The sequence below is a fragment of the Dactylosporangium sp. NPDC051541 genome (assembly GCF_044454505.1).
In the GTDB taxonomy this organism is placed as follows: Bacteria; Actinomycetota; Actinomycetes; order Mycobacteriales; family Micromonosporaceae; genus Dactylosporangium.
The window spans coordinates 13,665-241,300 of record NZ_JBITDU010000003.1; the positions used below are offsets into that span (position 1 = coordinate 13,665).

The following is a 227,636-nucleotide window of genomic DNA, read 5'->3' on the forward strand; positions in this document are numbered from 1 at the left end:
TGGCCATGGAGCGAAGCGGAGTGGTCGCTCATGCCTTGTCTCGTCCGGCTCTTCGCGCCGAAGGCTGCGGGAAATATGGCGTGAGTGGCCATGGAGCGAAGCGGAGTGGTCGCTCATGCCTTGTCTCGTCCGGCTCTTCGCGCCGAAGGCTGCGGGAAATATGGCGTGAGTGGCCATGGAACGAAGCGGAGTGGTCGCTCATGCCTTGTCTCGTCCGGCTCTTCGCGCCGAAGGCTGCGGGAACATGGCGTAGGCGCCCGGCGCGTTGCCCCGCCCGGCGCGTTCGTAAACGTGGCGCCGGTAACTTTCAGCCTACTTAGGGCCCTCACTCGCGTGGGTAACGTTCGGTAACCGTGGATCAAGGCGCCCACCTGCGCAAATCGGGCGAAAAGCGGGCGCAGAAATCTGGCGGTAACGAAATGGGAACGCTCCCATTGCCCCATTGACACGTCGGCGTTCGCAGTCCAATCTCATGGGAGCGCTCCCGCGGCTGTGGCCGGTGCCACACCCCGCGGCCGTGGGAGACATCAAATCGCATGTCCGCCATACCGCCGGCGGGGCTTTCTCATGCCCGCCGCCGTGAGCATCACACCCCCACACACCACACCCATCACGACCTGAGAGAGGGGTCAGGATGAGCTTCACCTCGCGCCGCATGCGATCCGTCGCCGCGGCTGCGCTGACCGTCGGGCTCGCCCTCGGCGTAGGCGCCTGCAGTGCCAAGAAGGACGACGCCAACACCGGCAGCAACGACAACGGCCCGGTGACGATCTCGCTGTCCTACTTCGGCACGCCCGGGTTCACCCAGGCGGTCAAGGACTTCGAGGCCGCGAACCCGAACATCAAGGTCGACGTCAAGAACGAAGGCCAGACCAAGGACTTCGTGCCGAAGCTGGCCCAGCAGCTGTCCGCGGGCAGCGGCGCGAGCGACGTGGTCATGCTCGAAGAGGGCATGCTGCTGCAGTACCTGAAGGACAACAAGCCCTTCGTGAACCTGCTCGACCTCGGCGCCAAGTCGCTGGAGAGCGAGTACCTGCCGTTCAAGTGGAAGAACGCGTTCACCGCGGACGGCAACAAGCTCGTCGGCCTCGGCACCGACGTCGGCCCGCTGGCCATGTGCTACCGCACCGACCTGTTCCAGCAGGCCGGCCTGCCGACCGAGCGCGACAAGGTCAGCGCCCTGTGGAAGACGTGGGACGACTACGTCAAGACCGGTGAGACGTTCAAGTCCAAGAACCTCAAGGCGACCTGGATCGACTCGGCGACGTCGATCATGCAGCCCTACATCATGCAGAACAGCGACACCTGGTTCTACGACAAGAGCGACAAGTACATCGGCGACACCAACCCGACCGTGAAGAAGGCCTACGACCTGGGCATCGACATGGCGAACAAGGGCCTGACCGCGAAGCTGGCCCGCTGGCAGACGGACTGGGACGCCGCGTTCAAGAACGCCGCGTTCGCGACCGTGCCGTGCCCGCCGTGGTACACGGGTGTCATCAAGGAGCGCGCCGGCGACGCCGGCAAGAACAAGTGGGACATCGCCGCGATCCCCGGTGGCGGTGGCAACTGGGGCGGCTCGTACCTGGGCATCCCGACCCAGAGCAAGCACCAGAAGCAGGCGTTCGAGCTCATCAAGTTCCTGACCGGCAAGCAGGGCGGCATCGACGCCTTCAAGGAGGCCGGCCCGCTGCCGTCGTCGCAGTCGGCCCTGGCCGACCCGCAGATCGCCGGTGCGACGAACGACTACTTCAACAACGCGCCCGTCGGCAAGATCTACGTCGAGGCCGCGAAGACCCTCAAGCCGATCTACCTGGGCCCGAAGCACCAGGCCCTCTGGGAGAACGCGTTCGAGCCGGCCATGCAGGCCGCTGAGCAGGGCAAGCTGAGCCCGCAGGCGGGCTGGGACAAGGCCATCAAGGACAGCAAGGCGCTGGCCGAGGGCTGATCGGAACCCCGATCGACACCGGGCGGAGGTGGCGGCAACTCGCCACCTCCGCTCGCCAGCGACCGGCTACGGAAGAAGGACCTCCACACCATGACCTCCAACGTCGGGGTCGCCGGGCCCCGCCACGGGCGAAGGGATCCGGTGGGCCCGCCGCCGCGGCGCACCTCGCGCTTCGGCCGGCTGGACATCAAGTTTTCGCCGTACCTCTTCGTTGCGCCGTTCTTCCTGCTCTTCGCGATCTTCGGCGCCTACCCCCTCGTCTACACCGCGGTCCTGTCGCTGCGCAAGAACACGCTCACCGGCGGTGACCAGGGCTTCGTCGGTTTCGAGAACTACACGAAGGTGCTCACCGACGAGCACTTCTGGACCGTCATCGGCAACACGTTCGGCCTGTTCATCATCGCCACGGTGCCGCAGCTGATCCTGGCCCTGATGATCGCGAGCTGGCTGAACAAGAAGATGCGGGCCCGGACCGCGATCCGGATGGGCATCCTCATCCCCAACATCACCTCGGTCGCCGCCGTCGGCATCGTCTTCGGCCTGATCTTCGCCGACCGCTACGGCCTGGCGAACTGGCTGCTGCAGACCGTCGGCTTCGACCCGGTCGAGTGGCGCAACCACCGCTGGTCCTCCTGGACCGCGATCGCGTTCATGGTCGACTGGCGCTGGACGGGCTACAACGCGCTGATCTACCTGGCCGCGATGCAGGCCGTGCCGAAGGAGCTCTACGAGTCGGCCTCCCTCGACGGGGCCTCGGCGATGCGCCGCTTCTGGCGGATCACGGTGCCGCTCATCCAGCCGACGATCCTCTTCACGGTGATCATCTCGACCATCGGCGGCATGCAGCTGTTCACCGAGCCGCTGCTGTTCAACTACGGCCGCATCCAGGGTGGCTCGCTCAACGAGTTCCAGACGGTCGCGATGTACATCTACGAGACCACGTTCACCAACAACTTCAACGTGGGCCGGGGCTCCGCGATCTCGTGGCTGCTGTTCCTGATCATCCTGATATTCGCTCTGATCAACTTCGCGCTGGTGCGCCGATCGGTGAAGGGGCAGACGCGATGAGCACCATGACGCCGGCCCGGCCCCACCGGACCACGCAGGCCCCGCCGCCGAAGAAGCGCTCCGGCCGCGTCCGCAGTGCCTCCGCGGCGCTGTGGGACGCCAGCCCGCTGACCTACCTGGCGCTGATCATCACGATCGTGCTGTCGATCTTCCCGATCGTGTGGTCGTTCATCGTGGCCTCCCGGGACAACAGCGCGGTGACGGACATCCCGCCGCCGCTCCTGCCGGGCGGCAACTTCCTCGACAACGCCCAGCGGGTGCTCGAGAACACCGACGCCAACTTCGTCTACGGCCTGATCAACTCGGCCGTCGTCTCCGGCTGCGTCACGCTGTCGGTGGTGTTCTTCTCCACCCTGGCCGGCTTCGCGTTCGCCAAGCTCAAGTTCCGCGGCAAGAACGCGCTGCTGCTGGTCATCATCATGACGATGATGATCCCGACGCAGGTCAACATCATCCCGCTGTACCTGCTGATGGTGAAGCTCGACTGGACCAACACCCTGCCCGCCGTGATCGTGCCGTTCCTGGTCAAGGGCTTCGGGGTGTTCATGATCCGGCAGTACGCGGAGTCGGCGATCAGCGACGAGCTGATCGAGGCGGCGCGGATGGACGGTGCCTCGACCTGGCGCACCTACTGGAGCGTCGTGCTCCCGGCGCTGCGCCCGGCCGCGGCCGTCCTCGGCCTGCTCACGTTCATGGAGACGTGGAACGACTTCCTGTGGCCGTACGTGGTGCTCAACGGGGACACGCCGACCGTCCAGGTCTCGCTGAACATTCTGGCGACCGGTTACTACAAGACGGACTACGTGCAAGTCTTTACCGGGACAGCTCTGGCGATCATCCCGCTGCTCCTCGTGTTCGTGGCATTTGGTCGCCAGATCATCGGCGGCATCATGGAAGGTTCGGTCAAGGCGTAATGAGCGACATCGACCCGCTGACATTCCCACCCGGGTTCCTCTGGGGGGCGGCGACCGCGTCGTACCAGATCGAAGGGGCGGCCGCCGTTGACGGCCGCACCCCGTCGATCTGGGACACGTTCAGCCATACCCCCGGCCGGACGAAGGGCGGGGACACCGGCGACGTGGCATGCGACCACTACAACCGCTACCGCGAGGACGTCAAGCTGATGGCCGATCTGGGGCTGAGCTCCTATCGGTTCTCCATCGCCTGGCCCCGCGTGCAGCCGGGCGGCCGCGGGTCGATCAACAGCAAGGGCCTCGACTTCTACCAGCGGCTCGTGGACGAGCTGCTGGGGCACGGGATCACCCCGTGGGTCACGCTGTACCACTGGGACCTCCCGCAGGAGCTCGAGGACGCCGGCGGCTGGCCCGCCCGCGACACCGCCTACCGGTTCGCCGAGTACGCCGCGCTCGTGCACGGCGCGCTCGGCGACCGGATCCGCGACTGGACGACGCTCAACGAGCCCTGGTGCTCGGCGTTCCTGGGCTACGCGTCCGGAGTGCACGCCCCCGGCCGCAAGCACGCCCCGGACGCGCTCGCCGCGACGCACCACCTGCTGCTCGGCCACGGGCTGGCGGTGCAGGCGATCAAGGCCCAGGACCCGCAGGCCCGGGCCGGCATCACGCTGAACCTCTACGCGATCTCACCGGCCGACCCGGCCCGGGAGGACGACCTCGACGCGGTGCGCCGCATCGACGGCCTGGCCAACCGCATTTTCCTGGATCCGGTACTGCGTGGTGCCTACCCGGAGGACGTCAAGCAGGACGTGGCCGGGGTCAGCGACTTCGGCTTCGTGCAGGACGGCGACCTGGAGATCATCTCCACGCCGCTGGACCTGCTGGGCATCAACTACTACAGCCGGCACGTCGTCGGCGCACCCGACCCGGACGTCCCCGCCGAGCCCTACTGGCGGGCATCCACGTCCTGGCCGGGCAGCGAGCACGTGCGGTTCCACAAGCGGCCCGGCCACCCGGTCACGGACATGGACTGGGAGGTCGACGCGCCCGGGCTCACCGAGACCCTGGTGCGGGTCGCGCGGGAGTACCCGCCGGTCCCGCTGTACGTCACCGAGAACGGGGCGGCGTACGTCGACGTCCGCGACGAGCTCGGGGAGATCGACGACGTCGAGCGGGCCGAGTACTTCGACGCCCACTTCCGGGCCGGTCTGGCCGCGATCGAGCAGGGTGCCCCGCTCAAGGGCTACTTCGCCTGGTCGCTGCTCGACAATTTCGAGTGGGCGTGGGGGTACACCAAACGCTTCGGGCTGGTCGCGGTCGACTATGCGACCCAGACGCGCACCCTCAAGACCAGCGGGCACCGCTACCGCGAGGTCATCCGGCGCAACGGCCTGGCCGAGTAGCGTGCACCGCCCGACACTCGACGAGGTCGCGGCCCTGGCCGGTGTCGGGCGCGGCACCGTCTCCCGGGTCATCAACGGCTCGCCGCAGGTGAGCCCGGAGGCCCGTGCGGCGGTGCAGAAGGCCATCGACGAGCTCGGGTACGTTCCCAACCGGGCCGCGCGGGCGCTGGTGACCCGCCGGACCGATTCGGTGGCGCTGGTCGTCTCCGAGTCCGAGGAGCGGGTCTTCGGTGAGCCGTTCTTCGCCGGAATAGTGCGTGGCGTCAGCTCGCACCTGGCCGACACCCAGATGCAGCTGTGGCTCGCGATGGCCCAGTCGGTCGCCGAGCGCGTGCTGGTCGAGCGGCACCTCAACGACCAGCACGTCGACGGCGTCCTGCTGCTGTCACTCCACGACGACGACCCGCTGCCCGGCCTGCTGGCCGGGCGGGGGCTGCCGACCGTCCTCGGCGGGCGCACCGCGCTCATGCTGGAGACGGGCACCACCGGCGGCGAGCACAACGGGCACGCCATCTCGTTCGTCGACAACGACAACGAGGGCGGCGCCCGGCTGGCCGTCGAGCACCTGCTCAACCTGGGGCGCCGCTGCGTCGCGGCGATCGCCGGTCCGCAGGACATGGGGGTCGGCAAGGCCCGCCTGCGCGGCTACCGTGAGGCCCTGCGCCGCGCGGCCCACCCGTTCGACGACCGTCTCGTCGCATACGGCGACTTCAGCGAGGCGAGCGGCGCCGAAGCGATGTACCGCCTGCTGCATCTCAATCCGGGGCTCGACGCCGTCTTCGCCGCCTCCGACCTGATGGCCGCCGGGGCCATCCGCGCCCTGCGTGAGCAGGGCCGGGCCGTCCCCGGGGACGTCGCCGTGGTCGGCTTCGAGGACTCCGCCGTGGCCCGGCAGACCCTGCCGCCGCTCACCACCGTGCACCAGTCGGTGGAGGGCATGGGTCGCGAGATGGCCAGGCTCCTGCTGGCCCGCATCGCCGGCGGGCCGGCCCACTCGACTGTGCTGGACACGCACCTCGTGGTGCGCGAGTCGGCCTAAGACCACCCCGCAGGAGGCAACCGTGCGCTTCGGCCACTTCGACGACGAACGTCGCGAGTACGTGATCGACCGGCCCGACACCCCGCTGCCCTGGATCAACTATCTGGGGACGGAGTCGTACTTCGGCATCATCTCCAACACCGCCGGCGGCTACTCGTTCTACCGCGACGCGCGGCTGCGCCGCCTCACCCGCTACCGGTACAACAACGCGCCCTTCGACTTCGGCGGCCGCTACCTCTACCTGCGCGATGCCGCCAGCGGTGAGTTCTGGTCGCCCACCTGGCAGCCGACGCAGACCGAGCTGGACGAGTACGAATGCCGGCACGGGCTGTCCTACACCCAGATCGCCTCCGGTTACCAGGGCATCAAGGCGAAGGTGTCGTACTTCGTCCCGCTCGGCGAGACCCTGGAGGTCTGGCGGCTGCGGCTGACCAACGAGCGCGAGTCGGCGGCCGAGCTCTCGGTCTTCTCCTCGGTGGAGTTCGCGCTCTGGGACGCCCAGGACGACGCCACCAACTACCAGCGCAACTTCAACACCGGCCAGGTCGAGGTCGTCGACGGGGTCATCTACCACAAGACGGAGTACCGCGAGCGGCGCGACCACTTCGCCTACTTCGCCTGCTCCGAGCCCCTGGCCGGCTACGACACCCAGCGCGAGGCGTTCCTCGGCCCGTACCGCGCCTGGGACCGCCCGATCGCCGTCGAGCGCGGCAGCTCGTCCGACTCGGTCGCGCACGGCTGGCAGCCGCACGGCTCCCACCACGTGCGGGTCACCCTCGCGCCGGGGGAGACCCGCGAGATCGGCTTCGTGCTCGGCTACTGGGAGAACCCGAAGGACGCCAAGTTCGACCCGCCCGGCTCGCAGACCATCAACAAGCGGACGGTCCGCCCGGTGATCGAGCGCTGGCTCCGGCAGGAGACGGTCGACGCCGGCTTCGCCGCGCTGCGCGAGAACTGGGACCGGCTGCTGGGCACCCTGCAGGTGGAGACGCCGGACAGCGACACCAACCGGATGGTCAACATCTGGAACGCGTACCAGAACATGGTCACGTTCAACATGAGCCGCTCGACCTCGGGCTTCGAGACCGGCATCGGCCGCGGCATGGGCTTCCGCGACTCCAACCAGGACCTGCTGGGCTTCGTGCACATGATCCCCGAGCGGGCCCGGGAACGGATTCTCGACATCGCCGCCACCCAGCTGTCGACGGGTGGCGCGTATCACCAGTACCAGCCGCTGACCAAGCGCGGGAACAACGACATCGGCTCCGGCTTCAACGACGACCCGCTGTGGCTCATCCTCGGCGTCTCGGCGTACCTCAAGGAGAGCGGCGACCTGTCGATCCTCGACGCGGCGGTGCCCTACGACAACGAGGCCGGCAGTGAGCAGCCGCTCTACGACCACCTCCAGCGGTCGCTGCAGTACACCCTCGATCGTCTGGGTCCTCATGGTCTTCCCCTGATCGGCCGGGCCGACTGGAACGACTGCCTCAACCTCAACTGCTTCTCCGACACGCCGGGGGAGCCGTTCCAGACGACCGAGAACGCCAAGGGCGGGGTCGCCGAGTCCGTCTTCATCGCCGGGCAGTTCGTGCTCGCCGCGAAGGAGCTGGCCGGGATCGCGCTGTGCGTGGGCAAGCCGCACCAGGAGTACCTGGACGCGGCCGAGAAGATGGCCGGCACGATCGCCGAGCACGGCTGGGACGGGGCCTGGTTCCGCCGCGCCTACGACTTCTACGGCAACGTCATCGGCTCCGCATCCAACGACGAGGGTCAGATCTTCGTCGAGCCGCAGGGCATGTGCATCATGGGCGGTGTCGGCGTCGAGGACGGCCTCGCGGTGAAGGCCCTGGCCAGCGTGCGCGAGCGGCTCGCCACCCCGCACGGTGTGGTGCTGCAGCAGCCGGCCTACAGCTCCTACCGCCTCGAGCTCGGCGAGATCTCGTCCTACCCACCCGGGTACAAGGAGAACGCCGGCATCTTCTGCCACACCAACCCCTGGATCATGATCGCGGAGACGATCGTCGGCAACGGCGACGCGGCGTTCGACTACTACAAGCGCATCCTGCCCTCCGCCCGCGAGGCGATCAGCGAGGTGCACCGGTGCGAGCCGTACGTCTACGCGCAGATGATCGCCGGCAAGGACGCCCCGACCCACGGCGAGGCCAAGAACTCGTGGCTGACCGGGACGGCGGCCTACAACTTCACCGCGATCAGCCAGTGGATCCTCGGCATCCGGCCCGAGCTCACGGGGCTGCGCGTCGACCCGGTGATCCCGTCGGATTGGTCCGGGTTCACGGCGGTTCGCCAGTTCCGGGGAGCGACGTATCGGATCGTGGTCCAGCGCGGTGCGGCGCGTGCGCTGACCGTCGACGGTGCTGCATTGGCTCCCGACGCAGTCCTCCCGTTGGCCCCCGAAGGCTCGGTCGTTGAGGTGAACTTGACGGTTTCCTGAAAGATCGCTGGGGCTGCTGGGTGGCCCGGTGACGGGATGTGCGCACAATGAGGCGTGAACATCCCGTCCCCGGGCCGCCCGCGTTCCGCCGGCCGGCCCACGCTCGATGAGGTCGCCCTGCGGGCCGGCGTCGGCCGCGGCACCGTGTCGCGCGTGGTCAACGGCTCACCCCAGGTGAGCCCCGAGGCCCGCGCGGCGGTGCAGAAGGCGATCGACGAGCTGGGGTACGTGCCCAACCGCGCCGCCCGGGCCCTCGTCACCCAGCGCACCGACTCCGTCGCGCTGGTCGTCTCCGAGTCCGAGGAGCGGGTCTTCGGGGAGCCGTTCTTCGCCGGCATCGTGCGCGGGATCAGCTCCGCCCTGGCCGGCACCCAGCTGCAGCTGTGGCTGGCGATGGCCCAGTCCCCGGCCGAGCGCGAGCGGGTCGAGCACCACCTGACCAACCAGCACGTCGACGGCGTCATGCTGCTCTCCCTGCACGACGCCGACCCGCTGCCCCTGCTCCTGGAGCGCCGCGGCCTCCCGGTCGTCCTCGGCGGCCGCCCGGCCCAGATGCTCGCCGACGACGAGCAGCTCAACTTCACCGCCCAGCTGTCGCAGCTCTCCTACGTGGACGCCGACAACGAGGGCGGCGCCCGCATCGCCGTCGGCCACCTGCTCGACCGCCAGCGCCGCCGCATCGCCGCGATCGCCGGCCCGCAGGACATGGCCGCCGGCGTCTCCCGCCTCGCCGGCTACCGCGAGGCGCTGCAGCGGGCCGGGCTTCCGGTGGACGATCGGCTGATCGTCTACGGCGACTTCTCCGAGGCCAGCGGCGAGCGTGCGGTGCACGAGCTGCTGGCCGCCGACCCCTCCATCGACGCGGTCTTCGCCGCCTCCGACCTGATGGCCGTCGGCGCGCTGCGGGCCCTGCGCGCGCTGGGCCAGCGGGTGCCGCAGGACGTGGCCCTGATCGGCTTCGACGACGTGGCCATCGCCCGCCAGACCGACCCGCCGCTGACCACCGTCCACCAGCCCGTCGAGGCCATGGGCCGGGAGATGGCCCGCCTGCTGATCGCCCGCATCGGCGGCGCGGCCTCCTCGTCGGTGATGGTCGAGACCCACCTGGTCCGCCGGGAATCGGCCTGACGTTCATCTCATGCGGCCCGGGCGGCGTTTGCTTTTGCGCCGAGCCGGGAAAGCCGGACATCGGAGGAGGTGGCGATTTCGATGAGCAGTGAGTGGAAGAAGCGTAAGCGCCGCGCGGAGAGTGTGGCCGAGGACGCCTGGGACTACCTGAACTCGGCGCTGGACAGCGCCCGCTCGTTCGGCGGCACCGTCAAGGACCGCGCGGGCGACCTGGCCAGCGAGGCCTCGGACCGCTACGGCACGGCGTCGGACCGCGTAGGCTCGGCGTACGCCAAGACGTCGGACCGGGTGGGCTCGGCGTCGTCGGAGGCGTGGAAGCGGGCCAACCTGGCCCTGGACGCGCTGTCCGGCAAGCGCCAGCGCACGCCGTGGGGCTGGATCGCGGTGGCCGTCCTGGGCGGCGTGGCGGTGGGCTGGGCGGTGGCGGCCTCGGCGCCGAAAGCCATCCAGGCCGCGACCGACCGCTTCAGCGACGACCCGGACGAGCTGTCGAGCACGGCGGATGCCCCCGCCCCATACCAGCGCGTCGTCCCGAACCCCAGCGAACCGGTCATCCCCCCGACCCCGTGACCACCGGACCACTTCTGGTCCGAACAAGCGCTGACGAAGGGCCGGCCCCGTGCGGGGTGCCGGCCCTTCATGCCTTCACGTCTTCATGCCTTCGCGGCCGACTCCGTGATCGCCCGGCGCTTCACTACGCCGCCTCCGCCCCTACGCCGGCGCGGTCGCGCGGGCGCGGGCGGGCTGAGGAGCGGCTCGCGGTGCCGGCCCGGGACGGTTTTGGGCGACCGTCTTCGGCCCGGCGCTCGCGGCGTGGATTGTGCGGGGTCGCAGGTGGAGGCGAAGCCTTCCCGGCCGCGAGCGGAGCGAGCTATGTTACAGCGTATTTTCGCAGCTCGCGCCGGGCCAGGGAGGCTCGGTGGACCTCGTCGGGGCCGTCGGCCAGGCGGAGGGTTCGTGCGCTTGACCACAGGGCGGCCAGGGGGGTGTCCTGGCTTACGCCGGCGGCGCCGAAGGCCTGGATGGCCTTGTCGATGACCCATTCGGCCATCGACGGGACCGCGATCTTGATGGACTGGATCTCGGTGTGGGCGCCCTTGTTGCCGACCGTGTCCATCAGCCAGGCGGTTTTGAGGACCAGGAGGCGGGCCTGTTCGATGCGGACCCGGGACTCGGCGATCCACTCCTGGATGACGCCCTGTTCGGCCAGGGGGCGGCCGAAGGCGATCCGCTCGTTGACGCGGACGCAGAGCAGCTCCAGGGCCCGTTCGGCCATGCCGATGAGGCGCATGCAGTGGTGGATGCGGCCCGGGCCCAGGCGGGCTTGGGCGATGGCGAAGCCCTGGCCCTCGCCGGCGATGAGGGAGTCGGCGGGGACGCGGACGTTGTCGAAGATGACCTCGGCGTGTCCGCCGTGGGCGGCGTCGGAGTAGCCGAAGACGTGCATGCCGCGCTTGATGGTGATGCCGGGCGTGTCTCGCGGTACCAGAATCATGCTCTGCTGCTTGTGGCGTTCGGCTTCGGTGTCCGTCTTGCCCATGACGATGAGGACCTGGCAGTTGGGGTTCATCGCCCCGGACGACCACCATTTGCGGCCGTTGATGACGTAGCTGTCGCCGTCGCGCTCGATGCGGGTCGCGATGTTGGTGGCGTCGGACGAGGCGACGTCCGGCTCGGTCATGCAGAACGCGGAGCGGATCTGGCCCTCGAGGAGCGGCTTGAGCCAGCGGTCCTGCTGCTCGGGCGAGCCGAACTGGGCCAGGACCTCCATGTTGCCGGTGTCGGGGGCGGCGCAGTTGAGGGCCTCGGGAGCCAGGTTGGGGCTGCGGCCGGTGATCTCGGCGAGCGGGGCGTACTGCAGGTTGGTGAGGCCGGCGCCATGGCCGGCGTCGGGAAGGAAGAGGTTCCAGAGGCCGCGTTCCCGGGCCGAGCGTTTGAGGTCCTCGATGACGGGCGGGCGCGCCCACGGGTTCGCGGCCGCGCTCAGCTGCTGCTCCAGGACGGGCTCGGCGGGGTACACCTCCTCGTCCATGAAGTCGGTGAGCTTCTCGTGCAGTTCGGCCGTGCGCTGGTCGAATCCGAAGTCCATCAGCTCTCTCCGTTGATCGCTGCGATGCCCTCGTCGAGCAGGGGCGGGACGAGCGCCCCGATCTCGTCGAAGCCCTTGCCGACGGTCTGGCCGTGCGTGTAGCGGTAGTGGATCCCTTCGAGCACGACGGCCAGCTTGTAGCAGGCCAGGCCGACGTACCAGTGCAGGTCGTCGCTGAGCGGGGCGCTGCGCGCGTAGCGGGCGAGCAGCTCGTCGCCGCTCGGGAAGCCCGCGGCCGCGCCCAGCCCGTCGGCGATCGGGTTGCGGCCGGTCTTGATGCGGTCCAGGACGTTCCAGTAGGCCAGCAGCAGCCCCAGGTCGGTCTGCGGGTCGCCGATCGTGGCCATCTCCCAGTCCAGGACCGCGGCGACGCGCAGGGTGACGGGGTCGATGATCAGGTTGTCGAGGCGGTAGTCGCCGTGCACGATCGCCGGCCGCGGGCTGGCCGGGATCGACGCGGCGAGCCGTTCGCGCAGGGCGTCGGCGGCGGGCAGGTCGCGGCTGCGGGAGCCGTCCAGCTGCTTGCTCCAGCGGCGCACCTGCCGCTCCAGGAACCCCTCGGGCCGGCCGAACTCGGCCAGGCCCACCTCCGCCGGCTCGACCAGGTGCAGCTCGGCCAGGGTGTCCATCATGGCGAAGGCGACTGTGCGGCGGCCGTCGTCACCGAGCGGATCGGTCTGCTCCCGGTGGCGCAGCACCGTGCCGGGCACGCGGGACATGAGATAGAACGGCGCACCGAGCACCGCGTCGTCCGCACAGAGCAGCAGCGCATCCGGTACCCCCACAGCTGTCGCTCCTAATGCGGAGATGACGCGGAACTCGCGGCCCATGTCGTGCGCGGTCGCCAGGACGTGGCCCAGGGGCGGCCGGCGCAGCACGAAGACCTCGTTGAGGATGTACGTGAGGTTGGAGCGGCCGCCGGTCACGAGCTCGGCGGTGAGGGGCGCGCCGACCAGGCCGGGGGCCTTCTCGTCCAGGTAGGACTGCAGGCGGGGCAGGTCGAGACCGGGCGGGGTGGTCATCCGATCAGTCCATGGTTGAGACACGTTCTCTGTCAAGGTTCCCGGTGCGTTTTGTGGCTTTTTGGGCGGTCCGTGACCCCGGTCAATGTTCCGCCGCCGACACCGCTGCGAAACGGCGCGGAAACTCGGGGTAGGCAACCTGTTGGCAGTACCGGAGAGCAAGGCGTACACCAACGGCGGCGTGCACCTCAGCCAAGGACGAACGGGAGGTCGACTCAGATGCTGCTACGGCTCAGAGTTGCGCTGCCCGACCGTCCCGGCTCACTCGGGCAGGTTGCCCGGACGCTGGGTGTGGTCGGCGCGGATATTGTTTCGGTCGTTGTACTGGAACGGGTCGGCGGCCGTGCGGTGGACGACTTCACCGTGGTATGGCCGGCTTCGGGCCCGGTCGACCGCGTGCTCACCGGCCTCGCCGCGATCCCAGGCGTGCGCGTGGACGGTGTGTGGCGCGGCACCGAGCTCTCGGAGCCGAGCAGCGGCCGCGAGGTCGCGCTGATCGGACAGGTGGCGGCGAACCCCGACCACGGCCTGGCAACGGTCGTGGACGCGGCACCGGCACTGTTCGGCGCGGACTGGGCGGTCGCGATCCGGGTCGGATCGGACTGGGCGGGCGGCGGCGCGCGCGCTCAGGCATGGTCGGACTCCTCGGTGGTCAGCGCGAGCTGGCGCGCTCCGGATGTCCCCCCACAGGTGGACATCGCACCACTCCGGCCCCGTGCGTTGAGTGCAGCTGACGGCGTACATCTCGCTGTCGCGCCTTTCCAGCGCGGAGGCCTGGTCCTTGTTGTCGGACGCGGCGGGGCGGACGGCGACGCGGGAGCACCACCGTTCCACGGTTCTGAAGTGGAGCGGCTGGCGCAGCTGGTCGGTGCAACCGCATCTGTGTTGGGGGAACGGCTGGTGGGGCCCGGTTTGGCGGAACTGGGCCCCGCCGGCACAAAATCCACCTGGCCCGCGTGATGGGCCTCTGGCGCATCCGGGCCACGGTCGACGACCGCCCGGGCTTCCTCTCCGTGCTCACCGCCTCGCTGGCCCTGCGGAAGGTCAACATCCTCTCCGTGCAGGTCCACACCACCGAGTCCGGCGCCGTCGACGAGTTCCTCATCGACGCGCCCGACGCCCTGTCACACGGCGACCTGGCCGACGCCGTCACGCGCGGGCGCGGGCGCGACGCCTGGATCGCCCCAGCCGACGTGCGCGGCCTGATCGACGAACCCACCCGGGTCCTCGCGCTGGCCACCAAGGTGCTGGACGGCAGCGCCTCGCTGGAGCAGGCGCTTGATGCGCTCCTCGGGGAGTGCGACATCTCCTGGCGCTCCACCGGCGCGGCCGGCTTCACGGCCACCGGCATGCAACTGGCCGACCCGGCCGGCGGCATGCTGTACATCCGCCGGCCGGCGCCATCCTTCACCCCGGCCGAGTACGCCCGGGCGCAGGCCCTGGTCGAGCTGGCCCGGGTCGCCTCGAGGCACACCGCCGCCTAGCTCCGGCGGGCATCACGCGGCGTCGAGGGCCGCGGTGATCTTGTTCTTCATCGCGGCGATGGCCGGGGTGGGCTGCGTGTCGCCCGTGGCGGACTCGAGGGCCGTGGTCACCGTGTCGCGGAAGTTGGCGGCCTCGGCCGGGGCGTGGGTCTGCAGCAGGGTGACGGTCGCGGTCAGGGCGGGCAGGACGCGGTCGGCGATCTCCGCGACCGAGCGGCCGTTGAGGTCCTTGTGGCCGGCCGGCTTGGCCAGGACGTGGCCGACCAGGCCGGTCGCGGTGCCCAGGGCGATGCTGCCCCGCGTGGCGATCCTGTGCGGGGAGCCGCCCGCGGCGCCGGCGGCCGACAGGAGGGTGACGGCGCCGTAGGCGGCGATGCGCATCGTGGTCCGGTCCTGGGCGGTGAGGGTGATCGTCATGGCGGGCGCTCCTTCGTAGCGGTGCTCGTTGTGTGCCACCACCATGCGGGCGCGACTGACACGGGCCGGTCAGTGCCCTGACACGAACCCTGACACCGGCGTGCTGTTCGTCGTGCGCGTCTACATGTAGTCTGTCGACATGTTGGTCGGGTACATGTCGGGGGGCAACGTATGAGCGCGCTGGACTTCGCGCGGACGCAGTTCGGGCTCACCGCCTCGCTGCACTTCACGTTCGTCATGGTCACGCTCGGCCTGGTCGTGCTCGTCGCCGTCATGCAGACGCGGTTCGTGGTGACGGGGCGGGACGTGTACGGGCGGATGGCCCGGTTCTGGGGGCAGCTGTACGCGATCAACTACGCCGTCGGGATCGCGACCGGGCTCGTCATGGAGTTCGAGATCGGGCTCAACTGGGGCGGACTGTCGAAGCTCACCGGGGACGTCTTCGGTGCGCCGCTCGCGCTGGAGACGCTCATCGCGTTCGTGCTCGAATCGACGCTGCTCGGCATGTGGATCTTCGGCTGGGGGCGGCTCGGGAAGCGGCTGCACCTGGCACTCATCTGGGGCGTCGCCGCGACCGCGCTGCTGTCGGCGTTCTGGGTGATGGTGAGCAACGCGTTCCTGCAGCACCCGGTCGGGTACACCCTCGATCAGGACGGTACCGCCCGGCTCGCGTCCTTCTCGGCCCTGCTCACCAACAGCGCGCTGTGGTTCGCCCTGGTCCACGCGGTCGCGGCCACCATGGTCGCCGGGGGAGTGCTCGTCGCCGGCGTCGCGGCCTGGCGAATCCGGCGAAGAGCCGAGGACCACGAGCTGTTCCGGCTCTCGCTGCGGCTCGGCATCCGGGTCGCGCTGATCGGGACGTTCTTCACCATCGGCTTCGGCTACGCGCAGTTCGGCTGGATCGGTGCCAGCCAGCCGATGAAGATGGCCGGCGGTGCCAAAGCCGTCGAGCGGCAGGCCGAGATGGTGCACCGGTTCGGGCCCGGCGACTACATCGTCAGCGACAACGTCGGCGTCGCGCTCGGGCTCATGATCCAGGTGGCCAACCTGCTGTTCCTGATCCTGCTCATCGCCCAGGTGCTCACCTACAAGGACGCGCTCATCCGCAAGCGCTGGGCCCGGCCGCTGTCGTGGCTGCTCACCGCCCTCATCCCGGTCCCGGTGCTGACGGCGCTGGCCGGCTGGTTCGTGCGGGAGGAGGGGCGGCAGCCCTGGGCCGTCTACGGCCTGCTGCGCACCGCCGACGCCGTGTCGCCGATGAGCGCGGAGGCGCTGCGCTGGTCCACGCTGCTGTTCTCGGCGCTGGTGATCGGCCTGGTGCTCGTCGACTGGTGGCTGCTGGCCCGGGCCGCGGCCGCGAAACCCGGCGGGGAGTTCGGCCAGGAGGACGGCGACGTGCGTATGGACCGGCAGGAGGTCAGGGTATGAGCACCCTCTGGTACGGCATCCTCGGCGCGCTGTTCGTCGCCTACTTCGTCCTGGGCGGGCTCGACCAGGGCGTGGCGATGCTGCTGCCGACGATGCGCGGCGACGACGCGCGGCGCGGCGCCCTCAACGCGATCGGGCCGATGTTCCTCGGCAACGAGGTCTGGGTCGTCGGCGCGGTCGGCGTGCTCATCGCCGCGTTCCCGCGGCTGGAGGCCGAGCTGTTCCACGCCGCGTACCCGGCCGTCATCGCCGCCGTCCTCGGGCTGGCCGCGCTCAACGCTGGGGTCCAGCTGCGCAGCCGCGGCCGGCGCCGGGGCGGGTTCGACGCCCTCATCGCCGCCGCCGGGCTCACCCTCGCCGGCGCCTGGGGGCTCATCTTCGGCGTCATCCTGCACGGCCCGGGCGCGTTCACGGCCCCCGAGGTCTGGCTCACCGCCCTCGCCAACGTGCTGCTCGTCGTCGCGCACGGAGCGGCCTTCCTGCGGCTCGCGCTGCTGCGGGTCCTCGGCCCGGTCGCGGCCGGCGGCGTGGTGCTGGCCCTCGGCGGGTGGTACCTCGCGGCGCCGGCCCACATCCGCAACCCGATGCTCGCCACCGCCCTCGCCCTCGCCTGCGCGGGCGCGGTGCTGGCGGCCACCTTCCTCAACCGGAAGTTCACCGCTGTGGCGTGCGCCCTACCGGTCGTCGCGGTCGCGTCGGCCCTGTTCCCGGGCGTGCTAGCGTCCACGCTGGACCCGGGCGCGACGGTGACCGTCGACGGGGCGGCCGCCGGCGATGCGACGCTGCGGCTGCTCGCACTCGGCGCGGCCCCGCTGCTCCCGGTGCTCGTCGCCGTCCAGGCCGCCGGCTGGTGGCTCTTCCGGCGCCGGACGTCTCTGTACTGGTAGGGCGGCGCGACACGTGGACAGAAGACTCCTGCGGATCGGCCCGGTCCGGCGCTACGCGATGGTGCTGGCCGGATCGGCGCTGGTGGCCGCGGTGCTGGTCGTGGTGCAGGCGGTCGGCCTGGCCACCGTCCTGGCCGCGGCGGTGGACGGAAGATTCGATCGGCTCGCTTCAGTGGTGACGGCGGCGGCGGTACTGCTGCGCGGTCTCCATCAAGGAGCACTCACCGCCATCGCGGGCCGGGCGGCCGCCGGGGTCAAGGCGCACCTGCGCGAGCAGCTGCTGGACGCGGCCGTGCGGCGAGGGCCGGCCTGGCTCGCCGGGCAGCGCGCGGGGGAGCTGGCCACCCTGGCCGGGCGCGGGGTCGACGGCCTCGACGGATACCTCACCGGCTATCTGCCGCAGGTGTTCCTGTCGGCGTTCGTCCCCCTGGCCACGCTCGGCTGGCTCGCGTTCACCGACTTCGCCTCGGCCGTCGTCGTCGCGCTCACCCTGCCGCTCATCCCGATCTTCGGCATCCTGGTCGGCAAGTCCACCGGGGCCCGCACGCAGCGCCAGTGGCACGAGCTGAGCCGGCTCGGCGGCCACTTCCTCGACACCGTGCGCGGGCTGGCGACGCTGCGCGCGTTCGGGCGCGAGGGCGCATACGTGCGGCGGGTACGGGAGCACGCGGAGGCGTACCGGGGCGCGACGATGCGGACGCTGCGCCTGGCGTTCCTGTCGGCGCTGGTGCTGGAGCTGGTCGCGACGGTCTCGGTCGCGCTCGTCGCCGTGCCCGTGGGCCTGCGCCTGCTCGACGGCCGGCTCACCCTCGGGGTCGCGCTCGCGGTGCTGCTCCTGGCCCCCGAGGCCTACCTGCCGCTGCGGGCGCTGGGCACGAAGTTCCACGCCAGCCAGGAAGGGCTGGCGGCGTCGGCCGAGATTCAGGCCGTACTGGAAAACGCTCCAACCGTCACGGCCGAGCCCCGGCTGCCGTCACCGGACGCGGCCATCGTCTTCGACCGGGTCGAGGTCCGCTACGGCGACGTCGTCGCGCTGCGCGACGCCACGCTCGAGATCGAGCCCGGCGACCGGGTCGCGCTGACCGGCCCCAGCGGCGGCGGCAAGTCCACCGTCCTGTCCCTGGTCCTCGGCTTCACGACGCCCACGGCCGGGCGCGTCCTCGTCGGCGGCGTCGACCTGAGCCACCTCGACCTGGCCGCGTGGCGGGCCCGGCTGGCCTGGCTGCCGCAGCGGCCGCACCTGTTCGCCGGCACCGTCGCCGACAACATCCGCCTCGGCGCGCCCGAGCGTTCCCTCGACGACGTCGTCGCGGCCGCGCGGGCGGCGGAGGCCGACGGGTTCGTGCGCGCGCTCCCGGGCGGGTACGACACGGATCTCGCCCTCCACGGCCTGTCCAGCGGGCAGCGGCAGCGGCTGGCGATGGCCCGGGCGTGGCTGCGCGCGGACGCGTCCGTGCTGCTGTTCGACGAGCCGACCGCGCGCCTGGACCCGGCCAGCGAGGCGGCCGTCGTCGCGTCGGCGGCCCGGCTGGCGGCCGGGCGCACCGCGCTGCTCGTCGCCCACCGCCCCGCGCTGCTGTCGATCGCGACCCGCACCGTGACCGTCGACGGCCGCCTCACCGAGGCCCGCCACCCGGTGGTGGCCGCGTGAGGCTGGATTGCTCCGTCGTCCTGCGGGTGGTGGCCGCGTGAGGCTGGACTGCTCCGTCGTGCTGCGGCTGGTGTTCGCGGGCCTGCTGGGCGTGCTCACCGAGGCCGCCGGGGTCGGGCTCGTCGGCACCGCCACCTGGATGATCGTGCGCGCGGCCGACCAGCCGCCCCTCGCCGCCCTCGCCGTCGCGATCGCCTCGGTCCGGCTGTTCGCACTGCTCAAGGGCGGGATTCGGTACTCCGAGCGGCTGGCCGGACACGACGTCGTCCTCCGCGTCCTCGCGTCGCTGCGCACGCGCACCTTCGCCGCCCTGGTCGACCGCCGCGGCGTCGTGCACGGCGACGCCCTGAGCCGGGTGGTGTCCGATGTGGACGCCGTCCAGGACCTCCTGCTCCGCGCGGTACTGCCGGCCGCCGTGGCCGCGCTCGTCGGCACCCTCGCCGTCGCCGGTCTCCTGCTCGTCTCCGTCCCCGCCGCCCTCGTCCTGCTGGCCGCGCTCCTCATAGCCGGCCTGGTCCTGCCCCTGCTCGGCCGCCTCCTCACCCGCCACAGCGCCGAACTCGCCACCGCGCGGGCGCGGGTCGTCGAGTCCACTGTGGACATCGCGCACGGCGCGGCCGAGCTGCTCGCGTTCGGAGCCATGCCCTCGTTCTTGGCCGACGCGTCCGCGCGCGGCCGGCGGCTGGCCCGGCTGGAGTCCCGCGCGGCGTCGGCCGGAGCCGTCGTGTCAGGAGCGGCGGCATTGGTACCGTCCGGAAGCGCCCTGGCCATCGCGCTCCTCGTCGCCGGGCCCTCAGCGCCGGTGCTCGCGCTCGTCGCGCTGACCGTGGGCGAGGTCGTCGTGCCGCTCGCCGCCGCGGCCGCGCGCCAGAGCGACGTCGGGAGCGCGGTGCGACGCGTGCGTGAGCTCGTCGACGACGCGGCCGGGTCCGACGCGGTTGCGTCGCGTCCGCGCGGTGGCGTGGTGCGGCGCGTGCGTCCGCGCGGTGGCGTGGGGCGCGGGCGCGTCGACTCGGCGGCCGGGGCGGAGGCGGCGGAGCGGCGGGCGTGGGTGGGGCCGGTCTCGTTGCGGCTGCGGGGCGTGACGGTGCGCTATCCGCATGGTGGCCGTGATGCGCTGACCGATGTTGACCTCACGCTGCCGGCCGGGCGGCGGGTGGCGGTGGTCGGGGCCAGCGGGGCTGGGAAGTCGACGTTGCTGTCCGTGCTCGCCGGAGGGCTCGGGGTGGTTGACGGGCGGGTCGAGGGGCGGCCCGAGGGTGCTGAGCCGTGGCAGGTGGCCGGGGGTGTGTTCGCCGACGCGTACGTGTTCCACGCGACCGTGCGGGAGAACCTGCTGCTGGACCGGGGCGGCTTCGCCGATGCCGACCTGCGGGGTGCGCTGGCCGCGGCCGGGCTGGGGGAGTACGGCGAACGGCTCGACGAGCTCGTCGGCGAGGACGGTGGGCGGCTCTCGGGCGGGCAGCGTCAGCGGCTCCTGCTCGCCCGGGCCCTCCTCGACCCGCCGCCGGTCCTGCTGCTCGATGAGCCGACCGAGGGCCTCGACCCGGCTGCCGCCGACGCGGTCCTGGCCACCGCGCTGCAAGCCGCCGGTGACCGGACCGTGGTCGTCGTCACCCACCGCCGTGCCGACCTGGCCAGCTTCGACGATGTCGTGACGGTCGACGACGGGCGGGTGAGCATCGTCTCGGGCGGTTCGGGGCTCGTGTCGGCCCCGTGACCGTGGCCGTCGTCGTCACGCACCGCTGTGCCGACCTGGATGGCTTCCGCGACGTCGTGGCGGTCGGCGGCGGGTCCCGTGACCGTGGTCTCGTCGTGACGCACCGCGTCGGCCTGGACGGGTTCCGCGACGGTGTGGCGGTCGGCGGCGGGCGGGTGACGATCGTCCCGGGGATATCGGGGCTTCTGGCCTTGACGTGAACGCTGTGGGATTCTGGGTGACGTGGGTGTGCCGAGACCCGTTCGCCCGATCGACGTGTACGTCGATGGACTGACCGCGGCCCTGCGGGGGCCGCGACGGGCGCGTGCCGAGATGATCATGGAGGCGCGGCACAGCCTGGAGGACGCGGCCCTCGCCTTCGCCGATGACGGGCTGCCGGACCTGGCCGCCGAGCGGCGCGCGGTCGCCGAGTTCGGGTCGCTGCCCGAGGTGGCGCCCGCTTACCAGGCCGAGCTCACCGTCCAGCAGGGGCGCCGGACCGCGACCTGGATCGCCCTGGCCCTGCCGCTCGTCAACGTGCTGGCCCCGCTGATGTGGTGGGACAGCCCGTGGAGCCAGACCGACAACGTGACGAAGTACTACTGGCTGCTCGTCGACCACTTCATGTACACGTCGTTCGTCGCGGCCGGCATCGCTGTCCTGGCACTGCTCGGGTTCTCGCGCGGAAGCATGCGGTACACCCGGATCGTCGGTATGGGTGCGGTGACGTTTCTGCCACTGCATGCGCTGCTGGGGGCGGCGGTGCTCGGCCTGAGCCTCTACCAGTGGCCGGGCGCGGCGACGTGGCCGCCGCTGATCGCGGGCATGACCTTCAACCTGGGCGCGTTCGCCTACGCCGGGCTGCAGTCGATCCGGTGCGTGCAGTTCACCGGCGGGCTCAGGATGCGGGCGCCGGCGGGAGCTTGAGGACCGCAGGCTCAGTGCGCGCGGGCGTCGGCGGGTTCAGGACGCGCGGGCGCGTGCGGGCTCAGGATGCGGGCGCGGGCGGAGGCGTGAGGACCGCGGGCTCGGGACGTGCGGGCGGCGGTGGGGCATGAGCGCTTGCGAGCTCAGGGCGTGCGGGTGCCGGCTGGCTTAGGACGCGCGGGCGCGGGTGAGTTCAGGATGCGGGCGCGGGCGGGGCGCGTGAGGACCGTGGGCTCGAGGCGCGCGGGCGGCGGTGGGGTATGAGCGCTTGCCGGGGCTCAGGACGCGCGGGCGCGGGTGGGTTTCAGGATGCGGGTGCCGGTGGGGGCATGAGGACCGCGCCGATGGTGTGCGTGAACTCCTGCCAGGCCGAGCGCTCCTCGGACAGCACCTTGCGCCCGGCGCTGGTCAGCCGGTAGGTCCGCCGCTCCCGCCCGCCGACGGTCGACCAGGCGCTCTCCACGTAGCCGGCCCGCTCCAGCCGGCGCAGCGCCGGGTAGACGGTCCCGGTGGGCAGCGACAGGGTGCCGCCGGAGCGCTCCTGCAGGGCTTCGATGATCGCGTAGCCGTGGCGGGGTTCGCCGTCGAGCACCGCGAGCAGGAGTGCGTCGAGATGCCCGCGTAGCGCGTCCGCCTTCATGTGTAGCGAGTCTACGGGTTCGGCACCGGCTTCGCTATGGCCGGGGTTTAGGGTTTGCGGCCCTGGGCAGGACCCGAGCGTTCACACGATCTGGGGGGAGCCGGCATGAGGCGGCGGACGGAGACCGCGCGGGACGTCGACCTGCAGTGGCCGACGGGGCTGGGGGTGGCCCTGGCGATCGCGTCCGGGCGGATGCTGGCGCACCAGCGGGGGGTACCACGGCCGGTGGTCTGGGGTTTTGGGAAGTCTGGGGCCGTCGACGCGGGCGCGGTCGCGTCGTGGCTGACGGCGCAGCTGCCGGCCGGGCACTATCAGGGCCTCGTCATCGGCTCGCCGCACGGGTCCGCGCTCCATCTCGCCGCCGCGCTCGGGGTGCCGTGGCTGCCGGCCGCCTTTGAGCTGGCGACTCCGGACGTCGTGCGGCGGGGCGCGGGCGGTGGGAGTACCACCGCGGAAAACACTGCCGTGGCACAGGCTGGAGAACAGGGCGCGGGTGCGATCCTCGCCGCGAACCCGGACGTCGCGGTGCGGCAGGTCTACGACCCGGTCTGGCGCGGCTGGTCGGCCTCCGCGTCCGCGTATGCGGTGGTGCGGTGGTTACGCCTGCCGGCCGCGTACCGGGACTGGATCGCCGAGCGCCTGCGCCCGGGCGCGCCCATCATCGTCACCCGCGACGTGGGCCGCTGGCTGACGGTCTCCGGCCCGCCCGGGTACGCCTTCCAGCTCGGCAGCCGCGCCTCCGGCCTGACACCGGACGACTACCTGGACCGCCGCGACGCCGCCGTGCTCGGCGACCCGCCGGCCGACAGCGACGGCGAACGCAGCGTCGACCGCGCCCTGGTCGAGGACCTCCGCCGCTACGCGTCCGCGCACGGCCACCCGGTCCGCCAGGTCCTCTACCGCCACCCCGACGTGCTGAGCGGCGCGGTGGCCGACCTGTACCGTTCTTGGCTGCGCGCGGGCGCGCGCACCGGCAACCGCCTGGTCGTGGAGTGCGGCCGCCTCCTGGACCCATGGCACGTGGTCAGGGCCGGCCTGGTGCCGTACTGGTGCGAGTTCCCGCTCCGCTCCGCCGTCCGCGCGGCGTCGTGGTGGCTGGCGGGCAGCGAACCGTACACGGCCGTGGACGTCCTCCCGGAGCCGCCGGGCCTGACCTTGCCGACGACCGCCCCGTGCGCCGAGTGGGACGCGGTGGCCGCCTTCGCGACCCGCCACGGCACGGTCGACGAACGCTGCGCCCGCGCGTACCCGACCGGCGCCGTCCCACCACACCACGCGACCCAGATCCTGCGGGGTCAGCCCTCAGACCTGCCACACCTGCCGCCGTTGTCCGCGGAGTCGGCCCTGACCAGCCTGTCCGACCGCAGCCAGACCGACGGTCTGCTCATCCTCTGACCCGCCGCTCATCCTCTGACCCGCCGCTCATCCTCTGACCCGCCGCACGACGAGGCCTAGGACCAGCAACGCCAGGACCACCGCGCCAACGCCAATGCCGACTCCCCATCCCACCGCTGTGCTGCCCGGCTCCTTGGCCGGCTGGGATGGGGGTGCGGTCGGGGCCGGGAGATCCGCGGTCAGGGCGGCGACCGGGTCGACGATGCCGAACCCGTACTCGTCGTCGCGACCGGGCGTGCCTTTGTCGGTCGCGGTGGCGGCGATGCGGTGGACCACCTCGGCCGCGGTCAGCGCCGGATACCTGGCCCGCACGAGCGCAACGACCCCGGCCACGATGGCGGTCGCGTCACTCGTCCCGGTCCCCAGCCGATACTGGCCGTTCAGGCCCACGGACATGAGTTTGACCGCGGGCGCGGCGACCACGACCTCGGGCCCGCTCGCCGAGACGTCGGCGTGGCCACCGCTGCTGTCGGTCCCGCCGACCGCCAGCACCCCCGGTAGCCTGGCCGGATATGCCACCGAGCTGGAAACTGATCGGTTTCCGGCAGCGGCCACGACAACCACATCGGAGCGCAGAGCACGCTCGATGGCCTGCTGAAGCTGCTCGTCCTCGCCGGTCTGGGCGGCGATACAGATCACCTTGGCGCCCTGGTCCACCGCCCATTCGAGGCCAGCCGCCATCAGCGACGGCAACCCGAATCCGTCCTCCCGGGTGATGACCTTCAACGGCAGGATGGTGGCCCGCGGTGCCACACCGAGCACGCCGCCGTCGCCGGGGAGGCCGCGGCCGGCGATCAAGGCGGCCATCGCGGTGCCGTGGCCGATCCGATCGGTGCGGCCGTCGCCGTCGTTGCCCTCACCGAATCCCTTCCCGGGTGACACGGCTCCGGTGAGCTCGCCCCGCTTGTCCTCGACGCCGGTGTCCGCGAGCGCGACGACCACGCCCTCGCCCTGGCTCAGCCGCTGTGCCTGCGGGATGCGGAGCGCGTCGAGGTGCCACTCCCGGTCACGGATGCTGTCGGCGTGAGCCGGGGTCGTGGCGAGCACGAGCGTTACCGCTGCCAGCACGGCGCAGACGTGACGCGGCCACCGGCTCAACGGTCGATCCCCACCACGCCCGGGCCGGGGTCGTGGGGCTTCTCGGGCGCGGCCTCGATCACCGGTGGCACGCCCTCCTGCACCGGCCACACTCCATCTGTGCCGGCGGTGCTGCGGCCCGCGCGTCGACGCTCCCTGTACGTCTCGTAGGAGAGGTCCCGGTAGTCGCCCGACGCGCCACGCGCGCCTCGGGCTCCGGTCGGGTCGGACGCGGCGACCGGGGCGGCAGCGGCTCGGCGCCGGGCCGTGGGCTTGGCGACGCCTCCGCGTTGGATGGCTCCACCCATCGCCGCTGCGCTCGTCGTCGCCGGTGCTGCTGACGGGCTCGGCGGTTTCGGTGCGCCGATCACACCGCCCGGGCCGAGGACAGCGGGCGCGGGTCGGGCGGGCGCCGGGTGGCTGAGGCTGGTTCCGGGCGGTCCGCCGATCAGGCCCGAGAAGCTCGGCCGCGGTGCCGGTGCCGTCGAGTCCCCGGGCCGGCCAGTCGGCACCGGTCCGGCGTCGACGCCGGTCACGTGCGCGCCGAGGCTGTCCGCGTCGATGCCGGTCAGGTGCGCGCCGAGGCCGTCGGCGTCGGTGCCGGCCGGGGCGGGCGGGCTGAACACCGGCGTCGGGAGCACGGTCGACTGCGTGCTCCCGGTCGACGGCCGGGCGCCGAGACGCGCGATCCCGTAGTCAGCGTCGACGCTCTCGGTGCTGTCGGCCGGGGACATCACCGGCTGGGGCAGGGCAGAGTTGATGAGCGCTGAGGCCCGGACGATTCTCGCGTCGGTGGTGATGAAGGCCTGCCGGGCCTGCTGATCGAGGTCTGGGCGCCCGGCGGGGGCGGCGGTCAGACCGGCGCCGGTTGGGTGGTGGCGGTAGTCGGTCATCAGGGCGTCGAGGCGGCGGCGGGTGTCTCGTAGGGCGGCGTACGTCTCGTCGACGCCTGTGGTGATGCGGCTGGTTGCGGCGGCGGTTGCGGTCATGACGTCCAGCAGGCCGTTGATGCGGGCCAGGAACGCGGCGGCGGCGTCGCTTCGGTCCGGGGGCCAGGCCTCCATCAGGCGGTCGCGGTGCCTTCGGAGGTTGTCGCGTTGCTGCTCCAGCGCCACGCGGAGGCGGTTCAAGGTGTTGACGTGGGCGAAGCCGGAGTCCGGGTCCTCGGCGGCCATCGATTTCCACAGGTCCGGGAGCCGGTACGTCTCGTAGGTGTCCGGCATCACCGGGCCGCCCTCGAGGTCAGGTCCGTGCTCGACTCGGTGTCGGCCTCGGTGTATGCGGCGGCGATGTCGTGGGCGGCCCGGGCCATCGTCGCGCCCTCGTCGATGAGGGTGTCCAGGAGATCGAAGAGCTGGATCAGTTTGGTGTAGTAGTCGACCGCGGCCCTGTGCACGGTCGGGCTCGCTGTTTGCGTGCCGAACAGGCCGGCCTCGGAGAAGAGGTGCAGGGTTTGGAGCTTTTCGGCGGCCAGGTGGACGTCCAGGTCGTGCTGGAAGTCGGTGCCGAAGGTGTGGAGCGCCCTCGGGTCGGTCTGGAAGCCTTGGTGATCACCCATCGCGGCCCTCCCGTCACGGTGTGGCGAACAAGCGCGACCGTACCGGAGTGTGGGTGGGTTCGGGGGCCTCAGGCCGTTGCCGTGAAGAAGGTGCAAATCGGGAACGGCCACTTCGGGGTGGGGTTCAAGGGGTTGGTCCAGCCGGGGAAGGGGTTGCGGGTGCCCGGGTACGGCGTTGTGGTGCTCGGGAACGGGTTGGTGGAGCCCGGGAAGGGGTTGGTGTCGGGGGTGGACGGGGTGGTCGACGGGAAGCCGGGGAGGCCCGGGGCGGTGGTCGGTGGGGTCGAGGCGACGGGGGGTTTCGGGGTGAGGCTGCTGGTGTGCAGGCCGCAGCCGTCCAGGCCCTTGTCGTAGCCGTCGAAGAAGGAGAGTTGACGCTGCTCCGGGGTACCGTGCGCGCCCTCCTGGAACCACGGCTCGTCCTTCGGGTCGCCGACGGAGACCAGGCCGGCCTTCAGTTCCTGCACGTCGCCGGTCTCCAGGTCCAGGTCGCCGGTGCGGACGGAGTCGCCGAGGGACGCGCCGGCGAGGCAGTCGGCGTTGAGCTCCTGGAAGATCGTGTACTGGTACGAGATGCCCAGGCGCTGCTGGATGGCGTGGCCGTATTCGTGGGTCAGCAGGTAGAAGACGAAGGCGTCGCCCATCGTGTTGTAGATCTCTTCGGACCACTTGGCGTCGTAGGCGATGAAGTCGCCGACCGGGCAGTACGCGGCGTTCTGCGTGGGGATCGGCTGGCTGCCGCAGAGGACCTCGCCGTCCTCCGTGTAGGGGACGACCTTGGAGACCGGCTGGAAGCCGACGATCTTGTGGCCCCAGTAGTGTTCGGCGACCCGGACGGCGATGTTCATGTCCGCGGAGAAGGTGCCACCGGCGGCGGCGGCGTGGGCGGGGGTCGACCAAAAGCAGAGTGCGAGCAGAACCAAACCCGGGGTGACCAGCCATTTCATGGCCGAGGGGTACCCGGGGGCGGGCCTGCGAACAGGCCCGCACCCGAGTCGCACCTCAGGCCGATAGGGCCAAAAGCGCCGATCGGCCGATCAGGCCGAGAGGGCCACCGCGGAGGGGGCCACCGGCGAGGGCAGCGTGCCGTCGCCGCCCAGGAACGAGTGGATCGACGCGGCGGCCGCGCGGCCCTCCGCGATCGCCCACACGATCAGGGACGCGCCGCGGTGCATGTCGCCCGCGATGAAGACGCCCGGCGCCGAGCTCTGCCAGATGGCGTCGGTGTCGATGCCGCCGCGGCGGTTGCGCGACAGGCCCAGGTTGGTCAGCAGCGGGCCTTCCTCGGTGCCCTCGAAGCCGATCGCCAGCAGGACGAGCTCGGCCGGGTACTCCCGCTCCGTCCCCTCCACCACGCTGACGACCCGCCGGCCGTCCACTCTGGACACCTGTACCTCGGCGATGCGCACGGCCTTCAGGTTGCCGTCGTCGTCACCTTCGAACGACGTGACGGCCACGGCGAACGCGCGGTCGCCGCCCTCCTCGTGGGCCGGGTAGTTGCGCAGGATCCACGGCCAGGTCGGCCACGGGTCGCGGGACTCGTCGCGCTCGTCCGGCGGGACCGGGTACTGGTCGAGCTGCAGCACCGATGCCGCACCCTGCCGGTGGGCGACGCCCAGGCAGTCGGCCGCCGTGTCGCCGCCGCCGATGATGATGACGTTCTTGCCGGTGGCCGTGATCGCCGGGGCCGGCTGCTTGCCGGCGACGACCCGGTTGGACTCGACCAGGTGCTCCATGGCCAGGTGCACGCCGTGCAGCGCCCGGCCCGGGGTCTCCGGGGTGTCGCGGGCGGCGAGCGCGCCGCACGCGAGCAGCAGCGCGTCGTGGGAGGCCCGCAGCTCGTCGACGGAGACGGTCACGCCGACGTTGACGCCGGTCTTGAACGAGACCCCCTCGGCCCGCAGCTGCTCGAGGCGCCGGTCGATGTGCTCCTTCTCGAGCTTGAAGTCCGGGATGCCGTAGCGCAGCAGGCCCCCGAGCTCGTCGTCGCGCTCGTACACCACGACGTCGTGCCCGGCCCGGGCCAGCTGCTGGGCGGCGGCCAGTCCGGCCGGGCCGGAGCCGACGACGCCGACGCTCTTGCCGGACCGCTCGGGCGCGGGGCGGGGCGTGACCCGCCCGGCCGCCACGGCCCGGTTGATGATCTCGACCTCGACCTGCTTGATGGTGACCGCCTGGCCGCCGGCGATGGACAGCACGCAGGCCGCCTCGCACGGCGCCGGGCACAGCCGGCCGGTGAACTCCGGGAAGTTGTTCGTGGCGTGCAGCGACTCGATGGCGAAGTCCCAGTCCCCGGTCCGGACCAGGTCGTTCCAGTCGGGGATGCGGTTGCCGAGCGGGCACCCGTCGTGACAGAACGGGATGCCGCAGTCCATGCACCGGCTGGCCTGCTCGCGGATGAGCTCGTCGGACGCCGGTGGATAAACCTCACGCCAATCCCGCAGCCGTACTGGCACCGGCCGACGGGCCGGCAGTCGCCGCTCGTAGCGCAGGAAACCATTCGGGTCAGGCACGGGAAACCTCCATGACAGCCGCATCCACGTCGCGGCCGGCAGCCTCGGCGGCCCGCATTGCCTCCATCGCGCGCTCGTAGTCGCGCGGCATGACCTCGGTGAACTCCGTCAGTGCGGTGCTCCAGTCGCTCAGCAGGCGCTCCGCGACCGCCGAGCCCGTCTGCGCGAGGTGCTCCAGGATGTACCCCCGCAGCTTCTCGGGCTCGGAAACGGGGCGCAGGTCGACCAGTTCGGTGTTGACCAGCTCGCGGTCGAGGTGCCACGCGTAGGCCACGCCGCCGGACATGCCCGCCGCGAAGTTGCGCCCGGTGCGGCCGAGGACGACGACGGTGCCGCCGGTCATGTACTCGCAGCCGTGGTCGCCCACGCCCTCGACGACCGCGAGGGCGCCGGAGTTGCGCACCGCGAACCGCTCGCCGGCCCGGCCGCGCATGAACAGCGCGCCGGCGGTGGCGCCGTAGAGCACCGTGTTGCCGCCGATGGTCTGCTCCTCGGCGACGAACGGGGCCCGCTCGTCCGGGCGCACGATGAGCCGGCCGCCGGAGAGGCCCTTGCCGACGTAGTCGTTGGCCTCGCCGACCAGGCGCAGGGTGACGCCGTGCGGGACGAACGCGCCGAAGGACTGCCCGGCCACGCCCCGCAGCGTGATGTCGACGGTGTCGTCGGGCAGGCCGTTGCCCCCGACCCGGCGCACGACCTCGCCGCCGAGCATCGCCCCGACGGAGCGGTGCTCGTTGCGGACGGTGACGTCCAGCTTGACCGCCTCGCCGGCGTCCAGGGCCGGGCTGACCGCGGCGATGAGCTGGTTGTCGAGGGCCCGCTCGAGGCGGTGGTCCTGCTTGGTGGTCTGGCGCCGGGCGGCGTCGTCGGCCAGCGGCGGCACGTGCAGCAGCGGCGAGAGGTCCAGGCCGCCGGCCTTCCAGTGGTCGACGGCCGGGCGGACGTCGAGCAGCTCGGTGTGGCCGATCGCCTCGTCGAGGGTGCGGAAGCCGAGCTCGGCGAGATACTCGCGGACCTCCGCGGCCAGGAACCAGAAGAAGTTCTCGACGAACTCCGGGGCGCCGGTGAACCGCTTGCGCAGCACCGGGTTCTGGGTGGCGATGCCGACCGGGCAGGTGTCCAGGTGGCAGACCCGCATCATGATGCAGCCGGAGACGATGAGGGGCGCGGTGGCGAAGCCGTACTCCTCGGCGCCGAGCAGCGCCGCGACCACCACGTCGCGGCCGGTCTTGAGCTGGCCGTCGACCTGGACGCTGACCCGGTCGCGCAGGCCTGAGAGCAGCAGCGTCTGCTGGGTCTCGGCCAGCCCCAGCTCCCACGGGGTGCCGGCGTGCTTCAGGGAGTTGAGCGGCGAGGCACCGGTACCCCCGTCATGTCCGGAAATGAGGATGACGTCGGCCTTCGTCTTCGCCACACCCGCGGCGACCGTGCCGACGCCGACCTCGGAGACCAGCTTGACGTGCACCCGCGCCGACGGGTTGACGTTCTTGAGGTCGAAGACCAGCTGGGCCAGGTCCTCGATGGAGTAGATGTCGTGGTGCGGCGGCGGCGAGATCAGCCCTACGCCCGGCGTCGCGTGGCGGGTCTTGGCGATCCAGGGCCACACCTTGTTGCCGGGCAGCTGCCCGCCCTCGCCGGGCTTCGCCCCCTGCGCCATCTTGATCTGCAGGTCGTCGGCGTTGACCAGGTATTCCGTGGTGACGCCGAAGCGGCCGCTGGCGATCTGCTTGACCGAGGAGCGGCGGCGGGGGTCGTGCAGCCGGTCGACGTCCTCGCCGCCCTCACCGGTGTTGGACTTGCCACCGATGTTGTTCATGGCGATGGCGAGCGTCTCGTGGGCCTCGGCCGAGATGCTGCCGTAGGACATGGCGCCCGTCGCGAAACGCTTGACGATCTCCGCGGCCGGCTCCACCTCCTCGATCGGCACTGCCGGCCGTACCCCCGTGCGCAGTTCGAAAAGCCCGCGCAGCGACCCGGCCTGGCCGGCCAGCTCGTCGACCTTGCCGGTGTAGCGGCGGAAGACGTCGTACTGCTTCGAGCGGGTCGCGTGCTGCAGCAGGAAGACCGTCTCGGGGTTGAACAGGTGCAGCTCACCCTCGCGGCGCCACTGGTACTCGCCGCCGACCTCGAGGCGCCGGTGGGCGCGCTCGGCGTCGTTGGCCGGGTAGGCCCGCGAATGCCGGGCGGCGATCTCCGCGTGCACCTCGGCCAGGCCGATGCCGCCGATCTTGCTCGGAGTACCCGTGAAATAGCGCTCGACGAAACGCGGATCGAGGCCGACGGCCTCGAAGACCTGCGCACCGCAGTAGGACGAGACGGTCGAGATGCCCATCTTCGACATGATCTTCAGGACGCCCTTGCCGAGCGCCTTGACGTAGTTGTAGACCGCCTTGTCCGGGTCGGCACCGGCCAGCGCGCCGGTGCTGATGAGGTCCTCGACGCTCTCGAAGGCCAGGTAGGGGTTGACCGCGGAGGCCCCGAAACCGGACAGCAGGGCCACGTGGTGCACTTCCCGGCAGTCGCCGGACTCGACGACCAGCGACACCTGCGTGCGGGTCTGCTCGCGGACCAGGTGCTGGTGCACCGCGGCGGTGAGCAGCAGCGACGGGATCGGGGCGAGGTCGGCGGTCGAGTCGCGGTCGGAGAGCACCAGGATGCGCACGCCGTCCTCGATGGCCTCGGAGACGCCGCGCATGATTTCGACCAGGCGCCGCTTCAGGCCGGTGGCGCCGTCGCGCACCGGGTAGAGGCCGGAGACCCGGACCGCCTTGAAGCCCGGCAGGTCGCCGTCCTCGTCGATGTGCAGGATCTTCGCCAGGTCGTCGTTGTCGATGACCGGGTAGGGCAGCGCGATCTGCCGGCACGAGGCCGGGCCCGGCCGCAGCAGGTTGCCCTCCGGGCCGATGGTGGCCGCGACGCTGGTCACCAGCTCCTCGCGGATCGCGTCCAGCGGCGGGTTGGTGACCTGGGCGAAGAGCTGGGTGAAGTAGTCGTACATCAGCCGCGGCCGGGTCGATAGGACCGCGACCGGGGTGTCGGTGCCCATCGAACCGAGCGGCTCGGCGCCGGCCCGGGCCATCGGACCGATGAGGATCTTGAGCTCTTCCTCCGTGTAGCCGAACGTCTGCTGGCGGCGCTGGACGGAGTCGTGGGTGTAGACGACGTGCTCGCGCTCCGGCAGCTGCTCGAGGTCCATGAGGCCGGCGTGCAGCCACTCCTCGTAGGGCTGGGCCGCGGCCAGCTCGGCCTTGATCTCGTCGTCCGTGCGGATGCGCCCGGCCGCGGTGTCGACCAGCAGCATCTTGCCCGGGGCGGAGCGGCCCTTGGCCACGATGGTGGCCGGGTCCAGGTCCAGCACGCCGGCCTCGCTGGCCAGCACGACCAGGCCGTCGCTGGTCTGCCACCAGCGGCCCGGGCGCAGGCCGTTGCGGTCGAGCACGGCGCCGACGACGGTGCCGTCCGTGAACGCGACGCTGGCCGGCCCGTCCCACGGCTCCATGAGGCAGGCGTGGAAGCGGTAGAAGGCCCGTCGGTGCGGGTCCATCCGCGGGTCGTTCTCCCAGGCCTCCGGAATCATCATCAGGACCGCGTGCGGCAGGCTGCGCCCGGAGAGGTGCAGCAGCTCCAGGACCTCGTCGAAGTTCGCCGAGTCCGACGCCTCCGGCGTGCAGATCGGGAACAGGCGGCGGATGTTGCCCGGCAGGTTCTCGCTGGACAGCAGCGCTTCGCGGGCGGCCATCCAGTTGCGGTTGCCGCGGATCGTGTTGATCTCGCCGTTGTGGGCGATGATCCGGTACGGGTGGGAGAGCTCCCAGGACGGGAACGTGTTCGTCGAGAAGCGGGAGTGCACCAGCGCGATCGCGGAGGCGACGCGCTCGTCGGACAGGTCGGGGAAGAAGGACACGACCTGGTCCGGAGTGAGCATGCCCTTGTACGTGATGGTGCGGGACGAGAGGGACGGGAGGTACAGCTGAATCCCGCGCTCCCTGGTCTCGCGCTCGGCCTGCTTGCGCACGCAGTAGACGACGCGGTCCAGGTCCAGGTGCGCGAGGACCGTGCCCGGCGCGCCGAGCTTCTCCGCGCTGACGAACACCTGGCGGATGCGGGGCATGGCGGCCAGGGCGGTGGCGCCGAGGTCGGTGGCGTCGACCGGCACGTCCCGCCAGCCGAGCACCTGCGCCCCCTCGACCAGGGCGTACTTCTCCAGGACGCGCTGCGCGCGGGCGGCCGCGGCGTCGTCGGTCGGCAGGAAGGCGAGGCCGGTCGCGTACTGCCCGGCGGGGGGCAGCGGGAACGGGACGACCTCGCGCAGGAACGAGTCCGGGATCTGGATCATGATGCCCGCGCCGTCGCCGGTGTTCGGCTCGGCTCCGCGGGCGCCACGGTGGTCCATCCGGCGCAGCGCGGAGAGCCCCTTGAACACGACATCGTGGGACCTGCGGCCGTGGATATCGGCAACGAAGGCAACCCCGCAGGCGTCGTGCTCGAAGGCCGGGTCGTACAGACCCTGCTGCTGCGGTCCGGGGAAAACCATCGGGCCTCCTGACGTCATCGATTGCGAGTCGGGACAACGTCGGCCCTGAAGGAGCGGTCTTGCCAGTGTACGCGAAGAGCGGGCGCAAGTTGCATGATCGGTACTCGAGTCGGTACCCCACCATGCGAGCGCGCCCGCCGCGTATGTTGCCGCTGTGCCGCACAACGTACCGTGCGTACGGGCCTGAACCTACTGCGTGAGATCGTGACAAATCCCACGGGCGGGTCCGGTCGCCGGTCGTTACACAACTGTCACGCAACCTCTTGGAGTCCGGAAGACGTCTGACGAACGGATGGTCAGGTGCTAGCGGCCTTCCTACGATGATGCAAGATCTCTCGCATTTTGAACCGCGTGGCATGAACACGGGATACATCGGTGTCGTAACCGATGCATGCTCTAGCCCAATGAAGGAGGTGTGGACATGGGAGTCTCCGCACGCGCACTGGCCACGATCGCCGCTCTGACCAGCGTCGTCGTTCTCGCTGCGGCCTGCAGCAGCAACGACGACTCGGCCAAGCCGAAATGGACCGGCAACGACAGCAGTGCCGGCGGCCCCTCGGCTTCCGCGTCCCCTGCAGAGTTGCCCAAGGCGGCGTTCGCCGCGCCCACCGACGGAGCGAACAACGTCTCCACCGCGACCGAGTTGTCCCTGCAGGCCGATCCGGGCAGCAACGCCCAGGTGACGCTGACGGACGCCTCGGGGGCCGCGGTGGCCGGCGGGGTCAGTGCCGACGGGAAGTCGTGGATTCCCGGCTCGCAACTCAAGTACGGCACGCAGTACACGGCAACCGTGACCTCGGCCGGCGACACCGCCGGCAAGAAGGTCTCGTTCACCACCATGGCGAAGCCCGGCAAGACGGTCAACGTCTCGACCGCGGTCGCCGACAACAAGACGTACGGCGTGGGCCTGCCCATCGTCGTGCGGTTCGGCTCCAGCGTCCCGTCCGAGATGCGGGCGGCGGTGGAGAAGCGGCTGATCGTCACCGCGACCCCGCCGCAGGTCGGCACCTGGTACTGGTTCAACGGCGGCGAAGTGCACTACCGCCCGAAGGACTACTGGCAGTCCGGCACCAAGATCAACGTACGGCTCGCCGTCGGCGGCCTCCAGCTCACGAAGACCGGCTGGGGCTCCAAGGACGTCACGAGCACGTTCAGCATCGGCGACAAGATCGTCATGACGACCGACGACAAGACCCACCAGATGACGGTGGAGCAGAACGGTCAGGTCATCAAGACGATGCCGGTGAGCCTCGGCAAGGCCAAGACCCCCTCGTCCAGCGGGAACATGGTGGTCATGGACAAGAACGAGTCCGAGCTGTTCGTCGGCACGGACCCGGACGACCCGTACCGCGAGACCGTCTACTGGACGCAGCGCATGACCAGTGGCGGGGAGTACATCCACTCCGCTCCGTGGTCGGTCGGTGACCAGGGCAAGCGCAACGTGTCGCACGGCTGCACCAACGTCTCCGAGAGCAACGCGAAGTACCTGTACAACCTGACCAAGATCGGCGACGTCGTGATCGTGAAGAACACGACCCGCAAGCTCGCCTGGGCCAACGGCTGGACCGACTGGGACAAGCCCTGGGACGAGTACGTGAAGGGCAGCGCACTCCCGCCGCCGGCCGCTGAGGTCATCCCCTCGACCTCGACCTCGGCCGTTCCTTCGGCGTCGGCTTCGGCTTAGTTCCAGGGCAGCTTCATCGTTCAAGTTTGAGGGCAGCTACATCGTTTTTTAGGGCAGCTACATCGTTCGAAGGGGTCGCCGTCGCGAGACGGCGGCCTCTTCGCTGTTGCAGGATGGTCGGCGTGCATCCGAACTTCGGCCCCGTGGGCACGACCGTCGTGGCGCTGCTGGCCGCCTGGTTCGTGGTGCGCATCGCCCGCTCGCGAGGCACGGTCGCCCGCCGCCGGGCGGAGATCGAGTCGCGGCCTGACGGCCGAATTCGGTTCCATCGACGGTACGTCATGAGCTGGTGGCTGTTGGCAATCGTGGCGCTGACACCACTGTGGACCGATCCACTCCTGCGACCGGCCGACTACGGTCTGTCGGTGCCGTCGCTCGCCGGGCTGCTCTTCGCGCTCGTCGCGTTCGCGATGTTCGTGGCCGCCCTCGGGTATCGCGGCCGCCGCGGCGTGGTCGCTTCTCCACGAATCGCGTTTCTCCTGCCCCGCAACGGTCGTGAGCGTCTGTGGGGCACCGCCACCGCCTTCACCGCCGGCATCTGCGAGGAGCTCGTCTTCCGCGGCGCCTTCCTGGCCTTCGCCGTCGGCGTCCTGCACCTCAACCTGTGGCTGGCGACCCTGGCGGTGAGCCTGTTCTTCGGCCTGGGCCACCTCTATCAAGGCTGGATCGGCGTGGCCGGCACCACCGTCTTCGGAGCCTGTGCCACGATTTTGTACCTCTTCAGCGGCAGCCTGCTCCTGCCGATGCTCGTCCACACCGCCGTCGACCTGGCCCCCTTCGCGCTGATCCGGTACTCCGAGCCGGCGACTGTCGGCTCCCCGATCCCCGAATGAGCCCACCCATCGACGGGCGCTAGCCTCTCGCGCATGGCACTGGTCCGGCGCACATCTGTCTTGGGCAACACCAGCAACCGGGTCGTGGCCGCGGCCACGGTCGCACCGTCCTCCTTGGCTATCCCTCCGGCGTCTCCCGCGTCTTCCGCGTCTCCCGCGTCTCCCGCGTCTCCGGCTTCTCCGTCTCCGGTCGATCAGGAGGCCACGCAGCGCATTCCGGCGCAGCCCGCCGCGCCCGCCGCCGAGATCGGCGCCGCCGTCAGCGTGGGCCCGGACGTCCCCCCGCCGTCCCCGGGCGGGGAAGCGGCCGCGGTGACCACCCAGCCGGCCAGCCTGGGCTCCCTGGCCGTAGCGTTCGTCCTGGTCGCCCTGGGCGGCGCCGGCTCCTGGGCCCTGTACCACTACGGCGTCAACGCCGACGAGATCCACCTCCCGGACGCCACCGCCCTGTTCGGCGTCCTCTTCGCCTTCGCCACCGCCGTCGAACGGGTCCTGGAACCGTTCGCCCGCTTCATGCCCGGCCAGCACGCGAAGGGCGAACTGGAGAAGGCCGTCGCGAACATGGCGAACAAGTACCACGACGCCACACTGGACGACCTGATCCAGGTGGCCCACGCCAAGTCCATGGTGGACCGTGGCCGAGCCGACCGCGGCCTAATCTCCTGGGGCATTGCGGTTGCCCTGGCCACGGTCGCGTCGGCTTCGGGCGGCCTGTACCTGCTGCACTCAATCGCCGGCGACGGCTGGCAGGGCATCCCGGTCTGGATCGACGCCATCATCACGGGCGTGGTGGTGGGCAGCGGCACCAAGCCTCTGCACGACGTCATCAGCAAGGTCCAGAAGAACAAGGAGAAGTCGGAGGATCCGGCTGCCTGAGCCGCCTGGTCGGTCGGCCGTCTTTCCGTCGGCCGCTTTGGGCGGTCGGCTGTCTTGCTCGGTCGGCTGTTTTGGCGGTCGGCTGTTTGCTCGGTCGGCCGTTTTGCTCGGTCGGGCTTTTGGCTGGTCCGGCTTTTGGCCGGTCCGGCTTTTGGCCGGTCGGGCTTTTTGGCCGTTTTGCGTCTTCTTGAGGATCGGCGCTCGGGGACCCTGGGCGCCGAAGTCCTTCGATACGGTCACAGTGCGCGGTGCGCACGGTGGCGGGGAGGACGCGATGGGTGATCATTCCGGCTTCGTGGCCGACCCGGCGGCAGTACACACCTTCGGCTCAGACTTCCAGCACGACCTGGACGTCCACCTGTCCGCCGAAAAGATCCAAACCCTGCACCTCTTCTCCGCCACACCGACCTTCGGCCTGCGAGCGGTCAACAGCGAGGTCCAGCAGACAGCCAAGGACTACATCGCCCGGCTGCGGGATTTGTACGACTTGCTGGAAGTCCTACTCCACAACGGCGCCGTCCTGACCGAGGCCGCACACACCATCGCGGAAGCCTACGAAACCGCCGACACCCTGACCGCCACCCAGGTGACCGGCGCCTTGGCCACCGCACGAGCAACCGTGACAGCGACCAGCAACCCAACCGACCCCAAAACCGGCCGGCCACTCTGATGCCCGAGTCATACAAGGCGTACCGCCTCCCAGACCTGTGGAAAATCCTGAAGGACGAGGACCCGGAGTCCGGCTTCACCCACGTCAACACCCTGAACCGCCTACGCACGGCGTTGGAGCAACAGCGCAACGACCTCAGAACCCACCGCGACCGCCTGACGGAGGGCTGGCCCCCAGACCGCAGCGAAGCCGCAGCCGCCTTCGTCGACCGCATCAACGACATGATCGACGTGATGACGCAGACCGCGGGTGCGGCGAATCGGATGTGCATCGGCGTCGATGAGGCGTTCGCCGCGGTGCGGGATGCGCGGCGCCAGCTGGAGTCGTTGATGGCGAAGTACTCCCGCGAACCAGGTCCGGGCCTCGTGGTCAGTAACGCCAAGAACGCGGAACAGGACCAGCAGGGGCGTGCGGTTTTGATGGCCGCCGACGCGCGGATCATCGGTGCGGCCGAAAAGATCAACTCTGTTCCGCCGCACTACCGGCGATTTGACGAGCAGGAATCGGACGTTTCGCTGAGCGGAAACGCCGGACTTAGCGGCACAGGGCAATCGACAGTCGGAACCGGTGGCAACGGGTCGAGGGCGTTGCCGACGCCGGTGTTCGATCCGCCGCCGCCATCTACGCCGGTTGACATCTCGCAACCGGAGGCCGGAACTCCCGATGTCGGATTGAGTTTGGCGCGAGATCCGGGCGTTCGGACGGCACCGCTCGCAAGCGATGTGACGGAGCGAGGGCTGGCTTGGCCTGATGGGGTGATAAGGGCAGTTCGTGGAAACAGTGGCTCGGCACCGGCCACTCCTGAAGCCGTTCCCCTTCGTCCAGGCGTCGTCGGACCAGGTGGCGTGATCAGTGCCCCGCGTTCCGCGAATACTGCGGCGGGTCAGTCGACGCCATTTCCGGCGACGGGCGTCGGTCACCGCACAGGCTCTGCTCCGGCTGGTCGGCGCAGGCCGTCCGCGCGGTCAGCTCCTCCGTCGGACTCCGTCGAGCTTCGTAGTGGTGCCGGTGCCGCTGGCGGATATCGCGATCGATCATACGAGGCTTACATCGAGCGACGACGCTCGAGCCGAAGCGCCTCGGAGACCAATGCGGTATGGGCCGTTCGCGAGGGTGTGCCGCCTGTCATCGAGCCGCCGCCGGAAGCGCATCACGATCCGGGTCCGGGCGTACTGGGGATCGACCGTTGACCGTCTCGCTTCGCCGGTCGGCTGTCTCCGCGATGGCAATCATCGCGCTGTTGCTGATGAGCGCACGTCCGGCTCAGGCGGACAACATCCGAGATCAGCAATGGCATCTTGCCGCGCTACGGATTCCCGAGGCGCAACAGCTGAGCCAAGGTGCGGGCGTCGTGGTTGCGCTGCCGGACACCGGCGTCGACACCGAACACGCGGAACTGACTGATGCGGTGCTACCTGGGAAGGGCTTCGGCGAGGGCAACAAGACCGACGGAAGGGTCGACTTCATCGGGCATGGAACCGCGATGGCCGGTCTGATCGCGGGACGGGGACTGCCCGGCGGCGGCGGCGTTCTGGGCATCGCGCCGAAGGCCATGATTCTCCCGTTGCAGACCCTGCGCAACGAAGACGGTAACGGAACCGCCGCCTTCCTGGCCGGCGGGATCGATTGGGCCGTGGAACATGGTGCGAAGGTCATTTGCATTGCAGGCGGCACCGGCGAGGACGCGCAGGTCCGTGAGTCCGTCGAGCGGGCGCTGCTGGCCGATGTCGTGGTGGTCGCGGCGGTCGGTAATACGACGAGTGATAAGACCATCGCGTTCCCGGCAAGCCTTCCGGGTGTCGTTGCTGTGGGTGGAACCGGCCACAACGGTGAACACGCCGTCATCTCGGTAACCGGGCCCGGAGTGCTGGTAGTGGCGCCCGCAGTGGACATCGTGTCGACTCGTCCCTCTGGAAAGTATGTCGCGGCGACCGGGACCAGTGATGCGACCGCGATTGTTTCGGGGGTTGTGGCGTTGGTGCGGGCTAAGTTTCCGGGGTTGTCCGGGCCTGAGGTGGTTCGGCGGATTGCGGCTACCGCTGTTGATAAAGGGAAGCCCGGGCGAGACGAGGAGTTCGGGTTTGGGATTGTTGATCCGGTGGCGGCGTTGACGGCGGACGTGACGCCGGTGACGGCGGTGGGGTCGGGTGGCTTGGTGCCGTCGGGGGGTGGGGGGTCGCCGTTGGGTGGGGGGTCGTCGCGGGGGTGGGTGGTTTGGGGGATTGTCGGGGTTGGGGTCGTCTTTGTTGTCGGAGTCTTGGGGTGGTGGAGGCTGCGGCGGCGACGGTGATCACCTTGTTGGGTTGTGTGGGGATCACCCCTTGCGGGTAAGCGCGGCAAAATGCGGGATACGGTCTTTGACACGCTCATGCCGCTGGGGATCGCGCTCGGGGCGGCGCTCCTGGCGTTGCTGGCGGTGCAGCTTGTGCATCGGGTTTTGCTTCGGGCCGGGCGGCAGTCGAAGCTTGCTACCGAGCTGGCCGAGCGGGCGCATCGGCCTACGCAGTGGGTTGTTGTGCTCTGTGCTGTCTACTTCTCGGTCCGGGCCACCGCCGATGAGGCGTCGTGGCGGCACGCGTTTCTGCATGCCGATCAGTTGGTGATCATCGGGGCGGCGGCCTGGTTGCTGGCGGCGTTGCTGGTTGTTGCCGAGGATGCGGCGCTGGCTCGGTTCCGGACCGATGTGCCGGACAACCGGAACGCTCGGCGGGTGCACACCCAGGTTGTCATGATCCGGCGGGTCACCGTGGCGGTCGTCGCCGTGCTCGCGGCCGCCGTGATGCTGATGACCTTTCCGCAGGCCCGGCTGGTCGGGACGTCGGTGCTGGCCAGTGCCGGGTTCGCCGGGATCATCGCCGGGCTCGCGGCGCAGAGCGTGCTGCGGAACCTGTTCGCGGGGCTGCAGCTGGCCTTCTCCGACGCGGTCCGGCTCGGGGACGTGGTCATCGTCGAGCAGGAGTGGGGGCGGGTGCAGGAGATCACGCTGTCGTACGTCGTCGTGCACGTCTGGGATGATCGGCGGCTCATCCTGCCCACCTCGTACTTCACCGAGAAGCCGTTCGAGAACTGGACCCGCAGCGAGTCGGCGCTGCTCGGGGCCGTGATGTTCGACGTCGACTGGTGGTTGCCGGTGCCGGAGATGCGGGAGGAGCTGCGGCGGGCCCTGGAGTCGACGGACCTCTGGGACGGGCGGGTCTCGGTACTGCAGGTCGTCGAGGCCACCGGTACCGCCATGCAGCTGCGGGCCCTGGTCAGCGCCTCCGACGCGCCCAAGCTGTGGGATCTTCGCTGCTTCGTGCGCGAGCACCTGGTCACATGGCTGCGGGACACGCATCCGGCGGCGCTGCCGCGGGTGCGGGCCGAGATGACCTCCGCGATGCCGCTGCACGCGACGCTCACCGGGCAGACGCTCACCACGGACGGGGACTCCCGCGTGTTCAGTCACAGCGTCGACGGGCGGGCCCGGGCGGAGGCGTTCACGGGGCCGGAGTCGTAGCCGAGGCAGCGGAAGGAGTGGCCGCCACCCGGACCGCGACCAGCGCGGCCAGCACCAGCGCCACCAGCGGCAAAGCGAAGTATCCCGAAAAAGCCAGAACAATCACTATAAAAGCGGACAAATACGAAGCAAAAGCCAAAGCCGAAGCCGAAGCCGAAGCCGAAGCCGAGGCCAAGCGCCGCCGCTGCCGGCGCGGTCCATCGAGGTGCAACAGCTGCAGCGAAACCAGCAGCAACGCCACCGGCAGACAGACCGCCAGAGGCGGCCCCGAAGCATCGTCCTCCAGCACCACCGCGAGACCAGCGCCCAGAGCCGCCGCCGACCCGAAGACGAAGCAGTGCCCGTAGCCCCAGACGAACGCCTCGCGATTGCCCCGCAGGCGGTCGTGTACCGGGCGCTCGAAGTACAACCACCAGAAACTGAACACGATGACCAGGCCGGAGCCGGCGATCCACCACAGGCGTCCGGCCCGGAAGCCGCCCTCGACGGCCAAGGTGGTCGACAGGACGACCTCACCGAGGACGATGATGAACAGCAGGCCGTACCGCTCGGCGATGTGATGCGGATGCCACGGCGTCGGATGGTCGCGCTCGGCCCAGACCGGCACCGCGAGCTCGGCCGCCACCATCACCGGCCAGAGCAGCAGGAACGTCGTGCCGTGCACGCTCAGTAGCAGCGTCCACCCGATCAGGCAGGCGGTGACGCCGACGGCCATGCGCCGGGCGGTGCGGCGCGGGCCCGGTCCGTCCGACGCGGGAACGCTGAACGACGCGCGCAGCCACTGGACGACGAGCCCGATCCGCATGATGGCGTAACCCAGCGTGACCACCCCCAGGTGGCCTTCGAAGGCGTCGGGGATGCCGGCGGCGAGGACCAGTACCCCCGAAATCTGCACCAAAGCGGTCAGTCGATAGGGAACGTCGTCGGTGTCGTAGGCGGAGGCGAACCAGGTGAAGTTCATCCACGCCCACCAGACGGCGAAGAAGGCGATCACGAAACCCACGACGCCGTGCGCCACGTGGTGTTCGGTGATCGAGTGGTGGAGCAGCTGTCCCAGCTGGGCGATGGCGACCACGAAACACAGGTCGAAGAGCAGCTCGAGCGGGGTGGCGACGCGGTGCGGCTCGTGACGGTCGCGGGCCCGCATCGGCCGGCGCCACTGGCGCGGGGTGGACATCCGACCAGTATCAGTGAACGCCCGGGTGGACGGCGTCTCAACTGATGGAGCCATGGCCGGGGCAGCGGATACGCGCCGTGAAGGAAGGACTAGCCTCAGGGGCGTGACTCGACGCGCCAAAATCGTCTGTACGCTCGGCCCGGCCACTGCGTCGGCCGAGCGGCTCCGTGGCCTTGTCGACGCCGGTATGGACGTCGCGCGGCTCAACTTCAGCCACGGAAGCCACGAGGACCACGCCTCGGTGTACAACCTCGTTCGGGAGGCCGCCATCGGCGCCGGCCGCCCCGTGGGCATTCTCGCGGACCTCCAGGGTCCCAAGATCCGTCTCGGCAAGTTCGCCGACGGACCGCATGAGTGGAAGAACGGTGACATCGCTGTCATCACGAGTGACGAGATCCTCGGCACCAAGGATCGGGTCTCGTGCACTTACACGAAGCTTCCGCAGGAGGTCAAGGCCGGCGACCGGCTGCTCATCGACGACGGCAAGGTCGCCGTCGAGGTGACCGACGTCACCGGCAACGACATCACCGTCCTCGTCACCGAGGGCGGCATGGTCTCCAACAACAAGGGTGTCTCGCTGCCGAACGTGGCCGTGAGCGTGCCCGCACTGTCGGACAAGGACGCCGAGGACCTGCGCTTCGCGCTGCGCCTCGGGGCCGACTGGATCGCGCTGTCCTTCGTGCGCTCGCCGGACGACATCAAGCTCGTCCACGAGATCATGGAGGAGGAGGGCATCCGCCGGCCCGTCATCGCCAAGGTCGAGAAGCCGGAGGCGGTCGCCGCCCTCGAGTCGATCGTCAGCGCGTTCGACGGCGTCATGGTCGCCCGCGGTGACCTCGGCGTCGAAATGCCGCTGGAGCAGGTGCCGCTGGTCCAGAAGCGCGCGGTCCAGCTCTGCCGCGAGCAGGCCAAGCCGGTCATCGTCGCGACCCAGATGCTCGACTCGATGATCGAGAACGCGCGGCCGACCCGGGCCGAGGCCTCCGACGTCGCCAACGCCGTGCTCGACGGCGCCGACGCCGTCATGCTGTCGGGGGAGACGAGCGTCGGGAAGTACCCGATCCTGACCGTCGCCACCATGGCCCGCATCGTCGCGACCACCGAGGGCGGGGCGCTGACCGTGCCGCGCCTGCAGCACGACCCCCGCACCCGCGGCGGCGCGCTGACCTCGGCGGCGTCCAACATCGCGCGCAACATCGGCGCGAAGGCCCTCGTGGCGTTCTCCCAGAGCGGCGACACCGTGCGCCGGCTGGCCCGCCTGCACTGCGAGCTGCCGCTGCTGGCTTTCACCCCGGAGCCCACGGTTCGCAACCAGCTCACCCTCAGCTGGGGCGTGCAGACGTTCGACGTGCCCTACGTCCTGCACACGGACGAGATGTTCCAGCAGGTCGACCTGGCCCTCGTCGGGCTGCCGTGGCTCTCGCCGGGCGACGACGTGGTCATCGTGGCCGGTTCGCCCCCCGGGACCCCGGGCTCGACGAACACGCTGCGGGTGCACCAGCTGGGCGCGCTCACCTGAGTGCGCCGGCCGGGGGCACTCGGCCGAGCAAGTAAGTTGTCCGTGTGAGCGGACAAGAAGCGGTGGACGATCTCGTCCGGTTGCTGGATCTCGAGGCGCTGGGGGAAGACCGGTTCAAGGGCATCAGCCCACCGGTCGGCCCCCAGCGCGTCTTCGGCGGCCAGGTCGCCGCTCAGGCGCTGGTCGCGGCCGGTCGCACGGTCGAGCGCACAAGAACAGTGCATTCCCTCCATGGGTACTTCGTGCGCCCGGGCGACCCCGAGGTACCGATCACCTACAGCGTGGAAAACATCCGCGATGGACGCTCCTTCTCGGTGCGCCGATCGGTCGCGGAGCAGCACGGCAAGGTGATCTTCTTCATGTCGGCGTCGTTCCACCGGCCCGAGGAGGGCCTGGACCACGCCGAGCCCGCCCCGCTCGACGTGCCGGGCCCGGACGAGGTCCCGACGATGGCCGAGCGGTTCGCGAAGTACGAGGACCGGGCCGGCATCTGGGCCGTCCTCCCGCGCCCCATCGACCTGCGCTACGTCGGCGAGCCCGGCTGGGTGCCGGCCGGTGACCGCCCGGCCGAGCCGCGCCAGCGGGTGTGGATGCGCCTGGACGGCAAGCTGCCCGACGATCCGGTGCTCCACACGTGCGTACTCGCCTTCGCCTCCGACCTGACGCTGCTGGACTCGGTCCTGTCGGCGCACGGCGCGGTGTGGGGTCCGGGCGGGTTCATCGGCGCCAGCCTCGACCACGCGATGTGGTTCCACCGGCCGTTCCGCGCCGACGAGTGGTTCCTCTACGACACCGTCAGCCCCTCCGCCTCCGGCGCCCGCGGCCTCGCCACCGGCCGCATGTTCACGCTCGACGGCCGCCACATCGCGACCACCGTGCAGGAGGGCCTGCTGCGCCGCGTCGGCGGCTGAACGCCGAAGAGCCGAAGAGCCGAGCGGCGGCTGAACGCCGAAGAGCCGAAGCGCAAAGCGGCAGCTGAACGCCGAAGAGCCGAAGAGCAGAGCGGCAGCTGAACGCCGAAGAGCCGAAGCCGTGACTCGGGTCCGCGGGACGTGCGGTCCGTTCCTCCCGCGAGACACCGGTCGGCGCCGGGGCGCCTCCCTTCGGCGTCCGCGGTTCCCGCGGTCCGAAAAACGAAAGGCGGTGCCTCGATCTCCGGCGGGCCGAAAGCGGAAGGACCATCGGGGGTTGACGGTAAAGCGCAGGTCGCGTGGCAGGATGAGGGTATGCGCCTTTCGGCCCGAGTGGATTACGCGCTGCGCGCGGTGGCGGAGCTGGCGGCCACGTCGGCCGACGGCAAGCTGGTGACCGCGGACCGCCTGGCGGCCGCCCAGCAGATCCCGCCGAAGTTCCTGGAGAGCATCCTGCTGCAGCTGCGCCGCGGCGGGGTCGTGGTCGCCCAGCGCGGGCCCGAGGGTGGATACCGCCTCGCCCGCCCGTCCGCCGAAATCTCCCTCGCCGAGATCATTCGGGTCATCGACGGCCCCCTGGCGAACGTGCGCGGGCAGCGGCCGGAGGAGCTCGGCTACCACGGCGCGGCCCAGGCCCTGCAGGACGTGTGGATCGCGCTGCGGGCCAACGAGCGGCTGATCCTGGAGACGGTCACCATCGAGGATGTCGTCACCGGCGAGCTGCCGGAGCGGGTCCGCGACCTGGTCGCCGATCCGCGGGCCTGGGTCTGACGAGCGACCGGCGGGCCGCCTGAGGAGCGACCGGCCGGCAGTCCGAAGAGCGACGACCGGCGGGCCTGGGTCTGAGGAGCGCCTGGCGGGCCGCCGGAAGAGCCTGGCGGGCCTGGGTCTGAGGAGCGCCTGGTGGGCCGCTGGAGGAGCGATCGGCGGGCCTGGGTCTGACGAGCGACCGGCGGGCCGCCACGCTGCGGCTGGGCGGTGCATGTCACCTTGCGCACGCCGCACCGCCTCCCCGGCGACACCTGCACCGGCCCCCGCGGATCGCGACGCACCACCGCTGCCCCGGGACGCAGGCGGCCGCGGCCGAGACCTCCGCGGCCGAGGTCGCCGAGACCTCCGTCGCCCTAAGTGCTCTTTTCCTATCGGTTAGCTAGGCGATAGGATCGGCACATGATCGTAGTGGTCTCTGGAAATCCGCGGCCGGGTTCGCGCACGTCGCGCCTGGCCGAAGCGGTCGGCGTCGCGCTGGCCGAGCGCGAAGGGGCGGCCGCTCCGCGGGTCGTCGAGGTGAGTGCGCTCGGCGTCGGGCTGCTGCAGGCCGGCGACGAGGCGGTGGCCGAGGCCGTGGCCGCGCTGCGGGGGGCGAGCCTGCTGGTGATCGCCACCCCGACGTACAAGGGAAGTTACACGGGCGTGCTCAAGGTGCTCATCGACCAGCTGCCCGCCGACGGCCTCAAGGGCATCCCGGCTGTGACCGTGGTCACCGCCGGCATCCAGCCGCAGGCCGACGCGGCCGAGCGCCACCTGCGGGAGCTGCTCGGCGAGCTCAAGGCCGCCCTGGTCGAACCGGGTCTGGCCGTCGCCGAGCCGGAGCTGGCCGACCCGGCCGCGACCGCCGCCGACTACGTGAAGAACCTCGGGCCGCTCGCGTAGCGTCCGGCGTCGCACAAAGCACCAACGTGCACGGCCGCGCGCACGGAGCGCTAGTTCTGCAGGGCCGTGGCGGAGGCGATCAGCGGGTCGTGGTCCCCCTGCGGGCCGCGCTCGATCATCTCGTTGAGCGACCGGGCGATGCTCAGCAGGGCATACGTCTGTGTCACCCGCAGCGTGCGGTCCATCGCCAGGTCGTCGGCCATGTCCAGCTCCGCGCGGATGCTGTGCATGAACCCCTCGGCCGCCTGCAGGTACGGGTCGTGCGCTTTCGACATAATCCGAGGGTAGGTCCGTAACCTGGGCAAAAGGCCGGAAACCGCGGATCAGCGCGGCTGCCAGGCGGCCGGGGGTGTGGTCAGGCGGCGCACGTGGGCGGGCATCCGGCCGCGCACGACGTCGGCCAGGCTGACCTCGTCGAGCACGTTGCGCACCGCGGCCCGCACCGCGACCCAGAGCTGCTGGAGGTGTTCGGCGGTCCCCGAGTACATGGCCTCCTCCGGGCGCACGCCGCGCACCTCGGCCAGGGGGCCGTCGACCGCGCGCAGCACGTCGCCGACCATGATCTCCGAGGGCTGCCGGGTCAGCACGTAGCCGCCGTCGACGCCCCGCTGCCCGCGCACGAGCCCCGCGCGGCGCAGGTCGCCCAGCACCGCCTCGAGAAACTTTCGCGGCATGTCCTGCTCGTCGGCCAGGCCCGCGGCCGACACCACCGCGGGATAGGCCGCGGCGAGCCCGAGTGAGGCGCGAACCGCATAGTCCCCGCGCGCCGAGATGTGCATCGAACTCCTGCCTTTCCGGCCGGGCTGATGGCATTGGTGTCCGGTACCAATATGGACGGTGGCCGCTCGCGCGTGATCGCCGGGGTAGCGTTGTCGGATTATGCGGACCGAAGAACCGCGGCGGGGCGCCGATCACAACGTCATGCGCGAGGTCAACCGCTCGCTGGTGCTGGCCCTGGTCAAGGAGGGTGGACCGGTGTCGCGGGCGAGCATCGCGCGGTCCACGACCCTGGCCAAGCCGACCGTGTCGGCGATCGTCGACGAGCTGATCGCCGAGGGCCTGGTCCGCGAGATCGGCCCCGGCTCGACCGCGGTCAGCGGCGGGCGCCCGCCGATCCTGCTGGAGTTCAACGCCCGCTCCCTGCTCGTCGTCGGCGTGCACATCGGCGCCCGGCGGACCACGATCGCGATCGGCGACGCCACCGGCGAGGAGGTCGCCCGCCGGGAGCTGGAAACCCCCAAAACGCAAGATCCCGCATTGGTACTGTCACAGGTCGCCGCGGAAGCGAAGGACGCGATCGCCGGCGCGGGGCTGCCGGGCGCGAAGATCGCAGCGGTCGGCGCGGTGCTGCCCGGCCTCACCGACTTCCACGCCGGCGTCTGCCTGCTCGCCCCCAACCTCGGCTGGCGCGACGTGCCGGTCCGCGACCTGCTCGCGGCCGCCCTGGACGACGCGCCGGTGTACGTGCACAACGCGGGTCAGGCGGCCGCTGTCGCCGAGAACCTCGAGGGCGCCGGGGAGCGGGTCGGCGACCTCGCGCTGCTGTACACCGGGACCGGTCTGTCCGCCGGGGTGCTGTCGGACGGCCGCGTCTTCCACGGCGTCGGCGGGACGGCCGGCGAGATCGGGCACAACGCGGTGCCGGGCAACACCGAGCCCTGCAACTGCGGCAAGGTCGGCTGCCTGGAGACCGTCGCGTCGGGCCCGGCGATCGTGCGGGCGGCCCGCCGGGCGGGGCTGGACGGCTTCGACGCCCGGGACGTGACCGCGGCCGCGCGGGCCGGCGACGAGGTGGCGCGGCGGGTGATCGCGGAGGTGGGTGAGCACCTCGGGCTGGCGGCTTCGTGGCTCATCAACGCGTACAACCCGGCATTGGTCGTTGTGGGCGGTGGTTTAGCCGCCATAGGGGATCTGCTGCTGGACCCGCTGCGGGCCGCCGCGGCGAAGCACGCCCTGGCCCCGGCCCTGCGCGGGGTCGAGATCCGGGCGTCGAAGCTGGGCCCGGACGCGGAGGTGCGCGGCGCCGTGCTCCTGGCGTTGCAGCACTCGGAGACGTACTACCGGGTGGTCTTCCGGGCCTGAAATGGGGTTAGTCATTTTCTTGAACTAACCCCCGGGCGCGGCGTAACGTGTGCGGCAACCCGCCAACACACCCCCGCCCGCGAAGAGGTTTCCATGAACGATTACCAGCCCCAGCGCGAAGACAAGTTCTCCTTCGGGCTCTGGACCGTCGGCTGGCAGGCCCAGGACGTCTTCGGCGGCCCGACCCGCGCGCCGCTGGACTCCGTGGAGGCCGTGCACCGCCTCTCCGACCTCGGCGCCGCCGCCGTCACGTTCCACGACGACGACCTGTTCCCGTTCGGCAGCGACGACGCGACCCGCGACAAGCTCATCGGCCGGTTCAAGGACGCGCTCGGCGAGACCGGCATCCGGGTGGAGATGGTCACCACCAACCTGTTCAGCCACCCGATCTTCAAGGACGGCGGGTTCACGTCCAACGACCGCGCGGTGCGGCGCTTCGCCATCAAGAAGGTCCTGCGCAACATCGACCTCGCGGCCGAGCTGGGGGCCGAGACCTACGTGCTGTGGGGCGGCCGCGAGGGCGCCGAGTCCGGTGGGGCCAAGGACGTGGCGGCCGCCCTCGACCGCTACCGCGAAGGCCTCAACCTGCTCTGCCAATACGTGCGCGAGCAGGGGTACGACATCCGCTTCGCCCTGGAACCCAAGCCGAACGAGCCCCGGGGCGACATCCTTCTGCCGACCATCGGCCACGCCCTCGCGCTCATCTCCACCCTCGACGAGCCCGACCGGGTGGGCCTCAACCCCGAGGTCGGTCACGAGGAGATGGCCGGCCTCAACTTCGCGCACGGCATCGCCCAGGCCCTGTGGCACGGCAAGCTGTTCCACATCGACCTCAACGGGCAGCACGGCCCGCGGTTCGACCAGGACCTCCGCTTCGGCGCGGGCAACCTGCGCGGCGCGTTCTGGACCGTCGACGTGCTCGAGACCGGCGGCTACACCGGCTACCGCCACTTCGACTACAAGCCCCCGCGCACCGAGGACTACGACGGCGTCTGGGCGACCGCGGCCGCCTGCATGCGCAACTACCTGATCCTGCGCGACAAGGTCCGCGCCTTCCGCGCCGACCCGGACGTGGCCGCCGCCCTCGCCGCCGCCCGCGTCGACGAACTGCAGCAGCCGACCCTGGCCGCCGGCGAGACCATCGCCTCGCTGCGCAAGGAGGAGTTCGACGTCGACCAGCTCGCCGCCCGCGGCGGCGCGTTCGAGGTCCTCGACCAGCTCGCCATGGAGCACCTCCTCGGGGTCCGTTCATGACCGGTCCGCTGTTCGGCGGATCGCCCGGCGACTTGCTGGCCGAGGTCGACCGCGGCCTCAGCCGGCGCTTCGCGGGCGCGTCGGCGCCGCAGCCTGCGCGGGGTGCGTTCGTGGCCGGTGCGCTGCGGCGTGGAACGGGCGGCGTCCTCGCGCCGCGCGGTGCCGGCGGCGCGGACGGCCGGGCGGAGGCGGTGGCATGACGCTGGTCGCCGGGGTGGACACGTCCACCCAGTCGACGAAGGTGCTGGTCTGCGACGCGGACACGGGCGCGGTGGTGCGGGAGGGGCGGGCCGGGCATCCGGACGGCACCGAGGTCGCGCCCGCGCACTGGTGGGAGGCGTTCCAGGCGGCAACGGCGGGCGGGCTGCTCGACGGGGTCGCGGCGATCGGTGTCGGCGGTCAGCAGCACGGCATGGTGCTGCTCGACGAGGCCGGTGAGGTCGTCCGCGACGCCCTGCTGTGGAACGACACCCGCTCCGCGGGCGCGGCCACGGACCTCATCGCCGAGCTCTCCGGCGGCGCGGGCGGCTGGGCCGACGCCGTCGGGCTGGTGCCGGTGGCCAGCTTCACCGTCACCAAGCTGCGCTGGGTCGCCGAGCACGAGCCCGCCGTGGCCGCCCGGGCCGCGTCGGTCATGCTCCCGCACGACTGGATCACGCACCGGCTCCGCGCCGGGGGCGGCGACCCGACCACCGACCGGGGCGACGCCTCCGGCACCGGATACTGGTCACCGGCGACCGGTGAGTACCGCACCGACCTGCTGCGTCTCGGCTTCGGCCGGGACCTGGCCCTCCCGCGCGTGGCCGGCCCGGCCGAGGTGGTGGGCGAGACCGCGGCCGGAGCGCTGCTGGCCGCGGGCACGGGCGACAACATGGCGGCGGCGCTCGGGCTCGGCCTGGGCCCCGGCGACCTGGTGGTGTCCCTGGGCACCTCCGGCACCGTCTTCGGGGTGAGTGCCGCCCCGATCGGCGACCCGACCGGCACCGTGGCGGGTTTCGCCGACGCGACCGGGCTGTACCTGCCGCTGGTCGCCACGCTGAACGCGGCCCGCGTCCTGACCGCCGTGGCCGCCCTGCTGGGCGTGTCACTGTCCACGCTGGACGAGCTCGCCCTGGCCGCCGAGCCGGGCGCGGGCGGGCTGACCCTCCTGCCATACCTGGACGGGGAGCGCACACCCAACCGGCCCGACGCGCGCGGCCTGCTCAACGGCCTCACCCGCGGCAACGCGAGCCCGTCGAACTTGGCGCGGGCCGCGTACGAGGGCATGCTGTGCGGGCTCGCGGACGGTCTGGATGCTGTGCGGGCGCTGGGAGTACCAGTGCGGCGGGTGTTGCTCATCGGCGGTGCGGCCGCGTCACCAGCCGTGCGGGCGATCGCGCCGGGTCTGCTCGGTGTGCCGGTCAGCGTGCCGGCGCCGGGGGAGTATGTGGCGTTGGGCGCGGCCAGGCAGGCGGCGTGGGCGCTGCGGGCCACCCCCGACGCCCCGGCGTGGCCCGTGTCAGCCGTCGAAGCCGAGGGCGCAGCGACCGCCGGCGTCCGCGAGGTGTACGCCGACGTACGCGACCGCGCCGACCCTCTCCTGCACTGAAGTGTTCTCGCGTTGACTTCAACGTAGGTTGAGGTAGCAGGCTTGCCGGCATGCTCGAATTCAGCGACGTGGAACAGGCGTACCTGGCCACCCAACGGCTGGGACGCCTGGCCACGATCTTGCCAAGCGGCTACCCGCACAACAACCCGGTAGGCTTCGCCTACAACGCCGCGCTGGGCACGATCGACATCGGCGGCCACAACTTGGGCGCGAGCAAGAAGTTCGCCAACGTGCGCGCGAACCCGAAGGTAAGTTTCGTGGTGGACGACATCGCGTCTTACACCCCCTGGCAGGTCCGAGGCGTGGAAATCCGAGCCGAAGCCGAAGCCCTCGCCGACACGGACCCACTACACCCGGGCCTGAGCCGCGAACTCCTCCGCCTCCACCCGACCCGAATCCGCAGCTGGGGCCTGCTGACCCCGGTCCCTTGAACCGTCGCCCACCCCCACGCCCCCACGCCGACCGTGGGCGGGTAGGTCAGGGGGAGTGGGTCAGGTCGGGAGGGTGTCCATGGCTCGGTAGATGCGGACGTCGGAGATCGGGTAGGCGGTGCCCAGGGATTGGGCGAAGAGGCCTACTCGGAGTTCTTCGATCATCCAGCGGATCTCGCGGAGTTGGGGGGTCATCGGCGTCGACGACAGGAGTTGGTCGTACTCCTTCTGGACTTCCTGGACCGTCAGCATCCGGTCGCGGTCTCGGGCCGTGTCCGTCGGCACCTTCTCGAGGCGTTTTTCGATGGCCCTCAGGTAGCGTTCCAAGTCCGGTAGGCGTTGCCAGCCGGTGTCGGTGACGAAGCCTCGGTAGACCAGCCGTGCCAGCTGGCCGCGCATGTCGGTCAGGGCCGGCAGCAGGAGCGGGTTCTTCGTGCGGGCCAGGCGCTGCTCCACGTCGTACGACGCGGCCAGGATCTTGCGCACGCTGCCCACGATGTCCAGCGTCAAGTCGACCAGGTCGGCTCGGACCTTGTCGCGTAGCGCGGTGAACGCGGCCTCGTCCCACGCCGGGCCGCCCGCGTCGGTCATGAGCTGGTCGATGGCGGCGGCGGCGCAGTCGTCCAGGAGGTCCACGGCGTTGCGGTGCGGGTTGCGGCTCAACGCCAGCTTGTCGGTGTTGGAGAGGCGGCCCTGCACGAAACGGGCCGGGGGTGGGAGGGTGAGCTGCAGGAGGCGGCGGGTGCCGCGCCACATCTCGTACTCCTGGCGGGCGGGTATGTCGAACGCCTGGACCGCGACCGACTCGCCCTCGTCGACGAGGGCCGGGTAGACGGTCAGGGTGTGGCCGGCGACGGTGCGGTCGAGGCGGCGGGGCAGGGTGCCGAACTCCCAGCGCGTCGTGCCCTTGCGCACGACGTCGACGGCGGCCTCGGCGACCGTTTTCTCGAGGCGGGGGGCCAGGCGTGCTCGCAGTACCCCCAGATCTTTGCCTTCGCCCAGAACCTGGCCGGCGTCGTCGACGATCCGGAACGTCATCTTGAGGTGCTCCGGGACCTTGGACCAGTCCCACTCGGCTCGCGGCACCGAGATGCCGGTCATCCGGCGCAGGGCCAGCTCCAGGGAGTCGAGCAGGTCGGCGGCGCGGGGTGGCATGTCGAGCAGCGCGTCGCGGGCGGTGTCGGGGGCGGGGACGAAATTGCGGCGGGTCGCCTTCGGCAGGGACTTGATGAGCGCGGTCACCAGGTCTTCGCGCAGGCCGGGGACCTGCCAGGCGAAGTCGGCGTCGCGCACCGAGCCCAGCAGCGGAAGTCCGATGTGGACGGTTACGCCGTCGGCCTCCCGGCCCGGTTCGAACTGATAGGTGAGGGCGAAGCGGCGGCCGTCCTGCTCCCAGGCGTCCGGGTACTGCTCCTGCCGTACCACATCCACACCCGCATTGACGAGCATCGCCAGGTCGAACGTCAGCAGCTCGGGGGAGTCGCGGCGGGTCTTCTTCCACCAGCTGTCGAAGTGCCGGCCGGAGACGACCTCGGCGGGGAGCCGGTTGTCGTAGAAGTCGAAGAGGGTCTCGTCGTCGACGAGGAGGTCACGGCGGCGGGCCCGGGCCTCGAGCTCCTCGACCTCCTCGAGCAGGCGGCGGTTTTCGGCGAAGAACGCGTGCTGGGTCTCCCAGTCGCCCTCGACGAGCGCGTGGCGGATGAACAGTTCCCGGGACAGTTCGGGGTCGATCCGGCCGTAGTTGACCTTGCGGTTGGTGACGATCGGCACGCCGTAGAGGGTGACCCGCTCGATCGCCATGACCGCGGCCTGTTTGCGCTCCCAGTGCGGCTCGCTGTACTGCCGCTTCACCAGATGCTGGGCCAGGGGTTCGATCCACTCCGGTTCGATCTTCGCGGCGACCCGGGCCCAGAGGCGGGTGGTCTCGACCAGCTCGGCCGCCATCACCCAGCGCGGGGTCTTGCGGAACAACGCCGAACCGGGGAAGACGGCGAACTTGGCGTTGCGGGCGCCGAGGTACTCGTGCTTGTCCCCGTCCTTCAACCCGATGTGCGACAGCAGCCCGGCCAGCAGGGAGACGTGGATCGGGTAGGCGGCCGCCGGCTCCTCGTTGGGTGTCACGTCCATCGTCTTGAGGACCTGGCGGAGCTGGCTGTAGATGTCCTGCCACTCGCGGACCCGCAGATAGTTCAGGTATTCGGCCCGGCACAGCTTGCGGAACTGGTTGCTGGAGAGCTCCCGCTGCTGCTCCTGCAGGTAGTTCCACAGGTTGATGAAGCCGGTGAAGTCGGAGTCCTTGTCGGCGAACCGGGCGTGCGACTGCTGGGCCTGGGCCTGCTTGTCGGCCGGGCGCTCACGCGGGTCCTGAATGGACAGTGCCGCGGCGATCACCATGACCTCGCGGACGGCGCCGTTCTTCTCGGCCTCCAGGACCATCCGGGCCAGCCGCGGGTCGACCGGCAGCTGCGACAGCCGCCGCCCGAGCGGGGTCAGGGTCGGCCCCGGCTCCAGCGCGCCGAGCTCCTCGAGGAGCTGCACACCGGCGGTGACATTGCGCTTGTCGGGCGGGTCGATGAACGGGAACGCGCCGAGGTCGCCCAGGCCGAGCGAGATCATCTGCAGGATGACGGAGGCCAGGTTGGTGCGCAGGATCTCCGGGTCGGTGAACTCGGGCCGGGCGTTGAAGTCGTCCTCGCTGTAGAGCCGGACGCAGATACCGTCGGAGGTGCGCCCGCAGCGGCCCTTGCGCTGGTTGGCCGAGGCCTGGGAGACCGGCTCGATCGGCAGGCGCTGGACCTTCAAGCGGTGGCTGTACCGCGAGATCCGGGCCGTTCCGGGGTCGACGACATACTTGATGCCGGGGACGGTCAGCGAGGTCTCGGCCACGTTGGTGGCGAGCACGACCCGGCGCCCGCGGTGCGGCTGAAACACGCGGTGCTGCTCGGCGAAGGAGAGCCGGGCGAACAGCGGCAGGATCTCGGTGCCGGGCAGGTCCAGTTTGGTCAGCGCGTCGGCGGTGTCGCGGATCTCCCGCTCGCCGGAGAGGAAGACGAGCACGTCGCCGGGGCCCTCGTCCTGCAGCTCCATGACGGCCAGGGCGATGGCGTCGAACTGGTCGACCTCGTCCTCGCCCTCGTCCGGCGCCGCCAGCGGGCGATACCGGACCTCGACGGGGTAGGTGCGTCCGGACACCTCGACGATCGGGGCGTTGCCGAAATGCCGGGAGAACCGCTCGGGGTCGATCGTGGCCGACGTGATGATGAGCTTGAGGTCGGGGCGGCGAGGCAGGAGCTGCTTGAGGTACCCCAGGATGAAGTCGATGTTGAGGCTGCGCTCGTGGGCCTCGTCGATGATGAGGGTGTCGTACTTGCGCAGCAGCCGGTCCTGCTGGATCTCGGCCAGCAGGATGCCGTCGGTCATCACCTTGACCATCGTCTGCTCCGACGACTGGTCGGTGAAGCGCACCTTGAACCCGACCGTCGCCCCGAGCTCGGTGTGCAGCTCCTCGGCGACCCGCTCGGCCACGGTCCGGGCCGCGATCCGCCGCGGCTGGGTGTGCCCGATCTGGCCGGTGACGCCGCGGCCGAGCTCCAGGCAGATCTTCGGCAGCTGGGTCGTCTTGCCCGACCCGGTCTCCCCGGCGACGATCACCACCTGGTGGTCGCGGATCTGCTCGAGGATCTCGTCCTTGCGCTGGCTGACCGGCAGCTGCTCCGGGTAGGTGATCTCCGGCCGGGCGGCCCGGCGGGCGGCGACGCGCTGCTCGGCCCGCTCGACGTCGGCCTTGATGGCCTCGGCGATGCCCTGGGCGTTGCGCGAGCGCTTCGCCCCGTCGATCCGGCGCCGCAGCCGGTGCTGGTCCTGGGGCATCAACCCGGCGAGGCGAGCGCGCAGCTCGGTCAGGCTGGTCGGCGGGGGCGTTTCAGACATGGCGTCCGCAAGCTTAGGCACACGCGCGGGCAATTGCCCGTCGATTTTTCCCCCAGGGCCCCGCCCGATGTGACGCTTAGTCACACCAGTCACTAATGTCACACCCATGGCCTCCCCCGCGGTCCCCTCGCAGCCGACGCCGCACGGTTCGGCGCCGCCCCGTCAGGCTCCGCGGCACGCCGCCCCGGGAAGGACGTTCGACGCCGGCACGTTCGCGACCGGCGCCTTTCCGATGGTGTCCGCGGCCCGCCCCGGCCCCGCCCGGCCGCGCCCGCCCAAGGCCCTGACGCTTGGCACGGTTGACGAGGACGACCTCCGCGACGACGCCGCCTACCAGGCCATCGGCTTCTACGACCTGGCGCTGACCGGCCGCAGCGCGAAGTCGGCGCAGTTCGTCCAGTGCCGCTTCAACCGCACGGATCTGACCGGCACCGCCCTGTCCGGCGCGATCCTCACCGACTGCCTGCTCGAGCGGACCGCCCTCGACCACGTGCACGCCGACCACTCCGTCCTGCACCGCGTCACGCTGCGCGACTGCGGCCTGGCCGGGCTGCAGTGGCTGGGCGGCACGCTGCGGGACGTGACGGTCCGCGACTGCCGGGCCGAGCGCAGCGTGTTTCGCGACGCGCAGCTGCACTCGGTGTTCTTCACCTCGACCGACCTGGTCGGCGCCGACTTCACCGACGCCGACCTGACCGGGGCCACGTTCAGCGGCTGCGACCTGTCCGGGGCGGTGTTCACCGGCGCCAACGCGACCGGCGCCCGCTTCGAGTCCTGCACCATGGCCGGCGCCACCGGCATCCAGGGCCTGGCCGGCGCCACGATCGCCGGCGCGGACGTCGACGAGCTCGTCGGCCTCTTCGCCCACGCCCTGGAGATCACCCTGACGGAGGACTGACCGCCGGCTGATCGAGGACTGACGGCAATCCGACTATCGCTTGTGCGCCGTCACCTCGATCTCGATCTTCATGCGGGGATCGGACAGGCCGCACACCTGCATGGTGGCGGCCGGGCGGACGTCGCCCAGCCAGCGCCGCAGCACCGGGAAGCACGGCTCGAAGTCGGCCGCGGACGGCAGCAGGTAGCGGACCCGCACCACGTCGGCCGGGGTCGCGCCGGCCTCCTCGAGCGCGGCGTCGATGTTGCGCCAGCACTGCTCGGCCTGCTCGACCACGTCGTCCGAGATCGTCATCGCCGCGTAGTCGAACCCGGTCGTCCCGGACACGTGCACCCAGTCGCCGTCGACGACCGCCCGGGAGTATCCGATCTCCCGCTCGAACGTGGACCCGCTGGAAATCAACCGCCGCTCGCTCATGCCTCGACGCTAGACTGCAGCTGCCCCAGCTGTCGCATGAGATCGACATCGTCACTCATCACCCAGATGTCGGTGATGAGCCCGTCGCGCACGGTCAGGATGTCGTTGACCCGGATCCGCAGTTGCCGGCCCGTCGCCTCGACCCGGCCGAGGGGTGTGTCGTAGGGGCCGACGTGCCGCACGTGCATGTAGAAGCCGATGACGATCTGGTCGCCGGTCTCGATCCGGTGCACCAGCTCCGTCCGCCGGTCCGCGAACGCCGTCTGGAGCGCCCACGCCCGCGCGGCCAGCCCCTCGGCGGTGACGGGGGCGCCGTTCACCGGGACGGGGTCGGCGTAGTACTTCCGGAAGTCCGCCGCCACACTGGGCTGATCCCACAGTGCCAGCACCGCATCGAGGTCCATGGCTCGATGGTCCCGGAAAGCGATCGGTTTCCAGGCATGCTTGTCGGCATGCCGTCGACCTTCACGCGCGCTGAACTGCTGGCCGCCGCCGACCGTCTCTTACCGGACGTCATCGCGCCCGGGCTCGACGTCCTGCTCTGCGGCATCAACCCGGGCCTGTGGTCGGCGGCGACCGGCCACCACTTCGCCCGCCCCGGCAACCGCTTCTGGCCGGCCCTGCACCGCTCCGGCTTCACCCCGCGCCAGCTCCGCCCGGACGAGCAGGACCGGCTGCCGACCTGGGGCCTGGGCATCACCAACCTGGCCGCCCGGGCCACCGCCCGCGCCGACGAGCTCACCCGCGCGGAGCTGACCGCGGGCGCCGAGATCCTGCGGGCGAAGGTCGCCGAGTACGCACCGCGCTGGTTGGCCGTCCTGGGCGTCACCGCCTACCGGACGGCGTTCGGCATCCAGGGCGCCAAGGTCGGCCCGCAGGACGCGACCGCGCTCGCCCCGACGCGGCTGTGGATCCTGCCCAACCCGAGCGGCCTGAACGCCCACTACCAGCTGGCGGACCTGGCCGCGGAGTTCGGCCGCCTCCGCGCAGTGGTGAAGGATCAGGAGAGCTCCGCCGGGGGCTCGTAACGGGACACGCGCTCGGCCAGGAGCCGGCCGAAGACGCCGCTGGGCCGCCCGCAGTCGGCGCAGACGAAGTTGTCGTCCAGCCGCGGCCCGCCGCAGTGGTCGCACACGCCCCGGTCCCGCGGGTCCTGATACCGCAGCAGCGCCTCGGTCAACGCCTTGACCACCGGCGCCCGCAAGGCGATGACCTGCTCCCCGACCCGCACCGAGGCCACCGCCGGCCCGGGCGCCGGGTCGAACACGTCGAGCCGCGCGTTGAACTGCCGCAGCGCTTCGGCGACCACATCGTCCATCCGCAGCACCCTACCGCTCATGGCAGCAGCAGGTTCACGTCCCCGAACTCGTGCCACAGGTAGCGCGTGCGGACCGCCTCGGCGTACGCGGCGCCCAGCACGCACCCGGACGAGACCGCCGCCAGCAGGTCGAGGTGCGAGGCGCGGGGCTCGTGGAAGCCGGTCAGCAGTCCGTCGACGGCGGCGACGCCGCGCTGCGGGGTGACGATCAGCTCGGTGTACCCGGTGCGGGCCGCGACCCGCCCGTCGGGTGCCGCGGTGCTCTCCAGGGCCCGCACGGCGGTGGTGCCGACGGCGATGACCCGCCCACCGGCGGCCCGGGTGTCGTTGACCAGGCGGGCGGTGGTCTCGGGGACCGTGAACCACTCCGGGTAGGGCCGCTCGTGCGCCTCCGGCGAGGCGACCCCGGTGTGCAGGACCAGCGGCGCGAACCGCACGCCCGCCGCGACCAGGCGGGTCACGACCCGCTCGCTGAACGGCCGGGCCGCGCTGGGCATCTCGGCGCTGCCGGGCTCGCGGGCGAAGACGGTCTGGTAGGCGGCGAGGGGCCACCGCCGGCGGACGTACGGGTATCGGATCGGCTCGCCGTAGCGCCGCAGGAACTCGGGCACGGGGACGTCCGTGCGCACCGTCGCCGCCCACAGGCGCCCGTGCGTGTACGGCTCCTCCAGCGTGACGCTCGCCCCGCCCGGGAGCCGCAGTTCGCCGGGCGCACCGGGGTGCGGGTGCCGGTCCCCGTCGCGGACTTCGACGGCCCACCGCCCGTCCGGCAATCGGGTGGAGAAGTGCAGTCGCAGCGGTACCCCCACCACCCGCACCGAAGCCGCGAGCGTCCCGGACGTGTTGACCACCAGCACGTCCCCGGGGCGCAGCAGCTCCGGCAGGTCCGTGAACCGCCGGTGGGCGACACCGTCGGGGGACGCGACGAGCAGCCGCACCCCGTCCCGCGCCAGCCCCCGGGCCTCCGGCGGCTCGTGCGCCTCCAGCTCCGCCGGCAGCGCGAAGTCCAGCACCGCGGTCACAGCTTGACCCGCCCGGACGCGGGCCGCTCGGCGAGCAGCGCGAGGAACGCGGGCATCACCGACTCGGGCCGCGGCCGGTCGCTGATGTCCTGGCCCGGGAACGCCTCCTGGTGCATCCGGGTCCGCAGGTCGCCGGGGTCGACGCACCACACCCGCAGCTTCGGCTCCTCCGCCGCCAGGACGTTGCTGAGCTGCTCGACCGCGGCCTTGGCGGCGCCGTAGCCACCCCAGCCCGGGTAGGCGCCCGTGGCCGCGTCCGAGCTGATGTTCACGACGGCGCCACCGTGGTCGCGCAGGGCCGGCAGGGCCAGCTGGGTGAGGGCGAGCGGCGCGACGACGTTGACCTCGAACACGCGGCGCAGCTCGGCGTCCGGGTAGTCGGCCAGGAACGGCTGCGGGCTGGGCCCGAGGATGCCTGCGTTGTTGACGAGCAGGTCGAGCCGGCCGGTCTCCAGCGCGGTCTCGACCAGCAGCCCGCGGTGCCACGAGTCGGTGACGTCGCCGGGGACGTGCCCGCGCCGCTGGGCGGTCAGGCTGCGCCCGTCGCCGATGACCGTCCAACCGGCGCCGGTGAGCGCCGCCGCGATGGCCTGACCGAGGCCGCGGGAGATGCCGGTGACGATGGCGGTTGGCTTGTTCATGCCACCCAAGGTATTGAGGGCCCGAGCCGGGGGCATCGGGCCGTGGACCGGTGCGGCCCTGGTCCTTTGGACCTACGTCAGGGCCGGTCCCAGGACCGAGCAAACGCAGCCCCGGCATCGGTACCGTGGAGCACATGGCCGGATGCGATCGGGACGAGCTGCGCGAGGTGAGCGCGGCGGTGCTGGCCGTCACCGCCCACCGCTCGGTGCGCGAGGTCCTGCAGACGATCGTCGCCGCGGCCCGGCGGCTCCTCGGCGCGCAGTACGCCGCGCTGGGCATCCCCGACGGCAACGGCTCGTTCCGCGAGTTCCTGGCCGACGGCCTCACCGCCGAGCAGTGGCGCCGCATCGGCCCGATCCCGCGCCAGCACGGCCTGCTCGGCGCGATGCTGCGCGACCCCGACCCGGTCCGCACGGCCGACATCCGCACGCACCCGAGCTTCGAGGGCTGGCCCAGCGGCCACCCCGAGATGGCCGACTTCCTCGGCATGCCCATTGTGGACGGTGCCGAGATCCTGGGCGAGCTGTTCCTGGCCAACAAGCACGGCGGCCCGTTCGACGCCGGCGACGAGGAGCTGCTGAAGCTCCTGGCCGCGCACGCCGCGATCGCCATCGTCAACGCCCGCCTCTACGAGCGCGGCCGCGAGCTGTCCATTGTGGAGGAGCGGCAGCGGATCGCCCGCGAGCTGCACGACGCGGTGACGCAGAAGCTGTTCAGCCTCCGGCTCACGGCCGACGCCGCGCTCGCGCTGATCGGGCGCGACCCGGCCCGCGCGGCCGCGGAGCTGGACGTCGTGCGGCGGCTGGCGGCCGAGGCGACCGCGGAGCTCAAGGCCATCGTCGTCGGTCTCCGCCCGATCGATCTGGCCGGTGAGGGCCTCGGCTCGGCCCTGCGCCGGCAGATCGAGCTCCTGCGGCGGGTACACCCGGCGGAACTGTCCTTTCAAGCCGACGCCCTCCCGCCCCTCACGGCCGCGTCCGAGGAGGCGGCCTACCGGGTGGCCCAGGAGGCACTGCACAACGCGCTGCGCCACGCGGCCGCGACGGCGATCACCGTGGAACTGCGCCGCGCGCCGCCGGGCGTGACCCTGACCATCGCCGACAACGGCCGCGGCTTCGCCCTCGCCGAGCAGCCGGGCCGGCTGGGGCTGGCCTCGATGCGCGAACGGGCCCGGGCCGCCGGCGGCCGGCTCCTGATCTCCTCGGCGCCGGGCGACGGCACGGTCGTCACGATGGAGGTGCCGGGTGCCTGAGCCGATCCGAGTCCTCGTCGTGGACGACCATCCGGTGGTACGGCAGGGACTGCGCACCTTCCTCGACGTGCAGGACGACATCGTGGTGGTGGGCGAGGCCGCCGACAGCGCGGGCTGCGTGGCGGAGGCGGCCCGCACCGACCCGGACGTCATCCTGCTGGACCTGCGCATGCCCGGCGGCGACGGCGTACAGGCCCTGCACGACCTGGCGGCGGCCGCGGCCCGGGCCCGGGTCCTGGTCATCACCAGCTTCACCGAGCCGGCCGCGGTCCTGCCGGCCGTGCGCGCGGGCGCGGCCGGCTACGTGTACAAGGACGTCGACCCACCGGCCCTGGCCGCCGCGATCCGGGCCGTCCACGCCGGCCACGTCCTGCTCAACCCCGAGGTGGCCCGCCTGCTGACGGACGGCGGCCCGGCCGAGGGGGTGCGCCTGACCGCCCGCGAGCGCGAGGTCCTGGCCGAGGTCGCGCGGGGGCGCTCCAACCGCGAGATCGCCCGCGCCCTGGGCCTGGCCGAGAAGACGGTCAAGACCCACGTGAGCGCGATCCTGACCAAGCTCGGCGTCCAGGACCGCACCCAGGCCGCGCTGTACGCGGTCCGCAACGACCTCGGTTAGCGGCTTTTTTCGAGGGCCTCGTCCAGGATCGCCAGGCCGCGGTCGATCTCCTCGTCGGTGCTGGTCAGGGGCGGGGCGATGCGGAACGTGCCGCCCATGCCGGGCAGCTGCACGACGTTCATGTGCAGGCCCAGCTCCAGGCAGCGGCGGGTGACCTCGGCGCCCAGCCGCTCCGCGCCGGTCTTCGCGGCGCGGTCGGTGACGAGCTCGAGGCCCTGCAGCAGGCCGCGGCCGCGTACGTCGCCGACCGCCTCGTGGCGGGACCGCAGCTCCAGCAGGCCGCGCCGCAGCCGCTCGCCCAGCTCGGCCGCGCGCCGGTCGAGGCCGTCGCGCTCCAGGATGTCGAGCACGGTGTTGCCGACCGCGGCCGGCAGGGGGTCGCTGACGTGGGTGGTGTAGAAGAGGAAGCTGCGCTCGTACGCCCGCTGCTCGATCTCCTCCGACGTGACCACGGCGGCCAGGGGCAGGCCCGCGCCCAGGGTCTTGGAGAGCGTGATGATGTCGGGGACGACGCCGTCGCGCTCGAACGCATACCAGGTGCCGGTCCGGCCCAGCCCGGTCTGGGCCTCGTCGAGGATCAGCAGCATCCCCCGCTCCCGGCATTGCTCGAGCAGGCGGCGGAGGTACCCCACGGGCGGCTCGATGACACCGCCCGAGCTCAGGATCGGCTCGACCAGGCAGGCCGCGGGCGCACCGGTGGACTGGGCGTCGAAGAGTGCGAACGCGTGGTCGAGCTGCCGCTCCCAGTCCAGCGAACCGTCGGGCCGGGTGAAGTCGGGCCGGTAGCTGTCCGGGGCCGGGATGGCGAAGTTGCCCGGGGCGGGCGGGCCGTAGCCGCGGCGGCCCGCGCTGTAGGTGGCGCCGGCCGCGGCCTGGGTCATGCCGTGCCAGGAGCGGGCGAAGGACACGATCTCGTAGCCGCCGGTGACGAGCTTCGCCATGCGCACGGCCGCCTCGTTGGCCTCGGCGCCGGTGGTCAGCAGCAGCGTCTTGCTCAGCGGGTCGGGCAGCGACTCGGCCAGCCGCCGGGACAGCTCGACCACGGGCCGCGACAGCATGCCGCTGAACAGGTGGTCGAGCTCGCCGACCTGCCGCCGGACCGTCGCCACGATCTCCGGGTGGGAGTGCCCGAGGATGGCGCTCATCTGCCCCGACGTGAAGTCGAGGATCCGCCGCCCGCTCTCGGTGATCACGTGGCTGCCCTCGGCCCCGACGATGATCTCGGGGGTGAATGCCGCGCCGTAGCGCACGACGTGCCGCTCGACGTCACTCCAGAAGTCCGCCATGCCCCGACGCTACGACCGCGCACTGTGCAGTTCCAGCGCACATTTGCGGACAGCGTGTTCGGTCACGTAGAACAAAGGGGTGCTCGACCCGTGGCGGCTGAAACTGCTCGGCGACCTCGCCGCGCTGGGCACCGTGCGCGCGGTCGCGCAGGCCGCCCACCTCAGCCCGTCGACGGTCTCGCAGCAGCTCGCGGTGCTGGAGCGGGAGGCCGGAGCGCGGCTGTTCGAACGGGCCGGGCGCCGCCTGCGCCTGACCGAAGCCGGTCTCGTGCTGGCCCGGCACGCCCGCACGATCCTCGACCAGATGGAGACCGCGAAGGCCGAGCTGGCCGGCCTCGACACCACCGGCCGGCTGACGATCGGGGCGTTCACGAGCGCCCTCAACACGTTCGTCCTGGTCGCCGTCCAGCGGCTGCGCGCGGACGCGCAGGGCCTGCGCGTGGACCTGCACGAACTCGACCCGACCGAGGGCGTCCCGGCCCTGCGCCGGGGCGCGTGCGACGTCGCCGTGACCGCGGACCTGTTCGACGGCACCGCCCCCGTCGACGACGACATCGTGCACACCCCGCTCACCACCGACCGCGTGGTCCTGGTGACCGCCGCCGACCCAGCCTCCCACCCGGGCGACATTTCGAACTTGTCGGATTATTCGGATGCGCTGTGGTCCGCGGAGCGGCCGGGCTCGTGGACGCACGACCTCATCACCCGCGCCGGGCGGCGGGCCGGGTTCGAGCCGGACCTCACCGCCCTGTTCGCCTCCTACGGGCCGCTCCTGGCCCACGTCGAGGCCGGCCTGTCGGTGACGCTGCTGCCGGAGCTGGCCGTCGACCCGCGCTACGACGTGACCGCGCACCCGCTGCGCGAACCCCTCGAACGCCGGATCACCGCGGCCGTGCGCGCGTCGGCCGCGGGACGGCCCGCGATCGTCAGGGTCGTGGCCGCGCTGCGCGCAGCTGCTCCAGCACCAGCGGGTCGATAGCGTCGGCGGCGAGGCGCTCCTCCAGGTTCTCGACGCCGGCCCACGCGTCGAGGGAGTCGTAGCCGAGCGCTTGCACCCGGGCCCGCACCTCCTGCGCCAGGTCGCCGTCGAGCGGTAGGAGGGTGGTGGGGTCGGGCTTGTTGAAGTACAACTCCCAAAGGCTTATCAATGCACCGATCCGGCCGACCGGGTCCGGGTCGTCGTCGACGCGCAGGTCGACCTCGGTGTCGGCGGCTCCGCCGTAGCCCGCGCCCCGGCGCACCGAGTAGACGGCCGCGCTCTGCCGGCCGCGGCTGTCCCCGCCCGCGGCGTCCCCGGCGGCCAGGGCGGCGTGCAGGCGCCGGGGCAGGCTCGCGCCGGCACTCGCGAGCCAGGCCCGCTCCATCTCCGCGACGACCTCGGGGCCGGTCAGGATGTTGCCCTGGATCGCGTACCCGTCGCCGGTCACTCCGCCGGCCCAGGCGAAGCACTCCGGGCCCGTGTAGGACGCGCCCGGGCCGGTCGCGGCGACGACACCGACCTGGCGCTGGGCCCGGCCCGGATCGGCGGCGGTGAGGCCGGCGATCGCGTCGGCGGCGGCGGTGCCGGTCCGCAGCAGCGCCAGGCCCTGCTCCCGATACGCCAGGTTCGCGTACGCCTGCGTGGCGAGCGCCCCGGCCCCGGTCGCGGCGGCCGGGACGACGGCCCCGACGGCGAGGAACTTGCTGGCCACGGCCACGCCGAGGGACTGTCCGTCGGCCGAGCGCCCGACGATCGAGAACGTCATGCCGACACGGTACGGCAATAGTTCACATCGAAAGCTTTCCGGAGCTCGCGACGACACCGGGCGGCTGGGACAGGCACACGAACGGCCCGCGGACCCCGGCGCTGAACCGCTCGGCCGCCCGCAGCGCCGTCTCCACCCGCCGCTGCGGCGCCATCCGCGACTGCGCGGTCGCGAACAGGGCGCCGAGCGCGATCTCGTCGCCCACACCGACCGCCGCGTAGCCGTCGGCCGCCTCGGCCACCTGGTAGTCATCGTGCACCGTGAACAGCCGGCCCTTGACCCCGACCAGGAACGTGCCGCCCTCCTCGCGCTCGCTGTCGCGGCGGGCCCAGCCGCCGGCCTTCAGGCATTCGCGGACCGCGTCGATGAACCGGGTCGCCATGAAGCGCTCGATGTCGCCGACGGGTTTCGGGGGCTTCAGCGAGTAACGGATCAACTGCCCCATGCGGAAGGACGTGGTGAAGCCGAAGAGGTACCCGTTGTTGTGGAACACCTTCGAGTCGGCCCGGACGGTCAGGCTCCAGCCCGAGGCGCCCGCGCTGTCGCCGCCGATGTACACGGTCCCCTGGTGCACCAGGCCCACGATCGCGGTCATGCCGCACCGCCGGTCGACGGTGTTTCCGTGCCCGGTCGGGCGCGGGCGTGGCGGGCCGGGCCGTCTTCGCCCCCGGCCCGGGCGTGGCGGGCCAGGCCGTCGAGCATCAGGTCGAGGGCGAACGCGAAGCGCTCGTCGCCACTGCCCTCGATCATCGTCGGGGCCAGGGCGACCAGATTGGGGAACTCGTCGGCGGGGAGGCTCGCGAGGTAGTCGCGGACCTGGTGCAGGTAGGGCTCGGCGTCGGCCTCGGACTGCCGGCCCAGGTCGGCGTGGACGGCCTGCTCCAGGGAGTCGGCGACGATGACCATCGACATCTGATCCATGCTCCACGCACAGATCCGGTCCGGAATACCGGCCCCCCGCAGCACCGCCAGCATCGCTTCGGTATAACGCAGCGAGTTGGGCCCGGTCGGGATGTTGGCCCGGGCCACCCGGACCAGGTCGCGATGGGCGACGAAGACGTTGCGGCTGGCGAAGCAGCTGGCCTTGACCTCGGCCCGCCAGTCGGGCGCGTCCGCGCGGGGCAGCGGGATCTCGCCGACGACCCGGTCGAGGAGCTGCTCCAGCAGTTCGTCCTTGTTGGCGAAGTACACGTAGAGCGACGCCGGCCCGGTGCCCAGCTCGTGCGCCACCCGCCGCATGCTCACCGCGTCGAGCCCGTCTCGGTCGACCAGGCGCAGGGCCGTGCGCAGCACCGCCTCCGCGCTCAGGGGCTGGCGGTCGGCCGGAGCTTTCTTCGGCGCCCGCCACGGTGGGGCGGGGATGGCGGCAGACGGCACCTCGACATACTACTGACCTCCGCCTTGACACGAACAGTGTTCGCGCGTAGAACGGTGTTCGTGAAAACCGAACAGCGTTCGTACTGGTGGGTGCTCGCCATCGTGCTCGCCGCCGAGATCATGGACCTCCTCGACGCCACGGTCATCGCGATCGCGGGCCCGTCGATCCGGACCGACCTCGGCGGCGGCACCGCGTTCCTGCAGTGGCTCGCGGCCGGCTACACCCTGGCCTTCGCCATCGGCCTCGTCACCGGCGGCCGCCTCGGCGACATCTTCGGCCGCCGCCCCATGTTCCTGGCCGGCGCGGCCGGCTTCACCCTCATGTCGCTGCTCTGCGCGGTCGCGCCCGGCCCGGCCTGGCTGGTCGCGTTCCGGGTGCTGCAGGGCCTCTGCGGGGCGGTGCTCATCCCGCAGGGCCTCGGCCTGATCAAGGCCGCGTTCCCGCCCGACAAGCTCGGCGCCGCGTTCGGCGCGTTCGGCCCCGTGATGGGCCTGTCCGCCGTCGGCGGCCCGATCCTGGCCGGGGTGCTCGTGGACGCCGACCTGTTCGGCACCGGGTGGCGCGCCATCTTCCTCATCAACCTGCCGGTCGGCCTGGCCGCATTGTTCGCAGCGGCATTGGTACTGCCTCGAACCGCCGGCCGCGACCCCGCCCTGCGCCTGGACCTCCCCGGCACCGCCCTCCTGGCCACCGCCCTGCTGCTGCTCGTCTACCCGCTCGTGCAGGGCCGCGAGCTGGGCTGGCCGTGGTGGTGCTGGGCCGCGATGGCCGCGTCGCTGCCGGGCCTGTGGCTCTTCACCCGCTACGAGCGCCGCCGCGTCCGGGCCGGCCGCAGCCCCCTCGTCGAGCCGTCCCTGCTGGCCAAGCGGCGGTTCAATGCCGGGCTGGTGGTCGGGCTCATCCTGTTCGCCGGGATGATGGGGCTGTCACTCATACTCAGCGTGTACCTCCAGCTGGGTCTCGGTTTCAGCCCGCGTCGCGCCGGCCTCACCCAGGCGCCGTGGGCCCTCGGCACCGCCCTGGGCGCGGTCGCCGCCTACAGCCTCAACGCCCGCTTCGGCGGTAGGAAGGTCCTCGTCGGCGGCACCGCGGTCATCGCCCTCGGCGCCGGGCTGTTCCTCGCCTTCCAGGGTCCGTGGTCGATGCTGCCGGCGCTGCTGGTCCTCGGCGTCGGCATGGGCGCCTCGATGACCCCGTACTTCGACCTGGTCCTGGCGGCCGTCGACGAGCACGAGGTCGGCTCCGCCTCCGGCACGCTGACCGCCGCCCAGCAGATCGGCGGTGCGATGGGCGTGGCCTGCCTCGGCACCGCGTACTTCTCCTGGGGCTCGCTGGACCGCGTCCTGTGGCTCGAGCTGGCCCTGCTGGTCGTGGCGGCCGCCCTGTGCTTCCTGCTGCCGGCCAGGGCGAGGCAAGAGGCTCCCGAGCCCGCTGGTGCGCAAGCGGAACTTGTTGCGGGTTAGCCCCGCCGCAGCCTGGGCACAAGGTGGATACGGGCGAGAGGAGAAACCATGACGTCCACCTTGAGTAACCGCCCGGCCGCGGCGCCGGCGTTGCCTACACCCGACCGCTCCGCGGCCTCGACCGCCTCCACCACTTCGACCGCGTTCACCACATCGAGCGCTTCCGCCGCCTCGACCGCTTCGACCGCCGAGCTCGTGAAGCTCGCCGCCGAGCAGGTCTCCACGCTGGTCCGCGACGAGCTGAAACTGGCCCAGATCGAGCTCACCGAGAAGGGCAAGCGGGCCGGCCTCGGCGTCGGCATGTTCGGCGGGGCCGGGGTCGTGGCGCTCTACGGCGTCGGCGCCCTGCTGGCCGCGCTCATCATCGGCCTGGCCGCCGTGATGCCGGCCTGGCTGGCCGCGCTGATCGTCGGCGTCGTGCTGTTCGCGGTGGCCGGCGTCCTCGCGTTGCTGGGCAAGGGCCAGGTCAAGCGGGCCGTCCCGGCGATGCCGCAGGAGACCGTCGCCAACGTGAAGGCCGACGTCGACACGGTGTCAGCGTCGCTGAAGCACCACAACCACAACGGCCACAACGGGAGCACCCGATGACCGCGACGGACTCGCAGCACAGCTCCAACGGCCACACCCCGACCACCCCGGAAGCCCTGCGCGCCGAGATCAAACGCACGCGGGCCGGCCTGGGCGAAACGGTCGAGGCGCTGGCCGCGAAGGCCGACGTGAAAGCCCGCGCCCAGGAGGCCGTGCACACGACGGTCGAGAACGCGAAGGAACGCGTGCACTCGTCGGTGGAGGCCGCGAAACTCCGCATGCGCGAGGGCGCCGGTCAGGTGGCCGTCAACGCCGCCTACGCCGGCCGTGAGCTGCGCACCAACCCGAAGACCACGATGCAGACAGCCATGCGCCGCCTGCTCGACTCGGCCCGCGAACACCCGGCCCCCTGGATCGTAGGCTCCGCCCTGCTGGTCCTGGCCGGCGTGATCGGCTACCGCAGCCACCAGGACGACATGTGAACAAGATTCTCTACAAGCCGTTCAGCATCGCCTTCAGCGTGGCCGGCGGCATCGCGGCCGGTGTGGTCTTCAAACAGGTGTGGAAACGTCTGTCGGGCGAACCGGAAGCCCCCGAGGCCACGTCCCAGGAGTACGGCTGGGGCGAGGTCCTGGCCGCCGCCGCGCTGCAGGGCGCCATCTTCGCCGTCGTGAAGGCCGCGATAGACCGAGGCGGCGCCGCCGGAGTCCGCCGCCTGACCGGCGACTGGCCCGACTGAAGCTGCGGAAACGAGCCTCCACAAGGGACCTGGGCGACGTCAAAGCCCAGGTCCCGCCGTGGGGGTCGGGGTTTGGGCGGGGTGGGGTTGGGGGCGTAGGACGGGGGCCAGGGCGAATATCGCGGTGGGTAGGACCGCTAGGAGGAGTAGGGCCGGGGCCAGGCCGGTCCGGTCGGCCAGGGCACCGATCAGCGGGGGGCCGACCAGGATCGAGCCGTAGCCTATGGCGGTGACCGCGGCTATCGCCTCGGCCGGGTTCGGGGTTTCGGCGGCGGCGCTCACCGCGGCTGGGAATACCAGGCAGATGCCGACGGCCCACAGGAGGGAACCCGTGTACGTCAGCGCCGGCCAGGGGGACAGGACCGTGGTTGTCACGCCGGCCAAGCCCAGGACGGCGGCGCCTCGGACCGCTGTCGCCCGGCCCAGGTAGGCCACCGCTGTGCTGCCCAGGAAGCGGCCGGCCGTCATGGCTGTCGCGAAGACCGTGTAGGCCAGCGCGGCGGCGGACTGGGAGAAGTCGCGGGCCGTGTTCAGGTACAGCGCCAGCCAGTCGCCGGCGGCGCCCTCGGCGACCGTGGCGCAGAATGTGATGAGGCCGATCGTCAGGATCGCTCGTGTCGGGCGCCGGCTCGGGGCCGAGGTGGTCTGCGGGACGCCTGGTGTCGTGCGTTCGTCCAAGTAGGACAGTAGGCCGGTCCAGGCCGCGGTCAGGGAGACCAGCGCGGCTATCGCCAAGTGGGGGGCCACCGCCGTGCCGAATCTGGCGGCGGCGGCGCCCGCCGCGGTGCCGGCTATCGAGCCCAGGCTCCAGCAGGCGTGGTACCTCGGCATCCACTCGCGGGCGGCCTGGCGGTCCACGTAGGCGCCCTGCACGTTCATGGCCACATCCCACGAGCCGTAGGACAGGCCCAGCACGAACAACGCGGCCGACAGCGTCCACACACTCGTGGCCAGGCCGCAGGCGGTCAGGGCGGCGGCGGAGACCAGCGCGGTGGCGGCCACCCACGTGCGGCTGCCCAGGCGACGGCAGGCGTAGCCGGTCACCGGCATCGAGATCAGGGAGCCTATGCCCAGGGCCAGGAGGGCCCGGCCCAGCTCGCCGGTGGTGAGCTCCAAGGTCTCGACCACCGCTGGGATTCTCGAGATCCAGGCGCCCACCACGGCGCCGCTCGCGGTGAACACCACGGCCGTGCCCAGCGCGGCCCGGTGCACGGGGGAGCGGGTCAGTATTCGTCGGGGCGGCGGAAGATGACGGTCTGGTCGCTGCCCGCCGGGCCGTTGGGCTGGATCACCTGCGTCGGGCCGCTCGGTTGGGGGCCACCCGGAGAGCCGCCGAAGTCCTGGTTGCCGGGGGCGCCGCTGAAGTTGGGGTTGATCATCTGGGTGGCGGCGGCCGGGTTGCCGTAGGTCGTCGGCTGCGGGTTGCCGTACATGGTCGGCGCGGACGGCGGGGGGTTGTACGCCGGGAAGCCGCCGGCCGGAGCGGGGACGATCGGGTGCATGCCCGTGTCCGGCTCGTTGCGGTCCTTGCGGCGGAAGTAGAAGAGGCTGCCGATCAGGCCGAGCGCGCCGACGATCGCGACGATGCCGACCCACACGCCCATGCTCAGCCCGCTGCTGCCGCTGGTCCGGCTGGTCGCGGGCTCGGAGGTCGGCTGGAGGTTGACGCCCCCGTCGGCCGCCGGCGGGGCGAACGCGGCGCTGCCGTCGATCGACGGCGCGTCGGAGGCGGACAGCGACGAGGTCTTCGTCGGCTTGGCCGACTTCGTGGCCGACGGGCTCGGGCCGCCGGTCGAGCGCACCGCGAAGTTCTCGGTGTTGCCGCCCTGCACGCCGATCCGGCCGGCCGCCTGGCCGGCGGTCTTGATGGTCATGACGATCGCACCGCTCGCCGTCTTGCCCGGCTCGAGCGGGCCGCTGCCCCGGCAGGTGGCCGCGCGGCCGCCCCCGCCGATGGTGCAGCCGGGGTTGTCGCCGGCCTCCATGACCACGTTGCCCGGGGCCTGGACGCCGACGACGATGTTGGCCGGCTGCTTCGCATTGTTCTTCACGCTGAAGCGCAGCTGGACCTTGTCGCCGGCCTTGCCCTGGACGTTGTTGTCGGCCTTGAGCTCCAGCGGGTCGGCGGCCCATGCGGGCGTGGCCGGCACCGCGAGCAGGCCGACGCCGAGAGCCGCGACGACAGCTGCCGCCGCGCTCCAGCGCTTGAACCTCCGCACGTCACTCATAGCTTTGGCGGACACTAGCAGCATTCACGAACGATCGCCGCCCGCCGGACGGCCGGACGAATCCCGCATAGGCCTTTGAAACAGGCGAAATAGCCACCAGAGCGACGGTGTCAGAATGACGGCACCCGCCAGGACGGCCCAGAGGGTGGCGCGCATCACGGCCGGGGTCGCCGCCGTGCCCGCGACGGTCGTCGCCGGTGGCAGCAGATAGGGGTACTGCGCCGCCGCCCACCCCCACAGCACGGCCGCGACGGCCAGGCCGGCGGTGACCCGCACGGCGACGTAGCGGCCCGCCGCCAGCAGGCCGATCGAGGCCAGCCCGGACAGCGCCGAGACCACGACCAGCGCCGCCGGCACCGGCCGCGTGAGGCGCTCGGCGAGCCATCCGGCGTCCAGCTCCACGGTGACCAGGCCCACCGCGGCCAGCACCCCGGCTCCGGCTCCGGCCCACAGTGCTCGGCGACGCACATGCGGTACCAGATCGGGCTCATGGTTCTTGGCGTCCTGACACAGGAAGACCGCGGCGAGATATGCGCACACGGTGACTGCGAGCGCACCCGTGGCGACCGAGGTCGGGTTCCACCACGCCGTGAGCAGATCGCCGCGGCCGGCGGTCCACGGCGGCACCCGCCCGGACGCGACGCCGCCCGCGACCGCGCCGAAGAAGAACGGCGTGACGACCGACGAGAACGCGAACAACGCCCCGAAGATCCGCTGGCGGCCGAGGGTGTCGCTGGTCTTGCGGAAGGCGAAGCCGGCGCCGCGGCCGATGATGCCCAGCGCGGCGCACGTGAGCGGGATGTACATCGTCGCGGCCACGCCCGCGAACACGGCCGGGAAACCGGTCCAGAGCAGCACCACGGCGAAGATCAGCCAGACGTGGTTGGCCTCCCACACCGGGCCGATCGCGTGCTCGATGAGTTTGCGTTGGGGCATGCCCGCGCGGGCGCGGCCGGCGAAGAGGTCCCAGAACCCGGCGCCGAAGTCGGCCCCGCCGAAGAGGGCGTAGGCGGTGACGGCGGCGAAGAGCACGCCGAGGAGCGCGTCGGCGGCCGTCATCACGGCACCGGGAACGTGTCGACGTCGGCCTCCTGCGGCGCGGTCGGCACCGGCCGGTCCCTGGCCAGGCGGCGCAGGACGTACACGGTGGCGACGGTCAGCAGGCAGTACACCAGGAGGAGCACGTAAAGACCGGTCCGCAGGCCGGGCGCGGTGTTCACGGCGTCGTGCGTGCGCAGGACCCCGTAGACGACCCACGGCTGGCGGCCGGTCTCGGTCGTGGTCCAGCCGGCCTCGAGGGCCAGGACGGCGGCGGGGCCGCACAGCGCGGCCGCGCGCAGGAACCACGTGTTGGTCAGCCAGCCCCGCTTGCGCCACCAGATGAAGCCGAACAGCGCGGCGACGCCGAGCATGGCGAAGCCGGCCCCGACCATGAGCTGGAACGACACGTGGACGACGTTGACCGGCGGGCGCTGGTCGGGCGGGACGGTGTCGAGGCCGCGGATCTCGGCGTCGGGGTCCCAGTGGGCCAGCAGGGACAGGCCGTTGGGGATCTCGATGGCGTAGCGCAGCTCCCCGTCGACCGCGACCCCGCCGAGGTGCAGCGGCGCGCCGCGCTCGGTCGCGTAGAGGCCCTCCATCGCGGCCAGCTTGACCGGCTGGTAGTCGGCGACGAAGTGCGCGGCCCAGTCACCCACGCCGACCTGGACCGGGGCCATGACCGCGGCCACCGTGAACGGCACCAGGAAGCCGAGCCGGTGGTACTTGTCCACGCGCCCGCGCAGCATGCCGACCGCGTAGACGGAGGCCATGCAGAACCCGGTCACCATGAACGCGGCCACGAGCATGTGCACCGACTGCGGCCCGGTCGCGCGGTTGAACATCGCGCCGAGCGGGTCGACCCCGGTGATCTTGCCGTCGACGAGGTCGAAGCCCTTGGGCTGGTTCATCCAGGCGTTCGCGCTGACCACGCAGAACGTGCCGACGACGCCGGCGATGAGGATCGGCACCGCCGACCAGAGGTGGACCCGGGGGGAGAGCCGGTCCCAGCCGTAGAGGTAGATGCCGAGGAAGATGGCCTCGACGAAGAACGCGAAGCCCTCGAGGGTGAACGGAAGGCCGATGACCTGGCCGTAGGTGCCCATCAGGCCGGGCCAGAGCAGGCCCATCTCGAAGCTGAGGATGGTGCCGGAGACGGCTCCGACGGCGAAGAGGACGCCCATGGCCCGGGCCCAGCGCCGGGCGAGGATCTTGTACTCGACCAGGCCGGTGCGGTATCCCCGCCACTCCATGAACAGGGTGATCGCGGGCATGGCGACGCCGAAGCTCGCGATGATGATGTGCCAGCCCAGGGACAGGGCCATCTGGGTGCGGGCGGCGGCGAAGTCGCCGGGTGTGGCCGCCTCCGCGAGGAAAGTCAACGGTTCCACCAGCCCGTTCTATCCCCGGCCGGATCGTCCATGCCCGTCGGTGCGCGCGAAAGCGGCGTTGCCCACGTTCGGTCGGTTTTCACGGTTTCTACGCGTAGCATGGCTACACGTACCATGCCTACATTTCCGGCGCCGCGCTGAACTGGGCGAGCGCCAGCAGGGCGAGCAATACTGCAAATCCGACATATACGAAACGTCGGCGGCGGATGTTCTCGTACGCGTGCCACCAGGCGATCGCGGCCTCCGACGCCGGGCCGGCGATGAAGGTGCGGGGCCTCTTGGGCGTGATCAGCGGGGCCAGCCGGACCGCGGTGGACACGTACCGCTGCACGGCGCGCCGCTGCCCGTAGCCCTCCGGCGTGACCGTGATCTGCCGCTCGTCCTCGAGGTGCTCGGCGTCCTCGGCCGCGTAATAGCGCTCCGACCGGCGGTGGAACGTGCGGTCCAGGTAGTCTTCGGCCGCGCCGGCCTGCCCCAGCCGGGTCCGCTGCAGCTCCAGCCAGGGCCAGCGGGTGGCGACGTCGGTGAGCACGTCGACGTAAAGGTAGTCGGCGTCCTCGTCGCCGCCGACGACCCGCGACGAGTCCCGCCGCAGCGGCTCCAGGTGACGGCCGACGAACGCAACGTAGCCCGGCGGCGGCTCCGATGTCATCCGCATCACACCCACGCGCATGGGGTTCATCGTCGCCCTGTCGGCTTGTTTTGGAAATACGGTTGTGTTGCGCCCGGGTGCGATGATCGGCCCCGTGGGCTCCGCGTTACCCGTCGGCCGGGAGGTCCTCATCCCCGGCGAGCTGTCGGTCGCCATCGACGAGGGTGGCATCCGCACGGCCTCCGGCATGCTGCCCGCGTTGCTGTACACGACCGACGGCCTGGAGCGGCACGGCCAGCGCGAGATGGTCTTCGCGGTCGCCCGCACCGGCGCGCCCGCGCCCGGCTTCCCGCTCACCATGGCCCGCACGGTGCACCGCTTCGCCGCCGAGGGCCGCCTGGTCGACGCGGGCGACGTCAGCGTCTTCGGCCGCCCCGGCGTGGACATCGACGAGCGCGTCACCGGCTTCGTCTACGCCGACCCGCCGGCCGCCCTGCCGTCCACTGTGGAGCTCGCGCGGCCCCCGCTGATCGCGCTGCCGCTGCTGGCCGGGGAGACCGCGGTGGTGCAGCGCTTCGGCCACGCGCGCGTCCTGGCGCTGCTCGGCGCGCAGGAGCGGTACTACCCGCACCCGTGGTGGTTCCGCCCCGGCCGGGTGCCGGTGCTGGACGACGCCGAGTTCCGGGCGTCGACGATGCTGTCCCGGGCGCCCGCGTACAACCTGCCGTTCCTGCACGTCGTGCACGACGGCGAGCGGCTGGAGCTCTCCGTCGCGCCCGACGAGCTGCCGGCGCTGCGCGAGGCCATGCGGGAGGCGCCCGAGGTCTGCGCCTACCTGCCGGGCCTGGCCGGCACGCCCAAGACGTACGTGTGGTCGCCGGGGCAGTCGGGGCCGGCCGCGATCGTGGCGCCCGGCGGCGAACGGGCGACCCGGCTCGCCTGCAACTTCCTGCTGATCGTGCGGGGCGACGGGCAGCCGACCGCCCGTCAGGTCGAAGACGGTTTCGCGGTACTGCTGACCGGCGCCATGCACGCCCGTCTCCTGCAGGCGGTGGAGGCCGGCCGCCCCGTGGAGATCGGGTTGCCGGAGGGCGCGGTCCGCTCGCTCGCGTTCCGGGTGGGCGCGGAGGCGTCCTCACTCGACGACGTCAACGCCTTGCCGCCGACGATGCTGTCCGGGGTACCGGCGGCCACGACCATGGCCGCGTCGTCCGCCGCGCCCGCGCCCGCCTCGCCGCCCCACGGGCGGATCGTGCTGCTGACTTCGGAGGAGCAGCTGCGGCAGGCCACCACCCCGGCTGAGCTCAGCGACTTCCTGGACCGGGCCCGGCGCGTCGTGGAAGGGCTGTTCGCCGGTGTCCGGCACCACACCGAGGAGCTGATGGTCGAGTTTCGGCTGGCCCCCAACCGGCCGGTCAAGGTCCGCATCATGGCCCGGCCGGTCGCGCCGCCGCGGGAGCTGCTGGTCGTGCTGGAGCGGCAGCTGCAGGCGCTGCCCCCGCCGGCGATCCACTACACCGAGGTGGCGTTCCAGCTGCACCTGCCGATCGGGCCGGCTTGACGCCACCGGTGCTCACGCGGCGCGGCAATGCCGGCGGCGTCAGCGACGGGCGGCCCGCAGAGCCCACCACACGAGCGGCACCTGGAGCGGCAGGCGGGCCCACGCGACCGCGCGGCGCGCGGGCGCGGCGTTTCGCCAGTCGATCGCCATCCGCACGTTGGCCGGGAACACGGCGACGAAGAATCCGGCCGCGGCGAGGGCGGCCGCGCGCCGGGTCCGCGGGTGGACCAGCCCGGCAGCCAGCCCGAGCTCACAAGCCCCGCTGACGTACGTGTACGCGCGGGCGCGGCCGGGCAGCGACCGGGGCACGATCGCGTCGAACGGCCGCGGCCGCGCGAAGTGCGCGACACCGGCCGCCCCCAGAAGGGCGGCCAGCGTGAGCGCCGACCGAGCGGTCACAACCGCACGATCATCTTGCCGAGGTTGGCCCCCTTGAGCATGCCCAGGAAGGCGTCCACGGCGTTGTCGATGCCGTCGGCGAACGTCTCCGCCACCTGGATCTTGTCCTCGCGGAGCCACTGCGCCATCTCTTCCATGAAGGCCTCCTTGCGCGACCAGTGGTCGAGCACGAGGAAGCCCTGCATGGTCAGCCGCTTGCTGATCAGCAGGCTCAGGTTGCGGATCCCCTTGGCGTCGGGGGTGTTGTACTGCGAGATCGCCCCGCAGATCGCGATGCGCCCGTGCAGGTTCATCCGGAACAGCGCCTCTTCCAGCTGCTCCCCGCCGACGTTGTCGAAGTAGACGTCGATGCCGTCGGGGGCGAGGCGCTTGAGGTTGCCGCGGATGTCACCGTCGCGGTAGTTGAAGGCGGCGTCGAAGCCGAGCTCCGAGGTCAGGTAGTCCACTTTGGACGCCGACCCGGCCGAGCCGATCACCAGCCGGGCCCCGCGCAGGCGGGCGATCTGCCCGACGAGCGAGCCGACCGCGCCGGCCGCGCCGGAGACGAACACGGTCTCTTCCGGCTTCATGCGCGCGACGTCGAGGAGGCCCGCGTAGGCGGTGAGGCCCGGCATCCCGAGCACTCCGAGGTAGGCGGAGGCCGGCGCGGCCGCGGTGTCGACGACCCGGACGTGGGAGGCGGCCAGCAGCGCGTACTCCCGCCACCCGAGCCCGTGCAGCACGCTGTCGCCGACCTTGACCGACGGGTCTTCGGAGGCGACGACGGTCCCGACCGCGCCGCCGTCGAGCGGCGCCCCGAGCTGGAACGGCGCCACGTACGACTTGACGTCGTTCATCCGCCCGCGCATGGCCGGGTCGACGGACATCACCTCGTTGCGCACGAGGACCTGCCCGGCCGCCGGGACCGGCACCTCCTCGGTGCGCAGCTCGAAGTCGGAGGCCGAGGGGAACCCGTTGGGCCGCGCGGCCAGGTGCCAGACCCGGTTCACGCGGCGACCTCGATGTGGACCGCGATGTTGCCGCGGGTCGCGTTGGAGTAGGGGCAGACCTGGTGGGCCGTGTCCGCGAGCTGCTGGGCGGCGTCGGCGTCGGCGGCCGGGAGGCTCACCGTGAGCCAGACCTCGAGGCCGAACCCGCCGGCCCCGTTCGGCCCGATGCCGACGCGGGCCTGGACCTCGGAGCCCTCGACCAGGGGCAGCGTGTTCTGCCGGCGGGCCACGCTGCGCAGGGCGCTGTGGAAGCAGGCCGCGTAGCCGGCCGCGAAGAGCTGCTCGGGGTTGGTCGCCGCGCCGGCGCCGCCCATCTCCTTGGGGGTGCGGACGTCGAAGTCGAGGATCCCGTCGGAGCTGGTGACGTGGCCGTTGCGGCCGTCGCCGGTGGCGTTGACCTCAGCCGTGTACAGCACCTGCATCGATTTCTCCCTGTCGCTGGAGTGCGGCGGTGAGCCGCACGAGGGTGTCGCGGAGCTCCTCGAGCTCGCTGATGTCCAGCCCGCCGTCGCAGAGCAGGCGCGCGGGCACGTCGGAGGCGGGGCCGCGCAGTGCCTCGCCCTGGGTGGTGAGGCGCACGGTGACCGAGCGCTCGTCGTCGGTGCGTCGCTCCCGCGCGACGAGCCCGGTCGCCTCGAGGCGCTTCAGCAGCGGCGAGAGCGTGCTGGAGTCCAGCCGCAGCGCCGCGCCGAGGTCCTTCACGGTCCGTTCGTCGCGCTCCCAGAGGGCGAGTAGCACAAGGTACTGCGGGTAGGTCAGCCCGAGCTCGTCGAGCAGCGGCCGGTAGCGCGCGGTCACCGTGCGGGTGGCGGTGTACAGCGCGAAACAAACCTGCCGGTCGAGTGGGAGCACATCCACCCGTGAAGCATATCGCACGATTAGATCGCGCACGACATAAAAAAACTGCGATACAAACAACAGATGCCGCGTCGGTACTCCCTGTGGTCCTCAGCCGCCGCCCCCCTCCTGCTCATCGGCGGCTGGACCTGGGCGGCCGCCGTGCAGCGGGACGGTTTCGACTCTCGGCACGAGACCATCAGCGCCCTGGCCGCGGACAACGCCGACCACCGCTGGATCATGACCCTCGCGCTGCTGGGCGTGGGCCTCTGCCACCTCGTCACCGCGCGCGGCCTGCGCCCGATCGCCCTCCCGGCCCGAGTCATGCTCGGCGTGGGCGGCGCCGCGACGCTCCTGGTCGCCGCCTTCCCGCTGCCCGCCTCCGGCACCTCGGGCCCTCATCAGGCCGCGGCCACGATCGCCTTCGCCGGCCTGGCCCTGTGGCCGGCGCTCTGGCGCCAGGCCGGCGCCGGCCCGGTCCGGCCACCCGCGACCGTGATGGTCCCGGCCGCGCTGGTCCTGGCCGCCCTCGTCCTGCTCTTCACCCTGGCCCTGGGCACCGGCACCCTGATCGGCCTGGCGGAGCGCCTGGCCGCGGGCGCCCAGGCGGTCTGGCCCCTGGCAACCGTCCTCCTGCTACGCCGCCACCCGCGATGAGCCGCCGACCGAATTACTTGGTTACCGGAATTAGCGCGTGATGAGGGCGGCGGCCTTTTCGGCGATCATATAGACGGGGGCCATCGTGTGGCCGCGGTTGATGCGGGGCATGACCGAGGCGTCCACGACGCGCAAGCCGGTCACGCCGCGGACGTTGAGCTCCGGGTCGACGACGGATGACGGGTCGTCGCCCATGCGGCAGGTGCCGACCGGGTGGTACAGGGTTTCGGAGTGCTGGCGGATCGAGTCGGCCAGGGCGGCGTCGTCCGCGGGGCCGGAATACGGGGCCATCGGCTCGCCCACGTACGGCTTCATCGCCGTCGTCGACGCCAGCTGTTCGGCCTGGCGCAGGCCCCACATCAGGGTCTCGAGGTCACGGGGGTCGGTCAGGTAGCCGGGTTCGATCGTCGGGGGCTCGGACGGGTTGGCGCTGGCCGGCGTGACGGTGCCGCGGCTCTCGGGCTGCAGGAGGACGGCGCCGATGGTCAGGCCGTGGCCGGGCGGGTCGACCTGGCCGTGTTCGATGAACGGGACCGGGGCGAAGATCAGCTCGATGTCGGGGGCGCCGCCGTCGCGGGAGACGAAGGCCACGGCCTCGGCCACGTTGGACGACAGCATGCCGGTGCGGGCCAGCAGGTAGCGGGCCACGTTGCCGAGCGACTCGGCGGCGACCATCGTGATCGGCTGGGGGCAGGTGACGACGACGCCGGCGCTGAGGTGGTCCTGCAGGCCGGAGCCGACGCTGGGGAGCTCCACGACGGGCGCTATGCCGGCGGCGCGGAGGCGGTCGGGGTCGCCGATGCCGGAGAGCTGCAGGATGTGGGGGGAGCCGATCGCGCCCGCGCACAGGAGTACTTCGCGCTGGGCGGTCAGCTCTCTGACGGTACCGTCGGATGCTCGGTAGGTAACGCCCGTGACCCGTTTCGTCGCGCCGGGGCCGGACAGGCGCAGGCGGTCGACGGTGGCGCCGGTGACGACCGTCAGGTTGGCGCGGCGCAGGGCCGGGCGCAGGTAGGCGTCGGCCGCGCTGTGCCGCACCCCGCGCCGCTGCGTGACCGGGGTGGGGGAGCAGCCGCTGTTGTCGGGGCCGTTGAGGTCGCTCGTCGCGCGGATGCCCGCCTCCGCGCACGCGGCCAGGAACGCGGCCGTGATCGGTGAGGGGCTGCGCAGCTGCTCGATGCGCAGCGGGCCGCCCGGGTGCGTGATCCGCTCGAAGTAGGGCTGGACGTCGGCGTAGGACCAGCCGGGGACGCCCCAGCCGTCGTAGTCGGCCGCGCAGCCGCGGATCCACATCTGCGCGTTGATCGACGTGGAGCCGCCGAGGGTCTTGCCGCGCGGCCAGAACAGCTCCCGGCCGGCCAGCTGGGGCTGCGGCGCGGTCCGGAAGTTCCAGTCGTAGGCGGTGGTGAACAGCTTGCTGAACGCGGCCGGGATGCGGATCTCCCGGGCCCGGTCCGGCCCGCCGGCCTCCAGCAGCACCACCCGGTTGCCCGGGGCCGCGGACAGGCGGTTGGCCAGCACGCATCCGGCCGGACCGGCTCCGACGATGACGTAGTCCGCGCTGTCGGGCGCGATGGTTGCAGCAGGCATGGCGGCGCCTCCTCGCTGCCGACCATACGCCGTCAGCAGTGCCCGTCAATGCCCTGATGTTTTTCCGGGTTCGACACCATGAAGATGCCCGCGATCCGGCCGTCGATCAAGGCGATGCTGAGGGTGTACCGCACCCGCCCGTCGATCAGCAGCGCCGGCTGCCCGTTGATGTCCGCCGGCGTGTCGGTGAGCGGCCGCCCGGCGATCGCGGCGAAGAACCGGATCGTCCTGTCCCGCCCCAGGATCGGCTTGCGGGCCGCGCGGGCGCGCCCGCCGCCGTCGCTCCACACCACGACGTCCTCGTGCAGGAGCCGCTCGAGCTGCCGGAGGTCGCCGCGCCGCGCCGCCGCCAGGAACCCGTCGAGGACCCGGGCCAGCTCCCCCGGGTCGGTGCTGAACCGCGCCTTGCCCGCGAGCGCCGCGACCGCGCGGTGATACAGCTGCCGGCAGTCCTCGGTTGACCGCTCCAGAATCTGCCCGATTTCCGGGTACGGCACCGCGAACGCGGTCTTCAGCACGTACACGGCCCGCTGGGGCGGCGTCAGGCGCTCCATGAGGTGCAGCACCGCGATCGAGAGGTCGGAGGTGTCGACCGCCCCGAACGGCGACGGTTCCGTGGACACGGGCTCCGGTAGCCACGTCCCGACGTACGACTCCCGCCGCATCTGTTGTTTGTGCAAGCTGTCGAGCGCGAGCCGGGTCACGATGCGCGTGAGATAGCGCCGCGGCTCCGCGACGTCCCCCCGGTCGCCGGCACTCCACCGCAGGTAGGCCTCCTGCAGCACGTCCTCGGCGTCGTGGACGCTCCCGAGCATTCGGTACGCCAGCCCGAACAGCATCGGCCGCGACTCTTCAAATGCGCTCACAACCTGCACGATGGCTCCGACACTCCGGACGTGACAATCCCGGCTGTGGCCTTGACCACGCCGTTGTCTAGGGTCAGCGACATGACCACGACCTGGCGCCACCTCCCGCCCGCCGCCCGCGCGATCGCCGTCGCCGCCGTGGACGCCGTGGAGGCCGCCCGGTCGCAGGACGCCGCGGCATACGAGGACGCGGCCGAGCGCCTGGCCGCCCTGGACCCGGTCCAGACGGGCCGAGTCCTGGGCGCCGTGGTCCGCACCCTCCTGGAGGACCGCCACCCCGACGGCCTGGACGGCGACGACATCCGCGCCGCCCTCGAACACGCCGTCCGCACGGCCGCCACCTGGCGCGACGTGGACCCGCAGGTGATGGTCGTCCTGCTGGTGGGCGCCCTGGGCATCCACGAGACCGACGAGGACGCCCCGATCCCGCCGCGCGCCCTGGCCGAGCACGCCCCGCTGCTCATCGCCGACCTCCTGGCCACCCGCGACTTCGCCGCCCTGCTGGCGAAGGCCTTCACCGAGATCGAACGAGCCGAGATCAACGACTGACGGCCCGCCGGCGGGCCGGCTACCCGAGCAGATGGACGGCCTCGGCCGGCGGCCTGCCCCGCAAGGCGTCCAGGCGGAGCCGGGCCCGCGCCGCGAGCTCCAGGGGCCGGAGGCCCTCCTTCGCCGCCGCATCGACGATCCGGTCCACCCCCGCCGAGACGAGCGGAGCCGCCCGGGACAGCGTCGACCGGAGCGCGACCCCGTCGGTGCCCCCGGCGTGAGCCAGAGCATTGCGCTGGCGGTACAGCGCAATGAACGTGCGCTGCAGGCATCGCGTCACGCCCACCACGAAGTTGTGCGGATCTTGAACCAGGTTGCCAACCCTGGACAACGCGTTGCGATCCTCGTGCCGCGTCAGCACGAGCGGCGACCCGGCGGCGACGGCCGCGATGGTGAGGCGTGCCCGCTCCTTGTTCTTGCCGGCGGCACGAATGTCGGCCGCGAGCTGGTCGGTGCCGCTTCGCTCATGTGCCCAAGCGATGCTCGTCATCTCCGCGCGCACCAGAGCACACCCGACGATGAGCGCGATCCGCTCGGCCGCGATGTGTTTGCCCTGATCGCCGGGGCCGAGCAGGAGTCCTTCGATGGCCGCCCAGGCCCCGGTGATCGCCGAGGGCGCGGGGCCTCGCTGCAGCGGTGCCATCAGCTCCAGGGCCGCATCGATCTCTGGGGAGATGCTGTGGCTCCAGAGCATCTCCTGCCGTTCGATCGAAAGCACTTCGACCCGCCGCACGCTGCCGTGCATCGGCTCCGGATCGCGCACACCCTTGAGCCATATCTCCGGGCCGACCACCAGCTGCCTTCCGGGAGTGAAGCTGAACCGGTCGACGAGGGCGGAGACGCGATCACGGACGACGTCGGCGGCCGCATAGATGTCCTGCGCGGCCACTCTGAACAGCAGTGCGCCGTATTGCCGTGCGGGAACGGCATCCGGGATGTTCGTCGCACGCCATTGACGTGCCTGCGCGCCGGTCAGCCAGCCGTCAGGGGTCGGCCGAGGCAGCTCCGTCCCGGCGGCGAGCGGCACCAGAACCTCGATGTCGGAGGCAGGCTTCGAGACGCGTGCCGCGAGCAGGTCCACAAGGTCGCTCAACGTGTAGGCGGTTGCGTTGTGTTTGGCGTGATACGTCAGCCAGCGGTGCACGAACTTCTCGCTGCAGCCTTCATCCAGAAGATGTGCTACCAGGAGGCGAGCGGCCTGCTCGGCCGATACGGCGGGCGGCGAACTTCCCGGGCGCAGACAGTCGGCCCAGTTGGCGAGGTAGCCCGCGGCCAGACCGGCCGTATATTGCTCGAGTAGTGCCCAGCCATGACCGGGCTTGACGATCGAGGATGACTTCGACGGCAGCAGATCGCGCACAGTTGAGCGCTGGACCGCCGGGCCGCAACCAGGGTCGCGCATAGCGCGTTCGCGAAGCTGGACGAGCAACGTGTCGCGGGCGTGCTCACCCGCTGCTTTCGAGGAATCGCTGACCTCCAGCAACTCCCGCGCCAGCAGGACCGTTCCCGGCTGCCAGAGCCGCCGCCACCACGGGGTGGCGGGATGGCACATCTCGAGCATGCGCTGCACGACGTGTTGATCGAACCCCCCGGCCACAACCACGCGTGTTATCCTAGCCACATACACGGGAGTCCAGACGGCTGGCCAGTCCAGTCCCTCTGGCTCCCGCTTCCATGTGGCCGACCGTCTCGCGGCTCACCCCGCGGCCAGCGTGACGTCAGCGGAAGCCGTTGCGGAAGCGGCGGAAGAAGCCGCCCTCTTGCGGCAGGGGGGCGGCGGCCGGTGGGGCCGTCGCGCGTTGCCGGGCTATCGGGCGGTCGTAGTCGGTCCTGGCGATCGCGTCCACGACCTGGGCCTCCGTGAAGTGCTCGGAGCCCTCGATCATCGGGACGAAGCCGACCAGGATGCCGTCGCGCATGACCTGGGCTTCCAGGCCCGCGGTGCCGTCGGTGTCCCAGATGGCCAGGCGGCCGTCGAAGAGCTGGACTCGCACCCCGAACTGCGACAGGCCGGCTTTCGCCATCTCCAGATGCGCCGGCACGCCGCGTTGGCGGAGCGCGTCGACGACCCTGCGCGCCTCGAACTCATCCATCCCGGAACATTAGCTCCCAATGCTGTGAGCTGGCTGAACGCGGGGCGCGAGGATCGTCGAACGACGGTAGTCGATACTTACTTGGACGGCTGCGGGAGCTCGCAGTTGATCTTCGGGTTGACCCCGAGGTAGTTCAGCGGGCCCGCGATGATGGTGACCGCGATGGTGCCGGCCTTCGCACAGTTTGCTTCGTCGCTGTCGAAGTAGCCACGCTGGCCGGCCGCGATGATGCCGATGATCAGCCAGATGACGATGATGATGCCGCCGATCGAGGAACCCCGGCCCACAGCTGCCTCCTAGTCAATGAGATCGACGGATTGATACCCCCGGGGACGGTCGCGGCAAACTTCGCGCGTGACCTGGCTCTCTGGACAGTGACGGCGACGGCTTCTACGAGCAGCTGTACGACCCGGCCACCGGCGAGGTCACCGACCTGACCGACGCCGCCGCCGCCGACCCGGACTACGCGAGCGAGCCGGACTACAACGGCGAGGGCGGCAACCTGGACGGCGACGTGGCGAGCGGCGTCGAGCCCACCGGCGGCTACTACGACGCCGCCGCGGTCTCCGACATGATGGCGATGCAGCACGAGACCTCGATGGCCATCATCAACAACATCCAGGAGTTCCTGACACTCGGTGTCAGGAATTGCGGCCAGGATGAGGCTCATGACTGGATTCGCGAGCCTCATCATGGTCAACATCGACTGCGCCGAGCCGCCGGTGCTGGCCACCTTCTACAGCGAGATCCTGGGCTGGGACGTGACGCACAGCCAGGACGAGTACGCCATGATCGGCGACGGCACCACCTCGATCGGCTTCGGGCAGCTCCCCGGCTACGCGGCCCCGACCTGGCCCGAGGGCCCCACGCCGAAGCAGTTCCACCTCGACTTCTACGTCGACGACCTGGCCGACGCCGAGGAGCGCGCGCTCAAGCTCGGCGCGACGAAGCCGGAGTTCCAGCCGGGCGCGGACCGCTACACGGTGCTGCTGGACCCCGCCGGCCACCCGTTCTGCGCCTGCTTGCGCGCGTAGCGCTTGGCCCTGCCGGCCACTCGTGCTGCGCCTGCTTGCGCGCGTAGCGCTTGGCCCTGCCGGCCACCCGTTCTGCGGGCGCTGGCGCGTTTTGCCCGCGTGAAACCGACATATCGCCCGACGACGGATAAATCCGATAAGTCGCGGCGCGAAGCGCCCGACTTATCGGGGACCGGCAAGACGAGCGCCCGTGGGTTACTTGGTGAGGGAGGAGCCCGAGACGGACGGTGGCTTGGCGCCCAGGAAGAAGATGCCCGGGAAGCCGTCCGTCTCGAAGCCCGCGCTCGGGTTCTTGCGCAGCGTCGAGCTCTCGATGGACATGGTGCCGGTGCGGTCGTTGCTGACGAAGAAGACCGCGCCGCCGCCCTCGTTGGCCTTGTTCTGCTCGACGAGGGTGCCGGCCAGTTTGACGGTGAAGTTGTCGCCGTCGCAGTAGATCGCGCCGCCGCTGCCGCCGCCCGGTGTCCCCGCGCGGGCCGGGTTGGCGCCCTTGCCGACGGCCGAGTTGTAGGAGAACACGCTGTTGAGCACCACCCACGACACCTGGATGCTGGACAGCGCCCCGCCGTTGGCGCAGACCCCGCCCTGGCCGGACGCCCCGCCGAAGGTGCTCCCGACGATGTAGACGGGCTTGTTCTGGTACTGGCTCAGGACCCGCACCGCCGCGCCGCCCAGGTCGGGTCCGTTGTCGTCGCAGCGGTTGCGGACGAACTTGGCGTTGACGGCCTTGAAGCGGCCGCCGCGCACGAAGATCGCGCCTCCGCCTCCGCCCTCGGTCTTGTCGCCGGTCGAGTTGCCGTCGGCGAGGACGATGTTCTGCACGGTCAGGGCCGGGGTCGCCTGGTCCTGGCAGTGGTCGGTGGTCCACTCCAGGGCCTTGTCGCACGTGTTCTGGTACAGGATGCGCCGCTTGCCCTCACCGCTCAGCGTGACCTTGCCGCCGCCGTCGATGACAACCTTGGGTGAGCGGTTGCGGATCTTGGCGGTCTCCTTGACCACGATCGTCAGCGGGCTGGGGCCGCAGTTGAACGTGATCGTCCCGCCTTGGGACACGGCCGCGACGAAGCGCTCCGACGTGCAGCTGGCCGGGGTGCCGTCGCCGATGACCCAGGTCGGCGAGGCGACGCTCTCGGCCTTCGCCTCGGCCGGGATCGCGGCGTGCCCGTCCGGATTGCCAAAAGCGAAAGACTGAGCAGCTTGGCCGGTACTGGATGCTCCCGGTGCCGCCCCCACGCCCCCGGTGCCGCCCGGGTCCTCCGACCCCGACGCCGACGGCAGGTCGGAAGCGACCGGCAGGTGGTCCCCGGGATCGGCCGGCAGCGCCTCGCCCTCGCCGCAACCGGCGAGCCCGAGCACCGCCACCAGCAGAATCGCCCCGAACCGCTTTCGCATTCGGCGATGGTAGCCCGCCCCGCAAGGGGCCCCGGCCGCGGCGCGAGGGCCTCAACGGCGGCGCGAGGGTCTCAGCGCCGGCGTCTGACCTCGCGCTCCCAGTCCACGGCCGCCGCTTCCAGGGCCTCGGTGGTCAGGTCCAGCGTCACCGGGTAGTCGAACGTCACCGCCTGTTCACTGCCCAGCCAGCCGGGCGCGGTCGCGCGGGAGAAGCCGACGATGAGGCGGGGCTCACCGGGTTCGTGCTCGTCGATCGTGAACGACAGGTCCGCGAACGACAGCCGCTCCTGCAGCTCGATGCGCCCCTTGGCCGCCTTGAGCAGCCAGTCCCCGAGCCGCTTGGCCTCCTCCGCGGTCAACGCCGGCGCCCGGAACCGCCAGGCCCGCCCGTCGAGCGCGTCGACGGCCCCCTCGACGATCAGCGGCTGGTCGGCCGCCTTGATCGCTCGTAGCTCGACGTAGGCCCCGGTGCGCGTTTGCAGTCTCACGCGCCCAGCATCGCAAACCCGGGGTCGGGCCACACCAGGCGAAAGGCCGGATACGGTACCCCCCATGAGACCGCAGTTGGCCGAGCAGCTGGACATGCGGCCGCACCCCGAGGGCGGCTGGTATCGCGAGACCTGGCGCTCCCCGCACACCTTCGACCCGCCCGGCTACGACGGTCCGCGCAGCGCCGCCACCGCGATCTACTTCCTGCTCCACCCGGGCGAGGCGTCGGCCTGGCACCTGGTCCGCTCCGACGAGCTCTGGTTCTGGCACTCCGGCGGCCCGCTGACGCTGCGCCTCGGCGGCTCCGGCGACCGCCCGGGCCCCGACCCCACCGAGGTCGTCCTCGGCGCCGACGTCGCCGGGGGTCAGCACCCGCAGGTCCTGATCCCCGGCGGCGTCTGGCAGGCCGCCGCCCCCGCCGCCGACCAGCCCGTCCTGGTCAGCTGCGTGGTCGCCCCGGGCTTCGACTTCCAGGATTTCCGTCTGGAGAACTAGTCAGTTCAAGACCCGACGGGCGAAGCGGAACGCGTAGATCGGCGAGATCTTCACCCCGCCCCGCTCGGTGGAAGCGTGGACGATGCGCCCGCCGCCGATGTAGATGCCCACGTGCCCTGAGGACGGGAAGACCAGGTCACCGGGCTGCAGCTCGCCCCGCGACACCGGGCGGCCCATGCCGGCCAGCCCGCCCGTGGAGCGCGGCAGCGAGATCCCCAGGCGGCGAAAGGCGGCGAAGACCAGGCCCGAGCAGTCGTACACGTTGGGCCCGGTCGAGCCGAAGGAGTACCCCTTGCCGACCTGCGCCATCGCGAACCCGACGACACCGTTCGAGTCGCCGGAGTAGCCGGCGCCGACCGGAGCGGGGCTCGCCGCGCGCGGACGGGCCGGTTTGCGGGTCGGCGGCCGGCCCGACTGCGGCCGGACGCCGCGTTGCGTCCGCGTCGACGAGCGCGAGGCCCGGGTGCGGTCGCGGGTGGCCCGGGTCGACTCGGCCCGGGCGGCCGGCGGCGCGGGCGCGGCGGCCGGTGGCGGGGCGGCGACCGGCGGTGGCGGGGCCGGCGGCTGTGGGATGCCCCGGGTGACGCCCCGCAGTTCCAGGAGGCGGTCCGGGATGGCGTCGGCCGCGGTTGTTGTGGTGTTGGTCACCACGGCGGGCGGGGCGGCGTGGGTGGTGTTGCCGCTCATGAAGGCACCGGCGAGGACGGTGCAGGCGATGGTGCAGACGGTCGTGGCCGCGGAGAGGTTGCGGCGTATGTCATTGCTGGACAGATGTGGCTCCCCGTTCGGCCCGGGGCACACGTGCGCTCTTTCCGCATTGCAATCCCGGTGCGGCGAAGGGCAATGCACCCGTCGCCGCACCGGTTCGGAAAAACCCGGGCAATGATCACCTTGCCGAGAGCCAAACTAGAACCGCTCGCTGCGATATGTCGGGCATTTGCCGAAAAATACCCACATCGGCGCAGGTTCATCGGTCCGGAAAGCGTCCGTCAATCACCGGGTTCCGAGATGTCCGCGACCGTCGCCCGCAGGACCTCGATGACCGAATCGGCCTGCACGGCCAGGGCCACGCCGTGACGGCCGCCGCCCAGGCTGATCTCGCGGCCGCGGATGCGTTCGTCGGCGATCACCGGCCACGCCGTGGTACTCCCGAACGGCGTGATCGTGCCCCGTTCATAGCCGGTCGCCGCCTTGGCCGTCGCCGCGTCCGGCATCGACATGCGGGCCACGCCGAGCAGGGCCCGCAGCTTCGGCCAGGAGATGACCCGGCCGCCCGGGACCAGGACGAAGCGGTAGTCCCCGGCAGCGACGCGGACCACGATGGTCTTGACGATGTCGGCGATCTCGACGCCGCGGACCGCGGCCGCCTCGGCCAGGCTGCTCACGGGGCCGTGCTCGACGACGCGATACTCGATGCCGCTGGCCGCCACCGCCTCCACCGCGGGACTCGTCATCACGGCACCAGCGGGCGGACGCGTTCACTGACGAACCGTACAAACCCCTCTGGATCCGGATCGTCGGGCGTGGGCTGCAGGATCACGCGGTCGGCGCCGGCCTCCGCCCACTCGTGCACCCGCGCGGCGACGGCGTGCTCGTCACCGCCGGCCATCACGTCGGCCTCCGCGGTGTAGCCCCAGCGGGTCCGCTCGGCCTCCAGCCGCGCGGACGCGTCCGGCCCGGTCGCGCAGTGCAGGTACACGACGAGTTCGTGCGCGCCGGTGCGGCCCGCGGCCGTCCGGCCCTCGTCGATCAGCGCACGCGCACGCCGTACCCCCGCCACATCAGTGCCGGCGGTGAGCAACGTGCCGTCGGCCACCTCGCCCGACAGGCGGATGCTCTTCGGGCCCATCGCCCCGACCAGGATCGGCGCGGGCGCGGGCGGCGGCCAGTCCAGGGCCACCCCGTCGAGGCGGACGTAGCGGCCCTCGGTGGAGACCCGCTCACCGGCCAGCAGTGCGCGCAGGGCCAGGGTGTACTCCCGCAGCAGCGTCAGCGGCGACTCCACCCGCGCGCCGACCTGCCCCATCCAGTCCTGCACCCCGTGCCCGACGGTGATCACCGGGCGGCCCGGGAACATCCGGAACAGCGTCGCCGTCTCCATCGCGGCCACCGCGACGTTGCGCAGCGGGACCGGCAGTAGCCCGACCCCGACCCTGAGCGACCCGCCGCCGGCCGACTGCGTCTCCGCCGACGAGGCCTGTGTCGCCTGACTGTCGCTCCAGGCCAGGGCCGCGGCCGCGGTGGTGAGGCCGCCCTCCAGGAAGCAGTCCTCCCACAGCCACAGCTCCTCCAGGCCGGCCGCGTCGGCGGCGGTCACGACGGCCCGCAGCCGCTCCGGCGGCAGCTGCGGCAGAAACACGGCACCCAAGCTCGTCATGTGGATCAGTCTTCCATCCGACTCGAGGTGACCGTGGCACGGAATGGAACGCCGCTCGGGCATGACGCAAACACACGCCGTCGTCCTCGGCGGCAGCATGGCGGGCCTGCTCACCGCGCGGGTGCTGACCGAGCACTTCGAGCGGGTGACGATCGTCGAGCGGGATGACGTGGCCGGCGGCTGGAGCGGCGACCCGGACGCGGACCCACGCGAACGGGAGGTGCGCCGAGGGGTGCCGCAGGGCCGGCACGCGCACGGCCTGCTCGCCGCCGGCCTCAACGTCATCGAGGGCCTGTTCCCGGGCGCCACCCACGAGATGGCCGCGGCCGGGATGCCGACCGGGGACGTCCTCGGCAACGTGCGGTTCTGCGCCAACGGATACCGGTTGAAGCAGGCCGCGACGGGCATGGAGGCGGTGTCGTTCAGCCGGCCGTACCTGGAGACGTGGGTCCGGTCCAAGGTGTTCGCGCTCCCGGGCGTGACGGTGCGCGGCGGGCACGACATCGTCGGGATCGAGCCGGACGCCGCGCGGGCGCGGGTGATCGGGGCCCGCATCCAGTCCGCCGACGGCCCGCCCGAGACGCTCACCGCCGACCTCGTCGTCGACGCCACCGGGAAGGGCTCCCGCGCGCCCCGCTGGCTGGCCGAGCTGGGCTTCGAGCGGCCCCGGGAGGAGCGGCTGCAGGTCGACCTGGCGTACGTCTCCCGCCCCTACCGCGTCGACCCGGCCCTCCTCGACGGCGACATCGCGATCATCGTCGGGCCGTCGGCCGCGGCCCCGCGCGGGGGCGCCATCATGCTGCAGGAGGGCGGCCGCGCGGTCATCACGCTGTTCGGGATCCTCGGCGACCACGCGCCGCTGGACGACGCGGGCTTCCGTGCGTACGCCAAGCGGCTGCCGCTGCCCTACGTGTCCGACATCATCGAGGCGTCCGAGCCGCTCGCCGCCGAGGCGGTCAAGTACCGCTTCCCGGGGAGCACGCGGCACCGGTACGACCGCCTCCGCCGTTTCCCGCAGGGCTTCGTGGTGCTCGGCGACGCCATGTGCTCGTTCAACCCGATGTACGGCCAGGGCATGTCCATCGCCGGCATCGAGGCCGTGACGCTCGGCACCCTGCTCGAGGACGGCGAGCTCGACGCGCTGCGGTTCTTCAGGAAGGTCAAGCCGATCATCGACATCCCGTGGCAGATCGCCACCGGCGGGGACGCGGCGCTCCCGGGCGTGGACGGGCCCAAGGACCTGGGCACCCGCATGGTCAACCGGTACCTCGACCGCCTCTACGCCACCGCGGCGCACGACGAGGTCGTCTCCCTCGCCTTCAGCCGGGTCACCAACCTGCTCGACCCGCCGACCGCCCTGCTGCGCCCGCGCATCGCCCGGCGGGTGTTGGGCAGGCGACGCTTGACGGCAGCTTAAAGCCCTGACGTGCGACGATCGGTGGGTGCCGTACCGCCGGATCGCCGACATCGACTTCGCCGCGCTCACCCGGGGGCCGTTCCACCCGTCCCCGGCCGACTGGGCCGACGAGGTGCTCTACTTCCTGCTCGTCGACCGCTTCTCCGACGGCGCCGAGCGCGGCTACCGCGACAGCGACGGCACCACCGTCATGACCGGCGCCACGCCGCCGCTGCGGGCGACCGACCACGGCAACGCGGTCCGGACCCGCGAGGACGCGGCGCGGTGGCGGGACGCCGGGGTCGGCTGGGCCGGCGGCACCCTGAAGGGCCTGCGGTCAAAGCTGGGCTATCTGCGCCGGCTGGGGGTGAGCGCGATCTGGGTCAGCCCCGTGCTCAAGCAGGTCGCGGGGCAGCCGTCCTATCACGGGTACGCCATCCAGGATTTTCTCAACATCGATCCGCACTTCGGCACCCCCGAGGATCTTCGCGCGCTGGTGGCGGACGCGCACGCGCAGGGCCTCCGCGTCATCCTGGACGTGGTGCTCAACCACGCCGGAGACGTCTTCGGCTATGAAGGCGACGCGCAGCCGGTCTGGACCGGACAGCGATTCCCGGTGCGTGGGTTCCGCGACGGCGATGGCCGCCCCGTCCTGCCGATCGGCCCGATCCCTCACCACTACCCCGATGGCGGCGTGTGGCCGGCCGAGCTGCAGAGCACCGCGACGTTCACCGGCAAGGGGCGCATCGTCGACTGGGACCGGTTCCCGGAGTACCTGGAGGGCGACTTCGAGGGGCTGAAGGACATCGCGCTCGGGTCCGGCCCCGCCGACGACTACCAGCCCTCGGCCGCGCTGCTGGCGTTGGTGCGGGCGTACCAGTACTGGATCGCGTATGCCGATCTTGACGGGTTCCGCGTCGACACGGTCAAGCACATGGACCCCGGTGCCGCGCGCTACTTCGCCTCCGCCATCCACGAGTTCGCGCAGTCGATCGGCAAGGAGCGCTTCTACCTCATCGCCGAGATCACCGGCGACCGCGCGTTCGCCTACAACACTCTCGACGCCGTCGGCATGGACGCCGCCCTCGGGCTGGCCGACGTCCAGGACCGCCTGGAGCGGGTGGTCAAGGGCGGCGCCGACCCGGCCGAATACTTCGCGCTGTTCCGCAACTCGCTGCAGGTCGGCCGGGACACACACGCCTGGTTCCGGGACAAGGTCGTGACCAGCTACGACGACCACGACCAGGTCCGCAAGGGAGCGTGGAAGGCCCGGTTCGCGGCCGACGGGTCCGGTGGCCGGCTGGCCTTGGTCGCGCTCGCCCTCAACGCCGCCACCCTGGGCATCCCGTGCATCTACTACGGCTCCGAGCAGGAGTTCGACGGCCAGGGCGGGCACGACCGCTACATCCGCGAGGCGATGTTCGGCGGCGAGTTCGGCCCGTTCCGCAGCCGTGGCGGCCACGCGTTCGACGAGGAGCACGAGATCTACCGCCAGCTCAAACAGCTCCTCGCGGTCCGCCGCCGGCTCCCGGCCCTGCGCCGCGGCCGGCAATACCTGCGCCCCGTCTCGGCCGACGGGGTCGTCTTCACCCCGCCCGCCCCGCGCGGCGTCCTGCCCTGGTCACGCATCTTCGCCGATCATGAGGTGTTGATAGCGGTCAATACGGACCCGGACCGCGGCCGGACCGTCTGGGTGACCGTCGACAACGACCTGCACGCCGAGGGCGCCCTGCTGACCTGCCGTTACTCCAGCGATCCGGCCTTCGCCGGCGGCCGTGTCTCGGTCTCCGCCCGCAACGGCAAGGCCGTCCAGCTGACCGTCCCACCGGCCGGGATCGTCATCTACGAATAGCTGTTGGTGAACAGTCGGAGACGGTAATATCACCGGCGGTCGTTACATCGATCACCGGGAGTGCGATGTGCGAACGCGTGAAGTGCCCGACCACATCTTCGAGAAGCTGATCGGCGCGCTGGTCAGCGAGTCGGCGATCGCGCTGCTGGCGCAGCGGGCCCGTGGTGCGACCCTGCACGCCGGTGAGGCGTTCGGCCGGGTGGTGGCCTGGCTCTGGGAGAGCGCCGACGACGTCGTGCCGTACGTCGCCGACCTGATCGCCCAGGTCCGCTACCACGCACCCGGGGCCTGCCCGGAGGTGTCGCTGGACGACGTCCTCACGGCCGTCAGCCGGGCCGCGTCCCCCATGCCACCGGCCGAGGCCGCCGCGATGCTGGCGACGCTGCGGGCGGGGTTGCCGGCCTACCTCTGACGCCACTCGGCCGGCAAGGCCGCCTCCCGTTCCCGGCGTCAGCCGGGCCGCGTGCCCATGCCCCCGGCCGAGGTCGCACGATGCCGGCGACCCCTACGGGCGATGTTGCCGGCCGACCACTGGCGGGCGGGGCTGCGGCCTACCTCTGACGCCACTCGGTCAGCAGCGCCGCCTCACGTTCCCGGCTGAGGCGGTGGCCGAGCTGCGGCGGCTCCAGCCGGGTGTCGCGGACCGTCTCGGCCAGGGGCCGGAACGTGAGACCGGCGGCGATGGCCCGGGCCGGGTCGGCCTGGTTGACGGCGGCCTCCTCGTCGAGGGCGGGCCACAGCGGCAGATCCTCGTGCCCGACGCCGCGCTCGATCAGGAACTCGGGGTCGACCCAGGTCAGCGTCGCGCTCGTGCCCTCCCGCATCGTGGCCAGCAGCTCGCCGAACGACAGCCGCCCGGCCGGCCCGCTCGGGTGGAAGATCCCGGGCGTGGCCGCCGCCGTCATGGCCACGGTCCACCTGGCCAGGTCGCGGGCGTCGATGAGCTGGATCGGCTCGTCCGGGTGGCCCGGCGCCAGGACCTCCCCGCCGTCCGCGATCCGCTGGACCCACCACGTGAACCGGACCAGGTGGTCGTAGGGCCCGACGACGTAGGGCAGGCGCAGGATCAGCGGGTCCTTGAACCGGGCCGCGGTGACCCGCTCGCAGGCCACCTTCTTCCCGCCGTAGGAGTCGTCCTCCCGCAGCCGGGCGTCCTCGGTGTAGCCGGGCGGCGGGTCGTCGTACACCGAGACCGTCGAGATCAGCGTGTAGTGCCCGGTGCTGAGCACGTCCGCGAGCCGCTCGACCTGCTCCGGCTGGTAGGCCGACACGTCGATGGTCGCGTCCCACCGCTCGCCCCGCAGCTCGCCGAGGTCGCCGTTGCGGTCGGCGATGACGTGCCGGGCCTGCGGGTAGAGCCCCCGGCCGGTGACACCGCGGTGCAGCAGCGTGACGTCATGCCCGCCCGCGAGGGCCGCCTCGACGATGTGGCGCCCGACGAACTGCGTCCCGCCGATGATGAGGATCCGCACCCGCCCATCTTGGCAGATTTCCGGACCCGGAATGGGTGGCCCGTTGCGGCAGTCGCGGCGTCTGATCAACGGAGTGCCTCCGGCTAGGCCCCGGCATACGGTGCCTGCATGTCCCCTGCGGCGGCGTTGGCGCACTGGTGGGACACGCCGCCGCGACGCCAGGTGAGCCACCTCGGCGGGGCGCCCCCGGAACTGCTCATCGTCGCCCTCGACCCGCTCCCGGCCGCCGCACCGGCCGTGGTCTCGTTCCACCCGGCCCCGCCCGGCCGCCCGCGCGACCCCGGCGACCAGGTCCACGTCGTCCTGCGCGAACTCGACCGGGCCGCGATCGCCCTCTACCCGCTCTGGCTGCCCGGCGCCGAGGCCCTGGACGGCCCGAGCGCACTGGGCCTGGCCGCCGCCCGCGCCCTGGCCGAACGCGCGGCCGCGGGCTCCCAGAACTTCGGCCCCTTCCTGGCCGACCTCGCCACCCGCGCCTTGACGCGCGCCGCGGGCCTCGCCGGCGGGGAGGCGCTCGGTGGGCGTCGGTCGTCGCGCGACGCGGGCCTCGCCGGCGGGGACGCGGCTGGTGGGCGTCGGTCGTCGCGTGACGCGGGCCTCGTCGGCGGTGACGAGGTCGGTGGACGCCGGCCGTCGCGCGACGCGGGCCAGGTCGGCGAGGAGGCGGCCGGTCGGCGTCGGCGTCAACGGGCCGAGGGGCGAGCGGCCGGATTTCCGCCCGAGGTCCGCGCGGCCGGCCTGGCCCGCGTGCTCGCCACCGCGTACGGCCGCGACCACCTTGTCGTCATCATCGAACTCCCGCACGACGCGAGCCAAGCCGAGGAGCGCGCCCTGGTGCACGCGGCCGAGTGGCTGGTACACCACGCCGGCGTGACCGTCTGGCTCGCCGGCGCACCGCTGCGCGGCGTGGACCGCGTCCGCTCGGTCCGCATCACCCTGCCACCGCCGATCGCCGCCCTCCCGCAGGCGGCCGCCGCTCTGAACCGGCCGGCGACTCCTCCGCCACCGGGCCCGCGCGTGACCTACCCGCCGCGCGCGGGCGCGCCCCGCATCGACAGCCCGGCCGAGCAGGCCCTCGAGCGCGCCCTCGCGGCCTGCGAGTGGGCACACGGCCGCCGCTGGAACCACGACTACGAACCCGACATCCTCGGCCGCCGCTACCGCCTCGACCTGTACTGGCCGGCCGAACGCCTGGTCGTCGAGGTAGACGGCGACGAGCACCGCGGCGCCCTCAAGTACGCCGACGACCGCCAGCGCGACGTCCACCTCCAACTCCACGGCCACCACGTCCTGCGCTTCACCAACGGGCAGGTCCTCACCGACGTCCTGCTCGTCGCCCGCAACATCAGACAGCTGCTCGAACGGCGGCGGAGAGGCCTGTAATGGAATTGAGTCAGCCCCTGATCAAGATCCTGAAAGCGCTGCAGGAGCGGGGCGCCCCGATGGACAACAAAGAGCTCAAGGCCGCCGGAGTCGGCACCCTCACTGGAGATGGCCGGGAAACTCTGAACGATCAGGGCTTGGTAACCTCGGAGAAGGTGCGGTCAGCGTTCGTCCATACGCTGACGCAGGCAGGCCGGGACTTCCTCGCGACGCCGCCAAAGCCGGTGGTCAAGAAGCCCGCGCCCAAGCCGAAGCTGCCTCCCGTGGGCCTGTCGCCGAACCAGATCCTGGCTGTCATCGTGCTCATGGCGGAAGCGCGAGAGCTGACCAACACGGAGTTCGCCGCGATCGCCGGCTTCCCGCTCAACGGCCGGGACAACACCGCACTTGTGAAGCGTGGCCTGGTCGAGACCGACAAGAACGCACGGCCGATGGTTCATCAGCTGACGGATGCCGGGTGGAGTCTCGCGCGGACGCTCCACGAGACCGAGCCGCCGAAGGAGGGGCGCTCGGCGATCCAGACCCTGTTCACCCTCATGGCGAACGTGGGGCGGGCCCTGGAGCGGCTGCAGCTCAGTCACGGGGAGTTCTTCAAGCAGACGCAGACGACCACCGTCGACGCCGCGCCCGCGCCCGTCGCTATCGGGCCGGAGGGCGTCGAGGGGGCGATCCGGGCCGCGTACACCGCCCTGGCCGACCCGCCCGGTGACTGGGTCGGGCTCGCCGACGTGCGGGACCGGCTGCCGGGCGTCGAGAAGGCGGCGGTCGACAATGCCCTGCGGGCGATGCTGTCGCAGCCCGGCGTCCGGGTCATTCCGGTGGCCAACCTGAAGTCGCTGGACGCCCGCGACCGCGCGGCCGCCGTGCGGATCGGCGGCGAGGACAGCCACATGATGGCGATCGAGTCGTCATGATCACCGAGATGCAGCGGGCGGTGCTGCGGGCGTTCGACTTCAACCCGGCGCCGACACCGGACGATGTGTGGCGCGAGTCGAAGTACAACGTTCCCGAGCTGCACGAGAAGACGGCGAAGGAGATTGTCAGCGGGGTCAACCGGGCCCGGCGCGACGACGTGTCCAAGCCGCTCAGCGTCGCCATGCAGGGCCGGGCCGGCGCCGGCAAGACCCACCTCCTCGGCGCCATCCGCGAGACGATCCAGGAGAGCGGTGGGTACTTCGTCCTGGTGAACATGATCAGCGGCCGGACGTTCTGGTCCAGCACCGCGCTGTGCATGGTCGAGTGCCTCGATCAGCCCGCCAAAGGCTGGCCCAGTCAGCTGGTGCGGTTCCTGCGCACGATCACGGTCGATCTGCGCCTGCCGCCCGACGTGCGCGACGCGATCGCCGGCGACACCGTGCTCACCCGAGCTCACCTCGACGCGTTCATCCTGGCCCTGCGCACCGAACACGGCGACGTCGGCAAGCAGTGCCAGGACACCGCCCGGGCCCTCGTGCTCAACGGGTCGAAGGACTTCGAGGCGCAGGACGTCGGCTATGCGCACCTCATCTCCGAGCTCGGTGACCCCGACGGGCGCAAGCAGTGGGGCCTCTCGGCGGCGGTCCGCAGCCCGCAGCAGATCGTGCAGGACATCTCCCGGCTGATGGCCCTGCCGATGGACCCGACCGTGATCGCGATCGATCAGATCGACACCCTGTTCGCCCAGACCACCACCACGGTGTTCAACCGCGTGGAGAGCATGGAGGACGACGAGGCCGGCCTCCTCGGCCAGGTCGCCGACGGGCTGCTCGGGCTGCGCGAGATCACCCGCCGCACCCTGATCGTCGTCTCGTGCCTGCCGGACACCTGGGCCCTCATCGAACGAAACGCGCCGGGTCCGGTGCGCGAACGGTTCCGGCTCGAGACGCTGCCCGACCGGATCCCGTCCGACAAGATCGCCGAGGAGATCGTCGCGCGGCGGCTGCGGGCCAAGAGCTTCGGGGCCGAGTACGACACGTGGCCGGTCCGGCCGGGGGCGTTCAAGGGCATCGCGCACCAGTACACACCGCGCGCCCTGCTCCGCAAGGTCGAAGCCCACGTGCGCCGGTGCCTCGACGACGAGAAGATCGCCGAGCTGGAGTACTTCAAGGAGGAGATCGAAACCCCACCGCCGCCGCCCGACCCCACGCCGCCGCCACCGCCGGACCAGTTCGCGGCGATCGATGCGCGGTTCAAGGAGCTCGTCGGGGTGCTGGACGTGTCGGCGGCGTTGCAGCATGTGAGCGAGGACGCGGAGATGCCGGGGCTGCTCGCGGCCGGGCTCACCGCTTGGATCGACGAGCAGGCGCCGTCCGGGGTCACGTACAAGCACGATCCGTTGCCGAGCCGGAAGCCGGCGCTGCACGGGCGGCTCATCGAGGTGCTGAACGAGTCGACGGAGAACGAGGCGCACTGGGGGTTCCGGGCGATCGGCAGCCCCAGCGCGGTGGCCGTCATCAGCCGGGTCAAGGCGGCCTCGACGATGGCCGGGCTCGACCCGAACGTGCCGCAGCGGCGGCTGATCGTGCTCCGCAACACGCCGTGGCCGACGGGGGCGCGGACGCGTGAGGTCACGGCGGCGTTCGCCAAGGCGGGAGGCGTGGTGGCGCGGATCTCGGAGGCCGACCTCAAGGTCTTCGCCGCGCTCAGGCACCTCACGGTGGCGCCGCCGCCGCACTTTCAGGAGTGGCTGCGGGCCCGGCGGCCGGCGAGCGGGACCGCGCTGTTCGCCGCGGTGCTCGAGACGGCGCCCGCGGAGGGCGAACCAGCCCGGAAAGCGGTGCCGGAAGCGGTGCCGCAGGTGGTGGCGGACGTCGCTGAACCTGTCGGCGACGGGCGGATCACGCTCGGGACGGTGGCCGGGTCGGGGGCGGGGTTCAGCGTCGGGCTCGAATCGCTGCGGCGGCACACCGTGGTGTTTGCCGGGTCCGGGTCCGGCAAGACGGTGCTCATCCGGCGGCTGATCGAGGAGTGTGCCCTGGCCGGGGTGTCGTCGATCGTGCTCGATCCGAACAACGACCTGGCCCGGCTCGGCGATCCGTGGCCTGAGGTGCCGGCCGGGTGGGGGCCCGGGGATGACCAGCGGGCCGCGGAGTACCTGGCGAACACCGACGTCGTGGTGTGGACGCCTCGGGTCAGCGGGGGACGGCCGCTGTCGTTCCAGCCGCTGCCGGACTTCGCGCCGGTGCTCGACTCGGCCGACGAGTTCGACCAGGCCGTCACCTCGGCCGTCGAAGCTCTGGCGCCGCGGGCCGGGGTGCATGCGGCGACCCGGCTGGCCAAGCAGGGGCGGGCGGTGCTGACGGAGGCGCTCATCGCCTACGCGCGGGCGGGGCACTCGGGGCTCTACGGGTTCACCGAGTTCCTGGCCGACCTCCCGGAAGGTGTGAGCCGGATGGCGCGGGCGGGCAAGCTGGCCGAGGACGCGGCCGAGACGCTCAAGGCGGCCATGGTCACCGATCCGCTGTTCGGCGGGCACGGGGCCGCCGTCGACCCCGGTGAGCTGCTGACGCCCCCGCGGGGGAAGCGGGCCCGGGTGTCGGTCATCAACCTGGCCGGGCTGCCCTCCGACGAGCAGCGGCAGGGGTTCGTCAACCAGCTGCAGATGGCGCTGTTCGCGTGGATCAAGCGGCACCCGGCCGGCAGCCGGCCCCTCGGTGGGCTGTTCGTCATGGACGAGGCGCAGACCCTGGCCCCGGCGAGCGGGAACACGCCGTGCACCGCGAGCACGATCGCCCTCGCGTCGCAGGCCCGGAAGTACGGGCTGGGGCTGGTCTTCGCGACGCAGGCGCCGAAAGGGCTGCACAACCAGATCTCCGGCAACGCCACGACCCAGTTCTTCGGACTGCTCAACGCACCCGCGCAGATCGACTCGGCCCGGGAGCTGGCCCAGGCCAAGGGCGGGCGGCTGCCGGACATCGGGGTGCTCGGGAGCGGGACGTTCTACGCGGCCGGGGAAGGGTTCTCGTTCGTGAAGATCGCCGCGCCGATGTGTCTGTCGCACCACCCCTCGTCGCCGCTGAGCCCGGAGGAGGTTGTGCGGCGGGCGCGGGGGTGACAGTACCCCCGCGACCGCTTGTGCAGTGTGTCCTTGTCAGTTGAGTGCGAACTTCTGGGCCGCTGATCCGTTGCAGTCCCAGATCTGCAGCCGGGTGCCGTTGGCCGTCGCCCCGTTGGGGGAGTCGAGGCAGCGGCCCGACTGCGGGTTGCGCAGGGAGCCGTCGGCCTGCTGCTGGAACACCTGGCCACCGACGCCGTTGCAGTCCCAGAGCTCGACCAGCGCGCCGTTGGCGGTGCCGTTGCCGGCGATGTCGAGGCAGCGGCCCAGGGTGCGCAGCGAGCCGTTGGACTGGTGGAACCAGTGCTGGTCGGCGGCGTAGGACTGGCAGTCCCACAGCTGCACCGCGGTGCCGTTGACGCCGGAGTCGTCCGCGGCCACGTCGACGCACTTGCCGCCGGGGCCGACGATCGTGGCGCCGCCGTTCACCGCGAACTTCTGCGCCGCGGAGCCGTTGCAGTCCCAGATCTGCAGGCGCGTGCCGTTGCCGGTGTTGCCGTTCGGCGAGTCGAGGCAGCGCCCGGACTGCGGGTTGCGCAGCGAGCCGTCGGCCTGCTGGACCCACTTCTGCCCGCCGACGCCGTTGCAGTCCCACAGCTCGACCTGGGTGCCGTTCGCGGTCCCGTTGCCGTTGATGTCGAGGCAGCGGTTGATGGTGCGCAGCGAGTTGTCCGCGAAGTGCGTCCAGCGCTGGTCCTCGGCGAAGGTCTGGCAGTCCCACAGCTGCACGCCGGCGCCGTTGGTGCCGGTGTCGTCGGCGGCTACGTCCACGCACTTGCCGCCGGGCCCGGCGATGGTGCCCTGCGGGCCGTTCGGCACGTTCGTCTGGCCGCTGTACCCGGCGCTGACCACGTTGGCCTGGACCGCGTTCTCGGCGGCGTCGGACGGGTAGCCGGCCACCATCGCGCCCTCGAACCAGGTGCCGCGGTTGCGGTTGGAGTTGTCCCCGCCGATACCCAGGATGATGCCGCCCTCCTGGTGCATCGGGCGATATCCGGCCTTGTCCGTCGGCAGCGCGCCGTTCCACCACGTCGTGAGCCCGCCGGACTGCGAGTTGCCGCCCTTGAGCGCGTACGTCGTCTGCCCGTTGTTCTTGAGGACCGCGGTCACGTACGCCGAGTTGTTCCCGGCGTTCGGGTTCGACCCGTTGCCGCCCTGGAACATCCCGTTCTCCATGTCCGCCTCGATCCACGGACCCGACCCCTGACAGGGCGCGAAGTAACAGGTCGTGGCGATGCTGACGGCGTCCATGTGCCCGTTGCCGGTGTCGTACGGCGTCGACTCGGCGTTGCCGTAGTCGAAGCAGCAGTCCGAGCCCACGTGCGTGCCGCTGGCGACCATGTAGACGCCCTCGGGCTGCCCGTTGACGGCGACACCGGGCGCGCGGCCGTTGAACCGGTACCCGACACCCGGCGACACCCACAGCCCGTACACCTTGTGCCCGCCCGCGGTGACGGCGATCTCGGCCGCGTCCGCGCCCCGGTCACCCGACCCCGCACCGCCGTCGGGCGCGACCGTCAGGTCGCTGTGGTTGCTCGTCTGGTCGTAGATCCGCGTGATCCGGCACGTGGTGCCGTTGCAGAACGCGTCCTGGTCGGCGGCGTTGGCGTACCCGCCGGCGGCGAGCAGCCCCACATTGTGCGTGGCGCCGCTGTCGGCCCGCTGGACGGTGTACAGCGGGCCGTTGTACGCCGCGAACAGTGCTCGGGTCGTGCTGTGCGCGGCCACGCAGGCCGTGCCGTTGGAGGCGTAGATGTCACAGGGCAGCGGCCCGGCGGCCTGCGCCGTGCCGGCCAGCCCGACCATGCCGGCGGCGGTGAGAGCCAGGCTGGCAACCGCGGAGAAGACCACTCTCCGCCGCCGGCCCGGTCGTGATCGACTGACCACGGGGGACCTCTTTCGTTCAGGGGTGTGGGTGCGGGGGTTCGATTGGCGGCGAACCCCTGGCACGCATTGGTGTCCCAGTATGGTTGTTCGCGATTGTCTTTGGTAGAACATGTTTGGAAGTGTTGGATCGGCGGTCTCGCCGTGTTACGAAACCGTCATAGTGGATTCCGGGATGGGGACCTTGTGCGTCCGCGCGTCCGAGTTCGGGCGTGGTCGCCGTCGTGCTTCCCGTGTGGCCGTGCTTCGCGTGTGGTGTCGGGGCGCTGCTGGCATGGCTGTTCGGACCGGAAGGCGTGTTCTGAGCCACGGGGGTTGCATGGTTATGCACTGCGTCGTATATGCTTGAGGCGTGTCCAAGGTCCTGAACTCTCTGCCTGTCGGTGAGCGCGTCGGTATTGCCTTCTCCGGGGGGCTCGATACCTCCGTCGCGGTTGCGTGGATGCGCGACAAGGGCGCTATTCCGTGCACCTACACGGCTGACCTCGGGCAGGCCGACGAGCCTGACATCGCGTCCGTGCCCGGGCGGGCGACCGCCTACGGGGCGGAGATCGCGCGGCTCGTCGACTGCCGGGCCAGTCTCGTCGAGGAAGGGTTCGCGGCGCTCGCGTGCGGGGCGTTCCACATCCGGTCGGGCGGGCGGGCCTACTTCAACACGACGCCGCTCGGGCGGGCGGTCGCGGGGACGCTGCTCGTGCGGGCGATGCTCGAGGACAACGTGCAGATCTGGGGCGACGGATCGACGTTCAAAGGCAACGACATCGAGCGCTTTTATCGGTACGGTCTGCTGGCCAACCCGGCTTTGCGCATCTACAAGCCTTGGCTCGACGCCGACTTCGTCGGGGAGCTGGGTGGGCGCAAGGAGATGTCGGAATGGTTGGTCGCCCACGATCTGCCGTATCGCGACAGTACCGAAAAAGCGTATTCAACTGACGCCAATATCTGGGGCGCCACGCACGAGGCCAAGTCGCTGGAGCATCTCGACGCGCACATCGAGATCGTCGATCCCATCATGGGCGTGCGGTTCTGGGACCCGGCCGTGGAGATCCCGGCCGAGGACGTGACCGTCGGGTTCGCGCAGGGGCGGCCGGTCAGCATCAACGGCAAGGAGTTCGCCTCCGCCGTCGACCTGGTGCTGGAGGCCAACACGATCGGCGGCCGGCACGGCCTGGGCATGTCCGACCAGATCGAGAATCGCATCATCGAGGCCAAGAGCCGCGGCATCTACGAGGCTCCGGGGATGGCGCTGCTGCACGCGGCGTACGAGCGGCTCATCAACGCGATCCACAACGAGGACACGGTCGCCGCCTACCACAACGAGGGCCGCAAGCTCGGCCGGCTGCTCTACGAGGGCCGCTGGCTCGACCCGCAGGCGCTCATGCTGCGCGAGGCCCTGCAGCGCTGGGTCGGCTCGGCCGTCACCGGCGAGGTCACCCTGCGCCTGCGCCGCGGCGAGGACTACTCGGTGGTGGAGACGACGGGCCCGTCCCTGTCGTACCACCCGGACAAGCTGTCGATGGAGCGCGTCGAGGACGCCGCCTTCGGCCCGGTCGACCGGATCGGCCAGCTCACGATGCGCAACCTGGACATCGCCGACTCCCGCGCGAAGCTGGAGCAGTACGTCACGCTGAACGTCATCGGCAGCCCGCACCCGATGCTCATCGGCGCCAACCAGACCCCGTCGGCCGACCTGCTGGGCGCCATGCCGGCCGGTGGCGCGGCCGCGATCGCCGCCCGCGGCCCGGCCCTGACCACCACCGACGCCGACGCGGAGCTCCTGGACAGCGCGGCCATGGAGTTCGGCACCGACTGACCCGCCGATGTCCGCACTCTGGGAGATCGTCGCGCAGGCTGCGAGTCCTGGGCGGCGCCCGCAGCGACCTTCCCGCCGCGGCGCTGCACGGCCCGGTCCGTCGACGACTCGTGGGCGCCGGGCAGTGTGGCGTACCAGATCCTCTTCGAGCGTTTCGGTGAGCCGCTCGGGGTAGTGCTGGGCGGTGATCGAGTGGAGTGCGCGCCGCCTCGTGGTCCAGGTCGGCGGGAGGTTCGATGATGCTGTCGCGCAGTACCAGAGCGCGGTTCCGGTCTTTCCGGCCGAGCGGTTCGAGCGGCTCGTGGCGGTGCAGGCCGACTGGGCCGCCGTGCTCGAGGAAACGCGTGCCGTCGCGCCGCACGGATTCCTGCGCTATTGGAGTTTTCCGGCCGATCCGCTGATGTCCCTCGCCGGGAACTCGGCTCGGTGCACGGCCTATCTCATGGGTAACCACACCGTTGTCGAGCGGATGTACCGCCACGACCCGGCCGTATTTCTCTACGCCCCGCTGCGGACCGCCATCACGCAGGTTCCGGGCGGGCCCGTGCGGTTCTCGGTCGAGCAACCCAGCCGCGAGTTCGCGTCGTTCGGGCCGCTCTCGGTGGCCGCGGTCGGCACCGAGCTCGACCACATGCTGGCCGCGCTGCTCGAGGCGCTGGGCTGGGCGGTGCCGGCGCCGCTGTCAGTCGCCGGGGCGTGACGGGTGGATCAGCTCGGTGACCTCCTGGCGCAGGCCGAACGACGGGCCGCCGATCAGCTCCCAGGCCCGCGACACGCCGACCAGGAAGCACACGATGACCAGCACCGCGATCGTGTTCACGGTGCCCGCGTCGGCCGGGTGGGCGTTGAGCCGCAGGCCTTCCACCAGCTGGTAGACGAAGACGACGACCAGGCCGGTCAAGAAAAGCGCGTCGCGGACCCGGCGGGACCACAGGACGTGGAGACGTACCAGCGAAAGGAGCGACGCCAGGACGAACGCCAGGCCGAGCGCGCCCACCGCGACCGCGGTCCACGCCAGTTTCTCGCCCGGAATGAGGGCGAACAGCGACACCGTCAGGGTGTTCGTGAATGCGGTGAGGGCGGCGGCGGCGCGGATGCTGTGGACGGGGGCGGCGTGCTCCGGCGCGGCCAGGCGGTCAGCCGAGACGGACATCGCCACGAACAGCAGCCCGATCAGGGCGCCGGCCACGCCTGCGCTCGCCACGAAGAAGTCGTGCAGATCGTCGGGAACCATGGAAATGCCTTTCAGGCGGCGCGGGTGATGTCGTCGTGCATGCGCCGGCGGGCCAGTTCCATGCGGATCCGGCGGTCGCTGCGCTGATCGGTGGTGGCCGGGTCGATCGGTTTGCCGATGACGATTTCCATTGTCGGCTTGCGGCGGAAGACGTGCGCGGGCGCGGCGAAGCGGATCGACAGCGGAATGACCGGGACCCGGGCCCGGGCGGCCAGGTGGAACGCGCCGCGTTTGAAGTCACGCAGTTCGGTGTCGTACGGGCGCAGTTCGCCCTCGGGGAAGAAGTGCACGATCCGGCCCTGGGCCAGGAAGAGTCCGAGTTCGGCGAAAAAGGACGGAAGACCGGAAGGCGTCTTCGGTACCGCAACCCCGCCCAGCAATCGCACGAGCCCGCCGTACCAGCGATGCTCCAGGTTCATCGAGGCCGCGGTGAATATCGGCCGGCGCGGGAACACGGCCAGGCCCACGAGCGCGCTGTCCATCAGGTGCACGTGGTTGCACACGGTCAGCGCGCCGCCGGTGCGCGGGAGCCGGCTCCGGTTCTGGATGCGGACGCCCAGGATCACCCGGGTCCACAGGTACAGCAGCGGAATCGCGATCGCGTAGTAGAAACCGGTTTGCAGCCAGCGGAAGACCCGCCCGCTGTAACCGGCCGGGGTTTCCGGGCTCAGGCCGGCGCGGGCGTAGACGCGCTCGATGGCGCGGACGCTGCGCTCGACCGTGTACGGCTCGCCGTAGCGGGCGTACGCCTCCGACGCCTTGGCCAGCGCCTGCGGGTCCTCGATCCAGGCGTCTATCCGCGCGGCCAGGGAATTCGGGTCACCGGCGTGGAAAAGGTTCTCCGGCGTGAGCGCGAACTGGCTCGTGGCGCTGCGGCGGCTGTCGGAGATGACCGGGACCAGGCCGCACGAGAATGCTTCCAGACAGGAAAGGCCTTCGATCTCTACGTCGGAGGCGTGGACGTACAAGTCGGCATCGCGCATCAGCTGGATGAGGGCCGGCTGGTCGTAGTAGCCGAATCGCGCCGGGATCGGCAGTTTCGCGGCCATCCGGCGCAGGCGCGGCTCGCGGGGGCCGTGCCCGGCGAACTCCAGCTCGATTTCCGCGGCGTGCCGGGACCGGCGCACGGCCCGGATCAGCACGTCCTGGCGCTTTTCCGGGGACAGGCGGCCGACCATCAGGATGCGGAAGTGCCGGGCCGGGTCGCGGGGCCGGTCGGGGCCCGGGCGGAAGGCACTGCCGACGCCGTTGGAAACGACGTGCAGGCGGCTGCGGTACCCGTAGTGGCGCAGCTGCGCGGCGATGAACGTCGACGGGCAGTGGATGTCGGTGAACCGGCGGTAGAACAGCAGCCGCAGCAGGACATAGACCAGGTGGGCCGCGGGCGGGAACCGGCCGAGCCCGATGTTGTACGTGATGTTCTCGGGCTGAATGTGAAACGCGGCGACGGCCGGCACCCCGAGCCGCCGCGCGATCCGCTCGGCCGCGCGCCCGAGCGGCCACGGCTGATAGATGTGCACGACGTCGGCGCCGGTGATCGCGGCCGTGAGCGTCGCCTCGACCGGCTTCGCGAACACCGTGTGCTGCTGATGCGCGAACCGGCTGGCGATCGGTACCACGAGTTCCGGGACCCGATAGATTTCCGTGCCCGGCGGGCCCGACTCACCGCACGCGACCACGCGAACCGTGTGCCCGCGCGCGATCAGTGTCTCGGCGAAGCGCATCGCCGAAATCGTCGTGCCGTTGTTGGCGACGCCGAACGTATCGATGACCAGCGTTATGACCATTGCCGCCCCGCGACCGTAGCCGAATGATCAGCACGCTATGCAACGCCAATCGGCCGGTCAATCTTCCCGGGCCCATAAGTGTGTGATCTATCAGCTACTCCACCCGTCCGTCAGGAGTCGTACGAGCCGGGAGCGCCCGGTGCGGGCCCCGCCGGCCCGGACCCGGGGCCGGAGCCGGCCGAGGACCTGCCGGGCGACGCCGGGAAGGCGACCGGGCAGGTCCTCATTCCGCTCATCACGGCGCGCAAGGGCCTGCTGTTCGACCGGATCACCGCACACGGTGCCGGCGGCGCGACGCTTCCGGTCCTCTCGCAGTGGGAGTCGCGGGGTTTGATCGCACTCGCGCTGCAGTCCCTGTTCCGGGTGGCCCGCCGGGACACGTCCGGATGAACGAGATCGTTTACGAATTGGTCGAGCAGTTGCGGGACGAGGACGCTACGCCGTCGCCTCGTTGACGGCCGTCTCCTCGATGCCGAACAGCAGGGCCTCGGCGGCTGCGGGTGGGACGAAGTGGGTGTCGATCTCGATGTGCAGGAGGATGCGGCCGGTCGTGCCGAACAGGGTGCCGTCGTCGACGTTGAAGAACGTCCGCGGGTAGACCTCGTCGCGCTTGACCGGCCAGCCGAACTCCGTCTGCGGGAGGGCCGCACGGATCTCGGCCGGGCTGAAGCGCTCCGGCCGGGCCGGGCCGCGGCGGTCGTTGTAGAAACAGTCGAGGTCGAGCTCCGGGCCGCGGTCGCGGAACACCTCGGCCTTGACCTCCTCGAGGCGGGCCCGGTCGTAGTAGCCGTACTTGTGCGCGGTCAGCGCGGCCCGCCGGACCCGGTCGAGGGCCTCCGCGAACGGCAGGCCGGCGACGTCCAGGCTGCACAGGCTCGTCTGCGACACCGGCCCGACGACCGCGGCCAGGCCGGGGCGGAAGCGGTTGCTGGTGATCAGCCGGGTCGCGACCGGGTTGACGCCGCCGACCCGGGCCATCGTCACCGCGTACACGGTCAGCATGATCGCGTTCGCGTCCACCTGCGTGCGCGCGCCGAGGGTCCGCAGCGCCAGGTCGAGGGCCACGGAGGTGAGCTCGCCGCGCCAGTACCGCGGCTGCTGCGGGTCGCCGGCCCCGGCAAACCGGCGTAGTGGAATGGCCCGCATCGTGGACTCCCAGTGCCGGATCGCGGCTGCGCTCTGCCGCTGCCCGGCCGCCGACCGCTGCCATTGCACCTGTTCAAGCGCCTGCAGCCCGTCGACCGGCGCGGTCTCGTGGCGCTCGCTCTCGGCCAGCATCACCACCGACCCGTGGCCGTCCATCACGAAGTGGCTCATGATCGCGACCAGGTGCGTCGGCGTCCCGTGCCGCTCGATGACCGCCATCCGCACCGGCCACTCGGCTTCGAAGTCGAGTGGAGTCTCCGCGTACCGCTGCTGCACGGCCCGCCCGACCTCCGCGGGATCGGCCTCGCCGGCGTCCACGACTTCGAGGCCGATCGTGCCGGCCCCGTGCACCACCTGGCGCGGCGGGCCGTCTTCCTCGAAAACAAGCTTCGTGCGCATCGATTGGTACCGCGACATCAGATACCGCAGCCGCTCGACCGACTCGTCCAGGGTGTGCCCCGCCGGCAACGGCACCGTGCCGCCGATCGGCATCCACGTCTCCTGCTCGACGAAGGCCTGCCAGATCTCCCGCTGCCCCCAGGACAGCACGTCCTCGCCTTCGCCTTCGCCCGCGAAGTCCACGGGGATGACGCGGCTCATCGGGGCATCGCCGGCGACCAGCGCACGGGCGTCGTCCCGGCGGCCACGAGCGCCGCGTTGATCCGGCTGAACGGGCGGCTGCCCAGGAATCCGCTGGTGTTCATCGGGCTCGGATGGCCTGCCCGCAGTACCAGATGACGGGCGTTTGTAATGAACGGCGCTTTCGCTTTCGCCGCCGCGCCCCAGAGGACGAACACGACCGGATCGGTTTTGTCGTTCAGCGCTTTGATGGTGGCGTCGGTGACGTTCTCCCAGCCGTGACCCTTGTGCGAGTTGGGCGTCCCGGCCCGCACGGTCAGCACGGCGTTGAGCAGCATGACGCCCTGCCGTCCCCACGCGGTCAAATTGCCGTCCGGCGGCGGGTCGACGCCGAGGTCGTCGCGCATCTCCTGGTACACGTTGCGCAGCGACGGCGGGACCGCGACGCCGGGCGGCACGCTGAAGCTGAGGCCGTGCGCCTGCCCGGCTTTGATGTACGGGTCCTGGCCGAGGATGAGCACCCGTGTCTGCGCGAGCGGACACAGCTTGTACGCGGCGTAGATGTCCTGCTTGCGCGGGTAGACGGGGCCGGACCGGTACTGCTCGACCACGAACGCGGACAGCCCGGCCACGACGTCCCGGTCGACGTACGGGCTGACCGCCGCCCGCCAGTCGTCGGGCATGAAGTCGAGAAGGTAGACGGGCTCCGCCGATTCAGCCATGGCCGGCAATCTATCGCCCCGCCGGATCGACCTGACCCACGCCATCGGGTTCCGCAGCAGTGTCCGTTTTGTGGGTTTGAGGACCGCGGCCGGCGACCGCACCGCCCGCAGCCGTCGTGCGTGCAGATGCGGAAGTTGAGGCCTGCAAACGCGCCGCCGAATGCATGATCAACGGTCAAATGGCCGCCGGGTTGGTGGTCATCCAGCCGTCGCTCGCGTGGTCATCCAGCCGCCAGAATGATCAAGCCAGGCAACAGGCTCGCCGCGGGCGCTCGGACGGCAACAGCTGTCAGAGGTCGAGGAAGTAGCGCACCACCTTGCGGATTTCGGCCAGGTCTTCGCCGCCCACTTGGCCGAGTCGCCGTTGGAGACGGCCCGCGTCTACGGACCGCATGTCTTCGGGCCGCGCGAAGCTCGCCTGTCGCAGCCCCGACTGGGCTCCGCTGATTCGAGGCTGCGTCACCAAACCCCGATCATGGCTTGTCAGGGGGACCACCATGACCATGTTGATTGGCAGCGCGTGGAACGCGTTCGACGACATCACGACGACGGGACGGCGGCCGCCTTGCTCGTGCCCGACGGTCGGATCGAGATCGGCCAGCCAGATCTCCCCGGTGCGAACGGCAGTCACTCCCACCATCCGTCAGGGTCGTCCTTGCTCAACGTGTCGCGGTCCGTGCCGCCCTGCCACCCGCGCGACTCGGCCCGATCCGCTGCCCAGGCATCCGGGTCCTCGTCGCGCAGCCTGGTGAGCTGTTCCTGGGCGCGAGCAAAGAAGGACTCCCGTTCGAGCGTCTCAGTCGCCTCGGCCAGGAGTGCCCCCATCGTGGTTCCCCGGTCGCGAGCCAGGACGGCGAGCCTGTCCCGGACCAGCGAGTCAACCTTGATCGTGGTGGTACTCATACCACTTAGTCTACCAAATGGTAGACCGCCTGATTGTGCCGATCGGAGTGGCCCAGCGAGCTACCAGCCGCGGGTGCGCCACTCCTCCAGGGACGGGCGCTCGGCGCCGATGGTCGAGTTCTTGCCGTGTCCGGGGTAGAAGGTCACGCCGTCGTCGAGGCGGTCGAAGAGCTTCGTCGTCACGTCGTGGAACAGGGAGTCGAAGTCGGCCTTGTTGCCGTGGGTATTGCCCACGCCGCCCGGGAACAGTAAATCAGCTCAGCGGGTAACATGCAATGCATGTCGATGCGAGACGCGGTGTACGCCCGGATCTCGGAGGACGACCTCGGCACCGAGAAGGGCGTGACCAGGCAACTTGAGGACGGCCGGGCGCTGTCGGCGGCGCGTGGCGGTCGAGTCGTCATGGAACTGCATGACAACGACGTATCCGCGCTGAGCGGTGCCCCGCGCCCCGGTTACCGGACGCTCATGGACGCCGTGGCGGCCGGGCAAATCGATCGGGTCATCGTCTTCCACACCTCCCGCCTGTGGCGCAACCGCCGTGAACGCACGGAAGGCATTGAGAAGCTGAAGGCCGCGGGCGTGTCGGTCGTTTCGGTGAAGGGTCCGGAATTGGACCTCTCGACGGCCGCTGGCCGCATGATGGCGGGCATCCTCGGTGAGTTCGACACCGCCGAGAGCGAGATCAAGGGGGAGCGCGTAGCCCGGGCCGCATTGCAGCGGGCGCAGGAGGGCCGAGCAAACGGAGCCGCCCTCTACGGATGGCGACGGATCTACACGCGAGACGACCAAGGCCGTGTGACCGGTTTTGGTGACGAGATCGACGAGGACGAGGCCGCCGTGGTCCGGTCGATAGTCGCGAACTTGCTGGACGGGATGTCGCTCCGGGCGGTCACCGAGGACCTCAACGAACGGGAAGTCCCCGCGCCCGGTGCCGGACAGCGGCGCAGCCATCGCGCGAAGGGCCAGGACGAGACCGGTGCCCGTTGGAACAAGACCAGCGTTAAGAAGATCGCGACCCGGCCGGCGAACGTCGCACTACGCGTGCACCACCGCCGCAGGCCGGACGAGGCATTGTTGCCCGCGTCCTGGCCCGCCATCGTGTCGACTGAGGACCACGAGCGTGTTGTCGTTCTCCTGCATGCTCCTGACCGCGGAGTGAAGGCCGTCGCCCGCCCGGGCGCACGGGTACACCTACTGTCGTGGGGGATTGGGGAGTGCGGAGTCTGCGGTGGTCATCTCCGCGTCGGGCGAAAGGGGAACACGAAATACGGAACCCGAAAGCTCTTGTATCTCTGCGATGCGAAGGGGTGCGTCGGCCGCGACCGAGACAGCGTCGATGACATGATCGGCCGGCTGGCGATCAAACGCATGGCGCAGCCCGACGCCGCCAGGCTGCTGGAGCGGAACGACCGGGCGGCCATCGCTGCCGAGCGTCGGGTTGAGACCTTGAAGACCAAACTCTTGAAAGCCGCTGACGACTGGACAGAGGACCGCATCACCGCGGACATGTTGCACCGCATCACCGCGCGGCTGAAGCCTCAATTGGCACAGGCGGAAGCCGCCGCCCGCGCGGTTCCCGTCACGCCGCATGCGGAGCTCGTCATGTCGATGATCGGCGAGAAGTCCGGAGAACGGTGGGCCGGTTTCAACCTCGACCAGAGGCGGGCAGTGCTGTCAACGCTGCTCGTGGCGGTCCGAATTCTGCCCGTCATCCGCAGGGGTCCTGGCTTCGACCCGCGAACGGTCGATCCCGTCTGGCGCGTGCCAATGGACATCGAGGAAACCCCGGGCCGGGCAGCGTCGTAGGCAACCCGGCCAAGGGCTCAGGCGGCGTCGCGCCCCTCATCCTCGCGATAAATTGAGGCCAGCTTCGTGTACTGCTCCAAGGTGAGCGGTGGCGCCTTGCGTACGAGTTCTTCGACATACTGGTCGATTTCCTCCTCGGTCCAGCGTCGCGCGGACCGACCGTTGTCGGCGTCTACCTCCGACTGCGTTGGCTTCGCATTGCTCGCGGTGGCGTCACGTGCCACATCGCGGCGTCGAGGCATTTCCCTCCACAGGTCGGCGGTCGGGTGCGGCAGCTCTGCGGCATTCGGTCTCCTTTCCTCGCAGTGCGATCATGGGGAGTAGCGGGCCTTCGTGACGGTGGAGCCACCAGACCGACTCGGCCGGGGATCGGCCGTCGGCTCGGACGGTGGTGGCGACTGGTACCGGAGTCAGCTGCTGGGCGAGGCGTCGGTGCAGGTTCACGGCTCGGGCGGCGCTGTGCAGCGAGAAGAGCACCGGCCACGGCCGGCCGGTGATCCGTGCGAGCCTGGCGTAGCCCTCGATCTTGTCGATCAGCTTGTGCTGGGGCTCGGTGCCGGTGTCGTACTCCATGAAGAACGAAACCGTGTGGTCACCCTCGGCCCAGATTCCGTGACCGTCGGGACGCACGCTCGCCCTGTACGCCCAAACGTCCACGGGGTCGCTCGGCTCGGCGAAGGCGCCCGTTCCCTGACAGCGAGCCGCAGGCCACCAGCGGCTCAGACGGACACCCTCGTTGGTGCGCGCGTACGCCGCCAAGTCGATGAAGAACTGGTTGATACCAAGGAGATGCGGCAGGTTGGCACGGTTGGTGAGGTGCCAGCGACGTTGCCGTGCCTGGTCCTTGCGCGGCAGGTCTTCACCTCGCTGTGCGGCAACGACTTCGGTGCCGAGCTGCGCGAGGACGTAGTGGTACGGGTACGAGCCACCGTCGGCTCGCTGCGGCCGGAAGCGGTCGACGACCCGGAGCGCGAGCAGCTTCCGGAGCCGTCGCTGGGCGAAGTTGACCGAGGGGTAGAGGGCCGCAGCAATCTGTGTGCTGGTCAACACGCCGTGATCCGATAGCCAGCCGAGCAACACCATGTCTCGCTCGGTGAGTGCCGACTGGACTCGCATGATGGGTTCTGTCAACGGCGCCGCCTTCCGGCATTGCTCCCCGTTGGGAGACCCCCGTTGCAGGGGTCTGTCGGAGCAGTGGCCGACCAGTTCGGCCAGCCGCTGACCTGCGCTGTTGGGTCAGGCTTCGAGTCCTGTGGGGAGTCCTGTTCAAGCGGGACATCCGGCTGTCGATCCAAGCGGACGGCGGTGAGGACATCCGATTGTGGTTCGTGCGACGCGTACAGCAATGGGCACTCCATGGGTCGTGTTGGAGCGCTGCGACGGCATGGTTGCACGCCGGGGTGGTACGGGGCTGGACGGCGACGAGGAGCGGGTGCCAGTAATCGCGACGCGTCGCAGCGGCCGGCCGTTCGTGCTCGCAGCGCACCTCGCGAACGGCAGGGCAGTCCAACACATCGCACTTACCGGATACCGGGGCTCAACTCACCGGCGTGGGTACCTGATTGGAGGTACGCCCGAACGTCGGAGCCGCCCGGTGCCAGCTGCGTGGGCACGAACCCCGGCGGAAAGCTACCAGCCACACGGGATACTTGAACCATGAGGCGGCACGCTCTGCCGATGGTCAAGCGATTCGGCGCAAACCTCAGATGACGCAAATGCTCTAGCGAGGGCGCTCGATGTTGGCGTAGGCCGCAAGCACCGGGATCGCCTCGATCTTCTCTGCGGTCAGGTGGCCGGGGATGATGCCGGTCGGCCGTCGCGGCGGACCGCACACGATCGTTTCTTGCGGGGTCACGATCAGGTCGACACTGAAGTCGTGCTCCGTCTCCGGTAGGTCGTCGTCGACCACCTGGAGCTGATGAACAGTTGTGACGACGGTCGTTTGCGGGCCGATGAGTCCAGCCTCGGCGAGCAGCGCCAGCTCGATGTCCGAGTACCCGGCACCCTTCCCGATCCGCACACCGGCCCGGTTCACCGCCACGCTGCCGCAGACGATGAAGTCGACCGGCCGCATCCGAGCCACAACGACTCGCTCCGCGTGCTCGGCGGCGCCGGCGCTGGTGGCGATAACGTCGGCCGGTGCGCTGAGATTCTCGGGGTCAAGGAGGTAGAAGGGCTCGATCGTGGCGAGCTTCGGCACCGCCATGTACAGCAGCTTGCCCGCGTTCAACGCCGCCACCCGGACGGGTAGCTGGGCGGTGTCGGGGTTGGCCTTGACGACCGTCGCCGAGCGCCAGACCTCGAGCTGGGCAAGGCGCGCGGCAGCCTCCTCGGCGCCGAAGAAGCTGGGGATGTGCCCATGAACGTCTGGCGGCGCCGCTTTCTCGGCCTGGAGTCTGTCCCAAACAAGCTGGCGTACGGCGTTCTTCCGTTCGTCGTTCGCGCTGTTGGGCACAGTTTGGCTCCTAGGCCGTCGTCATCAACGACAACAGCCTATCCGTGACCTCCTCGACAATCGGCTCCCGACGCCATGGACGCAGTTCTCGGGCAGCGCCGAAGACGACGTTCAGTCCACCGCCGCCGCGGGTGCGCTCGCAGACGTCGATGGCCTCATGCAGCCGTGCGGTCGCGGTCTCGATCTGTCCCTGTTGGGTAGCGGCGAGCGCCAGGTTACCCAACACGATCGCCGTCGACTTGCGCTGTTGGGTGAGGTACTGCCGGGTCGACTCCAAGACCTCTTCGGCTCGTTGGGGTCGTCCGAGGAACAACCAGCACGAGCCCGCCAACCGGCCGTACTGGCTCGGGCAGAACAGCACCGCAGCGGGGTCGTTTGGTTCGACGTGCCCGATGTGGTGGGCTGCACACCCTAGGGCGGCTTCACACTGCCGGACGTCGCCCAACATGGCGTGCGCCTCGCCAACATGAAGCCTGGCCAGGCTTGTGATCACGTGGCTCTGGCGTTCGCTTCTGATGGCAGCCCTGTCAGCCAGCGCGAGGCCCGCCGCCGGATTGGCCGATCCGTAGAGCGCGATGTAGCTCTTGCGCAGGAGCGCGTTTGCCTCGACCACGGCATCTGGTACCTGTTGGGCGGCGGTCACCGCCTGATCGAAGTACGCGCCCGCGACGGCGTGGTCCCGCCGCTGTGAGGCGTCCCAGACCAGCTGACCCATCAACGTGGCCGACTCAGCAGTCGCCGCAGCGAGTTCACGCTGGACGGCACCGCCACTCGCGTGTCGGCGAAGGAACGTCACTTGCCCGTGGAGCTGGCCAACGGAGGCCAACGGGAGCGTCGAAGGTGTCGACTCGTACAGCTCATCGAACCGCTGCACCTGCTCGCGTAGGTAAGCGACGGTGACCAGGTCCACTCGTCTCGGGTGCCGGAGCACGTAGCCGAGCCGATCGTCGAGCCGGGCCGGCGGCTCCCCGACATCGGCAACCAGCTCGGCCAGCTCGTCGATCGAGACCTTGAGAGCGTCAGCGAGTCGCGGCCGATGCCAGGGCTGGGGCGTCGTATCCGCACGTTCCCACCGAACAACTGTCGAGCGATCCACACCCACGATCTCGGCGAGGCGCTCCTGGCTGAGCCCGACGGCCTTGCGCCGCTCGATCAGCCGGTATCGCCGACCGGCCATCCCCTGTCTCCTATCAAGTTCTTGGGCCGTGGGCATTGGGTTCATTCACGCAGCTCAAGGCGAGCAGCGCAACAACGATGCAACAGTTCTGCGCAGTCGCCGCAATGGGAGCGGAGCCGCGCAGGCGGTTCGGTGGACAAAGGGCCCGAGGCGGGTGCTGGTAGCTAAGCCCGCTCGCCTCGGCGCCGACCATCGATCTGAAAATGGGAGTGCTTGATGCAGGATCTAGAGAAGCGTATCCAGGATCTAAACGCCGCCCTTGACCGCTCTATGCTGTGTGTCGAGGTAGCCGTCGTGGTCATCCCGCTCATCCGCACCCTGGTCCCGGATTATCGCGACCGCGTGTGCGTCGTTGAGGATATCGTCGACCGTTGGCTCGGGTTGACCCTGGTTGACCGTCGCCAGTACTGCATCGGTGGTGAACTTCGACCCAACGCGCTAGCAGAATTTGCTGGAGACTATTGTGACGAGGTCCAGCAGGGAGTTGTATCGGATGCCGGTTGCTGCGACCGGGACTATTCGCCGATTGAAGAGGAGGTCGTTCTATGTTTGCATTGGTCTGCAAGGGTTCGGAAGTTGTGGAAATGTCGTAATGTATAGCCTGAATGACTTTGGGCGCAAAGGAAATCGAGGCTTCCTCCCGGTCAGCTTGTCGAAGCAGGTGGATCTGGGGCGTGAGTTGAGTTGGCGAGTGTAGACAAGCTGGATGGCGAGGATTCGTTGTAGTCGAAATGGACAGGTGGAACCCGGAAGAAGCGGATGTGAATCGACCAGGTGGGCACGGTTGATATTGCTCAGGACTTCTTGTAAGGCAGATAGAGACTATCGATACTGAGGCCGCGGAGTAGTGCCCCGACAAGCTGTTCGGTGAGATATTCAGGATTTCCGAGAATTTCTGCAGTGCTGGACGTGATTGTCTTTTCGTATATATCCGAGTCGTACGGCTCTACTTCATCCTCGTCCCCGTTTTGAACATAATCGTAAGCAATTGCTGCCCTAATTCCGGTGAGGCGTACGCCGATAGCCCAAGTTCCGTCGTAATCGGCATAGCGATCAGCTAGGTCGGCGGCTACCCGTAGGGTTCCGCACACTAGTCCGAGGATTAGGTTCGGAAATACCACTTGATATTCGCCGGGTTGATCGATGGATCCGACGCGGCGCCACCGAGAGTTGGCGTTCGTAGTTGCCCGACCGCACAGCAGGCTTATGCTGCCGTTCTCCTGTACTTGGAGAACTAGCAAGGAGTCTTCTCGAACAGACCCGTCGTCGCGGATGCCTCTCTCATTAACCATTCCGCGACTACGGCGACGCCAAACACCACTGCCGAGGTCGGGCGAGAAAGATCTTCCTCCGCGCGCGGCGACCGCTTGTCGGACAACGGCATCCAGATCCGCGACTGCGGACATGGTGCTGACGCTCGCGAGTGCGTCATCCGCGGCACCCACTGGGCGGGCGACGAGGTATAGGCGGCCATTCGCGGAAGCTGAGCGGCTCGGCGTTGGATCGCTGGCAGCTACCTCGTTGAGCAACGACACAATGTCTACGCTGGCGGACTTTGCTGCCCGCACGCGCGCCTCGACGCCGCTTCCACGGCTAGAAGCAGGCGCGATGGCTTGGTTGGCGATTGCGGTTGTCTTGACGACACGTTGCGGTTCGCCTCGCTCCATGTCGGGCGCTAAACGCTCCAGCAAAGCCCACATCACCTGCGCGGAAGCGCGGGCGGCGAACTGCTTGTAGCGGTCGTCTTTTCTGGTATCCGCGTGGTCCATCACGCCCTTTACGACAAGCCAAGCGAGCCGTCGGTCGTCAGCGATAGTCGCGATGCTCGCTGCCTCCATCTCGACGGCGGCGATTTTCCGCATGCCCATCGCCTTTAGTCGCCCCCAGACAGCGGGATCGGAGATCACGGCGCTGCCGCTGGCCATGGGCGCGGCGTGAACGCGGAACGGAAGCCGCTGAGGGCCGTCGACGTCGTCGTAGAGCCGTCGCTGCACGAAGTCGGAACCGCTATCAGTTAGAGCAGCTTCGCCGGTGGGCTCTCGTTGGATCAGGCCCGAATTCTCAAGCTTTGTTACACGTTGTTGCCAAGTACCACGCGGGAAGTAAGCATCGCGAGAGGGGTGATTGCGTGGCTGCTGCCCTCGGTGTAGCTGCTCAAGGAACCAGAACAGTGCTTCTTCCTCGCTAGCGGCTCCATAACTTTCCAAGTTGCTGGGGTTGAAGTCCTGCGCAGCACGGAGCCACCGACGCCTCAACCGGAACTGTCTGTGATCGCCCTCGAATCCTGATGGGGACAGCTTTCCTTCGTCCCATTCGTAGACTGGCTCACCCACAACGACATCACCTAGGGCTGTGTCTGTGGGATTGCCGGCGCACACGCCGCACATGACGAGGGACGAAGGTTGCAGGTGATCGACCAGGGACGTAGCAAAGGTTCCGGTAGCTCGACCGCCCATCTGTGTCGGCCGAGCCAGTGCGACTGTAAACCTGGTGTGTCCGTCGACGCGGTATTCGCCTCTCAGGAAGGGCGGGATGCTGTCCATATCGTACGCATTCCATAGAAAAACACCTGAGTCCGTTGGAGCGCTCGCCGTGCCCGCTGCCTTAGCCGCGTCGAACTCCTCCGGGATGGCCGCAATAACCAGTACATCGATGTGGTTGGACGCTTCGTCGCCACCAAGCTGTTCGTCGAAGGTACGAACCGCCGAATTTGGCTCGACAACCGTCAAAGCGGGTTCTGGCTTGGGCTCAGGGCGAGGCTCGCTGGGCAGCCAGTGCTTGAGACGACGGTCCCAGTATGTAGCCAGGTCAGGAACGTGGCGAAACCGGCGAACTTCCCTACCGATGCGGGCTTCCCACGCGTCGGTACCCATCGCACCGAAACTCGTTGACCCCCATCGCTCCACTTGCAAGATCGCGCCGAGTCGCTTTAGCAGCGCCGCGTCCTCTGGCATGTTCAGTCCGAGGAGTGCTGCGGCATCTGCCGCGGTCAGGCTCGCGAGTTGGTGCGGTTGATCAATTGGCGCGTCATGGTTGCGCTGCAACTCGACCGCATGGCGCACAACGTTTAGGAACAGGTTGACTTCGCGGTCTGCGCGTCCAGTCGCAGCGACTCCCGCAATCGTCAGTCCGATCGTTGTTGTTCCTGCGATAGGCATGATGCTGCCGGTGTCGACGCCATAGATTAGACCCGGCGGCAGTTCCGGCAGCAGGTTGGCCGCATCGAGATCCTGCGCACGGTATAGGTGCTGATCAAGTTCATGGAAGTCGGGCCATCGGCCGTTGCGCAACAGCAAGTCCCAGATTGTTTCGAGTACGACCTGCTGAGTCGCGTTGGCCGGCTTCGGCATCGTCACGACGCGATTGTGCGCCATCCGGTCGAGGGCGGCTCATCCAGGTCCAGGTGTGTGTCGCGTAACCTTCCAACCACCTGGCTGCCTGCTGCCAGTCGTGCCATTCGGTTCTTGATCATGCCTGAGGTATCGTGAGTGTTCCTCAGGATGCGGAGCTGCTGGCCGCTTCCGTTGCTCTCAAGTTCGGCGTTGCCGGAGCAGACGGAACTTGTCATTGCGTCACCCCGTCACGCTCACGCTCACTTAGCCTCGATCCACCGATGACCTTTGGGTTCGGTGGCCGATAGGGGCTTGCATCGATGTATGTGGATGTGATGTTCGGCGGGTGTGGTTGTCCCGCCGGGCGCTCCGGTGTGCTCCGTGACGGTGGTTGGGCCTTGGCGGCGGTTGGTCGGGGTTCAGATGCCGGTTGGTGGTGGGTGGATGTGGTCGAAGAGGGATTGCCACGGCTGCTGCCAGGGCCACCGGTCGGGCAGGTGCAGGATGACGCGTCTGGCACGGTGAGCGATCCGGGCGGGGATGTTGATCAGGTGCCGGCGGATGGTCGCGGCTCTGGCGGTGCTGTAGCGGGGTCCGATCAGGGTGCCGGCGGCGCGGAGCACGTTGTGGGCCATGGCGGTCAGGGTGAGCCAGGCGGCGTTGGCGGCGAACCGGCCCGACGGCAGGTGGGCCAGGGGCCCGTCGATGACGTCGGCGAAGACCTGTTCGACGACGGCGTGCCGACGGTGGGTGAGGTCGGCGTCGACGGTCGATTCGTCGGTGTCGGTGAGGAAGACGTGGTGCCGCCAGAGCGGGAACAGTGCTTCCTGCCCGGGCGGGGCGGGGTTGCGTTCCTTGACCCGCCGGACGACGAGCCGGGCGGTGACCTTATGGCTGCTGGTTTCGAACGCGGTGTAGCCGGTTTCGGCGACCTGCGCGTCGGAGATCCAGTCGCCGGTGTCGGGGTCCTGGACGGCGTGGGGATAGCGCACCGGGGTCCACGCGGTGTCGTCGATCGCGGTGACGGCCGCGCGGATCTTCGGGTTGGTCTGCAGGGTCACCGAGTAGTTCACCCCGGCGTTGCGGCAGGCCGACACCACGGCGCCGGAACCGAACGCTGAGTCGGCGCGGACCAGGACCCGGCCGGTTGCGCCGCACGCCCTGGCGGTGCGGATCGCCTGCGTGATCAGTGATGCGGCGCCGCGGCTGGAACCGGCGCTGCCGCCGCGCAGCCGGGTCGCGGCGATCACCGGCGCCGACCGGTCGGTGCTGATCGTGGCGATCAGCGGTGACAGGCCACGCAACCGGACGCGGTACCCGCCGACCTTGGCATGCCCGAACGACGCGCCCTGCTTGTCGTGGCCGTAGACGCGGCGCAGCAACGAGTCCACGTCCACATACGTCTGCGTCGCCGCGCCCGGCAGCAACGGCGTCACCGCGGCGAGAGCGGTCAGCAGGTCCCGGCCCGCGGCCTCCAGCTGCGTGGCGTGGCCCCAGGTGAAGAACCGCAGGAACGACCCCAACGTCGACGGCGCGTATACGCCCGTGAACAGCCGGCCCATACCGCCGTGCCGCAGCACATCCAGGTCATCGATGCTGTCCGCGCCGGCGCACATCCCGGCCACGACCGCAGCGGCCTTCCCACCCGGGTTCGACCCCGTCGACATGTCCGGCCGCACCCTCGCCTCGACCAACCCGGCCAGACCAACCTGCTCGGCCAGGCCCATCACCGGGACCAGCCCCGCGCACGACACCAGATTCTCCTCATCGAACACCGCGCCCACCGCACGGCCGGCATGCAACAATCGCACCTACGAGATGCCCTCTCGAACTGGATGACGGAAGCCTAGAGAACTCCCATCATCCCAGCTCAGAGGGCATTTCCCATACCCCCGACACCATCACATCTCGATGCCCATCGGTGGATCGAGGCTTAGCAGTCGGCGCACATGCCGCTCTGAGATACCGAGGGAAGCCGCAATGTGGGCAGCGGTCGCTGCGGGCCGCTGCTCACGAAGATTCGCGATCGCCTGGCTGGTCTCGGCTGCCGACCGTCGGGTCTGAGTCTTCCGGGTGACTGCCACGCCTGGTCTTTTTTCTCCCGTCGCTGCCGATGAGCCGGTGGACGGCGTGCCGGAGGTCGGTGGCGTTGACGGTTCTATGACTGACCTCACTTCCGCAGCGCCTGTGTTTGTCGAGGTTGAAGTGCGCGCGAGCATCTCGACTACTAATAGGAGAGCTATTGCAGGCCAGGCTGCCACAACTCGCGCGCCGATGGTTGGCGCGGCCGCGGCGATATTGGCGCCGACGCTGGCGGCGACGCCTGCCACGAATGCGATCCGTGCGGACCATCGCACGCGTCCGCCGTGCCGCTTGTCGTCGACCATCACAGTCGTGGCCACGATGAGCATGCCGTCCACCGAGAGCGGCAGGACATACGCTACCTCCGGTCGCTCTCCAAACCTCAGAGCCACGTGGACCATGTGACTCCACGAAGACCAGGCTGCGATCGATGCGACCGCGACGGTACTGGCGGTTCGAGCCAGCCGCATTGCATTCATGGCAGTTCGACAGCGGTGAGATGGAGACGCGTCCGCATGTCCGCGACTGTGTCCGGGGCCAGCGCCGGGCGTCCGCCAATGTCCAGGGCGCATTGGACGTCCGTCCAGTGCGACCACCGCTCGTGCACCTCGTCCTCGGTAAGTCCGGTGGCCGAGGCGAGTTCCGCCAACGTTGCGCCGCCGAGCAGTACCCGGTGCATCGTGATCGGCTGCCATCTGATCCACCAGGACACGACCGCGGCGGACAACGCCAGCTCGGCCAGGGCGTCAGCTTTCGTCGCGGCTGGCGATGCGCGGTGGGCGTGGTTGTAGAGATCGAGTAGCTGTTGGAACGGGTTCCGCTCAGTGGCCGCGGCGAAGGTCGGGGGAGTGGCGCTCATCGGCGGCGGCCCTCGTCGGCGAGGTTGGCCAGCATGCCGATTGTGCGGCGGAAGGCGGTGTACGCCTCGGCGTCGTTGGTTCCGTCCTTATCCTCAAGGACTTCCAGGAGGCCCTTGAGGAGTTCGATCACGTATGGGCCGCGGATTGCGTTTGCGACTGGTAGGCGTAGCAATGTCCACACCAGCAGGTTGGGTGATACAGCCATAGCTTGGACTCCTCGACATAGGGGACAATGTCGGGAGTCCTGAGCTGACGAGCTACCAGCCCCTGGCGCGCCACTCCGGGATGGACGGGCGCTCGGCTCCGAGCGTCGAGTCCTTGCCGTGGCCGGGGTAGATTGTCGTCGCGTCCGGGAGCGGGCCGAAGACCTTCGACTCCAGGTCGTTCATCAAGGAGTTGAAGTCGGTCGGGTTTGTTGTCCGCCCAGGACCCCCGGGGAAGGCTGGTTCGACCGGAACTCCGTCAGGGGATTGAGCCCGGAGGGGCCAGCCATACGGTCGACTGGCCGGTCGTCTTGACCACTTCGTCGAAGTCATGGTCGTAGTGCACGAGGGTCAGCCCGTTCAGGTCGGCCGTCGCTGCGAGCAGCAGATCCACCGCTCCTGCAGAGCGGTGGGTGCCTCGGGCCGTCATGGCGGCTTGGACCTCGGCCGCGCGGACAAAGACCCGCTCCGGCATCGGTACCCACGCGAAGGTGGCGTTGAGCAGCTCTAACCACTCCTCGCGATCAGTCTTCGACCGTGCACTGTGGAGCAGTTCCAGCTCTGTGATCGGGGAGATGCCGACGACGCCCGCGGTGATGTGAGGCTGCCATCGAGCGCGGACGTCATGGTTTCGTGCTAAGCGCACCAACGCGCTGGTATCGACCAGGAAGCGTACTGGGGTCATCTGCGGTATGTGGACTTGTCGAGCAGCTCGTCGAAGGCACCGGCCTCGCCAAGTTCGGCCAGGCGTGCGAGTGCCTTGGCCCGGCGTAGCTGTTGGGCGGTGGAGCGAAGCGCGGTGTTGACCGTGTCTTTCTTGGTCTTGGTGCCGAGCAGCTCGGACGCCTCGGCCAGCGCGTCGTCATCAATGTCGATAAGGACCTTGGTCATCGGACGCTCCCGTATATCTCGACGTGCTCTCGAGTATATACAGACGGCCACACGGGGACGTCGTCGCCTTCAAGTCTCGCAGTCGGCCGGCGCTGAACGCCGCCCGGTCGAGCTCCGGCGCGCCATCACCTCCCGGAGTGCTCGCATCGCTCATCGCCGACCGAGTGATTGACCCGCGTGATACGTATCGCGACCAGCTCGGGAGCCGTCGCCTGCTCTCGCCGACTTGGTCGGGACTTCTATCGGCGGGTGGGCACACTGGACGCATGACCGCAGCGGCAAGACTCTTCGCCCGTTTGGGGGGAGAACGGCGGGACGGGACGTGGCGGCCCATGAGCGAGGGTCGGCCCCGGTCGGCCCACCGGGGCGACCGCTCGATCAGCCGGTGTTCGCGGGAAGTGCCCATAAGCACTGGGCGGCCTACCAGCCCCTGGCGCGCCACTCGGGGATGGACGGGCGCTCGGCTCCGAGCGTCGAGTCCTTGCCGTGGCCGGGGTAGATCGTCGTCGCGTCCGGGAGCGGGCCGAAGATCTTCGCCTCCAAGTCGTCCATCAGGGAGTTGAAGTCGGTCGGGTTTGTCGTCCGCCCAGGACCCCCGGGGAACAGGGAGTCGCCCGTGAAGAGGTGGCCGCCGTCCTCCGCGTAGTACAGCGCGATCGACCCCGGTGTGTGCCCGACCAGGTGGATGACGGAGAGCGCGCAGGTCCCGACCTGCAGCGTGTCGCCCTCGCTCAGCGTGCCCGTGACCACGGGGATCTCCGGGGCGTCGGCGGGATGGGCCAGGGACTCGGCCCCGGTCGCGGCGACCACCTCCTCCAGGGCGATCCAGTGGTCCGGGTGCCGGTGGGTGGTCACGACCGCGCGGATGCCGCCCGGTTCGATGAACCGCAGCAGCCGTGGGGCCTCGTTGGCCGCGTCGACCAGCACGGCGTCGCCGGTCGCGCGGTCGCGGAGCAGGTACGCGTTGTTGTCCATCGGGCCGACCGACAGGGACGTGATCTCGAGTCCGGTGCTCATTTCCAGGCCTCCAGGTTGGGCCGGTCGCCGGTCAGGTCGGCGCCGTCGCTGCGGCCCGTGAGCCAGGCGGCCAGGGCGTGGATCTCGCCGGTGACGGTCGGGGCGTCGGGGACGGTCAGCAGCGTGGTGCCGTCGGGGGTGGTCAGGGTGGCGGCGCGGGGGGTGGCCGGGTCGTGCAGGAGGCGGCGGGAGAACGCTTCGGGCCAGTCCGACGGCTGGTAGGTGGCGGCCAGGTCGACGTGGTGCAGTTCGACCTCGCAGAGGCGGGACCAGACCAGGCGGGCGGCGGGGATCTCGGTGCCGGAGGGCAGGGCGACCGTCGCCGACCAGGCTTCGGGCGGGAGGGCGTCGATCGCGGTGGCCAGGCGGGTGGCGGCGGCGGCCAGGTCGGCGCGCTGGGCCTCGGCGGGGCGGCCGGCGCCCGTTTCGATGTCGGCCTCGCGGGCGGCCGGGGAGGCGTAGGCGGGGGTGCGGACGCCGGTGCGGGCCCAGGTCAGCAGGTTGATGTACGCGTCGGCGTTGCGGGCCAGGTGGGTCACCACGTGGCCGCGGGTCCAGCCCGGGCACAGGGACGGCGGGGCGAGGTCCAGGTCTTCGACGGTGGTGAGGAGGCGGGTGGTGGCCCGCTCCAGCTCGGCGTTGAGGGCCAGCGGATCGGCGGTCACGCCGTCCACACTATCGCTGCCGGACGCCCACCTCGCGTGGGAGGTCGCCGACGGCCCAGTGGAGTTCGTCCTCCCAGTCGGCGACGCTGAGGTCGACGGTCTCGAAGGACAGGCGGGCGCCGATGGGCTTGCCGAGGTACCCCGCGAAAAGATCATGCACCGCGACGAGCCGCTGGCCGACGCCGAAGGCCGCGGGGTCGGTGCCGGTGGCCGGGCGGACCTCGAGGCGGCCGTAGACGCCCATGTCCGCGTCCGTGCCGCGCTCCTCGACGATCACGTCCAGGATCTCGTCCTCGGCACCGACGTGGAAGCCGTAGGACACCCCGCCGAACGTCAGCCAGAACCGCATGAGCGAGTCGTCCTGACCGGGGGAGACGTGCCACTGGACATCGGCCCGTTCGAGGCGGAGGCCGACGGCGCCGGCCAGCACATGCGAGGGGAGCACGTCCCCGACCATAGCCCCGATATTCGGTTTCGCGTTGCGGACGCGCTACCTACCGTGGGTTTCCGAACACGAGTTCGGATCAGATCGGAAGGGTGACCGTGACCATCGACCTGTCGGCCCTCGGGTGGGACGACGGCTTCGCCGAGTTCTACGGGCGCGCGTTCGCGCTGCCGGGGCATCGGCCCGCCCGGGTGAGCCGGGTGGACCGGGGCGTCTGCACGGCGCTGACCGCCGCCGGGCCCGTGCGCGCCAGTGTGGCCGGGGGGCTGCTGGCCCGGGCCGCGCACGATCCGCGGGCGCTGCCGTGCGCGGGCGACTGGCTGGTGGTGCGCGAGTGGCCGGACGGGAAAGTCACAGCTGAGGCTGTACTCCCGCGAAGAACGGCAATTGTTCGTGCCACGGCCGGCGAGGACTCTTTCGGCCAGGTGCTCGCGGCCAACATCGACGCCGTCGCGGTCGTCGAGCCGGTCGACCCGTCGCCCGACATCGGCCGGATCGAGCGCCTCCTGGCCCTGGCCTGGGAGTCGGGGGCGCGGCCGCATCTCGTGCTGACGAAGGCCGACCTGGCCGCGGACCCGGAGGCCCTCGCCCTGCAGATGCCCGGGCGGGAGTCGGGAGTGACGGTGCACGCGGTCAGCGCGCGGACCGGGCTGGGCATCGACGGGCTGCGGCACCTGGTCGCGCCCGGGCGCACGCTGGGGCTGCTCGGGCAGTCCGGGGCCGGCAAGTCGAGCCTCGTCAATGCCCTCGCGGGGGCGCCGGTGATGCGGACCCGGGCGCTGCGGGCCGACGGGCGGGGGCGCCACACGACCACCTACCGGGCGCTGATACCGATGCCCGGCGGCGGTGCGGTCCTGGACACGCCCGGCGTCCGGCTGGTCGGCATGTTCGACGCCGCCGCCGGCCTCGACCGCGCGTTCGGCGATGTGACGCTGCTCGCGCAGGGCTGCCGCTTCCAGGACTGCCGGCACGGTGAGGAGCCCGGATGCGCCGTCCGGGCCGCCGTCGAGGACGGCGAGCTGAGCGCCCGGCGTTACGCCAGTTGGCAGAAACTGCAAAAAGAGCAGAAGCTGGCATCGGTACGGCGGGTGCGTCGCGAAAACCGCGAACGTCGACGGCCGGCCAGGGGATGAGCAGCCGCGTTTCCCCCGTTCGAGCACCGCCGGACGGGCCGCGGCCAAAAAATGTCATACCCCCTGGCTAGAGTTGTCGGCTGGCACCGGGACGGTGTTCCAAACCGGACGAATACTGCCAAGGGGAAGCATGTCCGACCGCTTGATCATCCGTGGCGCACGGGAGCACAACCTCCGCGACGTCAGCCTTGACCTGCCGCGCGACGCGATGATCGTGTTCACCGGGCTCTCCGGCTCGGGCAAGTCGAGCCTGGCGTTCGACACGATCTTCGCCGAGGGCCAGCGGCGTTACGTGGAGTCGCTGTCGTCCTACGCACGGCAGTTCCTCGGCCAGATGGACAAGCCCGACGTGGACTTCATCGAGGGCCTGTCCCCGGCGGTCTCCATCGACCAGAAGTCGACCTCGCGCAACCCGCGCTCGACGGTCGGCACCATCACGGAGGTCTACGACTACCTCCGGCTGCTCTACGCGCGGGTCGGCGAGCCGCACTGCCCCGTCTGCGGTGAGCTGATCACCAAGCAGACGCCGCAGCAGATCGTCGACCGGGTCCTCGCCATGGAGGAGGGCACCCGGTTCCAGGTGCTCGCGCCGGTCGTGCGGGGCCGCAAGGGGGAGTATGTCGACCTGTTCGCCGAGCTGCAGTCCAAGGGCTACGCCCGGGCCCGCATCGACGGCGTCGTGCACCCGCTGACCGAGCCGCCGAAGCTCAAGAAGCAGGAGAAGCACACCATCGAGGTGGTCGTCGACCGGCTCGCGGTGAAGCACACGGCCAAGCAGCGGCTCACCGACTCGGTGGAGACCGCGCTCAAGCTGGCCGCCGGCATCGTGATCCTGGAGTTCGTCGACCGGCCCGAGGACGACGAGCACCGCGAGCGGCTGTTCTCCGAGCACCTCGCCTGCCCCAACGAGCACCCGCTGTCGATCGAGGACCTCGAGCCGCGGTCGTTCTCGTTCAACGCGCCCTACGGCGCTTGCCCCGACTGCACCGGCATCGGCACCAAGAAAGAGGTCGACCCGGAGCTGATCATCCCGGACCCGGAGCGCACGCTGCGCGACGGCGCCGTGGCTCCCTGGGCGACCGGGCACACGCTGGACTACTTCCTGCGGCTCCTCGAAGCGCTCGGTGACGAGGAGGGCTTCAGCCTCGACACGCCGTGGCAGGGGATCTCCTCGCGGGGCCAGAAGGCGATCCTCTACGGCTCCGAGGACCAGGTCCACGTCCGCTACCGCAACAAGTACGGCCGGGAGCGCTCCTACTACACCGGCTTCGAAGGCGTGATCCAGTGGATCGAGCGGCGGCACGCCGACACCGAGAGTGACTGGTCCCGGGACAAGTACGAGGGGTACATGCGGGACGTCCCCTGCGGCACCTGCGGTGGCACCCGGCTCAAGCCCGAGATCCTGGCCGTCACGATCGACGGGCGCAGCATCGCCGAGGTCTGCAACCTCTCCGTCGGCGAGTGCGCGGACCTGCTGGGCCGCATGGAGCTCACCGACCGGCAGAAGATGATCGCCGAGCGGGTGCTCAAGGAGATCAACGCCCGGCTGCGCTTCCTGGTCGACGTCGGCCTCGACTACCTCTCCCTCGACCGGGCGTCCGGCACGCTGTCCGGCGGCGAGGCCCAGCGCATCCGGCTGGCGACGCAGATCGGCTCGGGCCTGGTCGGCGTGCTCTATGTGCTCGACGAGCCCAGCATCGGCCTGCACCAGCGCGACAACCACCGGCTCATCGAGACCCTGACGCGGCTGAAGAGCCTCGGCAACACGCTGATCGTCGTCGAGCACGACGAGGACACGATCCGCACCGCCGACTGGATCGTCGACATCGGCCCCGGCGCCGGCGAGCACGGCGGCCGGGTCGTGCACAGCGGGCCCTATGAGGGGCTGATCGCGAGCGAGGAGTCGGTGACCGGGGCGTATCTGGCCGGCCGCCGCAGCATCCCGACGCCGGAGATCCGCCGCCCCCGCACCCCGGGCCGCGAGCTCGTCGTGGTCGGCGCGCGCGAGCACAACCTGCACAACCTGACCGTGCCGTTCCCGCTGGGCCAGTTCACGGCCGTCACCGGGGTCTCCGGCTCCGGCAAGTCGACGCTGGTCAACGACATCCTGCACGCCGTGCTGGCCAACACCGTCAACGGCGCCCGGATGGTCCCCGGCCGGCACACCCGCATCTCCGGGCTCGACCTGGTCGACAAGGTCGTCGGCGTGGACCAGTCGCCGATCGGCCGCACGCCGCGGTCCAACCCGGCCACCTACACCGGCGTCTTCGACAACATCCGCAAGCTCTTCGCCGAGACGACCGAGGCGAAGGTGCGCGGCTACGGCCCCGGCCGTTTCTCGTTCAACGTCAAGGGCGGCCGCTGCGAGGCGTGCGCCGGTGACGGCACGATCAAGATCGAGATGAACTTCCTGCCCGACGTCTACGTCCCGTGCGAGGTGTGCAAGGGCGCACGGTACAACCGCGAGACGCTGGAAGTGCACTACAAGGGCCGGACGATCGCCGAGATCCTGGACATGCCGATCGAGGAGGCGTCCGGCTTCTTCGAGGCCATCCCGGCGATCCACCGCCACCTGAAGACCCTGGTCGACGTCGGCCTCGGCTACGTGCGCCTGGGCCAGCCCGCCCCGACCCTCTCCGGCGGCGAGGCCCAGCGCGTGAAGCTCGCCTCGGAGCTGCAGAAACGCTCGACCGGCCGCACCGTCTACGTCCTGGACGAGCCCACCACCGGCCTGCACTTCGAGGACATCCGCAAGCTGCTGATCGTCCTGCAGGGCCTGGTGGACAAGGGCAACACGGTCATCGTCATCGAGCACAACCTCGACGTCATCAAGGCCGCCGACTGGATCATCGACATGGGCCCCGAGGGCGGCCACAAGGGCGGCACGGTCGTCGCGGTCGGCACCCCGGAGGAGGTCGCCGAGCTGCCCGAGAGCTACACCGGCCAATACCTCCGCCACGTCCTGGGCCTCGAGGGCGACCCCACCGGCGACCCGTCCGCCCGCGACCGAGCCGCCCAGTCCAACGGCACCAAGCCGCCGGCCACCGCCCGCAAGACCGCCACCGCCCCGGCCAAGTCGGCCCCAGCCAAGTCCACTCCGGCCAAGTCCACTCCGGCCCGAGCCACCGCGACGAAGGCCACCACCGCGAAGGCCACCCCGGCCCGCGCGACAGCGACGAAGGCCACGGCCGCGAACACCACGGCCGCGAAGGCCACGGCGGCGAAGGCCACGGCGGCGAAGACGACGGCGACGGCCGCGAAGGCCACGGGGGCGACGGCCGCGAAGAAAGCGGCACCGCGCAAGACGGCCGCGAAGAAGGCGACGACGAAGAGCTGACCACCGATCGGCGACGCGGAGGCCCGGGCACACGCAGTTCTCGGGCCTCCGCGCGCTATCCCGGGCACACGCAGTTCTCGGGCCTCCGCGCGCTATCCCGGGCCTGGGCATGCGGTCCCGGGTTTCCGCGACCTTCTGCCGCCTTCGTCGCACCCACTGTTCGTGCGTCGCTCCCACCGTTCGTGTCGCCGGCGTCCGCCAGCCCGGTGCAGCGGGTGATGGTGGACGCGACGGGAGCGTGCGACGCGTTCGCGGCCGGCTTCCTCATGCTCTGGCTCGGCGTTTCACGATGAGTCGGACCATCAGCACGTCCGGCGCGGTTGGCTCGCACCCGTCCGTAGCCCGACTCGCCACGCCCATCCACTTCGCCACATACCTACCGCGCGGCTGCGCCATCTGAGCCGCTCAGTCGCCTTCCGCACGTGAGCGCCCGTTTGCCGCTGAGCGCGTGACATTTCGCCAAGCCCCTGTGCTTGCGGTGCCCATCGGTCCTGACAGGCCGCTCGGACGCTCTCCGCACGCCGACTTCTGGTGCCGCCTGGACGCATGACCGGCCGCTGGTCCTGTGCGTGCTGAGCTCGCGCGGCCGCAATAGATCAGGCGCCGGCCTCTCTCGCGCGGGCGCCTGAAGTCGGGCGTCGGCCTCTCTCGCGCGGGCGCCTGAAGTCGGGCCGCCGGCCTCTCCCGTGCGGGCGCGTGAAGTCGGGCGCCGGCCCTCTCGCGCGGGCGCGCGAAGCCGGGCGCCGGCCCTCTCGCGCGGGCGCGATACAAGTCAGGTGCCGGCCTCTCTCGCGCGGGCGTAATACAAGTCAGGTGCCGGCCTCTCTCGCGCGGGCGTAATACAAGTCAGGCGCCGGCCCGCCTCGGGTGGGCGCGCTAAGTCGGGAGCTGATCCGCCACGGGTGGTCACGATAAGTCGGGCGCTCCGCACCGCGACTTATCGGATTTATACGGTGTCAGGCGACATATCCATTACGCCCGTTTCAACCGCGACACCGCACTGAGGAGGCGCCGCCGGTCAGCCTGCATCGGCCGGGCGCGCGGAGGTGGGCGGGGGTGGCCGGCGTTGATCGGCGGTGGTCAGGTAGCGCTGCTACGGTGGCCGCTGGCGAGGCTGACCTCAGGAGGAACCGCGTGCCGCAAGAGGACGTCTTCAACCTTTGTTCCGGGCGCCGGGCGCTACTGCTCGGCGCGAGTGCGATGGGCATCGCCGTGCTGACCGGGTGTGGCGGGGACGACGACACGCCGTCGAGCGCCGGTGGCAACCCGGGTGGCTCCAGTGCGCCCGCGGCGCCGGCCACGACCGGGGGCAACCCGTTCGACGACAACGGGTCGTCGGGTGGGGGTGGCCAGCAGGTGCCCGGCAATTCGCTGATCGCGGTGGGCGAGGTGCCGGTCGGCGGCGGCGTGATCGTCAAGGACTCGGTGCTGGTGCTGCAGCCGACCAAGGGGGCCTTCAAGGCGTACGAGGCGGCCTGCCCCCACGAGGGCGCGATCCTCGACCCGCCGTTCGACGGCAATCCGATCATCATGTGCCCGCGGCACAACTCGAAGTTCAAGGTCGCCGACGGCAGCAAGGTGTCGGGGCCGGCGCCGCGCGGGCTGAAGAGCGTCAGGGTGGACGTGAAGAGCGGGTACGTCGTTCGCGGGTAGCCGTCACTGTCCGTAATGACACGATTGCGAATTGGGTGCCGAACTCCCAGTTTTTGTTGAGCATTGAACCGTACCCTCCATGATCTGTGTATCTCTGGATGCAAAGCGCCGTAAAGCACCGCGAAGCATCGCCCAGCGCCGCAAAGCGTCGCAGCCCGCGGGGCACACGACCATTGGAGGAGCTAGATGAGTGAGACGACCCGCCGTGCGGTACTCGCCGGGGCGGCCGGCGTGACGGCAGTGACCGTCCTGGCCGCCTGTGGGGACGACGACAGTGGATCGGACAGCACTGCGAGCTCCGGTTCGACCCCAGGCGCCCCGATCGCCAAGAAGGCCGACATCCCGGTCGGTGGAGGAAAAATCGTTACAGCCGACGGGGGTACTGTCATCACGCAGCCCGAAGCCGGGACGTACAAGGCCTTCACGGCCATCTGCACGCACCAGAACTGCGTGGTGACGAGCGTCGCCGACAACACCATCGACTGCAAGTGCCACGGCAGCTCGTTCTCGGCGAAGGACGGCTCGGTGACCAGCAAGCCGGCGACGAAGCCGCTGAAGGAGAAGACCCTCAGGTTCGAGGGCGACGACATCTATGTGACCGGCTGAGCCGCGATCGTCCCGGGCCGGTCGCCGCTCATCGGTGACCGGCCCGCGAATTTTGTCGTACCCCCCGGATAGTCTCGAACCGTGCCTGACCCGTCCACGTATCGACCGGCACCGGGGACCATTCCGGACACCCCGGGTGTCTACCGTTTCTACGACCCGTCCGGGCGGGTCATCTACGTGGGCAAGGCCAAGAGCCTCCGGCAGCGGCTCAGCAGCTACTTCGCCGATCTGTGGACACTGCACTCGCGCACGCAGCAGATGGTGACGACGGCCGCGCGGGTCGACTGGGTGACCGTCGGCACCGAGGTCGAGGCGCTGCAGCTGGAATACAACTGGATCAAGGCCTACGACCCGCGGTTCAACGTCAGATACCGCGACGACAAGAGCTACCCCTATCTCGCCGTCACCCTCGACGAGGCCTATCCGCGGCTGCAGGTCATGCGCGGGTCGAAGCGCAAGGGCGTGCGCTACTTCGGGCCATACGCGCACGCCTGGGCCATCCGCGAGGTGCTCGACCTGCTGCTGCGCGTCTTCCCGGCGCGCACGTGCTCCGCGGGTGTCTTCAAGCGGGCCGGGCAGATCGGGCGGCCGTGCCTGCTGGGCTACATCGGCAAGTGTTCGGCCCCGTGCGTCGACCGGGTGAGTGAGGCCGAGCACCGGGACATCGTCGAGGCCTTCTGCGACTTCATGGCCGGCAAGACCGACTCGATGGTCAAGCAGCTCGAGCGGGAGATGTATCAGGCCTCGGACGAGCTGGACTTCGAGCGCGCGGCGCGGCTGCGCGACGATCTGGGTGCGCTGCGACGGGCGATGGAGAAGCAGGCCGTCGTGCTCGGGGACGGTACCGATGCCGATGTCGTCGCTTTTGCCGACGATCCGCTCGAAGCGGCCGTGCAGGTGTTCCACGTGCGGGGCGGGCGGGTCCGGGGCCAGCGCGGCTGGATCGTGGAGAAGACGGAAGAGCTGACCCAGGGCGATCTCGTGCACCACTTCTGCACGCAGATCTACGGCAGTGAGGCCGGGGCCGACGCCGGTGACCTGCCGCGCGAGCTGCTCGTGCCGGAGCTGCCGGCCGACGTCGACGCGCTCGCGGACTGGCTCAGCAAGCTGCGGGGGAGCCGGGTCGCCATTCGTGTACCGCAACGAGGTGACAAGAAGACCCTCGCGGAAACGGTCGCCCGCAACGCCGAGCAGGCCCTCCAGCAGCACAAACTGCGCCGGGCCGGCGACCTCAGCACGCGCAGCAAGGCCCTGGAGGAGATCGCCGAGGCGCTCACGATGCCGACGGCGCCGCTGCGCATCGAGTGCTACGACATCTCGCAGATCCAGGGCACGGACGTGGTCGCCAGCATGGTCGTGTTCGAGGACGGGCTGTCGCGCAAGAGCGAATACCGGCGCTTCGCGATCAACGGCGCGACGGATGACGTGTCGGCGATCTCGGAGGTGCTGCGGCGGCGGTTCGCGCGCTACCTCGACGCCAAGGTCGAGATCGACGAGGCCGCGGAGACCGACCCGTCCCGCCCCGGCATCGACCCGACGACCGGGCGCCCCCGCAAGTTCGCCTACCCGCCCCAGCTGGTCGTCGTCGACGGCGGCCAGCCCCAGGTCAACGCGGCCGCGCAGGTGCTGCTCGACCTCGGCATCGACGACATCGTGGTGTGCGGCCTAGCCAAGCGCCTGGAGGAGGTGTGGTTGCCGGACGACGAGTTCCCGGTCATCCTGCCGCGCGCCTCCGAGGGCCTCTACCTGCTGCAGCGGGTCCGCGACGAGGCGCACCGCTTCGCCATCACCTACCACCGGCAGAAGCGCTCCAAGCGCATGACCACGTCCGCCCTCGACGAGGTGCCCGGCCTCGGCGAGATCCGCCGCAAGGCGCTGCTGCGCCACTTCGGTTCCCTCAAACGGCTGAAGTCCGCCACCCTGGACGAGATCGCCGAGGTCCCCGGCATCGGCCGCCGCACCGCGGAAGCGATCCAGGCCGCCCTCAACGGCGACCCCTTGGCCTCCGCCCGCCCGCCCGCCGACGCCATCACCCCACCGATCGCGACCACCTACGAGCCCGCCAACGCCGACGCCGCTCACGCTGACCCCCCACACGCCGCTGACGCCGCTGGCACCCCGCACGTCGCTGACGCCGCTGGCGCTGCCGCCGCGCCCGCCACCGCCCACGATGACGCCGCGCCCGCTATCGACGCCACCACCGCACACGCCGCTGACGCCGATGCCGCTCGCGCTGGCACCCCGCCCGCCGTTGATGCCGCCACCGCACACGCCGCTGGCACCCCGCACGCTGCTGACACAGGCGCTGCGAACGCTGTTGGCCCGGCCGGCGAGGACGCCGACGCGAGCGATCCCCACGCCACCCCGTCTGCCGGTGACGCTGCCGCCGCGGACGCTGTTGACCATGCGGACGAGGACGTTGTTGTCGAGCGGCACGCCTCCTCGGCCGAGCGGGACGTGTCCGGCGAAAACGTCGTCGTCGAGGGGCGCGCGGTAGGGGACGGGGGCGTGGCATCTGACGGGCTCGCTGACGCTGAGGGGGTTCGAGTTCGCGGCTGACGGATGCCTCGCGTCGGCCGGGTGGGGTTCGTCTCGTTCGGGTTCGCGGCCGGCGTCGGTCGGCACTGCGGCTTTGGGGGCGGGGGGTGGTGCGCTGCACGGCTGGCGGGGTCGCCTCGGCGCGGAGTGGGTCGGCGGGTTCGGCAGCGGTGTGTGGTCGTGGGGATGCGGGGTGTGGTGGGGTGGACCGGGCTGGTGGGTTGCTCGGGAGCGGTTGGCGGGAACCTGGGGTGGGGTTGGTGACACGGATGGGGGACATGGGGCTTCGGGTTCCGGTGGGGTTGGGAGATTCGCGACACGCCCGAACGCGGGTCGGGAGCGCTGGAAACGTGGTCCGGGCTGGGGAAGTAGTGGCGGGTGCGGGGTTGGGCGGGGATACCGCGAACTAGTGCAAACCGACCGACTGTCCGATGCCGATGCGCGAACGACATAAACTCGTCGACGTGTCGAGAGAAGGTGACGTGCCCAGAGACGCCGGCGGGTCCGGTGGTGGGGTGCTACCGGCGGGGGGTGACGGTGTGGAGCGGGACGGGGCCGGGGAGGCGTTCGACGAGATCGTCGACCCCGACGAAGGGGTGCTGCCGGGGCGGAACACCACCGACCTCGTGATCGTGACCGGCGTGTCGGGTGGCGGGCGGAGCACCGTCGCGCGGGCGCTGGAGAACGTCGGGTACTACGTCGTCGACAACCTGCCGCAGGCGCTCCTGCTCGACATGGCCGAGCTCGCCCACGCCGCGCAGGGGGCCGTCCGGCGGACCGCGATGGTGCTCGACGTGCGCAGCCACGCGTTCTCGACCGACCTGCCGGGCGCGGTGAAGTCGCTGCGGGAGCGGGGGTTCAACCCGCGGATGGTGTTCGTCGACGCCGACGACGAGGTGCTGATCCGGCGGTTCGAGAGCGTGCGGCGCTCCCACCCGCTGCAGGGGGCCGGGCGGCTGTCCGACGGGATCTCGGCCGAGCGGAAGCTGCTGCAGGAGGCCCGTGAGCAGGCCGACGTCCTGATCGACACCAGCCACCTCAACGTGAATCAGCTGCGCGGGCGCATCGAGGAGATGTTCGGCGAGGAGGACACGACCCAGATCCGGGTCACCGTCCTGTCGTTCGGCTTCAAGTACGGTCTGCCGCCCGACGCCGACTTCGTGCTCGACGCGCGGTTCCTGCCCAACCCGTACTGGGTGCCGGAGCTGCGCGAACACACCGGGCGGGAGACCGACGTCAGCCGCTACGTGCTCGGGCAGCGCGGGGCGATCACGTTCGTGGAGACCTACGCCCGGCTGATCAACGCGACCGCGCCCGGGTTCGAGCGCGAGGGCAAGCGATACCTGACGATCGCCGTCGGCTGCACCGGTGGCAAGCACCGCAGTGTCGCCATCGCCGAGGAGCTCGCGCGGCGGCTGCGGGAGATGCGGCTGTCGGCGTCGCCCCAGCACCGCGACCTGGGACGCGAATGACGAGCCGGCAGACCGGCGGCAACGGTGCCGCCCGGAAACCGGCCGCCAAGGACAAGGCGGGGCCGGACGACACGACCGCGCTCGCGGGCGGCAAGACCAACGCCGCGCGGCCGACGCGCGGGCGGGCACGCGTCGCGGTGACCGCCGGCGAGCGGGGCGGCGTGGACGGCCGGACGAGTGATGCCGAGCCCGTTCGCGTGGTCGCGTTCGGTGGGGGTCACGGACTTTCCGCGACTTTGCGGGCGCTGCGCGTAGTACACCGGCAAAGGCCTTTGGAAATCACGGCCGTCGTGACGGTCGCCGACGACGGTGGGTCGAGCGGGCGGCTCCGGCAGACGCGGGACATTCTGCCGCCGGGGGATCTGCGGCAGGCGCTGGCCGCGCTGGCCGACGAGACCGCCATGGCGGAGCTGTTCCAGCACCGGTTCACCGGTGAGGACGACATCGCCGGGCACCCCGTCGGCAACCTGGTGCTCGTCGCGCTCCTCGAGCAGGCCGGAGACCCCGTGGCCGCGCTCGACCGGGCGGCGGCGATGCTGCGCTGCGGCGGGCGGGTGCTGCCGATGTCGCGGGACCCCCTGCACATCGAGGCAGATCTTTCCGACGGCGACGAGGTCGTCACCGTGCGCGGGCAGCACGAGGTCGCCGTCACCACGAAGACCATCGACCGGGTGCGGCTGACCCCGGACGCGCCCGAGGCCTGCGCCGAGGCGGTCAAGGCCGTGCGCGAGGCCGACTGGCTGCTGTTCGGGCCCGGGTCGTGGTTCACCAGCGTGATCCCGCACCTGCTCGTGCCCGGGCTGGCCGCCGCGATCACCGCCAGCCCGGCCCGGCGCCTGGTCACGCTCAACCTGGCCGCGGACAGTGAGACCGCGGGATTGACGCTGCCCGAACACCTGGCCGCACTGCATCGTTACCTTCCGGGCTTGCGGGTCGATGTAGTTCTTGCCGACGGGAAAGCCGTAGGCGACCCCGAACCGGTCCATCGTGCGGCAGAATCGCTTGGTGCCCGGCTGGTGCTGGCTCCGGTCGCCGTCGGTGACGGGGCGGCCCGGCACGACCCGCAGGCGCTGGCGGTGGCCCTCGAGCCGCTGCTGCGCGTCGACACCCCGGCCACCGGCCGCAGCAACGGCAACGGCCGCGTGGGTGCGAAGAACCAGACGAGTGCGCGAAACGCGAACGGCACGGGTAGTGCGCGCGGCAAGGACATGACGCTGAACACGAAAACCGCGAGGTGACTTCAGGATGGCGATGACCGCTGCGGTCAAGGACGAGCTGAGCCGGGTGGACGTGGCGAAGCCCTGCTGCCGGCGAGCCGAGATGGCCGCGCTGTTGCGCTTCGCGGGAGGCCTGCACATCGTCTCCGGCCGGGTGGTCGTCGAGGCGGAGCTGGACACCAACGCCGCGGCCCGCCGGCTTCGGCGCGAGGTGTCGGAGGTGTACGGGTACGGCAGCGAGATCCACGTCCTCGCGTCCGGCGGGCTGCGCAAGGCCAGCCACTTCATCGTCCGCGTGGTCAAGGACGGCGAGGCCCTGGCCCGCCAGACCGGCCTGCTCGACGTGCGCGGCCGCCCGGTGCGCGGCCTCCCGCCGCACGTCGTCTCGGCGAACATGTGCTGCGCGGTGGCCGCGTGGCGCGGTGCGTTCCTGGCCCACGGTTCGCTGACCGAGCCCGGCCGCAGCTGCGCCCTGGAGATCACCTGCCCCGGGCCCGAGGCGGCGCTCGCCCTCGTCGGCGCGGCCCGGCGGATCGGGATCACGGCCAAGGCCCGCGAGGTGCGCGGCGTCGACCGGGTCGTGGTCAAGGACGGCGACGCGATCGCCGCGCTGCTGACCCGGATCGGGGCCCACCAGAGCGTGCTGACCTGGGAGGAGCGCCGGGTCCGGCGCGAGGTCCGGGCCACCGCCAACCGGCTGGCCAACTTCGACGACGCCAACCTGCGCCGCTCGGCCCGCGCCGCGGTGGCCGCGGCCGCCCGGGTCGCCAGGGCGATGGAGATCCTCGCCGACACCGCACCCGACCACCTCTCCAGCGCCGGCACGCTGCGCCTGGAGCACCGGCAGGCGTCGCTGGAGGAGCTCGGCGCCCTGGCCGACCCGCCGCTGACCAAGGATGCGATCGCCGGCCGTATAAGGCGTCTGCTCACCCTGGCCGACAAGCGCGCCCGTGACCTGGGCATTCCGGACACCGAGTCGGCGGTCACCCCGGACATGCTGGTCGGCTGAGCGGCCCCGCCGCCGGTCGCCGCGCTTTCACAGCGACGGCCGGCTCTCATCATGCGAGTCGGTCCTCATAACGCGTGTCGGTCCGCACGACGAGAACGCGAGCGGTGGCGTGAGCAGGCGGTGGCGTGCAGCGCGCGCGAAAGCGTGCAAATCGGAAATGTCGCCTGCCACCGTATAAATCCGATAAGTGGGGGTTCAGAGTGTCTGACTTATCGGGGATGCGGCAAGGGCCGCGGCATCCCCGCGGCGGAAGGTGCGGTTCGAGGCCATCCCCTTGAGGCCGGCTCGGACGGTCGGGCTCGGACGGACGGTCGGGCTCGGATGGCGTGGACTGCGGCTCAGCCCCTTTGAGGCCGTGACCCGGGGGCCGCGGATTGTGAGGGGTGTGGTGGAGGCTTGTCTCCCCGCCTGCTTTTGGGAAACACAGCGCGGATCGTGAGGGGTGTGGTGGAGGCTTGTCTCCCCACCGCTTTTCGGCAACACAGTGGGCTCCGACACCCCCGCGAGGTCGTGACCGCTTCGAGACGATAGGGTTTCCCGTGTTCGGCGATGAAGCCGACTCGGGTCGCTCCTCGCTGTTCGATCGCCGCCGCGACACGCGGCCGGGCCCAGCATCATCGGGTGGGTCCGGACCGGCGGGACCAGGGTGGGCGAGCCAATAACACTCATCTGGCGCACGGCAACGGCAATGCGATAAAGCCGGGGTGCGACGAGTACGAGGAGATGTGTCGAAGTGACCATCCGGGTTGGCATCAACGGCTTCGGCCGTATCGGCCGCAACTTCTTCCGGGCGGCCCTGGCCAAGGGCGCGGACATCGAGGTTGTCGGCGTCAACGACCTGACCGACAACGCGACGCTGGCGCACCTGCTGAAGTACGACAGCATCCTCGGCCGGCTGGGCGAGGAGATCAAGGCGACGTCGGACGAGATCACCGTCGCGGGCAAGACCTTCAAGGCCCTCGCCGAGCGTGACCCTTCGAAGCTGCCCTGGGGCGACCTGGGCGCGGACGTCGTCATCGAGTCGACCGGCATCTTCACCGACGCCGAGAAGGCCAAGGTCCACGTGGCCGGCGGCGCCAAGAAGGTCATCATCTCGGCCCCGGCCAAGAACGAGGACCTGACAATCGTCTTCGGCGTGAACGAGGACCAGTACGACCCGGCCAAGCACACGATCATCTCCAACGCGTCGTGCACGACCAACTGCCTCGCCCCGATGGCGAAGGTCATCAACGACACGTTCGGCATCGAGCGCGGCCTCATGACCACGATCCACGCCTACACGCAGGACCAGAACCTGCAGGACGGCCCGCACAAGGACCTGCGTCGCGCCCGCGCCGCGGCCCTCAACATCGTGCCGACCTCGACCGGTGCGGCCAAGGCGATCAGCCTGGTCATCCCCGAGCTCAAGGGCAAGCTCGACGGCTACGCGCTGCGGGTGCCGATCCCCACCGGCTCGGCGACCGACCTCACGGTCACCGTCGGCCGTGACACCAGCGTCGAAGAGGTCAACGCCGCGATCAAGGCGGCCGCCGAGGGCGCCCTGGCCGGCATCCTGACCTACACCGAGGACCCGATCGTCTCCAGCGACATCGTGACCGACCCGGCGTCGTGCATCTTCGACGCGGGTCTGACCAAGGTCATCGGCAACCAGGTCAAGGTCGTCGGCTGGTACGACAACGAGTGGGGCTACAGCAACCGCCTCGTCGACGCGGTCGCCCTGGTCGGCGCCGGCCTGTGAAGACGCTCGACGACCTCCTGAGCGAGGGCGTCGCCGGTCGGCGCGTGCTGCTGCGCGCCGACCTGAACGTCCCGCTGGACGGCGACAAGATCACCGACGACGGCCGCATCCGGGCCGTGCTGCCGACCATCACCGCTCTGCGTGAGGCCGGCGCGGCGAAGATCACCGTCATGTCGCACCTCGGCCGCCCGAAGGGCGCGCCGGACCCGAAGTACACCCTCGCGCCCGTCGCGGCCCGCCTCGGCGAGCTCCTCGGGACGACGATCTCGTTCAACGAGACCGACGGCGACCTGGTGCTGCTGGAGAACCTCCGCTTCAACGCGGGGGAGACCAGCAAGGACGAGGCCGAGCGCCAGGCGTTCGCGCAGGAGCTGGCCGCGCACGGCGACGTCTACGTCGACGACGCGTTCGGCGCCGTGCACCGCAAGCACGCCAGCGTCTACGACGTGCCGGCGCTGCTCCCGCACTACAGCGGCTACCTGGTGGCCAAGGAGCTCGAGGTGCTGAGCAAGCTGACGGGTGAGGCCGAGCAGCCTTACGTCGTCGTGCTCGGCGGCTCGAAGGTCTCGGACAAGCTCGCCGTCATCGAGGCGCTGCTGCCCAAGGTCGACAAGCTCCTCATCGGCGGCGGCATGTGCTTCACCTTCCTCAAGGCCCAGGGCCACGAGGTCGGCAAGAGCCTGCTGCAGGACGAGATGGTCGACACCTGCAAGGGCCTGCTCGAGCGCGGCGGCGACAAGATCGTGCTGCCGTCCGACGTCGTCACCGCGACGGAGATCAGCAACGACGCCGCCACCAAGACGGTCGGCATCGACGCGATCCCGGCCGACGAGCTGGGCCTGGACATCGGCCCGGAGAGTGTGTCGGCGTTCGCCGGCATCCTGACCGGCGCGAAGACGGTCTTCTGGAACGGCCCGATGGGCGTGTTCGAGAAGCGCCCGTTCGAGGCCGGCACCCGCGGCGTCGCCGAGGCGATCACCAAGGTCGACGGTTTCACGGTCGTCGGCGGCGGCGACTCGGCCGCGGCCGTCCGCGCGCTGGGCATCCCGGAGGACGGCTTCAGCCACATCTCCACCGGTGGCGGCGCCTCCCTCGAGTTCCTCGAGGGCAAGGCCCTGCCGGGCATCACGGCATTGGGGGCCTGAGTCGATGGCTGAGGTCACCGGACGCCGCCCGCTCATGGCCGGCAACTGGAAGATGAACCTGAACCACCTCGAGGCCATCGCGCTGGTCCAGAAGCTGGCCTTCACGCTCAACGAGCAGCAGCTCAACGACGTGGAGGCGGTGGTACTCCCACCGTTCGTCGACATCCGCAGCATCCAGACCCTGGTCGACGGCGACAAGCTGTCGATCGGCTACGGCGCGCAAGACATCTCCGCGCACACCTCCGGCGCCTACACGGGCGAGATCTCCGGGGCGATGCTGGCCAAGCTCGGCTGCCAGTACGTGGTCGTCGGGCACTCCGAGCGGCGCCAGTACCACCGCGAGGACGACGCCCTGGTCAACGCCAAGGTGAAGGCGGCGCTGGCCAACGGCATCGCGCCGATCCTGTGCGTCGGCGAGGGCCTGGAGATCCGCGAGTCGGGCGAGCACGTGGGCTACACCCTCGCGCAGCTCGACGCGGGCCTCGAGAAGATCAAGACCGACGAGGTCGAGAAGATCGTCATCGCGTACGAGCCCGTCTGGGCCATCGGCACCGGCAAGGTGGCGACGCCGGAGGACGCGCAGGAGGTCATCGGGGCGATCCGCACCCGCCTGGCCGAGAAGTACACCGGCGGCACCGCCGACCGGGTGCGCATCCTCTACGGCGGCTCGGTCAAGCACGACAACGTCGCCGCGATCATCGAGCAGCCCGACATCGACGGCGCGCTCGTCGGCGGTGCGAGCATCGACGCCGAGGGTTTCGCACGGATTGTCCGCCTCGGCAAGTAACAAACGTAACTACCGAAACACAGAGCGTCGCGGGTACCCGTTCAGGGCCCCGCGACGTTGTGTTTCGTAACCCACACGTCGTTCCGCGACGCCTGCACGACGCCTAAAGTGGCCCCGTCCACCACCCCTTGACCTGCGTCAAGCCATGCGGACTGGGTTCACCCGCCACGAACGGATGAGTCCGATCGCGCGGCCGGCGTCGTAAGGATCAGCATGCGCCGTCGTCGGAAAACCATTGCCACCATCACCGGACTGGCATTACTGGCCACCGCCGGATGCAGCGACGCCGACGCGAAGAACGGCCCCCAGCCGCCCCGGACCGGCGGCACCGTCCACGTCGTCGTGAGCGCCAAGCCGGCCCACCTCGACCCGCAGCGGGTCGCCACGGCCACCGAGGCCAACCTCAGCCGCCTGCTCACCCGGACGCTCACCACGTTCAAGTCCGAGCCCGGCGCCGCCTCCAGCGAGATCGTGGGCGACCTGGCCACCGACGCCGGCCGGCCCAGCGAGGGCAACCGGGTCTGGGACTTCCAGCTCAAGGACGACCTGCGCTGGGAGGACGGCACCCCGATTACCTGCGCCGACGTCAAGCACGGCGTCGAGCGCAGCTTCGGCGGCGCGTTCTCCGTGGCCCAGCCCTACGCCAAGACGTACCTCGCCAACGCCGAGCGCTACGCCGGGCCCTACAACGGCGGCCAGGAACTCTCGTCCGTCCAGTGCACCGACACCAAGAACGTCCGGTTCACGCTCAACCAGCCGATCGGCGATTTCGGGTACACCGTCGCCATGTCGGTCTTCGCCCCCGTCCCGGCGAAACACGACACGAAGGGCGACTACGACAAGAAGCCGTTCGCGTCCGGCCCGTACAAGCTGCAGGAGAACACCGACCAGCAGCTGGTGTACGTCCGCAACAACTTCTGGGACCGCAAGACCGACACCGTCCGCAAGGCCTACCCCGACAAGATCGTGGTGCAGGTCAACGGCGACCTCCCGACCGTCACCTCCAACCTCATCACCAGCGACGGCGACAACGCGGACACGGTCGAGCTGGACAAGAACGTCGCCCCCAACTTCGTGCAGCAGGTCATCAACGACCCCGACCTGTCCGCCCGGGCGGTCCAGGGCAGCTACGGCGGCATCCGCTACATCGCGCTCAACACCAAGCGGATCCCCAACCTGGACTGCCGCAAGGCCCTCGTCTACGCCTTCGACAAGCGCAAGTTCCGGGCCGCGGCCGGCGGATCGGTCTACGGCGACTACGCGACGACGATGATCGCGCCGCAGCTCAAGGCCCACAAGGACTTCGACCTGTACGACAGCGCCAACAACGTCGAGGGCAAGCCCGATGTCGCCCTCAAGCTCATGGACCAGCAGCAGAAGAGCGGCAAGCCGTGCGCCAATACGCTGACGCTGTCGATCCCCGACCAGAAGGACATCCGGCGCCTGGCCGCGACGATCGTGGAGACGTACCAGCAGATCGGTATTCAGGTAAAGATCAACGGCATTGATCCGAACACCTATTTCGACGTGATCGGCAATCCGGCCAACGCCAACGACCTGCTGTGGGCCGGCTGGATCCCGGACTGGGCCAACGGCTCCGCGGTCATCCCGCCGCTGTTCGACGGCCGGCTCATCCCGACCACCGCGGGCGCCACCAACAACCAGGACTATCCGCTGCTCAACGACCCCGCGATCAACGACCAGATCTCCGCCGCGCTCGCGGAGTCGGTGCCCGATCGGCAGTACCGTCTGTGGGGCGAACTGGACCAGAAGATCGCCGAGCAGGCAGTGACGATCCCGATCGTCTACATGAAAGCCCTGCGCATGGCCGGCACCAATATCCGCGGCGGCTTCATCCACCCGCAGTTCGGCCAGCCCGACCTGTGCGCACTCGGACTCGCCTAGTAAGCTGTCGGACGCTGACTCACCGCCCATCGAGAGGACGACCGCGCCATGACGGCGTTCGCCTACACCCTGATCGTGCTGCTGGTCATCACCAGCCTGCTGCTGACCCTGCTTGTGCTCCTGCACCGCGGCAAGGGCGGCGGCATGTCCAGCATGTTCGGCGGCGGTGTGTCCTCCAGCCTGGCCGGCTCCTCGGTCGCGGAGAAGAACCTCGACCGCTACACGCTCCTGGTCGGGATCATCTGGTTCGCCTGCATCGTGGGCCTCGGCCTGTGGCTGAAAATCGTGGAAAACGGCGGCGCGTAAGAAAGCTTGCCCACGAAGTACTAGACTCGGCGCGCGGTCTGCGAAAGTTGCAGGCCGCGCGCAGGTGTTTACGCCCACACTCCTGCACTCCGTAAGACGTCGTACCCCCCCGACGAACAAGGAGAGAGCAGCCGTGGCAGCTGGCAATGCCATCCGCGGAACACGAGTCGGCTCCGGCCCGGTGCGCTGGGCCGAGCGCGGTGAACAGGCGCCCCGCAACATCGTCGCCTACTGGTGCGCGAACGGGCACCTCACCGAGCCGGTCTTCGCAGCCGAGATCACACCTCCGGACACGTGGGACTGCCCCCGGTGCGGCCAGCCGGCCGGCCAAAACGAGCAGGCCCCACCGGAGCGGCCGCGGCCCGAGCCGTACAAAACCCACCTGGCCTACGTGAAGGAGCGGCGCACCGACGCCGACGGCGAGGCCATCCTCCAGGAGGCCCTCGCCCGCCTCCGCCAACGCACAGGTCGATAAAACGCGGCAGGGGCGCCGGCTTCGACAGAAACCGGCGCCCCTTTGCCGAGCGCGACGCGGGTGTTGCGGATCGATCGGTCGCGACGCGGCTGCTGTGGATCGGGCGCGACGCGGGTGTTGCGGATCGGCCGGTCGCGGCGCGGGTGTTGCGGATCGGTCGCGACGCGGCTGCTGTGGATCGGGCGCGACGCGGGTGTTGCGGATCGGCCGGTCGCGGCGCGGGTGTTGCGGATTGAGCGCGGCGCGGGTGTTGCGGATCGGTCGGTCGCGTGGGTCTTTACTGGTCCTAGCTTAGCCCGCGCCGCCAAACCGGAGACTTACACCGTTCTTATGCCGGGCCAGTCAGACCAGGCTGCGGAATCTCGGCGGGAGTTCGTGGGCGGCCGCGGAATCCAGGAGCCAAAGCGTCAGATCCCTCCCGTGTACTCCAGCCGCCGGGATCTGCCGCGGCCCCGCCGAAGCGAGGGCCAGACCCACCGCGGCCGCCTTCCCGGCCCCGGAGGCGATCAGCCACACCTCGTCGGCCGTGTTGATCGCCGGCAGGGTCAGCGTGGTGCGCACCGGTGGCGGCTTCGGGCTGCCCCGCACCGCCGAGACCGGCCGCGTCTCAAGTGTCACCGGGTGCTCCGGGAACAGCGAGGCCACGTGGCCGTCCTCGCCGACACCCAGCAGCACGACGTCGAAGTGTGGCAGCTCGGCGTGGCCCGGCCGCCCCACGTCAGCCAGCTCGGCGGCGTAGCGGGCGGCCGCCGCCTCGGCGTCGTCGCCGTCGGGGCCGTCGGTGGCGGGCATCGGATGCACCCGGGCCGGGTCCAGCTTCAACGTGTCGAGCAGCGCCGCGCGGGCCTGGGTCTCGTTGCGCTCCGGGTCGCCGGACGGCAGGAACCGCTCATCACCCCACCACAGGTTGATCCGCGACCAGTCGACCGCGTCGCGGGCCGGACTGTCACGGATCGCCTGGTAGATCTGGGCGGCGATCCGCCCCCCGGTCAGCACCACTGTGGCCTCACCGCGCTCGGCCTGCGCGTCCGTGAGCCGAACAATGAGCCGAGCGGCCGCCGACTCCGCCAGCAGCCGCGGCTCGGTGTGGACAACAACCTTCGACTGCGTCATGAAGCCACGGACTCCGGCAGCGGCTCGGCCGCCTCGGGCTTCTCGGCCAAGGCGGGGTCCTTCCAGATGTGCACGCGCGGGGCGCCGCGCTCGCTGAGCAGGCGCTTGCCCGTGCCGGCGGCCAGGGCGGCCGCGTAAGGCTGGTCCGGGTCCAGGCGGCGCAGTTCCTCGGCCAGCTCGTCGCCGAGCGGGCGGCGGCTCAGCGGGAGGATGCGGTCCGGCTGGCCGGTGCGCTGCAGGGTGGCCACGCCCGCGTTGAGGTCGCGGATGAGGTTCATGGAGTTGCCGTCCTCGAGCTCGAGCTCGACCGCCTCCATGATCTTGCCGCTGCCGGACCGGCGGGTCGGGTGGACGCCGACGCGGGCCTCCAGCCAGCCGCCGAGGAGCAAGGCGGTCGGGTCGTGCTCGGGGGCCACGACCGTCACCGACTTCACGCCGGTGCGGTTGGCGTCGAACGCGCCGGCCAGCAGCGTGCGCCACGGGGTGATCCGCGACCAGGCCAGGTCGGTGTCGCCGGGCACGTAGTCGTCGGAGCGTACCTGCAGCGCGGCCACCGGGTCTTCGGCCTGCGCGCTGTCGGTGATGCGGCGGTCGGCGACGACGCCGAGCGGGTCGTAGGCGATCCGCTCCGGCGGGGCGCACTGCCACCAGGTCACCACCGGCACGTCCGGGGCGAGCAGCGGCATGACGACCGACTCGGCGTGCAGCGCCAGCCGGCCCTGCATCCGCATGACGACGGCCTCGCAGGGGCCGAGGCGGCCGCCGACGACGATCTCGGCGTCGAGCCGGGACCGCTGCTGGGTGACGTCGGCGCGCACGATGATGAGCAGCCGGCACGGGTGCGCGGAGGCGGCGATGGTGGCCGCCGCCTCGGCCTCGCGGACCTGGCGCTCGTCGACGACGGCGATCAGGGTCAGCGCCAGGCCGCTGGTCAGGCCGCCGGCGCTGCGCCGCTCGTTGGCCAGGGCCTTGACGACCTCGATGCCGGTGGTGTCCCACAAACCGATCATGTCCATGTCTCCTATTCCCGGCTCAGGCCCGGCGCCAGGCGCGGCCCTCGCGGGCCAGCATCTCGTCGGCGGCCCGTGGCCCCCACTCGCCGGCACGGTACGGCTCGGGCGTCGAACCGGCCCACGCCTCCTCCAGCGGGTCGATCACGTTCCAGCTGGCCTCGACCTCGGCCGAGTCCGGGAACAACGTCTTGTCGCCGATGAGCACGTCGAGGATGAGCCGCTCATAGGCCTCGGGGCTGGCGTCGGTGAACGCCTCGCCGTATTGGAAATCCATCGCGATGTCGCGGACCTCCATGGTCGTGCCCGGCACCTTGGAGCCGAACTTCAGCATCACGCCCTCGTCGGGCTGGACCCGGATGACGAGCTGGTTGTGGCCGAGCATCTCCACGTCGGCGTCGCTGAACGGCAGGTGCGGTGCCTTCTTGAACAGCACGGCGAGCTCGGTGACCCGCCGCGGCATGCGCTTGCCGGCCCGGATGTAGAACGGCACCCCGGCCCACCGGCGGTTCTTGATCTCGAGGCGGGTCGCGACATACGTCTCGGTCTTGGAGTCCTCGGGGACGTCCTTCTCTTCCAGATATCCGGGTACTCGCTCGCCGGCGACCCACCCCGTCAGGTACTGCCCGCGCACCGTGTTGGTGAACACGTCCGTCGGCGGCTTGATGGCGTTGAGCACCTTGAGCTTCTCGGTGCGGATCGCGTCGGCGTCGAACGCGGTCGGCTCCTCCATCGCCATCAGCGCGAGCAACTGCAGCAGGTGGTTCTGCAGCACGTCGCGGGCGGTGCCGACCTTGTCGTAGAAGCCGGCCCGGGTGCCGATGCCGACGTCCTCGGCCATGGTGATCTGCACCGAGTCGACGTAGTTGGAGTTCCACACCGGCTCGAACAGGTTGTTGGCGAACCGCAGCGCCATGATGTTCTGGACGGTCTCCTTGCCCAGATAGTGGTCGATGCGGAACACGTCCTGGCCGGTGAAGGCGTCGTCGACGAGGTCGTTGAGCTGCTTGGCCGAGCTGAGGTCGTAGCCGAACGGCTTCTCGACCACGACCCGCCGCCAGCCGCCGGACTTCGCGTTGTCCGACATGCCGGTGCGCTCGAGCTGCTTGAGCACGACCGGGAACGCCGAAGGCGGGATGGACAGGTAGAACGCCGCGTTGCCGGGGATGCCGGACTCGTCGTGCAGGTCGTCGAGGGTCTGGGCCAGGTGGTCGAAGGCCTGGTCGTCCTCGAACGAGCCGGGCACGAACTTGATGTTGCCGGCGAGCCGCGACCACACCTCCTCCCGCCACGTGGTGCGGGCCCCGTTCTGGGCCGCCTTGCGCGCCAGGTCCTCGAAGTCGCCGTCGCCCCAGTCGCGCCGGGCGAAGCCCAGCACCGCGAAGCTGGGCGGCAGCAGGCCCCGGTTGGCCAGGTCGTAGACGGCCGGGATCAGCTTCTTGCGGGCCAGGTCACCGGTGACGCCGAAGATGACCAGCGCACACGGCTCGGGAATCCGAGGCAGTCGCCGGTCCTGCGGGTCCCGCAGCGGATTGGTCATCAGTTCTCACCCTCCGAGGGCGGCCAACAGTTCCTCTGTACCGGTTGCCCGGTCGGTCAGATGCAAACGCAGGACCGGCCCCTCCGCAGTGCGGGCGGACGCGGCTTGGAGCTCGCCGAACGTGTATGACTTGCCAGGCACCCGCACGTCGTGCGTGACCGCGCCGGTGATGATCAGGGTGGCGCCCGCGCGGGCTCCCCAGCCGAACGTGACGGCCCGGTCGATGCGGCCGGCCAGCGCGTCGCGGGCCTCCGCGACGCGGGCGTCGCCGGCGGGGTCGAGGTGGGCCGCGATCGCGATCCGGCCCCCGGGTGCGACGGCCCGGGCCAGCTCGTCGATCGCGCCGATGAGGGTCGTCGCGGCCGTGTCGCCGTACACCTCGATGGCCCCTTCGACCAGGGCCGGAGCCTCGGCGGGCGGCTCACCGTCCAGACGGCGCAGCAGGTCGTCGCCCTCGGCGGCCGGCGGTGGTGCGACGCCCCCGGCGACCATGGCGGCCTGCTCCCAGGTGAGCAGATGCGCACCGAGCGGGCCGTTGACGGAGAGGTCGGGCCGGATGCCGCCGCCGGGCATGATCGCGCGGCCGAGCACGCCGCCGACGGTCACGCCGAGTACGTCGGGCCCCTCATGCCCCCACGACGAAGGGTTCTCCAGCGCGACGGTCACCAGGGCGGCGCCGAACAGCTGCTCGATCCACGGCCCCAGCCCGTCGATCCCGGTCCCGTCGGAGGCGATCGCGAGCTTGTCCCGCCCTTGACGCACGGCCGCGGCGATCGTCTCACCCAGCGCTACGCCCGGCAAAACGGATATGTCGGCAATGTCGGGCGAGGCAGTGGGCGCCGATGCGATGGGTGCGCCGAAGCCCGCGGGCTGACGTTGCGCGGGCGCAGGAGGAGCCTGGAGCGCCGACGCCTCGGCCAGCAGCGCGGCGGTGTCGGCCCCGGCCAGGCCGGCGGGGACGAGGGCGTAGGCGCTGAGCGCGGACGAGGTGGGGGCCGCGAGGAAGAGTTGAGCGCCCAGTTCAAGGGCGAAAGTCTCGTAGACAGAGTCGGGGGCGGTCACCACGACGAACCGGCGGCCGGCGTCGTGGATTCCGGCGTCCTCGAAGGCCTGCAGCAAGGCCCGCCGATAAGCATCGGTGACGACCGAAGCCTCAGCGGCCGCGAGCACGACGACCGTCCGGCCCACATCGGTCAGGGCCGTATGAAGCTGGTGCGGATCGCCATTGCGCAGGACGGTCAGGTCCAGACCCAGGGTGGCGGCGATCGCCGGGGCCCCCGCGCCCGGGCCGCACACGACGACCCGGTCCAGGCCGTGAGCACGCAGATCGGCTCGTAACGAAACAATCCGCGAGGTCAGCTCGGGGCCGGGCAGAAAGGGAAAGGGGGCGGGTGCGTCCGCCGGACGCGTAGTCGTGGCGACGCCGAACACGGTGAGTCCGGCCGCCGCCACGGCGTCGTCGAGCAGATCAGTCACCCGCCACCCCCTGCATTGCCCAATCTTGACGAACGCAGGCGTCGCGTGCGCCAAATTCCTGCGAACGTCAGGACGCGGAGTTCAGCGCCTGCTGGACGGTGTCGATCATTTCCTTGCCGCTGACGTTGAACTTGTCGACGCCCTCGCGCTCGAGGACCTCGACGACGTCGTTGTAGTCGATGCCGACGGCGGCCAGCTGGTCCATGACCTGCTGGGCCTCGGCGTAGCTGCCGGTCACCGCGTCCGGGCGGACCTCGCCGTGGTCGGCGAAGGCGTGGATGACGGCCTCGGGCATGGTGTTGACGGTGCCCGGGGCGACGAGCTCCTCGACGTAGATGACGTCGCGGTATTCCGGGTTCTTGGTCGACGTCGACGCCCACAGCGGCCGCTGCGGCTGCGCGCCCGCGTTGGCCAGGGCCTGCCACCGCTCCGAGGAGAACAGCTGCTCGTAGAGCTTGTAGGCCAGCTTCGCGTTGGCGATGGCGGCCTTGCCCTTGAGCGCCTTGGCCTCGTCGCTGCCGATCTTGTCGAGGCGCTTGTCGTATTCGGTGTCGACGCGCGACACGAAGAACGACGCCACCGAGCCGATCTTGGACAGGTCGTGGCCGTTGGCCTTGGCCTGCTCGAGCCCGTCGAAGAAGGCGTTGATGACGGCCTCGTAGCGCTCCAGCGAGAAGATCAGCGTCACGTTGACGCTGATGCCCTTGGCGAGCGTCTCGGTGATCGCCGGGATGCCCTCGTGGGTCGCTGGGATCTTGATGAACAGGTTGTCGCGGTCAACCAGCCACCACAGCTCCTTCGCCTCGGCGTGGGTGCGGTGGGTGTTGGCGGCCAGGGCCGGGTCGACCTCGATCGAGACGCGGCCGTCGATGCCGTTGCTGGCGTCGGCGGCCGGCTTGAGCACGTCACAGGCCCAGCGCACGTCGTGCGCCATGATCGAGCGCATCGCCTCCGGGACCGAGGTCTCGCGCAGGGCCAGGTCCTTGACCTGCTCCTCGTAGTCCTCGGCCGCGGTGACGGCCTTGGCGAAGATCGTCGGGTTGGTGGTCACGCCGACGACGTGCTGCTCGCGGCGGAGCTTGTCCAGCCCGCCGCTGGTCAGCCGCTGCCGGGAGAGGTCGTCGAGCCAGATCGCCACACCAGCGGCGGCGAGCTCGGCCAGCCGATCGGAACTCATCGCGGTCTCCTTAGTGCTGTCAGTTGCCAGTGGTGAAGCCGGTGATCTCGCCGACCCTGGCGAGGGAGGCGTGCGCGGCCGCCACGACCTTGTCGGCGGTGAAGCCGAACTGCTCGAACAGCACCGTGTAGGGGGCGCTGGCGCCGTAGTGCTCGATGCTCACGGCCTCGCCGCAGTCGCCGAGGTACTTCTGCCACGACATCGCGATGCCGGCCTCGACGGTGACGCGGGCCTTCACGCCGGTCGGGATGACCTGCTGGCGGTAGGCGAGGTCCTGCTCCTCGAACCACTCCTGGCACGGCATCGACACGACCCGGGTGGGCGTGCCGTCGGCCTCGAGCCGCTCCTGGGCCTGGACCGCGAGCTGCAGCTCGGAGCCGGTGGCGATGAGGATCACCTGCGGCTGGGCGTTGGACGCGTCCTTGAGGATGTAGCCGCCCTTGGCCACGTTGTCGGCCGAGGCGTAGACGCCCCGGTCCAGCGTGGGCAGGTTTTGCCGGGTGAGCGCGAGCGCCACCGGCTGGTCCCTGCGCAGCAGGGCCGCCTTCCAGGCCTGCGCGGTCTCGTTGGCGTCGCCGGGGCGGACCACCGCCAGGCCGGGGATGGCGCGCAGCGCCGAGAGGTGCTCGACCGGCTGGTGCGTCGGGCCGTCCTCGCCGAGGCCGATGGAGTCGTGCGTCCACACGTAGACGACCGGCTGCCGCATGATCGCGGCGAGGCGGACCGCCGGGCGCATGTAGTCGGAGAAGACGAGGAACGTGCCGCCATACGGACGGGTCGGCCCGTGCAGCTTGATCCCGTTGAGGATGGCGCCCATGCCGTGCTCGCGAATACCGAAGTGCAGTGTCCGTCCGTACTCGTCCCCCGGGAACGCCTTCGTGGCGAACTCGGAGGGCAGGAACGACGGCTCGCCCTCCATCGTCGTGTTGTTGCTCTCGGCCAGGTCGGCCGAGCCGCCCCACAGCTCCGGCAGGACCGCGGCCAAGGCGCCGAGCGTGTCACCGGACGCCTTGCGGGTGGCGACACCCTTCTCGCTCGCGGGGAACTCCGGCAGCGCCTTCTCCCAGCCGTCCGGCAGCGCGCCGGCCAGGAGGCGGTCCAGCAGGGCGGCCCGGTCGCCGGCGCCCTCGCGCCACTTGCCGAAGCTCGTGTCCCACTCCGCGTGCTGCGCCTTGCCCCGCTCGATGGCGCCGCGGGTGTGCGCGAGCACCTCGTCGGCCACCTCGAAGGTCAGCGCGGGGTCGAAGCCGAGGACCTCCTTGGTCGCCTTGACCTCGTCGGCGCCGAGGGCCGAGCCGTGAATCTTGCCGGTGTTCTGCTTCTTCGGCGCGGGCCAGCCGATGATGGTCCGCAGCGCGATGAAGGTCGGCTTGTCGGTGACGGCGTGGCCGGCCTGGATCGCGTCCCAGAGGGCCTGGACGTCCTCCTGGTAGACGCCGTCGCCGGAGTCGTGGCCCTTGCGCCAGTCGACGATGTGCACGTCGAAGCCGTAGGCCTCGTAGCGCTTGGCCACGTCCTCGCTCTTGGCGACCTTGGTGTCGTCCTCGATCGAGATCTCGTTGTCGTCGTAGATGACGGTCAGGTTGCCCAGCTTCTGGTGCCCGGCGAGCGCGCTCACCTCGTGGCTGATGCCCTCTTCGATGTCACCGTCGGAGCACAGCACGTAGACGTTGTGGTCGAACAGGCTCTGCCCGACGCCCGGCTCCGGGTCGAACAGGCCGCGCTCGCGGCGGGCCGCCATGGCGAAGCCGACCGCGTTGCCGACGCCCTGGCCCAGCGGGCCGGTGGTGGTCTCCACACCGGCCGTGTGCCCGTGCTCCGGGTGGCCCGGTGTGAGCGAGCCCCACTGCCGCAGCGACTTGAGGTCGTCGATGCTCAGGCCGTAACCGGCCAGGTAGAGCTGGATGTACAGCGTCAGGCTGGAGTGCCCGCAGGAGAGCACGAACCGGTCGCGGCCGAGCCAGTTGGGGTCGGTCGGGTCGTGCTTCATGACCTTCTGGAAGAGAAGGTAGGCGGCCGGTGCCAGGCTCATCGCGGTGCCGGGGTGGCCGTTGCCGGCCTTCTCGACGGCGTCCATCGCGAGCACCCGGACCGTGTCGACCGCACGCCGGTCGACGTCGGACCAGGAAAGCTCGGGACCCTTGCCCTTTTCAACGCTCACGGCGGTGCTGCTCCTGTCGAACGGCGAGTTGGTGAAAGTCTCTCGAGGGTTATCAAGTCCGACCCTACCCACGATCGGGTGGCCCCACGCGCACTCGACCATGTTTCGGACATCGGCGACGCTGCCTGCGGCAACGGTAGTCGATGGCCGCATCGGGCCGCCGGGCCCCGGATGAGCCCCGATCCGGGCAAGGCGGGCACGCCGCCACCAGTTCAGCCCTGCGCGAAATTCCACCCAGCCCGGTTCGGCTCCGCTTCGCGCGGGCCGAACCGGCCCGGGGCCCGGACCAGCCAGTCGGTTGCCGGTCCCGGGGTCGCCGTCCGAGCAGCCACGATCCTGTTCTACGATGCGGGAGCCCGCTGATCTCGGCGGTGCACCGGCTCGGCCTCGCCCCGGAAGGTGGCAATCCAGACGTGACGCAGCTCGTCGACCACAGTGCCATCGCGAAGCGTCCGGCTGGTCCCGCCGAGAGTTCGATCCGCCCCACCACCGCGGCCGCCCTGGCCCGGCTGCAGCAGCAGGAGGCGGCCGAGCGGCGGGCCGGCATCGGCGCGGTCGTCAAGGCCTACGTCTCCCTGACCAAGCCGCGGATCGTCGAGCTCCTGCTGGTCACCACCGTCCCGGTCATGTTCCTGGCCGACAAGGGCCTGCCGTCACTGTGGCTGGTGCTCGTCGTGCTGGTCGGCGGCTCACTCGCGGCCGGCGCGGCCAACGCGCTCAACTGCTACATCGACCGCGACATCGACCAGCTGATGAACCGCACCAAGCGGCGCCCGCTGGCCACGCACACGGTCTCGCCCCGCAGCGCCCTGATCTTCGGCCTCACCCTGGCCGTGGTCTCCACGGCGCTGATGGCCACCTTCACCAACCTGCTGGCCACGCTGCTGACCGCCGGGGCGATCGTCTACTACGACGTCGTCTACACGATGTGGCTCAAGCGCACCACGCCGCAGAACACGGTCTGGGGCGGCGCGTGCGGCGCGGCCCCGGTGCTGATCGGCTGGGCCGCGGTCACCGGCGGGCTGTCCTGGACCGCGTGGATCCTGTTCGCCGTGGTCTTCCTGTGGCAGCCGCCGCACTTCTACGCCCTGGCCATCAAGTTCAAGGCCGACTACGCCCGGGCCGGCATCCCCATGCTGCCCGTCGTGCGCAGCCTGCGCCGGGTCGGCCTGGAGACGGTGATCTACAGCTGGCTGACCGTCGGCGCCTCCATCGCGCTGTGGCCGCTCGGCATGACCGCGCTCTACGGTGTGGTCGCGCTCGTCACCGGCGCCCTGCTGCTGGTCGAGGCCCACCGCCTCTACGGCCGGGCCCGCCGCGAGGAGCCGCTGAAGCCGATGCGGCTCTTCCACTGGTCGGTGACCTACCTGACGCTGCTGTTCGCGGCCGTCGCGGTCGACGTCTTCCTGCAATAAGCGACGCAGTAAAGGCTCCGGTAGGCGTAAGTTTCACCCAGAAACGCCCGAATTTTTTGGCACAACGCGCCTGCCCCTTTCGAGAGTTCACCAGAAGTGACGCATGTCTCGCTTTGCGCGGTATGGCGGCATGAAGAAAATCCGGATATTTACGGACATGGCCGGACGAATAGCGGAGCGTCACTGCTAAACATGATCGTAAGAACGGTCACATCGGACCAGGAGTTCACCCGCAGGTGGCTTTTCGTCCCTCTAGTCTGGCGCTCATGGCAGATGGTTCCGATACGACGATGACCCTCAACCGCCCGGTTCCGGGCGGCCTGCTCGCCGGCCTCAAGTCCTTCGCGGAGGACCACGGCGGCGCGAAAGCGGTCATCGAGTACGTCGGCCGGCGCGGTGCCCGCATCGTGCTCGTCGGAGAGGACGGCGTCTGGGGCGACCAGATGGCCGATGGCACCGACACCGCCCGCGCCGCCTGCGCCCAGGCCGGGGTCACGATCGAGAACGCGTGGGAGCGGGAGCTCCTCGAGCACATGCGGCCGAGCAACGACCTCTGGCGTTCCATGGGGCGCCGCACGCTTTCCCGGTAGCGTGCCGTCCGCCGCGGGTACAGTCGCGGCGTGAACCAAGATCCAAACCGCGAAATCCACGAGATCAGCGACAACCGCGATACTTCCCCGTCCACCGCGACCCGGGCCGCCGCCCGGGTCGCTCTCGTTACCTGCGCCGAACTGCCGGACCTGGACCAGGACGACCGCGCGCTCATCCCGGCCCTGGCCGCCCGGGGCATCACGGCCGAGCCGGTCGCCTGGGACGCGCCCGGCGTCGACTGGGCCGCCTACGACCTCGCGGTGATCCGCAACACCTGGGACTACCCGAAGCGGCGGGCCGAGTTCACCGCCTGGGCCCGCTCCGTCCCGGGTCTGGCCAACCCGGCCGCCGTCATCGAGTGGAACACCGACAAGCGCTACCTGCGCGAGCTCGCCGCGGCCGGCATCCCGATCGTCCCCACCACCTGGGTCGAGCCCGGCGACGCGTTCGTGCCCGAGGGCACCGGCGAGATCGTCGTCAAGCCCGCGATCAGCGCCGGCAGCATCGACACCGGGCGGTACGACCTGGCCACCCAGGCCCAGCTGGTGGCCAAGGAGGTGCGGCGGCTGCAGGACGCGGGCCGCCTGGTGATGATCCAGCCGTACCTGGAGGCGGTCGACACGGCGGGGGAGACGGCGCTGCTGTTCTTCGCCGGCGAGTTCAGCCACGCGATCCGCAAGGGTGCGATCCTCACCGGCCCGTATGTCGAGGGCGACCTGCTGTACCAGAACGAGAACATCTCCCCGCGCACGCCGTCGGCCGCGGAGCAGGCGCTGGCCGCCCGGGTCCTCGAAGCGCTGCCGGTGCCGGCCGCCGACCTGCTGTACACCCGCATCGATCTGCTGCCGTCCCCGGACGGTCCGGTGGTCATCGAGGTCGAGCTGGCCGAGCCGTCCCTGTTCTTCGGCTACGCCCCCGGCTCGGCCGACCGCTTCGCCGCCGCGGTGGAGCGTCGCCTCACATAGCGCGCGCGGGTGCCGATATGGCCACCGTGAAGCGGCGCGTCGGCGCGGGCATCGTCCTGTTCTCCGCCCTGGTCACCGGGGTGGCCGGGTGCAGCGTGCTGCCCGGGCTGAACGGCGGCGCCGCAACGGACGGCACCACATCGGACAAGAGCAAACACGGTGTCGTCGACCTGCCCGAGAAGACGGTGTACTCGCGCGGCGACGCCGTCGACCCGAACGCCTCCAACACCACGGGCGCCCCGGTGCGCGGCCCGATCGCGTCGCTGTCGCCGTTCCCGTCGCGCACCCGGTCCGTGGCCACGCCCAGCTTCAGCCCCACCGAGTGCACCGGGGTCTACCGCCAGGGCGTGGTCAACGGGGCCGACGTGACCCCCGGCACGACGTCGGCCGTGGTCAGCTGGTGGAACATCGGCGACCCGTCGCTCGTCGACTACCAGCTGGCGGCCGTCCCGCAGCGGCTCTACCAGGGCCCGCAGCCGGCCTGGAGCTGGCAGACGGTGGCCAAGGGCGCCGGCTGCAGCCGGGTCACCGCGACCGTCACCGGCCTGACCTCGGGTGATCCGTATGTCTTCGTCATCCACGCGAAGCTCAAGAAGTACGAGACATTGCCGCCCATCGTCCCGGAGGTGGCGCGCAGCAATGCGACAGTCATGCTGTAGGGCATGGGCACCCACCGCGCGGCCGAGCCGCCAGAGCCGATCCAGCCGTCCCTGCTGACCTTCCACGACGCCGCCACCGGTGAATACACCACGCTGAGCGCGTCCGAGCTGGGTGAATGCGCGGCCCAGGTGGCCGGGCTGCTGCGCGAGGGCTGCGGGCTGGACGCGGGCGGGCGGGCGGCGGTCCTGCTGCCGCCGCACTGGCTCACCGCCGCCGTCCTGATGGGCGGCTGGTCGGCCGGGCTGGAGCTGTCGCTGCAGGGAAAGGCGACGGCCGGGCTGGCGGTGCACGAGCCGGAGGCGGACTCGCCCTACGACGTCTCGTTCGTCGCGGCCGGGCGGATCGGCTCGTGGCTGGAGAACGTGCCGGTGGCCAAGCACCAGTTCTCGCTGTTCACCGAGGAGCCGCCGCCGGGGTACCGCGACCTCGAGACCGCCATCGATGACTTCTCCCCCCACCTGCCGGCCTTCGGCCACACCCGGCCCGGCGACGCCGCCACGCCCGACGGCACCAGCTACGGCCAGTGGGGTGCCCTGGCCGCCGAGATCGCCGGCCAGCTGGGTCTGCGCCCCGGCGACCGCCTGCTCGTCGACGCGAACGAGCACGAGCACCCGCTCAAGTGGCTGCTGGCCCCGCTGGCGGCCGGCGCGTCGGTGGTCATCTGCGCCAACGGCACCCCGGAGGTCCTGGACGCCCTGGCCGTGCGCGAGGAAACGACGCACAGCCTGCGTTGACAACCTTCTGGTTGTTAAACCACTGAGTTGTCGGTACCGTCGCTGCCATGGCAGTTGCAACCGACGACCTCAGTCTCGTCTTCGCGGCCCTGGCCGACCCGACCCGCCGAGCCATCCTGGAGCGGCTGGCCGCGGGCGAGGCGACGGTCCACCAGCTGGCCGAGCCGTTCGCGATGACCCAGCAGGCCGTCTCCAAGCACCTGAAGGTCCTGGAGACGGCCCACCTCATCACCCGCACCCGCGACGCCCAGTCGCGCCCGTGCGCGCTGGAGCCCGAGCGCCTCACGGCGGCCTCCGGCTGGATCGAACGCCACCGCGCCCTGTGGGCCGACCGCCACGACCGCCTGGCCGCGCACCTGGACCGGCTGTCGTGAGCGAGACCGGGGAGCTGACGTTCAGCCGCATCCACCGGGCCGGGCCGGACCTGCTGTTCGACTGCATGACCCAGCCCGAGCACCTGACGCACTTCTGGGGCCCCACCGGCACCACGACCCCGCTCGACGGCATCGTGGTGGAGCTGCGCCCGGGCGGCCGCTTCGAGACCACGATGGTCGGCGCCGACGGCCGGAGCTACACCATGCGCGCCGTCTACGCCGAGATCGACCGCCCGCACCGCCTGGTCTGGATCGAGGCCGGGCGGGAGGGCACAGGGATGCGCACCGAGGTCACCTTCCACGACCTCGGCGACGGCCGCACCGAGGTCGTCACCCACCAGACCAACGTGCCCGAGGCCTACCGCCGCGCCGAGGCCCGCGCGGGCTTCGCCACCAGCCTCGACCGCTTCGACGCCTACCTGGCCACTTTGTAAGGAGCACCATGCCCACGACCACATCCGCCGACGGCACCGCGATCGGCTACGAATCGATCGGCTCCGGCCCGGCCCTGGTCCTCGTCGACGGCGCCTGCTGCTTCCGCGCGGCCGGCCCGATGCGCCCCCTGGCCTCGGCCCTGTCCCAGCACTTCGCGGTGCACACCTACGACCGCCGCGGCCGCGGCGAGAGCGGCGACACGCAACCCTACGCACCCGCGCGCGAGGTGGAGGACCTCCAAGCCGTCATCGCGGCCGCGGGCGGCGCGGCGAGCGTCTACACGATGTCCTCGGGCGGGGCGATCGGCCTGGCCGCGGCCGCCCAGGGCGCCGAGATCAGGGCCCTCGCCGTCTACGAGCCCCCGTTCGGCAGCGACTCGCCCGAGTACACCGCCGAGCTCGCCCGGCTGCTGGCCGCCGGCGCGCACGGGGACGCCGTGGCCCTGTTCATGGCGAAGGTCGGCATGCCACCGCCGGCCATCGCCGGGTTCCGCACCACGCCCGGGTTCCGGGTCCTGGAGGGGATCGCGCCGACCCTGGCCTACGACGACGCCGTGCTCCGCGAGCCGATCGACTGGGCGGCGGTCCGGGTGCCGTGCACGGTCGTCGCGGGCGGCGCCAGCCCCGAGTTCCTCCAGCACGCCGCCCGGACCACGGCCGAGCGCATCCCGGGCGCGGCGCTCGAGGTCCTCGACGGCCAGACCCACGACGTGGACCCGGCCGTCCTCGCGCCGCTGCTGATCAAGCTGCTGAGCTGATCAAGCGGCCGAGCTGAGCATGTGTTTGCGGCGGCGCAGACGGATCGTCGTCAGCGCCGCCGTGATGCCGACCAGCAGCACGGTGCACACGGCGCCGTGGACCAGGCCGCGCTGGAGATACCCGGCGTCGGTGAGGTCGACCGCGTAGGTGCCGAGCTCCCGGTTGGACCACAGCGGCAGCAGCCGGGCCGAGCTCTTCTCCGGGTTCATCAGGAACTGCAGCCCGATCATCGAGATGAGCAGCAGCGCGCCCTCCAGGTCGCGCGGGACGACGGCCCCGATCAGCAGGCCCAGCGGCGCGGCCACGAGCACGGTCACGGCGAACATGAGCACGATCGCGCCCGGGCGCCGCAGGTCCTGGTCCAGCAGGATGATCCCGCAGTACACGGCGGCGAGGGCCAGCCCGATGCCGACGAGGGCCAGGAGACGCCCGGTGTAGAGCTGCGACGGGCGGTACCCGCTGAGTCGCAGTCTTGGCTCTGAGCCCTTGGCGGCGTTGCCGGAGAACAGACCGAGCGCGCTCACCGCGAACGCCAGGCCGAGGCTCGCGAACCGGATCGACTGGCCGACCTTCTCGTCGTGTTTGGCCAGGTAGAACGCGAGCGGCACGAGGGCGAGGAGGGCGATCGCGGCCCGCCGCCGCACCAGGTCGCGGGTCACCATCTCGGCGACGACGATCGTCCGGCGCACGCTCACACCCCCACCGGCGTCAGGTCCAGGACCGTGTCGACCCGGTCGAGGACGTTGAGCATGTGCGTCACCACGACGACGGCCCGGCCCTCCGCGCGCCAGCGGAACACCCACTCCCAGAAGTCGGTGTAGGAGCCGCGGTCGAAGCCCTGATACGGCTCGTCGAGCAGGATCAGGCCGGGGTCGCCGAGCGCGGCCAGGACCAGGTTCAGCTTTTGCTGGGTGCCCCCGGAAAGGTGCCGCGCGGCCGGGGCGTCGGCCGCCTCCCAGGACAGCTCGCGGGCCATCCGCCGCCCGGCCCGCCGCGACGGCGCCTTGCCGACCCCGCGGCCGGCGCCGAACAGCTCGAAGTGCTCGTCGGGGCGCAGGAACTGGAACAGGCCGGCCTGCTGCGGACAGTATCCGAGCGCTCCGCTCACCGTGACCGTCCCCGCGTCCGGGCTGATCAGACCCGCGCAGATCTTCAGGAACGTCGACTTGCCGGCCCCGTTGGCGCCGACGATCGCCGCGACCTGCCCGGCGTGCACGGTGAGGTCGACCGACTCGAGCACGGTCCGCCGCCCGTACCGCTTGCTGATCCCGGACGCCCGCAGGCGCGCTGGTCCGTACTCCATGCCAAGTCCAACGCTCCGGTGCGGCCGCTAGGTTGCGGCGGCCGCCCGCTTGATCCCGTACGCCTCCAGGGCCCGGTCGACGAGCAGCCCGGCCGCACTGAGGTCGCCGCCGCGGCCGCTCCGGGCCAGGTTGGCCCGCATGACGTCGGGGTGCACCAGTACCCGCTCCAGGGCCGCCCGCAGCCAGGACGCGGCCGAGCCGGTGGCGACGAGCAGGTCGCGCAGGGTGCGCCACTCGGCGAGCCCGGCCTCGACCGTCCCCTCGTGCTCCGGCCCGGCCGCCGCGAGCAGGTTCGCCACCAGCCCGGGCGCGGCCGCCGCGCATCCGAGCGCGCCGGCCGCGGCCGGCGACGTGTCCGACACCTCGTCGATCTCCGGCTGGGCCAGGAGCGTCAGGTCCCGGGCGACCTTGGCCATCGCCGCGGCGGCCGACCCCAGCGCCCCGCCGAGGTCGGTGATGCGGGTGCGCTCGGCGGGCCAGGGCAGCGCGGGCTCGCCGAGGCCGAGGAGCGTGGCCAGGCCCTCGACCACGTCCGGCCCGGCGTCCCCGAATGACGCCAGCGTCCCGGCCGCCCCGCCGAACTGCACGGCCAGCCGCTCGGCCCGCACCTGGTCCAGGCGCCGCCGGGCGGCGTCGAGCCCGCCCAGCCAGCCCGCGGCCTTGAGCCCGAACGTGGTCGGCGCGCTCGGGCGCAGTCCGGTCCGGCCGATCGTGACCGTCTCCCGGTGCTCCCGCGCGAGGCGAGCGGTGAGCTCGGCCGCGGCCCGCAGGTCGGCGATGAGCGGCCGCAGCGCCCGGGCGGCCACCAGCATGCCGGCCGTGTCGAGGATGTCCTGGCTGGACGCGCCCTGGTGCACGGCCGCGGCCGCGAACTCGGGGACGGCCCGGCGCAGGGCCTCGACCAGGGGTGCGACGGGGTCGCCGCCGGTGGCGACCGAGAACGACTCCGGCCGCGCGCAGGCCGCCCCGATCGCGTCGGCGGCCTCCTGGTCGAGCAGTCCGCTGAACGCCCCCACCTCGGCCAGGGCCGCCTCGACCTGCAACATCGCGGCCAGCCAGGCGTCGTCGCCGACGGCCGCGGCCACCTCGCCCCGGGCCAGTACCCCGCCGAACAGGCTCGCAGTAGGTCCCACGTCTTGCTTATCGGGCCTTCCGCCAGCCGGAAGAGACTTTGCTACCGGCGACGCGCCGCTCGAAGGTGAAAGGCATGACCTTTCTTGTCGAGACACCCCTGGGCGCCGGGACCCGGGACGTCGTGGAACCGGCGACCGGGGCCGTGCTGGGGACGGTCGGGCTGGCGGCGCCGAGCGACGTGGGCCCGGCCGCGGCCGCCGCGGCGAAGGCGCAGCGGGAGTGGGCGGCGGCCTCGTTCGAGGAGCGGGCGGGGGTACTGCGACGCGCGGGCGCGTTGTTCGAGTCGCGCGCGAAGGACGTCGAGGAGTGGCTGGTCCGCGAGGCCGGCTCGATCCCGCCCAAGGCCGGCGTGGAGACGCACGTGGCCGCGCAGGAGTGCTACGAGGCCGCGGCCCTGGCGGCGCGCCCGCTGGGGGAGATCCTGCCCACCGCGCTGCCCCGGCTGAGCCTGGCCCGGCGCTCCCCGGTCGGCGTCGTCGGGGTCATCGCGCCGTTCAACTTCCCGCTGATCCTGGCCATCCGCGCGGTCGCGCCGGCCCTGGCCGTCGGCAACGCGGTCGTCCTCAAGCCCGACCCCCGCACCGCGGTCGGTGGCGGCTTCGCGATCGCCGCCATCCTGCAAGAAGCGGGACTTCCGGCGGGGGTACTGCACGTGCTGCCCGGATTCGCGGACGTCGGCGCCGCCCTGGTCGAGGAGCCCCTGGTCCGGGTCATCGCGTTCACCGGGTCGACGGCGGCCGGGCGGAAGGTGGCCGAGCTCGCCGGCCGGCACCTCAAACGGGTGCATCTCGAGCTCGGCGGCAACTCGGCGCTCGTCGTCCTGCCCGACGCCGACCTCGACCGCGCCGTCTCGGCCGGGGCCTGGGGCGCCTACCTGCACGCCGGCCAGATCTGCATGACCACCGGCCGGCACCTGGTGCACGAGTCGATCGCCGACGAGTACGTCGCGCGCCTCGCCGCCCACGCCGAGGCCCTGCCCGTCGGCGACCCGCACACGGAACCGGTCGCGCTGGGGCCGCTGATCGACGAAGGGCAGCGGGACAAGGTGCACGCGCTCGTCACCGCGACCGTCGACGGGGGCGCGCGGCTGGTCGCGGGCGGGCGGTACGACCGGCTGTTCTACCGGCCGACGGTCCTGGACGGGGTGGCGACGGGGGCGCCGGCGTACGCGAACGAGATCTTCGGGCCGGTGGCGCCGGTCGTGCGGTTCGCGACCGAGGACGAGGCGGTCGCCCTGGCCGCCGGCTCTGAGCTGGGGCTGTCGCTGGGCATCCTGACCGGGGACGCGATGCGGGGGCTGGCCCTGGCCGAGCGGATTCCGACCGGGATCGTGCACATCAACGACCAGACCGTGAACGACGAGGCCGTCGCCCCGTTCGGCGGGGTGCGCGACTCCGGCACCGGGGCGAGGGCCGGCGGGTCGGGCAACCTGGACGCCTACACGGATCTGCGCTGGATCACCATGCGCGGGACGATTCCGGAATATCCGTTCTGACCGCGGGGCCGGCTCGGCGCTGGGCCGGCCCCGGCAGTGCCGCTACAGGAAGTCCGTGAACCCCGGGCGGAAGCGGTCGTCGGGCTTCCCGATTGTGGTGAACGCGAGCCCACCGCGGGGTTCGACGCCGGGCAGATGTTCGATCATGCGATCGTGTTCAATCACACACGACAATGCCTGCGTCAAGTCGGACTCGAGCTGGTGGACCGCCTCGTCGAGGTCCTCCTCCCGCCGTGACCAGTCGATCTCTGCTTCTCGCAGCTGCTGACCGGCCAGCTTCGCAACGGCCTCCGGATCGGTGACCGCAACCTCCAGGCGGCAGTAGATCTGCATGATGAGCGGTTCCGTGTGCCCCATTGCAAGAGAGTTGCACATGCTTGATACAGCACCATAGAAAGTGCAGATGAATTTACAACTTGGCAATGAGGGGTAGGGCTGATGGTCACCCGGATGCGAACGATTTCTGTGTGATGTGCGCGACCGGGTGAGGGGTTCGTGGTGATCTCGTGGAGACGGCCGCTGGAGCCGTCCGGCGCGGGCAGCATCGGGCCGTGCCTTCGACACTGCCGACCCACCCCCTGGCCGTCCTGCCGCTGAAGCTGTGGAAGCCCCGCTGGTTCGACGGGGTCGCCCTGGCCACCGGCGCCTGCGCGCCCGACTTCGCCTACGCCCTCGACGGGCCCGGCGTCCTCATCCCCAGCCACACCATCCCGGCCCTGCTCTGGTGGAGCCTGCCGACCGCGGTCGCCGTGGCTTCGCTGGCCCGCTGGGGCGCGCCCGCGGTGGCCGCGCACCTGCCCTGGTTCCTGCGGGAGTACGGCGTGCTGGGCCGGGTCCGTCACCGCTGGTACATCACCGCCTCCTCGGCCCTGCTCGGCGCGGCCAGCCACCTGCTGTGGGACCTGGTCACCCACCCCGGTCCGGTCGCCGCGTGGTGGCCGATCCGCCAGGCCTGCGACGTCTCGGCCCTGTTCCTGTTCCCGCTGTACATCCTGTACGTCGGGCTGACCCACAAGATCCGCGAGTGGCACGGGGAGGCGCCGGCGTTCCGGACCCGGCCCGTGCGCTTCTGGGGCGTGATGGCCGCGGTGCTGATCGCCGGCTGCGCCCTCACGGGGGCCCTGGGCGACCGCGGGTACTACCTCGAGCACGTGCACGTCTTCCTCGTGCGCCTGATGGTGGCCGGGGCGCTGGCCTTCGTCGCCGGTGCGCTCGCCGTACAGTCGCAGGGTGCTGACGACCGAGCGCCTCGTGCTGCGGCCCTTTCGCGCCGCTGACGCCCCCGTGCTGTCCGCGTATCGCTCCGATCCGGCTGTCGCGCGGTACCAGGGCTGGGAGGCGCCCTACCCCCTGGAAGCCGCGGACGCCTTCGTGGCCGGCCTCGACGGGCGCGACCCGCGGGCCGAGGGGTGGTTTCAGTACGCCGTCGAACGGACCGCCGACGGCGTGCTCGTCGGCGACGTCGGCGTCAACCGGCACGACGAGGGGCGGCAGGCCGAGATCGGGTTCACCCTGGCCGCCGCCCACCAGGGGCAGGGCTACGGGGCCGAGGCCGTCCGCCGGGTCGTCCACTTCCTGCTGGCCGAGGAGGGGCTGCACCGGGTGCACGCCTCCGTCGACGGGCGCAACGAGCGCTCGGCCCGGCTCCTCGAGCGGGTCGGGTTCCGGCGCGAGGGCCTGGAGCGGCAGAGCCAGTGGTGGAAGGGGGAGTGGACCGACGACCTGCGCTACGCCGTGCTGGCCAGCGAGTGGTCTTCGTTTCTGGCGGGCTCCTGAGGCTTCGCCGCCGCCACCCGGGCCAGGAGGTTCAGGGTCGCCGTCCACACCAGGCAGGCGCCCAGCATGTGCAGGATGACGACGGGCCAGGGCAGGCCGGTGAAGTACTGCACGAACCCGACGACACCCTGCGCCAGCTCGGCCGCGACCAGGATCGCCGCGGCCCGGGTGACCCGCAGCGGCGCACCGAGCGCGCGCAGGCCGAACCACATCGCCACCGAGAGCCCTATCAGGACCATCACCGCGTCGGTGTGCAGCTGCGACACCGACTCCGGGTCGAACCCGGTCCGCGCGGCCTTGCTGTCACCCGAGTGCGGTCCACTCCCGGTGACGATCGTGCCCAGGACCAGTACCCCCGCGGCAATCACGGTTGTCAGAACGCCGGCGCCGCGCATCGCCCGCGGCGCCGTCCACCGCGGCGACGCCCCGCGGGTCCGGTCCCACAGCGCGAAGGCGAGGGCGATCAGCACCATGGACAGCAGGAGGTGGGCCATGACGGTCCACGGGTTGAGCGCCATCCGCACCGTGATGCCGCCCAGGACCGCCTGCGCCGCGACGCCCACGAGCACCAGAGCCGCCGGCCGCACCGCGGTCCGCTGCCGCCAGGCGGCGACCAGGGCCAGCACGGCGAGGACGCTGACCACGCTGGTGAGGGTCCGGTTGCCGAACTCGATGAGCCCGTGATGGCCCATCGCGGCCGTCGTGACGTACGAGTCGTCGGTGCACCGCGGCCAGGTCGGGCAGCCCAGCCCGGACCCGGTCAGCCGCACGAGCCCGCCGGTGCACACGATGCCGATGTTGGCCACGAGCGACGCGAGCGCCGCCCCCCGCAGCGTCCCGGGCCGGTCCAGCCACGCCTTGAGCCAGTTCACGGGGCCCGATACTACGCCAGGCTACATATTGCCCCACGACGCGGTCCGTGGAGGCCGCGCCACGGCGCTCAGGGGTGCGGTCCGTGCAGGCCGCCCCAACGGCGCTTCGGGGTGCGGTTCTGTGCAGGCCGCCCCAACGGCGCTTCGGGGTGCGGTTCTGTGCAGGCCGCGCCAAACGACGCTCCCGGCTCTCTACTCACCCACGGCGACCACGTGTGTCAGGGGGTGCGGGTGGGCGGAGCCCCCTGCTGGGGAGGGAGCGAAGCGACCGCGAAACAAGGTTAGGGTTACCTTCCGTGCGGTGGATCACCCGGGCGGTGGTTTGCTGTGGCTCCGCGATTTACGTAACGTTGGTGTTGTGAAAAACGTGGAGACGGCTGCCGCGCTCGACACGCGCACCCGCGACCGCGTTGCTGAGCTGCTGCTCCAAGGGGCCGCCACCGCGACCGAGCTGGGGCGGATCCTCGGGCTGAGCCCGGCCGGTGTGCGCCGCCACCTCGACGCCATGCAGGCCGACGGGCTCGTCGAATGCCGGGAGCGGCTCGAGCGCGGACCGCGCGGACGGGGTCGCCCGGCGCGTGAGTTCCTGCTGACCGCGGCCGCCCGGGAGACGCTGCCGCACACCTACGACGGGCTCGCCTCGGCCGCGCTGCGGTGGATCGCCGAGCACGGAGGGCCGGCCGAGGTCGCCGCGTTCGCCGCAGCCCAGGTCGGAGGCCTCGAAGAGCGCTGCCAGGCGGCCATGGCCGAGGCCGGGAGCGACCCCGTGGCCCGGGCCGAGGCCCTCGCCCGCGCCCTGACCGCGGAGGGTTACGCTGCCGGCGCGACGACGATCGCCACCGGCGGGCAGCTGTGTCAGCACCACTGCCCGGTGGCCCACGTCGCCGCGGAATTCTCCCAGCTGTGCGAGGCCGAGACCCAGGTGATCTCGCGCCTCGTCGGCACGCACGTCCAGCGGCTCGCCACCATCGCCAACGGCGACGGTGTCTGCACCACCCACATACCGGCCCGGGTCGAGCCCGGAGCCCGTCCCGATAGGCAAAGGATCGTGAGATGACGACTGCCGATCAGCTGGCCGGTCTCGGCCGGTACGAGTACGGCTGGGCCGACTCCGACTCCGCGGGGGCCTCGGCCCGCCGCGGTCTCAACGAGGACGTCGTGCGCGACATCTCGGCGAAGAAATCCGAGCCCGAGTGGATGCTCGAGCTGCGCCTCAAGGGCCTGCGCCTGTTCGGCCGCAAGCCGATGCCGGCCTGGGGTGCCGACCTGTCGCACATCGACTTCGACAACATCAAGTACTTCGTCCGCTCGACCGAGAAGCAGGCGGCGAGCTGGGACGAGCTGCCCGAGGACATCAAGAACACGTACGACAAGCTGGGCATCCCGGAGGCCGAGAAGCAGCGGCTGATCGCGGGCGTCGCGGCGCAGTACGAGTCCGAGGTCGTCTACCACAAGATCCGCGAGGACCTCGAGGAGCAGGGCGTCGTCTTCCTCGACACCGACACGGCGCTCAAGGAGCACCCGGAGCTCTTCAAGGAGTACTTCGGCACCGTGATCCCGGTGGGGGACAACAAGTTCGCCGCGCTCAACACCTCGGTCTGGTCCGGCGGCAGCTTCATCTACGTGCCGAAGGGCGTCAAGGTCGAGATCCCGCTGCAGGCCTACTTCCGGATCAACACCGAGAACATGGGCCAGTTCGAGCGGACCCTGATCATCGTCGACGAGGATGCCTACGTGCACTACGTCGAGGGCTGCACCGCGCCGATCTACTCGTCGGACTCGCTGCACTCGGCGGTCGTCGAGATCGTCGTGAAGAAGGGCGCGCGCTGCCGATACACCACGATCCAGAACTGGTCGACCAACGTCTACAACCTCGTCACCAAGCGCGCGGTCTGCCACGAAGGTGCCACCATGGAGTGGATCGACGGCAACCTCGGCTCCAAGGTCACGATGAAGTACCCGGCCGTGTACATGACCGGCGAGCACGCCAAGGGCGAGGTCCTCAGCGTCGCCATGGCCGGCGAGGGCCAGCACCAGGACGCCGGGGCCAAGATGGTCCACGCCGCGCCGCACACCTCCTCGACCATCGTGTCGAAGTCGATCGCCCGCGGCGGCGGCCGCACCTCCTACCGCGGCCTCGTGCAGGTCCTCGAGGGCTCGCACCACTCGAAGTCGACGGTCAAGTGCGACGCCCTGCTCGTCGACACGATCTCGCGCTCGGACACGTACCCGTACGTCGACATCCGCGAGGACGACGTGTCGATGGGCCACGAGGCCACGGTGTCGAAGATCAGCGACGACCAGCTCTTCTACCTCATGTCGCGCGGCCTCTCCGAGGACGAGGCCATGGCGATGATCGTGCGCGGCTTCATCGAGCCGATCGCCAAGGAACTGCCCATGGAGTACGCGTTGGAGCTCAACCGGCTCATCGAGCTGCAGATGGAGGGCGCAGTCGGATGACCGCTCCCGTCCTTGTCCCTCCGAAGACCCGCGCTCAGCAGGTCCGCTCCTTCGACGTCGACGACTTCCCGGCCCTCACCGGCCGGGAGGAGGAGTGGCGCTTCACGCCGCTCAAGCGTCTGCGTGGGCTTGACGCTTTTGTCGGCGGGGGTGCTCCGGCCCCGAAGGTGGACGCCGGCTCCCTTCCGGACGGTGTCACCGTGGCCACCGTCGACCGCACCGACCCCCGCGTCGGCTCGGCGCTGACGCCGTTCGACCGGATCAGCGCGCTGGCCGCGGGGTCTGCCGCGGACGCGCTGCTGATCGCCGTGGCGCCGGACGCCGTGCTGCGGGATGCTGCCGTTGTCCGACTTGTTGGGGAAAATGCTGACATTTCGTTCGGGCACACCGTCGTCGAGGTGGGCCGGTTCGCCGAGGCCGTCGTGGTGCTCGAGCAGACCGGCTCCGTCACCCTGGCCGACAACGTCGAGGTGCTCGTCGCCGACGGCGCGAAGCTGACCCTGGTCACCGTGACGGACTGGGCTGCGGACGCGGTGCAGGCCCAGCACGTGCGCTTCCGCATCGGCCGCGACGCCAAGGTGACGCACATCCAGGTCACCCTCGGCGGCGACCTCGTGCGGCAGTACACCAGCGTCGACTACGCCGGCCGCGGCGGCGAGATCGAGGCCTACGGGCTCTACTTCGCCGACGCCGGCCAGCACCTCGAGCACCGCCTCCTCGTCGACCACTCCGTGCCCGACTGCCGCAGCTACGTCGCCTACCGCGGCGCGCTGCAGGGCGCCGACGCGCACACGGTGTGGGTCGGCGACGTGCTCATCCGCGCGGAGGCGACCGGCACGGACACCTACGAGATCAACCGCAACCTGGTGCTGACCGACGGCGCCCGGGCCGATTCGGTGCCCAACCTGGAGATCGAGACCGGCGAGGTCGCGGGGGCCGGGCACGCGTCCGCCACCGGCCGCTTCGACGACGAGCAGCTGTTCTACCTGATGTCCCGGGGCATCCCGGACGAGCAGGCCCGCAAGCTGGTCGTCCGCGGCTTCTTCCACGAGCTCCTGGCGAAGATCCCGGTCGAGGAGCTGCGCGACCGCCTCGGCGCCGCCATCGAGGCCCGGCTGAACGAGGCCGGCGCCTGATGATTCGTGTGTGTTCGGCGGCCGACGTCGCGAAGGGTGAGGTCGTCCAGGTCACCGTCGAGGGGACCGAGATCGCGCTCGTGCACGCCGACGACGACAACTTCTACGCCGCCTACGACGAGTGCTCGCACGCGGCGGTCGCGCTGAGCGAGGGCGAGGTCGAAGGCTGCACCCTGGAGTGCTGGCTGCACGGCTCGCGCTTCGACCTGCGCACCGGCGCCCCCAGCGGGCTGCCCGCCACCGAGCCGGTCCCGGTCTACCCGGTCGAGGTTCGCGACGGCGCCGTCTACATCGACCTGAACCCGAGCAACGGAGTTATCAAGTGAGCGAGCTTTCGATCAGCAACCTGCAGGTCTCGGTCAAGCTGCCCGACGGTGAGCTCAAGCCGATCCTCGCCGGCGTCGACCTGACCGTCCGGGCCGGGGAGACCCACGCCATCATGGGCCCCAACGGCTCCGGCAAGTCGACCCTGGCCTACTCGGTCGCGGGCCACCCGCGCTACGAGGTCACCGGCGGCTCGGTGACCCTCGACGGCCAGGACGTGCTCGCGATGAGCGTCGACGAGCGGGCCCGGGCCGGGCTGTTCCTCGCGATGCAGTATCCGGTCGAGGTCCCCGGCGTCTCGGTGGCCAACTTCCTGCGGACCGCCAAGACCGCCATCGACGGCGAGGCGCCGAAGCTGCGCACCTGGGCCGGCGAGCTGCGCGGGGCCATGGAGAAGCTGCAGATGGACCCGGCGTTCGCCCAGCGCAACGTCAACGAGGGCTTCTCCGGCGGCGAGAAGAAGCGCCACGAGATCATGCAGCTCGAGCTGCTCAAGCCGAAGATCGCGGTGCTCGACGAGACCGACTCCGGCCTCGACATCGACGCGCTGCGCATCGTGAGCGAGGGCGTCAACCGGGTGCGCGAGCAGGGCGACACCGGCCTGCTGCTCATCACGCACTACACGCGGATTCTGCGGTACATCAAGCCGGACTACGTGCACGTCTTCGTCGGCGGCCGGATCGTCGAGGCGGGCGGCCCGGAGCTGGCCGAGCAGCTGGAGACCACCGGCTACGAGCGGTACCTGGCTGGCGCGGGCCCGGCTTCTCTCTAAGGGGTTTATTCATGAGCGCCCTCGATGTCGAGTCGCTTCGCAAGGACTTCCCGATCCTGGACCGCACCGTCAACGGCAAGTCGCTGGTCTACCTCGACTCGGGCAACACCTCGCAGAAGCCGCGCCAGGTGATCGACGCCGTGCGCGAGCACTACGAGCGGCACAACGCGAACGTGGCCCGCTCGGTGCACACGCTGGGCACCGAGTCGACGGCGGCCTACGAGGGGGCCCGCGAGCGGATCGCGGCCTTCATCGGGGCGCCGTCGCCGACCGAGCTCGTGTTCACGAAGAACTCGACCGAGGCGATCAACCTGGTCGCGCACTCGTTCGGCTCCGGCGCCTCGTTCGGGGGGTCGGCCGACCCGCGCTTCCGCCTCGGCCCCGGCGACGAGATCGTCGTGACCGAGATGGAGCACCACTCCAACATCGTGCCGTGGCAGCTGCTCGCCCAGCGCACCGGCGCGACGCTGCGCTGGTTCGGGCTGACCGACGAGGGCCGCCTCGACCTGTCGGACATCGACGACCTGATCAACGAGCGCACCAAGCTCGTCGCGTTCGTGCACTACTCCAACATCCTGGGCACCATCAACCCGGTCGAGCTGCTGGTCGCCAGGGCCCACGCGGTCGGCGCGCTGGTCCTGCTCGACGCCTCCCAGTCCGTCCCGCACGTCCCCGTGGACGTGGCCGCGCTCGGCGCCGACTTCGTCGCCTTCACCGGCCACAAGATGCTCGGCCCGACCGGCATCGGGGCGCTGTGGGCGCGCTACGAGCTGCTCGACGCCATGCCCCCGTTCCTCGGCGGCGGCTCCATGATCGAGACGGTGTCCATGACCGGCACGACGTTCCTGCCGCCGCCGGCCCGGTTCGAGGCCGGCACGCCGCCGATCGCGCCGGCCGTCGGGCTCGGTGCGGCGGTGGACTACCTCTCGGCCGTCGGCATGGACAGCGTGGTGGCGCACGAGAAGCTGCTCACCGCATACGCGTTGGATGCGCTCGGGTCGTTGCCGTACACCCGGATCATCGGCCCTTCGGACCTTGTGGATCGGGGCGCCACCATCTCGTTCACCGTCGACGACGTGCACCCCCACGACGTCGGTCAGATCCTCGACGACGAGGGCGTGCAGGTCCGCGTCGGCCACCACTGCGCCCGCCCCACGTGCGTCCGCTTCGGCGTGCCGGCCACGACCCGGGCGTCGTTCTACCTCTACACGACCACCGAGGAGATCGACGCCCTCGTCCGCGGGGTCGAGCGGGTCCGAAAGGTCTTCGCCTGATGCAGATCGACCAGCTGTACCAGGACATCATCCTGGACCACTACAAGCGCCCGCACGGCCGCGGTCTGCGCGACCCCTTCGACGCCGAGGCCCACCACGTCAACCCGACCTGCGGCGACGAGGTGACCCTGCGCGTGTCGCTGCAAGCCGGCAGCGTCGACGACGTGTCCTACGAGGGCATGGGCTGCTCGATCAGCCAGGCCTCGGCCAGCGTCCTCTACGACCTGGTGAAGGGCGCGACGGTCGCCGACTCGCTGCGCCGCCAGGAGGCCTTCGCCGAGCTCATGTCCGGCCGCGGCCAGGTGGAGCCCGACGAGGCCCTGCTGGAGGACGGTGTGGCGTTCGCGGGCGTGGCCAAGTACCCGGCCCGCGTGAAGTGCGCCCTGCTGCCGTGGATGGCGTACAAGGACGCGCTCTCCCGGGCTGCCGCCGCTCCTGCCGCTTCACCGTCCGACCCGTCCGCTGAGGAGACCGCATGACCGCCGCACTGGCCGACATCGAAGAGGCGATGAAGGACGTCGTCGACCCGGAACTGGGCATCAACGTCGTTGACCTCGGCCTCGTGTACGGCATCCACGTCGACGAGGAAGAGAACATCGCCACCCTGGACATGACCCTGACGTCAGCGGCCTGCCCCCTGACGGAGGAGATCGAGGACCAGGCCCGCAACGCCCTCTGCACCGGCCCGGGCGGCGGCCTGGTATCCGACATCCGCATCAACTGGGTCTGGCTCCCGCCGTGGGGCCCCGACAAGATCACGGACGAGGGGCGCGACCAGCTGCGCGCTCTGGGCTTCAACGTCTGAAGCTGTATTGCCAAAGTCGACGCCCCGCCGCCGCTCATCGGCCGGCGGGGCGTTCGTCTTGCCCGCCGCCCTCGCTCAGCTACTCGCCGACGATCTGGTATTCGCCGCCGCAGGCCTCCGCGAGTGTCGAGCCGAACAGCGCGGCCGGCGTGTATGCGCCGGGTTTTCCGGCGCCGTCCAGCAGGCGGCGGACCACCTCGGCCGGGACGGTTCCGGTCCATACCTGGGCTTCGCCGACGCGGAGCCAGCCCTCGCGTACGGTGCCGTCCGACCAGTGCGCGGCCGCGTGGCCCCAGGAGTGCTCCCGGGGCTTCGGGCTGGGCTTGGTTGTCACGGCGGCCAGGCGGCGGCGGGCGAAGGAACGCACCGGGGCGATCGTCAGCAACGCGGTTGCCAGCGGCATGATGGCTCGGACCATCGGGGACGCCGGGGCCTCGCTCGATGCCGAGATCACGTCGGGAGCGCCGCTGGCTCGCTGGGCCGCCATCAGCTCGCCCAGGGGCATGCTTGCCGTGGTCACCGTGTTGCCGTCGGGCAGGGTCAGTCGCAGCGGGTCGCCGGCCAGGCGGGCGGGGGTGAGGTGGCTGTTGCGGTACTGGCGGCCCTGGAATCTGCCGCCGCCCTCCAGGCCGGGCATGCCCTCGACGAGCGTGCCGGCCAGGGCGTCGCCGACCGGGCCGCCCTCGCTCGCCAGTGACGGGATCATGTCGACCCGGACCCGTCGCGGCGCCGGGCGGCCCTCGCACAGCTTCACCACGACGCTCTCGGTGGCGGTCACGCCGAAACCGGCTCCCGTGACGGCCGTTCGACCGGCGGCCGCAAACGCCGGGGCCTGGGCGAGCGTTGCCGAGACCGCCGACAGGTCGTTGGCCAGGTCCACGTAGTGGCTGTGCGGCCGGCAGGCCGACAGCAGCGGTTCGGCGGTCTCGACGAACGGGCCGATCGTGTTGACGACCACGGCCGGGCGGGCGCGGCGGATGGCGGCCGCGGTGTCCTGCACCGATGCCGCCACAACGGTCCGCAGGCTGCCCGCGGCCGCCTTCAGTCGCTCCGCGTCCCGGCCGACGAGTACCGGCTCGATGCCCCGGCGCCGCAGTTCGGCCGCGATCGCACGCCCGCTGCGGCCGGTACCGCCCAGAATCCACACCTCAGTCATGGCACAGCTCCGCCCTGGTGCGGCGCCCGTCCCAGTGACGACACGCCGTGTCATGACCATACCGCCGACGACACGCGATGTCATCACCGCTACACTCGGGACATGGGCCGTTGGCGACCGGACGCGCGGGAGCGCCTGCAGCAGGCGGCGCTCGAGCTGTTCGCCGAGCAGGGGTTCGCCGCGACGACCGTGCCGGCGATCACCGCGCGGGCCGGGCTGACGACCCGGACGTTCTTCCGGCACTTCGCGGACAAGCGGGAGGTGCTGTTCGCCGACGAGGCCGAGATCCCCACGTTCGCCGCGAAGCTCCTGGCCGAGGTGCCCGCCGGTGAGCCCCTCGAGATGATCCGGGCCGGCCTGCGGACCATGGCCGAGACGCAGTTCGAAGGGCGGAAGGCGGCCCTGCGGCAGCGGCGGGCGATCGTCGCGTCCGACCCCGGGCTGCGGGAGCGGGACCTGCACAAGCGGGCGGTGCTGGCCGAGGTGACCCGGGAGACGTTCCGGGGTCAGGGCCTCGACCCGATCCGGGCCGGGCTGCTCGCCGAGACGGCGGTGACGCTGATGTACGTGTCCGTCGCCGAGTGGCTCGACACCGACGACGACCGCCGGCTCGTCGACATCATCGACACCGCCTTCGCGACCCTGCGGGCCGAACTGCAGGGCTGACGCCACCCGGAAATCGCTGGCGGGGTGTGGGGCCGGGGCGGCATCATCTCGCGCATGAGTCGTTGCCGGAGTTGGTTGTTGGTTGCGCCCCTCGCTGTCGGCGACGGGAGCACGCGACAGCAGGCCGGTTTTGTGACGGAGGCGAGCCGCAAGCCGCAGTCGTGAGCGGGCTGAGCGGGGCGGTCGTGAGTGGGCTCCTCGCGGGGTACGCCGTGGCTGTTCCGGTCGGGGCCATCGGGGCGCTCATCGTCACGCTCGCGTCGCGGCATTCGTGGAGGGTCGGGGCGGCGGCCGCGCTCGGTGTCGCTACCGCCGACGGGGTATATGCCGTCGTCGCCGTGCTCGGGGGAGCGGCGCTCGCGGGGGTCATCGCACCGGTTTCCGGGGTGCTGCGGTGGGTCGCGTTCGCGGTACTGCTGGGGCTGGCCCTGAAAATCGCTCGGGACGCGCTCGTGCATCGCGGGGAAGTGGCGACCGCGCGGGCGGCGGACGGGCGGATGGCCAGGCCCGGCGGGGCCTACCTCAGCCTGCTGGGGCTGACGCTGTTGAATCCGGCGACCATCGTGTACTTCGGGTCGCTGGTGCTGGGGCGGCGGGCCGACGACGGGCTGTCGGGGGCGGGTGAGGTGCTCTGGGTGGCTTCGGCGTTCGTGGCCTCGGCCAGCTGGCAGCTGCTGCTCGCCGGGAGCGGGACGCTGCTGAAGAGACTGCTCACCGGGGCGCGGGGGCGGCTGTGGACGGCGCTCGCCTCCAGTGCCGTCATCGCCGTGCTGGCCGTCACGCTCGTCATCCCAGGTTCTTGAGCGCCTCACGTCTGGACAGCGGGGACAGGCCGGGGTGGGTGTCCATAAAGGAGCTCACCGCGGCCGGGTCCGTCTTCGCGTATTCGCGCAGCGCCCAGCCTATGCCCTTGCGGATGAAGAAGTCGGGCTCGGCGGACCAGCGCTCGCAGTAGTCGAAAAGACGATGGGCGTCAGTGCGGCCACGGTACTTCAGCTGGTGCAGGATCGCAGTACGTACCAGCCACAGGTCGGTGCCGGGGGCCGTCCACGCGTCCATGGTGGACACTGCGGCCGGGAAGGCGGTCACCAGCGGTCCGGCCACATTGGACGCCAGCGCGTCCACGGTGTCCCACCACGACTTCGTGGTGATGAGCTCGTGCAGCACCGGCATCGCGGCCGGGGACAGCAGCCGGACGTGCCGGACGAGATAGTCGCAGGCGAAGTACTGGTACTCCCGCTCGGGGAGCGCCCAGCAGGCCCGGGCCACGGCCAGCACGTCCGACTCGGCACAAGGTCGGGCGGCGTCTCGCAGTACCCCCGACGTCAACCGGCGCCGGGAAACGCTCTGGATGCCCAGGAACGGGAACTTGTCCCGCATGTACGCGCGCATCGGCGCGGCCAGTCCGGGGTCGGCGGCCGCGCCGAAGGTGCGCTGCAAGTGCTCTACGAGATCGATGCTCACAGGTTATTCGTGCTGAAGGTGTCGCACTGGCGCGGGTCGCCGGTGTTGAACCCCTGCGTGAACCACTTCTTGCGCTGCGCCGACGTGCCGTGGGTGAAGCCGTCCGGGTTGACCTTCTGGCCGGCCTTCTTCTGGATCGTGTCGTCGCCGATCGCCTCGGCCGTCTGGATGGCCTCGTCGATGTCCTGCTGGGTGATCGACTTGAACAGCGCGTCGCCCTGCGGGTCCTTCGTCTCGGTCGCGTGGTTGGCCCAGGTGCCGGCGTAGCAGTCGGCCTGCAGCTCCAGCCGCACCGAACCCGAGGTGGCGCCCTGCTGGCCGCCCTGGTCGGCCTTGGCGTTGGTGCCGAGCAGGTTCTGGATGTGGTGGCCGTACTCGTGGGCCAGCACGTACGGGGCCGCGAACTCGCCGGACGCGCCGAAGCGGCTGTTGAGCTCGTTGTAGAAGGTCAGGTCGATGTACACCATGCTGTCGGCCGGGCAGTAGAACGGCCCCACGCCGGAGTCGGCGGCGCCGCAGCCGGTGTTGACCTGGTTGCTGAAGAAGTTGGTCTTGGCCTGGGTGTACTCCTTGCCGAACGCGGCCGGCATCTCGGTCTTCCAGTAGGCCTGGACCGAGTTGATGTACAGCACGTTGCGGCAGTCGGCGTTCTTGAAGCGGTCCTTGTTCGACTTGTCGCAGGACTTGTCGATGTTCGCGTTGTCGGCCTTGTTGTCACCGCCGCCCCCGCCGAGCAGGCCGCTGCCGAAGAGGCCACCGCCGCCGCAGAGGACCACGGCCAGGATGATCACCGTGATGATGATCCCGCCCTTGCCGCCGCCGATCGGGATCGGGAGGCCGCCGAGGCCCCCTCCACCGATGCCGCCACCTCCACCGCCACCCGACCCGCGCAGGTCGTTGACCTGGCTGGTGTCGAGATCGGCGTCGTCGTTGAACTCCATGGCTCCACCTCGGGGGGGTTGGTATCGACCGGTGTCTGCTGGCGCACGTACCCGTTGATCTTGTGACGTAATCGTGTGGCGGGTCGCCCCGGGTCGCAAGGTAGACTATCGGGGTGATCACGCAGAGGGAGTGACCCGGTCCTGCTGCCGGAGTCTGCCCATTTTTGAGTGAAGAGGTTCTCGTGATCACGGCCAACAGCCTTGAGCTGCGCGCTGGCGCCCGCATCCTGCTCAGTGACATCAACCTGCGCGTGCAGCCCGGCGACCGCATCGGTCTCGTCGGGCGCAACGGCGCCGGCAAGACCACCACCCTCAAGGTCCTCGCCGGTGAGGGCACGCCCCACGCCGGCAACGTCGACCGCCGCGGCCCCGTCGGCTACCTGCCGCAGGACCCGCGCACCGGCGACCTCGAGGTGACCGCCCGCGACCGGGTCCTCTCCGCCCGCGGCCTCGACACGATCTACGCCGAGATGAAGGCCCTCGAGGCCAGGCTCGGCGACGACGAGCGGCTCATCCGCCGCTACGGCCAGCTCGAGGACCAGTTCGCCGGCCTGGGCGGGTATGCCGCCGAGGCCGAGGCCGCGCGGATCTGTGCCAACCTCGGCCTGCCCGACCGGGTGCTGGCCCAGACCATCGGCACCATGTCCGGCGGTCAGCGCCGCCGCATCGAGCTGGCCCGCATCCTCTTCCGCGACGCCAGCGCCACCGGCGGCGGCATCCTGCTCCTCGACGAGCCCACCAACCACCTCGACGCCGACAGCATCACGTGGCTGCGCAGCTTCCTGTCCAGCCACAAGGGCGGCCTCGTGGTGATCTCCCACGACGTCGACCTGCTGGACGCGATCGTCAACAAGGTGTGGTATCTCGACGCCAACCGGGCCACCATCGACTTCTACAACATGGGCTGGAAGCTCTACCAGCAGCAGCGCGAGACCGACGAGAAGCGCCGCCGCCGCGAGCGGGCCAACGCCGAGAAGAAGGCCGGCGCCCTGATGGCCCAGGCCGACAAGATGCGGGCCAAGGCCACCAAGACGGTCGCGGCCCAGAACATGGCCCGCCGGGCCGAGCGGATGCTGGACGGCCTGGAAGACGTACGCGCCGCCGACAAGGTGGCCAAGGTCCGCTTCCCCGAGCCCAAGTCCTGCGGCAAGACCCCGCTCACGGCCAAGGGCCTGTCCAAGTCCTACGGCTCGCTCGAGATCTTCATGGACGTCAACGTCGCCGTCGACCGCGGCTCCCGCGTGGCCATCCTCGGCCTCAACGGCGCCGGCAAGACGACCCTGCTGCGCATGCTGGCCGGCGAGCTCGACCCCGACACGGGCGAGGTCGTCTCCGGTCATGGACTGCAGCGGGGGTACTACGCGCAGGAGCACGAACAGCTCGAGGTCGACCGCACCATCCTGCAGATCATGCGCTCCGCCGCCCCCGAGCAGAACGACACCGAGCTACGCAAGATCCTCGGCGCCTTCCTGTTCACGGGCGATGACGTCGACAAGCCGGCGGGGGTACTGTCCGGCGGCGAGAAGACCCGCCTGGCCCTCGCGACACTCGTCTGCAGCGGCGCCAACGTCCTGCTCCTGGACGAGCCGACGAACAACCTCGACCCGATCAGCCGCGAACAGGTCCTCGACGCGATCGCCCGCTACCCCGGCGCCATCGTCCTCGTCACCCACGACCCGGGCGCCGTACAGGCCCTCAAGCCGGACCGCGCCATCCTCCTCCCCGACGGCGTCGAGGACACGTGGAGCGACGACCTGCTGGAGCTCGTCGAGCTCGCCTGAGCTGTATTCCCTGAAGGCGGGGAAGGCTTCGCCTCCACCCGCACCCCCGCACGATCCCCGCCGGCAGTTGCGGCCGTGCGGGGCCCGGGTTACCGCGCAGCGGCGGCGCTGCGAGCGGCTTGAGCCGGTCGAGCCCCGGGCGCACCTGCCGGCCGGGCACCTCGCTCGGTGCTGAACGGCGTCGCAGGGGTGCAGGGGGCGCGGAGCCCCTTGCCCGGGGCGGGAGCGAAGCGGCTCCGGAATCCTCTGCTTCTGCTGTTGCTTGTGCTTTTGGCTTTCACCATGGCGTGACCAAGGTCGCCTCGATGGCCACGGCGGCGATCGCGCCCAGGCCGGCCAGGAGCACGGGGGCCGGTGGTGGGGGGTCCGCCGGGCGCTCCGGAGCGATCGCCGCCACCGTCAGCCACGGGAAGAACGGCAGCCAGGCGTGCTCGACGCCGCCGCGGGCCAGGCCGGCCACGATGGAGAACACCACCGCTGCGCCCGCACCCACCAGGAACGGCCACATCGCGGTGTTGCGGATCTTGCGGGCGCTGGCGTACAGCGGCGGACCCGCGGCCAGCAGCAGCACCACGACGCTGATGGCGCTCCACCACAGCACCGAGCGGTACGGCGCGACCCGGGCCGCGTAGTCCGTCTCCGCCGCCACGAGGCCGGCGGCCCAGCTGAAGCCCAGGATCTGCGCACCCAGGACCGGCAGGAGGGCGCCGATGCCGCTGAGGACGTTGAGGGCGGCGCGCCGGCGCGCGAAGTACACGCAGACCAGGGACAGGCCGAGCCACGGGGCGGAGTAGGAGAACAGCGCGGCCACGCCCACCAGCAGGCCCGCGAGGACGGCCCAGCCCGTCGACGCCCAGCCGCGCACCCGCCGCCGGCTCGCCCGCAGGCCCGACACGACGGCGGCCGCCCCGAGCACCGCCACCAGGCCGTCCAGGCTGACCGCCGTCCAGATCGCGTACGGTGCCAGGACGAGCACCGGAAGGTACCGCCGGGCCGCTTCCTCACCGACCGAGTCGCGCACCGCGGCGAGCACGAGCGGAATCGTGAATATCGATACGGCAGTGATCAGTAATCCGAGCACAATGTGATCGGTCACGCCGATTCGCAGCAGGGCCCACAAAACGAGTACGGGACCCGGAGGATGGCCCCGGGAAGCTACCGAGTGGTACCCGTCGGCGGCCGTGAAATGTCTGAGGTATTGCAGGGGGTCGTCACCCACCTGGTGAACGTCACCCAGATATTCCTCGGGCGAACCTAAGGTTTTCGTAAGGCCCGACCACCCATCGACAAGCGCCAAAGCGATAGCCCACGCCAGACCGAAGATGTACCCGAAAAGCTGAATTTCCGGCCACCTCCGGCGGGTGAACCGGGGCGCGGCGGCGGCCCAGAGCACGCCGGCGGCCACGAGCGGTGCGAGAACTGTGCCCGGACCGATCCTGATCTTGTACCTGCCGAGGAAGGGGGCGCTGGCGGTCCCCAGACGGGCGTCGAGCTGCACCGCGAGCGCGGCCAGAGCGAGCCCGGCGAGGGCCAGCAGGAGCCAACACAGTGCATCGCGGCGCTCACGGTGCGCAGTCCGTGAACGGTTGACGGACGGTTCGCTCATCACGGCGCATCACGGTATCGGGTAGGCGACAATGCTCTGCGTGTCGGTTGGCGCCCCGTCGATATCTAGCGCATGATCGTTCGAGGCGGTCTAATAGGTGGGACCGCACCAACCGCTCTGTCTGGGACGTGAGGGATCAGCATGGCAGCCACCGCCACCACCAGCACCGAGAAGGGTCGCCGGATCATCGGCGCCGAAAGGCAGACGCTGGCGAAGGACCTCGTGAAGCGGTACACCAACGGTGAGAGTATCCGTGCACTCGCCGCTTCCACCGGCCGTTCCTATGGATTCGTGCACCGGGTTCTGACCGAATCCGGCGTGCAGCTCCGTCAGCGGGGCGGCGCCCGGCGTCGCAAGAAGGCGTGAACGCCACCACCTCCTCGGCGAGCGCGGACCCCGGATCGGGCGAAGCGCGATTCGACCTCGACGGGCCGGTCGCGACGGTGACGTTGTGCCGGCCCCAGGTTCTGAACGCCATGACGCCCGCGCTGTGGGCGGATCTGCGCGAGTTCGGCCGCACGTTGCCGGGCGACGTACGCGTCGTCGTCATCCGTGGCGAGGGACGGGCCTTCTCAGCCGGGCTCGACACCAAGGCCGCCACGACCACGCTGGGCGAGCTCGCCGGCGCACCGGACGCCGACGGCCGCATCGCCGTCTTCCAGGAGGCGTTCTCCTGGCTGCGCCGGCCGTCGCTGATCACCATCGCGGCCGTGCACGGCCACGCCATCGGCGGCGGCTTCCAGCTGGCCCTGGCCTGCGACTTCCGGGTCGTGGCGGACGACGTCTCGTTCAGCATGGCCGAGATCAAGCTCGGCCTCGTGCCCGACCTCGGCGGCACCAAGCGCCTGGTCGAACTGGTCGGATACGCCCGCGCACTCGAACTGTGCGTCACCGGGCGGCGCGTGGCCGCCGCGGAGGCGGCGCAGATCGGCCTGGCGAACGTGGTGGTACCGCGGGAAGAGCTCGACGACGCCGTGAAGGACCTCACGGCCGCCGTGCTCGACGGCCCGCGCGCCGCCGTCATCGAGATCAAGGCCCTGCTGGCGCAGGCCGCGGGGCACACGTTCGCGCAACAGGAGGCCGCCGAGCGCGCGGCCCAGCTGCGCCGGATCGCGGACCTCACGGGGCGAGGGGAGTAGGTCCAAAGTCCTAGGCTGGATGGGGAAGCCATCGCGCCCGCGAAAAGTTGTCGTACCTGCCGGGCAGAATGCAGCTCGGCAGGTACTTCAGTTTGAGGGGCGGGTTGCATGTCTTCGCCGATGAGCAGCATGTCGGGCTGGGAGACCCTGCGCTCCCTGCGCAAGGCCGACGAGCTGGCCGGCAAGAAGCTGGGCCGGGACACCACCAGGCGGATCGTCCGGTTCGCCCGGCCGTATCGGCGCGACATCATCGTCTTCCTGATCACCGTCGTCATCGGGGCCGGCACCGGGGTCGCGACCCCCTACCTCGCCGGTGACGTCATCAACAAGATCAACCAGGGCGGCCCCGACGCCGGGACCGCGGTCGTGCGGGTCGCGCTGCTGATCGCGGCGCTCGCGCTCGTCGACGCGCTCTTGTCCTTGATCCAGCGGTGGTACAGCGCGCGCATCGGTGAAGGCATCATCCTCTCCCTGCGCCGGCTGGTGTACGACCACGTGCAGCGCATGCCCCTGCAGTTCTTCACCCGCACACAGACCGGCGCCCTGGTCAGCCGCCTCAACAACGACGTGCAGGGCGCGCAGCGGGCGTTCACGTCCACCCTGTCCGGCGTCGTCAGCAACGTCATCCAGCTCGTCCTCACGGCCGCCGTCATGCTGACCCTGAGCTGGCAGATCACCCTGCTGTCCCTGGTCATGCTGCCGCTGTTCATCCTGCCCGCCCGCCGCGTCGGCAAGCGCCTGGCCGCCATCACCCGCGAGGCCTACCAGCTCGACGCGAAGATGAACGCCACGATGACCGAGCGCTTCGGTGTCGCCGGAGCCCTGCTGGTCAAGCTGTTCGGCCGCCCCGACGACGAGGCCGAGCGGTTCGCCGAGCGGGCCGGCCGCGTCCGCGACATCGGCATCCAGACGGCGATGTTCAGCCGCGTCTTCTTCGTCAGCATGCTCCTGGTCGCGTCGCTGGCCCAGGCACTGACCTACGGACTGGGCGGCTGGTATGCCGTGCACGGCCACATCACCGCCGGCACGGTCGTGACCCTGGCGCTGCTGCTGACGCGGCTCTACGGCCCGCTGACCGCGCTCTCCAACGTCCGCGTCGACGTGATGAGCGCACTCGTGAGCTTCGAGCGCGTCTTCGAGGTGCTCGACCTGGCCCCCTCGATCGCCGAACGCCCCGACGCCCGCGAGATCCCGAAGGGCGCGGCGACGGTCGAGTTCAAGGACGTCCACTTCCGCTACCCGTCCGCCGCCGAGGTGTCCCTGGCGTCGCTGGAGGACGTGGCCGCGCTGGACCGTACGGTCACGGAGGAGGTGCTGCGCGGCGTCTCGTTCAGCGTCGCCCCCGGCACGATGGTCGCCCTGGTCGGCCCGTCCGGCGCCGGCAAGTCCACGACGGCGATGCTGGTCCCGCGGGTCTACGACGCCACCGCCGGCGCGGTCCTGGTCGGCGGCGTCGACGTCCGCGACGCGACGCTGCAGTCCCTGCGCGACACGATCGGCGTGGTCACCCAGGACTCCCACCTGTTCCACGAGACGATCGCCGAGAACCTGCGCTACGCCAAGCCGGACGCCGCGGACGAGGAGCTCTGGACCGCCCTGCGCCGGGCCCAGGTCGGCGACCTCGTCGCGTCCCTCCCCGACGGCCTCGACACGGTGGTCGGCGAGCGCGGCTACCGCTTCTCCGGCGGCGAGAAGCAACGCATCGCCATCGCCCGCCTCCTGCTGAAGGCCCCGTCGATCGTCATCCTCGACGAGGCCACCGCCCACCTCGACTCGGAGTCGGAGGCCGCCGTCCAACGGGCCCTGTCCGAAGCCCTCGCCGGCCGCACCGCCCTGGTCATCGCCCACCGCCTCAGCACCATCCGCGACGCCGACGAGATCCTCGTCGTCGACGCCGGCCGGATCGTCGAACGCGGCACCCACGAATCCCTGGTCACGGCGGGCGGCCTCTACGCCGAGCTGTACCGGACCCAGTTCGCCGTCATCGACTCCCCGCTACCCTCGCTCACCCACCCCACCACCCCACCGATCCCAACCCCATAGCATTCGCCCCCGCCCTGTCCCACCCCACTTGCGCGCCGGCTGCACTCGGCTTTGCGCCGGTTGCGCCTGGTTCCAGTTCGGCTGCGTCTGGCTCCGGGCTGGCTGTGCTGTCGCCGAATTCCGCTTGCCGTCAGCGATTTGTTGCGCCGGCCGTCGTTTCGCCTGGCCTCGCATCGCTTCGCCGTTGCTGGTTGCGCTTCGCGCCGGCTGGGCGTCGCTTTGCCTGGTCGGGCTTCGCTTCGCCGTTGCTGGTTGCGCTTCGCGCTGGCTCGGCGCTGTTCGTCTTGCTGGGCTTCGCCGTGGCCATTGCCGGGTCCGCTTTGCCGCCAGTCGCCAGTCGCCAGTCGCCGGTCGCTCTGCTCGCCGGCGCTGGGTTCGTTCGGCTCGACTCCGCCGTTGCTGGTCCCGCCGTGCCGCCCGTTGCCCGTCTGTTGAGCGGCGGCTGTCTGCTGGAGCGGGCGGTGGTTGGCTCGGCGCCGACGGTCGTGCTGGTTCGTGGGACGCGGGAGTGGGGTGCGGGTTCGGTCGCACCCCACTGGTTCGCTCTCGTGTGTCCTGACTGCACCGCTACCGGTCACTCGTGGTCATCAGGGCCGCGGTTGCGTGGTGGGGGTCAGGCCAGGAGGGGCCAGGAGTGTTGGGGTCTGGTGGCCGACAGGGTTGGGGTTTGCGGGTAGTCCTGGCTTGGCAGGGTGGCTCGGATGGCCTCCAGCCAGGTTCGGTACGTCGCGGTCGGGGGGAGGGTGGCCAGCGTGGCCAGGGCCACGTACGTGAAGGCGCCGTTCGGGCGGGTGTTGAAGGTGGCGTCGTAGGAGTACTCGGTGTCGGTGCAGCCGGCCAGGAGGAGGGCCGTCGGGCGGGAACCGGCCGGGCTCGAAGACCTTGCTCCGGTGGGGTGCTTGGAGAGGAAGGTGGCCGGGGGGAGGAAGCGGGGCCTGGTCGGATGGTCGCCGATCGGGTGGTGCGGGCGGGTCAGGGTGCCCGAGTGGCACGAGTCGGAGATCAGGACCGTGCGGACGCCCTCCCTCGCCTGGGCGAACAAGGTGTGCAGGTCGTCGTCCAGCAACGGGCCGTTCTCGGCGATGTCGTGCGGGCACAGGGCCTCGTCGCGGTGGTCGGGTTCGTCGCCGCTGGTGTCGGGGACCCAGGTGCCGTGGCCGGAGTACGTGATGACCACGGCGTCGCCGGCGGTCGCGGTGGTCAGGAGGGACTGGATGGCGGCGCGGATCGCGGTGCCGGTCGCGGCGCTGTCGAGCAGGCAGCGGGTGTCGAAGCCGCGGGCGATCAGGGTCGCGGCCCAGTCCTCGGCGTCGTTGCGGCAGCCGGCCAGGTCGTTCTCCGTCCCTGGGTAGTCGTTGATGCCGATGCACAGTGCGAGTTTCATGGCTCCCCCGTGTTCGATGTGGGACCTTCGCATCGATGGCGTTACGGAGGGTGGCCGTGGTTGGGTACGCGGAATCGACGTATGAGCGCGACCTGCCCATACGCGCAAATCGGACAGCTATGACGGTGGCGAACCCTTGCGCTGGGAGCGGTCCGTCGAGCCCGGCCTCGGTCGCCCTCGGTCCGGCCCGTCACTGCCGGCAGGCGCGGGCCGTGAGGCGGCGGACGGCGGAGCGGCGGACGGTGCGGCCGGGGAGCGGCGCGGAGCCCGGATCGGGTCCGTCGCGGTGAACAGCCGGCGGAGGTCGGCCAGCAACGCCTCGTCGGCGTCGTCGTCGGTGGTCATGGCCGCGCTGGGGGCAGAGGCGTCCGGTCCGCGCGGGTGCCGGCCGGAGGGGCGCCGGGTAAGGCCGTGAGCTGCGGCTGCATGGGTCGTTCTCCGTCCCCGTGGGGCGCCGCCGATCGGGGGGTGCGGCGCCGTTTCCGCTGACATGAGGACGGGTCGGACGTTCCTGATACAAGCCGGGCGAAATCGTTCGGATCCTGTCGTTCCCGACCGGCTCGACCGGGCCGGAGGACCGGCGACACGGCGTTGACCTTCGGATTCCGTCGTCCGATGATCGTCCGGCCGGTGCGGTCGTTCGGGTGCGTACTGTCCGGAATCAGGCAATCCGGCAGTGGAGTCGTTCGGGTCCGGTCAGATCGCCGCGATGACGCCGCCGTCGACGCGCAGGGCGGTGCCGGTCACGTACGACGCGGCGGGGGAGAGGGCGAACGCGGCCACGCGGCCGAACTCCTCCGGGCGGCCCATCCGGCGCAGCGGGATCGCGGCCGAGCGCTGCGCCTCCGAGCGGGCGGCGTCGCCGGAGGCTTCCATGATCTCGCGGTTGCGGTCGGTGAGGAAGCCGCCGGGCAGGAGGGAGAACACCCGGATACCCTTCGGGCCCAGCTGGTTGGACAGGTCCTTGGCCAGGCCCGCGAGGCCCGGGCGCAGACCGTTGGAGATGGCCAGGCCGCTCAGCGGTTGCAGTACCGACGAGGAAAGCACCAGACCGATGGCGGCCTCGTTGCCGGGCGGGCGCTCGCCGAACGCCGCGGCCAGGGTGCGGGCCAGGCGGACCGTCCCCATGAACACCGTCGCGAACGCCGCCTGCCAGGACTCGTCGGACGCGTCCAGGACGCCACCGTGGGGCGGGCCGCCGACGGAGATCAGCGCGCCGTCGAGGCGGCCGAACCGGGTGCGGGCCGCGGCCACGAGACGGTCGCCGGTGTCGGGGGCGGCCAGGTCGGCGACGAGGCCCTCGGCGCGGTCCGGGCCCAAGGCGTCGACGGCCGCCTTCACCGTCGACTCGGTGCGGCCCGAGACGACGACGTTGGCGCCGTCGGCGGCCAGGGCCCGCGCGGTGGCGAAGCCGAGGCCGCGGGAGGCGCCGGTCAGGACGTACACGCGGTCGGACAGCCCGAGATCCATGCCCGGGATCGTAGGTCAGCGGCGGCGTAGGCGGGACCAGAAGGGGCGTGGGCGGGGGGCCGGCGTGGCGGTGCCGTCGTACGTGTACTCGCGCTCCCGCGCGTCGAGCTCCTCGCGGGCCAGCGCCGGCAGGGCAGTACCCATGGAGCGGGCAAAATCCCAACCGTCGCGCAGTGAACCCTGTGGCGGGCGGGACTCGGCCCAGGCGGCGAAGACCGCCGGCCATTCGGTGCCGTAGGCGGCGGCCAGGAACGGCCAGCGGGCGGCCACCTCACCGGCTCGTTTGCGGCGCAGGGCGGCTCGAGTCGCCAGTACCCCCGCCGCATTGAAACCCGCGGGCAGTTCACCGCCCGCGACCAGGGCCGCGACCAGGGCCTGCTGCTGGGCGGCCAGGTCGGTCACGTGATCGCCGGCCAACCGGCCGCGGCCGCGATGGCGTCCAGCTCGGCCGTCAACGTGGCGGCGGGCGGATAGTCGCCGTCGCGCTCCAGCATCAGCGCGGGGGGCGTGGTGCGGGCGCAAAGATCCTTGACAAGAGCAAGGACTTCCGGGGGTACGGCATGTGTGTGCGTGTCGTGATAGAAGCCGCCCTGCTCCAGGCCGCCCGCCACGTGGACGTACGCGATGCGCTCCAGCGGCAGCTCGTCGAGCAGCGCGGTGGGCGGCTCGTCGCGGTTGCGGGCGTTGGCGTAGACGTTGGCGATGTCCAGCAGCAGCCCGCAGCCCGTGCGGTCGAGGATCTCGGTCAGGAACTGGGCCTCGGTGAGCTCCGGGTCGGGCCAGTCGAAGAGGGCGGCGATGGGTTCCAGCGCGAGGGGTACCCCGCCCAGCGCCGACTGCGTGCGCCGGACGTTCGCGACGATCGCGTCCACCGACGCGCGGGTGCGCGGGACGGGCAGGAGGTGCCCGGCCTCGACGCCGCCCGCCCGCACGAACGCGATGTGCTCACTGACCAGCGGGGCGTTGAGCAGCTGGGCGCATTCGTAGAGGTGCGCGGCCCGCTCGTCGGCGACCGGCTCGGCACCGCCCAGGGAGAGTTTGACGCCGTGCGGCACGACGGTGACGCCGCGCCCGACGAGCTCGGCGAGCGCGTCGGGCACGGGCGCGTGCGTGTGGACGGACTCGGCGACGACCTCGGTGAAGCGCAGCCCCGGGAGGCCGGCGACGTAGCCGGAGATCTCGGGCCGCCAGCCGATGCCGACGCCGTACTTCGGGTCGCTCACCCTCCACATCCTCCGCCGCCGCCGCAGCTGGAGCCGCCACCACAGCTGGAGCCGCTGGAGCAGCTGGAGCTGCTGCCGGAGTCGCCGGAGCTGCTCGAGCAGCTGTACGAGCTGCTGCCGCCGCTGTAGCCGGAGCCGGTGAGCGCGATGTTGCGCTGCAGTTCGGCCTCGGCCGCGAACGCCGGGTCGGCGACGAGGAACGCGCCGACGCCGAAGAGCCCCACGCTCAGGGCGGCCGCCTGCGGGCCGTAGGTGGCCCACGAGGGCTTCTGGCCGGGGGAGAGGTGCCGGGCGTCACTGCGCATCTTGGCCAGCAGGCGCTTGCCGCTGCCGGACACTCGCGGTACCCGCAGCAGGAACAGCCCGATGACAGCGACCGGGATCATCAGGAGCACGAGGTTGGTCACCGGGCGTTCGTTGGCGACGCCGGCGAACACGCGGGCGATGCCCAGGGCGACGACCGCGAAGACGACCAGGGCGCCGGTCCGCACGGTGCGGCGGGCCTGGCTGTCGAGAATCCAGCCGGCCTGGGCCAGCTCGGCCTCGGCCCGGTCGAGGACGGCTCGGACGGTGGGGTGGGTCTGCACGCCGGTGGTGGTGATGCCGCTCGCGGCCACCGAGTAGATGGCCCGGTCCAGCTCCGGCGCGCCGGTCGGCGGGATCGCGGTCTGGCGGAGCTTGGCCTGCTTGTCGGTCTCGATCGAGCCGGCGGTGCGCAGGGCGGCGAGGGAGGCGTAGACGGCGAGGCGGCGATCCCCGTTGATCAGCGCGGCCTGGGTCGGGGTGAGGTCGCGGGCGCTGCGCAGTGACGGGCCGCCCGTGATCGAGCGCCGCCAGATGAGCACGCCGATGATCGCGACAGCGGCGAGGCCGGCGTACAGCCACAGGAACTGCGGGCCCGGGATGCCCCAGGTATCACCCGGGGCCGCCACGATCAAGGTCTCCATGTGGCTCAGTGTGGGTGCGGCTGTCGAGTGGGGCATGTCACCGGTCGGACACTTGAGCAAACCTTGTGGTCACTTTTTTCGGACTGCGGCCTCGACCAGGCTCAATACGGCCTCCAGGTCCTGCACCGGGCGGCCGGTCGCCAGGTGCAGCACGAGGCCGTCGTAGGCGAGCTCCAGGAACTGGGCCAGCGTGGCGATGGGCACGTCGTCGCGCAGCACCCCGGCCTCGAGCTGGCGCTGGAGGCGTTCGCGGGTGGCGGCGGTGATCGCTTCCGCGCGGGCGGCCCAGCGCTTGGCGAACTCGGGGTCGGTGCGCAGCCGCCGGGAGACCTCGAGCTGGCTGCCGAGCCACCCGGTGACGTCGGGCTCGCCGGTGTCGGAGGCCGAGGCTTCGCCGAGCAGGTCGCGCATCACTTGGACGAGGCCGTGCTGGGCGACGGTCGCTACCATGGTGGCGGCGTCGTCCTCGGCGACGGCCAGGAAGAGCGAGTCCTTGTCCCGGAAGTGGTGGAAGATCGCGCCGCGGGACAGGCCGATCTCCTCTTCCAGCCGTCGCACGGTCGCGCCCTCGTAGCCGTGGCGGGCGAAGCACGTCCGGGCGCCGGTGAGGATCTCCCTCCGGCGCGCGTCGAGCTGGTCCTGGCTCACCCTGGGCACCTGTCGATTATGCAAGCCGTACATACGGTTTGCGAACAGGGTGGTTTCGCCCGTGTTTCTTCCCTCCGATTGGTCCGGGTTTCGGGATATTTGCCCAGGCGGACGTGAACATGAGGATCTGTTCGATATCAATCGGGTCACGTACCCTGCCCGCGTGCCCCTGTTGTTGCTCAGCCTGGACGACACCCTGCTTGACAGGGCTGGGGCGTTCCGCGCATGGGCGACCGAGTTCCTCCGAGAGATCGGCGCGCCCGAATACGACCTCGAGTGGCTGCTGTCCGTCGACGCCGACGGCATGAACTCCACCTGGGACGTCGCCGAGGGGCTGCGGGAGCGGTACGGGCTGCGGTACAGCGCCCTCGACCTCGTCGAGGAGATCCGCCAGGCCATCATGGACCGGATCCGGCTCGACCCGCTGACCGCCTGCGCACTGGCCATCGCCGAGGACTCCGGGTGGGTGCCGGTCGTCGTCACCAACGGCGAGTCCCGGCAGCAGGAGGAGAAACTGCGCAAAACGGGGCTCGATCGGTACCTCGCCGACTGGGTCATCTCCGAAGAGGCGGGCGTGCGCAAACCCAACCCGCGCATCTTCGCCATCGCCGCCGAGCGGGCCCGGATGCGCCTCACCAACGCCTGGATGATCGGCGACAGCCCGGAGGCCGACATCGGCGGGGCGGACGCGGCGTCGATCCGCAGCGTATGGCTGCACCGGGGCCGGTCCTGGATCGAGGGCCGCTACACGCCGACCCGGACGGCCGACGGGGTGATCGCGGCGATCGCCGAGGTCATGGCGTCCCGATAAATCGGTTGCGCTGCCGGGCGGGGTGCTCCAGCCTGGTCACCAGTTGCACGTCTTCGTTTCGGGAGGAGGTCGAGTCACATGGATGCCGTCACGGCGCGCTTTCGCATGCCCATGAACTCACCCTTTCTGACTCTGGAGACCTCGCGTTGCGCGACCATAACTACGCTTCGTCACGCCGTCGCTTCGATGACGACGACCCGGCTTTTCTGAAGCGCCTCTCACACGACTACGACATCGCCTGGGACTCCTCCGAAGAGGCGTCCGGCGGCGACCCGTACACCACCTGGGACGCCCCCGGTGTCCAGCACGGCCCCGAACCCCGCCCCGACTGGGTGGTCACGGAGCTGAGCGCCCGGGACACCGACCGCGGCGTGCTCAAGACCGGCAAGGAAGCCGACGTCCACCTGGTCGAGCGGTCCGTCCCCGACGGCCGCCGCTCACTGCTGGCGGCCAAACGCTACCGGGACGCCGACCACCGCATGTTCCACCGCGACTCCGGCTACCTGGAAGGCCGGCGGGTCCGCGAATCCCGCGTCACCCGGGCCATGGCCGGCCGCACCGCATTCGGCCGGGAGGCCATCGCGGGCCAGTGGGCGGCCGCGGAGTTCGGGGCGCTCGCCCGGTTCTGGGAACTCGGGGTCGCCGTGCCCTACCCGGTGCAGCTGCTCGGCACCGAGTTGATGCTCGAGTTCGTGGGGGACGGCGACGGTACCGCCGCGCCCAGACTCGCACAGACCCGCCCTTCCGCGGCGGAGCTGGAGTCCCTGTGGTGGCAGCTCGTCGACGCCTTGCGGGTGCTGGCCCGGGCCGGCGTCGCGCACGGCGACCTGTCCCCCTACAACCTGCTCGTCCACGACGGCCGGCTGGTCCTCATCGACCTGCCGCAGATCGTCGACGTGGTGATCAACCCGAACGGTTCTGAGTTCTTGGCTCGTGACGTCATGAACGTGGCCCGGTGGTTCGCGGGCAAGGGTTTCCGGGTCGATCCGGAGCCTTTGATCGTGGAGCTCTTGCACGACGCCGGGGTGCGCTGACTGGTATTGGATTGCTTGTTCTCGCCTGCGGGCCTGCCCGGCTTTGTGATCGGGCGGGCCCGCGTGCCGTTCAGTCGGGCACTCCGTGGTCCGTTAAGTCGGGCACTCCGTGCCACGACTTAACGGATTTATACCCCGACGGGGCATATGTCGGAAATGGCAGTTCTTCGGCTTCGCCCATGATCGACGGCCGGCACCTCGCAAGGCACCGGCCGCGTCGATTCCGTCAAGTACTTATCTTGCGATCCTGATCACGGAACAATGAGCAGCTTTCCCGTGGTCCGCCGACCCTCGAGCGCCGCGTACGCGTCGGCCACCGCATCCAATGGATAACGCCCTGTGACGGTCGCCTCGACAACACCCCGCGCAACCCATCCGAACAGCGTTTCCGCCCGCTCCAGCAATTCGGCCCGGGACGCGATGAAATGCCCGAGCGTCGGACGGGTGAGGAAATACGAACCGGACATCAGGCGCATTGGGTCGAATGGCGCGACCTGCCCGCTGGCCGCCCCGAACAGCACCATCGTCCCGCGCGGGCGCAGGGCCCGCAGGCTGGTGTCGAACGTGTCCGCGCCCACACCGTCGTAGACCGCGTCCACCCCGGCGCCGCCGGTGACTTCGCGCACGGCGTCCAGAGCCTCGGCATAGGCAACCGCCACAACCGCCCCATTGTGTACTGCCAGATCCCGCTTCTCCGCCGTGGACGCCGTGGCCACCACCCGTCCGCCGAGGTGCGTGACGATCCGCGTGAGGAGCTGCCCCATGCCACCCGCGGCCGCGTGGACGAGGACGGCCGCGCCCGGGCGGACGGCGAACGAGTCGTGCGTCAGGTAATGCGCGGTGAGGCCCTGCAGCAGGACCGCGGCCGCCTGCTCGGTGGTCACGTCCTCCGGCACCGGGACGAGCCGGTCGGCCGGGACGAGGGCCTGCTCGGCGTGGCTGCCGGGGACGCCGGTCCAGGCCACCCGGTCGCCGGGCGCGAAGCCGCGCACGTCGTCGGCGAACGACAGGACGGTGCCGGCCCCCTCACTGCCCAGAGCCGCCGGGAGAGTCAGTTGATAGGTGCCGGTCCGCTGGTACACGTCCATGTAGTTGACCCCGCTGGCCTCGACGAGCACCAGCACCTGGCCGGGGCCGGGCTGCGGGTCGGGGCGGTCCTCGACGTTCAGGACCGAACGATCGCCGTACTCGCCGAACATGACTGCGCGCATGGGGTACCGCCTCCTCGCCGTTTGTCAGGTTCTTGTCTACCCCAAACCGCCGATCGGTTTTGTCGTACCCCTGCCGTAGCATCCGGGCAGTCAATGGAGGTGACGTCGAGTGGGCCCGACCCCGACCCATCGTCTCGCGATCGACCTGGGCACCTGCCACACCGTGGCGGTCGTGCGCCGCGGCGACGAGGCCCCCCGCGCACTGCTGTTCGACGGCTCGCCCGTCATGCCGTCCGGCGTCTACGCCGACGAGCAGGGCCGCGTCACGGTGGGCAAGGACGCCGAGCGGCTGTCGCAGCTGAGCCCCGAGCGTTTCGAGCCGTATCCGAAGCGCGGCATCGACGAGGGCTCGGTCCTGCTCGGCTCGAGCGAGGTCACCGTCGTGGAGCTGCTCGCCTCCCTCCTGCGCCGGGCCGCCGAGGAGTCGATGCAGGCCGGCGTCAACCCGGTCGGCTCGACGGTGCTCACCTGCCCGGCCGACTGGGGCGGCCAGCGCCGCGGCGTGCTGCTCGAGGCGGCCCGCGCGGCCAACCTCGGGCCGGTCGTCCTGGTCGACGAGCCGATCGCCGCCGCCGAATACTGCCTGCGCGTCCTCGGCCAGCAGGTCGCCCCGCTGCAGAGCCTGGCCGTGTTCGACTTCGGCGGCGGCACGCTCGACGTGTCCGTGGTCCGCCGCGAGTTCGACGGGCTGCGGGTCCTCGGCGTCGGCGGCCTCGACGACCTCGGCGGCGTCGACATCGACGCGGCCCTCGTCGGCCACCTCGGCCAGCTCATCAGCTACCGCAACCCCGAGCTCTGGCAGCGGCTGTCCAACCCGGACAGCACCGCGGCCAAGCGCGACCGCCGCGAGTTCTGGAGCGAGGTCCGCGCGGCCAAGGAGATGCTGTCCCGCTCGGCTTCCGCCCCCGTGCACCTGCCCGGCACCGACGAGGCCGTCCACCTGACCCGGGAGGAGCTGGAGCGGGTCGCGGGCCCCCTCATCGACCGGGCCGTCGACGAGACCCGCCGCGTGCTGGAGCGGGCCGGCGTCGACGTGCGCCAGCTCGCCGGCATCTTCCTGGTCGGCGGGTCCAGCCGCATTCCGCTCGTCGCCAGCCGCCTGCACGCGCGGTTCGGGGTGGCGCCGGTCGTCCCCGAGCAGCCGGAGCTCCCGGTGGCCTACGGCGGCATCCTGGCCATCGGCGATCGTCCGCAGCCGCCGCAGTACGGCACACCCCCGCCCATGCACACCCCGCCGCCGATGCACACGCCGTCGTCGGGCATCCCCATGCGCACCGCCTCGTCGAGCAGCCCCATGCACACGCCCTCGTCCGGGATCCCCATGCCGGTCTCGGCGACGCCGGTGTCAGGGTCGTCGCATCCGGTCTCGGCGCCGTTCCCGGTCGCGTCGGCCTCACCGGCGCCCCCGATGCCGCCGCGGATGATGCCGCAGCAGGCCGGCCCGCCGCCGATGGGCGCACCGCCCATGGCGCCGCAGCAGACCGCCTACGGGGTCGGCGTCCCGGTCGTGCAGCAGCCGCGCCGGCGCCGCACCGGGCCGTGGGTCGCGCTCGTCATCGTGCTGGCCCTCATCGGCGGCTGCGTCTACGGCGGCAACCAGTTCTTCGGCTGGATGGGCGACCAGTTCCAGTCGGTCAAGGACGGCTTCCCCGGCCTCGGCGACACCGACGGCCCGGGCCAGGTCGACGGGCTCAAGGCCGGCACCCCGATCCAGCTGAGCACCGACGGCGCGATCGCCGCCGTCGCCGGCAACGGCAACATCTACACCGCGCAGCTCAACGCCGGCTCGACCGCCGTGTCCGGCTACGCGACCGCCGGCGACCAGAGCTGGACCGTGCAGCTGGCGATGGAGCCGGCGAAGCTGAAGCTGAAGGTCGTCGGCAACCTGCTCATCGTCGACGGCGAGGACGACGTGAAGCAGGGCGGCGACGGCAAGACGGAGTCGCGCTCGGTCATCGACCTGGCCACGCACACCTCGAAGTGGACGAAGGCCTGGCCCGACAAGATCGACCTGTTGTACGCCGGCACCGACGCGATCGTCGAGAACCAGGACTGGAACAAGCCCACCGTCGAGCGGGTCAACCTCCTCGACGGCAACGTCAAGTGGACGGCCCCGGTCGAGGTCAACGGCCACCGCATCAACGGCAACCGCGGTGCGAAGCCGTCGGTGCACTGGCCGACCAGCGACACGTCCAAGGACCTGCTCGTGCCGACCTACGAGCTGACGTTCTCCGGCGACGTGCCGTTCCAGGAGTCGCTGACCGCCGACGCGGGCCGCGCGGTGCAGCTGCTCAGCGACAAGAAGGCGGCCACGCTCGACCTCAACACCGGCAAGCAGGTGGCCAGCGGCGCCTACTCCAAGGGCTCGACCAACGACTCCTGGATCGTCTACGACGACCTGGCGATGTTCCGCCCCGACGCCGACGGCACGATCATCGCCTACCGGATCTCCAACTGGCAGACGGCCTGGACCTACAAGGCGACCGCCGGCACGAAGGTCGACGACCTGCGCCCGTGCGGCGAGCACCTGGTCTGCGTGCAGGGCGAGCAAAACTCCGGCAAGGACGTGCTCATCGCCATCGACACGACCAACGGCCAGGCCAAGTGGACGAAACAGTCGGTCCGGGACCGCTCCGGCACCATCTCCGGCACCGAAGAGGCCAACTGGGTCGTCCTGGACAACAAGCTCGTCGCGGGCAGCGGCGTCTTCACAACGGTCGGCGACGCCTACGTCCTCGACCCGTCCAGCGGCGCCGACCAGGTCGAGCTGGGCAAGGGCCTGCCCTCCCAGGACGCGATCGCCGGCTACGGCAACAAGGTCGTCATGGAGAGCGTCGTCCCCGGCTCCGGCAAATGGAACGTCTACATCTACACCGTCGACGGCAAACCAATCGGCTCCGGCCAGGTCCCGACCCTGCTCCAGGACGTCTCCTTCTCCAACGACTCCGTCACCCTCGTCGACAAGGACAACTCCAAGGTCTACCGCTTCCAAATCCCACCCGGCAAATAGCCCCCGCAGCGACAACAGCGCCCACCCCACCGCGCGGACGCCGACGTCCCGTCGCCGCGTGACGCCATCTCGCGCAGGGTGTCAGGCGACGCCCGCGCTGATCGGGCGTTGCCGGAGTCCGGGCAAGAATCGGCCCACGGTCTAGAAACCGCGGTCCTCGTGGAGGACCCACCCTCAGCAGGACGGCGGCGCCCAGCCCGCCGTCCACCGCGCGGACGCCGGCGTCCCGTCCCCGCGGCCCGCCATCTCGCAGGGCGTCAGGCGACACCCGCGCTGATCGGCGGTGCCGGAATTCGGGCACGAATCGAGCCACGGTCTCGAAGCCGTGCCCCTCGTTGAGGACCCACCCTCAGCCGGACGACAATCGCCGCGACGAGCAGGGTCGACCACCGACATCCCCTGACGGACGCCGTTCGCCGCCACCTCGTGGCGGATGGCGACCATCGTCGTCCATATGCGGTCGAGAACCGTCGTCACCAGCTACGTGTCGAGGAACTCAGCTCCCGTCTCCGCGTACTTCTCGTGATCAGCCGCGAGCAGCCACTCGGCGAGCACCGGCTCCCAGGCCGCGGTGACCGTGGTGGTTCCAGGCGGCCCCGCGACGCTGCGATGGCACCCGTGGCTCATAGCGGCGTAGCCGTGGTGGTTCCAGGCTGCCTCGCGACGCTGCGACGGCACCCGTGGCTCGGAGCGAGATGAGCCCGCGGCGCGCGACCTCCCGCCAGATCGGCGCACCCTGTCGGCCAGATGCTTCGCCGGTCTGGCTCCTTGAGCTGTGAGTGGCGATGGATGCGGATCAGTGCACCGCTGTCGGCCAGATGCTTCGCCGGTCTGGCTCCACGAGCTGCGAGTGGCGATGGATGCGGATCGGCGTACTGCTGTCGGCCAGATGCTTCGCCGGTCTGGCTCCACGAGCTGCGAGCAGTCGAAGACGCTTTCCGCGGCCAGTTTTTGGAGCCCGTGCGGCCCTCCGCCAGCGCGCGGAGCAGCGCTGCGTCAGGCCCGGGCGGGCCGGTCGGCGCTGTGGCCAGTTGTTGGAGCCGGTCGAAGGCGCGGTCGCGGTGGTCCCGCCACTGTTCGACGAAGCGGCGCAACGCCTCGTTGACCGCCCCTGCGCGCTTGCTGACCGCCCCTGCGCACTTGCTGGGCGCCCAGCGGGCATCGAGGAGAACACGCGCGGACTTGCTGAGCGACCCGGCGGGCATCGAGGAGAACACCCGCGGACTTGCTGAGCGACCCGGCGCGCATCGAGGAGAGCACCGCTGCGGTTCAATGGTCGCGGTTCAGCGGTTCAGTGGTCGCGGTTCAGTGGCTGCGGTTCAGTGAAGGTAGCACCGCTGCAGGTCAGGCGCCGTTGGCCGGGCGTCGTCGGACAGTGGCTGGTTCGGCGTCGGGCCCGTGCTGCGTTCGTGAGCGTCCCGGCTTTTCCACGCTAACATGCCCGACCTAACCGATCTCCGACCCGATTACCGGGCGTGATATTCGACTACCCGGCGTGAAAACCGTGCGGTGTGGGCGCCTGCTTCCGCCACAGCGGGTCGGAGACGCGAGCAGGCGTGCGCTGGTGTTCGCGGCAGACGAACGCAGCGGCGGCCCTTCATCGTAGTGCGGCGTTGCGTGGCACGTGACCGTCCCGCAGACCCGGCTCACCCTGTGTCAATGGCCTCGTCCGCCGCGCCGTCCGGGGTCTCGGCCTGTGCTAGCGATCGGAGGCCGGCGGGCAAAGGGGGCTGATCCGGAGGCCGGCGGGCAAAGGGGGCTGATCCGGAGGCCGGCGGGCAATGGGGGCTGATCCGAAGGCCGCGGCCCGGCTGAGAGGCGAAACGGCGCCGGGTCCACTGTGGACGCGGCGCCGTTCGTGAAACCGAAGAAGGCTGGCCCTACGCGGCGATCATTTTGCGCAGGACGTATTGCAGGATGCCGCCGTGGCGGTAGTAGTCGGCCTCGCCCGGGGTGTCGATGCGGACCACCGCGTCGAACTCGGTGCCGGTGTCGGTGGTGACCTTCACCGTGCGGGGGGTGGTGCCGTCGTTCAACGATTCCACGCCCGTGATGGTGAACGTCTCCGTGCCGGTCAGGCCCAGCGAGTCGGCCGACTCGCCCTGGGGGAACTGGAGCGGGAGGACGCCCATGCCGATCAGGTTCGAGCGGTGGATGCGCTCGTAGGACTCGGCGATGACGGCGCGCACGCCCAGCAGGGCCGTGCCCTTGGCTGCCCAGTCGCGGGACGAGCCGGAGCCGTACTCCTTGCCGGCCAGGATCACCAGCGGCACCCCGGCCGAAGCGTAGGCGACCGAGGCGTCGTAGATCGTGGTCTGGGAACCGTCGAGGTGGTTGACCGTCACGCCGCCCTCGGTGCCGGGGGCGAGCTGGTTGCGCAGGCGGATGTTGGCGAACGTGCCGCGGATCATCACCTCGTGGTTGCCGCGGCGGGAGCCGTAGGAGTTGAAGTCCTTGCGGTCGACGCCGTGCTCGGCGAGGTACTTGCCGGCGGGGGAGTCGGCCTTGATGGAGCCGGCCGGGGAGATGTGGTCGGTGGTGACGGAGTCGCCGAGCTTGGCCAGGACCCGGGCGCCGCTGATGTCGGTGACGGCGGACGGCTCGGTGGCCATGCCCTCGAAGTAGGGGGGCTTGCGGACGTACGTCGAGTCACCCGCCCAGTCGAAGGTGTCCCCGGTCGGCGTCGGCAGGGCCCGCCACTGCTCGTCGCCGGCGAAGACGTCGGCGTAGCGGGCCGAGAACTGGTCCGGGCCGAGAGCCGAGGCGATGGTGTCCTCGATCTCCTTCGGGCTGGGCCAGATGTCGCGGAGGTAGACCGGCTGGCCGTCGGAGCCGATGCCCAGCGGGTCGTTGGTGAGGTCGATGTCCATGGTGCCGGCGAGGGCGTAGGCGACCACCAGCGGCGGGGAGGCCAGGTAGTTCATCTTCACGTCCGGGTTGATCCGGCCCTCGAAGTTGCGGTTGCCGGACAGGACCGACACGACGGTCAGGTCGTGCTCGTTGACGGCGGCGCTGATCGGCTCGGGCAGCGGGCCGGAGTTGCCGATGCAGGTGGTGCAGCCGTAGCCGACGAGGTTGAAGCCGAGCTTGTCGAGGTAGGGCGTCAGGCCGGAGCGCTCGTAGTAGTCGGTGACGACCTTGGAGCCGGGCGCGAGGGTGGTCTTGACCCACGGCTTGCGGGACAGACCCTTCTCGACGGCGTTGCGGGCCAGGATGGCCGCGCCGATCATGACCTGCGGGTTGGACGTGTTGGTGCAGGACGTGATGGCGGCGATGACGACGGCGCCGTGGTCGAGCTCGTAGTCCTCGACCCGGACGGGCTTGGACGTGCGGCCGTTGGCGCCGGTGGCGGCGGAGATGAGCTCGTGCGGCTTGTCGCCGTTGCTGTCGACGTGGTTGGCCGGCGGGTCGCTGGCCGGGAACGACTCGGCGCTGGCCTCGTCGGCCGGGCCCTCGACCCCGTCGCTGGCGCCGTCGCCGACGTAGTTGTCGAGCACGCCCCGGAACATCGTCTTGGCGCTGCTCAGCGGCACCCGGTCCTGGGGCCGCTTGGGGCCGGCGAGGGAGGGCTCGATGGTGCCGAGGTCCAGCTCGAGGCGCTCGGAGTAGTCCGGCTCGGCGGCCGGGTCGTGCCAGAGGCCCTGCTCCTTGGCGTAGGCCTCGACCAGCGCGACCTGGGCCTCGTCGCGGCCGGTGAGCTTGAGGTACTTGATGGTCTCGTCGTCGATCGGGAAGATCGCGACCGTGGAGCCGTATTCGGGGCTCATGTTGCCGATGGTGGCCCGGTTCGCGAGGGGCACCGCGGGGACGCCGGGCCCGTAGAACTCGACGAACTTGCCGACGACGCCGTGTTTGCGCAGCATCTCGGTGATGACGAGGACCAGGTCGGTCGCGGTGGTGCCCTCGGGCAGCTCGCCGCTGAGCTTGAAGCCCACGACCCGCGGGATCAGCATCGACACCGGCTGGCCGAGCATCGCGGCCTCGGCCTCGATACCGCCGACGCCCCAGCCGAGCACGCCGAGGCCGTTGACCATCGTGGTGTGGGAGTCGGTGCCGACCACGGTGTCCGGGTAGGCCTGGCCGCCGCGGTTCATGATGACCCGGGCCAGGTATTCGATGTTGACCTGGTGCACGATGCCGGTGCCCGGCGGCACGACCTTGAACTCGTTGAACGCCGTCTGGCCCCAACGCAGGAACTGGTAGCGCTCCTTGTTGCGGCCGTACTCCAGCTCGACGTTGCGCTCGAAGGCGTCCGGGCGGCCGAACAGGTCGGCGATGACGGAGTGGTCGATGACGAGCTCGGCCGGGGCGAGCGGGTTGACCCGCTTGGGGTCGCCGCCGAGCTCGACGACGGCCTCGCGCATGGTGGCCAGGTCGACGACGCACGGCACGCCGGTGAAGTCCTGCATCAGCACGCGGGCCGGGGTGAACTGGATCTCGACGCTCGGCTCGGCCGTCGCGTCCCACCCGCCCAGGGCCCGGATGTGCTCGGCGGTGATGTTCGCGCCGTCCTCCGTGCGCAGCAGGTTCTCCAGGAGGATCTTCAGGCTGTACGGCAGCCGCGCGGCCCCCTCGACCTCGCTGATCTTGTAAATCTCGTAGCTGGCGTCGCCGACGCTCAGCTGGCTCTTTGCTCCGAAGGAGTCGAGGCTCGCCACGGCGTGTGCTCCTCTTCCGTCAAGTCGTGCTGCTTCCAGTACGCCAGTCTTCCCCAGCACAAGGCCCAACCAGACCGCGGGGTGCTCAAGAAAACCGTACGTCCGTCTTGCTATCCGCGCAACCCCGGGTCAGCTCGGCCGCCTGGACGAGCCGGGCGTGCCGGGCGAACGTCGGCCCCAGCGCGTCCGCGCCCGCCTGGACCACGGCCGCGTCGTCGCGGGCCCAGCCGATGAGGACCTGGGCCATCCCGGCGTACTCGGGGTTGCGGATCCGCCGCGCGATCCCCAGCGAACGCTCGGCCGCGGCGCGGGCGGCCGGCTTGTCGCGCCAGTCGAACGCGATGCACGCGATGTAGTGACTGACATACATTTCCTGGTACGGCGTGTCCCGCCGGGCGCGCGCCAGGAGTTCCTCGGCCCGCTCCCGGTGCCCGAGCAGGCTCTCGGCCGACGCGGCCGGCCCCAGGATGCCGGCGACCGGGTCCCAGTCGATGACCGGGAACGGTGCGAGCCCCTCGGGCGGCAGCGCGTCGAGCGCGGCCTGGAACAGCTCCCGGGCGGCGGGCAGGTCGCCGCGGGCGTGCGCGAGGTACCCGGCGTGTACGTCCGCGACCAGGCGGTCCAGCCGGGCCACGGCGGCGACCCGGTCGGCGTTGCCGGCGGTCATGTGGAACGACGCGTACCCCCACAGCGCGGGCCGGATCGCGCGTGTCGGCCGGACGCGCCGCAGGATCGGCTCCATCCGCTCGTACTGCGCGGCGACGGGCGCGGCCAGGTACCCGTCGGTCGCCTGGTGCATGAACGCCAGCCGCAGCCGCAGGTCGAGCTCGGCCACGTCCCGCTCCTGCCCGGCCGGTGCGGTGGCGAGCAGCTCCAGCGCTTCGTGCAGCAGCGCCGCCGACTCCTCGTGCGCGGTGCGCTGATACGCCTCCGCGGCCGCGTCCGCGAGCGCCGGCGCGACCTCCAGCGGCGTGGCGACCGGCAGGGCCAGCCGCAGGTGGGCGGCCCGCTCGGCCACCCCGGTCAGGGCCCGCGCCGCGCGTTCGTGCAGCCGGGCCCGGCGCAGCGGCCCGTTCTCGTCGTACGCGGCCTGCCGGAGCAGGTCATGCGCGAATCGCAGCCGCCCGCCGTCGCTTTCGAGCACACCGGTGGCGACGGCGGTGTCGAGCGTGTCGTACAGGTCGAGTTCGTCCAGTTGTGTCAGATCGCGCAGTACCGCCACATCGAACTCCCGGCCGAGCACCGCCGCCACGGACAGCACCGCCCCCATCTGGCCGGGCAGCCGCGCGAAGCGCCGCCGGAGCACCTCCTGCACGCGCGCCGGTGTGCGTTCGCGCGCCGACTGCGCGTCGAGAGCATGTTCGGCCAGCAAAACCTGCAGCAATTCGCGCACGAAGAACGGGTTGCCGCCGGTCCGGTCGACGAGCACGGCGACGGTCTCGTCGTCCAGGGCCGACCCGGCGATCCGGGCGCCAAGGGTCGCCACATCCCGATCGGGCAAACCTTCAAGCCGCAGGTGTACAGCCGGCAGATCGAGTTCCACGCCGCCCCCACTGCGAACACCGAGGACGACCACGATGTCCGTGCCGGCGATATCGCGCACCAGCAGCTGCAGGAGTGTGCGCGAGGGCCGGTCGAGCAGGTGCGCGTCGTCGAACACGAGCAGTACCGGCACACGTCCGGCCAGCCGGCGCAGCCCGTCGACCAGCCCCCGGTAGAGCAGCGACCGGGCGAGCTCGGCGTCGGCGATCCGCTCGGCCGCGGGCAGGGCGATCCGCTCCGCCAGCCCCGGGTCGAGCACGGCCGGCAGGTTCCCGAACGGCGCGAACGCGCCGGCGACGTCCCCCGGCCGCGCGTCGGCCAGCCCGCGCAGGATCTGCGCCCAGGGCAGGAACACGGCCCCCTCCGCGCCGGCACCGGCCCCGACGAGAAACCCGTCCGCCACCGCCCGCCGCCGCACCTCGCCCAGCAGCGCCGACTTCCCGATCCCGGCGAATCCCTCGACAACCAGCGCCCGCCCCCGCCCGGAGAGCACCTCACCGGCCACCGCCAACTCCCGCTCCCGCCCGACCAGCTCCGCCGAACTCCTGACCCCCCGCCGCCGCTCCGCCCCCACAACCGCCGCCTCGCCCGACACTGTGACAGCGGCCCCAGGAGACGCGTCGACCAGCGATCCACCCCCCGGCACGACCGGCCGCGCGACCCCGGACGCGATGTGCGGCGCAACCCCGGGCGCGATCGGCGGCGCAGTCCGAGGTGCGATCGGCGGCGCGGTCCGAGGTGCGATCGGCGGCGCGGGTGGTGGCGGCAGGGTGGTCAGGGCGGGGGACTGGCGCAGGATCTCGGCCTCCAGGCGGCGCAGGTCCGCACCCGGCTCCACGCCGAGCTCCCCGGCCAGCAGCGCGCGGGCGCGGGCGTAGGCCTGCAGCGCGTCGGCCTGGCGACCGGCCCGGTAGAGGGCGAGCATGAGCTGCGCCCACAGCGGCTCGCGGTAGGGCGACTCGGCCAGGGCGGCCTCGGTGGTGTAGATCACCTCGGCGAACCGGCCGTGGGTCAGCCAGGCCGCCGAGCGCCGCTCGAATGCCGTGAAGCGCAGTTCGTGCAGCCGGTTGCGCTCGGCCCGCGCGAAGGCCGAGTCCCCGAGCTCGGGCAGCGGATCGCCGCGCCACAGCTCCAGCGCCGCGCTCAGCACGGCCGGGTCGTCGCGGTCGGAGAAGCCTTCGACGACCGTGCCGAAGCGGGTGGCGTCGACCGCCTCCGGGGGCACCGCCAGGAGGTAGCCGGGGGCGCGGCTGACCAGGACGGTCGAGCGGTCGCGGGCGGTGCGGCCGGGTTCGAGGGCGCGGCGCAGGCGGGAGACGTAGGCCTGCAGGGAGGCGATCGCCCGCTCCGGGGGCTCGTCCGCCCACAGCTCGTCGACAAGCGTCTGGACGGGCACGACGCGGCCGGGGCGGGTGGCCAGCAGGGCGATGATGGCACGCTGCTTCGGGGTGCCTAGGTCGATCTGGGTGCCGCCGGAGGAGTACACCTCCAGCGGGCCCAGGATGCGCAGTTCCAAGGTCGGGCCTTACGGGAGCTGGTATGGCTCCGCGCGGCGGGCGGCCAGCCACGACTCGACGTCGGCGGCGGTGCGGGGCAGGGCGTCGGAGAGGTTGCGGGCGCCGGTCGGCGTGACCAGGACGTCGTCCTCGATCCGGACCGCGAGGCCGCGCAGCTCAGCCGGTACCAAATCATCTTCGGGCTGGAAATAGAGCCCGGGCTCGACGGTGAGCACGTATCCAGTGTCGAGGTTGCCCTCTTTGTAGCGCTCTTTGCGCGCGTTCGCGCAGTCGTGGACGTCCAGGCCGAGCATGTGGCCGAAACCGTGCAGGCTCCAGCGACGGTACAGAATGTGCTCCTTGTCCATCGCCTCGTCGACGCTCACGGGCAGGACGCCGAGGTCGAGCAGGCCCTGGGCGAGCACCCGCATGCACGCCTGGTGCACGTCGTCGAACGCGACGCCGGGGCGGATGGTGTCGATGCCGGCCTGCTGGGCCGCGAACACGATGTCGTAGACGGCGCGCTGCAGCGGGGTGAAGGTGCCGGAGACGGGCACGGTGCGGGTGACGTCCGCGGTGTACAGGTGCCGGTTCTCGATGCCCATGTCCATGAGCAGCAGGTCGCCGGGGCGGGTGGCGCCGTCGTTGCGCATCCAGTGCAGGATCGCGGCGTGCGGGCCGCTGCCGACGATCGAGCCGTAGCCGACGTCGTTGCCGTCGTGGCGGGCCCGCAGGCCGAAGACACCCTCGATGAGCCGCTCGCTGACGGGCCGGTCGGCGGGCAGGGCCCGGGCCGCGTCCTCGAACCCGCGGACGGTGGCGTCGATGGCGTCCTGCAGCTGCTCCAGCTCCCACGCGTCCTTGACCAGCCGCAGCTCGGACAGGGTCTGCGCGAGCTCGGCGTCGCGCTCGGGGTTGGCCGAGCGCACGGTCGCGTCGACGATCGGGTCGAAGCCGCGCAGGACCCGGGTGCGCCCGGGCGCGATGTCGTCCAGCGCCGCCGCCAGCTCCGAGACGTGCGCGGTCGGCAGCTGCAGCTCGGTCGCCTTCTCGGCCAGGGTGTGCCGGCGGCCGATCCACAGCTCGCCGTGGTTGCGGTCGGTGAAGAACTCGTCGGTGTCGCGCGGCGAGCGGGGCCGCACATAGAGGATCGCCTCGCCGGAGGGGTGGACGATGAGCACCGACTCGGGGTCGTGCTCGCCGGTGAGCCAGGCGTGGTCGGAGCCGGGGCGGAAGGCGTAGTTGGTGTCGTTGGAGCGGATCCGCTCGACCCCGGTCGGGATGATCAACGTCTCACCCGGGAAGGCGGCCGCGAGGTCGGCCCGGCGCTTGGCGTGGTCCGGCGCCTCCGGGCGGGGTGCGACATCCAGGGACGAATCGCTCCAGCCGGTGCGCATGAACTCCCGGAAACGCTCCGGGAAGTCGGGGTCGTGCGACTGGGTGCCGGCTGCCTCGTCCATGGTGTCCCCACTCCCCGAAACCGGTGGAAATTCGTGCTCCACCTGCGACCGTACCCCGTGCGAGGATGCTTGCCATGGCGGGTCTTCTCACGTTCGTCAGCGCGCGGGGCGGCGCGGCGGCGCAGCGGGACGCCGTCGCCGACGCGCTGGGCCTGATGCGCCACCGCGGGCCGGACGACGAGCGGATCGTCGCCAACGACGACGTGGTCTTCGGGGCCGAGCACCTGACCGTCTCCGACCTTCGCACGACCCAGCCGGTGACCTACCCGCCGACCGGGGTCACGGCCGGCCGCTACCTGATCGTCCTGGACGGTGCCGTGCACAACGCGGCCGAGCTGCGGGCCGAGCTGGAGGAGGACCGCCGGGCCGAGTTCGCCACCGGCGACGACGCCGAGATCATCCTGGCCGCCTACCATCACTGGGGCCCGGGCGCGGTGAGCCGGCTGCGCGGCATGTTCGCGTTCGTGATCTGGGACGCCTCGGCCCGCCGCGCGTTCGGGGCCCGCGACCGGTTCGGGGTCAAGCCGCTCTTCCAGCTCCAGACCCCGCAGGGCGTCTACCTGGCCAGCGAGAAGAAGGCCCTGCTGCCGTTCACGCCCGACCCGAAAGCCGTCGACCTGCGCAAACTCCAGCATTATCTGACGATGCAGTATGTGCCGGAGCCGGGCACCATGCACCCGGAGGTGCGGCGGCTCGGCGCGGGGGAGACGTTCGTCTACACGCCGGGCGGGCCGCTCGCCAACCGGCGGTACACCCAGCTGCATTTCAAACCCGGACCCGTCGACGAGGAGGCCGTCGTCCGCCGGATCGCCGACGCCCTTCGGGAGAGCGTGCACGCGCACATGCCGGCCGGCGCGGAGATCGGTGCGTTCCTGTCGTCGGGGATCGACTCGACGGCGATCGTCGCCCTCGCCGCCGAGAAGGAGCCCGGCCTGCGGACGTTCACCGTCGGCTACGACGCGGTGGGGCCGGGCGCCGAGTACTCCGAGATCGACGTCGCCGAGCAGTCCGCCCGCGCGCTCGGGGTGCCGATCACGGCGACCGTCGTCACCGCGGGCGACTTCATGCGGGCCCTGCCGCGGATCGTGTGGCACCTCGACGACCCGGTCGCCGACCCGGCCCTCGTGCCGCTGTTCTTCCTGGCCGAGCGGGCCGCGCGGGACGTGACGGTGGTGCTCGGGGGCGACGGGGCGGACGAGCTCTTCGGCGGGTACCCCATCTATCGGGAACCTTCGTCGCTGGCCGGCGTCAGCCACCTGCCCGACTCGATGCAGCGCGGGCTGCGGGCGGTGTCCCGGGTCATTCCGCAGGGCGTGAAGGGCAAGAGCTTCCTGGAGCGCGGCACGACGCCGATCGAGGAGCGTTACTACGGCAACGCCCGGATGTTCTCCGAGGAGGAGAAGGCCGCGCTGCTGCGCCACTACGAGCCCGACGTGCGCCACACCGACGTCACCGGCCCGGTGTTCAAGGAGGCCGGCGCGCTCGACGACGTCGCCACCATGCAGTACGTCGACCTCTACACCTGGCTGCGCGGCGACATCCTGGTCAAGGCCGACCGGATGACGATGGCGCACTCCCTGGAGCTGCGCACGCCGTTCCTGGACCGGGCCGTGTTCGAGGTCGCGGCCGGCCTGCCGAGCGAGCTCAAGGTGCCGCCGCGCTCGCAGGAGACGAAGGTGGCGCTGCGCCGGGCCCTGGCCGGGATCGTGCCGGAGCCGATCGTGCACCGCAAGAAGCTCGGCTTCCCGGTCCCGATCCGCCCGTGGCTGCGCGGCGAGATGTACGACTGGGCGCACGGCCTGCTCGACACCTCCGGCGCCGGCGACCTGCTCGACCTCGACGTCGTGCGAGCACTGCTGAAGGCGCACCGCAAGAAGGAGGCCGACCACTCCCGCAAGATCTGGACGGTGCTCGTCTTCTGCGTGTGGCACGCGGTCTTCGTCACGGGCACCATGCGCCCGGGCTTCACGGAGGGTTTCGTTGGGGAGGCGGCGCAATGACGAGTTACGGCGTGGTGATCGGTGAGGCGCTCATCGATCTGCTCGAATCTGCTGCGGGCGGTGACCTCGTCTACCGCCCGGCGGTCGGCGGCGCCCCGTTCAACGTCGCGGTCGGCATCGCCCGCCTGGGCGCGGACGTGCATTTCCTCGGGTCCTTCGGCGACGACCCGTTCGGCCATCGGTTGCTGGACTTTTTAGACAAATCCGGCGTTGGTACCGACGGTGCGCAGACGATCCCAGACGTTGCCACAACGTTGGCGGTGACCACCTTCCAGGGCCACGAGCCGACGTTCCGGTTCTACGGCTCGCCGCCCTCCTACGGCCTCCTCGACGCCGACCGGGTCGACGTCGGCCTCGTCGCCCGGGCGCGGCTGCTGTACTGCGGGTCGATGTGCCTGCTCGAAGCGCCCGTCCTGGCCGCCGCCCGCCGCGCCTGGGCCGTCCCCGGCCCGGTCCGCGTCTTCGACCCCAACGTCCGCCCCGTCGTCGGCCTCAACCCGGACGTCGTCGAGGAGTTCGCCGCCACCGCCGACCTGGTCAAGCTGAGCTCCGCCGACGCCATCGCCCTCTGGGGGGAGGCGCCCGAGGAGGCGGCCGCCCGCCTGCTGTCGGCCGGGGCCGGGGCGGTCGTCGTGACCTTGGGCTCGCAGGGCGCTCTGGTCGCCAAAGACGCGGCATCGGTACTGGTCCCAGCCCCGCGCATCGCCCCCGTCGACGCCACCGGGGCCGGCGACGCCACGATGGCCGGCCTCAGCTGGGGCATCCTCACCCAGGGCAAACCCACCGACCTGGGCGAGTGGGCCACCCTCACCCGGGTCGCGGTCCACGTCGCCGGCTACGTCTGCGAATCCCCGGGCGGCGCCGTAGCCATGCCGACGGTCGCCGACCTTCGCACCCGCTTCGTAGACTTGGCGGTGTGACCCCCAGGCGGTTCGGCCGCTACGTGATGGGATGCAAGGCGGCCGCCGTCGGCGTGGCCGCGCTCATCGTCGTGCTCCGGGTCCTCTACGAGTTCGGCGTCAGCACCGCCACCACCCCGATCTGGGCCGCGGCCGCGCTGCTGTTCGCCCCGATCGTCGTGCTCAGCGCCGCGTTCATCGCGTTCGGGATCGTGTTCCGCCCGATCATGCACCCGCCCCCGGCCGCCCTGCGCGTGCGCGGCGACGCGTTCGTGGTGCCGGGCTCACCGATCCTGATGGGCCGCCTGACCATGGGCTGGGCGCTGCTCGGCACCATCTTCCTGGAGAGCGACCCGGCCCTGGCCCCCGGCACCCGCCTGGCCATCAACCTCGGCGCCGCCCTGGTCATCGCCGGCGCCATCCTGCCCCTGCTGCGCGGCCCCCGGATCGTGGTCAGCCCGGCCGGCCTCAACATCCGGGCCGGCGGCCGGCGGGTCCTGGCCTGGGACGACCTGGTCCGGGTGCCGGCCAACCCGCTGCCGATGACGGTCCGGACGCCGAAACTCGCCCTGAGCATCCGCCGCCCCGACCGCCCCGACCCGGGCTGGCTCCTGATCCCCCTGGACCTCCTGGCCGTCGAACCGGTCTTCCTCGGCACGGTCGTCGAGCACTACGTGGAACACCCCGACCATCGCCGCGACATCGGCACCCCCGCCGAGTACACCCGCCTCACCGGCATGGCCGCCTGAGCTGTATTTCCGGAAACGGCGGGGAGACAAGCCTCCACCACACCCCTCACAATCCGCGCCTGCCGGTCACGGCCTCACCGGAACTGAGCCACGATCCGAGCCTTCCGCTCCGGCCGCCGGCTCCGGGCCGGTAGCCCGAACCGCGAATCATCTTTCGCTGAGCTGTAGACGGCTCGGCGCCGGAGCCCTTGCCTCCCCGGCCTGCTCTTGGGAAATACAGTCAAGTTGGCGACCGTTTCACCTGGGAGGCAACCCTTGGTGGTCACCATGCGGGCATGACCCCTTTGATCGTGCTCGGCGTTGTCGTCGTGCTGGTGATCGTGCTCGTGTGGTGGGCTGTGGCCACGTACAACTCGCTGGTCAAGGCGCGCACCCAGGTTGACGCCTCGTGGGCGCAGATCGACGTGCAGCTCAAGCGGCGGCACTCGTTGATTCCGAACCTGGTCGAGACCGTCAAGGGGTACGCCGCGCACGAGCGTGGCACCCTCGACGCCGTCGTCTCGGCTCGCAACGTCGCGGCGTCGGCCGCGCCCGCTCAGCTCGCGCAGGCGGAAGGGCAGCTCACCCAGGCCCTCGGGCGGCTGTTCGCGCTCTCCGAAGCCTATCCGGACCTCAAGGCCAATCAGAACTTCCTGCAGCTGCAAGGCGAGCTCGGGGCCACCGAGGAGAAGATCGCGTACGCGCGGCAGTTCTACAACAGTGCCGTGCAGACGTACAACCAGAAGACGCAGACGCTGCCGACCAACATCATCGCGGGCGTCGGCGGGTTTCGGGCGCGGGCGTACTTCGAGGCCGCGGCGGGCGAGCGCGCTGACGTGAACGTGCGGTTCTGAGGTCATGGACCCGCGGTTCCTCGTCGAGGCGGCGATCGCGCTGGCCGGGCTCGGGGCCTGGCTGGTCGCGTTCTGGGGCGCGCTGTTCGTCACGCGGCCCAAGCCGATCGCCGCTCCGCCACCGACGCAGGACTTCGGCGGCAGCGAGTCGCCGGCCGTCGTCAGCATGATCACGGGGCGGTGGGAGCTGACCGAGGACGCGGCCGAGTCGACGTTCATCGACCTGGCGGCGCGGCGGGTGCTCGAGTTTCGGCAGCCGGGCAACGACCCGCTGCAGACGACGGTGCATGTGCGCGACGAACAGCCGTCCGGCCTCAACGCGTACGAGACGATGATCTTCGAAAGAATCAAGTCGCTGGCCATGGGCGGGATGGTGCCGCTGACGGCGCTCACGTTCCGGGACCAGGCGCAGGCGGCCGGGTGGACGAAGCGGCTGAACGCGGCCATCGTCGCCGACGCGCGGGCGCGCGGCCTGTCCCAGCGCCGGTTCTCGAAGCCGGTCGTGACCGCGCTGAGCCTGCTCGCGCTGGTGCCCGCGTTCGCGCTCGCCCTCGCGACGTTCCTCTACACGCGGCGCACCGGTGGCGACTCCGGCGGCTCGTTCTTCACCGGCATGTTCATGTGGTTCGCCCTGTTCTACGTGGCCGGCAAGTCTCGCGGCGAACGCGACACCCCGGCCGGTCGGCAGGCCGCCGCCCGCTGGCTCGGCCTCAAAGCATTCTTGCGCAATCACGAGTCCTTCGCCGACCTACCCCCGGCCGCCGTCACCGTCTGGGACCGTTACCTCGCATACGGTGACGCCGTCGGCGCGACGCGCGTCTGCGCCGCCGTGATCGACCTGGGCATGGGCAACCGCAACCGCGTCTGGAGCTCGTTCGGCGGGACCTGGCACCGAGTCAAGGTCAAATACCCGAGCGTTTTTCCACGGTACGGTCAGAAGGCGGTTCGGCTCACGCTGAAATCCATCGCCGCTCTGGCGATCGCCGCGCTGATCACCCGGTACAACTCGATCGCCTTCGACTTTGCTCCTGACTCGGTCTCGAGCTGGATCGCGCTGGCCGTGCGGGTGCTGATCCTGTGGCCGCTGCTCTACGGCGGATACACGCTGCTCGGCACGCTGGCCGACGTCCTCACGCCGGTCACGGTGACCGGGGAGGTGCTCTGGCTGCAGACCTGGAAGACGCGCAGCCAGGGCGAGGACTCGCCGTCGATACCGGTCATCCATTATCTCGCGGTGGATTCCGGAGCTTCCGACCGTACCGTCGCCTGGGCCTGTCCGTCTGAGCTCGCTTCGTCCGGCGACGTGGGCGATGTCGTCACGCTGACCGCGCGACGCTGGACGCGGCGGGTCATTTCGCTGCAGGTTCAGTCAAGCGGGCGCACGAAACCGCAGACGTACGGGGACGAGAAGACGGACGCGCTGATCGTGAGCGCCATAAACGCCGGCGCGCCGGCCCTGGCCACGGCGGTCCGCCCGACGCAGGTCACGGCGGCGTCGCTGGTCACGGCGGAGGAAGCGGGCCGCGTCCTGGGCCGCCCGGTGACGCTGACCGGCGGCGGCTCCGCGGTGGCCATCGGTCCGATGACCCTCGCCGAGTTTCGGGCCGCCGACGGGGCGGCGCTGGTCGTCACGGTGGTGACCGGCACCGCGGCCGCGTTCGCGATTCGCACGCACCGCGGAGGTTCCGCCGTGCCAGGGGTGGGCGAGGAGGCGTTCGCGTCCGGGCGGTGGGCGGTCGCCCGGCGGGGCCAGACCGTGGTCAAACTCGAGCAGCGCACGCCGGGCGGCATCCACCAGCCGTATCTGATCTGGCTCCTCGGCCTCGCCGTCGGCCGCCTGCCGTGAGCGTTTCGCCGAAGCATTTTGTCGGTGGTCTGCGCCCGCCTCACTTGAGGACGACGGTCGTTGGGTAAGAGGATTCCCGGAAGACAGCTGTAGCCACCTTCGCTCTTCGCTAGGAGATTGCGCATGTCCGACCGTCCGCGCCCGCCGTCGCCCTACGACTTCCTGCCCGCGGTGCCGGCGTTCAGTTTGACCAGCGAGGACCTGACCGACGGCGGTACGCTCGCCGACGCCCAGGTCTACGAGCGCGGCAACACCTCCCCGCACCTGGCCTGGTCGGGCGCGCCGGAGGGAACCAAGAGCTTCGCGGTCACCTGCTACGACCCGGACGCCCCGACGGGCGGCGGCTTCTGGCACTGGATCGTCTACGACATCCCGTCCTCGTCGACCGAACTGCCCACCGGCGCCGGCACGGGCGACAAGGACGGCCTGCCCGACGAGGCCATCCACGCCCGCAACGACTACGGCTCCCGCGACTTCGGCGGCGCCGCCCCGCCGCCGCAGGACGCCCCCCACCGGTACTTCTTCGTCGTCCACGCCCTCGACACCGACTCCCTCGGCGTTGATGCGGACGCCTCACCGAACGTGGTCGGCTTCAACCTGACCGCCCACACCCTCGGCCGCGCGATCCTGGTGTCGTCGTTCGGCTTCTAGTTCCGGTCTCGTTCGCCCGCCGGCCCTCGCCCGCTCGGGGCCGGCGGTCTTGTCGTTTTGTGCGCACGAACTTGGCCGCCTCGTTCGTCACGGGGCGCCCGACTGATGATTTCCGCTCCTGCTCGGGGCCGGCGGTCGTTCGTCTCGTTGCACAGGAACTCGGCCGACTCGTTCGTCAATGGGGCGCCTAACTGATGCTTTCCGCTCCTGGTCGCGCTCTGTTAGCCCGGAGCTGGACGCTTGGCGCACGAAAAGTCGGGCGCTCCGCGCCGCGACTTTTCGGACATATCATGATTTTTGATTATCCTTGCGTTTTGTATGGACTCACCCTTGCGCTTCAGCGGGTTTGCTACTCCAGCCAGAACGTGTCGTGCTCGATCATGAACGCTGCGCGCTCGTCGTCGGTCATCTTCGCCAGGTCCGGGAGGCCCTCGAAGTAGGCCTCCCGGGGTGCGCCCGGGGCGAAGTGCAGGAGCATCTCGGCCGGCGCGCCGGACTCGTTGCGGAACGCGTGCACGCCGCCCTCCGGAACGTGCACGAAGTCGCCGGGTTCAGTGTCGATCCAGCGTTTGCCGTCATAGATGCGCACCGAACCGCTCAGGATGAAGAACGACTCGGATATCGAACGGTGGAAGTGCGGGTCGGGACCGCTCGGCTTCGGGCCCATCACCCAGCGGTACAGCCCGAACTGCCCACCGGTGGACGCGCCAGTCGCCAGGTAGTGCACGGTGTTGCCGTTGGCGTACGTGAACTCGGGCGGTGTCGCGAACGGTCGGTACATCGCGTTCAGTTCGCCGGTTTCACCGTGATATTTCGGTTCTGGGTACGACATACGATCATGGTAGAGATTTCCGCACGGCGTGTGCGGCGGCGACGACATTGCTCAGGGCGGCCCGCACCTCGTCGTAGGTCCGCGTCTTGAGTCCACAGTCCGGATTCACCCAGAGCCGCCCGGCCGGGATGACGCGCAACGCCGTCTGCAGCCTGCGGGTGATCTCTTCCGAATCGGGGATCCGCGGTGAGTGAATGTCGTACACACCGGGTCCTATCCCGCGCGCGAAGTCCGCCACCGCGAACCCCGACCGCGTCGCCTCGATGCTGGTGACGTCGGCGTCGAGCGCGTCGATGGCCTGCAGTACCTCCGACGCCTCGGAGTAGCACAGATGTGTGTGGATCTGCGTGGCGTCCGCGGCGCCGCCGGTCGCCCGCCGGTACGCTGCCACTGCCCACTGCAAATACTCTTCCTGTCGCTCTTTGTCGAGGGGCAGCAGTTCGCGCAGCGCCGGCTCGTCCACCTGGATGATCCGCACCCCGGCCGCCTCCAGATCCCGTACCTCGTCGCGCACGGCGTCCGCCACCTGCAGGGTCACGTCCCGCAGTGCTCGATCGGGCCGCACGAACGACCAGGCGACGATCGTCACCGGCCCGGTCAGCATGCCTTTCACGGGCCGAGCGGTGCGCGACTGCGCGAACGACGCCCACCGAACGGTGATCGCCTCCCGCCGCCGCACATCACCGTGCAGAATCGGCGGCCGCGTGCAGCGCGACCCGTACGACTGCACCCACCCGTTCCGCGTGACCGCGAACCCGTCGAGGTGCTCGGCGAAGTACTGCACCATGTCGTTACGCTCAGGCTCCCCGTGCACGAACACATCCAGCCCGAGCGCCTCCTGCTCCTCGATGACCCGCGCGATCTCAGCTTCGATGCGCGCCTCGTACTCGACCTGAGCGTCACGGGAGCTGTCGATTTCGGCGCGGCCGGCGTCGAGTTCGGTGCGACTGGCGTCAAGTTTGGTGCGTCCGGCGTCGATTACGGTGCGGCTGGCGTCGATTTCGATGCGGCCGGCGTCGAGCTTGGTGCGGCTGGCTTCGATTTCGGTGCGGTTTGCGTCGAGTTTGGTGCGGCTCGCGTCGACTTCGGTGCGGCCGGCGTCGACTTCGGCGCGGCCGGCGTCAAGCTTGGCGCGGCTGGCGTCGAGATTGGTGCGGGCCTTGCGCAGCTCGCCGGTCTGCGGGAACGAGCCGATCGTCGTCACCGGCAGCGGAGGGAGGCCGAGGTCGGACTGGGCGGCGACGCGCACCGGATACGGGCTTCGGGTTTCGGTCTCCAGTGCGCGAGTGTGCACGGGTTGCGTCGGCAGCGGGCCGGGTTTCGGACCGAGCGCGGCGAGCGCGACGACCTCGGCCACCTTCTCCTCCGCGAACGCCAACCCCGCGGGCAGCCCGGACTCGCCGCGCAGCGTGTACGGCACGTGCAGAAGCGAACAGCTGGTCGACACCGAGGTCGCACCGGCCGCCGCGAGCAGTGCCCGGGCCTCGTCCGGGTCCGTGCGCCACACATTGCGTCCCGACACGACCCCGCCGACGATTGTCCGGCCGGCGAAAAGCGGCAGATTTCGTGGTACTCCATGTGTCAGATCGATCGCCACCCCGTCCACGGGCGCCACGGCCAGGGCCGGCAGCGCGGCCCCGGCATCGCCGAAGTACGACGCCACCAGCAGCTTGGGCCGCCGCTCCAACGCCGCCAGCCGCCGATACGCGTGCCGGATCGCGGGCGCACCCCCGTCGACGACCGTCACCGGCTCGTCGAGCTGCACCCACTCCACGCCCGCATCGGCCAGCGCCTGCAGCAGCTCACCGTAGACGTCGAGCAGATCGTCCAGCCGCTGCAGGTGACCTTGCAGGAACGTGACCGGACCGACCAGAACCGGCCGCGTCTCGTACCCGAGCGTGCGCGCCTCGTGCACCTCGCCCAGCACCTTGTCCGGAACCGCGCGGAACCGCGTCTTCGCCCCGATCTCCGGCACGATGTAGTGGTAGTTGGTGTCGAACCATTTCGTCATCCGCAGCGCCGGCACGTCGTCGGTCCCGCGGGCCATGGCGAAGTACGGGTCGGCGGTGTCCCGGTACCGGTCGGGAATGGCATCAACGGCGACGGCCGCGTCGAGCACGTGGTCATACAGCGAGAACGTGTTCGAGGGCAACCCCGCGAGCCCGAGCTCGGCCAGCCGCCGCCACGTGCCGGCCCGCAACTCCCGCCCGGTCGCATCCAGCGCACTACGGTCGATCCGCCCCGCCCAGTACGCCTCGAGCGCCCGCTTCAGTTCCCGCTGCGGTCCGATCCGCGGATACCCGAGCACGGTGGAAACCGGAAAGTCATGGTTGGTCACCGCGCGATCGTGTTCGTTGTTGGTCACCGCGTGATCGTGTTCGTTCGGGCGTCGGGGTGGGTGATTGATAAGCGTGGCGAATAGTGATCGGGCTCGCGGCTATAACGGGTGGGAATGGCTGATACTTGTCGGCATGGCGGTGCTGCGGGACATCGAGTGCTTCGCGCTCGTCGCGCGGCACCTTTCGTTCTCGCGCGCGGCGGCCGAGCTGGGGCTGTCACAGCCGGCGGTGAGCCAGAGCGTTGCCCGGTTGGAGCGGGAACTCGGGCTGCGGTTGTTCGTTCGCACAAGCCGGAGTGTCGCGTTGACCGCTGAAGGCTCGGCGCTGCTGGCCCCCGCCGAGGCGGTGCTCGCGCAGGCGTCGGCGTTCGCGGTGGAGGCGGCGCGACTGGCTGTACCACGGGAAACTGCACTGCGTTTGGTTTATGCGCCGATCGCCGGGAGCTTCGCCGCTCGTCTGGCTCGGCGGCTGGCCGCGCGCAAACCCGGACTGGAAATGATGCTCGAAGCCGGCGGCTGGTCGGCGGCGACCAAAGCTTTGCAGCATGCGCCGTCCGGGGTGGCCGCGCTGATGAGTTCGCCGTTCCCGCCGGGTTTCGCCACCGCCGCGCGGTTTCACGTGCCGCTGAGTCATTTGGCGCTGCCCGCGGCCGATCCGCTGTCGACCGCCACGACGGTGACCTTGGACCGGGCCGGGCGGCTGCTCCTGCCGCGGGGGATGCCGCTGCCGCCGGGGACCCGGCCGGCGCCCGAGGTGGTGGACGATCCGGCCGTGGGGCTGGATCTGGTGGCGGCCGGGCGGGGTGCGCTGCCGGTTCCGCAGCTGCTGGTCGACACCGTACGCCGGCCGGATGTGCGATTTGTTCGCCTCTCCGGTCCGATCCCGCGGTTGACGTTCGCGCTGGTCTGGCGGGCGGAGTCGGCCGGCGAGGACGTGATGGCCCTGGTTCAGGGCGCGCAGGACGCACTGCGTCGCTGACCGCGCGGCGGCGATCCGCCCCATGCACGAAACGGTCACCTTGTGCGGCGTGCGCCTTGTGCAGGGTGCGCTTTGTGCGGGGTGCGCTTTGTGCGGGGTGCGCTTTGTGCGGGGTGCGCTTTGTGCGGGGTGCGCTTTGTGCGGCGTGCGCCTTGTTTGTTGTGTTCAGTCCTTTTTATGTGTTCGAGTTCTGTTCAGAGGTGCAAGCAGCGTGCAGTGCGCGACGCGTCTTGGTGCGCATACGCGTGTCTCGGCCCGCGAGTGTGTTGCGGGAATCCGCCCCTGACGTGCACGCGCCGGAAGCGGTGTGGCCGCCCAGGGCTTCCCGCGGGGCGCCGAGGTTCACGTTTCGGGTAAAGTCGGTGTCCCATGACTACCGTCGACCGGCCGCTTCGCATCGTCCGGACCTATCACCTGCGCGGCGGGCGGCTCAGCGGTCGGCATTTCGACGCGCTCGAGCGCCTCGCCGTGCAGTATCAGTTCGTCCCCGGGCAGGCTGTCGACGTCCTGGAGATCGGGTCCGGGATGGGGGAGGCCACGGCGCAGATGGCCGCGGCCGACCCGGAGCGGCAATACCTGGCGGTCGAGGTCCACACGGCGGGCGTCGCGAACCTTCTGCACCTCATCGACGAGCGCGGCTTGACGAACGTGCGCGTCGCGGAAGTGGACGTATTCGAACTGCTCGCCGAGCACATTCCGGCCGAAAGCTTGCAGGCTGTGCACGTCTTCTTCCCGGATCCGTGGCCGAAGACGCGGCACCACAAGCGCCGGCTGATCGTTCCTGAGCGGGTGGCCGTCCTGCGCGATCGGCTGCGCACCGGTGGCGTGTTGCACTGCGCGACCGACGATGCGGGATATGCGCACGCGATGCTCGAAACGCTCGGCGCGGACGCCCATTTGCGCAACCGCTTCGACGGGTTCGCACCCCGGCCCGCGCACCGCCCGGTGACCAAGTTCGAGCAGCGTGCGGTGCGCGCCGGCCGGACCGCCTACGACGTGATGTACGAGAAGCGATGAACAATCTGGCCGCGCGCGTCCCCCGGGGCGGCGATCCCGACGCCGTGTTCGAGGCGTTCTCCGAATGGGCGCAGGAGCAGGGGCTCAGCCTCTATCCGCACCAGGAGGAGTCGCTGATCGAGATCGCCACCGGCGCGAACGTCATCCTCAACACGCCCACCGGGTCCGGCAAGAGTCTGGTCGCCGCGGGTGCGCACTTCGCCGCGCTCGCCAGCGATCGCACAACCTTCTACACCGCGCCGATCAAAGCGCTCGTGTCCGAGAAGTTCTTCGCGCTCGTGGACATGTTCGGCCCCGAGAACGTCGGCATGCTCACCGGCGACGCGAGTGTCAACGCGGACGCGCCCATCATTTGCTGCACCGCCGAGATTTTGGCGAATATCGCATTGCGCGACGGCGAACGCGCCGATGTGGGCATTGTCGTGATGGACGAGTTCCATTTCTACGCCGATCCGGACCGGGGCTGGGCCTGGCAGGTGCCGCTGATCGAGCTCCCGCAGGCCCAGTTCGTGCTCATGTCGGCCACGCTCGGTGACGTCGCGCGGTTCGAGGATGACCTCACCCGGCGCACCGGCCGCGCGACCGCTGTGGTGAAGAACGCCGAACGCCCCGTGCCGCTGATGTTCAGCTACTCCATGGACCCGATGCACGAAACCATCGAGGAACTGCTCAGCACGAAGCAGGCGCCGGTGTACATCGTGCATTTCACGCAAGCCGCGGCCCTCGAACGCGCACAAGCGCTCATGAGCGTGAACGTGTCCACCCGCGCCGAGAAGGACATGATCGGCGAGGCGATCGGCAACTTCCGGTTCACCGCCGGCTTCGGCAAGACCCTTTCCCGGCTGGTGCGGCACGGGATCGGCGTACACCACGCGGGCATGCTCCCGAAGTACCGCCGGCTGGTGGAAACGCTCGCCCAGGCCGGCCTGCTGAAAGTGATCTGCGGGACGGACACGCTCGGTGTCGGCATCAATGTGCCGATCCGCACCGTGCTGTTCACGGCACTGTCCAAATACGACGGACAGAAGACCCGGCTCTTGTACGCGCGCGAGTTCCACCAGATCGCCGGACGGGCCGGGCGTGCAGGTTACGACACCGTCGGCAACGTCGTCGTGCAGGCGCCCGAGCACGTCATCGACAACGAGCGCGCGCTGGCCAAGGCCGGCGACGACCCGAAGAAGCGCCGCAAGGTGGTGCGCAAGAAACCGCCGGAAGGCTCGATCGGCTGGGGCCGGCCCACGTACGACCGGCTGGTCGAGGCCGAGCCCGAGCCGCTCAAATCCAGTTTCCAGGTCTCGCACGCGATGCTGCTCAACGTGATCGGCCGCCCCGGCGACGCGTTCGCCGCGATGCGTCATCTGCTCACGGCGAACCACGAGGACGCGCACTCGCAGCGCCGCCTCATCCGCCGCGCGATCGCCATCTACCGCGCACTACTAGCCGGTGGCGTGGTCGAGCAGCTGCCGGAGCCGGACGAGGAGGGCCGGCGGGTCCGCCTCACCGTCGACCTGCAGATGGACTTCGCGCTCAACCAGCCGCTGTCGCCGTTCGCGCTCGCCGCCATCGAGCTGCTCGACCGCGAGGCCCCCGGCTACGCCCTCGACGTCCTCTCCGTCATCGAGTCCACATTGGACGATCCACGCCAGGTGCTGTCGGCGCAGCAGTTCAAGGCCCGCGGCGAGGCGGTCGCGGCGATGAAGGCCGAGGGCATCGAGTACGAGCAGCGGCTCGAGCTCCTCGACGAGGTCACGCACCCGAAGCCGCTCGTGGAGCTGCTCGACAACGCGTACAACATGTACAAACAGGGTCACCCCTGGGTGGCCGACTACGCACTGTCGCCGAAGTCCGTTGTGCGCGACATGTTCGAACGCGCAATGACGTTCGTCGAATACGTCGGCTTCTACAGCCTGTCCCGTTCCGAAGGCCTGGTGCTGCGGTACCTCGCCGACGCGTACAAGGCCGTGCGCCAGTCGGTGCCCGAGGACGCGCGCACCGAGGATCTGACGGACATCATCGAGTGGCTCGGCGAACTGGTGCGCCAGGTCGACTCCAGCCTCATCGACGAGTGGGAGCGGCTGCGCAACCCCGGCGCGGAGCGCCCCGAGATCCGCGACGACCGCCCACCGGCCGTCACCCGCAACCTGCGGGCGTTCCGTGTCCTGGTCCGCAACGCGCTGTTCCGCCGGGTCGAACTCGCGGCCCTGCACCGCTACGAGGAACTCGGCGAACTGGATGCCGAGGCGGGTTTCGACGCGGACGCGTGGCAGGATGCGATCGAGGCATACTTCGACGAGTACGACTCCATGGGCGTCGGCCCGGACGCCCGCGGCCCGGCGCTGCTGGTGATCGACCAGAAGCCGGACCGCTGGCACGTCCGCCAGATCTTCGACGACCCCGAGGGCGACCGCGACTGGGCCATCGTCGCCGAGGTCGACCTGGCCGAGTCCGACACCCAGGGCGCCGCCGCCGTCCGCATCCTGTCCGTGGGCCCGGCCAAGGACTTCGACCAGGACTCCTAGTCCGACCGGCGGCTCATCGGAAGGCCGCGGTCGGGCCATGGTGTCGTTTCGTGTCGCTATGCTGCGTGGTTGTCGGCGCCGTCGAGGTGAGGCTGCCCGGTTGGCGTGCGTTGTTGGACTCCGGTCAGCACGCGCAACGCCTTCGCGACCGTTTCGGCCATGTCGTTGCGGGCGTCGCGGAGATACTTGCGCGGGTCGACGACCTGGGCATCGCGCTCGATCGCGGCCCGGATGGCGCCCGTGAACGCGATGTTCAGCGCTGTGCCGATGTTGATTTTGACCAGTCCGCTGTGCACGGCCGCGCGCAGTTCGTCGTCGGGCACGCCGGAAGACCCGTGCAGCACGAGCGGAACCGGCACCGCATCGCGCAACTGCCTGATCAGTTCGTGGTCGAGCCGAGCGTCTCGGCTGGTCATGGCGTGCGACGATCCGACCGCGACGGCAAGCGCGTCGACACCGGTCGCCTGCACGTACGCCGCCGCCTCAACCGGATTCGTGCGCACGCCGGGTTTGTGCGCGCCGTCCTTGCCCCCGACCTCGCCGAGCTCACTCTCAACCCAGAGCCCGGCGGCATGCCCGCGGGCAACGGCGTGTGCGGTAGCGGCAACATTGTTGCCGTAGTCGAGTTTGGAAGCGTCGTACATGGCCGACCCGAACCCATTGCCGGCCGCCTGATCGAACAACTCGTCGCTTTCTACGTGATCGAGGTGCAGCCCGACGGCCACGGTGGACAGTTCGGCCACCGCCCGGGCCGCGGCCGCGATCGGGGCGAGCCGCCCGTGATGGAACCGCACCGCGTTCTCACTGATCTGCAGGATCACCGCGCACCCGGCTGCCTCGGCCCCGGTGACGACCGCCTCGGCGTGCTCGACGGTGATGACATTGAACGCCCCCGCCCCTACCCCGAGCCGCCGGGCCTCAGCAACGATCTCACCGGTGGGGATCAACATCGAGCACCTCCTCTGTCCCGGCAACTGTGCCCAGCCGGTCGCGCGTGTCGTTTCGTTCGTTCTGATCGGGCCAGCCGTGCATGTCGCTTGGTTCGACGGTGTCCATCTGGCTGTGCGTGTCGTTTCGTTCGGTGAGGTCCAGCCGGCTGTGCATGTCGTTTCGTTCGGTGAGGTCCGGCCGGTTGCGCGTGTCGTTTGGTTCGTTCGTGTCCGGCCGGCTGCCGTGGATGTGGGCTTGGGTGTTGCGCGGATCGCGCAGATCGTTTGACGTGACGGCGATGCGCGTCCGCAGGTGCCGATAGCGGGCGTAGTCGACAACCCCGGCGACCGGCGCGACGACCGCGGCGGCCGACAGTGCGACGGCATCGGCAAGCAACTCCGGCCAGGGCGTCTGATCCCGCAAACCCCTGGCAATGGCGGCAACGCAAGCATCACCAGCGCCCGTGGGGTTCCCGATCTCAGGCGCCGGCGGCACGGCTCGCCACACCTCACCGCCGCTGACCGCAACGAGACCGCCAGCTCCGCGCGATACGACGACACATCCGGCGCCAAGTCCCTGCAACGCCCGAACGTCACGTGCACTCGCGCCCGCGGCGAATGTCGTGCTCTGCTCGTCGGTGTCGGTGTCGGTGTCGGTGTCGGTGTCGGTGTCGGTGTCGGTGTCGGTGTCGGTGTCGGTGCCCGTATCCGTGTCCTTGTCCGCGTCGAGGATCGGGGACTGTTCGTTGGCGTCCCCGGTGAACGTCGCATGCTGTTCGCTGGAGTTGGCGGCGAGCAGGGCGGTTAGCTCGTCTGTGTTCGGCTTGATGACGTCTGGGTTTGCGGCCAGGCCCAGGCGCAGCGGTTCGCCGCTTGTGTCCAGGATCGTTCGGGCGCCGTGCTCGCGGGCGATGGTGATGAGTTGCGCGTACGCGTCCGCTGGGAGTCCGCGCGGTAGTGACCCGGACAGAGCGACGACTGTGGTGCCCGCGAGTTGCTCACGGTACAAGTGCAGGAATTGCCGCCACTCGGAACTTTGGACGAACGGGCCGGGCTCCCACAGGCCGGTGGCGTCGGTGCCGTCCGCGATCGTCACTGTGCGGCGGGTCTCGGCGGCGATTGGTGCGAATGCGTGCGGTAGGCCCGCGGCTGTGAGCAGATCCTGCACGCGATGGCCGGTCGCGCCGCCGAGCAACCCGGTTGCCAGGACCGGCTCGCCCTGTGTGTGCAGCACGTTTGCGACGTTCAAGCCCTTGCCGCCTGCGCGTTCGTGCACGGCGCGCACCCGATGCGTGGTGTGCGGACGGAACTCGTCGACCGCGTACGTCAGGTCCAAGGCCGGGTTGAGCGTCACCGTGAGGATCACGTCGCCACGGCCTTTCGTGCATCGAGCGCACCGGTCCATTGCCACCACGACCGCGTGGGTGCATCGAGCGCAGGGAGCGCTGAGAAGAAGGCACAGAAGGCACGGAGCGCATCGAGGACAGTGAGCGCACGCAGGGCATTGAGCGCAGGAACGGCAGCGAAAGCATGGAGCGCAGCGAAAGCACGGAGCGCCGTGAGGGCAAGGAGCGCGGTGAGGGCACGGAGCGCACGGAAGACGGGGAGGGTCCCGACAACAGTGCTCGCACTCAGCGCACCGAATGCATGCTGCTGCAGTGTTCGAAGGTGTTCACTTGTTGCGCGAATCTGCGCTATATGCGCACGATCGTGCGGCTGATACTGTCCATTCGCGCATTCAGCGGCTGAGGGAGTGGTGATGGAGTCGAAGGTGGCCATGGACGTTCTGGTCGTTGGGGACGCTAATCCGGATCTGGTGCTGCGCGGGGATGTGCGGCCCCGTTTCGGGCAGGAGGAGCAGCTGCTCGACGCGGCCGACCTCGTCCTCGGTGGCTCGGCCGCGATCACGGCCATGGGCTGCGCCCGGCTCGGGCTGCGAACCGGACTCCTGGCCGCCGTCGGCGCAGACGTGTTCGGAGCCTTCACCCGCGAACGGCTGGAGGAGCGTGGCGTGCGGCTGCTTCCCCCCGCCGCCGACGTGGACGCTACGCCGACCGGGCTCAGCGTCATCCTCTCCGCGCCGGGGGACCGCGCGATCCTGACGCTGCCCGGCACGATTCCGGCGCTGCGGCCCGAGGACGTCACCGATGCGCTGATCGCCGGCTCCCGGCACGTGCACGTTTCGTCGCTGTTCCTGCAGCCCGGGTTGCACGCTGGGCTGGCCGGAGTGTTCAAACGGGCGAAGGCGCTCGGTGTCACGACGTCGCTCGACACGAACTGGGACCCGTCCGGGCGCTGGACCGGGCTCGACGAGATCCTCGCCGTGACCGACGTGTTCCTGCCCAACGCCGCGGAGCTGCTCGCGGTCACCGGAGCTGAGACGACGGAGGTGGCGGCGGCTCGGCTGGTGGCGCTGGGGACGACGGTCGTGCTCAAGGACGGAGCGCGCGGTGGGCGGGCCTGGTGGCCGGAGAGCGCCACTGCCACCGCCACCGCCACCGCGCCTGGGCTGGCCGTTGACGTCGTCGACACCACCGGTGCGGGAGACAGTTTCAACGCCGGGTTCCTGGCCGCGCGGCTGGACGGGCGGACCGTCGCCGAGTCCCTCGGCTGGGCCGCGCGGGCGGGCTCGCTGAGCACCCGGGCCGCCGGTGGCACGGCGGCCCAGGCCACGCCGGAGGAGCTCATCCCTTCAGCCCGCTGAGGGTCATCGTCGCTACGAACCGCTTCTGGGCCAGCAGGAACGCCAGGACCAGCGGCATCGTGGCGACCACATTGCCGGCCATCAGCTGGGACCACTCGGTGCGGCGCATGCCCTGGAACGAAGCCAGGCCGACCTGCAGCGTGTACTTGTGGTCGTCGCTGATCGCCACGAGCGGCCACAGCAGATCGTTCCAGCTCGACAGGAGCGTGAACACGGCCAAGGTCGCGAGGGCCGGGCGGGCCAGCGGCAGCACGATGCTCACGAATGTGCGGAACACGCCGCAGCCGTCGATCCGCGCCGCCTCCTCCAGCTCCACCGGCAGCGACAGGAAGAACTGGCGCATGAGGAAGATGCCGAACGCGGACGCCAGCCACGGCACGAACGCCGCGGCCAGGGTGTCGACGATGCCCAGCCGGGCGAACATGAGGTACGTCGGGATCATCAGCAGCTGGATCGGGATCATCACGGTGGCCAGCACCGCGGCGAACGCGAAGCCGCGGCCCGCGAAACGCAGGCGGGCGAAGCCGTAACCGGCCGCCGAGCACAGCACGAGATGCGCGCCGACCGACACCGCCGCGACGACGACGGTGTTGCCCAGCCACAGCAGGATGTGCGATTCCGAGAACAGCTTGCGGTACCCGTCCAGGTGCAGCCCGTCCGGGATGAACCGAGGTGGGAAGCGGTTGAGCTCGGCCTTCGTCATGAACGAGGCGAGCACCATATGCACGAGTGGAAGCACGAAGATGAGCGACACGGGCATCAGCAGGAGGTGCCATGCGCTGAACGGCAGGAATTTGCGGCGCATCAGAACGTCTCCTCGCCGCTGCGGCGGCCCCGCCACAGCACCAGCGCGGTCAGCAGGAGCGTGACGGCGAACAGGATGTATGCGACCGCCGCGCCGTAGCCCAGACGCCGGGTCTGGAAGGCCAGCTCGTACACGTAGTAGACGACGGTCTGCGTGCTGTTCATCGGGCCGCCGCGGGTTGTTGTGTAGATGAGGTCGAACAGCTGCAGCGCGGTGATCGTCTGCCACACCGTGGCGAACAATGTCACCGGGCGAAGCTGCGGCAGGGTCACGCTGCGCAGCACCCGCCACCGTCCGGCCCCGTCCACCGTGGCCGCTTCGATCAGCTCGCGCGGCACGTCCTGCAGCGCGGCCAGGTACACCACCGACGTGAAACCGACCTCGCCCCACAGCGCGACGATGCACACGACGATCAGCGCCTGCCGCGGGCTTTCCAGGAACTGCTGCGGCGGCAGCCCGATCTGGCGCAGTGCCTCGTTCGCGAAGCCGAACTGCGGATTGAACACGTATCCGGCCAGGATGCCCGTCGCCGCCGCCGAGGCCACATAGGGCACGAAAATGCATGTCCGGTAGAACCCGATCAGGCGGATGCGCTGATTGAGGGCAATGGCGAGCAGCAGACCCAGGACGATCGAGCCGGGCACGAACAGTACCGTCAAAACGATTGTGTGCTGTGCGGCGGCAGCCAGGTCCGGGTCCTGTGCGAGGCGTTCATAATTGGCCCAGCCGATGTCCTGTGGCTGCGCGATGCCGTTCCACTTGGTGCGGGAGATGAAGAAGGCCCACACCGCCGGGAACAGCGACAGCCCGACCACGATGATGGTCGCCGGTCCGGCGAACGCCCATCCCGTGAGCGTTCGCCGCACCGATCGTTTGCCGCGCGGTTTGGCGGCGGCCGGCGCCGGGGCGTACTTCGAGGCCGCGAACGTGAGCGTCACCCGATTGCCCCGGCCGATTTCTTGGCCGCCTCGTCCAGCGCCTCCTTCGGTTTCGCCGCGCCCTGCAGCACTTTGGAGATGGCGTCGCCGACATTGCGCGACATCTCCTCATAGCCGGCGACGGTGGGCCGGGCCTGCTTGGCATTCTTGAGGTTGTCGAAGAACTTCTGGCCGCCCGGGTACTCCTTCACGTAGTCCGCGAACTCCGGCGTGCCCTGCTCGGAGGTCCGCAGCGGCAGGTTGCCGACCGCGAGATTCCACTTCGGGTCGATGTCCTTGCTGGTGAGCCACTTGATGAAATCGCGTGAAGCCCCGGCGCGGTTGGCATCGCTGTGGTCGAACAACACCCACAGGTCCGGCCCGGAAACCGTCTGATGGTCGCCGTTGTACCCGGGCAACTCCGTAACACCGTAATCGAGCCCGGCCTCCTTGATTTCCAGCAGGGCCCACGGTCCCGAGAGCATCATGCCGATCCGGCCGTCGTTGAAGAGCTTCGCGTACTGCTCGTCGGTCTGATCGAGGTACATCGACTTGTCGTCGACCGCCATGGCGCGCAATTGTTCCAGCGCGGCCACCCCGGCATCGGAGTTGAACGCCGGCTTGTTGCCGTCGAGGATCTTGCCGCCCCGCTGCCACAGCATCGGCCACAAATGCCACGTCGTGTCCTCGCTGCCGGACACCGAGAACGCGGTTCCGTACAGGTTCTGCGACGGGTTCGTCAGCTTCTTCGCCGCGGCCCGGAAGTCGTCCCACGACCACTGATCGGTCGGGAGGTCGACCTTCGCGTCATTGAAGATTTTCTTGTTGTAGATGAGCGCCAGGTTGTCCACGAGGGCGGGTACGCCGATCACCTTGCCCTCGTACGTCGCCGTTTCCCGGGCCGCGGCCGGAAGCTCGTTCCAGCCGAACGACGGGTCCGCGACGTACTTCGCCAGATTCTGCGTCTTGCCGCTCGTGGCGAGCTCGCCGGCCCAGCTGCCGAACGCATAGGAAATGTCCGGGTAGTTGTCGGCGGTGAATCCGGCCGAGAGTTTGGTGAGCAGATCATCGGTGGTCGCGGCGCCCGACGAGGTCTTGATGGTGACGTTGGGATGCGCCTTCATGTACTCGGCCGCGAGATCCTCGGCGACCTTCTCCTGCTCGGACGGCTGCCCGGTCCACCAGGTGATCGTGACCTTGGCGTTGGCGTCGTATCCCTCGGCGGAGTCCTTGCCGGAGTCCGCTTTCGAGCCGCCGCACGCACCGAGGAGGAGCGCAAACCCGGCGATGCCGGCGACCATCGATGTCCGTCTCGTGACACGGGTAGGGGTCATCAGAGCTGCACCTCTTCACTGGGGGAATGCGAGGAGCTGTCGTTTGGTGTGCGATTGCCGCGGCGCGCCGGGCGGGCGCGCACGAATGAGTGGCCGGATCGGCCGGATGCTGGAGACGGTTGCGCGGCTCGAAATCAGGTGAGCACGACGGAGCGGGTCAGCAGTCGCGGCCGGTCCGGGTCGAGGCCGCGGTGCGCGGCGAGCGCGACGGCGAAGCGTTGCGCCAGGACCAGCTGGGCGAGCGGGTCCCGGTCGTCGCGGTACGGGCGGGCGCCCGCGTCGAGCACCGCCTCGTCGAGGGACTCGGGCACGGCCCCGAACGACCAGACCAGGCTGCGCGGACCGGCCACGGCGACCGGGCCGTGCCGATAGTCCCGGGCCGGGTACGACTCGGACCACGCCTGCGCGGCCTCGCGCACTTTGAGTGCCGCTTCGTGCGCGAGGCCGATCGTCCAGCCGGTGCCGAGGAACACCAGGTGCTCGATTTCGCTCGGATCGGCCGGCAGCGGCGCGGCCAGCGCGGCCTGTCCGTCGGCGATCAGGTGGCCGAGGTCCTCGCCGAACGCGGCGCGGGCCATGGCCAGAACGGTGGTGGGGAACCGGGTCTGCACGACGCTGCGCTCGTCGGCGAAGTCGAGCAGGAGCCGGGCGTCGACCAGGTCGTCGACCGGCTCTCCGGCGACGGCGGTGATGGCCACTTTCTGCGAGCCGGGTCGCACCTGCTGCAACGCTTCGAGCACTTCGGTGGAAGTGCCCGACCGCGTGACCGCGACGACCCGGTCGTAGCGGCGCCGGGGTACGTACTCGGACGCGCACCCGGCGTCGGTCTCGCCGAGCCCGGCCGCCTCGCGCAACTCGGCGATCGCCTGTGCGACGAACCACGAGGTGCCGCAGCCGAGCACGAGCATTCGCTCACCGGGCGCAGCGAGCGCGGCACGAGCCTCATCGGCCCGCCCGAGCCCGGCCCCCCAGACGTCGGGCTGGCTGGAGATTTCGAGCGAAGTGTCGTTCATGCGCGAACGCTATGCGCGTTTGCGTTCGCTCCACAAGGTTTGATGCGCAAGTGAACATTCCGCGTTGCACACTTGCGCGCGATTCGATCACGCCGCCGGGCCCGGGGTTGCGGTGGCCGCCGGGGCTCCCGCCGGCGTCGGCGCTGCCGTCGCCCGGACGCTCGCCGCCCGCACGCTCGCCGCGCACGTTCGCCGGGCGCATGTTCGCCGCCAGCGTGCTTGTCGCGCGCATGTTCGTTGTCCGCGTGCTTGTCGCGCGCATGTTCGTTGTCCGCGTGCTTGTCGCGCGCGTGCTCGTTGTCCGCGTGCTTGTCGCGCGCGTGCTCGTTGTCCGCGTGCTTGTCGCGCGCGTGCTCGTCGCGCGCACGCTTGTCGCGCGCGTGCTCGTTGTCCGCGTGCTTGTCGCGCGCGTGCTCGTCGCGCGCACGCTTGTCGCCCGCGTGCTCGTCGCGCGTATGCTCGTCGCGCGCGTGCTCGTCGCCCGCGGCTGCGCGGTCGCGCTCGCCTACCGCTCCGACGCCACCGCGCGGCCGCAGGCTTACTCAGAGCCGGACAGATGTGCGCAGCGGTTCAGGCAGCAGGTCGCCGTGCGCGGCCGTCAGGTCGTCGCAGAGCGACCAGATCTGGTCCACGGTCAGGGTGGCGGCGGTGTTCGGATCGACCATCGCGGCCTGTCGCACCAGGCGCGGATCACCGGTGAGCGCGGCCTGCACGGTCAGCTCACCCACGCTCACGAAACCCCGGTTCACCGCTGCGCACTGTGGTGGAAGAGCACCGACATGCTGCGGGTGTACTCCCAGTCGGTCGACCAGGCACGGAACCTCGACGCCGAAATTCTCGGGCAGGTTGGTGATCAGATTCCGGTTGGCGACATTGGCGTGGATTTCGCGCAGTGTCCCGGTCTCCATGCTGTGGATGACCTGCGGTGCGTACTCCGTCGCCTCGCGATGCAGATCAAGGGGCTCGCCGGCCAGCACGGACGCGCGGGTGGAGGCGTAGTCGGCGAGGTTCTCCTCGCTGATGCGCACATAGTCACCCACCGGGATGCGCAGACGTTCGATCTCGGCGTCGTGGTGCAGGTACCACGGGACGTACTCCGACGAGTGCTCGCTCGTCTCCGTCGGGAAGTAGCCCAGGCGCCGGTACATGTCCATGCGCACCCGGCGCTGCAGCTCGCTGTCGGCGGCCAGGCGGGCGTCGAGCTTCGGGTACAGGCTCTCGCCGCGGTGCTCCCAGTGCAGGAGCCAGGCCTGGTGATTGACTCCGGCCGCGCGGTAGTCCACTTCCGCCAGTGGCACATCGAGCAGTTCGCACAGGTCGTGCACGGTCCAGAAGACGGAGTGGCACAGACCGGCCACGTTCAGGTCGGGAGCGATCGCGGCCAGGTACGACACGTTCATCGCCATCGGGTTGGTGTAGTTGAGCAGCCAGGCGTCCGGACACAGTTCCTGCATGTCCGCGGCGATACCGGCGAGCACCGGGAACGTCCGCAATGCGCGGAAGATGCCGCCCACACCGACGGTGTCACCGATCGTTTGTCGCAGACCGTAGCGAGCCGGTACCTCAAAGTCGCGAATTGTCGCAGCGTGCATCCCGACCTGAATGGAGTTGATAACGTACGCGGCGCCGGACAAGGCGGCTCGGCGGTCCAGGTTCGTGGTGATCACCGGCTTGGCACCGAGCTGCTCGGCGGTGCGGTGGGCGATCGCCTCGGCCGTCTCCAAGCGCTCAGCATCGATGTCGTGCAGCGCGAGCGTCACCCCGCGCAGCTCGTCGAACGACAGCAGGTCGGCCAGCAGCTCCCGGGTGAACACGACGCTGCCGGCTCCAAGGAACGCGATCACAGTCATGGACGGGATTGTCGAGAAACATGCACACTCGCACAAGGATTCTTGGTCATTCGCACGCAAGTGAACTATCGTGACTGCGCGTTTGATCACCCGACGGCGTCGCGCCGGCGGCGTCGGCCTCAACGAACCCGTCGAAGGTCGGGAACGTGAACCTCGGCCGACGAGCGAGCAGTCGCAAGCCAGCAGCCATCAAGAGACGGACGAGAAACCTATGTCACTGAGTCCGCTGCGCCGGGCCGACCGGATGTCGA

Annotated in this window: 208 protein-coding genes and 5 pseudogenes (1 of these 213 only partly in view); 112 read left to right on the forward strand and 101 right to left on the reverse strand. The window is 70.7% G+C overall.

The genetic code is table 11. The features are described 5' to 3' along the window. The first annotated feature begins 634 nt into the window (after positions 1 to 634). The 8 genes from ACIA8L_RS14160 (at position 635) to ACIA8L_RS14195 (ending at position 10,522) form a co-directional block, all read left to right on the forward strand. Positions 635 to 1,948 (forward strand): extracellular solute-binding protein, encoded by a 1,314-nt coding sequence (locus tag ACIA8L_RS14160; RefSeq protein WP_395904263.1) that lies wholly within the window; start codon positions 635 to 637, stop codon positions 1,946 to 1,948. Positions 1,949 to 2,038: 90 nt separating this feature from the next. After that, entirely contained in the window at positions 2,039 to 3,016 is a 978-nt protein-coding gene (locus ACIA8L_RS14165; RefSeq protein WP_395904265.1) for a carbohydrate ABC transporter permease, read from the forward strand. Next, positions 3,013 to 3,930 (forward strand): carbohydrate ABC transporter permease, encoded by a 918-nt coding sequence (locus ACIA8L_RS14170; protein WP_395904267.1) that lies wholly within the window; start codon positions 3,013 to 3,015, stop codon positions 3,928 to 3,930. The genes ACIA8L_RS14165 and ACIA8L_RS14170 overlap by 4 nt, the downstream gene beginning before the upstream one ends. Continuing rightward, positions 3,930 to 5,333 (forward strand): GH1 family beta-glucosidase, encoded by a 1,404-nt coding sequence (locus ACIA8L_RS14175; protein ID WP_395904268.1) that lies wholly within the window; start codon positions 3,930 to 3,932, stop codon positions 5,331 to 5,333. The genes ACIA8L_RS14170 and ACIA8L_RS14175 overlap by 1 nt, the downstream gene beginning before the upstream one ends. Before the next feature lies 1 nt (position 5,334). After that, entirely contained in the window at positions 5,335 to 6,372 is a 1,038-nt protein-coding gene (locus ACIA8L_RS14180) for a LacI family DNA-binding transcriptional regulator (RefSeq protein ID WP_395904270.1), read from the forward strand. 22 nt (positions 6,373 to 6,394) lie between these two features. Further along, positions 6,395 to 8,824 (forward strand): GH36-type glycosyl hydrolase domain-containing protein, encoded by a 2,430-nt coding sequence (locus ACIA8L_RS14185; protein WP_395904272.1) that lies wholly within the window; start codon positions 6,395 to 6,397, stop codon positions 8,822 to 8,824. A 60-nt stretch (positions 8,825 to 8,884) separates the two neighbouring features. Further along, the gene (locus ACIA8L_RS14190; RefSeq protein WP_395906257.1) at positions 8,885 to 9,952 is read left to right on the forward strand and encodes a LacI family DNA-binding transcriptional regulator; all 1,068 of its coding nucleotides are present in this window, start codon (positions 8,885 to 8,887) and stop codon (positions 9,950 to 9,952) included. Between the two features lie 81 nt (positions 9,953 to 10,033). Continuing rightward, positions 10,034 to 10,522, forward strand: coding sequence for a hypothetical protein (locus tag ACIA8L_RS14195; RefSeq protein WP_395904273.1), 489 nt, complete (start codon positions 10,034 to 10,036; stop codon positions 10,520 to 10,522). 301 nt (positions 10,523 to 10,823) lie between these two features. On the opposite strand, the gene ACIA8L_RS14200 is transcribed toward ACIA8L_RS14195, so the two are convergent. Together ACIA8L_RS14200 and ACIA8L_RS14205 are read right to left on the reverse strand one after the other, a co-directional pair. Next, entirely contained in the window at positions 10,824 to 12,041 is a 1,218-nt protein-coding gene (locus ACIA8L_RS14200) for an acyl-CoA dehydrogenase family protein (RefSeq protein WP_395904274.1), read from the reverse strand. Then, the gene (locus tag ACIA8L_RS14205) at positions 12,041 to 13,063 is read right to left on the reverse strand and encodes a phosphotransferase family protein (RefSeq protein WP_395904276.1); all 1,023 of its coding nucleotides are present in this window, start codon (positions 13,061 to 13,063) and stop codon (positions 12,041 to 12,043) included. Before ACIA8L_RS14205 ends, ACIA8L_RS14200 begins: the two co-directional genes overlap by 1 nt. 219 nt (positions 13,064 to 13,282) lie before the next feature. Between ACIA8L_RS14205 and ACIA8L_RS14210 the strand changes: the two genes are divergently transcribed. After that, a complete protein-coding gene (locus ACIA8L_RS14210; protein WP_395904278.1) occupies positions 13,283 to 14,023 on the forward strand; it encodes an amino acid-binding protein in 741 nt (246 codons plus the stop codon). After that, positions 14,020 to 14,547: a hypothetical protein gene (locus ACIA8L_RS14215; RefSeq protein ID WP_395904280.1), complete on the forward strand. Its 528-nt coding sequence runs from the start codon at positions 14,020 to 14,022 to the stop codon at positions 14,545 to 14,547. The genes ACIA8L_RS14210 and ACIA8L_RS14215 overlap by 4 nt, the downstream gene beginning before the upstream one ends. A 12-nt stretch (positions 14,548 to 14,559) precedes the next feature. On the opposite strand, the gene ACIA8L_RS14220 is transcribed toward ACIA8L_RS14215, so the two are convergent. Then, on the reverse strand, positions 14,560 to 14,964 hold the full coding sequence (locus tag ACIA8L_RS14220) for a hypothetical protein (RefSeq protein ID WP_395904282.1): 405 nt from the start codon (positions 14,962 to 14,964) through the stop codon (positions 14,560 to 14,562). A 171-nt stretch (positions 14,965 to 15,135) separates the two neighbouring features. Between ACIA8L_RS14220 and ACIA8L_RS14225 the strand changes: the two genes are divergently transcribed. From ACIA8L_RS14225 to ACIA8L_RS14250, 6 genes are read left to right on the forward strand one after another with little or no spacing between them, the layout of a single operon-like run. Then, a complete protein-coding gene (locus ACIA8L_RS14225) occupies positions 15,136 to 16,392 on the forward strand; it encodes a cytochrome ubiquinol oxidase subunit I (protein ID WP_395904283.1) in 1,257 nt (418 codons plus the stop codon). Further along, positions 16,389 to 17,279 (forward strand): cytochrome d ubiquinol oxidase subunit II, encoded by an 891-nt coding sequence (locus ACIA8L_RS14230; RefSeq protein WP_395904285.1) that lies wholly within the window; start codon positions 16,389 to 16,391, stop codon positions 17,277 to 17,279. The genes ACIA8L_RS14225 and ACIA8L_RS14230 overlap by 4 nt, the downstream gene beginning before the upstream one ends. Before the next feature lie 58 nt (positions 17,280 to 17,337). After that, positions 17,338 to 18,930 (forward strand): thiol reductant ABC exporter subunit CydD, encoded by a 1,593-nt coding sequence (gene cydD, locus ACIA8L_RS14235; protein WP_395906259.1) that lies wholly within the window; start codon positions 17,338 to 17,340, stop codon positions 18,928 to 18,930. 37 nt (positions 18,931 to 18,967) lie between these two features. After that, on the forward strand, positions 18,968 to 20,650 hold the full coding sequence (gene cydC / locus ACIA8L_RS14240) for a thiol reductant ABC exporter subunit CydC (protein ID WP_395904287.1): 1,683 nt from the start codon (positions 18,968 to 18,970) through the stop codon (positions 20,648 to 20,650). Next, on the forward strand, positions 20,647 to 20,850 hold the full coding sequence (locus ACIA8L_RS14245; protein ID WP_395904289.1) for a hypothetical protein: 204 nt from the start codon (positions 20,647 to 20,649) through the stop codon (positions 20,848 to 20,850). The genes cydC and ACIA8L_RS14245 overlap by 4 nt, the downstream gene beginning before the upstream one ends. A 28-nt stretch (positions 20,851 to 20,878) precedes the next feature. After that, on the forward strand, positions 20,879 to 21,556 hold the full coding sequence (locus tag ACIA8L_RS14250; protein WP_395904291.1) for a permease prefix domain 1-containing protein: 678 nt from the start codon (positions 20,879 to 20,881) through the stop codon (positions 21,554 to 21,556). A gap of 304 nt (positions 21,557 to 21,860) precedes the next feature. On the opposite strand, the gene ACIA8L_RS14255 is transcribed toward ACIA8L_RS14250, so the two are convergent. Next, complete coding sequence (locus ACIA8L_RS14255) at positions 21,861 to 22,196, reverse strand: PadR family transcriptional regulator (protein WP_395904293.1); 336 nt, start codon at positions 22,194 to 22,196, stop codon at positions 21,861 to 21,863. 105 nt (positions 22,197 to 22,301) lie between these two features. Here ACIA8L_RS14255 and ACIA8L_RS14260 point away from each other — a divergent pair, with 105 nt between their 5' ends. Then, on the forward strand, positions 22,302 to 23,591 hold the full coding sequence (locus tag ACIA8L_RS14260; RefSeq protein WP_395904295.1) for a hypothetical protein: 1,290 nt from the start codon (positions 22,302 to 22,304) through the stop codon (positions 23,589 to 23,591). 27 nt (positions 23,592 to 23,618) lie between these two features. On the opposite strand, the gene ACIA8L_RS14265 is transcribed toward ACIA8L_RS14260, so the two are convergent. From ACIA8L_RS14265 to gltB, 6 genes are all read right to left on the reverse strand, one after another. Beyond that, entirely contained in the window at positions 23,619 to 24,659 is a 1,041-nt protein-coding gene (locus ACIA8L_RS14265; RefSeq protein ID WP_395904297.1) for a S8 family serine peptidase, read from the reverse strand. Positions 24,660 to 24,685: 26 nt separating this feature from the next. Next, positions 24,686 to 25,891, reverse strand: coding sequence for a hypothetical protein (locus ACIA8L_RS14270; RefSeq protein ID WP_395904299.1), 1,206 nt, complete (start codon positions 25,889 to 25,891; stop codon positions 24,686 to 24,688). Next, a complete protein-coding gene (locus ACIA8L_RS14275) occupies positions 25,891 to 26,226 on the reverse strand; it encodes a hypothetical protein (protein ID WP_395904301.1) in 336 nt (111 codons plus the stop codon). Before ACIA8L_RS14275 ends, ACIA8L_RS14270 begins: the two co-directional genes overlap by 1 nt. Positions 26,227 to 26,294: 68 nt before the next feature. Next, positions 26,295 to 27,173, reverse strand: coding sequence for a neutral zinc metallopeptidase (locus ACIA8L_RS14280; RefSeq protein ID WP_395904302.1), 879 nt, complete (start codon positions 27,171 to 27,173; stop codon positions 26,295 to 26,297). A 90-nt stretch (positions 27,174 to 27,263) separates the two neighbouring features. Beyond that, on the reverse strand, positions 27,264 to 28,739 hold the full coding sequence (locus ACIA8L_RS14285; protein ID WP_395904304.1) for a glutamate synthase subunit beta: 1,476 nt from the start codon (positions 28,737 to 28,739) through the stop codon (positions 27,264 to 27,266). Further along, entirely contained in the window at positions 28,732 to 33,273 is a 4,542-nt protein-coding gene (gene gltB, locus ACIA8L_RS14290) for a glutamate synthase large subunit (RefSeq protein ID WP_395904306.1), read from the reverse strand. Before gltB ends, ACIA8L_RS14285 begins: the two co-directional genes overlap by 8 nt. A 421-nt stretch (positions 33,274 to 33,694) precedes the next feature. On the opposite strand from gltB, the gene ACIA8L_RS14295 reads away from it, so the two are divergent. The 7 genes from ACIA8L_RS14295 to ACIA8L_RS14325 all read left to right on the forward strand — a co-directional run bounded on the left by ACIA8L_RS14295 (position 33,695) and on the right by ACIA8L_RS14325 (position 40,832). Then, entirely contained in the window at positions 33,695 to 34,957 is a 1,263-nt protein-coding gene (locus tag ACIA8L_RS14295) for an Ig-like domain-containing protein (protein WP_395904308.1), read from the forward strand. A 122-nt stretch (positions 34,958 to 35,079) separates the two neighbouring features. Continuing rightward, positions 35,080 to 35,790: a CPBP family intramembrane glutamic endopeptidase gene (locus ACIA8L_RS14300; protein WP_395904310.1), complete on the forward strand. Its 711-nt coding sequence runs from the start codon at positions 35,080 to 35,082 to the stop codon at positions 35,788 to 35,790. A gap of 312 nt (positions 35,791 to 36,102) precedes the next feature. Continuing rightward, on the forward strand, positions 36,103 to 36,666 hold the full coding sequence (locus ACIA8L_RS14305; protein ID WP_395904312.1) for a hypothetical protein: 564 nt from the start codon (positions 36,103 to 36,105) through the stop codon (positions 36,664 to 36,666). 274 nt (positions 36,667 to 36,940) lie between these two features. Next, on the forward strand, positions 36,941 to 37,336 hold the full coding sequence (locus tag ACIA8L_RS14310) for a hypothetical protein (protein WP_395904314.1): 396 nt from the start codon (positions 36,941 to 36,943) through the stop codon (positions 37,334 to 37,336). Next, positions 37,336 to 38,526 carry a hypothetical protein gene (locus ACIA8L_RS14315; protein ID WP_395904316.1) on the forward strand — a complete coding sequence of 397 codons (1,191 nt, stop codon included), beginning with the start codon at positions 37,336 to 37,338 and terminating at the stop codon, positions 38,524 to 38,526. The genes ACIA8L_RS14310 and ACIA8L_RS14315 overlap by 1 nt, the downstream gene beginning before the upstream one ends. A gap of 32 nt (positions 38,527 to 38,558) precedes the next feature. Continuing rightward, complete coding sequence (locus tag ACIA8L_RS14320; protein ID WP_395904318.1) at positions 38,559 to 39,626, forward strand: S8 family serine peptidase; 1,068 nt, start codon at positions 38,559 to 38,561, stop codon at positions 39,624 to 39,626. A gap of 78 nt (positions 39,627 to 39,704) precedes the next feature. Then, a complete protein-coding gene (locus ACIA8L_RS14325) occupies positions 39,705 to 40,832 on the forward strand; it encodes a mechanosensitive ion channel family protein (RefSeq protein ID WP_395904320.1) in 1,128 nt (375 codons plus the stop codon). On the opposite strand, the gene ACIA8L_RS14330 is transcribed toward ACIA8L_RS14325, so the two are convergent. Next, entirely contained in the window at positions 40,813 to 42,009 is a 1,197-nt protein-coding gene (locus tag ACIA8L_RS14330; protein ID WP_395904322.1) for a low temperature requirement protein A, read from the reverse strand. The two genes, ACIA8L_RS14325 and ACIA8L_RS14330, sit on opposite strands and share 20 nt — an antisense overlap. 52 nt (positions 42,010 to 42,061) lie before the next feature. Here ACIA8L_RS14330 and pyk point away from each other — a divergent pair, with 52 nt between their 5' ends. The 4 genes from pyk to ACIA8L_RS14350 all read left to right on the forward strand — a co-directional run bounded on the left by pyk (position 42,062) and on the right by ACIA8L_RS14350 (position 46,092). Continuing rightward, positions 42,062 to 43,528, forward strand: a complete 1,467-nt coding sequence (pyk, locus tag ACIA8L_RS14335; protein WP_395904324.1) for a pyruvate kinase — start codon at positions 42,062 to 42,064, stop codon at positions 43,526 to 43,528. Positions 43,529 to 43,572: 44 nt separating this feature from the next. Then, a complete protein-coding gene (locus tag ACIA8L_RS14340; protein ID WP_395904326.1) occupies positions 43,573 to 44,439 on the forward strand; it encodes an acyl-CoA thioesterase in 867 nt (288 codons plus the stop codon). A 315-nt stretch (positions 44,440 to 44,754) separates the two neighbouring features. Continuing rightward, positions 44,755 to 45,210, forward strand: coding sequence for an RrF2 family transcriptional regulator (locus tag ACIA8L_RS14345; protein ID WP_395904328.1), 456 nt, complete (start codon positions 44,755 to 44,757; stop codon positions 45,208 to 45,210). A gap of 399 nt (positions 45,211 to 45,609) precedes the next feature. After that, the gene (locus ACIA8L_RS14350; protein WP_395904329.1) at positions 45,610 to 46,092 is read left to right on the forward strand and encodes an NADPH-dependent FMN reductase; all 483 of its coding nucleotides are present in this window, start codon (positions 45,610 to 45,612) and stop codon (positions 46,090 to 46,092) included. Positions 46,093 to 46,142: 50 nt separating this feature from the next. On the opposite strand, the gene ACIA8L_RS14355 is transcribed toward ACIA8L_RS14350, so the two are convergent. Together ACIA8L_RS14355 and ACIA8L_RS14360 are read right to left on the reverse strand one after the other, a co-directional pair. Continuing rightward, positions 46,143 to 46,367, reverse strand: a complete 225-nt coding sequence (locus ACIA8L_RS14355) for a hypothetical protein (RefSeq protein ID WP_395904331.1) — start codon at positions 46,365 to 46,367, stop codon at positions 46,143 to 46,145. 48 nt (positions 46,368 to 46,415) lie between these two features. Beyond that, the gene (locus tag ACIA8L_RS14360; RefSeq protein WP_223102116.1) at positions 46,416 to 46,871 is read right to left on the reverse strand and encodes an Rrf2 family transcriptional regulator; all 456 of its coding nucleotides are present in this window, start codon (positions 46,869 to 46,871) and stop codon (positions 46,416 to 46,418) included. Positions 46,872 to 46,971: 100 nt separating this feature from the next. Between ACIA8L_RS14360 and ACIA8L_RS14365 the strand changes: the two genes are divergently transcribed. From ACIA8L_RS14365 to ACIA8L_RS14385, 5 genes are all read left to right on the forward strand, one after another. Then, positions 46,972 to 48,174: an ROK family protein gene (locus ACIA8L_RS14365; RefSeq protein ID WP_395904333.1), complete on the forward strand. Its 1,203-nt coding sequence runs from the start codon at positions 46,972 to 46,974 to the stop codon at positions 48,172 to 48,174. A gap of 93 nt (positions 48,175 to 48,267) precedes the next feature. After that, positions 48,268 to 49,428 (forward strand): xylose isomerase, encoded by a 1,161-nt coding sequence (xylA, locus tag ACIA8L_RS14370; RefSeq protein WP_395904335.1) that lies wholly within the window; start codon positions 48,268 to 48,270, stop codon positions 49,426 to 49,428. Next, positions 49,425 to 49,628: a hypothetical protein gene (locus tag ACIA8L_RS14375; protein ID WP_395904337.1), complete on the forward strand. Its 204-nt coding sequence runs from the start codon at positions 49,425 to 49,427 to the stop codon at positions 49,626 to 49,628. The genes xylA and ACIA8L_RS14375 overlap by 4 nt, the downstream gene beginning before the upstream one ends. Next, positions 49,625 to 51,016, forward strand: a complete 1,392-nt coding sequence (gene xylB, locus ACIA8L_RS14380; protein WP_395904338.1) for a xylulokinase — start codon at positions 49,625 to 49,627, stop codon at positions 51,014 to 51,016. Before ACIA8L_RS14375 ends, xylB begins: the two co-directional genes overlap by 4 nt. A gap of 50 nt (positions 51,017 to 51,066) precedes the next feature. Next, positions 51,067 to 51,447: a PPOX class F420-dependent oxidoreductase gene (locus ACIA8L_RS14385; RefSeq protein WP_395904340.1), complete on the forward strand. Its 381-nt coding sequence runs from the start codon at positions 51,067 to 51,069 to the stop codon at positions 51,445 to 51,447. Positions 51,448 to 51,507: 60 nt separating this feature from the next. Here the strand turns inward: ACIA8L_RS14385 and hrpA are convergent, their stop codons facing one another. Next, entirely contained in the window at positions 51,508 to 55,377 is a 3,870-nt protein-coding gene (gene hrpA, locus ACIA8L_RS14390; protein WP_395904342.1) for an ATP-dependent RNA helicase HrpA, read from the reverse strand. Between the two features lie 106 nt (positions 55,378 to 55,483). Between hrpA and ACIA8L_RS14395 the strand changes: the two genes are divergently transcribed. Beyond that, positions 55,484 to 56,275, forward strand: a complete 792-nt coding sequence (locus tag ACIA8L_RS14395; RefSeq protein WP_395904344.1) for a pentapeptide repeat-containing protein — start codon at positions 55,484 to 55,486, stop codon at positions 56,273 to 56,275. 33 nt (positions 56,276 to 56,308) lie between these two features. On the opposite strand, the gene ACIA8L_RS14400 is transcribed toward ACIA8L_RS14395, so the two are convergent. Continuing rightward, the gene (locus ACIA8L_RS14400; protein WP_395904346.1) at positions 56,309 to 56,692 is read right to left on the reverse strand and encodes a RidA family protein; all 384 of its coding nucleotides are present in this window, start codon (positions 56,690 to 56,692) and stop codon (positions 56,309 to 56,311) included. After that, complete coding sequence (locus ACIA8L_RS14405; protein WP_395904348.1) at positions 56,689 to 57,096, reverse strand: ester cyclase; 408 nt, start codon at positions 57,094 to 57,096, stop codon at positions 56,689 to 56,691. The genes ACIA8L_RS14400 and ACIA8L_RS14405 overlap by 4 nt, the downstream gene beginning before the upstream one ends. A 48-nt stretch (positions 57,097 to 57,144) precedes the next feature. Between ACIA8L_RS14405 and mug the strand changes: the two genes are divergently transcribed. Further along, complete coding sequence (mug, locus tag ACIA8L_RS14410; RefSeq protein WP_395904350.1) at positions 57,145 to 57,720, forward strand: G/U mismatch-specific DNA glycosylase; 576 nt, start codon at positions 57,145 to 57,147, stop codon at positions 57,718 to 57,720. Here the strand turns inward: mug and ACIA8L_RS14415 are convergent. From ACIA8L_RS14415 to ACIA8L_RS14425, 3 genes are read right to left on the reverse strand one after another with little or no spacing between them, the layout of a single operon-like run. Further along, the gene (locus ACIA8L_RS14415; RefSeq protein ID WP_395904352.1) at positions 57,693 to 58,010 is read right to left on the reverse strand and encodes a hypothetical protein; all 318 of its coding nucleotides are present in this window, start codon (positions 58,008 to 58,010) and stop codon (positions 57,693 to 57,695) included. The two genes, mug and ACIA8L_RS14415, sit on opposite strands and share 28 nt — an antisense overlap. A gap of 17 nt (positions 58,011 to 58,027) precedes the next feature. Continuing rightward, positions 58,028 to 59,032 (reverse strand): S-adenosylmethionine:tRNA ribosyltransferase-isomerase, encoded by a 1,005-nt coding sequence (locus ACIA8L_RS14420; protein ID WP_395904353.1) that lies wholly within the window; start codon positions 59,030 to 59,032, stop codon positions 58,028 to 58,030. Further along, positions 59,029 to 59,673, reverse strand: coding sequence for an SDR family oxidoreductase (locus ACIA8L_RS14425; protein WP_395904355.1), 645 nt, complete (start codon positions 59,671 to 59,673; stop codon positions 59,029 to 59,031). The genes ACIA8L_RS14420 and ACIA8L_RS14425 overlap by 4 nt, the downstream gene beginning before the upstream one ends. Before the next feature lie 134 nt (positions 59,674 to 59,807). Between ACIA8L_RS14425 and ACIA8L_RS14430 the strand changes: the two genes are divergently transcribed. Together ACIA8L_RS14430 and ACIA8L_RS14435 are read left to right on the forward strand one after the other, a co-directional pair. Beyond that, positions 59,808 to 60,926 carry a GAF domain-containing sensor histidine kinase gene (locus ACIA8L_RS14430; protein WP_395904357.1) on the forward strand — a complete coding sequence of 373 codons (1,119 nt, stop codon included), beginning with the start codon at positions 59,808 to 59,810 and terminating at the stop codon, positions 60,924 to 60,926. Then, positions 60,919 to 61,542 (forward strand): response regulator, encoded by a 624-nt coding sequence (locus tag ACIA8L_RS14435; RefSeq protein ID WP_395904359.1) that lies wholly within the window; start codon positions 60,919 to 60,921, stop codon positions 61,540 to 61,542. The genes ACIA8L_RS14430 and ACIA8L_RS14435 overlap by 8 nt, the downstream gene beginning before the upstream one ends. On the opposite strand, the gene ACIA8L_RS14440 is transcribed toward ACIA8L_RS14435, so the two are convergent. Continuing rightward, positions 61,539 to 62,828 (reverse strand): aspartate aminotransferase family protein, encoded by a 1,290-nt coding sequence (locus ACIA8L_RS14440; protein ID WP_395904361.1) that lies wholly within the window; start codon positions 62,826 to 62,828, stop codon positions 61,539 to 61,541. The genes ACIA8L_RS14435 and ACIA8L_RS14440 overlap by 4 nt on opposite strands. A gap of 79 nt (positions 62,829 to 62,907) precedes the next feature. Between ACIA8L_RS14440 and ACIA8L_RS14445 the strand changes: the two genes are divergently transcribed. After that, positions 62,908 to 63,807, forward strand: a complete 900-nt coding sequence (locus tag ACIA8L_RS14445) for a LysR family transcriptional regulator (RefSeq protein ID WP_395904363.1) — start codon at positions 62,908 to 62,910, stop codon at positions 63,805 to 63,807. On the opposite strand, the gene ACIA8L_RS14450 is transcribed toward ACIA8L_RS14445, so the two are convergent. From ACIA8L_RS14450 to ACIA8L_RS14460, 3 genes are read right to left on the reverse strand one after another with little or no spacing between them, the layout of a single operon-like run. Further along, complete coding sequence (locus ACIA8L_RS14450) at positions 63,755 to 64,573, reverse strand: DUF1028 domain-containing protein (protein ID WP_395904365.1); 819 nt, start codon at positions 64,571 to 64,573, stop codon at positions 63,755 to 63,757. The two genes, ACIA8L_RS14445 and ACIA8L_RS14450, sit on opposite strands and share 53 nt — an antisense overlap. Positions 64,574 to 64,595: 22 nt before the next feature. Further along, positions 64,596 to 65,168 (reverse strand): hypothetical protein, encoded by a 573-nt coding sequence (locus tag ACIA8L_RS14455; RefSeq protein WP_395904367.1) that lies wholly within the window; start codon positions 65,166 to 65,168, stop codon positions 64,596 to 64,598. Further along, complete coding sequence (locus ACIA8L_RS14460) at positions 65,165 to 65,950, reverse strand: TetR/AcrR family transcriptional regulator (protein ID WP_395904369.1); 786 nt, start codon at positions 65,948 to 65,950, stop codon at positions 65,165 to 65,167. Before ACIA8L_RS14460 ends, ACIA8L_RS14455 begins: the two co-directional genes overlap by 4 nt. Before the next feature lie 60 nt (positions 65,951 to 66,010). Here ACIA8L_RS14460 and ACIA8L_RS14465 point away from each other — a divergent pair, with 60 nt between their 5' ends. From ACIA8L_RS14465 to ACIA8L_RS14480, 4 genes are read left to right on the forward strand one after another with little or no spacing between them, the layout of a single operon-like run. Then, a complete protein-coding gene (locus ACIA8L_RS14465; protein ID WP_395904371.1) occupies positions 66,011 to 67,414 on the forward strand; it encodes an MFS transporter in 1,404 nt (467 codons plus the stop codon). A gap of 48 nt (positions 67,415 to 67,462) precedes the next feature. Beyond that, entirely contained in the window at positions 67,463 to 68,002 is a 540-nt protein-coding gene (locus ACIA8L_RS14470) for a phage holin family protein (protein WP_395904373.1), read from the forward strand. Next, positions 67,999 to 68,424, forward strand: a complete 426-nt coding sequence (locus ACIA8L_RS14475) for a DUF3618 domain-containing protein (RefSeq protein WP_395904375.1) — start codon at positions 67,999 to 68,001, stop codon at positions 68,422 to 68,424. Before ACIA8L_RS14470 ends, ACIA8L_RS14475 begins: the two co-directional genes overlap by 4 nt. Then, a complete protein-coding gene (locus ACIA8L_RS14480; protein WP_395904377.1) occupies positions 68,421 to 68,681 on the forward strand; it encodes a DUF4235 domain-containing protein in 261 nt (86 codons plus the stop codon). The genes ACIA8L_RS14475 and ACIA8L_RS14480 overlap by 4 nt, the downstream gene beginning before the upstream one ends. A 39-nt stretch (positions 68,682 to 68,720) precedes the next feature. Here ACIA8L_RS14480 and ACIA8L_RS14485 read toward each other — a convergent pair whose 3' ends face one another. The 5 genes from ACIA8L_RS14485 to ACIA8L_RS14505 form a co-directional block, all read right to left on the reverse strand. Continuing rightward, entirely contained in the window at positions 68,721 to 69,893 is a 1,173-nt protein-coding gene (locus tag ACIA8L_RS14485; RefSeq protein ID WP_395904379.1) for an MFS transporter, read from the reverse strand. 11 nt (positions 69,894 to 69,904) lie between these two features. Further along, positions 69,905 to 70,909, reverse strand: a complete 1,005-nt coding sequence (locus ACIA8L_RS14490; RefSeq protein ID WP_395904381.1) for a hypothetical protein — start codon at positions 70,907 to 70,909, stop codon at positions 69,905 to 69,907. A gap of 24 nt (positions 70,910 to 70,933) precedes the next feature. Beyond that, complete coding sequence (locus ACIA8L_RS14495) at positions 70,934 to 71,968, reverse strand: cytochrome d ubiquinol oxidase subunit II (protein ID WP_395904382.1); 1,035 nt, start codon at positions 71,966 to 71,968, stop codon at positions 70,934 to 70,936. Then, complete coding sequence (locus ACIA8L_RS14500; protein WP_395904384.1) at positions 71,968 to 73,338, reverse strand: cytochrome ubiquinol oxidase subunit I; 1,371 nt, start codon at positions 73,336 to 73,338, stop codon at positions 71,968 to 71,970. The genes ACIA8L_RS14495 and ACIA8L_RS14500 overlap by 1 nt, the downstream gene beginning before the upstream one ends. Positions 73,339 to 73,456: 118 nt before the next feature. Then, complete coding sequence (locus ACIA8L_RS14505) at positions 73,457 to 74,011, reverse strand: hypothetical protein (RefSeq protein WP_395904385.1); 555 nt, start codon at positions 74,009 to 74,011, stop codon at positions 73,457 to 73,459. Positions 74,012 to 74,084: 73 nt separating this feature from the next. Here ACIA8L_RS14505 and ACIA8L_RS14510 point away from each other — a divergent pair, with 73 nt between their 5' ends. Next, on the forward strand, positions 74,085 to 75,491 hold the full coding sequence (locus tag ACIA8L_RS14510) for a hypothetical protein (RefSeq protein WP_395904387.1): 1,407 nt from the start codon (positions 74,085 to 74,087) through the stop codon (positions 75,489 to 75,491). Between the two features lie 39 nt (positions 75,492 to 75,530). Here ACIA8L_RS14510 and ACIA8L_RS14515 read toward each other — a convergent pair whose 3' ends face one another. The 4 genes from ACIA8L_RS14515 to ACIA8L_RS14530 are packed head-to-tail and all read right to left on the reverse strand — an operon-like array spanning position 75,531 to position 77,737. After that, positions 75,531 to 75,890: a hypothetical protein gene (locus tag ACIA8L_RS14515; RefSeq protein WP_395904389.1), complete on the reverse strand. Its 360-nt coding sequence runs from the start codon at positions 75,888 to 75,890 to the stop codon at positions 75,531 to 75,533. Next, on the reverse strand, positions 75,887 to 76,879 hold the full coding sequence (locus ACIA8L_RS14520; protein ID WP_395904391.1) for an NADP-dependent oxidoreductase: 993 nt from the start codon (positions 76,877 to 76,879) through the stop codon (positions 75,887 to 75,889). Before ACIA8L_RS14520 ends, ACIA8L_RS14515 begins: the two co-directional genes overlap by 4 nt. After that, positions 76,876 to 77,301, reverse strand: coding sequence for an organic hydroperoxide resistance protein (locus tag ACIA8L_RS14525; RefSeq protein ID WP_395904393.1), 426 nt, complete (start codon positions 77,299 to 77,301; stop codon positions 76,876 to 76,878). The genes ACIA8L_RS14520 and ACIA8L_RS14525 overlap by 4 nt, the downstream gene beginning before the upstream one ends. Then, positions 77,279 to 77,737, reverse strand: coding sequence for a MarR family winged helix-turn-helix transcriptional regulator (locus tag ACIA8L_RS14530; RefSeq protein WP_395904397.1), 459 nt, complete (start codon positions 77,735 to 77,737; stop codon positions 77,279 to 77,281). Before ACIA8L_RS14530 ends, ACIA8L_RS14525 begins: the two co-directional genes overlap by 23 nt. Positions 77,738 to 77,800: 63 nt before the next feature. Between ACIA8L_RS14530 and ACIA8L_RS14535 the strand changes: the two genes are divergently transcribed. Then, the gene (locus ACIA8L_RS14535) at positions 77,801 to 78,373 is read left to right on the forward strand and encodes a DUF998 domain-containing protein (protein ID WP_395904399.1); all 573 of its coding nucleotides are present in this window, start codon (positions 77,801 to 77,803) and stop codon (positions 78,371 to 78,373) included. Positions 78,374 to 78,403: 30 nt separating this feature from the next. On the opposite strand, the gene ACIA8L_RS14540 is transcribed toward ACIA8L_RS14535, so the two are convergent. Beyond that, positions 78,404 to 79,963: a GMC family oxidoreductase gene (locus ACIA8L_RS14540; protein ID WP_395904401.1), complete on the reverse strand. Its 1,560-nt coding sequence runs from the start codon at positions 79,961 to 79,963 to the stop codon at positions 78,404 to 78,406. Positions 79,964 to 79,995: 32 nt separating this feature from the next. Continuing rightward, positions 79,996 to 80,829, reverse strand: coding sequence for an RNA polymerase sigma factor SigJ (gene sigJ, locus ACIA8L_RS14545; protein ID WP_395904403.1), 834 nt, complete (start codon positions 80,827 to 80,829; stop codon positions 79,996 to 79,998). Between the two features lie 81 nt (positions 80,830 to 80,910). On the opposite strand from sigJ, the gene ACIA8L_RS14550 reads away from it, so the two are divergent. After that, positions 80,911 to 81,378 (forward strand): hypothetical protein, encoded by a 468-nt coding sequence (locus ACIA8L_RS14550; RefSeq protein ID WP_395904405.1) that lies wholly within the window; start codon positions 80,911 to 80,913, stop codon positions 81,376 to 81,378. A gap of 19 nt (positions 81,379 to 81,397) precedes the next feature. On the opposite strand, the gene ACIA8L_RS14555 is transcribed toward ACIA8L_RS14550, so the two are convergent. The 3 genes from ACIA8L_RS14555 to ACIA8L_RS14565 all read right to left on the reverse strand — a co-directional run bounded on the left by ACIA8L_RS14555 (position 81,398) and on the right by ACIA8L_RS14565 (position 83,758). Further along, positions 81,398 to 82,981 (reverse strand): hypothetical protein, encoded by a 1,584-nt coding sequence (locus ACIA8L_RS14555; RefSeq protein WP_395904406.1) that lies wholly within the window; start codon positions 82,979 to 82,981, stop codon positions 81,398 to 81,400. A gap of 115 nt (positions 82,982 to 83,096) precedes the next feature. Next, positions 83,097 to 83,471: a hypothetical protein gene (locus ACIA8L_RS14560; protein WP_395904408.1), complete on the reverse strand. Its 375-nt coding sequence runs from the start codon at positions 83,469 to 83,471 to the stop codon at positions 83,097 to 83,099. Positions 83,472 to 83,548: 77 nt separating this feature from the next. Beyond that, positions 83,549 to 83,758 (reverse strand): hypothetical protein, encoded by a 210-nt coding sequence (locus ACIA8L_RS14565; RefSeq protein ID WP_395904410.1) that lies wholly within the window; start codon positions 83,756 to 83,758, stop codon positions 83,549 to 83,551. 381 nt (positions 83,759 to 84,139) lie between these two features. Between ACIA8L_RS14565 and ACIA8L_RS14570 the strand changes: the two genes are divergently transcribed. Next, positions 84,140 to 84,505, forward strand: coding sequence for a VOC family protein (locus ACIA8L_RS14570; protein WP_395904412.1), 366 nt, complete (start codon positions 84,140 to 84,142; stop codon positions 84,503 to 84,505). A gap of 195 nt (positions 84,506 to 84,700) precedes the next feature. On the opposite strand, the gene ACIA8L_RS14575 is transcribed toward ACIA8L_RS14570, so the two are convergent. Further along, complete coding sequence (locus ACIA8L_RS14575; RefSeq protein WP_395904414.1) at positions 84,701 to 85,897, reverse strand: hypothetical protein; 1,197 nt, start codon at positions 85,895 to 85,897, stop codon at positions 84,701 to 84,703. A 71-nt stretch (positions 85,898 to 85,968) separates the two neighbouring features. Continuing rightward, positions 85,969 to 86,385 (reverse strand): hypothetical protein, encoded by a 417-nt coding sequence (locus ACIA8L_RS14580; protein ID WP_395904415.1) that lies wholly within the window; start codon positions 86,383 to 86,385, stop codon positions 85,969 to 85,971. A 64-nt stretch (positions 86,386 to 86,449) separates the two neighbouring features. Between ACIA8L_RS14580 and ACIA8L_RS14585 the strand changes: the two genes are divergently transcribed. After that, a complete protein-coding gene (locus ACIA8L_RS14585) occupies positions 86,450 to 86,881 on the forward strand; it encodes a cupin domain-containing protein (RefSeq protein WP_395904417.1) in 432 nt (143 codons plus the stop codon). Here the strand turns inward: ACIA8L_RS14585 and ACIA8L_RS14590 are convergent, their stop codons facing one another. The 3 genes from ACIA8L_RS14590 to ACIA8L_RS14600 all read right to left on the reverse strand — a co-directional run bounded on the left by ACIA8L_RS14590 (position 86,882) and on the right by ACIA8L_RS14600 (position 89,258). Continuing rightward, positions 86,882 to 87,682, reverse strand: a complete 801-nt coding sequence (locus ACIA8L_RS14590) for a C40 family peptidase (protein WP_395904419.1) — start codon at positions 87,680 to 87,682, stop codon at positions 86,882 to 86,884. Positions 87,683 to 87,870: 188 nt separating this feature from the next. After that, positions 87,871 to 88,335, reverse strand: coding sequence for an aminoacyl-tRNA deacylase (locus ACIA8L_RS14595; protein ID WP_395904421.1), 465 nt, complete (start codon positions 88,333 to 88,335; stop codon positions 87,871 to 87,873). Further along, positions 88,335 to 89,258 (reverse strand): LLM class flavin-dependent oxidoreductase, encoded by a 924-nt coding sequence (locus ACIA8L_RS14600; protein WP_395904423.1) that lies wholly within the window; start codon positions 89,256 to 89,258, stop codon positions 88,335 to 88,337. The genes ACIA8L_RS14595 and ACIA8L_RS14600 overlap by 1 nt, the downstream gene beginning before the upstream one ends. 61 nt (positions 89,259 to 89,319) lie before the next feature. Here ACIA8L_RS14600 and ACIA8L_RS14605 point away from each other — a divergent pair, with 61 nt between their 5' ends. From ACIA8L_RS14605 to ACIA8L_RS14615, 3 genes are all read left to right on the forward strand, one after another. Next, positions 89,320 to 90,675, forward strand: coding sequence for an FAD-dependent oxidoreductase (locus tag ACIA8L_RS14605; protein ID WP_395904424.1), 1,356 nt, complete (start codon positions 89,320 to 89,322; stop codon positions 90,673 to 90,675). A gap of 25 nt (positions 90,676 to 90,700) precedes the next feature. Then, complete coding sequence (locus ACIA8L_RS14610; RefSeq protein WP_395904426.1) at positions 90,701 to 92,506, forward strand: alpha-amylase family glycosyl hydrolase; 1,806 nt, start codon at positions 90,701 to 90,703, stop codon at positions 92,504 to 92,506. 67 nt (positions 92,507 to 92,573) lie between these two features. Continuing rightward, complete coding sequence (locus ACIA8L_RS14615) at positions 92,574 to 92,918, forward strand: hypothetical protein (RefSeq protein ID WP_395904428.1); 345 nt, start codon at positions 92,574 to 92,576, stop codon at positions 92,916 to 92,918. Positions 92,919 to 93,057: 139 nt separating this feature from the next. Here the strand turns inward: ACIA8L_RS14615 and ACIA8L_RS14620 are convergent, their stop codons facing one another. Then, the gene (locus ACIA8L_RS14620; RefSeq protein ID WP_395904430.1) at positions 93,058 to 93,978 is read right to left on the reverse strand and encodes an NAD-dependent epimerase/dehydratase family protein; all 921 of its coding nucleotides are present in this window, start codon (positions 93,976 to 93,978) and stop codon (positions 93,058 to 93,060) included. 108 nt (positions 93,979 to 94,086) lie between these two features. On the opposite strand from ACIA8L_RS14620, the gene ACIA8L_RS14625 reads away from it, so the two are divergent. Genes ACIA8L_RS14625 through ACIA8L_RS14635 form a run of 3 tightly spaced genes read left to right on the forward strand, consistent with a single transcriptional unit; the run spans position 94,087 to position 99,394 of the window. Further along, positions 94,087 to 95,361 carry an endonuclease domain-containing protein gene (locus tag ACIA8L_RS14625; RefSeq protein WP_395904432.1) on the forward strand — a complete coding sequence of 425 codons (1,275 nt, stop codon included), beginning with the start codon at positions 94,087 to 94,089 and terminating at the stop codon, positions 95,359 to 95,361. After that, positions 95,361 to 96,275 (forward strand): hypothetical protein, encoded by a 915-nt coding sequence (locus tag ACIA8L_RS14630; RefSeq protein ID WP_395904434.1) that lies wholly within the window; start codon positions 95,361 to 95,363, stop codon positions 96,273 to 96,275. Before ACIA8L_RS14625 ends, ACIA8L_RS14630 begins: the two co-directional genes overlap by 1 nt. Continuing rightward, the gene (locus ACIA8L_RS14635) at positions 96,272 to 99,394 is read left to right on the forward strand and encodes an ATP-binding protein (protein ID WP_395904435.1); all 3,123 of its coding nucleotides are present in this window, start codon (positions 96,272 to 96,274) and stop codon (positions 99,392 to 99,394) included. The genes ACIA8L_RS14630 and ACIA8L_RS14635 overlap by 4 nt, the downstream gene beginning before the upstream one ends. Positions 99,395 to 99,430: 36 nt before the next feature. Here the strand turns inward: ACIA8L_RS14635 and ACIA8L_RS14640 are convergent, their stop codons facing one another. Further along, positions 99,431 to 101,200, reverse strand: a complete 1,770-nt coding sequence (locus ACIA8L_RS14640; RefSeq protein ID WP_395906261.1) for an arabinofuranosidase catalytic domain-containing protein — start codon at positions 101,198 to 101,200, stop codon at positions 99,431 to 99,433. A 430-nt stretch (positions 101,201 to 101,630) separates the two neighbouring features. Between ACIA8L_RS14640 and argG the strand changes: the two genes are divergently transcribed. Continuing rightward, complete coding sequence (argG, locus tag ACIA8L_RS14645; protein ID WP_395904437.1) at positions 101,631 to 103,091, forward strand: argininosuccinate synthase; 1,461 nt, start codon at positions 101,631 to 101,633, stop codon at positions 103,089 to 103,091. Positions 103,092 to 103,275: 184 nt separating this feature from the next. Beyond that, on the forward strand, positions 103,276 to 103,791 hold the full coding sequence (locus ACIA8L_RS14650) for a hypothetical protein (RefSeq protein ID WP_395904439.1): 516 nt from the start codon (positions 103,276 to 103,278) through the stop codon (positions 103,789 to 103,791). Here ACIA8L_RS14650 and ACIA8L_RS14655 read toward each other — a convergent pair. Both ACIA8L_RS14655 and ACIA8L_RS14660 read right to left on the reverse strand, forming a co-directional pair. Next, a complete protein-coding gene (locus ACIA8L_RS14655) occupies positions 103,774 to 104,325 on the reverse strand; it encodes a hypothetical protein (protein WP_395904441.1) in 552 nt (183 codons plus the stop codon). The genes ACIA8L_RS14650 and ACIA8L_RS14655 overlap by 18 nt on opposite strands. Positions 104,326 to 104,336: 11 nt before the next feature. Then, entirely contained in the window at positions 104,337 to 106,112 is a 1,776-nt protein-coding gene (locus ACIA8L_RS14660) for a glycosyltransferase (RefSeq protein ID WP_395904443.1), read from the reverse strand. Between the two features lie 78 nt (positions 106,113 to 106,190). Between ACIA8L_RS14660 and ACIA8L_RS14665 the strand changes: the two genes are divergently transcribed. Further along, positions 106,191 to 106,502, forward strand: a complete 312-nt coding sequence (locus ACIA8L_RS14665; RefSeq protein ID WP_395904445.1) for a hypothetical protein — start codon at positions 106,191 to 106,193, stop codon at positions 106,500 to 106,502. Between the two features lie 45 nt (positions 106,503 to 106,547). Here ACIA8L_RS14665 and ACIA8L_RS14670 read toward each other — a convergent pair whose 3' ends face one another. The 5 genes and pseudogenes from ACIA8L_RS14670 to ACIA8L_RS14690 all read right to left on the reverse strand — a co-directional run. Next, complete coding sequence (locus ACIA8L_RS14670; protein WP_395904447.1) at positions 106,548 to 107,858, reverse strand: condensation domain-containing protein; 1,311 nt, start codon at positions 107,856 to 107,858, stop codon at positions 106,548 to 106,550. Then, positions 107,855 to 108,559, reverse strand: a complete 705-nt coding sequence (locus ACIA8L_RS14675) for a uracil-DNA glycosylase (RefSeq protein WP_395904449.1) — start codon at positions 108,557 to 108,559, stop codon at positions 107,855 to 107,857. Before ACIA8L_RS14675 ends, ACIA8L_RS14670 begins: the two co-directional genes overlap by 4 nt. A 289-nt stretch (positions 108,560 to 108,848) precedes the next feature. Next, positions 108,849 to 109,190: a type II toxin-antitoxin system PemK/MazF family toxin gene (locus ACIA8L_RS14680; RefSeq protein WP_395904451.1), complete on the reverse strand. Its 342-nt coding sequence runs from the start codon at positions 109,188 to 109,190 to the stop codon at positions 108,849 to 108,851. After that, entirely contained in the window at positions 109,187 to 109,462 is a 276-nt protein-coding gene (locus ACIA8L_RS14685; RefSeq protein WP_395904453.1) for a hypothetical protein, read from the reverse strand. The genes ACIA8L_RS14680 and ACIA8L_RS14685 overlap by 4 nt, the downstream gene beginning before the upstream one ends. Positions 109,463 to 109,522: 60 nt before the next feature. Further along, positions 109,523 to 109,717 (reverse strand): annotated as a pseudogene (locus tag ACIA8L_RS14690) (MBL fold metallo-hydrolase); the annotation flags it as partial. Positions 109,718 to 109,741: 24 nt separating this feature from the next. Between ACIA8L_RS14690 and ACIA8L_RS14695 the strand changes: the two are divergent. Then, on the forward strand, positions 109,742 to 111,271 hold the full coding sequence (locus ACIA8L_RS14695; protein ID WP_395904455.1) for a recombinase family protein: 1,530 nt from the start codon (positions 109,742 to 109,744) through the stop codon (positions 111,269 to 111,271). 17 nt (positions 111,272 to 111,288) lie between these two features. Here ACIA8L_RS14695 and ACIA8L_RS14700 read toward each other — a convergent pair whose 3' ends face one another. From ACIA8L_RS14700 to ACIA8L_RS14715, 4 genes are all read right to left on the reverse strand, one after another. Further along, positions 111,289 to 111,495, reverse strand: a complete 207-nt coding sequence (locus ACIA8L_RS14700) for a hypothetical protein (RefSeq protein WP_395904457.1) — start codon at positions 111,493 to 111,495, stop codon at positions 111,289 to 111,291. Further along, positions 111,485 to 112,402, reverse strand: a complete 918-nt coding sequence (locus tag ACIA8L_RS14705) for a replication-relaxation family protein (protein WP_395904459.1) — start codon at positions 112,400 to 112,402, stop codon at positions 111,485 to 111,487. Before ACIA8L_RS14705 ends, ACIA8L_RS14700 begins: the two co-directional genes overlap by 11 nt. A gap of 589 nt (positions 112,403 to 112,991) precedes the next feature. Further along, entirely contained in the window at positions 112,992 to 113,726 is a 735-nt protein-coding gene (locus tag ACIA8L_RS14710) for a 5-formyltetrahydrofolate cyclo-ligase (protein ID WP_395904461.1), read from the reverse strand. Positions 113,727 to 113,736: 10 nt separating this feature from the next. Further along, the gene (locus ACIA8L_RS14715; protein WP_395904463.1) at positions 113,737 to 114,903 is read right to left on the reverse strand and encodes a helix-turn-helix transcriptional regulator; all 1,167 of its coding nucleotides are present in this window, start codon (positions 114,901 to 114,903) and stop codon (positions 113,737 to 113,739) included. A gap of 216 nt (positions 114,904 to 115,119) precedes the next feature. Here ACIA8L_RS14715 and ACIA8L_RS14720 point away from each other — a divergent pair, with 216 nt between their 5' ends. Next, entirely contained in the window at positions 115,120 to 115,503 is a 384-nt protein-coding gene (locus ACIA8L_RS14720) for a hypothetical protein (RefSeq protein ID WP_395904465.1), read from the forward strand. Positions 115,504 to 115,697: 194 nt separating this feature from the next. Here the strand turns inward: ACIA8L_RS14720 and ACIA8L_RS14725 are convergent, their stop codons facing one another. The 11 genes and pseudogenes from ACIA8L_RS14725 to ACIA8L_RS14775 form a co-directional block, all read right to left on the reverse strand. Beyond that, on the reverse strand, positions 115,698 to 118,253 hold the full coding sequence (locus ACIA8L_RS14725; RefSeq protein WP_395906263.1) for a hypothetical protein: 2,556 nt from the start codon (positions 118,251 to 118,253) through the stop codon (positions 115,698 to 115,700). 401 nt (positions 118,254 to 118,654) lie between these two features. Next, positions 118,655 to 120,046, reverse strand: coding sequence for an IS1380 family transposase (locus ACIA8L_RS14730; RefSeq protein ID WP_395904467.1), 1,392 nt, complete (start codon positions 120,044 to 120,046; stop codon positions 118,655 to 118,657). A 90-nt stretch (positions 120,047 to 120,136) separates the two neighbouring features. Further along, on the reverse strand, positions 120,137 to 120,889 hold the full coding sequence (locus ACIA8L_RS14735; RefSeq protein WP_395904468.1) for a DUF2637 domain-containing protein: 753 nt from the start codon (positions 120,887 to 120,889) through the stop codon (positions 120,137 to 120,139). After that, entirely contained in the window at positions 120,793 to 121,176 is a 384-nt protein-coding gene (locus ACIA8L_RS14740) for a hypothetical protein (protein WP_395904469.1), read from the reverse strand. The genes ACIA8L_RS14735 and ACIA8L_RS14740 overlap by 97 nt, the downstream gene beginning before the upstream one ends. After that, entirely contained in the window at positions 121,173 to 121,382 is a 210-nt protein-coding gene (locus ACIA8L_RS14745; RefSeq protein WP_395904471.1) for a hypothetical protein, read from the reverse strand. Before ACIA8L_RS14745 ends, ACIA8L_RS14740 begins: the two co-directional genes overlap by 4 nt. 52 nt (positions 121,383 to 121,434) lie before the next feature. Continuing rightward, positions 121,435 to 121,617 (reverse strand): annotated as a pseudogene (locus ACIA8L_RS14750) (MBL fold metallo-hydrolase); the annotation flags it as partial. 22 nt (positions 121,618 to 121,639) lie between these two features. Further along, positions 121,640 to 122,065 carry a PIN domain nuclease gene (locus ACIA8L_RS14755; RefSeq protein ID WP_395904473.1) on the reverse strand — a complete coding sequence of 142 codons (426 nt, stop codon included), beginning with the start codon at positions 122,063 to 122,065 and terminating at the stop codon, positions 121,640 to 121,642. Next, complete coding sequence (locus ACIA8L_RS14760; RefSeq protein WP_395904475.1) at positions 122,062 to 122,271, reverse strand: type II toxin-antitoxin system VapB family antitoxin; 210 nt, start codon at positions 122,269 to 122,271, stop codon at positions 122,062 to 122,064. Before ACIA8L_RS14760 ends, ACIA8L_RS14755 begins: the two co-directional genes overlap by 4 nt. A 420-nt stretch (positions 122,272 to 122,691) precedes the next feature. Then, positions 122,692 to 123,288 (reverse strand): MBL fold metallo-hydrolase, encoded by a 597-nt coding sequence (locus tag ACIA8L_RS14765; RefSeq protein ID WP_395904477.1) that lies wholly within the window; start codon positions 123,286 to 123,288, stop codon positions 122,692 to 122,694. Next, positions 123,285 to 123,953 carry a maleylpyruvate isomerase family mycothiol-dependent enzyme gene (locus tag ACIA8L_RS14770; RefSeq protein WP_395904479.1) on the reverse strand — a complete coding sequence of 223 codons (669 nt, stop codon included), beginning with the start codon at positions 123,951 to 123,953 and terminating at the stop codon, positions 123,285 to 123,287. Before ACIA8L_RS14770 ends, ACIA8L_RS14765 begins: the two co-directional genes overlap by 4 nt. 10 nt (positions 123,954 to 123,963) lie before the next feature. After that, positions 123,964 to 124,398 carry a hypothetical protein gene (locus tag ACIA8L_RS14775; RefSeq protein ID WP_395904480.1) on the reverse strand — a complete coding sequence of 145 codons (435 nt, stop codon included), beginning with the start codon at positions 124,396 to 124,398 and terminating at the stop codon, positions 123,964 to 123,966. Positions 124,399 to 124,496: 98 nt separating this feature from the next. Between ACIA8L_RS14775 and rsgA the strand changes: the two genes are divergently transcribed. The 14 genes and pseudogenes from rsgA (at position 124,497) to ACIA8L_RS14845 (ending at position 143,719) form a co-directional block, all read left to right on the forward strand. Further along, positions 124,497 to 125,531, forward strand: coding sequence for a ribosome small subunit-dependent GTPase A (gene rsgA / locus ACIA8L_RS14780; protein ID WP_395906265.1), 1,035 nt, complete (start codon positions 124,497 to 124,499; stop codon positions 125,529 to 125,531). 130 nt (positions 125,532 to 125,661) lie between these two features. Next, positions 125,662 to 128,622, forward strand: a pseudogene (gene uvrA, locus ACIA8L_RS14785) (excinuclease ABC subunit UvrA); the annotation flags it as partial. Between the two features lie 1,380 nt (positions 128,623 to 130,002). Then, positions 130,003 to 130,521: a Rieske (2Fe-2S) protein gene (locus ACIA8L_RS14790; protein ID WP_395904482.1), complete on the forward strand. Its 519-nt coding sequence runs from the start codon at positions 130,003 to 130,005 to the stop codon at positions 130,519 to 130,521. 186 nt (positions 130,522 to 130,707) lie between these two features. Next, positions 130,708 to 131,127 carry a Rieske 2Fe-2S domain-containing protein gene (locus ACIA8L_RS14795; protein WP_395904484.1) on the forward strand — a complete coding sequence of 140 codons (420 nt, stop codon included), beginning with the start codon at positions 130,708 to 130,710 and terminating at the stop codon, positions 131,125 to 131,127. Between the two features lie 81 nt (positions 131,128 to 131,208). Then, positions 131,209 to 133,149, forward strand: a pseudogene (uvrC, locus tag ACIA8L_RS14800) (excinuclease ABC subunit UvrC); the annotation flags it as partial. Between the two features lie 1,091 nt (positions 133,150 to 134,240). After that, the gene (rapZ, locus tag ACIA8L_RS14805; protein ID WP_395906267.1) at positions 134,241 to 135,137 is read left to right on the forward strand and encodes an RNase adapter RapZ; all 897 of its coding nucleotides are present in this window, start codon (positions 134,241 to 134,243) and stop codon (positions 135,135 to 135,137) included. Between the two features lie 161 nt (positions 135,138 to 135,298). Then, positions 135,299 to 136,234, forward strand: a pseudogene (gene yvcK / locus ACIA8L_RS14810) (uridine diphosphate-N-acetylglucosamine-binding protein YvcK); the annotation flags it as partial. A 148-nt stretch (positions 136,235 to 136,382) separates the two neighbouring features. Beyond that, complete coding sequence (gene whiA, locus ACIA8L_RS14815) at positions 136,383 to 137,363, forward strand: DNA-binding protein WhiA (RefSeq protein WP_395904486.1); 981 nt, start codon at positions 136,383 to 136,385, stop codon at positions 137,361 to 137,363. A 733-nt stretch (positions 137,364 to 138,096) separates the two neighbouring features. Continuing rightward, positions 138,097 to 139,101, forward strand: coding sequence for a type I glyceraldehyde-3-phosphate dehydrogenase (gap, locus tag ACIA8L_RS14820; RefSeq protein WP_395904487.1), 1,005 nt, complete (start codon positions 138,097 to 138,099; stop codon positions 139,099 to 139,101). Continuing rightward, entirely contained in the window at positions 139,098 to 140,246 is a 1,149-nt protein-coding gene (locus ACIA8L_RS14825) for a phosphoglycerate kinase (protein WP_395904489.1), read from the forward strand. The genes gap and ACIA8L_RS14825 overlap by 4 nt, the downstream gene beginning before the upstream one ends. Positions 140,247 to 140,250: 4 nt before the next feature. Next, positions 140,251 to 141,033, forward strand: coding sequence for a triose-phosphate isomerase (gene tpiA / locus ACIA8L_RS14830; protein WP_395904491.1), 783 nt, complete (start codon positions 140,251 to 140,253; stop codon positions 141,031 to 141,033). Between the two features lie 213 nt (positions 141,034 to 141,246). Next, positions 141,247 to 142,938, forward strand: coding sequence for an ABC transporter substrate-binding protein (locus tag ACIA8L_RS14835; protein ID WP_395904493.1), 1,692 nt, complete (start codon positions 141,247 to 141,249; stop codon positions 142,936 to 142,938). A 48-nt stretch (positions 142,939 to 142,986) separates the two neighbouring features. Beyond that, complete coding sequence (gene secG / locus ACIA8L_RS14840; RefSeq protein WP_395904495.1) at positions 142,987 to 143,244, forward strand: preprotein translocase subunit SecG; 258 nt, start codon at positions 142,987 to 142,989, stop codon at positions 143,242 to 143,244. A 133-nt stretch (positions 143,245 to 143,377) separates the two neighbouring features. Next, complete coding sequence (locus tag ACIA8L_RS14845; protein WP_395904497.1) at positions 143,378 to 143,719, forward strand: RNA polymerase-binding protein RbpA; 342 nt, start codon at positions 143,378 to 143,380, stop codon at positions 143,717 to 143,719. Between the two features lie 342 nt (positions 143,720 to 144,061). Here the strand turns inward: ACIA8L_RS14845 and pgl are convergent, their stop codons facing one another. The 6 genes from pgl to tkt all read right to left on the reverse strand — a co-directional run bounded on the left by pgl (position 144,062) and on the right by tkt (position 152,196). After that, positions 144,062 to 144,832, reverse strand: a complete 771-nt coding sequence (pgl, locus tag ACIA8L_RS14850) for a 6-phosphogluconolactonase (protein WP_395904499.1) — start codon at positions 144,830 to 144,832, stop codon at positions 144,062 to 144,064. Continuing rightward, complete coding sequence (locus tag ACIA8L_RS14855; protein ID WP_395904501.1) at positions 144,829 to 145,842, reverse strand: glucose-6-phosphate dehydrogenase assembly protein OpcA; 1,014 nt, start codon at positions 145,840 to 145,842, stop codon at positions 144,829 to 144,831. Before ACIA8L_RS14855 ends, pgl begins: the two co-directional genes overlap by 4 nt. A 22-nt stretch (positions 145,843 to 145,864) precedes the next feature. Then, on the reverse strand, positions 145,865 to 147,382 hold the full coding sequence (gene zwf / locus ACIA8L_RS14860) for a glucose-6-phosphate dehydrogenase (RefSeq protein ID WP_395904503.1): 1,518 nt from the start codon (positions 147,380 to 147,382) through the stop codon (positions 145,865 to 145,867). Between the two features lie 6 nt (positions 147,383 to 147,388). After that, positions 147,389 to 148,858, reverse strand: coding sequence for a glucose-6-phosphate isomerase (locus ACIA8L_RS14865; RefSeq protein WP_395904504.1), 1,470 nt, complete (start codon positions 148,856 to 148,858; stop codon positions 147,389 to 147,391). A 67-nt stretch (positions 148,859 to 148,925) separates the two neighbouring features. Further along, complete coding sequence (tal, locus tag ACIA8L_RS14870) at positions 148,926 to 150,035, reverse strand: transaldolase (RefSeq protein WP_395904506.1); 1,110 nt, start codon at positions 150,033 to 150,035, stop codon at positions 148,926 to 148,928. Between the two features lie 19 nt (positions 150,036 to 150,054). Next, complete coding sequence (gene tkt / locus ACIA8L_RS14875; protein ID WP_395904508.1) at positions 150,055 to 152,196, reverse strand: transketolase; 2,142 nt, start codon at positions 152,194 to 152,196, stop codon at positions 150,055 to 150,057. Positions 152,197 to 152,696: 500 nt separating this feature from the next. Between tkt and ACIA8L_RS14880 the strand changes: the two genes are divergently transcribed. The 8 genes from ACIA8L_RS14880 (at position 152,697) to ACIA8L_RS14915 (ending at position 158,127) form a co-directional block, all read left to right on the forward strand. Then, positions 152,697 to 153,611 carry a heme o synthase gene (locus ACIA8L_RS14880; RefSeq protein WP_395906269.1) on the forward strand — a complete coding sequence of 305 codons (915 nt, stop codon included), beginning with the start codon at positions 152,697 to 152,699 and terminating at the stop codon, positions 153,609 to 153,611. 266 nt (positions 153,612 to 153,877) lie between these two features. Further along, a complete protein-coding gene (locus tag ACIA8L_RS14885) occupies positions 153,878 to 154,201 on the forward strand; it encodes a hypothetical protein (protein WP_395904510.1) in 324 nt (107 codons plus the stop codon). A 63-nt stretch (positions 154,202 to 154,264) separates the two neighbouring features. Continuing rightward, positions 154,265 to 155,167, forward strand: coding sequence for a RimK family alpha-L-glutamate ligase (locus tag ACIA8L_RS14890; RefSeq protein ID WP_395906271.1), 903 nt, complete (start codon positions 154,265 to 154,267; stop codon positions 155,165 to 155,167). A gap of 17 nt (positions 155,168 to 155,184) precedes the next feature. Further along, positions 155,185 to 155,826 carry a hypothetical protein gene (locus ACIA8L_RS14895; protein WP_395904512.1) on the forward strand — a complete coding sequence of 214 codons (642 nt, stop codon included), beginning with the start codon at positions 155,185 to 155,187 and terminating at the stop codon, positions 155,824 to 155,826. 3 nt (positions 155,827 to 155,829) lie between these two features. After that, positions 155,830 to 156,561, forward strand: a complete 732-nt coding sequence (locus ACIA8L_RS14900; protein WP_395904514.1) for a TIGR03089 family protein — start codon at positions 155,830 to 155,832, stop codon at positions 156,559 to 156,561. A 47-nt stretch (positions 156,562 to 156,608) separates the two neighbouring features. Next, complete coding sequence (locus ACIA8L_RS14905) at positions 156,609 to 156,935, forward strand: ArsR/SmtB family transcription factor (protein WP_395904516.1); 327 nt, start codon at positions 156,609 to 156,611, stop codon at positions 156,933 to 156,935. Further along, on the forward strand, positions 156,932 to 157,369 hold the full coding sequence (locus ACIA8L_RS14910; protein ID WP_395904518.1) for an SRPBCC domain-containing protein: 438 nt from the start codon (positions 156,932 to 156,934) through the stop codon (positions 157,367 to 157,369). The genes ACIA8L_RS14905 and ACIA8L_RS14910 overlap by 4 nt, the downstream gene beginning before the upstream one ends. Before the next feature lie 8 nt (positions 157,370 to 157,377). Then, positions 157,378 to 158,127 (forward strand): alpha/beta fold hydrolase, encoded by a 750-nt coding sequence (locus tag ACIA8L_RS14915; protein WP_395904520.1) that lies wholly within the window; start codon positions 157,378 to 157,380, stop codon positions 158,125 to 158,127. Here the strand turns inward: ACIA8L_RS14915 and ACIA8L_RS14920 are convergent, their stop codons facing one another. The 3 genes from ACIA8L_RS14920 to ACIA8L_RS14930 are packed head-to-tail and all read right to left on the reverse strand — an operon-like array spanning position 158,128 to position 160,565. After that, the gene (locus tag ACIA8L_RS14920; RefSeq protein WP_395904522.1) at positions 158,128 to 158,817 is read right to left on the reverse strand and encodes an ABC transporter permease; all 690 of its coding nucleotides are present in this window, start codon (positions 158,815 to 158,817) and stop codon (positions 158,128 to 158,130) included. Between the two features lie 2 nt (positions 158,818 to 158,819). Next, entirely contained in the window at positions 158,820 to 159,431 is a 612-nt protein-coding gene (locus tag ACIA8L_RS14925) for an ATP-binding cassette domain-containing protein (RefSeq protein WP_395904524.1), read from the reverse strand. A gap of 27 nt (positions 159,432 to 159,458) precedes the next feature. Continuing rightward, on the reverse strand, positions 159,459 to 160,565 hold the full coding sequence (locus tag ACIA8L_RS14930; protein ID WP_395904526.1) for a lyase family protein: 1,107 nt from the start codon (positions 160,563 to 160,565) through the stop codon (positions 159,459 to 159,461). Between the two features lie 74 nt (positions 160,566 to 160,639). On the opposite strand from ACIA8L_RS14930, the gene ACIA8L_RS14935 reads away from it, so the two are divergent. Then, a complete protein-coding gene (locus ACIA8L_RS14935; protein WP_395904528.1) occupies positions 160,640 to 162,061 on the forward strand; it encodes a benzaldehyde dehydrogenase in 1,422 nt (473 codons plus the stop codon). A gap of 42 nt (positions 162,062 to 162,103) precedes the next feature. Here ACIA8L_RS14935 and ACIA8L_RS14940 read toward each other — a convergent pair whose 3' ends face one another. Next, complete coding sequence (locus ACIA8L_RS14940; RefSeq protein ID WP_395904530.1) at positions 162,104 to 162,418, reverse strand: hypothetical protein; 315 nt, start codon at positions 162,416 to 162,418, stop codon at positions 162,104 to 162,106. Positions 162,419 to 162,612: 194 nt separating this feature from the next. Between ACIA8L_RS14940 and ACIA8L_RS14945 the strand changes: the two genes are divergently transcribed. Then, positions 162,613 to 163,338, forward strand: a complete 726-nt coding sequence (locus ACIA8L_RS14945; RefSeq protein WP_395904533.1) for a DUF4184 family protein — start codon at positions 162,613 to 162,615, stop codon at positions 163,336 to 163,338. Next, positions 163,292 to 163,837, forward strand: coding sequence for a GNAT family N-acetyltransferase (locus ACIA8L_RS14950; RefSeq protein WP_395904535.1), 546 nt, complete (start codon positions 163,292 to 163,294; stop codon positions 163,835 to 163,837). Before ACIA8L_RS14945 ends, ACIA8L_RS14950 begins: the two co-directional genes overlap by 47 nt. On the opposite strand, the gene ACIA8L_RS14955 is transcribed toward ACIA8L_RS14950, so the two are convergent. Beyond that, positions 163,789 to 164,709 carry a heme A synthase gene (locus tag ACIA8L_RS14955; RefSeq protein ID WP_395904537.1) on the reverse strand — a complete coding sequence of 307 codons (921 nt, stop codon included), beginning with the start codon at positions 164,707 to 164,709 and terminating at the stop codon, positions 163,789 to 163,791. The two genes, ACIA8L_RS14950 and ACIA8L_RS14955, sit on opposite strands and share 49 nt — an antisense overlap. 358 nt (positions 164,710 to 165,067) lie before the next feature. On the opposite strand from ACIA8L_RS14955, the gene ACIA8L_RS14960 reads away from it, so the two are divergent. The 8 genes from ACIA8L_RS14960 to ACIA8L_RS14995 are packed head-to-tail and all read left to right on the forward strand — an operon-like array spanning position 165,068 to position 171,480. Continuing rightward, positions 165,068 to 165,766 (forward strand): helix-turn-helix transcriptional regulator, encoded by a 699-nt coding sequence (locus ACIA8L_RS14960; RefSeq protein WP_395904539.1) that lies wholly within the window; start codon positions 165,068 to 165,070, stop codon positions 165,764 to 165,766. Then, a complete protein-coding gene (gene sufB, locus ACIA8L_RS14965; RefSeq protein ID WP_395904541.1) occupies positions 165,763 to 167,169 on the forward strand; it encodes a Fe-S cluster assembly protein SufB in 1,407 nt (468 codons plus the stop codon). The genes ACIA8L_RS14960 and sufB overlap by 4 nt, the downstream gene beginning before the upstream one ends. Next, on the forward strand, positions 167,166 to 168,305 hold the full coding sequence (gene sufD / locus ACIA8L_RS14970) for a Fe-S cluster assembly protein SufD (RefSeq protein ID WP_395904543.1): 1,140 nt from the start codon (positions 167,166 to 167,168) through the stop codon (positions 168,303 to 168,305). Before sufB ends, sufD begins: the two co-directional genes overlap by 4 nt. Further along, entirely contained in the window at positions 168,305 to 168,631 is a 327-nt protein-coding gene (locus ACIA8L_RS14975; RefSeq protein WP_395904545.1) for a non-heme iron oxygenase ferredoxin subunit, read from the forward strand. Before sufD ends, ACIA8L_RS14975 begins: the two co-directional genes overlap by 1 nt. Then, entirely contained in the window at positions 168,628 to 169,401 is a 774-nt protein-coding gene (gene sufC / locus ACIA8L_RS14980; RefSeq protein WP_395904547.1) for a Fe-S cluster assembly ATPase SufC, read from the forward strand. Before ACIA8L_RS14975 ends, sufC begins: the two co-directional genes overlap by 4 nt. 11 nt (positions 169,402 to 169,412) lie before the next feature. Continuing rightward, entirely contained in the window at positions 169,413 to 170,675 is a 1,263-nt protein-coding gene (locus ACIA8L_RS14985) for a cysteine desulfurase (protein ID WP_395904548.1), read from the forward strand. Continuing rightward, entirely contained in the window at positions 170,675 to 171,154 is a 480-nt protein-coding gene (sufU, locus tag ACIA8L_RS14990) for a Fe-S cluster assembly sulfur transfer protein SufU (RefSeq protein ID WP_395904550.1), read from the forward strand. Before ACIA8L_RS14985 ends, sufU begins: the two co-directional genes overlap by 1 nt. After that, complete coding sequence (locus ACIA8L_RS14995; protein WP_395904552.1) at positions 171,151 to 171,480, forward strand: metal-sulfur cluster assembly factor; 330 nt, start codon at positions 171,151 to 171,153, stop codon at positions 171,478 to 171,480. The genes sufU and ACIA8L_RS14995 overlap by 4 nt, the downstream gene beginning before the upstream one ends. A 79-nt stretch (positions 171,481 to 171,559) precedes the next feature. Here ACIA8L_RS14995 and ACIA8L_RS15000 read toward each other — a convergent pair whose 3' ends face one another. Then, positions 171,560 to 172,636: a hypothetical protein gene (locus tag ACIA8L_RS15000; protein ID WP_395904554.1), complete on the reverse strand. Its 1,077-nt coding sequence runs from the start codon at positions 172,634 to 172,636 to the stop codon at positions 171,560 to 171,562. A 102-nt stretch (positions 172,637 to 172,738) separates the two neighbouring features. Here ACIA8L_RS15000 and ACIA8L_RS15005 point away from each other — a divergent pair, with 102 nt between their 5' ends. Both ACIA8L_RS15005 and ACIA8L_RS15010 read left to right on the forward strand, forming a co-directional pair. Next, positions 172,739 to 173,302 (forward strand): TetR/AcrR family transcriptional regulator, encoded by a 564-nt coding sequence (locus ACIA8L_RS15005; protein WP_395904556.1) that lies wholly within the window; start codon positions 172,739 to 172,741, stop codon positions 173,300 to 173,302. Between the two features lie 170 nt (positions 173,303 to 173,472). Then, entirely contained in the window at positions 173,473 to 174,105 is a 633-nt protein-coding gene (locus tag ACIA8L_RS15010) for a LysE family transporter (protein ID WP_395906273.1), read from the forward strand. On the opposite strand, the gene ACIA8L_RS15015 is transcribed toward ACIA8L_RS15010, so the two are convergent. Both ACIA8L_RS15015 and ACIA8L_RS15020 read right to left on the reverse strand, forming a co-directional pair. Further along, a complete protein-coding gene (locus tag ACIA8L_RS15015) occupies positions 174,089 to 174,766 on the reverse strand; it encodes a DNA alkylation repair protein (protein WP_395904558.1) in 678 nt (225 codons plus the stop codon). The two genes, ACIA8L_RS15010 and ACIA8L_RS15015, sit on opposite strands and share 17 nt — an antisense overlap. After that, a complete protein-coding gene (locus tag ACIA8L_RS15020; protein WP_395904560.1) occupies positions 174,763 to 175,707 on the reverse strand; it encodes a neutral zinc metallopeptidase in 945 nt (314 codons plus the stop codon). Before ACIA8L_RS15020 ends, ACIA8L_RS15015 begins: the two co-directional genes overlap by 4 nt. A 182-nt stretch (positions 175,708 to 175,889) precedes the next feature. Here ACIA8L_RS15020 and ACIA8L_RS15025 point away from each other — a divergent pair, with 182 nt between their 5' ends. Then, entirely contained in the window at positions 175,890 to 177,488 is a 1,599-nt protein-coding gene (locus ACIA8L_RS15025; RefSeq protein WP_395904562.1) for an ABC-F family ATP-binding cassette domain-containing protein, read from the forward strand. A gap of 277 nt (positions 177,489 to 177,765) precedes the next feature. Here ACIA8L_RS15025 and ACIA8L_RS15030 read toward each other — a convergent pair whose 3' ends face one another. Next, positions 177,766 to 178,521 carry a hypothetical protein gene (locus tag ACIA8L_RS15030; protein WP_395904563.1) on the reverse strand — a complete coding sequence of 252 codons (756 nt, stop codon included), beginning with the start codon at positions 178,519 to 178,521 and terminating at the stop codon, positions 177,766 to 177,768. A gap of 714 nt (positions 178,522 to 179,235) precedes the next feature. Between ACIA8L_RS15030 and ACIA8L_RS15035 the strand changes: the two genes are divergently transcribed. The 3 genes from ACIA8L_RS15035 to ACIA8L_RS15045 all read left to right on the forward strand — a co-directional run bounded on the left by ACIA8L_RS15035 (position 179,236) and on the right by ACIA8L_RS15045 (position 182,276). Further along, entirely contained in the window at positions 179,236 to 179,460 is a 225-nt protein-coding gene (locus ACIA8L_RS15035; protein ID WP_223102223.1) for a helix-turn-helix domain-containing protein, read from the forward strand. Beyond that, positions 179,457 to 180,233: an enoyl-CoA hydratase/isomerase family protein gene (locus ACIA8L_RS15040; protein WP_395904565.1), complete on the forward strand. Its 777-nt coding sequence runs from the start codon at positions 179,457 to 179,459 to the stop codon at positions 180,231 to 180,233. Before ACIA8L_RS15035 ends, ACIA8L_RS15040 begins: the two co-directional genes overlap by 4 nt. A 108-nt stretch (positions 180,234 to 180,341) precedes the next feature. Further along, entirely contained in the window at positions 180,342 to 182,276 is a 1,935-nt protein-coding gene (locus ACIA8L_RS15045) for an ABC transporter ATP-binding protein (protein ID WP_395904567.1), read from the forward strand. A 613-nt stretch (positions 182,277 to 182,889) separates the two neighbouring features. Here ACIA8L_RS15045 and ACIA8L_RS15050 read toward each other — a convergent pair. The 6 genes from ACIA8L_RS15050 to ACIA8L_RS15075 all read right to left on the reverse strand — a co-directional run bounded on the left by ACIA8L_RS15050 (position 182,890) and on the right by ACIA8L_RS15075 (position 187,957). Further along, positions 182,890 to 183,660 carry a caspase domain-containing protein gene (locus ACIA8L_RS15050; RefSeq protein ID WP_395904569.1) on the reverse strand — a complete coding sequence of 257 codons (771 nt, stop codon included), beginning with the start codon at positions 183,658 to 183,660 and terminating at the stop codon, positions 182,890 to 182,892. Between the two features lie 696 nt (positions 183,661 to 184,356). Then, the gene (locus tag ACIA8L_RS15055; RefSeq protein ID WP_395904571.1) at positions 184,357 to 185,130 is read right to left on the reverse strand and encodes an SDR family oxidoreductase; all 774 of its coding nucleotides are present in this window, start codon (positions 185,128 to 185,130) and stop codon (positions 184,357 to 184,359) included. Between the two features lie 15 nt (positions 185,131 to 185,145). Continuing rightward, positions 185,146 to 185,532, reverse strand: coding sequence for a hypothetical protein (locus tag ACIA8L_RS15060; protein ID WP_395904573.1), 387 nt, complete (start codon positions 185,530 to 185,532; stop codon positions 185,146 to 185,148). Beyond that, positions 185,529 to 186,362 (reverse strand): DUF692 domain-containing protein, encoded by an 834-nt coding sequence (locus ACIA8L_RS15065; protein WP_395904575.1) that lies wholly within the window; start codon positions 186,360 to 186,362, stop codon positions 185,529 to 185,531. Before ACIA8L_RS15065 ends, ACIA8L_RS15060 begins: the two co-directional genes overlap by 4 nt. Next, complete coding sequence (locus ACIA8L_RS15070; protein ID WP_395904577.1) at positions 186,350 to 187,300, reverse strand: TIGR04222 domain-containing membrane protein; 951 nt, start codon at positions 187,298 to 187,300, stop codon at positions 186,350 to 186,352. Before ACIA8L_RS15070 ends, ACIA8L_RS15065 begins: the two co-directional genes overlap by 13 nt. A 69-nt stretch (positions 187,301 to 187,369) precedes the next feature. Continuing rightward, positions 187,370 to 187,957, reverse strand: coding sequence for a TetR/AcrR family transcriptional regulator (locus ACIA8L_RS15075; RefSeq protein WP_395904579.1), 588 nt, complete (start codon positions 187,955 to 187,957; stop codon positions 187,370 to 187,372). 154 nt (positions 187,958 to 188,111) lie between these two features. Here ACIA8L_RS15075 and ACIA8L_RS15080 point away from each other — a divergent pair, with 154 nt between their 5' ends. Beyond that, entirely contained in the window at positions 188,112 to 188,759 is a 648-nt protein-coding gene (locus ACIA8L_RS15080) for an HAD family hydrolase (protein ID WP_395904581.1), read from the forward strand. Positions 188,760 to 188,905: 146 nt separating this feature from the next. Beyond that, complete coding sequence (locus tag ACIA8L_RS15085) at positions 188,906 to 189,793, forward strand: serine protein kinase RIO (protein WP_395904583.1); 888 nt, start codon at positions 188,906 to 188,908, stop codon at positions 189,791 to 189,793. Between the two features lie 251 nt (positions 189,794 to 190,044). On the opposite strand, the gene ACIA8L_RS15090 is transcribed toward ACIA8L_RS15085, so the two are convergent. Next, entirely contained in the window at positions 190,045 to 191,004 is a 960-nt protein-coding gene (locus ACIA8L_RS15090; protein WP_395904584.1) for a quinone oxidoreductase family protein, read from the reverse strand. A 109-nt stretch (positions 191,005 to 191,113) separates the two neighbouring features. Between ACIA8L_RS15090 and ACIA8L_RS15095 the strand changes: the two genes are divergently transcribed. Beyond that, entirely contained in the window at positions 191,114 to 194,014 is a 2,901-nt protein-coding gene (locus tag ACIA8L_RS15095; protein ID WP_395904586.1) for an Hsp70 family protein, read from the forward strand. 480 nt (positions 194,015 to 194,494) lie between these two features. Here ACIA8L_RS15095 and ACIA8L_RS15100 read toward each other — a convergent pair whose 3' ends face one another. The 4 genes from ACIA8L_RS15100 to ACIA8L_RS15115 form a co-directional block, all read right to left on the reverse strand. Continuing rightward, positions 194,495 to 194,692, reverse strand: a complete 198-nt coding sequence (locus tag ACIA8L_RS15100; RefSeq protein ID WP_395904588.1) for a hypothetical protein — start codon at positions 194,690 to 194,692, stop codon at positions 194,495 to 194,497. Positions 194,693 to 195,894: 1,202 nt separating this feature from the next. After that, positions 195,895 to 198,672, reverse strand: a complete 2,778-nt coding sequence (locus ACIA8L_RS15105) for an aconitate hydratase (RefSeq protein ID WP_395904590.1) — start codon at positions 198,670 to 198,672, stop codon at positions 195,895 to 195,897. An 85-nt stretch (positions 198,673 to 198,757) separates the two neighbouring features. Continuing rightward, a complete protein-coding gene (locus ACIA8L_RS15110) occupies positions 198,758 to 201,730 on the reverse strand; it encodes a BTAD domain-containing putative transcriptional regulator (protein WP_395904592.1) in 2,973 nt (990 codons plus the stop codon). A gap of 9 nt (positions 201,731 to 201,739) precedes the next feature. Then, complete coding sequence (locus tag ACIA8L_RS15115; RefSeq protein WP_395904594.1) at positions 201,740 to 203,170, reverse strand: aminopeptidase P family protein; 1,431 nt, start codon at positions 203,168 to 203,170, stop codon at positions 201,740 to 201,742. Positions 203,171 to 203,244: 74 nt separating this feature from the next. On the opposite strand from ACIA8L_RS15115, the gene asnB reads away from it, so the two are divergent. The 6 genes from asnB to ACIA8L_RS15145 all read left to right on the forward strand — a co-directional run bounded on the left by asnB (position 203,245) and on the right by ACIA8L_RS15145 (position 210,148). Then, positions 203,245 to 205,170, forward strand: a complete 1,926-nt coding sequence (asnB, locus tag ACIA8L_RS15120; RefSeq protein WP_395904596.1) for an asparagine synthase (glutamine-hydrolyzing) — start codon at positions 203,245 to 203,247, stop codon at positions 205,168 to 205,170. After that, positions 205,167 to 206,090, forward strand: a complete 924-nt coding sequence (locus tag ACIA8L_RS15125; RefSeq protein ID WP_395904598.1) for a carbohydrate kinase — start codon at positions 205,167 to 205,169, stop codon at positions 206,088 to 206,090. The genes asnB and ACIA8L_RS15125 overlap by 4 nt, the downstream gene beginning before the upstream one ends. Then, positions 206,087 to 206,818 (forward strand): hypothetical protein, encoded by a 732-nt coding sequence (locus tag ACIA8L_RS15130; protein ID WP_395904600.1) that lies wholly within the window; start codon positions 206,087 to 206,089, stop codon positions 206,816 to 206,818. The genes ACIA8L_RS15125 and ACIA8L_RS15130 overlap by 4 nt, the downstream gene beginning before the upstream one ends. A 275-nt stretch (positions 206,819 to 207,093) precedes the next feature. Continuing rightward, positions 207,094 to 207,651: a LemA family protein gene (locus ACIA8L_RS15135; RefSeq protein ID WP_395904602.1), complete on the forward strand. Its 558-nt coding sequence runs from the start codon at positions 207,094 to 207,096 to the stop codon at positions 207,649 to 207,651. Positions 207,652 to 207,655: 4 nt separating this feature from the next. Then, positions 207,656 to 209,497, forward strand: coding sequence for a DUF2207 family protein (locus ACIA8L_RS15140; protein ID WP_395904604.1), 1,842 nt, complete (start codon positions 207,656 to 207,658; stop codon positions 209,495 to 209,497). A 123-nt stretch (positions 209,498 to 209,620) separates the two neighbouring features. Next, positions 209,621 to 210,148: a YbhB/YbcL family Raf kinase inhibitor-like protein gene (locus ACIA8L_RS15145; RefSeq protein WP_395904606.1), complete on the forward strand. Its 528-nt coding sequence runs from the start codon at positions 209,621 to 209,623 to the stop codon at positions 210,146 to 210,148. Positions 210,149 to 210,497: 349 nt separating this feature from the next. Here the strand turns inward: ACIA8L_RS15145 and ACIA8L_RS15150 are convergent, their stop codons facing one another. Together ACIA8L_RS15150 and ACIA8L_RS15155 are read right to left on the reverse strand one after the other, a co-directional pair. Then, the gene (locus tag ACIA8L_RS15150) at positions 210,498 to 210,980 is read right to left on the reverse strand and encodes a cupin domain-containing protein (RefSeq protein ID WP_395904608.1); all 483 of its coding nucleotides are present in this window, start codon (positions 210,978 to 210,980) and stop codon (positions 210,498 to 210,500) included. Between the two features lie 4 nt (positions 210,981 to 210,984). Beyond that, positions 210,985 to 213,345, reverse strand: a complete 2,361-nt coding sequence (locus ACIA8L_RS15155; RefSeq protein WP_395904610.1) for a 5-methyltetrahydropteroyltriglutamate--homocysteine S-methyltransferase — start codon at positions 213,343 to 213,345, stop codon at positions 210,985 to 210,987. Positions 213,346 to 213,451: 106 nt separating this feature from the next. Here ACIA8L_RS15155 and ACIA8L_RS15160 point away from each other — a divergent pair, with 106 nt between their 5' ends. The 3 genes from ACIA8L_RS15160 (at position 213,452) to ACIA8L_RS15170 (ending at position 217,833) form a co-directional block, all read left to right on the forward strand. Continuing rightward, entirely contained in the window at positions 213,452 to 214,297 is an 846-nt protein-coding gene (locus ACIA8L_RS15160; protein ID WP_395904612.1) for a LysR family transcriptional regulator, read from the forward strand. A 369-nt stretch (positions 214,298 to 214,666) separates the two neighbouring features. Further along, positions 214,667 to 215,314, forward strand: coding sequence for a tRNA (guanosine(46)-N7)-methyltransferase TrmB (gene trmB, locus ACIA8L_RS15165; RefSeq protein WP_395904613.1), 648 nt, complete (start codon positions 214,667 to 214,669; stop codon positions 215,312 to 215,314). Continuing rightward, positions 215,311 to 217,833 (forward strand): DEAD/DEAH box helicase, encoded by a 2,523-nt coding sequence (locus ACIA8L_RS15170; protein WP_395904615.1) that lies wholly within the window; start codon positions 215,311 to 215,313, stop codon positions 217,831 to 217,833. The genes trmB and ACIA8L_RS15170 overlap by 4 nt, the downstream gene beginning before the upstream one ends. Positions 217,834 to 217,889: 56 nt before the next feature. On the opposite strand, the gene ACIA8L_RS15175 is transcribed toward ACIA8L_RS15170, so the two are convergent. After that, positions 217,890 to 218,783, reverse strand: a complete 894-nt coding sequence (locus ACIA8L_RS15175) for a ketose-bisphosphate aldolase (protein ID WP_395904617.1) — start codon at positions 218,781 to 218,783, stop codon at positions 217,890 to 217,892. After that, entirely contained in the window at positions 218,764 to 220,128 is a 1,365-nt protein-coding gene (locus tag ACIA8L_RS15180) for a 1-phosphofructokinase family hexose kinase (protein WP_395904619.1), read from the reverse strand. Before ACIA8L_RS15180 ends, ACIA8L_RS15175 begins: the two co-directional genes overlap by 20 nt. A gap of 164 nt (positions 220,129 to 220,292) precedes the next feature. Here ACIA8L_RS15180 and ACIA8L_RS15185 point away from each other — a divergent pair, with 164 nt between their 5' ends. Beyond that, positions 220,293 to 220,511 (forward strand): hypothetical protein, encoded by a 219-nt coding sequence (locus ACIA8L_RS15185; protein ID WP_395904621.1) that lies wholly within the window; start codon positions 220,293 to 220,295, stop codon positions 220,509 to 220,511. Positions 220,512 to 220,521: 10 nt separating this feature from the next. Beyond that, positions 220,522 to 221,466 carry a carbohydrate kinase family protein gene (locus tag ACIA8L_RS15190; RefSeq protein ID WP_395904623.1) on the forward strand — a complete coding sequence of 315 codons (945 nt, stop codon included), beginning with the start codon at positions 220,522 to 220,524 and terminating at the stop codon, positions 221,464 to 221,466. On the opposite strand, the gene ACIA8L_RS15195 is transcribed toward ACIA8L_RS15190, so the two are convergent. The 5 genes from ACIA8L_RS15195 to ACIA8L_RS15215 form a co-directional block, all read right to left on the reverse strand. Beyond that, positions 221,447 to 222,271, reverse strand: coding sequence for a carbohydrate ABC transporter permease (locus ACIA8L_RS15195; protein ID WP_395904625.1), 825 nt, complete (start codon positions 222,269 to 222,271; stop codon positions 221,447 to 221,449). The genes ACIA8L_RS15190 and ACIA8L_RS15195 overlap by 20 nt on opposite strands. Next, complete coding sequence (locus ACIA8L_RS15200; RefSeq protein WP_395904627.1) at positions 222,271 to 223,209, reverse strand: carbohydrate ABC transporter permease; 939 nt, start codon at positions 223,207 to 223,209, stop codon at positions 222,271 to 222,273. Before ACIA8L_RS15200 ends, ACIA8L_RS15195 begins: the two co-directional genes overlap by 1 nt. Then, positions 223,206 to 224,522 (reverse strand): ABC transporter substrate-binding protein, encoded by a 1,317-nt coding sequence (locus ACIA8L_RS15205; RefSeq protein WP_395904629.1) that lies wholly within the window; start codon positions 224,520 to 224,522, stop codon positions 223,206 to 223,208. The genes ACIA8L_RS15200 and ACIA8L_RS15205 overlap by 4 nt, the downstream gene beginning before the upstream one ends. 134 nt (positions 224,523 to 224,656) lie before the next feature. Further along, positions 224,657 to 225,535, reverse strand: a complete 879-nt coding sequence (locus ACIA8L_RS15210; RefSeq protein ID WP_395904631.1) for an SIS domain-containing protein — start codon at positions 225,533 to 225,535, stop codon at positions 224,657 to 224,659. A gap of 542 nt (positions 225,536 to 226,077) precedes the next feature. Beyond that, a complete protein-coding gene (locus ACIA8L_RS15215; RefSeq protein WP_395904633.1) occupies positions 226,078 to 227,385 on the reverse strand; it encodes an alpha-glucosidase/alpha-galactosidase in 1,308 nt (435 codons plus the stop codon). 211 nt (positions 227,386 to 227,596) lie between these two features. On the opposite strand from ACIA8L_RS15215, the gene ACIA8L_RS15220 reads away from it, so the two are divergent. Beyond that, positions 227,597 to 227,636 carry the 5' portion of a DeoR/GlpR family DNA-binding transcription regulator gene (locus ACIA8L_RS15220; RefSeq protein ID WP_395904635.1) on the forward strand. It continues 740 nt past the right edge of the window, so 40 of the gene's 780 nt are visible here — the first part of the coding sequence; it begins with the start codon at positions 227,597 to 227,599; the stop codon falls past the right edge of the window.

Bases quoted from the DNA above. Each gene is read 5' to 3' on its own strand.
- ACIA8L_RS14255 (WP_395904293.1), bottom strand. From the start codon at position 22,196: ATGAAGGCGGACGCGCTACGCGGGCATCTCGACGCACTCCTGCTCGCG.
- ACIA8L_RS15115 (WP_395904594.1), bottom strand. From the start codon at position 203,170: ATGGACGAGGCAGCCGGCACCCAGTCGCACGACCCCGACTTCCCGGAG.
- ACIA8L_RS15005 (WP_395904556.1), top strand. From the start codon at position 172,739: ATGGGCCGTTGGCGACCGGACGCGCGGGAGCGCCTGCAGCAGGCGGCG.
- ACIA8L_RS14575 (WP_395904414.1), bottom strand. From the start codon at position 85,897: ATGCGAAAGCGGTTCGGGGCGATTCTGCTGGTGGCGGTGCTCGGGCTC.
- ACIA8L_RS15170 (WP_395904615.1), top strand. From the start codon at position 215,311: ATGAACAATCTGGCCGCGCGCGTCCCCCGGGGCGGCGATCCCGACGCC.
- zwf (WP_395904503.1), bottom strand. From the start codon at position 147,382: ATGACCAATCCGCTGCGGGACCCGCAGGACCGGCGACTGCCTCGGATT.
- ACIA8L_RS14585 (WP_395904417.1), top strand. From the start codon at position 86,450: ATGAGACCGCAGTTGGCCGAGCAGCTGGACATGCGGCCGCACCCCGAG.
- ACIA8L_RS14915 (WP_395904520.1), top strand. From the start codon at position 157,378: ATGCCCACGACCACATCCGCCGACGGCACCGCGATCGGCTACGAATCG.
- ACIA8L_RS14835 (WP_395904493.1), top strand. From the start codon at position 141,247: ATGCGCCGTCGTCGGAAAACCATTGCCACCATCACCGGACTGGCATTA.
- ACIA8L_RS14635 (WP_395904435.1), top strand. From the start codon at position 96,272: ATGATCACCGAGATGCAGCGGGCGGTGCTGCGGGCGTTCGACTTCAAC.
- ACIA8L_RS14280 (WP_395904302.1), bottom strand. From the start codon at position 27,173: ATGAAATGGCTGGTCACCCCGGGTTTGGTTCTGCTCGCACTCTGCTTT.
- ACIA8L_RS14165 (WP_395904265.1), top strand. From the start codon at position 2,039: ATGACCTCCAACGTCGGGGTCGCCGGGCCCCGCCACGGGCGAAGGGAT.
- ACIA8L_RS14405 (WP_395904348.1), bottom strand. From the start codon at position 57,096: ATGGACCTCGATGCGGTGCTGGCACTGTGGGATCAGCCCAGTGTGGCG.
- ACIA8L_RS15035 (WP_223102223.1), top strand. From the start codon at position 179,236: ATGGCAGCCACCGCCACCACCAGCACCGAGAAGGGTCGCCGGATCATC.
- ACIA8L_RS15050 (WP_395904569.1), bottom strand. From the start codon at position 183,660: ATGAAACTCGCACTGTGCATCGGCATCAACGACTACCCAGGGACGGAG.
- pgl (WP_395904499.1), bottom strand. From the start codon at position 144,832: ATGACGCAGTCGAAGGTTGTTGTCCACACCGAGCCGCGGCTGCTGGCG.
- ACIA8L_RS14925 (WP_395904524.1), bottom strand. From the start codon at position 159,431: ATGGAGTACGGACCAGCGCGCCTGCGGGCGTCCGGGATCAGCAAGCGG.
- secG (WP_395904495.1), top strand. From the start codon at position 142,987: ATGACGGCGTTCGCCTACACCCTGATCGTGCTGCTGGTCATCACCAGC.
- ACIA8L_RS15205 (WP_395904629.1), bottom strand. From the start codon at position 224,522: ATGACCCCTACCCGTGTCACGAGACGGACATCGATGGTCGCCGGCATC.
- ACIA8L_RS14905 (WP_395904516.1), top strand. From the start codon at position 156,609: ATGGCAGTTGCAACCGACGACCTCAGTCTCGTCTTCGCGGCCCTGGCC.
- ACIA8L_RS14740 (WP_395904469.1), bottom strand. From the start codon at position 121,176: ATGAGCGCCACTCCCCCGACCTTCGCCGCGGCCACTGAGCGGAACCCG.
- ACIA8L_RS14895 (WP_395904512.1), top strand. From the start codon at position 155,185: ATGGCCACCGTGAAGCGGCGCGTCGGCGCGGGCATCGTCCTGTTCTCC.
- ACIA8L_RS14225 (WP_395904283.1), top strand. From the start codon at position 15,136: ATGAGCGCGCTGGACTTCGCGCGGACGCAGTTCGGGCTCACCGCCTCG.
- ACIA8L_RS14365 (WP_395904333.1), top strand. From the start codon at position 46,972: ATGCGGACCGAAGAACCGCGGCGGGGCGCCGATCACAACGTCATGCGC.
- gltB (WP_395904306.1), bottom strand. From the start codon at position 33,273: ATGGTTTTCCCCGGACCGCAGCAGCAGGGTCTGTACGACCCGGCCTTC.
- ACIA8L_RS14550 (WP_395904405.1), top strand. From the start codon at position 80,911: ATGACCACGACCTGGCGCCACCTCCCGCCCGCCGCCCGCGCGATCGCC.
- ACIA8L_RS14355 (WP_395904331.1), bottom strand. From the start codon at position 46,367: ATGTCGAAAGCGCACGACCCGTACCTGCAGGCGGCCGAGGGGTTCATG.
- asnB (WP_395904596.1), top strand. From the start codon at position 203,245: ATGGCGGGTCTTCTCACGTTCGTCAGCGCGCGGGGCGGCGCGGCGGCG.
- ACIA8L_RS14570 (WP_395904412.1), top strand. From the start codon at position 84,140: ATGACTGGATTCGCGAGCCTCATCATGGTCAACATCGACTGCGCCGAG.
- ACIA8L_RS14260 (WP_395904295.1), top strand. From the start codon at position 22,302: ATGAGGCGGCGGACGGAGACCGCGCGGGACGTCGACCTGCAGTGGCCG.
- ACIA8L_RS14495 (WP_395904382.1), bottom strand. From the start codon at position 71,968: ATGACGGCCGCCGACGCGCTCCTCGGCGTGCTCTTCGCCGCCGTCACC.
- ACIA8L_RS15150 (WP_395904608.1), bottom strand. From the start codon at position 210,980: ATGTCGTACCCAGAACCGAAATATCACGGTGAAACCGGCGAACTGAAC.
- ACIA8L_RS15125 (WP_395904598.1), top strand. From the start codon at position 205,167: ATGACGAGTTACGGCGTGGTGATCGGTGAGGCGCTCATCGATCTGCTC.
- trmB (WP_395904613.1), top strand. From the start codon at position 214,667: ATGACTACCGTCGACCGGCCGCTTCGCATCGTCCGGACCTATCACCTG.
- ACIA8L_RS14375 (WP_395904337.1), top strand. From the start codon at position 49,425: ATGACCGGTCCGCTGTTCGGCGGATCGCCCGGCGACTTGCTGGCCGAG.
- ACIA8L_RS14535 (WP_395904399.1), top strand. From the start codon at position 77,801: ATGCCGCGTCGGTACTCCCTGTGGTCCTCAGCCGCCGCCCCCCTCCTG.
- ACIA8L_RS14395 (WP_395904344.1), top strand. From the start codon at position 55,484: ATGGCCTCCCCCGCGGTCCCCTCGCAGCCGACGCCGCACGGTTCGGCG.
- ACIA8L_RS15020 (WP_395904560.1), bottom strand. From the start codon at position 175,707: ATGGAGTTCAACGACGACGCCGATCTCGACACCAGCCAGGTCAACGAC.
- ACIA8L_RS14315 (WP_395904316.1), top strand. From the start codon at position 37,336: ATGCCCGAGTCATACAAGGCGTACCGCCTCCCAGACCTGTGGAAAATC.
- ACIA8L_RS14430 (WP_395904357.1), top strand. From the start codon at position 59,808: ATGGCCGGATGCGATCGGGACGAGCTGCGCGAGGTGAGCGCGGCGGTG.
- ACIA8L_RS14765 (WP_395904477.1), bottom strand. From the start codon at position 123,288: ATGAGCACCGGACTCGAGATCACGTCCCTGTCGGTCGGCCCGATGGAC.
- ACIA8L_RS14940 (WP_395904530.1), bottom strand. From the start codon at position 162,418: ATGGGGCACACGGAACCGCTCATCATGCAGATCTACTGCCGCCTGGAG.
- ACIA8L_RS15070 (WP_395904577.1), bottom strand. From the start codon at position 187,300: ATGGAGACCTTGATCGTGGCGGCCCCGGGTGATACCTGGGGCATCCCG.
- ACIA8L_RS15135 (WP_395904602.1), top strand. From the start codon at position 207,094: ATGACCCCTTTGATCGTGCTCGGCGTTGTCGTCGTGCTGGTGATCGTG.
- ACIA8L_RS14455 (WP_395904367.1), bottom strand. From the start codon at position 65,168: ATGACCGCGATCGTGGGCCTGGTGCACCAGGGGACCGTGTACATCGGC.
- ACIA8L_RS15210 (WP_395904631.1), bottom strand. From the start codon at position 225,535: ATGAACGACACTTCGCTCGAAATCTCCAGCCAGCCCGACGTCTGGGGG.
- ACIA8L_RS14270 (WP_395904299.1), bottom strand. From the start codon at position 25,891: ATGCCGGACACCTACGAGACGTACCGGCTCCCGGACCTGTGGAAATCG.
- ACIA8L_RS15045 (WP_395904567.1), top strand. From the start codon at position 180,342: ATGTCTTCGCCGATGAGCAGCATGTCGGGCTGGGAGACCCTGCGCTCC.
- ACIA8L_RS14995 (WP_395904552.1), top strand. From the start codon at position 171,151: ATGACCGCCGCACTGGCCGACATCGAAGAGGCGATGAAGGACGTCGTC.
- whiA (WP_395904486.1), top strand. From the start codon at position 136,383: ATGGCGATGACCGCTGCGGTCAAGGACGAGCTGAGCCGGGTGGACGTG.
- ACIA8L_RS15140 (WP_395904604.1), top strand. From the start codon at position 207,656: ATGGACCCGCGGTTCCTCGTCGAGGCGGCGATCGCGCTGGCCGGGCTC.
- ACIA8L_RS14760 (WP_395904475.1), bottom strand. From the start codon at position 122,271: ATGACCAAGGTCCTTATCGACATTGATGACGACGCGCTGGCCGAGGCG.
- ACIA8L_RS14195 (WP_395904273.1), top strand. From the start codon at position 10,034: ATGAGCAGTGAGTGGAAGAAGCGTAAGCGCCGCGCGGAGAGTGTGGCC.
- ACIA8L_RS14450 (WP_395904365.1), bottom strand. From the start codon at position 64,573: ATGACGTTCTCGATCGTCGGGCGCTCGGCCGACGGACAGTCCCTCGGC.
- hrpA (WP_395904342.1), bottom strand. From the start codon at position 55,377: ATGTCTGAAACGCCCCCGCCGACCAGCCTGACCGAGCTGCGCGCTCGC.
- ACIA8L_RS15145 (WP_395904606.1), top strand. From the start codon at position 209,621: ATGTCCGACCGTCCGCGCCCGCCGTCGCCCTACGACTTCCTGCCCGCG.
- ACIA8L_RS15090 (WP_395904584.1), bottom strand. From the start codon at position 191,004: ATGCGCGCAGTCATGTTCGGCGAGTACGGCGATCGTTCGGTCCTGAAC.
- tal (WP_395904506.1), bottom strand. From the start codon at position 150,035: ATGAGTTCCGATCGGCTGGCCGAGCTCGCCGCCGCTGGTGTGGCGATC.
- ACIA8L_RS14160 (WP_395904263.1), top strand. From the start codon at position 635: ATGAGCTTCACCTCGCGCCGCATGCGATCCGTCGCCGCGGCTGCGCTG.
- ACIA8L_RS14985 (WP_395904548.1), top strand. From the start codon at position 169,413: ATGAGCGCCCTCGATGTCGAGTCGCTTCGCAAGGACTTCCCGATCCTG.
- ACIA8L_RS14715 (WP_395904463.1), bottom strand. From the start codon at position 114,903: ATGGCCGGTCGGCGATACCGGCTGATCGAGCGGCGCAAGGCCGTCGGG.
- ACIA8L_RS14385 (WP_395904340.1), top strand. From the start codon at position 51,067: ATGCTCGAATTCAGCGACGTGGAACAGGCGTACCTGGCCACCCAACGG.
- ACIA8L_RS14325 (WP_395904320.1), top strand. From the start codon at position 39,705: ATGCCGCTGGGGATCGCGCTCGGGGCGGCGCTCCTGGCGTTGCTGGCG.
- ACIA8L_RS14655 (WP_395904441.1), bottom strand. From the start codon at position 104,325: ATGGTTCCCGACGATCTGCACGACTTCTTCGTGGCGAGCGCAGGCGTG.
- ACIA8L_RS14720 (WP_395904465.1), top strand. From the start codon at position 115,120: ATGCAGGATCTAGAGAAGCGTATCCAGGATCTAAACGCCGCCCTTGAC.
- ACIA8L_RS14470 (WP_395904373.1), top strand. From the start codon at position 67,463: ATGACGTCCACCTTGAGTAACCGCCCGGCCGCGGCGCCGGCGTTGCCT.
- sufD (WP_395904543.1), top strand. From the start codon at position 167,166: ATGACCGCTCCCGTCCTTGTCCCTCCGAAGACCCGCGCTCAGCAGGTC.
- ACIA8L_RS14475 (WP_395904375.1), top strand. From the start codon at position 67,999: ATGACCGCGACGGACTCGCAGCACAGCTCCAACGGCCACACCCCGACC.
- ACIA8L_RS14210 (WP_395904278.1), top strand. From the start codon at position 13,283: ATGCTGCTACGGCTCAGAGTTGCGCTGCCCGACCGTCCCGGCTCACTC.
- ACIA8L_RS14675 (WP_395904449.1), bottom strand. From the start codon at position 108,559: ATGGCTGAATCGGCGGAGCCCGTCTACCTTCTCGACTTCATGCCCGAC.
- ACIA8L_RS14200 (WP_395904274.1), bottom strand. From the start codon at position 12,041: ATGGACTTCGGATTCGACCAGCGCACGGCCGAACTGCACGAGAAGCTC.
- ACIA8L_RS14275 (WP_395904301.1), bottom strand. From the start codon at position 26,226: ATGGGTGATCACCAAGGCTTCCAGACCGACCCGAGGGCGCTCCACACC.
- sufB (WP_395904541.1), top strand. From the start codon at position 165,763: ATGACGACTGCCGATCAGCTGGCCGGTCTCGGCCGGTACGAGTACGGC.
- ACIA8L_RS14935 (WP_395904528.1), top strand. From the start codon at position 160,640: ATGACCTTTCTTGTCGAGACACCCCTGGGCGCCGGGACCCGGGACGTC.
- ACIA8L_RS14745 (WP_395904471.1), bottom strand. From the start codon at position 121,382: ATGGCTGTATCACCCAACCTGCTGGTGTGGACATTGCTACGCCTACCA.
- ACIA8L_RS15185 (WP_395904621.1), top strand. From the start codon at position 220,293: ATGGAGCGCAGCGAAAGCACGGAGCGCCGTGAGGGCAAGGAGCGCGGT.
- ACIA8L_RS14640 (WP_395906261.1), bottom strand. From the start codon at position 101,200: ATGGTCGGGCTGGCCGGCACGGCGCAGGCCGCCGGGCCGCTGCCCTGT.
- tpiA (WP_395904491.1), top strand. From the start codon at position 140,251: ATGGCTGAGGTCACCGGACGCCGCCCGCTCATGGCCGGCAACTGGAAG.
- mug (WP_395904350.1), top strand. From the start codon at position 57,145: ATGCCGTCGACCTTCACGCGCGCTGAACTGCTGGCCGCCGCCGACCGT.
- ACIA8L_RS14630 (WP_395904434.1), top strand. From the start codon at position 95,361: ATGGAATTGAGTCAGCCCCTGATCAAGATCCTGAAAGCGCTGCAGGAG.
- ACIA8L_RS14205 (WP_395904276.1), bottom strand. From the start codon at position 13,063: ATGACCACCCCGCCCGGTCTCGACCTGCCCCGCCTGCAGTCCTACCTG.
- ACIA8L_RS15055 (WP_395904571.1), bottom strand. From the start codon at position 185,130: ATGGATCTCGGGCTGTCCGACCGCGTGTACGTCCTGACCGGCGCCTCC.
- ACIA8L_RS14595 (WP_395904421.1), bottom strand. From the start codon at position 88,335: ATGACGAGTCCCGCGGTGGAGGCGGTGGCGGCCAGCGGCATCGAGTAT.
- ACIA8L_RS14755 (WP_395904473.1), bottom strand. From the start codon at position 122,065: ATGACCCCAGTACGCTTCCTGGTCGATACCAGCGCGTTGGTGCGCTTA.
- ACIA8L_RS14525 (WP_395904393.1), bottom strand. From the start codon at position 77,301: ATGCAGGTGCTGTACACGGCTGAGGTCAACGCCACCGGCGACGGCCGC.
- ACIA8L_RS14795 (WP_395904484.1), top strand. From the start codon at position 130,708: ATGAGTGAGACGACCCGCCGTGCGGTACTCGCCGGGGCGGCCGGCGTG.
- xylA (WP_395904335.1), top strand. From the start codon at position 48,268: ATGAACGATTACCAGCCCCAGCGCGAAGACAAGTTCTCCTTCGGGCTC.
- ACIA8L_RS14735 (WP_395904468.1), bottom strand. From the start codon at position 120,889: ATGCGCCCTGGACATTGGCGGACGCCCGGCGCTGGCCCCGGACACAGT.
- ACIA8L_RS15215 (WP_395904633.1), bottom strand. From the start codon at position 227,385: ATGACTGTGATCGCGTTCCTTGGAGCCGGCAGCGTCGTGTTCACCCGG.
- ACIA8L_RS14625 (WP_395904432.1), top strand. From the start codon at position 94,087: ATGTCCCCTGCGGCGGCGTTGGCGCACTGGTGGGACACGCCGCCGCGA.
- ACIA8L_RS14975 (WP_395904545.1), top strand. From the start codon at position 168,305: ATGATTCGTGTGTGTTCGGCGGCCGACGTCGCGAAGGGTGAGGTCGTC.
- ACIA8L_RS14670 (WP_395904447.1), bottom strand. From the start codon at position 107,858: ATGAGCCGCGTCATCCCCGTGGACTTCGCGGGCGAAGGCGAAGGCGAG.
- ACIA8L_RS14660 (WP_395904443.1), bottom strand. From the start codon at position 106,112: ATGGTCATAACGCTGGTCATCGATACGTTCGGCGTCGCCAACAACGGC.
- ACIA8L_RS14885 (WP_395904510.1), top strand. From the start codon at position 153,878: ATGGCAGATGGTTCCGATACGACGATGACCCTCAACCGCCCGGTTCCG.
- ACIA8L_RS14310 (WP_395904314.1), top strand. From the start codon at position 36,941: ATGGGTGATCATTCCGGCTTCGTGGCCGACCCGGCGGCAGTACACACC.
- ACIA8L_RS14360 (WP_223102116.1), bottom strand. From the start codon at position 46,871: ATGCACATCTCGGCGCGCGGGGACTATGCGGTTCGCGCCTCACTCGGG.
- cydD (WP_395906259.1), top strand. From the start codon at position 17,338: ATGGTGCTGGCCGGATCGGCGCTGGTGGCCGCGGTGCTGGTCGTGGTG.
- ACIA8L_RS15000 (WP_395904554.1), bottom strand. From the start codon at position 172,636: ATGACTGAGGTGTGGATTCTGGGCGGTACCGGCCGCAGCGGGCGTGCG.
- ACIA8L_RS14900 (WP_395904514.1), top strand. From the start codon at position 155,830: ATGGGCACCCACCGCGCGGCCGAGCCGCCAGAGCCGATCCAGCCGTCC.
- ACIA8L_RS14425 (WP_395904355.1), bottom strand. From the start codon at position 59,673: ATGAACAAGCCAACCGCCATCGTCACCGGCATCTCCCGCGGCCTCGGT.
- ACIA8L_RS14490 (WP_395904381.1), bottom strand. From the start codon at position 70,909: ATGAGTGACGTGCGGAGGTTCAAGCGCTGGAGCGCGGCGGCAGCTGTC.
- ACIA8L_RS14685 (WP_395904453.1), bottom strand. From the start codon at position 109,462: ATGAGTACCACCACGATCAAGGTTGACTCGCTGGTCCGGGACAGGCTC.
- ACIA8L_RS15195 (WP_395904625.1), bottom strand. From the start codon at position 222,271: ATGCGCCGCAAATTCCTGCCGTTCAGCGCATGGCACCTCCTGCTGATG.
- ACIA8L_RS15175 (WP_395904617.1), bottom strand. From the start codon at position 218,783: ATGTTGATCCCCACCGGTGAGATCGTTGCTGAGGCCCGGCGGCTCGGG.
- pyk (WP_395904324.1), top strand. From the start codon at position 42,062: ATGGCCGGGGCAGCGGATACGCGCCGTGAAGGAAGGACTAGCCTCAGG.
- ACIA8L_RS14175 (WP_395904268.1), top strand. From the start codon at position 3,930: ATGAGCGACATCGACCCGCTGACATTCCCACCCGGGTTCCTCTGGGGG.
- ACIA8L_RS14400 (WP_395904346.1), bottom strand. From the start codon at position 56,692: ATGAGCGAGCGGCGGTTGATTTCCAGCGGGTCCACGTTCGAGCGGGAG.
- ACIA8L_RS14220 (WP_395904282.1), bottom strand. From the start codon at position 14,964: ATGACGATCACCCTCACCGCCCAGGACCGGACCACGATGCGCATCGCC.
- ACIA8L_RS15160 (WP_395904612.1), top strand. From the start codon at position 213,452: ATGGCGGTGCTGCGGGACATCGAGTGCTTCGCGCTCGTCGCGCGGCAC.
- ACIA8L_RS14605 (WP_395904424.1), top strand. From the start codon at position 89,320: ATGACGCAAACACACGCCGTCGTCCTCGGCGGCAGCATGGCGGGCCTG.
- ACIA8L_RS14330 (WP_395904322.1), bottom strand. From the start codon at position 42,009: ATGTCCACCCCGCGCCAGTGGCGCCGGCCGATGCGGGCCCGCGACCGT.
- ACIA8L_RS14440 (WP_395904361.1), bottom strand. From the start codon at position 62,828: ATGGCGGACTTCTGGAGTGACGTCGAGCGGCACGTCGTGCGCTACGGC.
- ACIA8L_RS14320 (WP_395904318.1), top strand. From the start codon at position 38,559: ATGGCAATCATCGCGCTGTTGCTGATGAGCGCACGTCCGGCTCAGGCG.
- sufU (WP_395904550.1), top strand. From the start codon at position 170,675: ATGCAGATCGACCAGCTGTACCAGGACATCATCCTGGACCACTACAAG.
- ACIA8L_RS14695 (WP_395904455.1), top strand. From the start codon at position 109,742: ATGTCGATGCGAGACGCGGTGTACGCCCGGATCTCGGAGGACGACCTC.
- ACIA8L_RS15065 (WP_395904575.1), bottom strand. From the start codon at position 186,362: ATGTGGAGGGTGAGCGACCCGAAGTACGGCGTCGGCATCGGCTGGCGG.
- ACIA8L_RS14345 (WP_395904328.1), top strand. From the start codon at position 44,755: ATGCGCCTTTCGGCCCGAGTGGATTACGCGCTGCGCGCGGTGGCGGAG.
- ACIA8L_RS14350 (WP_395904329.1), top strand. From the start codon at position 45,610: ATGATCGTAGTGGTCTCTGGAAATCCGCGGCCGGGTTCGCGCACGTCG.
- ACIA8L_RS15190 (WP_395904623.1), top strand. From the start codon at position 220,522: ATGGAGTCGAAGGTGGCCATGGACGTTCTGGTCGTTGGGGACGCTAAT.
- ACIA8L_RS14505 (WP_395904385.1), bottom strand. From the start codon at position 74,011: ATGCGCGTGGGTGTGATGCGGATGACATCGGAGCCGCCGCCGGGCTAC.
- ACIA8L_RS14170 (WP_395904267.1), top strand. From the start codon at position 3,013: ATGAGCACCATGACGCCGGCCCGGCCCCACCGGACCACGCAGGCCCCG.
- ACIA8L_RS14415 (WP_395904352.1), bottom strand. From the start codon at position 58,010: ATGGACGATGTGGTCGCCGAAGCGCTGCGGCAGTTCAACGCGCGGCTC.
- ACIA8L_RS14855 (WP_395904501.1), bottom strand. From the start codon at position 145,842: ATGATCGGTTTGTGGGACACCACCGGCATCGAGGTCGTCAAGGCCCTG.
- ACIA8L_RS14295 (WP_395904308.1), top strand. From the start codon at position 33,695: ATGGGAGTCTCCGCACGCGCACTGGCCACGATCGCCGCTCTGACCAGC.
- ACIA8L_RS14725 (WP_395906263.1), bottom strand. From the start codon at position 118,253: ATGCCGAAGCCGGCCAACGCGACTCAGCAGGTCGTACTCGAAACAATC.
- ACIA8L_RS14230 (WP_395904285.1), top strand. From the start codon at position 16,389: ATGAGCACCCTCTGGTACGGCATCCTCGGCGCGCTGTTCGTCGCCTAC.
- ACIA8L_RS14600 (WP_395904423.1), bottom strand. From the start codon at position 89,258: ATGACGAGCTTGGGTGCCGTGTTTCTGCCGCAGCTGCCGCCGGAGCGG.
- ACIA8L_RS14560 (WP_395904408.1), bottom strand. From the start codon at position 83,471: ATGGATGAGTTCGAGGCGCGCAGGGTCGTCGACGCGCTCCGCCAACGC.
- xylB (WP_395904338.1), top strand. From the start codon at position 49,625: ATGACGCTGGTCGCCGGGGTGGACACGTCCACCCAGTCGACGAAGGTG.
- ACIA8L_RS14540 (WP_395904401.1), bottom strand. From the start codon at position 79,963: ATGCCTGCTGCAACCATCGCGCCCGACAGCGCGGACTACGTCATCGTC.